The organism is Streptomyces sp. NBC_00090 (assembly GCF_045160815.1).
Lineage (GTDB): Bacteria > Actinomycetota > Actinomycetes > Streptomycetales > Streptomycetaceae > Streptomyces.
Window position 1 is genome coordinate 1 of record NZ_CP108224.1, and the last position, 227469, is coordinate 227469.

At 70.5% G+C, this 227469-nt stretch carries 201 protein-coding genes, 3 tRNA genes and 17 pseudogenes (1 of these 221 only partly in view); 121 read left to right on the forward strand and 100 right to left on the reverse strand.

What is annotated here, in order from left to right; genetic code table 11:
- Nucleotides 1-534: 534 nt before the first annotated feature.
- Together OG361_RS00005 and tpg (OG361_RS00010) are read left to right on the forward strand one after the other, a co-directional pair.
- Nucleotides 535-2919, forward strand: coding sequence for a Helicase associated domain protein (locus tag OG361_RS00005; RefSeq protein ID WP_405851160.1), 2385 nt, complete (start codon nt 535-537; stop codon nt 2917-2919).
- Nucleotides 2920-3072: 153 nt separating this feature from the next.
- Nucleotides 3073-3609 (forward strand): telomere-protecting terminal protein Tpg, encoded by a 537-nt coding sequence (gene tpg / locus OG361_RS00010; RefSeq protein ID WP_405851162.1) that lies wholly within the window; start codon nt 3073-3075, stop codon nt 3607-3609.
- Here the strand turns inward: tpg (OG361_RS00010) and OG361_RS00015 are convergent.
- The 3 genes from OG361_RS00015 to OG361_RS00025 are packed head-to-tail and all read right to left on the reverse strand — an operon-like array spanning nt 3587 to nt 7043.
- Entirely contained in the window at nt 3587-4735 is a 1149-nt protein-coding gene (locus OG361_RS00015) for a hypothetical protein (RefSeq protein WP_405851164.1), read from the reverse strand. The genes tpg (OG361_RS00010) and OG361_RS00015 overlap by 23 nt on opposite strands.
- Nucleotides 4732-5433: an AAA family ATPase gene (locus tag OG361_RS00020; protein ID WP_405851166.1), complete on the reverse strand. Its 702-nt coding sequence runs from the start codon at nt 5431-5433 to the stop codon at nt 4732-4734. The genes OG361_RS00015 and OG361_RS00020 overlap by 4 nt, the downstream gene beginning before the upstream one ends.
- Nucleotides 5434-5477: 44 nt before the next feature.
- Nucleotides 5478-7043, reverse strand: a complete 1566-nt coding sequence (locus tag OG361_RS00025) for a Mu transposase C-terminal domain-containing protein (protein WP_405861971.1) — start codon at nt 7041-7043, stop codon at nt 5478-5480.
- 357 nt (nt 7044-7400) lie between these two features.
- Here OG361_RS00025 and OG361_RS00030 point away from each other — a divergent pair, with 357 nt between their 5' ends.
- Both OG361_RS00030 and OG361_RS00035 read left to right on the forward strand, forming a co-directional pair.
- Nucleotides 7401-7955: a hypothetical protein gene (locus tag OG361_RS00030; protein WP_405851167.1), complete on the forward strand. Its 555-nt coding sequence runs from the start codon at nt 7401-7403 to the stop codon at nt 7953-7955.
- 299 nt (nt 7956-8254) lie between these two features.
- Nucleotides 8255-8518, forward strand: a pseudogene (locus tag OG361_RS00035) (hypothetical protein); the annotation flags it as partial.
- Nucleotides 8519-8524: 6 nt separating this feature from the next.
- Here the strand turns inward: OG361_RS00035 and OG361_RS00040 are convergent.
- The gene (locus tag OG361_RS00040) at nt 8525-9034 is read right to left on the reverse strand and encodes a DUF5954 family protein (RefSeq protein ID WP_405851168.1); all 510 of its coding nucleotides are present in this window, start codon (nt 9032-9034) and stop codon (nt 8525-8527) included.
- 60 nt (nt 9035-9094) lie between these two features.
- Between OG361_RS00040 and OG361_RS00045 the strand changes: the two genes are divergently transcribed.
- On the forward strand, nt 9095-9742 hold the full coding sequence (locus tag OG361_RS00045) for a hypothetical protein (RefSeq protein WP_405851169.1): 648 nt from the start codon (nt 9095-9097) through the stop codon (nt 9740-9742).
- 476 nt (nt 9743-10218) lie between these two features.
- On the opposite strand, the gene OG361_RS00050 is transcribed toward OG361_RS00045, so the two are convergent.
- The gene (locus OG361_RS00050) at nt 10219-10626 is read right to left on the reverse strand and encodes a DUF4158 domain-containing protein (RefSeq protein WP_405851170.1); all 408 of its coding nucleotides are present in this window, start codon (nt 10624-10626) and stop codon (nt 10219-10221) included.
- A 255-nt stretch (nt 10627-10881) separates the two neighbouring features.
- Between OG361_RS00050 and OG361_RS00055 the strand changes: the two are divergent.
- Nucleotides 10882-11700, forward strand: a pseudogene (locus OG361_RS00055) (IS5 family transposase).
- 30 nt (nt 11701-11730) lie between these two features.
- Here OG361_RS00055 and OG361_RS00060 read toward each other — a convergent pair.
- Both OG361_RS00060 and OG361_RS00065 read right to left on the reverse strand, forming a co-directional pair.
- Entirely contained in the window at nt 11731-12852 is a 1122-nt protein-coding gene (locus tag OG361_RS00060) for a PP2C family protein-serine/threonine phosphatase (RefSeq protein WP_405851171.1), read from the reverse strand.
- Between the two features lie 661 nt (nt 12853-13513).
- A complete protein-coding gene (locus OG361_RS00065) occupies nt 13514-14839 on the reverse strand; it encodes a lipase (protein WP_405851172.1) in 1326 nt (441 codons plus the stop codon).
- A 573-nt stretch (nt 14840-15412) separates the two neighbouring features.
- Here OG361_RS00065 and OG361_RS00070 point away from each other — a divergent pair.
- Nucleotides 15413-15486, forward strand: a tRNA-Met gene (locus OG361_RS00070).
- A 319-nt stretch (nt 15487-15805) separates the two neighbouring features.
- Here the strand turns inward: OG361_RS00070 and tpg (OG361_RS00075) are convergent.
- A pseudogene (gene tpg / locus OG361_RS00075) lies at nt 15806-16359 on the reverse strand (telomere-protecting terminal protein Tpg).
- A gap of 111 nt (nt 16360-16470) precedes the next feature.
- Nucleotides 16471-16925, reverse strand: a pseudogene (locus OG361_RS00080) (transposase); the annotation flags it as partial.
- A 395-nt stretch (nt 16926-17320) separates the two neighbouring features.
- Between OG361_RS00080 and OG361_RS00085 the strand changes: the two are divergent.
- Nucleotides 17321-17800: an excalibur calcium-binding protein gene (locus OG361_RS00085; RefSeq protein ID WP_405851173.1), complete on the forward strand. Its 480-nt coding sequence runs from the start codon at nt 17321-17323 to the stop codon at nt 17798-17800.
- A 168-nt stretch (nt 17801-17968) separates the two neighbouring features.
- Here OG361_RS00085 and OG361_RS00090 read toward each other — a convergent pair whose 3' ends face one another.
- Nucleotides 17969-18700 (reverse strand): class I SAM-dependent methyltransferase, encoded by a 732-nt coding sequence (locus OG361_RS00090; protein ID WP_405851174.1) that lies wholly within the window; start codon nt 18698-18700, stop codon nt 17969-17971.
- A gap of 476 nt (nt 18701-19176) precedes the next feature.
- Here OG361_RS00090 and OG361_RS00095 point away from each other — a divergent pair.
- Nucleotides 19177-19347, forward strand: a pseudogene (locus OG361_RS00095) (aldehyde dehydrogenase); the annotation flags it as partial.
- 40 nt (nt 19348-19387) lie between these two features.
- Here the strand turns inward: OG361_RS00095 and OG361_RS00100 are convergent.
- Together OG361_RS00100 and OG361_RS00105 are read right to left on the reverse strand one after the other, a co-directional pair.
- Nucleotides 19388-20032, reverse strand: a complete 645-nt coding sequence (locus OG361_RS00100) for an SDR family NAD(P)-dependent oxidoreductase (protein ID WP_405851175.1) — start codon at nt 20030-20032, stop codon at nt 19388-19390.
- Nucleotides 20033-20607: 575 nt separating this feature from the next.
- A complete protein-coding gene (locus tag OG361_RS00105; protein ID WP_405851176.1) occupies nt 20608-21480 on the reverse strand; it encodes a hypothetical protein in 873 nt (290 codons plus the stop codon).
- A 192-nt stretch (nt 21481-21672) separates the two neighbouring features.
- On the opposite strand from OG361_RS00105, the gene OG361_RS00110 reads away from it, so the two are divergent.
- The 3 genes from OG361_RS00110 to OG361_RS00120 all read left to right on the forward strand — a co-directional run bounded on the left by OG361_RS00110 (nt 21673) and on the right by OG361_RS00120 (nt 24648).
- Entirely contained in the window at nt 21673-22245 is a 573-nt protein-coding gene (locus OG361_RS00110) for a methyltransferase domain-containing protein (protein WP_405851177.1), read from the forward strand.
- A 558-nt stretch (nt 22246-22803) separates the two neighbouring features.
- On the forward strand, nt 22804-24015 hold the full coding sequence (locus OG361_RS00115; protein ID WP_405851179.1) for a protein-L-isoaspartate O-methyltransferase family protein: 1212 nt from the start codon (nt 22804-22806) through the stop codon (nt 24013-24015).
- A 204-nt stretch (nt 24016-24219) separates the two neighbouring features.
- Nucleotides 24220-24648 (forward strand): HIT family protein, encoded by a 429-nt coding sequence (locus tag OG361_RS00120; RefSeq protein ID WP_405851180.1) that lies wholly within the window; start codon nt 24220-24222, stop codon nt 24646-24648.
- A gap of 88 nt (nt 24649-24736) precedes the next feature.
- Here OG361_RS00120 and OG361_RS00125 read toward each other — a convergent pair.
- A pseudogene (locus tag OG361_RS00125) lies at nt 24737-24874 on the reverse strand (MerR family transcriptional regulator); the annotation flags it as partial.
- A gap of 185 nt (nt 24875-25059) precedes the next feature.
- On the reverse strand, nt 25060-27123 hold the full coding sequence (locus tag OG361_RS00130; protein WP_405851181.1) for a family 20 glycosylhydrolase: 2064 nt from the start codon (nt 27121-27123) through the stop codon (nt 25060-25062).
- 682 nt (nt 27124-27805) lie between these two features.
- Between OG361_RS00130 and OG361_RS00135 the strand changes: the two genes are divergently transcribed.
- Nucleotides 27806-28204, forward strand: coding sequence for a DUF5958 family protein (locus OG361_RS00135; RefSeq protein WP_405851182.1), 399 nt, complete (start codon nt 27806-27808; stop codon nt 28202-28204).
- 59 nt (nt 28205-28263) lie between these two features.
- On the opposite strand, the gene OG361_RS00140 is transcribed toward OG361_RS00135, so the two are convergent.
- Nucleotides 28264-29025, reverse strand: coding sequence for a DUF4253 domain-containing protein (locus OG361_RS00140; protein ID WP_405851183.1), 762 nt, complete (start codon nt 29023-29025; stop codon nt 28264-28266).
- Between the two features lie 83 nt (nt 29026-29108).
- Complete coding sequence (locus OG361_RS00145) at nt 29109-29453, reverse strand: hypothetical protein (protein ID WP_405851184.1); 345 nt, start codon at nt 29451-29453, stop codon at nt 29109-29111.
- Between the two features lie 65 nt (nt 29454-29518).
- Between OG361_RS00145 and OG361_RS00150 the strand changes: the two genes are divergently transcribed.
- The 7 genes from OG361_RS00150 to OG361_RS00180 all read left to right on the forward strand — a co-directional run bounded on the left by OG361_RS00150 (nt 29519) and on the right by OG361_RS00180 (nt 41073).
- Entirely contained in the window at nt 29519-30070 is a 552-nt protein-coding gene (locus OG361_RS00150) for a hypothetical protein (protein WP_405851185.1), read from the forward strand.
- Nucleotides 30071-30122: 52 nt separating this feature from the next.
- Nucleotides 30123-30554 carry an SMI1/KNR4 family protein gene (locus OG361_RS00155; RefSeq protein ID WP_405851186.1) on the forward strand — a complete coding sequence of 144 codons (432 nt, stop codon included), beginning with the start codon at nt 30123-30125 and terminating at the stop codon, nt 30552-30554.
- Between the two features lie 565 nt (nt 30555-31119).
- The gene (locus OG361_RS00160; RefSeq protein WP_405851187.1) at nt 31120-33183 is read left to right on the forward strand and encodes a SpoIIE family protein phosphatase; all 2064 of its coding nucleotides are present in this window, start codon (nt 31120-31122) and stop codon (nt 33181-33183) included.
- Between the two features lie 962 nt (nt 33184-34145).
- Complete coding sequence (locus tag OG361_RS00165) at nt 34146-35594, forward strand: RICIN domain-containing protein (RefSeq protein WP_405851188.1); 1449 nt, start codon at nt 34146-34148, stop codon at nt 35592-35594.
- Between the two features lie 212 nt (nt 35595-35806).
- Nucleotides 35807-38266 carry an RICIN domain-containing protein gene (locus tag OG361_RS00170; RefSeq protein ID WP_405851189.1) on the forward strand — a complete coding sequence of 820 codons (2460 nt, stop codon included), beginning with the start codon at nt 35807-35809 and terminating at the stop codon, nt 38264-38266.
- A 255-nt stretch (nt 38267-38521) separates the two neighbouring features.
- The gene (locus OG361_RS00175) at nt 38522-39508 is read left to right on the forward strand and encodes a LacI family DNA-binding transcriptional regulator (RefSeq protein WP_405851190.1); all 987 of its coding nucleotides are present in this window, start codon (nt 38522-38524) and stop codon (nt 39506-39508) included.
- A gap of 1166 nt (nt 39509-40674) precedes the next feature.
- Nucleotides 40675-41073: an NTP pyrophosphohydrolase gene (locus OG361_RS00180; RefSeq protein WP_405851191.1), complete on the forward strand. Its 399-nt coding sequence runs from the start codon at nt 40675-40677 to the stop codon at nt 41071-41073.
- Nucleotides 41074-41358: 285 nt separating this feature from the next.
- Here the strand turns inward: OG361_RS00180 and OG361_RS00185 are convergent, their stop codons facing one another.
- Nucleotides 41359-42003, reverse strand: coding sequence for a DUF4232 domain-containing protein (locus tag OG361_RS00185; RefSeq protein ID WP_405851192.1), 645 nt, complete (start codon nt 42001-42003; stop codon nt 41359-41361).
- Nucleotides 42004-42359: 356 nt separating this feature from the next.
- Here OG361_RS00185 and OG361_RS00190 point away from each other — a divergent pair, with 356 nt between their 5' ends.
- Entirely contained in the window at nt 42360-42980 is a 621-nt protein-coding gene (locus tag OG361_RS00190; protein ID WP_405851193.1) for a phosphoribosylanthranilate isomerase, read from the forward strand.
- A 461-nt stretch (nt 42981-43441) separates the two neighbouring features.
- Here the strand turns inward: OG361_RS00190 and OG361_RS00195 are convergent, their stop codons facing one another.
- The 4 genes from OG361_RS00195 to OG361_RS00210 all read right to left on the reverse strand — a co-directional run bounded on the left by OG361_RS00195 (nt 43442) and on the right by OG361_RS00210 (nt 47871).
- Nucleotides 43442-43891 (reverse strand): hypothetical protein, encoded by a 450-nt coding sequence (locus OG361_RS00195; RefSeq protein ID WP_405851195.1) that lies wholly within the window; start codon nt 43889-43891, stop codon nt 43442-43444.
- A gap of 451 nt (nt 43892-44342) precedes the next feature.
- Nucleotides 44343-45530 carry a serine hydrolase domain-containing protein gene (locus OG361_RS00200; RefSeq protein WP_405851197.1) on the reverse strand — a complete coding sequence of 396 codons (1188 nt, stop codon included), beginning with the start codon at nt 45528-45530 and terminating at the stop codon, nt 44343-44345.
- A 369-nt stretch (nt 45531-45899) separates the two neighbouring features.
- A complete protein-coding gene (locus tag OG361_RS00205) occupies nt 45900-46556 on the reverse strand; it encodes a class E sortase (protein ID WP_405861973.1) in 657 nt (218 codons plus the stop codon).
- Nucleotides 46557-47028: 472 nt separating this feature from the next.
- Complete coding sequence (locus OG361_RS00210) at nt 47029-47871, reverse strand: hypothetical protein (protein ID WP_405851198.1); 843 nt, start codon at nt 47869-47871, stop codon at nt 47029-47031.
- A gap of 98 nt (nt 47872-47969) precedes the next feature.
- Here OG361_RS00210 and OG361_RS00215 point away from each other — a divergent pair, with 98 nt between their 5' ends.
- Both OG361_RS00215 and OG361_RS00220 read left to right on the forward strand, forming a co-directional pair.
- Nucleotides 47970-48155 carry a hypothetical protein gene (locus OG361_RS00215; RefSeq protein ID WP_405851199.1) on the forward strand — a complete coding sequence of 62 codons (186 nt, stop codon included), beginning with the start codon at nt 47970-47972 and terminating at the stop codon, nt 48153-48155.
- Between the two features lie 284 nt (nt 48156-48439).
- The gene (locus OG361_RS00220; protein ID WP_405851200.1) at nt 48440-48871 is read left to right on the forward strand and encodes a hypothetical protein; all 432 of its coding nucleotides are present in this window, start codon (nt 48440-48442) and stop codon (nt 48869-48871) included.
- 474 nt (nt 48872-49345) lie between these two features.
- On the opposite strand, the gene OG361_RS00225 is transcribed toward OG361_RS00220, so the two are convergent.
- The gene (locus OG361_RS00225; RefSeq protein ID WP_405851201.1) at nt 49346-49903 is read right to left on the reverse strand and encodes a YciI family protein; all 558 of its coding nucleotides are present in this window, start codon (nt 49901-49903) and stop codon (nt 49346-49348) included.
- 346 nt (nt 49904-50249) lie between these two features.
- On the opposite strand from OG361_RS00225, the pseudogene OG361_RS00230 reads away from it, so the two are divergent.
- Both OG361_RS00230 and OG361_RS00235 read left to right on the forward strand, forming a co-directional pair.
- Nucleotides 50250-50412 (forward strand): annotated as a pseudogene (locus OG361_RS00230) (TraM recognition domain-containing protein); the annotation flags it as partial.
- Nucleotides 50413-50719: 307 nt separating this feature from the next.
- Nucleotides 50720-53146: a M4 family metallopeptidase gene (locus OG361_RS00235; RefSeq protein ID WP_405851202.1), complete on the forward strand. Its 2427-nt coding sequence runs from the start codon at nt 50720-50722 to the stop codon at nt 53144-53146.
- A gap of 448 nt (nt 53147-53594) precedes the next feature.
- Here OG361_RS00235 and OG361_RS00240 read toward each other — a convergent pair whose 3' ends face one another.
- Together OG361_RS00240 and OG361_RS00245 are read right to left on the reverse strand one after the other, a co-directional pair.
- Entirely contained in the window at nt 53595-55997 is a 2403-nt protein-coding gene (locus OG361_RS00240) for a M4 family metallopeptidase (protein WP_405851203.1), read from the reverse strand.
- Nucleotides 55998-56821: 824 nt separating this feature from the next.
- The gene (locus tag OG361_RS00245) at nt 56822-57802 is read right to left on the reverse strand and encodes a phosphotransferase family protein (protein ID WP_405851204.1); all 981 of its coding nucleotides are present in this window, start codon (nt 57800-57802) and stop codon (nt 56822-56824) included.
- 185 nt (nt 57803-57987) lie between these two features.
- Between OG361_RS00245 and OG361_RS00250 the strand changes: the two genes are divergently transcribed.
- The gene (locus tag OG361_RS00250; protein ID WP_405851205.1) at nt 57988-59076 is read left to right on the forward strand and encodes a MupA/Atu3671 family FMN-dependent luciferase-like monooxygenase; all 1089 of its coding nucleotides are present in this window, start codon (nt 57988-57990) and stop codon (nt 59074-59076) included.
- On the opposite strand, the gene OG361_RS00255 is transcribed toward OG361_RS00250, so the two are convergent.
- The 7 genes from OG361_RS00255 to OG361_RS00285 form a co-directional block, all read right to left on the reverse strand.
- A complete protein-coding gene (locus OG361_RS00255; protein ID WP_384574019.1) occupies nt 59046-59426 on the reverse strand; it encodes a phosphomannose isomerase type II C-terminal cupin domain in 381 nt (126 codons plus the stop codon). The two genes, OG361_RS00250 and OG361_RS00255, sit on opposite strands and share 31 nt — an antisense overlap.
- 45 nt (nt 59427-59471) lie before the next feature.
- Nucleotides 59472-60755 carry a hypothetical protein gene (locus tag OG361_RS00260; RefSeq protein WP_405851207.1) on the reverse strand — a complete coding sequence of 428 codons (1284 nt, stop codon included), beginning with the start codon at nt 60753-60755 and terminating at the stop codon, nt 59472-59474.
- 147 nt (nt 60756-60902) lie between these two features.
- Entirely contained in the window at nt 60903-61970 is a 1068-nt protein-coding gene (locus OG361_RS00265; RefSeq protein WP_405851208.1) for a hypothetical protein, read from the reverse strand.
- Between the two features lie 8 nt (nt 61971-61978).
- Entirely contained in the window at nt 61979-63067 is a 1089-nt protein-coding gene (locus OG361_RS00270; RefSeq protein WP_405851209.1) for a radical SAM protein, read from the reverse strand.
- A gap of 39 nt (nt 63068-63106) precedes the next feature.
- The gene (locus OG361_RS00275; protein ID WP_405851210.1) at nt 63107-64429 is read right to left on the reverse strand and encodes a hypothetical protein; all 1323 of its coding nucleotides are present in this window, start codon (nt 64427-64429) and stop codon (nt 63107-63109) included.
- A 23-nt stretch (nt 64430-64452) separates the two neighbouring features.
- Nucleotides 64453-64689, reverse strand: coding sequence for an acyl carrier protein (locus tag OG361_RS00280; protein ID WP_384574006.1), 237 nt, complete (start codon nt 64687-64689; stop codon nt 64453-64455).
- Nucleotides 64690-64692: 3 nt separating this feature from the next.
- Entirely contained in the window at nt 64693-65892 is a 1200-nt protein-coding gene (locus tag OG361_RS00285; protein ID WP_405851211.1) for a radical SAM protein, read from the reverse strand.
- Between the two features lie 256 nt (nt 65893-66148).
- On the opposite strand from OG361_RS00285, the gene OG361_RS00290 reads away from it, so the two are divergent.
- Nucleotides 66149-67546, forward strand: a complete 1398-nt coding sequence (locus tag OG361_RS00290; RefSeq protein ID WP_405851212.1) for an MATE family efflux transporter — start codon at nt 66149-66151, stop codon at nt 67544-67546.
- Nucleotides 67547-67716: 170 nt separating this feature from the next.
- Here the strand turns inward: OG361_RS00290 and OG361_RS00295 are convergent, their stop codons facing one another.
- Nucleotides 67717-68706 (reverse strand): hypothetical protein, encoded by a 990-nt coding sequence (locus OG361_RS00295; RefSeq protein WP_405851213.1) that lies wholly within the window; start codon nt 68704-68706, stop codon nt 67717-67719.
- 543 nt (nt 68707-69249) lie between these two features.
- On the opposite strand from OG361_RS00295, the gene OG361_RS00300 reads away from it, so the two are divergent.
- Entirely contained in the window at nt 69250-70038 is a 789-nt protein-coding gene (locus OG361_RS00300; protein ID WP_405851214.1) for an SDR family NAD(P)-dependent oxidoreductase, read from the forward strand.
- Nucleotides 70039-70132: 94 nt separating this feature from the next.
- Here the strand turns inward: OG361_RS00300 and tkt are convergent, their stop codons facing one another.
- Together tkt and OG361_RS00310 are read right to left on the reverse strand one after the other, a co-directional pair.
- On the reverse strand, nt 70133-72193 hold the full coding sequence (gene tkt, locus OG361_RS00305; RefSeq protein WP_405851215.1) for a transketolase: 2061 nt from the start codon (nt 72191-72193) through the stop codon (nt 70133-70135).
- A complete protein-coding gene (locus OG361_RS00310; protein ID WP_405851216.1) occupies nt 72190-73188 on the reverse strand; it encodes a glycosyltransferase family 2 protein in 999 nt (332 codons plus the stop codon). The genes tkt and OG361_RS00310 overlap by 4 nt, the downstream gene beginning before the upstream one ends.
- Before the next feature lie 427 nt (nt 73189-73615).
- Here OG361_RS00310 and OG361_RS00315 point away from each other — a divergent pair, with 427 nt between their 5' ends.
- Entirely contained in the window at nt 73616-74884 is a 1269-nt protein-coding gene (locus OG361_RS00315) for an FUSC family protein (RefSeq protein ID WP_405851217.1), read from the forward strand.
- A 207-nt stretch (nt 74885-75091) separates the two neighbouring features.
- Here the strand turns inward: OG361_RS00315 and OG361_RS00320 are convergent, their stop codons facing one another.
- A complete protein-coding gene (locus tag OG361_RS00320; RefSeq protein ID WP_405851218.1) occupies nt 75092-75994 on the reverse strand; it encodes a transposase family protein in 903 nt (300 codons plus the stop codon).
- A gap of 98 nt (nt 75995-76092) precedes the next feature.
- Between OG361_RS00320 and OG361_RS00325 the strand changes: the two genes are divergently transcribed.
- From OG361_RS00325 to OG361_RS00355, 7 genes are all read left to right on the forward strand, one after another.
- Nucleotides 76093-76458: a glyoxalase/bleomycin resistance/dioxygenase family protein gene (locus OG361_RS00325; RefSeq protein ID WP_405851219.1), complete on the forward strand. Its 366-nt coding sequence runs from the start codon at nt 76093-76095 to the stop codon at nt 76456-76458.
- A gap of 169 nt (nt 76459-76627) precedes the next feature.
- Nucleotides 76628-76888 carry a hypothetical protein gene (locus tag OG361_RS00330; protein ID WP_405851220.1) on the forward strand — a complete coding sequence of 87 codons (261 nt, stop codon included), beginning with the start codon at nt 76628-76630 and terminating at the stop codon, nt 76886-76888.
- Between the two features lie 846 nt (nt 76889-77734).
- Nucleotides 77735-80074: a beta-N-acetylglucosaminidase domain-containing protein gene (locus tag OG361_RS00335; protein ID WP_405861974.1), complete on the forward strand. Its 2340-nt coding sequence runs from the start codon at nt 77735-77737 to the stop codon at nt 80072-80074.
- A 436-nt stretch (nt 80075-80510) separates the two neighbouring features.
- The gene (locus OG361_RS00340; protein WP_405851221.1) at nt 80511-80669 is read left to right on the forward strand and encodes a hypothetical protein; all 159 of its coding nucleotides are present in this window, start codon (nt 80511-80513) and stop codon (nt 80667-80669) included.
- A 482-nt stretch (nt 80670-81151) separates the two neighbouring features.
- Nucleotides 81152-81550 (forward strand): DUF2188 domain-containing protein, encoded by a 399-nt coding sequence (locus OG361_RS00345; RefSeq protein ID WP_405851222.1) that lies wholly within the window; start codon nt 81152-81154, stop codon nt 81548-81550.
- Between the two features lie 431 nt (nt 81551-81981).
- Entirely contained in the window at nt 81982-83190 is a 1209-nt protein-coding gene (locus tag OG361_RS00350) for a cytochrome P450 (protein WP_405851223.1), read from the forward strand.
- A 47-nt stretch (nt 83191-83237) separates the two neighbouring features.
- Entirely contained in the window at nt 83238-84029 is a 792-nt protein-coding gene (locus tag OG361_RS00355) for a crotonase/enoyl-CoA hydratase family protein (protein ID WP_405851224.1), read from the forward strand.
- A gap of 162 nt (nt 84030-84191) precedes the next feature.
- Here the strand turns inward: OG361_RS00355 and OG361_RS00360 are convergent, their stop codons facing one another.
- Entirely contained in the window at nt 84192-84707 is a 516-nt protein-coding gene (locus OG361_RS00360; protein WP_405851225.1) for a hypothetical protein, read from the reverse strand.
- 124 nt (nt 84708-84831) lie between these two features.
- On the reverse strand, nt 84832-86592 hold the full coding sequence (locus OG361_RS00365) for a sodium:solute symporter family transporter (RefSeq protein ID WP_405851226.1): 1761 nt from the start codon (nt 86590-86592) through the stop codon (nt 84832-84834).
- 334 nt (nt 86593-86926) lie between these two features.
- On the opposite strand from OG361_RS00365, the gene OG361_RS00370 reads away from it, so the two are divergent.
- Both OG361_RS00370 and OG361_RS00375 read left to right on the forward strand, forming a co-directional pair.
- Complete coding sequence (locus OG361_RS00370; RefSeq protein ID WP_405861976.1) at nt 86927-88621, forward strand: long-chain-fatty-acid--CoA ligase; 1695 nt, start codon at nt 86927-86929, stop codon at nt 88619-88621.
- A 78-nt stretch (nt 88622-88699) separates the two neighbouring features.
- Nucleotides 88700-89119 (forward strand): hypothetical protein, encoded by a 420-nt coding sequence (locus OG361_RS00375; protein ID WP_405851227.1) that lies wholly within the window; start codon nt 88700-88702, stop codon nt 89117-89119.
- 166 nt (nt 89120-89285) lie between these two features.
- Here the strand turns inward: OG361_RS00375 and OG361_RS00380 are convergent, their stop codons facing one another.
- Genes OG361_RS00380 through OG361_RS00390 form a run of 3 tightly spaced genes read right to left on the reverse strand, consistent with a single transcriptional unit; the run spans nt 89286 to nt 92102 of the window.
- The gene (locus OG361_RS00380; protein ID WP_405851228.1) at nt 89286-89510 is read right to left on the reverse strand and encodes a DUF3237 family protein; all 225 of its coding nucleotides are present in this window, start codon (nt 89508-89510) and stop codon (nt 89286-89288) included.
- Between the two features lies 1 nt (nt 89511).
- A complete protein-coding gene (locus OG361_RS00385; RefSeq protein WP_405851229.1) occupies nt 89512-90867 on the reverse strand; it encodes an MFS transporter in 1356 nt (451 codons plus the stop codon).
- A complete protein-coding gene (locus OG361_RS00390) occupies nt 90864-92102 on the reverse strand; it encodes an aminotransferase class V-fold PLP-dependent enzyme (protein ID WP_405851230.1) in 1239 nt (412 codons plus the stop codon). The genes OG361_RS00385 and OG361_RS00390 overlap by 4 nt, the downstream gene beginning before the upstream one ends.
- Here OG361_RS00390 and OG361_RS00395 point away from each other — a divergent pair.
- Nucleotides 92101-93540 (forward strand): PLP-dependent aminotransferase family protein, encoded by a 1440-nt coding sequence (locus tag OG361_RS00395; protein WP_405851231.1) that lies wholly within the window; start codon nt 92101-92103, stop codon nt 93538-93540. The two genes, OG361_RS00390 and OG361_RS00395, sit on opposite strands and share 2 nt — an antisense overlap.
- A gap of 77 nt (nt 93541-93617) precedes the next feature.
- Here OG361_RS00395 and OG361_RS00400 read toward each other — a convergent pair whose 3' ends face one another.
- The gene (locus OG361_RS00400; protein WP_405851232.1) at nt 93618-93749 is read right to left on the reverse strand and encodes a hypothetical protein; all 132 of its coding nucleotides are present in this window, start codon (nt 93747-93749) and stop codon (nt 93618-93620) included.
- A 56-nt stretch (nt 93750-93805) separates the two neighbouring features.
- On the opposite strand from OG361_RS00400, the pseudogene OG361_RS00405 reads away from it, so the two are divergent.
- Nucleotides 93806-94000, forward strand: a pseudogene (locus OG361_RS00405) (IS110 family transposase); the annotation flags it as partial.
- A gap of 208 nt (nt 94001-94208) precedes the next feature.
- On the opposite strand, the gene OG361_RS00410 reads toward OG361_RS00405, so the two are convergent.
- Nucleotides 94209-94517: a hypothetical protein gene (locus OG361_RS00410; protein ID WP_405851233.1), complete on the reverse strand. Its 309-nt coding sequence runs from the start codon at nt 94515-94517 to the stop codon at nt 94209-94211.
- A gap of 50 nt (nt 94518-94567) precedes the next feature.
- Nucleotides 94568-95806: an IS110 family transposase gene (locus OG361_RS00415; protein WP_405851234.1), complete on the reverse strand. Its 1239-nt coding sequence runs from the start codon at nt 95804-95806 to the stop codon at nt 94568-94570.
- Between the two features lie 661 nt (nt 95807-96467).
- Between OG361_RS00415 and OG361_RS00420 the strand changes: the two are divergent.
- Nucleotides 96468-96605, forward strand: a pseudogene (locus OG361_RS00420) (transposase); the annotation flags it as partial.
- Between the two features lie 88 nt (nt 96606-96693).
- On the opposite strand, the gene OG361_RS00425 reads toward OG361_RS00420, so the two are convergent.
- From OG361_RS00425 to OG361_RS00445, 5 genes are all read right to left on the reverse strand, one after another.
- The gene (locus OG361_RS00425) at nt 96694-96933 is read right to left on the reverse strand and encodes a hypothetical protein (protein ID WP_405862708.1); all 240 of its coding nucleotides are present in this window, start codon (nt 96931-96933) and stop codon (nt 96694-96696) included.
- A gap of 308 nt (nt 96934-97241) precedes the next feature.
- The gene (locus OG361_RS00430; RefSeq protein WP_405851235.1) at nt 97242-98078 is read right to left on the reverse strand and encodes a ketose-bisphosphate aldolase; all 837 of its coding nucleotides are present in this window, start codon (nt 98076-98078) and stop codon (nt 97242-97244) included.
- 75 nt (nt 98079-98153) lie between these two features.
- Nucleotides 98154-99083 carry an SIS domain-containing protein gene (locus OG361_RS00435; RefSeq protein WP_405851236.1) on the reverse strand — a complete coding sequence of 310 codons (930 nt, stop codon included), beginning with the start codon at nt 99081-99083 and terminating at the stop codon, nt 98154-98156.
- 162 nt (nt 99084-99245) lie between these two features.
- Complete coding sequence (locus tag OG361_RS00440) at nt 99246-100178, reverse strand: 1-phosphofructokinase family hexose kinase (protein ID WP_405851237.1); 933 nt, start codon at nt 100176-100178, stop codon at nt 99246-99248.
- Nucleotides 100175-101179 (reverse strand): ROK family protein, encoded by a 1005-nt coding sequence (locus tag OG361_RS00445; protein ID WP_405851238.1) that lies wholly within the window; start codon nt 101177-101179, stop codon nt 100175-100177. The genes OG361_RS00440 and OG361_RS00445 overlap by 4 nt, the downstream gene beginning before the upstream one ends.
- Nucleotides 101180-101463: 284 nt before the next feature.
- Between OG361_RS00445 and OG361_RS00450 the strand changes: the two genes are divergently transcribed.
- From OG361_RS00450 to OG361_RS00500, 11 genes are all read left to right on the forward strand, one after another.
- Nucleotides 101464-102261, forward strand: coding sequence for a DeoR/GlpR family DNA-binding transcription regulator (locus tag OG361_RS00450; RefSeq protein WP_405851239.1), 798 nt, complete (start codon nt 101464-101466; stop codon nt 102259-102261).
- A 391-nt stretch (nt 102262-102652) separates the two neighbouring features.
- Nucleotides 102653-103915, forward strand: coding sequence for an extracellular solute-binding protein (locus tag OG361_RS00455; protein WP_405861977.1), 1263 nt, complete (start codon nt 102653-102655; stop codon nt 103913-103915).
- 35 nt (nt 103916-103950) lie between these two features.
- Entirely contained in the window at nt 103951-104865 is a 915-nt protein-coding gene (locus tag OG361_RS00460; RefSeq protein ID WP_405851240.1) for a carbohydrate ABC transporter permease, read from the forward strand.
- Nucleotides 104865-105800, forward strand: coding sequence for a carbohydrate ABC transporter permease (locus OG361_RS00465; RefSeq protein ID WP_405851241.1), 936 nt, complete (start codon nt 104865-104867; stop codon nt 105798-105800). The genes OG361_RS00460 and OG361_RS00465 overlap by 1 nt, the downstream gene beginning before the upstream one ends.
- Nucleotides 105801-105903: 103 nt before the next feature.
- A complete protein-coding gene (locus OG361_RS00470; protein WP_405851242.1) occupies nt 105904-106872 on the forward strand; it encodes an ROK family protein in 969 nt (322 codons plus the stop codon).
- A gap of 320 nt (nt 106873-107192) precedes the next feature.
- Complete coding sequence (locus tag OG361_RS00475) at nt 107193-109334, forward strand: family 20 glycosylhydrolase (RefSeq protein WP_405851243.1); 2142 nt, start codon at nt 107193-107195, stop codon at nt 109332-109334.
- A 312-nt stretch (nt 109335-109646) separates the two neighbouring features.
- Nucleotides 109647-111035, forward strand: a complete 1389-nt coding sequence (locus tag OG361_RS00480; protein WP_405851244.1) for a rhodanese-like domain-containing protein — start codon at nt 109647-109649, stop codon at nt 111033-111035.
- 97 nt (nt 111036-111132) lie between these two features.
- On the forward strand, nt 111133-111717 hold the full coding sequence (locus OG361_RS00485) for a rhodanese-like domain-containing protein (RefSeq protein ID WP_405851245.1): 585 nt from the start codon (nt 111133-111135) through the stop codon (nt 111715-111717).
- Entirely contained in the window at nt 111714-112628 is a 915-nt protein-coding gene (locus OG361_RS00490) for a sulfite exporter TauE/SafE family protein (RefSeq protein ID WP_405851246.1), read from the forward strand. Before OG361_RS00485 ends, OG361_RS00490 begins: the two co-directional genes overlap by 4 nt.
- A 47-nt stretch (nt 112629-112675) precedes the next feature.
- Nucleotides 112676-112939: a metal-sensitive transcriptional regulator gene (locus tag OG361_RS00495; RefSeq protein ID WP_405851247.1), complete on the forward strand. Its 264-nt coding sequence runs from the start codon at nt 112676-112678 to the stop codon at nt 112937-112939.
- A gap of 92 nt (nt 112940-113031) precedes the next feature.
- Nucleotides 113032-113108, forward strand: a tRNA-Trp gene (locus OG361_RS00500).
- A gap of 101 nt (nt 113109-113209) precedes the next feature.
- On the opposite strand, the gene OG361_RS00505 is transcribed toward OG361_RS00500, so the two are convergent.
- Nucleotides 113210-113452 carry a DUF6332 family protein gene (locus OG361_RS00505; RefSeq protein WP_405851248.1) on the reverse strand — a complete coding sequence of 81 codons (243 nt, stop codon included), beginning with the start codon at nt 113450-113452 and terminating at the stop codon, nt 113210-113212.
- A gap of 77 nt (nt 113453-113529) precedes the next feature.
- Nucleotides 113530-113955, reverse strand: a complete 426-nt coding sequence (locus OG361_RS00510; protein WP_405851249.1) for a DUF6223 family protein — start codon at nt 113953-113955, stop codon at nt 113530-113532.
- A gap of 198 nt (nt 113956-114153) precedes the next feature.
- On the opposite strand from OG361_RS00510, the gene OG361_RS00515 reads away from it, so the two are divergent.
- The 4 genes from OG361_RS00515 (at nt 114154) to OG361_RS00530 (ending at nt 117477) form a co-directional block, all read left to right on the forward strand.
- A complete protein-coding gene (locus OG361_RS00515; protein ID WP_405851250.1) occupies nt 114154-115335 on the forward strand; it encodes a sensor histidine kinase in 1182 nt (393 codons plus the stop codon).
- Nucleotides 115332-116000: a response regulator gene (locus OG361_RS00520; RefSeq protein ID WP_405851252.1), complete on the forward strand. Its 669-nt coding sequence runs from the start codon at nt 115332-115334 to the stop codon at nt 115998-116000. Before OG361_RS00515 ends, OG361_RS00520 begins: the two co-directional genes overlap by 4 nt.
- Before the next feature lie 140 nt (nt 116001-116140).
- Nucleotides 116141-116938: a thymidylate synthase gene (locus tag OG361_RS00525; RefSeq protein ID WP_405851253.1), complete on the forward strand. Its 798-nt coding sequence runs from the start codon at nt 116141-116143 to the stop codon at nt 116936-116938.
- A 32-nt stretch (nt 116939-116970) separates the two neighbouring features.
- A complete protein-coding gene (locus OG361_RS00530) occupies nt 116971-117477 on the forward strand; it encodes a dihydrofolate reductase (RefSeq protein WP_405851254.1) in 507 nt (168 codons plus the stop codon).
- A gap of 280 nt (nt 117478-117757) precedes the next feature.
- On the opposite strand, the gene OG361_RS00535 is transcribed toward OG361_RS00530, so the two are convergent.
- The 5 genes from OG361_RS00535 to OG361_RS00555 form a co-directional block, all read right to left on the reverse strand.
- Entirely contained in the window at nt 117758-118411 is a 654-nt protein-coding gene (locus OG361_RS00535; protein ID WP_405851255.1) for a phosphonatase-like hydrolase, read from the reverse strand.
- 22 nt (nt 118412-118433) lie between these two features.
- Nucleotides 118434-119255 carry a phosphonate ABC transporter, permease protein PhnE gene (gene phnE / locus OG361_RS00540; protein WP_405851256.1) on the reverse strand — a complete coding sequence of 274 codons (822 nt, stop codon included), beginning with the start codon at nt 119253-119255 and terminating at the stop codon, nt 118434-118436.
- Nucleotides 119252-119965, reverse strand: a complete 714-nt coding sequence (locus OG361_RS00545) for a phosphonate ABC transporter ATP-binding protein (RefSeq protein ID WP_405851257.1) — start codon at nt 119963-119965, stop codon at nt 119252-119254. The genes phnE and OG361_RS00545 overlap by 4 nt, the downstream gene beginning before the upstream one ends.
- Nucleotides 119965-120870 carry a phosphate/phosphite/phosphonate ABC transporter substrate-binding protein gene (locus OG361_RS00550; protein ID WP_405851258.1) on the reverse strand — a complete coding sequence of 302 codons (906 nt, stop codon included), beginning with the start codon at nt 120868-120870 and terminating at the stop codon, nt 119965-119967. Before OG361_RS00550 ends, OG361_RS00545 begins: the two co-directional genes overlap by 1 nt.
- A 294-nt stretch (nt 120871-121164) precedes the next feature.
- On the reverse strand, nt 121165-123252 hold the full coding sequence (locus tag OG361_RS00555) for an alkaline phosphatase D family protein (protein ID WP_405851259.1): 2088 nt from the start codon (nt 123250-123252) through the stop codon (nt 121165-121167).
- A gap of 168 nt (nt 123253-123420) precedes the next feature.
- Here OG361_RS00555 and OG361_RS00560 point away from each other — a divergent pair, with 168 nt between their 5' ends.
- Nucleotides 123421-124149, forward strand: coding sequence for a GntR family transcriptional regulator (locus OG361_RS00560; protein ID WP_405851260.1), 729 nt, complete (start codon nt 123421-123423; stop codon nt 124147-124149).
- Between the two features lie 14 nt (nt 124150-124163).
- Here the strand turns inward: OG361_RS00560 and OG361_RS00565 are convergent, their stop codons facing one another.
- Complete coding sequence (locus OG361_RS00565; RefSeq protein WP_405851261.1) at nt 124164-125255, reverse strand: zinc-binding dehydrogenase; 1092 nt, start codon at nt 125253-125255, stop codon at nt 124164-124166.
- Between the two features lie 322 nt (nt 125256-125577).
- On the opposite strand from OG361_RS00565, the gene OG361_RS00570 reads away from it, so the two are divergent.
- Nucleotides 125578-126738: a S1 family peptidase gene (locus tag OG361_RS00570; RefSeq protein WP_405851262.1), complete on the forward strand. Its 1161-nt coding sequence runs from the start codon at nt 125578-125580 to the stop codon at nt 126736-126738.
- Nucleotides 126739-126830: 92 nt separating this feature from the next.
- Here OG361_RS00570 and OG361_RS00575 read toward each other — a convergent pair whose 3' ends face one another.
- Nucleotides 126831-127787, reverse strand: coding sequence for an NmrA/HSCARG family protein (locus tag OG361_RS00575; protein WP_405851263.1), 957 nt, complete (start codon nt 127785-127787; stop codon nt 126831-126833).
- A gap of 391 nt (nt 127788-128178) precedes the next feature.
- On the opposite strand from OG361_RS00575, the gene OG361_RS00580 reads away from it, so the two are divergent.
- From OG361_RS00580 to OG361_RS00590, 3 genes are all read left to right on the forward strand, one after another.
- Nucleotides 128179-128502, forward strand: coding sequence for a plasmid stabilization protein (locus OG361_RS00580; RefSeq protein ID WP_405851264.1), 324 nt, complete (start codon nt 128179-128181; stop codon nt 128500-128502).
- A gap of 159 nt (nt 128503-128661) precedes the next feature.
- Nucleotides 128662-129192, forward strand: a complete 531-nt coding sequence (locus OG361_RS00585; RefSeq protein ID WP_405851265.1) for a DUF2231 domain-containing protein — start codon at nt 128662-128664, stop codon at nt 129190-129192.
- Nucleotides 129193-129431: 239 nt separating this feature from the next.
- Complete coding sequence (locus tag OG361_RS00590) at nt 129432-129728, forward strand: hypothetical protein (protein WP_405851267.1); 297 nt, start codon at nt 129432-129434, stop codon at nt 129726-129728.
- 74 nt (nt 129729-129802) lie between these two features.
- On the opposite strand, the gene OG361_RS00595 is transcribed toward OG361_RS00590, so the two are convergent.
- The gene (locus OG361_RS00595; protein WP_405851268.1) at nt 129803-130264 is read right to left on the reverse strand and encodes an STAS domain-containing protein; all 462 of its coding nucleotides are present in this window, start codon (nt 130262-130264) and stop codon (nt 129803-129805) included.
- Between the two features lie 59 nt (nt 130265-130323).
- Between OG361_RS00595 and OG361_RS00600 the strand changes: the two genes are divergently transcribed.
- The 9 genes from OG361_RS00600 (at nt 130324) to OG361_RS00640 (ending at nt 138846) form a co-directional block, all read left to right on the forward strand.
- A complete protein-coding gene (locus OG361_RS00600; RefSeq protein ID WP_405851269.1) occupies nt 130324-130677 on the forward strand; it encodes a helix-turn-helix transcriptional regulator in 354 nt (117 codons plus the stop codon).
- Nucleotides 130678-130750: 73 nt separating this feature from the next.
- Complete coding sequence (locus tag OG361_RS00605; RefSeq protein ID WP_405851270.1) at nt 130751-132634, forward strand: transketolase; 1884 nt, start codon at nt 130751-130753, stop codon at nt 132632-132634.
- Between the two features lie 175 nt (nt 132635-132809).
- Nucleotides 132810-133319: a hemerythrin domain-containing protein gene (locus tag OG361_RS00610; RefSeq protein ID WP_405851271.1), complete on the forward strand. Its 510-nt coding sequence runs from the start codon at nt 132810-132812 to the stop codon at nt 133317-133319.
- 46 nt (nt 133320-133365) lie between these two features.
- Nucleotides 133366-133596, forward strand: a complete 231-nt coding sequence (locus OG361_RS00615; RefSeq protein WP_405851272.1) for a hypothetical protein — start codon at nt 133366-133368, stop codon at nt 133594-133596.
- A gap of 119 nt (nt 133597-133715) precedes the next feature.
- Complete coding sequence (locus OG361_RS00620) at nt 133716-133940, forward strand: hypothetical protein (RefSeq protein ID WP_405851273.1); 225 nt, start codon at nt 133716-133718, stop codon at nt 133938-133940.
- Nucleotides 133941-134016: 76 nt separating this feature from the next.
- Complete coding sequence (locus OG361_RS00625; protein ID WP_405851274.1) at nt 134017-134496, forward strand: CDGSH iron-sulfur domain-containing protein; 480 nt, start codon at nt 134017-134019, stop codon at nt 134494-134496.
- Nucleotides 134493-135539 carry an iron-containing redox enzyme family protein gene (locus tag OG361_RS00630; protein WP_405851275.1) on the forward strand — a complete coding sequence of 349 codons (1047 nt, stop codon included), beginning with the start codon at nt 134493-134495 and terminating at the stop codon, nt 135537-135539. Before OG361_RS00625 ends, OG361_RS00630 begins: the two co-directional genes overlap by 4 nt.
- Nucleotides 135540-135696: 157 nt before the next feature.
- Entirely contained in the window at nt 135697-136335 is a 639-nt protein-coding gene (locus tag OG361_RS00635) for an endonuclease (protein WP_405851276.1), read from the forward strand.
- A 219-nt stretch (nt 136336-136554) separates the two neighbouring features.
- Nucleotides 136555-138846: an ADP-ribosyltransferase domain-containing protein gene (locus OG361_RS00640; RefSeq protein ID WP_405851277.1), complete on the forward strand. Its 2292-nt coding sequence runs from the start codon at nt 136555-136557 to the stop codon at nt 138844-138846.
- Nucleotides 138847-138971: 125 nt separating this feature from the next.
- Here the strand turns inward: OG361_RS00640 and OG361_RS00645 are convergent, their stop codons facing one another.
- Together OG361_RS00645 and OG361_RS00650 are read right to left on the reverse strand one after the other, a co-directional pair.
- Nucleotides 138972-139328, reverse strand: a complete 357-nt coding sequence (locus OG361_RS00645; protein ID WP_405851278.1) for an alpha/beta hydrolase family protein — start codon at nt 139326-139328, stop codon at nt 138972-138974.
- A gap of 100 nt (nt 139329-139428) precedes the next feature.
- Nucleotides 139429-140332: pseudogene (locus OG361_RS00650) on the reverse strand (zinc-binding dehydrogenase).
- On the opposite strand from OG361_RS00650, the gene OG361_RS00655 reads away from it, so the two are divergent.
- Nucleotides 140246-141100: a LysR substrate-binding domain-containing protein gene (locus OG361_RS00655; RefSeq protein ID WP_405861979.1), complete on the forward strand. Its 855-nt coding sequence runs from the start codon at nt 140246-140248 to the stop codon at nt 141098-141100. The pseudogene OG361_RS00650 and the gene OG361_RS00655 sit on opposite strands and share 87 nt — an antisense overlap.
- A 70-nt stretch (nt 141101-141170) precedes the next feature.
- Here OG361_RS00655 and OG361_RS00660 read toward each other — a convergent pair.
- From OG361_RS00660 to OG361_RS00670, 3 genes and pseudogenes are all read right to left on the reverse strand, one after another.
- A pseudogene (locus OG361_RS00660) lies at nt 141171-141340 on the reverse strand (WYL domain-containing protein); the annotation flags it as partial.
- A 302-nt stretch (nt 141341-141642) separates the two neighbouring features.
- Nucleotides 141643-142425, reverse strand: a complete 783-nt coding sequence (locus OG361_RS00665) for a ribonuclease BN (protein ID WP_405861981.1) — start codon at nt 142423-142425, stop codon at nt 141643-141645.
- A 355-nt stretch (nt 142426-142780) separates the two neighbouring features.
- Nucleotides 142781-143257, reverse strand: a pseudogene (locus OG361_RS00670) (SRPBCC family protein); the annotation flags it as partial.
- A gap of 224 nt (nt 143258-143481) precedes the next feature.
- On the opposite strand from OG361_RS00670, the gene OG361_RS00675 reads away from it, so the two are divergent.
- On the forward strand, nt 143482-143655 hold the full coding sequence (locus OG361_RS00675) for a CsbD family protein (protein WP_384574544.1): 174 nt from the start codon (nt 143482-143484) through the stop codon (nt 143653-143655).
- Between the two features lie 81 nt (nt 143656-143736).
- The gene (locus OG361_RS00680; protein ID WP_405851279.1) at nt 143737-144858 is read left to right on the forward strand and encodes a glutamate--cysteine ligase; all 1122 of its coding nucleotides are present in this window, start codon (nt 143737-143739) and stop codon (nt 144856-144858) included.
- A gap of 123 nt (nt 144859-144981) precedes the next feature.
- On the opposite strand, the gene OG361_RS00685 is transcribed toward OG361_RS00680, so the two are convergent.
- Both OG361_RS00685 and OG361_RS00690 read right to left on the reverse strand, forming a co-directional pair.
- Nucleotides 144982-145653 carry an HAD family hydrolase gene (locus tag OG361_RS00685; RefSeq protein ID WP_405851280.1) on the reverse strand — a complete coding sequence of 224 codons (672 nt, stop codon included), beginning with the start codon at nt 145651-145653 and terminating at the stop codon, nt 144982-144984.
- A gap of 12 nt (nt 145654-145665) precedes the next feature.
- Nucleotides 145666-146631, reverse strand: a complete 966-nt coding sequence (locus tag OG361_RS00690) for an LLM class F420-dependent oxidoreductase (protein ID WP_405851281.1) — start codon at nt 146629-146631, stop codon at nt 145666-145668.
- 221 nt (nt 146632-146852) lie between these two features.
- Between OG361_RS00690 and OG361_RS00695 the strand changes: the two genes are divergently transcribed.
- The 5 genes from OG361_RS00695 (at nt 146853) to OG361_RS00715 (ending at nt 149736) form a co-directional block, all read left to right on the forward strand.
- Nucleotides 146853-147008, forward strand: coding sequence for a DUF6131 family protein (locus OG361_RS00695; RefSeq protein WP_405851283.1), 156 nt, complete (start codon nt 146853-146855; stop codon nt 147006-147008).
- Between the two features lie 90 nt (nt 147009-147098).
- A complete protein-coding gene (locus OG361_RS00700) occupies nt 147099-147587 on the forward strand; it encodes a flavin reductase family protein (protein ID WP_384574535.1) in 489 nt (162 codons plus the stop codon).
- 133 nt (nt 147588-147720) lie between these two features.
- A complete protein-coding gene (locus OG361_RS00705; RefSeq protein ID WP_405851285.1) occupies nt 147721-148287 on the forward strand; it encodes a hypothetical protein in 567 nt (188 codons plus the stop codon).
- Between the two features lie 85 nt (nt 148288-148372).
- Nucleotides 148373-149020: a hypothetical protein gene (locus OG361_RS00710; protein WP_405851287.1), complete on the forward strand. Its 648-nt coding sequence runs from the start codon at nt 148373-148375 to the stop codon at nt 149018-149020.
- 62 nt (nt 149021-149082) lie between these two features.
- The gene (locus OG361_RS00715; RefSeq protein WP_405851288.1) at nt 149083-149736 is read left to right on the forward strand and encodes a HemK2/MTQ2 family protein methyltransferase; all 654 of its coding nucleotides are present in this window, start codon (nt 149083-149085) and stop codon (nt 149734-149736) included.
- Between the two features lie 59 nt (nt 149737-149795).
- Here the strand turns inward: OG361_RS00715 and OG361_RS00720 are convergent, their stop codons facing one another.
- The gene (locus OG361_RS00720; RefSeq protein WP_384574526.1) at nt 149796-150248 is read right to left on the reverse strand and encodes an Lrp/AsnC family transcriptional regulator; all 453 of its coding nucleotides are present in this window, start codon (nt 150246-150248) and stop codon (nt 149796-149798) included.
- A 111-nt stretch (nt 150249-150359) separates the two neighbouring features.
- Here OG361_RS00720 and OG361_RS00725 point away from each other — a divergent pair, with 111 nt between their 5' ends.
- Nucleotides 150360-150977 carry a LysE family translocator gene (locus OG361_RS00725; RefSeq protein WP_405851290.1) on the forward strand — a complete coding sequence of 206 codons (618 nt, stop codon included), beginning with the start codon at nt 150360-150362 and terminating at the stop codon, nt 150975-150977.
- Nucleotides 150978-151248: 271 nt separating this feature from the next.
- Here the strand turns inward: OG361_RS00725 and OG361_RS00730 are convergent, their stop codons facing one another.
- Nucleotides 151249-153222, reverse strand: a complete 1974-nt coding sequence (locus OG361_RS00730; protein WP_405851292.1) for a calcium-binding protein — start codon at nt 153220-153222, stop codon at nt 151249-151251.
- Nucleotides 153223-153599: 377 nt separating this feature from the next.
- On the opposite strand from OG361_RS00730, the gene OG361_RS00735 reads away from it, so the two are divergent.
- Nucleotides 153600-153674 (forward strand) — tRNA-Trp (locus tag OG361_RS00735).
- Nucleotides 153675-153854: 180 nt separating this feature from the next.
- Here the strand turns inward: OG361_RS00735 and OG361_RS00740 are convergent.
- Complete coding sequence (locus OG361_RS00740; protein ID WP_405851293.1) at nt 153855-154856, reverse strand: hypothetical protein; 1002 nt, start codon at nt 154854-154856, stop codon at nt 153855-153857.
- A gap of 122 nt (nt 154857-154978) precedes the next feature.
- Here OG361_RS00740 and OG361_RS00745 point away from each other — a divergent pair, with 122 nt between their 5' ends.
- From OG361_RS00745 to OG361_RS00765, 5 genes are all read left to right on the forward strand, one after another.
- Entirely contained in the window at nt 154979-156040 is a 1062-nt protein-coding gene (locus OG361_RS00745; protein WP_405851294.1) for an ArsR/SmtB family transcription factor, read from the forward strand.
- A gap of 139 nt (nt 156041-156179) precedes the next feature.
- On the forward strand, nt 156180-156725 hold the full coding sequence (locus OG361_RS00750; RefSeq protein WP_405851295.1) for an MOSC domain-containing protein: 546 nt from the start codon (nt 156180-156182) through the stop codon (nt 156723-156725).
- Between the two features lie 431 nt (nt 156726-157156).
- The gene (locus OG361_RS00755; RefSeq protein WP_405851296.1) at nt 157157-158260 is read left to right on the forward strand and encodes a mechanosensitive ion channel family protein; all 1104 of its coding nucleotides are present in this window, start codon (nt 157157-157159) and stop codon (nt 158258-158260) included.
- Nucleotides 158261-158291: 31 nt separating this feature from the next.
- On the forward strand, nt 158292-159095 hold the full coding sequence (locus tag OG361_RS00760) for a GNAT family N-acetyltransferase (RefSeq protein ID WP_405851297.1): 804 nt from the start codon (nt 158292-158294) through the stop codon (nt 159093-159095).
- 284 nt (nt 159096-159379) lie between these two features.
- A complete protein-coding gene (locus OG361_RS00765; protein WP_405861983.1) occupies nt 159380-160546 on the forward strand; it encodes a glycoside hydrolase family 64 protein in 1167 nt (388 codons plus the stop codon).
- A gap of 107 nt (nt 160547-160653) precedes the next feature.
- Here the strand turns inward: OG361_RS00765 and OG361_RS00770 are convergent, their stop codons facing one another.
- Nucleotides 160654-161388: an NAD(P)-dependent oxidoreductase gene (locus tag OG361_RS00770; RefSeq protein ID WP_405851299.1), complete on the reverse strand. Its 735-nt coding sequence runs from the start codon at nt 161386-161388 to the stop codon at nt 160654-160656.
- A 144-nt stretch (nt 161389-161532) separates the two neighbouring features.
- On the opposite strand from OG361_RS00770, the gene OG361_RS00775 reads away from it, so the two are divergent.
- The 10 genes from OG361_RS00775 (at nt 161533) to OG361_RS00820 (ending at nt 169197) form a co-directional block, all read left to right on the forward strand.
- A complete protein-coding gene (locus OG361_RS00775; RefSeq protein ID WP_405851301.1) occupies nt 161533-162186 on the forward strand; it encodes a TetR/AcrR family transcriptional regulator in 654 nt (217 codons plus the stop codon).
- 643 nt (nt 162187-162829) lie between these two features.
- Complete coding sequence (locus tag OG361_RS00780; RefSeq protein WP_405851302.1) at nt 162830-163609, forward strand: class I SAM-dependent methyltransferase; 780 nt, start codon at nt 162830-162832, stop codon at nt 163607-163609.
- Complete coding sequence (locus OG361_RS00785) at nt 163606-164832, forward strand: MFS transporter (RefSeq protein ID WP_405851304.1); 1227 nt, start codon at nt 163606-163608, stop codon at nt 164830-164832. Before OG361_RS00780 ends, OG361_RS00785 begins: the two co-directional genes overlap by 4 nt.
- The gene (locus tag OG361_RS00790; RefSeq protein ID WP_405851305.1) at nt 164822-164998 is read left to right on the forward strand and encodes a hypothetical protein; all 177 of its coding nucleotides are present in this window, start codon (nt 164822-164824) and stop codon (nt 164996-164998) included. Before OG361_RS00785 ends, OG361_RS00790 begins: the two co-directional genes overlap by 11 nt.
- Nucleotides 164995-165540 (forward strand): NUDIX domain-containing protein, encoded by a 546-nt coding sequence (locus tag OG361_RS00795; RefSeq protein WP_405851306.1) that lies wholly within the window; start codon nt 164995-164997, stop codon nt 165538-165540. Before OG361_RS00790 ends, OG361_RS00795 begins: the two co-directional genes overlap by 4 nt.
- Nucleotides 165537-166340 carry an NUDIX domain-containing protein gene (locus OG361_RS00800; protein ID WP_405851307.1) on the forward strand — a complete coding sequence of 268 codons (804 nt, stop codon included), beginning with the start codon at nt 165537-165539 and terminating at the stop codon, nt 166338-166340. Before OG361_RS00795 ends, OG361_RS00800 begins: the two co-directional genes overlap by 4 nt.
- Nucleotides 166341-166414: 74 nt before the next feature.
- Entirely contained in the window at nt 166415-166762 is a 348-nt protein-coding gene (locus tag OG361_RS00805) for a MazG-like family protein (RefSeq protein WP_405851308.1), read from the forward strand.
- Nucleotides 166763-166892: 130 nt separating this feature from the next.
- Nucleotides 166893-167987 carry an NUDIX hydrolase gene (locus OG361_RS00810; RefSeq protein ID WP_405851309.1) on the forward strand — a complete coding sequence of 365 codons (1095 nt, stop codon included), beginning with the start codon at nt 166893-166895 and terminating at the stop codon, nt 167985-167987.
- An 82-nt stretch (nt 167988-168069) separates the two neighbouring features.
- Nucleotides 168070-168498, forward strand: coding sequence for a GFA family protein (locus OG361_RS00815; RefSeq protein WP_405851310.1), 429 nt, complete (start codon nt 168070-168072; stop codon nt 168496-168498).
- An 81-nt stretch (nt 168499-168579) separates the two neighbouring features.
- A complete protein-coding gene (locus OG361_RS00820; RefSeq protein WP_405851311.1) occupies nt 168580-169197 on the forward strand; it encodes a hypothetical protein in 618 nt (205 codons plus the stop codon).
- A gap of 55 nt (nt 169198-169252) precedes the next feature.
- On the opposite strand, the pseudogene OG361_RS00825 reads toward OG361_RS00820, so the two are convergent.
- Nucleotides 169253-169458, reverse strand: a pseudogene (locus OG361_RS00825) (integrase core domain-containing protein); the annotation flags it as partial.
- Nucleotides 169459-169487: 29 nt separating this feature from the next.
- Here OG361_RS00825 and OG361_RS00830 point away from each other — a divergent pair.
- A complete protein-coding gene (locus tag OG361_RS00830) occupies nt 169488-169703 on the forward strand; it encodes a hypothetical protein (RefSeq protein ID WP_405862710.1) in 216 nt (71 codons plus the stop codon).
- A 181-nt stretch (nt 169704-169884) separates the two neighbouring features.
- Nucleotides 169885-170490 (forward strand): maleylpyruvate isomerase family mycothiol-dependent enzyme, encoded by a 606-nt coding sequence (locus OG361_RS00835; RefSeq protein WP_405861985.1) that lies wholly within the window; start codon nt 169885-169887, stop codon nt 170488-170490.
- Between the two features lie 136 nt (nt 170491-170626).
- Here OG361_RS00835 and OG361_RS00840 read toward each other — a convergent pair whose 3' ends face one another.
- Complete coding sequence (locus OG361_RS00840; protein ID WP_405851312.1) at nt 170627-171184, reverse strand: hypothetical protein; 558 nt, start codon at nt 171182-171184, stop codon at nt 170627-170629.
- Nucleotides 171185-171512: 328 nt separating this feature from the next.
- Here OG361_RS00840 and thpR point away from each other — a divergent pair, with 328 nt between their 5' ends.
- The gene (thpR, locus tag OG361_RS00845; RefSeq protein ID WP_405851313.1) at nt 171513-172109 is read left to right on the forward strand and encodes an RNA 2',3'-cyclic phosphodiesterase; all 597 of its coding nucleotides are present in this window, start codon (nt 171513-171515) and stop codon (nt 172107-172109) included.
- On the opposite strand, the gene OG361_RS00850 is transcribed toward thpR, so the two are convergent.
- Nucleotides 172058-173749, reverse strand: coding sequence for an FAD-dependent monooxygenase (locus OG361_RS00850; protein WP_405851314.1), 1692 nt, complete (start codon nt 173747-173749; stop codon nt 172058-172060). The genes thpR and OG361_RS00850 overlap by 52 nt on opposite strands.
- Nucleotides 173750-174071: 322 nt before the next feature.
- On the opposite strand from OG361_RS00850, the gene OG361_RS00855 reads away from it, so the two are divergent.
- Nucleotides 174072-174446, forward strand: a complete 375-nt coding sequence (locus OG361_RS00855; protein ID WP_405851315.1) for a hypothetical protein — start codon at nt 174072-174074, stop codon at nt 174444-174446.
- Nucleotides 174447-174648: 202 nt separating this feature from the next.
- Here OG361_RS00855 and OG361_RS00860 read toward each other — a convergent pair whose 3' ends face one another.
- Together OG361_RS00860 and OG361_RS00865 are read right to left on the reverse strand one after the other, a co-directional pair.
- Entirely contained in the window at nt 174649-176322 is a 1674-nt protein-coding gene (locus OG361_RS00860) for a cellulase family glycosylhydrolase (RefSeq protein ID WP_405851316.1), read from the reverse strand.
- A 321-nt stretch (nt 176323-176643) separates the two neighbouring features.
- Nucleotides 176644-177589: pseudogene (locus OG361_RS00865) on the reverse strand (helix-turn-helix transcriptional regulator).
- A 297-nt stretch (nt 177590-177886) separates the two neighbouring features.
- Between OG361_RS00865 and OG361_RS00870 the strand changes: the two are divergent.
- Entirely contained in the window at nt 177887-178738 is an 852-nt protein-coding gene (locus tag OG361_RS00870) for an aldo/keto reductase (protein WP_405851317.1), read from the forward strand.
- 210 nt (nt 178739-178948) lie between these two features.
- On the opposite strand, the gene OG361_RS00875 is transcribed toward OG361_RS00870, so the two are convergent.
- Nucleotides 178949-180142, reverse strand: a complete 1194-nt coding sequence (locus tag OG361_RS00875) for an MFS transporter (protein WP_405851318.1) — start codon at nt 180140-180142, stop codon at nt 178949-178951.
- 349 nt (nt 180143-180491) lie between these two features.
- On the reverse strand, nt 180492-180896 hold the full coding sequence (locus tag OG361_RS00880) for a hypothetical protein (RefSeq protein ID WP_405851319.1): 405 nt from the start codon (nt 180894-180896) through the stop codon (nt 180492-180494).
- A gap of 493 nt (nt 180897-181389) precedes the next feature.
- On the opposite strand from OG361_RS00880, the gene OG361_RS00885 reads away from it, so the two are divergent.
- The gene (locus OG361_RS00885) at nt 181390-182700 is read left to right on the forward strand and encodes a cellulase family glycosylhydrolase (protein WP_405851320.1); all 1311 of its coding nucleotides are present in this window, start codon (nt 181390-181392) and stop codon (nt 182698-182700) included.
- Nucleotides 182701-182927: 227 nt separating this feature from the next.
- Nucleotides 182928-183947: a LacI family DNA-binding transcriptional regulator gene (locus OG361_RS00890; protein WP_405851321.1), complete on the forward strand. Its 1020-nt coding sequence runs from the start codon at nt 182928-182930 to the stop codon at nt 183945-183947.
- 155 nt (nt 183948-184102) lie between these two features.
- Here OG361_RS00890 and OG361_RS00895 read toward each other — a convergent pair whose 3' ends face one another.
- A complete protein-coding gene (locus tag OG361_RS00895) occupies nt 184103-184576 on the reverse strand; it encodes a GNAT family N-acetyltransferase (RefSeq protein WP_405851322.1) in 474 nt (157 codons plus the stop codon).
- A gap of 302 nt (nt 184577-184878) precedes the next feature.
- Between OG361_RS00895 and OG361_RS00900 the strand changes: the two genes are divergently transcribed.
- Nucleotides 184879-185364 carry a DUF1877 family protein gene (locus OG361_RS00900; protein ID WP_405851323.1) on the forward strand — a complete coding sequence of 162 codons (486 nt, stop codon included), beginning with the start codon at nt 184879-184881 and terminating at the stop codon, nt 185362-185364.
- Between the two features lie 18 nt (nt 185365-185382).
- On the opposite strand, the gene OG361_RS00905 is transcribed toward OG361_RS00900, so the two are convergent.
- From OG361_RS00905 to OG361_RS00920, 4 genes are all read right to left on the reverse strand, one after another.
- Complete coding sequence (locus OG361_RS00905; protein WP_405851324.1) at nt 185383-185601, reverse strand: hypothetical protein; 219 nt, start codon at nt 185599-185601, stop codon at nt 185383-185385.
- Nucleotides 185602-185683: 82 nt separating this feature from the next.
- Complete coding sequence (locus tag OG361_RS00910) at nt 185684-186592, reverse strand: carbohydrate ABC transporter permease (RefSeq protein WP_405851325.1); 909 nt, start codon at nt 186590-186592, stop codon at nt 185684-185686.
- Nucleotides 186589-187608: a carbohydrate ABC transporter permease gene (locus OG361_RS00915; protein ID WP_405851326.1), complete on the reverse strand. Its 1020-nt coding sequence runs from the start codon at nt 187606-187608 to the stop codon at nt 186589-186591. The genes OG361_RS00910 and OG361_RS00915 overlap by 4 nt, the downstream gene beginning before the upstream one ends.
- Nucleotides 187609-187689: 81 nt before the next feature.
- Nucleotides 187690-189015 (reverse strand): ABC transporter substrate-binding protein, encoded by a 1326-nt coding sequence (locus OG361_RS00920; RefSeq protein WP_405851327.1) that lies wholly within the window; start codon nt 189013-189015, stop codon nt 187690-187692.
- Nucleotides 189016-189295: 280 nt separating this feature from the next.
- On the opposite strand from OG361_RS00920, the gene OG361_RS00925 reads away from it, so the two are divergent.
- The gene (locus OG361_RS00925) at nt 189296-191818 is read left to right on the forward strand and encodes a glycoside hydrolase family 2 protein (RefSeq protein ID WP_405851328.1); all 2523 of its coding nucleotides are present in this window, start codon (nt 189296-189298) and stop codon (nt 191816-191818) included.
- Entirely contained in the window at nt 191815-192855 is a 1041-nt protein-coding gene (locus tag OG361_RS00930) for a LacI family DNA-binding transcriptional regulator (RefSeq protein ID WP_405851329.1), read from the forward strand. The genes OG361_RS00925 and OG361_RS00930 overlap by 4 nt, the downstream gene beginning before the upstream one ends.
- 94 nt (nt 192856-192949) lie before the next feature.
- Here OG361_RS00930 and manA read toward each other — a convergent pair whose 3' ends face one another.
- The 4 genes from manA to OG361_RS00950 form a co-directional block, all read right to left on the reverse strand.
- The gene (manA, locus tag OG361_RS00935) at nt 192950-194185 is read right to left on the reverse strand and encodes a mannose-6-phosphate isomerase, class I (RefSeq protein WP_405851331.1); all 1236 of its coding nucleotides are present in this window, start codon (nt 194183-194185) and stop codon (nt 192950-192952) included.
- A gap of 50 nt (nt 194186-194235) precedes the next feature.
- Entirely contained in the window at nt 194236-195210 is a 975-nt protein-coding gene (locus OG361_RS00940; protein ID WP_405851332.1) for an ROK family protein, read from the reverse strand.
- Nucleotides 195211-195483: 273 nt separating this feature from the next.
- Nucleotides 195484-196344, reverse strand: coding sequence for a maleylpyruvate isomerase N-terminal domain-containing protein (locus OG361_RS00945; protein ID WP_405851333.1), 861 nt, complete (start codon nt 196342-196344; stop codon nt 195484-195486).
- A gap of 154 nt (nt 196345-196498) precedes the next feature.
- Nucleotides 196499-197215 (reverse strand): M15 family metallopeptidase, encoded by a 717-nt coding sequence (locus OG361_RS00950; RefSeq protein ID WP_405851335.1) that lies wholly within the window; start codon nt 197213-197215, stop codon nt 196499-196501.
- Between the two features lie 534 nt (nt 197216-197749).
- Between OG361_RS00950 and OG361_RS00955 the strand changes: the two genes are divergently transcribed.
- Nucleotides 197750-199015 (forward strand): GNAT family N-acetyltransferase, encoded by a 1266-nt coding sequence (locus OG361_RS00955; RefSeq protein WP_405851336.1) that lies wholly within the window; start codon nt 197750-197752, stop codon nt 199013-199015.
- Nucleotides 199016-199156: 141 nt separating this feature from the next.
- Complete coding sequence (locus OG361_RS00960) at nt 199157-200317, forward strand: glycosyltransferase (RefSeq protein ID WP_405851337.1); 1161 nt, start codon at nt 199157-199159, stop codon at nt 200315-200317.
- Nucleotides 200318-200481: 164 nt separating this feature from the next.
- Here the strand turns inward: OG361_RS00960 and OG361_RS00965 are convergent, their stop codons facing one another.
- The 3 genes from OG361_RS00965 to OG361_RS00975 all read right to left on the reverse strand — a co-directional run bounded on the left by OG361_RS00965 (nt 200482) and on the right by OG361_RS00975 (nt 202103).
- Nucleotides 200482-201048 carry a DUF4291 domain-containing protein gene (locus OG361_RS00965; RefSeq protein ID WP_405851338.1) on the reverse strand — a complete coding sequence of 189 codons (567 nt, stop codon included), beginning with the start codon at nt 201046-201048 and terminating at the stop codon, nt 200482-200484.
- A 79-nt stretch (nt 201049-201127) separates the two neighbouring features.
- Nucleotides 201128-201322 (reverse strand): hypothetical protein, encoded by a 195-nt coding sequence (locus tag OG361_RS00970; protein WP_405851339.1) that lies wholly within the window; start codon nt 201320-201322, stop codon nt 201128-201130.
- Nucleotides 201323-201371: 49 nt separating this feature from the next.
- On the reverse strand, nt 201372-202103 hold the full coding sequence (locus OG361_RS00975) for a GNAT family N-acetyltransferase (protein WP_405851340.1): 732 nt from the start codon (nt 202101-202103) through the stop codon (nt 201372-201374).
- 140 nt (nt 202104-202243) lie between these two features.
- Here OG361_RS00975 and OG361_RS00980 point away from each other — a divergent pair, with 140 nt between their 5' ends.
- Nucleotides 202244-202825 carry an SMI1/KNR4 family protein gene (locus OG361_RS00980; RefSeq protein ID WP_405851341.1) on the forward strand — a complete coding sequence of 194 codons (582 nt, stop codon included), beginning with the start codon at nt 202244-202246 and terminating at the stop codon, nt 202823-202825.
- Nucleotides 202826-202951: 126 nt separating this feature from the next.
- Here the strand turns inward: OG361_RS00980 and OG361_RS00985 are convergent.
- Nucleotides 202952-203422, reverse strand: a pseudogene (locus OG361_RS00985) (ATP-binding cassette domain-containing protein); the annotation flags it as partial.
- Nucleotides 203423-204507: pseudogene (locus OG361_RS00990) on the reverse strand (IS630 family transposase).
- A 105-nt stretch (nt 204508-204612) separates the two neighbouring features.
- Here OG361_RS00990 and OG361_RS00995 point away from each other — a divergent pair.
- Nucleotides 204613-205101 (forward strand): annotated as a pseudogene (locus OG361_RS00995) (glycoside hydrolase family 6 protein); the annotation flags it as partial.
- A 24-nt stretch (nt 205102-205125) separates the two neighbouring features.
- On the opposite strand, the gene OG361_RS01000 reads toward OG361_RS00995, so the two are convergent.
- Nucleotides 205126-206085: an ADP-ribosylglycohydrolase family protein gene (locus OG361_RS01000; RefSeq protein ID WP_405851342.1), complete on the reverse strand. Its 960-nt coding sequence runs from the start codon at nt 206083-206085 to the stop codon at nt 205126-205128.
- A gap of 190 nt (nt 206086-206275) precedes the next feature.
- Nucleotides 206276-206860, reverse strand: a complete 585-nt coding sequence (locus OG361_RS01005) for a helix-turn-helix domain-containing protein (RefSeq protein WP_405851343.1) — start codon at nt 206858-206860, stop codon at nt 206276-206278.
- Between the two features lie 119 nt (nt 206861-206979).
- Here OG361_RS01005 and OG361_RS01010 point away from each other — a divergent pair, with 119 nt between their 5' ends.
- The 3 genes from OG361_RS01010 (at nt 206980) to OG361_RS01020 (ending at nt 209623) form a co-directional block, all read left to right on the forward strand.
- On the forward strand, nt 206980-207816 hold the full coding sequence (locus OG361_RS01010) for an EamA family transporter (protein WP_405851344.1): 837 nt from the start codon (nt 206980-206982) through the stop codon (nt 207814-207816).
- 99 nt (nt 207817-207915) lie between these two features.
- The gene (locus OG361_RS01015; protein ID WP_405851345.1) at nt 207916-208623 is read left to right on the forward strand and encodes a B3/4 domain-containing protein; all 708 of its coding nucleotides are present in this window, start codon (nt 207916-207918) and stop codon (nt 208621-208623) included.
- 247 nt (nt 208624-208870) lie between these two features.
- Nucleotides 208871-209623 (forward strand): hypothetical protein, encoded by a 753-nt coding sequence (locus tag OG361_RS01020; RefSeq protein ID WP_405851346.1) that lies wholly within the window; start codon nt 208871-208873, stop codon nt 209621-209623.
- A gap of 93 nt (nt 209624-209716) precedes the next feature.
- Here OG361_RS01020 and OG361_RS01025 read toward each other — a convergent pair whose 3' ends face one another.
- Genes OG361_RS01025 through OG361_RS01035 form a run of 3 tightly spaced genes read right to left on the reverse strand, consistent with a single transcriptional unit; the run spans nt 209717 to nt 211480 of the window.
- On the reverse strand, nt 209717-209917 hold the full coding sequence (locus OG361_RS01025; protein ID WP_405851347.1) for a hypothetical protein: 201 nt from the start codon (nt 209915-209917) through the stop codon (nt 209717-209719).
- Complete coding sequence (locus OG361_RS01030) at nt 209914-210678, reverse strand: GntR family transcriptional regulator (RefSeq protein ID WP_405851348.1); 765 nt, start codon at nt 210676-210678, stop codon at nt 209914-209916. The genes OG361_RS01025 and OG361_RS01030 overlap by 4 nt, the downstream gene beginning before the upstream one ends.
- Nucleotides 210679-210712: 34 nt before the next feature.
- Nucleotides 210713-211480: a GntR family transcriptional regulator gene (locus OG361_RS01035; protein WP_405851349.1), complete on the reverse strand. Its 768-nt coding sequence runs from the start codon at nt 211478-211480 to the stop codon at nt 210713-210715.
- A 284-nt stretch (nt 211481-211764) separates the two neighbouring features.
- On the opposite strand from OG361_RS01035, the gene OG361_RS01040 reads away from it, so the two are divergent.
- From OG361_RS01040 to OG361_RS01075, 8 genes are all read left to right on the forward strand, one after another.
- Complete coding sequence (locus OG361_RS01040) at nt 211765-212997, forward strand: extracellular solute-binding protein (protein WP_405861987.1); 1233 nt, start codon at nt 211765-211767, stop codon at nt 212995-212997.
- Complete coding sequence (locus OG361_RS01045; RefSeq protein WP_405851351.1) at nt 212994-213947, forward strand: carbohydrate ABC transporter permease; 954 nt, start codon at nt 212994-212996, stop codon at nt 213945-213947. Before OG361_RS01040 ends, OG361_RS01045 begins: the two co-directional genes overlap by 4 nt.
- Nucleotides 213944-214777 carry a carbohydrate ABC transporter permease gene (locus OG361_RS01050; RefSeq protein WP_405851352.1) on the forward strand — a complete coding sequence of 278 codons (834 nt, stop codon included), beginning with the start codon at nt 213944-213946 and terminating at the stop codon, nt 214775-214777. Before OG361_RS01045 ends, OG361_RS01050 begins: the two co-directional genes overlap by 4 nt.
- A gap of 9 nt (nt 214778-214786) precedes the next feature.
- Complete coding sequence (locus OG361_RS01055; RefSeq protein ID WP_405851353.1) at nt 214787-216295, forward strand: beta-N-acetylhexosaminidase; 1509 nt, start codon at nt 214787-214789, stop codon at nt 216293-216295.
- Entirely contained in the window at nt 216292-217743 is a 1452-nt protein-coding gene (locus OG361_RS01060; RefSeq protein ID WP_405851354.1) for a cellulose binding domain-containing protein, read from the forward strand. The genes OG361_RS01055 and OG361_RS01060 overlap by 4 nt, the downstream gene beginning before the upstream one ends.
- A 299-nt stretch (nt 217744-218042) precedes the next feature.
- Nucleotides 218043-218927 (forward strand): alpha/beta hydrolase family protein, encoded by an 885-nt coding sequence (locus tag OG361_RS01065; RefSeq protein WP_405851355.1) that lies wholly within the window; start codon nt 218043-218045, stop codon nt 218925-218927.
- Between the two features lie 99 nt (nt 218928-219026).
- Nucleotides 219027-221744: a LuxR C-terminal-related transcriptional regulator gene (locus OG361_RS01070; protein ID WP_405851356.1), complete on the forward strand. Its 2718-nt coding sequence runs from the start codon at nt 219027-219029 to the stop codon at nt 221742-221744.
- A gap of 64 nt (nt 221745-221808) precedes the next feature.
- A complete protein-coding gene (locus OG361_RS01075) occupies nt 221809-222267 on the forward strand; it encodes a PPOX class F420-dependent oxidoreductase (RefSeq protein WP_405851357.1) in 459 nt (152 codons plus the stop codon).
- 173 nt (nt 222268-222440) lie between these two features.
- On the opposite strand, the gene OG361_RS01080 is transcribed toward OG361_RS01075, so the two are convergent.
- The 5 genes from OG361_RS01080 to OG361_RS01100 form a co-directional block, all read right to left on the reverse strand.
- Nucleotides 222441-223397: an IS481 family transposase gene (locus OG361_RS01080; protein ID WP_405851359.1), complete on the reverse strand. Its 957-nt coding sequence runs from the start codon at nt 223395-223397 to the stop codon at nt 222441-222443.
- Nucleotides 223398-223632: 235 nt separating this feature from the next.
- Complete coding sequence (locus OG361_RS01085) at nt 223633-224295, reverse strand: class I SAM-dependent methyltransferase (protein ID WP_405851360.1); 663 nt, start codon at nt 224293-224295, stop codon at nt 223633-223635.
- 62 nt (nt 224296-224357) lie between these two features.
- Nucleotides 224358-224828: a hypothetical protein gene (locus OG361_RS01090; protein WP_405851361.1), complete on the reverse strand. Its 471-nt coding sequence runs from the start codon at nt 224826-224828 to the stop codon at nt 224358-224360.
- Between the two features lie 119 nt (nt 224829-224947).
- Nucleotides 224948-226285, reverse strand: a complete 1338-nt coding sequence (locus OG361_RS01095; RefSeq protein WP_405851363.1) for a hypothetical protein — start codon at nt 226283-226285, stop codon at nt 224948-224950.
- 109 nt (nt 226286-226394) lie between these two features.
- On the reverse strand, nt 226395-226832 hold the full coding sequence (locus tag OG361_RS01100; RefSeq protein WP_405851364.1) for a DUF6234 family protein: 438 nt from the start codon (nt 226830-226832) through the stop codon (nt 226395-226397).
- Nucleotides 226833-226997: 165 nt separating this feature from the next.
- Here OG361_RS01100 and OG361_RS01105 point away from each other — a divergent pair, with 165 nt between their 5' ends.
- Nucleotides 226998-227469, forward strand: the 5' end (the start) of a protein-coding gene (locus tag OG361_RS01105; RefSeq protein WP_405851365.1) for a hypothetical protein. The gene runs 626 nt beyond the window's last position; the window shows 472 of its 1098 coding nt (coding positions 1-472); it begins with the start codon at nt 226998-227000; the stop codon falls past the right edge of the window.

A 227469-nucleotide genomic window follows, 5' to 3' on the forward strand; every position in this document is an offset into this window, starting at 1 on the left:
TAGAGCGCGAATTGCGCAAGCGCAATTCGAATTCCGGCGCAAGCGCCGGAATAGAATTCCGTAAACGGAATTCAGAAAAGAATGTAATTCGCGCAAGCGCGAATTACAGGCGACCGCGCAAGCGCGATCACCCAGGCTGGCTACAAGGGGTGGTGCATCACGTGCGGGCCTGTGTAGGGTCTGGGAATCCCAGCCACCACCCCCGCAACGAGGATGACGGACCATCGGTCTGACGGGGTGTCGGCCCCACCGCAGGTGACGGGCTCCGCTGCGCTCCACCCGAACCCCTCCCCCACCCTCGAAACCAGCCGCTCACGTTTACCAATGGCCCGTCAGTATGCCGAATGAACCATGAGCGCGGGGGCGAATCAGTCAAGCGTCATCCTCCAGATCAAACCTGTCGAGTGAGTGATGCATCACTGGTCCTAACTGTGTAGAGTCTGGGATCAGGCACCACTACCCCGGCCCACCACTCGCCGCGCCGGACTTTCCTTCTGATTGCACGTCGCATTCCGCGAAAAGGAGAACACGGGAATGGCCGTGAAACTGCGTGACCACCAGATCGAGGCCGTTGCTGCCATTGTGCGCGGTCTCGATGTTCCGCCGGGTGGTATTCCTTGGAACGGCCTGCGTGGGCAGGTGCACGCCGCGTGCGGGACGGGGAAGACCATCATTGCGGCGGCGTCGGCGAGGCGGCTCGTGCCCAAGGGTCGCATTCTCGTCCTGGTGCCGACGCTGGATCTTCTGACCCAGACCGTGCGGGCGTGGCGTGGGGCTGGGCATGCGGGGCCGGCGGTTGCGGTGTGCAGCCTCACCGATGACCCGGAGCTGTGGAGCCTGAAGGTGCGCTCCACGACGAATCCTGTGCGGCTGGCTCTGTGGCATGGCTCCGGGCCTGTGGTCGTCTTCGGGACGTACGCCTCGCTGGGGGTCCTGGCGGAGGCTTTCGAGGGTGTCTACGGGCAGCAGTTGGATCCGATGGACCTGACGGTGGTGGATGAGGCGCACAGAACTTCGGGCTCGATGGGTAAGGCGTGGGCCGATGTCCACGACCAGACCGTGATCCCGTCGCACCGCCGGCTGTACCTGACGGCGACGCCGCGGATTTGGGAGGAGCGGCTGAACCGGGAGGTCGTGGAGGGGGTGCGTGACCCGTTGCCGCGGGAGATGGCGGCCTCTATGGACGATGAGGCGGTCTTCGGGCCGGTTCTCTACAAGCTGTCGCTGGCGTCGGCCGTGTCGCGTGGGCTGCTGGCGCGGTATCAGATCATCGTCCTGGAACTTCAGGACCCGGTCGTCACCCCGGAGCGGCTGATGGGCGAGGACCGGCACAGCGAGAAGGTGCGCGGGGAGCGTCTCGGAGCCCTTCAGGCCGCGTTGCTGCACGCGATGGCGCAGCACGGTCTGTCGACGTGCATCACGTTTCATCATCGGACGATGGAGGCGCAGGCGTACGCGGAGGGTTTGGAGCGCGTGGCGGCGAAGCTGCACGCGGACCAGCCGGAGACGTATCCGAAGCGGGTCTGGGCGGACTGGTTGTGTGGTGAGCATGTCCCGGAGCGTCGGCGGGAGGTGCTGGGCGGGTTCGGGACCACGGCGCGGCGGGCCGTGCTCTCGAACTGTCGTGTCCTGGGTGAGGGCGTCGACATCCGGGTCGTGGACAGCGTGGCCCTGTTGGACCCGAAGGGCGCGCCCCATGACATCGTGCAGGCCATCGGCCGCGCTTTGCGTCAGAAGCCCGGAGAGGGAAAGCTTGCGTCTTTGATCGTGCCTGTATTTCTCCAGCCCGGGGAAAAGCCGGAGGACATGTTCACCTCGGGGTCGTATCGGCCTTTGGTGAAGGTTCTTGAGGGGTTGCGGGCTCACGATGAAGAGGCCGTGGAATTGCTGGCGATTCCGCAGGAGCCGCAGAAGGACGTGGCGCAGCCGTCCGCGTACATCGGCCCGCCGCCCGGGGAAGGCGAGGACGAATCCCGTCTTCTGCTGCGTTTTGCCGCTCCACGTGACCCGGTGATGGTCGCTGACTGGGTGTCCTTCAACGTGATCGACACCGAGCGGCAGGACTGGGCGCGCGGCTGGGCGAAGCTCAAGGCGTACGTCGAGCGGGTCGGGCACGCGAGAGTGCCGTACGGGCATCGGGAGGGTGCGGCACCCCTTGGGCAGTGGGTGGCGGAGCAGCGGCGGGCGTACGTGGCTGGGGAGATGAGCGGGCAGCGTGCCGGGCGGCTGGAGCGGCTCGGGATGGTGTGGTCGGTTGTGGATGAGCGGTTCCAGGAGAACCTTCAGGCGGCGAAGGCGTATTACGAGGAGTACTGGACGCTGTGTGCGCCCCGGACGGCGACGATGCTGGACCGGCCGATCGGGCAGTGGCTCGCGAACCTCCGCCGACCCGGCGCCCTGGACGATCACCCCGAGTGGAAGGCGGCACTGGAGGCCGTGGACGGGGACTGGAACCCGGCGTGGCCGGCCCCATGGCAGCGGCACTACGCCGTGGTCCGGGAGATGCTCGCCGAGGAGACCATCCTCGCGTACGTCGAACCCGGCGTCACCGTCCACGGCATGGACATCGGGAGGTGGCTCGCTCGGCAGCGCCAGCCCGAGGTGTGGGCCGCCCTGACCGACGGACAACGCGGGCGCCTGGAGGCTATCGGCGTCATCCCGCACACCCCGGAGCCGGAAGCACTCGCAGAGGCGTCCACGACGCCCGTGAGCGCCTTCGAGCGGGGTGTTGCGGCCCTGGCGCAGTACAAGGCCCGGACCGGCTCTGTGGTCGTCCCCAGGGCCCACACAGAGCGGCTGGAGGATGGCACGGAGGTCAAGCTTGGGGTGTTTTTGAGTAACAGCAAGAGCCGTCGGGCCAAGCTCACCGCGGACAAGCTCGCCGCGCTCGCCGAACTCGGACTTCAGTGGGCGCGTTGACAGAGTGCCTTCTCGAAGTGATCTCCAGAGCCCTACCGCATCTCAATGCTGCGTGCAGGAAGATCGAGATTCCGGCTGCCCGTCGCCGTCAGACATGGGAGACCCGGTGCATGAGGCGATCGACGGACGGAGGCCACGGTGGTACGGGCGGCGTTGGAACAGTTGCTGTTCACGCAGCCGGTGCCGGGTACCGCTGAGGAGCAGTTGCGTGTGCTGCTCAGGTGGGCGAAGGGGTCGAAGCGGGTGGTGGCGCAGGAGTTGGGGGTGTCGTTGCGGACGGTTCAGCGGTGGACGGCGCGGAGGGGGTCGGGGCGGGGCAGGCCGAGTGGTCGCCACCTGGTGCTGATCGAGGAGCGGGTGCGGGCGCGGTGGCAGCCGCGGGTGCGTGCTCGTCGGCAGGCTGCCGCGGAGGAGCGGGGGCTGGTGGTGCACACGCGGGCGCGGTTCGGGTTCGCGGCCGGTGCCGGTACCTCTGACGATCCCCGGCTCCGGCTGCTGACGGTGGCGGTGCCCGGAGAGGTGGCACGGGAGCTGTTTCGCGCCTGGGAGGCCGGGGCTTCCGACGGACAGCACGAGGTGATCCTGGGCCGGGCGTTGGGGCACGTCTACTTCCGGCAGGCTGGCCGGCGGGCGGACGCGCTGCAGGTGCGGTTCGGGGAAGTCGACTTCATCGACTTCGGGCTCGCGTAGCGGCTGTGGAGTTGCCTCCGGCCGGCGGTGGGGCGGGCTGGCCGGTCTCATGGCTCAGTGCCTCGTGTTTCTCCCGCCAGTCCCAGACCACCGGGCCGCGGTGCGTGCCTGCTCGGCCGGCGGGGGGCTGGGGCGGGCGGAGTCTGATGGTCTCGGCCAGGCGTAGGAGGGCGGGGCGGTCAGTGGGGGCGGCCAGGAGGTGGGGTGTGCTGGTGAGGTGTGCGAAGCGGGTCGCGGCGTGGAGGAAGACGGTGGCCCAGGGCGGGATGGGGTAGATCGCGCAGCCGTCGGTGTACCGGGTGCGGTCGTGCAGGGTGAGGGTGTGGTCGGCGGGGTGGAAGCCGTCCGTGTGGGCGGTGGTGAGTTGTTGGAACGAGGCTCCGGTGGCGATGGCTGCCGCGAGGGCGGCGGCGCGGGCGGGGTGGGCTGTCGCGGTGTGCAGGCGGTCGGTGAGCCGGGCTGTCTGGGCGGGCGTGGGTGGTAGGGGTGCCGGGCGCTGGTGGTAGACGATCGGCTTCGGTGCGCAGGCGGTGGTGCAGGGCTGGGGGCTGTCGTAGGAGACGAGGCGGTCGAGGGCGGCGAGGGTTATCCAGCGCAGGGCAGCGGGCGAAGCGGGCAGGGTGGGAGCTGCTGGCGGCGGGCTGGATGAGGCGGTGTCGCCCAGGTAGAGGGCGCGGGCTTTGGTGAGGGTGTGGACGGTGGTGTGGTGGCCGGCTGCCAGGGCGCGGTGGAGGGCTGCGGTCAGGCGGGGGCGGTGGACGACGAGGGTCAGGTGGATGCCGGTCTGGCACTGCAGGTCGAGGAGGCATTGGAGGCGGCGCTGGTCGAGGAGGTGGGCGCGCAGGACGGTCAGGCGGGTGACTGCCAGGGCGGTCGTCCACGCGGCGGCGGCCTCCCACAGTGGTGGTCGGCCGTGCGGGTACCGGCCCGGGATGTGGGCCGGTTTGCCCAGGGCCTGGAGCAGGTCGGAGGCGAGGGCGGTGTCGCTGGTCGTGCCCGGGCCGGGGTGAAGGGTGATGCGGCTGGCCTGCGGGGCGTGCGCGGCCAGGGCGGTGTGGGTGAAGGCGGCGTCGTCCCCGGGGTCGAAGACGACGGCGAGGCCTGTCCGGGGTGCGGGGAGGGTCATGCGAGGCGGCTGAAGGCCCAGCGCAGCAGGTCGCGGTCCGGGCGGGGGCGGCTGGTGCGTTCCAGGGCGGTGCGCAGGTGGGCGGTGAGCTGGGCCCAGGCTCGGAAGTTTCCGTGGGCGGCCTGCTCGTCGGCGAACGTCACGTCCGCGGGGTCGGCGTCCTCCCAGACAGGGTGGAAGAGCGGGACGACCTCGAGGACCTCAGCCGGGGTGAGACGGGTGAACTGCTGCCAGATGAAGATCCGGGAGGAGAGCATCGGCTCCCGGCGCAGCACGGTATGCGCGCCGGCGCCGCCGACGAAGACGATCGCGAGCCGGGTGGCGGGCTCGTCCCACAGGTAGCGGAAGTACTCGAACGCCTCCCCGTTGAGCCACTGCGCCTCGTCCACCAGGAATGTACGGGGCCGTTCCGCCAGAGCCGTTTTCAGGAGGCGGTCGAACTCGCTGGGGTGACGGGGCGGCTCCCCCGGCAGACGCAGGGTCTCGAAAAGCTCGTAGCGGACTGCGCGGGCGGTGGGGCGGGCGCGGAAGGTGACCCGGCACACCTCCTCGCCCGCCGTCTCCTCCAGCTCGCGCAGGCAGGTGTTGACCGCGAGGGTCTTCCCGAACCCGGCACCGCCGTGGATGCACATCATCGCCCGGGCCGCGACCGTGTCGGCGATGTTCTCCCTGGCGGTCAGCAGAGCTCGGGTCGTCACGATCTGCGCATCGGGCAGATCAACGTACTGATACGTCGGGGCAGTCACCGCGGTTCTCCCCCGCCGGTCACGTCGGCACCGGCACCGGCGGCAGCGCCTGGGCTGTGAGCGCCAGCGGTGCCTGAGCGGGGCTGCTCGTCAGCGGTCGGTGTATCTGCAGGGGCGCGGTGGGTGCGGGCCACAAGGGAAGGCGGCGTGCGCCAGCCGGCCGGAGGCGCAGCAGGCGGGATCAGATCCGGCAACGCCAGCCGCGACAGATCCGACTGCTCGGCCGCTGCCAGCTCCCGGCCGGCCTCCGCCCCGGTCACCGCACCAAGCCGCTCGGGCTTCCCTGGCCGGGTGGCTGCGGCGTAGCGCTCACGCTGCGCTGCGGCAAGGTCCTGCCGCAGCCGGCGGGTGCGGGCGGCCCTCGCTGTACGGACCGCGCTGATCTGCTCTGGTGTGGCGGCGTCCGCCAGTTCGGCGGGGCCCAGGTATCGGCCGGTGGCGGCGTCGAACACCTCGATGCGGCAGTCGTGATGCGGCATGAACCGGACCCGGACCCTCTCACCGGCCAGGCCCGTCATCCACGCCGCCACGTAGTCGCGGTTCCTGAAGCGGACACCCTTGGTGGAGAGCACCCGGAACCGACCGTCGTCCTCCAGGGTGAACGTCCACAATTCGTCCGCGCCGATCTCACGCAGCGGCGTCGGATCCGTCTCCCACACCTGCAGCGGGGAGCGGCCCTTCAAGGGCCCGGGGCGGTGGGAGGTGTTCCACCAGCCCACCCAGTCCAACAGGCGTGTGGTGAAGTCCTCGAAGTGCAGGAGCACCTCGTCCTTCGGCCGCGCCCGGCGTCGGCCCGGGCGCGGCTGGCGGGTGTAGCCGGGCAGCGCGGCAAGGAACATCGACTCCACGGCCCGGTTCAGGCCCTCCACCGTGCCCTTCAGGTGCGGGGTGTAGGCAGGCAGGTCCTCGACGGTGACGTCGAGGGCGTTGAACGCGGCGGCAACGGTCTTCGATAGGAAGTCCTTGCCCCGGTCCACGCGTACCTTTTCCGGCAGGCCGCCCTGTGGCCCGAACGGCTCCTCGCGCACCACCGCGGCGCGCAGCGCGGCCAGGACGGACTCCCGTGAGGGATGCCCCGGTGTGACCGCGACACCCATGATCGTGTTCGAAGCGCAGTCGACGAACCAGGTGATCCACGGCCGGCGGACGGTGCCCTCGACGTCGACCAGGACCGGGGCCTGGACGTGATCGGTCTCCCAGACCTGGTTCCGCCATCCCCGAGGCCGGGACAAGAACACATCGTGCCTGCGAGCCTCGCGCTCACCGCCGGCAAGCCCGGCCCGTTCCCCCGGCGTCAGATCACGCCGGATCGCCCGGTGGAGAGTGGGGATCGAGGGCGGAGGAGGTCCCTGTCCCCTCACAGCGCGGGCAGCAAGCTCGCGGTGAACGGCGGCCACGTTCCCCTTCCACAATGCGAGCAAGGCACGGACCTCCGGAGTGACCGTGAACCGGTCACGGGACTGCGCCCGTTCACCAGGACACTCAGCCGCACACTCGTCGCGCTCGGCAGCGGCCAGCCACCGCCACACCGTCCGCTCCTTCACATGAAGCGCTTCAGCCATCGACCGGACATGCCGGGACGACAGCGCGCCCTCCCGACGCAACGCCAGCAGCCGACGTACTGCCGGCCCGCGAAGAACCCTGGCCGAAGCCTCAGGCAGCCCCGTTGTCTCCCCCGACACCCGATCCCCAGACTCCACCCCTCGATCAGACCAGGCCCATCCGTCTCACTGCATAAGAACTCTCGAACCTGAGACAGCATCACCCACCATGAGATAACGCCTCATGACAGTGAAATCTCTCGCCTCATGACAGCGAGAAACAGCGAGCGACAACTCTCTGACCAGCCACAAAGACCCACTCACACAACCTCCGCCACTGACACACACCACCACTGACACCAACCCGAGAGATCGCACATGAGGATTCTGCAGGCTCTCAAGAAGCAGGGCGCTGACATCGTGGCGGGTGCCAAGCGCAGAGCTCTGGCTGTTCCAACCTCGGCTGAGCGCCTGATCGCCGAACAGCTTGCGCCGTCCCTCGCGAAACTCGATACGGCCACCACCCAGCTCGCTCAGCAGATCGCCGCTCGACAGGCAGCACTGATCAACGGCCCCGCACAGCAACTCGCCAAGCAGATCGCCGCTCGACAGGCAGCACTGATCAACGGCCCCGCACAGCAACTCGCCAAGCAGATCGCCGCTCAACAGGCAGCACTGATCAACGGCCCCGCAGAGCGCCTCGCCCGGCAGATGACTGGACTGCGGCGCATCGACACGCCGGTCCAGCGCCTCGCCCGGAAGATGGCGGACTCCATGCCCAAGTTGGACATCGCCGTCGACCTGCATCAACCGCATGGTCGCGATGAAGCCATTGATGACGAAGCCGAGCAGCCGGACTCTTCCGACACCCAGGAAGCCCGCGCAGTAGAGACAGACGACGCGCCCGCCGACGACGACAACGTAGGCGACTGACCAATCCTGTGGAGGAGCCGCAGCCGGGCGCGTGACGATGAGGGGTCGCGCCATCGTTGACGGTGCGACCCCCGAGCTGGGCATGGCTGATCCCCCAGGCCCGTGGAGTGTCCGGTGCGGGTCAACCGGCTTCGGTCTCTCCGGCCGCCCTCGCGGTAACCCACACGACGGCTTCCTCGTCGGTCATCAGCACTGCCTGGGCCAGGTGGGCGTCGCCGTCCTGGATGACGTGGACGCGGCCTGGGAACGGGCTGCTCGTGGCGGCGGGGTCGACTATCGGGGTGAGCCGCCGCCAGCTTCCGCCCCTCGTAGCGGTCCTCCAAGGCCTGCGCAGTCATGATGAGCGGCTGGTCGAGCAGCTCGCCTCCCGCGCCCTCACTCACGGCCAGCGCAAGGTCCACATCCAGCGCGACGAGGACGGGCGGATCGTCGGGGCCGGTGGCGAGGGCAAGGACCAGGAGGACGGTGCCGACGCCGCCGCCGAGTCGGCCCTGCTCCACTTCTCCTCTCCCCGGGACGCGGCCACGATCGCCGCGTTCCTGCACACCCGCGTCTACTGGCCACCCGAGTCATGACTGAGTGAGGATGCGGGTCCGCAGGAGTTCGAACGAGGCCGGCCATACATCGCCCTCTTCAAGGTCTTGACCCGGTTGACGTGGCCTTCGACGACGCCGGAGCTCCATTTGAGGGTGAGGCCGGCTGTGACGGCGTCGAGGTCCTGGCGGAGGGAGCCCGCGAAGCCGCTCATCGGTTTCGGAGCGTCCTGTTAGCAGGACGTCCGGACGACTCTCCACGGCCCGCGCCGAGTCGGCGAGCATGGGACCGGGGAACCTGGTCCCGCTGTAGGCCAGGGAGCGCAGGGCGACTCGCTCCGCCGCCTGAAGCGGGGCGAGAGGTGCGCCCGGGTCCAGGACGAGGCCGTCGTCGACCCGCGGACTGCGGGCGCCGGCGCCGGCGCCGGGGCTCCAGTCGGGGGTGAGGGGTTCGGGGTCGGTGGGCCGCGGCGTTTCGATGCCGCCGTGCGCGTCGATGGCCACGTACTCCTCGGCCCGCACCACGCGGTAGCGCCTGTCGAGCACGGTGAGCTCGTCGACATACTCCTCCTCCAGCCGGGCGACCGCCGCCAGTAGCCTCTCGTCATGCAGACAGCGCTGATGATCTACGACGGCCCCGCACCGGCCGATTCCGACGTCCCGCGTACCGGGGGCGTGCCGCTGGCTCCGGCCGGATTCGCCTGGCCCGTGTGCGGCTGCGGAGGGCCGCTGCAGTTCTTCGCCCATCTCCCCGTCGAGGGCGCTGTCCTGTCGGTGTTCTTGTGCCAGAACGACCCTGGCGCGTGCGAATTCTGGGAGGCGACCTCCAGCGCGAGCCGGGTCTATCTGTTTCCCCGGGAGGAACTGCTACCAGTGGCCGTGCCCGAGGCGGGTGTGACGCTACTGCCCGCCACCTCGGCCATCCGCACTCATGTCGTGACGATCGACCCCGAGGAGGCCTGCGAGGAGGAAGGGATCGAGCCTGACGCGTACGACCTTGCCCGCTCGGGATGGAAGTGGGAACCCGAAGAACGATTCGGGAAGCAGCGCGAAGTACTCGGGTCGCTCGGAGGCAGCCCTTCCTACCTTGAGGACGACCGACTGCCCGTGTGCCCCTCCTGCACCGGCACGATGGAGTTCGCGGCACACCTGGAGGAGGGGATGAACTGGGAGACCGCGATGAACCTCGGCGGCCAGCTGGGCTACGTCTTCGTCTGCCACGCTTGTCGCGAGGGATCCTTCCTCACGGGCTGAGGGCCACCTGCGAGGGTCACTGACGGCGACACTGTCGCCGGTACGAGACGCCGCAGAGCGCCCCTGGGGCGGAACCGGCGCCGCCCGTTCGCGGCGTCGCGACACAGGGGGGCGAGTGGCCGCCTCCGCTTCGCCCGCGAAGTCCGCGATCTTTCCGGCCGCCAGTCCCTCCAGCCACACCTCGGTGTCGCCCAGGCCGTCCAGCCACCCGCGGTGGTCCGACAGCTTCTTGAGGTGCGACCAAGTCGCACGTTTCGCGGGCTGCTTCAGCTGGTTGAACAGCGTCTTGCGGTCCAGGCCCAGCGTTGTCACCAGCCGCAGCAGGCCGGCCCGCTCCTCCCCGCCGATCCGCCGGTGGACGAAGGCGAAGATGTCGCTGTTCACCTCCGTGCGGATGCTCATCGCCATCCGATCCAGCGTCGAGAAGGCCGGCAGCTCCAGGCCCCGCTGCACGAGCTGTTCCAGTGCCACGTTGATCAGGCCGGCCGGGTTGTTCTTTGACGCGGCCTCCGCCCGGATCGCCTCCTCGGCCACCTTGCGGCCTGCCCCGCGTCGTAGGTCACCCCGACCCGCTGCCGCACCAACGACTGGTGGTGCTTCGCCGTCTTCTCCGCGCCGTAGCCGGCCACCACGCCGTCCGGAAGTTCCACGGCCCGCTGCACGACGTCGACCACCGTCTCCGGGACCTCCTCCCACTGCGGGAAGCACCCCATCCGCTGATAGGACTTCAACAGCACCAGCAGCGCGAGCTGGTGCCCGTCGGAGCCGGTCCGGGCCACCGCCCACTCCACCTCCTCCCGGCTCGGCGAGAAGAACAGGTGCAGCTCACGCGCGGTGATCAGCCGCTTGAACCGCGGATACGCGGTCCGCTCGATCGACGTCATCCCGAAGCCCTACAACCCGAAGCCTGACGCGAGCGACGCCCGCCCGCGTGGGCGTGCTCACACCCCAGACCCCGAGCAAAGATCGAAAGCTCCACACTCGGGACAGGCGACCCCGGGCAGTGGTAGACGCTGCCCAGGACGGCAGCGGGGCCTCAGGACTCCAAGATCACGGTCATGGCCCCTTTTGTACGTACCTTGGCTGGACCCCTAGGCAGTGTCTTCAGATGATCTTTGCTGGTGGATCATGGGGTCGTGATACGTCGTCATGAACTGTCTGATGCCGAGTGGGAGTTCGTCCGGCCGTTGCTGCCCGAGTCGTTGCGGGGGCGGAAGCGGCTGGACGACCGCCGGGTCCTGAACGGGATCGTGTGGAAGTTCCGGACCGGGACGGCCTGGCGGGACGTGCCCGAGCGTTACGGGCCGTGGGCCACGCTCCACACGCGTTTCCGCAGGTGGGCGGCGGACGGGACGTTCGACCGGATGCTGCGGGCCGCGCAGGCGAAGGCGGACGCGGCGGGCGAAATCGAGTGGCTGGTGTCGGTCGACTCCACGATCGTCCGCGCTCACCAGCATGCGGCCGGGGCCCGAAGAAGGGGCTCCGTGACCCGGCCCTCGGCCGGTCCCGCGGCGGCCTGACCAGCAAGATCCACCTGGCCTGCGACGGCCGCTCGCCTTCGTCGTCACGGCTGGCAACACCAACGACTGCACCCGGTTCACTGCCGTGATGGAGGCGATCCGGGTGCCCCGCCTCGGGCCGGGACGACCCCGCACCCGGCCCGATCACGTCCTGGGCGACACGGGCTACAGCTCCAAGGCGATCCGCACCTGGCTCCGCCGCCGAGGCATCCCGCACACGATCCCCGAGCGGGCCGACCAGGCCCGCAACCGGGCCCGACGGGGCAGCCGAGGCGGCCGCCCGCCGGCCTTCGACCGCGAGGCGTACAGGCACCGCAACGTCGGGAACGCTGCTTCAACCGTCTGAAGCAGTGGCGCGGCATCGCCACCCGATACGACAAGACCGCCCAGTCCTACAAAGCCGCCGTCACCCTCGCCTCACTCCTGATGTGGGCGTGACACTTTGACAACAGAACCTAGGCGAGTCGCTCACTGGGACTGGGTGGCTCGATGCCCGCTCAGGTGTACGGCGAGGGCTGCGATGTCATCATCCAGGCGTCCGTTGGTGTAGCGGAGAAGATCGCGGTGAAGCGCCGTGAGAAGCTCGCGGGGTGGCGTCAGGGGCTGTCGACGCATCCAGGCGGCCAGCGGAAAGAACTCGCCGTTACGATCACGAGCCTCGGCGATCCCGTCGGTATAGAGGAGCAGCAGGTCACCGGGGGCGAAGGCGCAGGTGTCGACGTTGTAGTGATCACCCAGCAGCTCGGCAAGGCTGAGCAGTGGCGAGGGGGTTTTCGACTCAAGGACGCGCAGTGTCGTGCGGTTCAGGAGCAGCGGGGGCGGGTGGCCGCAGTTGAGGACGTCGATCCGCCCGCCGTCGTTCGGGATCTCGACGAGAAGCGCGGTGGCGAAGCGCTCCATCGTCCCGTCGGGGGGAAAGGCGCCGTTGTACCGGGTGCAGCTGGCGTCGAGTCTGCGTGCGACGTGGATCATGTCGGTCTCGCTGTAGGCGGCCTCGCGGAAGGCATTGACGATGGCCGCGGCCGCTCCCACTGCCGGTAGGCCCTTGCCCCGTACGTCACCGATGAGCAGCCTGACGCCATACGGCGTGTCGATTGCCTCGTAGAAGTCCCCGCCGATGCGCGCCTCCGCCGCGGCCGCGAGGTACAGAGACTCGATCTCGACGTTTCCGAAGCGGCGTGGCATCGGGCTCAGCACCACCTGCTGCGCCGCGTCGGCGACGAGCCGTACCTGCAGGAGGGTGCGTTCCCGCTGGAGCCGGACATGGCTTCCGTAGGCGGCGGCCACGGTGACCGCGATGATCCCCGCGACCGTCCACCACGTTCCAAGGTCGGGGAAGACGAGGCTGAGGCCGATCATCAGCAGCAGGCAGACCGTGCCGAGCAGAACGGTGGGCAGGACCGGCCACATGGCGGCGGCCAGAGCCGGCGCGGCAGGCAGGAGGCGGCTGAAAGCCAGCTCCGGCGGAGTGGTGTAGGCCAGTGCGGCGATCACGACGGTCAGAATGACCGGCGATAGCCGCACAAGCACCCCTGGGCCATAGCGCCGGCGAAGCCGTGGCCGTGGCCGCGGCCGTCCAGACTCGATCACACCGGACAGAATATCCACATAAGAGGCGCATAGCGCTTCAGGGAACGTTGTTGGGCCACAGATGGAGGCGGAGGTCCAGGGGTCGGCGGCGCTGCTGGACAGAGGGCGCTGGCAGACATCGCCCAGTACAGAGGGACGCTGCCCGGCTGCCCGGCGACGAAACACCACAGGGCGCACCTGGCCCTGCTGTGCCACGGCGCCGCCCAGGGCGCTGGGCAGAACGGTCCCGGTCAGGACCTCGACGGACCGGTCGCTGCTGGCCCGGCGGTTACGCGCGGTGCCGACGAGCAGCTGGACCGTCTCGAAACCAGTCGTCTCCTTGCAGGAGGGCGAGGGAGGCCTTCAAGGGTCTGGACGTTCGCGGTATGCGGGTGCCGTTGGCATCGGTGCCTTCGTCGAGCACGCCTCGCGTGATGATCGCGTTCATCTCGTAGGGGCGGCCGTGGGCGTCGCGGGTGAAGGTGGCGCGGCCTCCCCAGATGGGGTCGGCGTCGCAGCCGGCCCGGCCGAGCGGGTCACTGAGGGTCTGCGGCTCCCTACCTTCCGATCGGACGAGCCGGTCGGAGATCCGCAGCCCGTTTCAGTCGGCCGGGGCCTCCGAGCACTCGGACGCCCCGGCCCTGACCGAAGAAGCAGCGACCGCGGAGCCGGGGCGTTCCCGTCATGGCCGGCGCAGCTCACCGAACCAGCGCACGATCGACGACGTGGCTGCCACATTGGACCCCAGGTGACGGGATCCGTGGTAGTCGACATCGCCCAGATCGACGACCGGGGCGTCCACGCCGTTGCCGAGCAGAGCCGCCTGGCAGTGCTCGGTGTTGTCAGTGACCGCTTGCTCGTCCCCGGTCGCCATGTAGAGCCGCACCGGGACACGCGGTGCCCAGTCGGTGCATACGGCATCGGTCGCGCGCAGCGCCTCCGCCAGCGGCCCCGTCGGGTGCGCGAGCAACTCGCGGCCGTGCCCGGTCAGCAACTCGTCCAGAGCGCCCGGGGTGCCCCGCATCAGCTGCTCCCCTGTGTGGGCACCGTCGAAGAGCGCCTCGACGGTGCTGTCATAAGGGGCCCGGAAGACCTCGTCGGGACGGTCGTAGATGTGGTGAAGCCGGTTGAACGCGACCAGCGTGTACGCCGCGTACAGCACACTGGACTTGGGTTCCAGCCTGCCCTCGAGGAGCGCGGGCAGCTCCGCGCCGCCGAAGTCGTACGCGCCGCTGACCGGTGCCAGCGCGCCCAGCCTGAACCAGCGGTCCTCACCTGCCTCCAGAGCCCGGCCGAGCCCCAGCGCCGCCGAGGCGCCCTGCGAGAAGCCGGTGACCATGACCTCGCGCTCCAGCACATGTCCGGTGCGGGGCGCGAACGCGCGGGCCGCCCTGAGCATGTCCAGGGACGCCGTGGTCTCGGAGTCGATGTCCATCCAGGGGTGCAGACCGGGTCCCTTGCCCATCCCCAGATAGTCGGGCGCGACCCCCGCGGCACCGGCCGCCGCATGCGCGATCACCGGCGCGGACACGAACCTGGCACGCTGCATGGACGGGGAATCGTCCCTGTGACTGCCGGTGCCGTGCGCGAAGGAGACCGCCCGCAGCCGTCCCTCGCTGTTGAGCGGCAGCACGAACAGCCCGCTCGCCGTGATCGGCCGCCCGTACGCGTCAACGGTCCGGTAGACCAGCCGGTACGCGACCACGCCGTGCCGAACAGTGTCGTCTGCGAACCCGGCCGCGCCCAGTTCGAGGGCCACGGCCTGCGGGGTCGCGAGCGTGTACAGCTTCTCGGCGGAGACCAGCGTGCCTCGGCCACGCTCCTCGTACTGCGCCTGGGTATGGGCATGGGCGGCGGGCGGAGTGACGGCGGTGGCGGCTGTGGCGACAGCCTGTGCGCTCAGCAGCAGGCCGCCGCAGACCGCTGCCACCTGCGCCCGGCGGCCACCGCGGTACCGGGTTTTGCTGCGCGACGATGTTGCGGTGGAGATGACCACGAGTTCCCCCAAGTGCGGCTCGATGACGGCCCCTTCAGCCTCACGCGTCGCGACCTTCGGCGCACGGGTGCAGGCCCCCGGGTCCTCCTGGTGCCTGCACCCGATCGCGTTGCCGCCCGAAGGCGGCCACCGCCACGTGGTGTCCCCAGATGCGGCTGGCCCCGCCACCGCGGCCTTCACCAGCCCCGCGCAGCTGGACATGGAGGTGGGGATTCGACACCCCCAGAAGGGCCGGATCGCGGTGGAAGACACTGCCGGCGGGCAGCCACAGCTCGCGCTTCAGATCGAACGGGGACCGCCCCTCGACGCGCTCGCTGCGATCTTGGTGACCACAAGCCCGTCTATAGGACACCTGTCGCGCCTCGGCAAACGGCTTCCTTGTCCGCCGGCTTCGATGATCAGGCCCGCCGCCGGCTCACGCACGCATCCGCCCACTGAAGCGCTGGAGTCACACGTCGGTGGGACTGGGGAGCGCAATTAGCCCGTGGAGTGCCGCGGTCGCCGCACCGTCCGGTCCAGGCGAGTCCTGACGAGAGCGGCCTGGTCTTGGGGATGCCGTGAGTGGCGTAGTGTTGTACCTACCGACGCGGGGTGGAGCAGCTCGGTAGCTCGCTGGGCTCATAACCCAGAGGTCGCAGGTTCAAATCCTGTCCCCGCTACTGAAGTGACATGAGGCCCGGATCCGGTGGATCCGGGCCTCATGTGTGTTGTTACCGGCGAGCGCCTTCGTCCATGGCTGCGGCTGTGGCTGAGGGACGCACTGTGTGGTGTCGGGTCCGCCGAGGGTCACGGGTTGCATGTCGTACGCCGTGATCCGGTCTGCCGGCCCGGTGTCTGTGGCACCGTCGAGGGTTCCGCGACGCCGGCGGGGCTCACTGCTTCCATCCGTTGAGCGCCAGACCGGCCCCTGAACCGCTCAGGCGCCGAAACGCGCGCTCAGCCACACCCGGGAAATACAGCCCCTCCCCACGAGACGGACTAGAGCTCGATGGCGATCCACTCCACGTCGGTGAACTCCGCGCCGAGGCCGGAGGCTCGGGTGTTGCCGGCGCGGAGGTACATCTCCGCGAGGCCCTCGGCGGCGATGCGCTGGAGCTGCTGTTCGGTGGCGCCTTGCTCGCGGGCGGTGTACAGGCGGTCCGCCCACTGGGGCGGCCAGCCTGGGCGATGTTGCGGAGCCGGGCGTCGTCGGTCGTGTCGGCGGCGGCGGTGAACCCGAATCGGGCCCGGGTGGAGACGAGGCCGTCGGTGGCCGCCGCCTTCTTCCGGGCCTTCGCCCGGATCTGCGGCTGCCACCGCTTCTTCACCTCACGCTCCATACGGCCGCGCAGATCCTGGCGGGGCCGCTTCAGCTTGCCCGCCACGTACCGCTCCACCGTGCGATGGGACACCCCGAGCGCCTCGGCCGCGGCCTTGGTGCCCTTGAGCCGCCTGACCAGGTACGTCATCTGTGCCTGGGCGCTCTGCGGGATGCGGCGGGTGAACGCCCCCTCCAGTGCGCGGTCCAGGCTGTCCCCCAGCGAGTCCACCATGGTCGGCTACTCCCCTTCTCCCGCGCTCGGATCGGTCTTGATCAGGTTGGAGATGTTGAGCCCTCTCCAACGCCCTCTGCACTCGATGTTCTTGACGTCGCGCATGTGCAATGACTTCAGACGTCGCCAGCAGATGAGTGCGCATCCGAGGGTGAGGAAGGCTTCGTGGGTGTCGTCGCGGATCTCTCAGCGGGCCCATAGGCGGCGCAGCCAGTGCAGGTGGGCGAATGCGCGTTCCACGAACCAGCGTTGGGTGCCCAGGCCGGAGCCGTGCTCGGTGCCGCGGCGGGCGATCTGCGGTTTCACTCCGAGGTCCCAGACCAGGCGGCGGTACTTGTCGTGGTCGTAGCCACGGTCGGCCGGCACCAGGTCCGGGCGGCGCCGGGGCCGGCCGCGCTTGCCCCTCACCGGCGGCACGGCCTGGAGGAGTGGGATCAGCTGGGTGACGTCGTTGTGGTGCCGCCGGTCGAGGTGGCGGCAAGCGGGATGCCGGTGGCGTCGGTGATCGGATGATGCTTGCTGACCGTCCTGCCCCGATCGACAGGGCTTCGTCCTGTCCTGGAGCCCATCAAGCCGGAGGGGATCATCCTGCCGGAACGGTTGGACTTCGAGCCCTTGATCAGCCTTCTTGAGGTGGGCGCTGGAGGCCGGGCGGTGCCGCACAAGGGCCACGGCATGGGCACAAGACTTAGCTGGATGATGCGCGGAGTGGTGCGTCGCTCTGCACCGGGCTCACGCCCGGCACAGTCTCCGCCTCGGTCTTCTTCTTGGTAGCGATGTTGAGCCCTTCCAGGACGTGGTCTTGATCCCTGGTAAACCCCTCACAACTGCCCTCCCACCAGGGAAAAACACCCTGCGAACCACACAGCGTGGTGCCCGTTCGGCCTAGCGTCACGCGCTTTGGGGGTGGGCCGCTCTTAGCGTTGGGATGACGCTTGCAGGCACTGAGGGAGGTCTTGTGATGAGCAGTCGCAGCGTGGTGGCCGGCATAGCCCTGGCGATCGTCTCAGTCGCGCCGTTGTCCGGCGTCGCTCGTGGTCAGGATCTCAACTGCGGTGACTTCCGTTTCCAGGAAGACGCGCAGTCGGAGTTCGAGCGGAACACGAGCGATCCGAACCGGCTCGACGAAGACCAGGGCCCCGATGACGGCATCGCCTGCGAAGCGCTGCCCAGTCGCGCCACCGCCGGCACGGTGCAGCCGGTGAGTCCGAGCGCTACCGCCGTCCAGCCGGTGAATCCGAGTGCCACCGCCCTTCAGTCGGCGACTCCCGTCGTTCCGGCCCCCGTCATTCCGAGCCGCGGCACCCAGGCCGGAATCGGCGGAGCATCCGGCCCTTCCGGGCTCAGCGTGGGCATAGGCCTCACCCTGGCCGTCGGGGCCACCGTGGCAGGCGGATACCTCACCGCACGCCGCCTGGGCCGCGGATCGAAGCGGCCGTGACCACCCAACGAGCCGGGCGCGCCGAGGACATCCAGGCCCCTGCGGCGATCTGTGGCCGCGCCACGAGACGTCCGGCAACGCCGCAGCGCGGCACGGTGGGAGTCCAGCCAACGTCCCCCGGCCGGACCCCATCCGAGTCGCCCTGCTCCGGCGGTAGGGCGGCGGCGGTCAGCGGGAGTGGACTCGCAGCAGGGTGTGCCCGGCCACATCCTCCATCACGCCCCAGAGAGTGGGGTGGGTGGTCAGGTGGTCGGCGAGGGTGTCGCGCAGGACGTCCGCGGAGCCCCAGGTTCCGTACAGCTTGCTCTCGGTGAGCACCACCGGCTTGAGGCCGGCCATGAGGACCGCCTCCCAGGTGGCCGCCGCGACCCCGGGGGTGTGGGGGCTGCGGAAGTCGTCGAGGCAGACCACCCCGTCCTCGGTCAGCAGCTCGCGGGCAGCGGTGATGTCAGCGCGGACGTGGTGGTACAGGTGCGAGGCGTCGATGTGCACGAAGCGGCAACTGCGGGCGGGCACATGGTCGGTGACCTCGGAGGAAGACCCTTGGATCACGGTGGGCAGTCGGCGGTGGAAGCGCAGATAGTTGGTCTCGAACACCTGGCGGGTCAGGGTCGGGTAGTACACCCGCATCTCGGTGGCCGTGGAGTCGTCCGGGGCCTCGTCGGCGTCGAACAGGTCACAAACGGTGAACCGCTCGCCGTCGGAGGCGTGGTAGCCGATGACGATGGCGCTCTTGCCCTTGTATACGCCGAGTTCCAGCAGGTCGCCGCGGATGCCGTGGTCGCGCTGGTGGGTCAGGAGCCAGTCGAAGAGGAACCGGTCGGCGTCGAAGAACCATCCCTCGACCTCGTCGAGCCGGTCGGGCGTGAGCAGGGGCGGGGCGGTGTCCTGTGTGGTCATCACGGGTCCTCGTGTGCGTGCGTGGGCGGGCCGTCCACTCCTAGGTGGGTGTAGCCCCGTGGCGGGCATGCCCCGGTGCGGGCGCACGCCGTAAAGACGGCCCGACGCTACGGTCTCCACCGGCGTCCGGCTCGTACCGCTCGCCCGCCACGCGTAACGTCCACACGATGGACGCAATCCCGCCACCGGGCCGTGGTCCCGGGCCCCACGGCCAAAGGCGCCGACGGACCTCACGGCGACCTGGCCCGAGGCACGGCCCCGCCGGCCTGCGGGCGGGCGGACCATCACCACGGGCGCGGAAAGCGGGCCAGGTCCCGGCGACGCGGACCGCGGAAGGACCCGGGACCGTCCCCGCACAGGCAGGGCGGCGGGGGCGCATCATCTGCCTCCCCCCGGCCGCGGGTGGGACCACCCCCACACGAGCGGGGAGCCGGCCAGGCCGGCCGCGCAGTCGAGTGCCTGGTGGATGTCCTTCCGCAGCGGCGTCGGCTGTGAGCGGTCGGCTCCGGGGTGCCGGTGTGAACACCGTCGGCCGCAACACGGTGGCGCGATTCGGCGGTTTCAGGAGGAACGGGGTGGGGCTGGGACATCGGCTCGTACACGCGCATGCCTACAGCGAGTTGCAGGCGATCGTGTGGCCGGGGTGAGAGCCGTCGGCCGCACGGCGACCGACGGCCCGAGGCACGCTCAGTGGAGCACTTCGCGCTCCCACTGCCCGCGCGGCTGGGTGTGCAGTCGCCAGTAGTGCTCGGCGATGTCGTCGGGGTCGTACGCCGTCCCAGGCGCGACGACTCCGCCGACGGTGACCGTGGCGACGTGCACACCCGACGGCCCGTACTCCGCGTCAAGCAGTTCGACCAGACCCCGCACCCCGGCCTTGCCCAGCGACAGGCTCACGTACTGCGATTTCATCTCGGGCATCCCGCCGGTGACGACGAAGGTTCCCCGCCCGCGCCGTGCCATCCCGGGCAGGGTGTGTGCGGCAGCTGTGAGGGCGCCGAGGACGTTCACCGCGTAGGCGTTCGAGTGGTCGCGGAGTGTGAGTTCGCCGACGGCGTCGCGCCGGATGACGGCCGCGTTGTAGACCACGACGTCGGGTTCGCCGAGTTCACCGGCGGCGGTGTCGAGGGCGGCGCGCAGGGCGGTCTCGTCGGCGGCGTCGGCGGTGAGGGGCACGGCCCGCACACCCAGGGGGCCGATGAACTCGGCCGCCGCCACCACCGTTTCCTTCGTCCGCGCGATCAGGGCGACCGGCAGCCCCTCCCGGGCGAACCGCCGGGCCACCGCCTGCCCGATCCCCGGCCCTGCCCCAATGACCAACGCTCCCGCCATGACTGCTCCTTCTTCTTGGAGTGCAACGACAGGAAGGTCAACTTCGTTCGGCCGCCGTGTCTTCCCCGGGCGCCCGGCTATCGCCCCGCCGAGGAGATCGGTTTCGGCACGATCGGCACCGGCCCCACAACCGCCTCATACCGCAGCTCCGCCCGTGTGCATGCCGCGTGCGCCCTGGTCCTGTACCGCGCTCAGCAGCTCCCCGCGTCGGACACCGGGAGCGGGGCGCGGGTCATAAACCCGCGCACGGTGCCACAGCCCACGTACACGCGGAGTTTTACCCTTCACGCCGCCTCGGTCTCGGCGGCCTGCGACGCGGTCGCTGCCGATCGCACGGTGCACGAGGAGTCCCCGGGCCCTGGACACCTGAATCGGCGTCGGCGTCGGCGTCGGCGTCGGCGGGTACGGGCGGCCGTCGACGGAGTTGTGGTCGATGGTCCGCAGCGCCTGGGCCATGGGGCGTGAGCAGGGCAGGGACGCAGGTGGTGCGCTCGGTTTCGTGGCAGCGGTGGTCGCTGGGGAGTGGGGCGGGGCTCGGGTGCGTGACCCGCGGTGGCCTGTGCGGCCTGGACGTCTCAGCCCGAGCGGAAGGCGACGCGCACCGCCCCGTCCGCCGGCACGACGAGCACGCCGCCGCCCGAAGTCGCCCAGTCCTCGGGGATGAGGAACATGCGGCCGTTGACCTCCGCGAGGAGCCGCGGACCCTCGTACCGGTACCGGAACCGCTGCGGGGGACCGGTGACCGGCAGGGCCGTCTCGCGTACCTCCCGATGGGAGAAGTACAGGCGCTCCGCCGTGTCGACGGTCACCGCAGGACGCAGCCACAGGTGCCGCGCCAGGTATCGGGCGTCGTCGGCGCCGTGCCTCTTGGCGTACGCGTGCACCACCCAGAAGCAGGACAGGCCGACCAGCGCGGCGACGAGGGCGAGCGCCAGCCGCTCGCGTGCCACCGGGTAGTCGGCGCCGGCGAGCTTGAAGGACAGGGCTCTGCCGAACACGACAAGCACCAGTCCGCCGCCGATCAGCAGCGGGGTGTCCGTCGCTCCGGCGCGCCACACAGCGAAACCGCCGAGCACGCCCAGGACGAACATGACCAGGCCGCAGGCAGAGATGACATACGGCGCCAGCCGGCTCCCCTGGGGCAGGGGCGCGCCCCGGTTTCCCAGCGTGCGCGCCGCGTAGTAGACCAGGACGCCGGCAAGCGCGACGGTGAGCGCCGCGCCCGCGGGGACGTAGAGGGTTCCGGCACTACGCAGCGCGTCCTCCTGGGTGGAGAAGCCGAGGGTCGCGGCGTCGACGCCGAAGTACGCGTAGAGGGTGTCGGTGTAGGCGAAGCCGAAGTAGAGCAGCAGGGCGCCGATGAACGTGGTCGGGGCGGCCAGTGTGGCGAAAGTGACGACCCAGTCGCCCCAGGGGCGCGTTCCGCTGTCGGAGTCCGCTTCGGTCATAGGGCCCCCTTCGCTCGGGCGGGCTCAGCCGTTCCCGTCGGACCTGCCGGTTTCGGACGTGCCCCGCCGGTGGTCTCGCCCGTGGTCTCGCCTGTGGTTTCTCCGGTGGTCTCGCCGGTTGTTTCTCCCCGACCGTCCTGATCACCCACCGGTTCGCCAGCGCGCGCCACGCGGACATCATCTACGTCCTCGATGAAGGCCGCGTCGTCGAGAGCGGCACCTTCGCCCGCAACCGACGCCAGACGAGGTCGGGACGAAGGCAGCCCCGCACACGCTGTGCGAGTGCGCCTCGTACGTGGCGCCGACGGCCGCGAAGTCACTCAACGCAGCCACCCCAACTCCCTGTACGGGCGACCGGCCTGGATACCGGGTCCTGGCCGTCGGCTGCTGGACGGGCGAGATGACGTTCCGGATCGCCGCGGCCGGGTACCTGGTGACCGCGGTGGGCCCGTCTGCCGGCGTGCTCGCCGCCGCAGAGTGCCAAAGGCGTTCCGGCCCGAACTGGCGGAGCGGGTCCGCTTCTTGAAGGCGGGCGTCGAGAACTTGGACGTCGGCGACGAGCGGTTCGGCCTGGTGTGCTGCCACAGGGTGTTGATGTGCCTGGAAGAGCTGGACGGTCCGGTCGCCCGCCTGGCCGGGCTCGTGGCGGCTGGTGGTGTGCTGAGCATCCCGACGAAAGGCCGGCCGCCGGGGTCGGCGCCCGTGAGGCCCTGTGCGGCAAGCGCACAGTGGCACGCGACCTCATCGAGGGAGGCACCGGCGTGAGCCGTCGGCCATCCGGGCGTCCGTACCCGCGGTGACAGCGCCGAGGATCTCTAACGGCTCGCTGTCGAACACGGCCTGCTGCCTCTGCCTTGGCAGGGGGTGCGGATCTTCGACGGCCATCGCGACGACTGGGCATCCGAGCCCAACGAGTACGCCGCGGCGTTGGAGGCGGAGTGGGCCGCTTCGGCGCGCGAGCCGTACCGGCAGCTCGCACGGCTTTTGCACGCTCTCGCCCGCCGCGAACCGGAACGGAGCAGTCGGTGCCAGCCCCCAGCATCGCCTAGTCCGCCGAGGCAGCGCCGGGCGCGTCCCAGCGGTCGATCCGGCAGCTGACGTGCCCGCCCGAGCTGCAGTCCCGCGCGCAGTAGACCTCCGTGTGGCTGGTGGCCGGCGCACGGCCCTTCGGCGCGCTGACCGCCGGCGGTATCGCCGCCGCGCTCGGAGTGCGCGCGGCGCTGTCGGCCGGAACGGTGGCCCATCTCGCCCCGGCCTGGCCGCTGTGGGCCTCGCCCGTCCGCCACCTCACTACGATGCCGACACCGAAGGAAGGAAGCGCCCGTGTCCCTGGATGTTGACGCCACGACGGCCGGTCGACGTGCCGAGCTGGTCGGCCGCCTCGAGTCCGAAGGCACCCTCACCGACCCCCGCCTGCGCGCAGCTCTCCTCTCCGTGCCCCGTGAGGGGCTGCTCCCTCACGCCTATGTCCGCGTCAGTGGCCCGGGCGCCGATCCGATCGACTGGCGTCTCCTCGACGGCTCCCACCCGGACGACCGGGCCGAGTGGCTCGATCTGATCCACAGCGACGAGTCGATCCTCGTGCAGCGCGACGGGGAGCGGCTCGATGCTCTCGTCCGCGGGCCGGTGACCGGCGGGAACATGACCTCCATGGCGACCTACACGCCCGCCACCGTCGAGGCCCTCCAGGCCATGCAACTGGGGCCGGGGCAGCGGTACCTGGAGCTCGGCCCAGGCCCGGGGGTCTCCCTCGCGCTCGCCGCCGCCATCGCCGGTCCCGGGCTGGCCGCCGGCGTGGAGCGGGGCGGGCACATGGCCGCCTTCGCCCAGCAGAACCTCGACCGGCTCGGCCTGGGCGTGACGGTGGTCGAGGGCGACGCCCTCGATGGCCATCCGGCCGGCGGTGAGTTCGACCGGATCCACTCCGGCATTGGCGTCCCCTGCGTCCCGCCGGCATGGGCCGACCAGCTCGCCCCCGGTGGGCGGCTCCTGACGACCCTCGCTACCCGCACACCGAGCTGGCCCGGGCAGCTCCTCGTCACCCGCACCGCCACGGGCCGGATCGAGGCGGTCCTGACGGGCAGGCCGCGCGGATACCGGCCCATGCTCGGCTACCGGTGGCTGAGTGCGGTCGACCACCGCGCCCGCGTCAAGGCTGAGCCCGGCACGCCGCGCCCCACCCGGCTCGCGCCGCCACCGGACGACGCCTACGGCTTCTGGCTGGCCGCGGCGTACCAGGTCCCGCAGGTGGTCCGGGACTTCCAGGCCGAGACGATGACCCTGGTGGCTCCCGAAGACGGCTCCTGGGCCGTCGCAGGTCCCGGCGAGGGCACCGTGCGTGTGCACGGGACCCGGGATGTGTGGGGCGAACTCGAGGACCTCCACCATCAATGGGTACGGGCAGGCCGCCCGAGCACCTACACAGTCGATCTCCCCGCAGACGGAGGACTCCAGAGCGTCACCGCAGGCACCGGCGCCGGGCAGCTCGCCTGGACGCTGCCGCCGCTCGCCGCCGTTCCCCGCCCATCCCCATAACCAACCGGATCCGCGCTCGCGGCCTGTGCCCGCGAGCGCGGATTCCTCCAACGCCCCCTGTCCGCCCGTCCACGACGATCCCCCGAGAGCAGAGTGTTCATGGCCCAGCAGCACACCCCCCTCCCGCAGCACGCCGCCTCTCCCCCGCAAACGGGCGACTGGCCAAAGGACTTCCTCCGCCACCGTTCCGGCGACGGATGCCCGATGTGCGCAAACGACTACACCTCCGACGACATCGGCTGGGGCATCCTGCTCCGCCGCGGCGAGGCGGCCAACGCCTATCTGTGGCGCCAGGGGCAGGTGCGCGGCTACTGCGTACTCATCCATCGCGGTGCCCCGCACGTGGCCGAACCCACCGACCTGCCCGAGGCCGACGCCGCCGCGTACTGGCGCGACACTCTCGCTCTCGGCCGGGCCCTGACGGCCTTCTACGAGCCGGTGAAGATGAACTACTCCACCCTCGGCAACGTCGTCCCTCACCTCCACAGCCACGTCTGCCCCCGGTACGCAGGTGAGTCCGATCCGGCGCCGGGCGGGCCGCTGCCGTGGGAGGTCCTCGGCGGCGGTCGTCAGGACGAGGCGCAGCTGCTGGCTGATGCCTCTGCGCTGCGGGTCCTGCTGGGGGACGCATGACTGCCCACCCGCAGCAGGAGCCCAGGGGCTGTTCACGTCGGTGGCGGCGGGCTATGCCCGCTACCACCCCTCTCCAGGTCGCGGCTATGGTCCATACCGATACCGCGCGGCGCACATGTTCGTCGAGGTACGCCTCGGGCCGGCGCCAGTGGGCCTCGAAGAAGCCGTCAGCGCAGTCCCACTGGATGAGAGCCGGCTTCGCGCCGCCCCCGATCGCGCGGGTCAGGCCGGTCGGCTGTCGGTGGCCCGTGGGCGGAGAGCGAGCTCGCGGCTCCGGCGCGGGTCGTCGCGGTGGCTGTCGCCCGGAAGGCGGCGTCACGCGGCCGCGTCGGTACGCGGAGGCGGCGGTACGGTCACCGGTCGAAGCCGGTGACCGCACCGCCGGGCTTTCAGGCTGTCAGGCCCGGTGTGTTATCCGATGGTCCAGCGCTGCAGCGCCGATCCACTGGCGGGCTGCTGGGTGACGGGGGCGTTGTTGGCCGTCGAGGCGGTGGTGATCACGAGGCCGCTCTTGACCGAGGTCAGGGTGTGGCCGCCGCCGGTGGCCGCCGCGACCGTCCACCGCTGGTTGGTGGTCCCGCTGCACGTCCACTGGATGACGGAGGCGCCGGCGGACATGGACCCGGCGTTGACGTCGACGCAGAGCCCGGAGGCGACGTTGACCAGAGTGTAGGAGCCATCCGGCTGCTCGGTGAAGGTCCACTTCTGGCTGTTGCCGCCGACCAGCGCCGAGGTGGTGAGCTGGGTGCCGTTGGTCCCCTTCTTGGGGACGGTCAGGGCCTGACCGCCGGTGGCGACGGTGTGGACGCCGTTGAAGACGCCGCCGCCGGAGCCGCCACCGCCGGACCAGGGAACGTCCGGGGCCGCGTAGTAGGCGATTCCCGCCGCGGTCCAGCGTGCGCCGTGGGTGGCCAGACGGTTGCTGAAGTCGGTGTAGTTGTGGGTGGACTGCGGCGACCAGCCGATCTCGGCGATGGCGGGCAGGCGCGGGAAGGTCATGTGCTCGGCGTAGACGTACGGCTCGGGGAACTGGCTCGTGGACGTGGGCAGCTGGTTGCTGCCGGCGTACGCGCGGTCGGCCCACAGGGCGGCCTCGACGCCGGCGATCTTGTCGGCCGGGACGAGCGAGCCGGTGCCGTTGAGCTTGGCCGTCGAGGTGGTGGGGTCCCAGTCATACGCCTTGCTCAGCGGGACGTAGCCCTGCCAGGACAGGCCGTACGGCGTCGAGGAGTCGTACTTCATGTCCAGGTACGCGTGGTCCGAGGGGGACATGACGAACTTGGCGTTCTGCTGGACCGCGTTGCGGACGAACTGGATATCCTCGGTCTCGCTGGAGGTACCGATGCTGCCCCGGTCGTCGGCGTCGCCCCACCACTGCATGATGCTGTTCGCGGGGATCGTGGACTGGCCGAGCTGGTGCCAGCCCATCACCGTCTTGCCCCGCGCGGTCGCGGCCGCGGTCGCGGCCGAGACGTAGGAGGCGTACTGGGACGGGGTGGCCGCCGGGGTCTCGTCACCGCCGAGGTGGACGTACGGTCCGGGCGTCATCGCCGCCACGGTGTCGATCACGGTGGTGAGGAAGCCGCTGACGTTGGAGACGTGCTGGGCGTCGCTCAGACAGTAGAGGCTGATGCCCACGTCGAAGCCCGAGTACGGGCTGATCGCGGTGTTGTTGCAGTTGAGGTTGGCGACCGACGCGAGAGCGGCGCTGGTGTGACCCGGACCGTCGATCTCCGGGACGACGGTCATGAAGCGGGACTTGGCGTAGGCGACGATCTCCTGGTACTCCGCCGCGGTGTAGTACCAGTTCGTGCCGCCGGTGAAGCCGCTCTGCGTGCTCGCGCCGACCGTCGTCAGGCTCGGTATCGCGCCGATCGCGATACGCCAGCCCTGGTCGTCCGTCAGGTGCAGGTGCAGGGTGTTGATCTTGTACGTGGCGGCCTGGTCGATGTACCGCTTGAGCTGGGACATCGGGAAGTAACGGCGGGCCACGTCGACCATGACGCCACGGTAGGAGTACCGGGGCGAGTCCGAGATCTGCACGGGGGCCACGGTCCAGGGACCCGGCTTGACCGAAGTGGACTCGATCGCCGCCGGCAGCAGCTGCCGCAGGGTCTGCACCCCGCGGAACAGGCCCTGCGCCCCGTACGCGGTCACCGTCACACCGGTGCTGCTCGAGTCCAGGGTGTAGCCCTCGGCGCCCAGGCTGGACGAACCGTTGGGGTTCAGGACGATGGCCTGGCTCGCGGGCTGGGAGGTGGTGGTGACCGGAAGCGTGTAACCGGTCGCCGGAGCCAGCAGCCCCGCGAGGTACGAGCCCACGCCCGCCGCGTCGGGATCGCCGGAGGAGATGACGTTCACCGGCGTCTGCGCGGTGAGAGTGAAGCCACTGCCGGTCGAGTTCGTCTGGGAGACGGGCTGCGGCACGATGGCCGGGGCGGGCTCGACCGCCGTGGCCGTCGCCGGCAGAGGCACGGCCAGAGCAAGGGTGAGAACGGCGAGAGCGGCGAAGCTTCTGCCCCGAGGGCGCGAAGAGCGCAAGGGGGACTCCTTACGGTGGAGGGGGACGCACGGCAACGGGCGCGGCTGGGCATGCCGCATCCCGTCAGGGGGTGCGGTGACGACATGAGAAATGCAGCCGAGAACACTGAAGGTGCGCGGTTATGCGTAGTTGAGCCCGATGCCGATCGCTTTCGAGCAAACCGTGGCAGTGTCGCGGTCGAAGCGTCAAGGCCTACCGGGACGTAGCTTCGTTGCACGCAAAGCTCGGTGTGAGTTCGATGCACAGCAGTCGGCAGCACCGGCCCGACGAGGGACTCGGACGCTTCCGGGGCGGCGGGCACGGCGAGATACATTTCGTCGGCGAGGGCGAGCGCCACCCACCGGCCCCGCTGGTCGCCCCGGGGCGAGGCCGGCACGCCGAACTCACCGTGAGCACCGCGCGCACCATGCCCGCCGAAGGCCGCCGCGGATGACCGGGCGGCCAGGCAGCGAGCCCCGGACACGGGAATGGCGGGGCCGACGGCGCCTGCGGTGCCGGGGACAGGAAAGGAGAAGGACACCGGGCCCACGACACCGAAGGTGCGGCCGGTCTGGCGGTGCTGCTCGGAATCTTGATCACCGCTGCGGAGCGGCGTCTGTCCCACGGGAGGTAGTCATGAACGAACGCGACATCCTGCTCAACGAGCTCGCGCAGGGGCTGCGCCCGATGTCAGAGGGCGTCGAATGGTTCGATGGCCTCGGCCAGGAGGAGCAGTCCGAGGTGCTGCTGTTCCTGCGCCATCACTGCGTCCAGGCTCGCGCCGTCGCCGAGGACGCGGCGGAGAGCATCCGCCGTGCCGGGCTGCGCCCGACGCATACGCCCGCAGTGTTGATCTCGCGAGGCCGGATCGACGAGCAACTGGGAAAGATCGCCGGTCTCGCGCCTCTCGACGAACGCCGCAAGGCGTTCAGGCTGCTGATCGCGGTGCTCACGATTGCCGACGCGCGGCGCCGCGAGCGCTTCTGCTCTGGTGGCTGCAGTCACTGGTGGCACAGGCTGCCCTCCGTCGCCTGACAACCCAGCACCGCACCGCTGAAGGCCAGTTCCCGGTTGAGCGTTCTCTGCGGACCGGATCAGTCCCACCAGAAGTCCCAGTGGTGGGCGCCGGCGATCCGCTCGGCGTATGCGGCCAGTGTGTACGGACTGCTGCCCTGCCAGATGTTGTCCGGGCAGAAGGCGAAGTGCTCGGCCGCGACCAGGAGAGCCCCGTGCTCGTCCACAGGTGGCGCGGCGACGCTGAGGTGCAGCGTGGAGAACCCGACCGCGACGACACGGGCACCGAAGCGGTGTTCCCAGTCACGGAGGACCGCGGAGAACTTCGCGGTGTCGTTGTCGTAGTTGCAGGGTCCGGCCCAGCCCACAGCTGTCAACGCCTCGGCACCGGACGCTGCGGCGACCAGTCCCAGACGTGTCCGTGGGCGGTCGGCGAGGAACACCTGCGCGAACTCGGCGGCCAGTTCATCGGGGTTCGTTGCCGGCTCCCGGCTGGGCGCGAGACCGGGCCAGGTCTGTCCGAAGGGGGCCGTGACGGCGAGGCGCCGGCCGGTGTCGAGGATGTCGTCATGTTCATCGACGGCCGTGTAGGTCGCCCACCACTGTGCGAGGCGGCCCGCAGAGTCGTGGGTTGCCGGGGAGGACATCTGCTCGGGGAAGACCTCCCCCGATCCCCATGGGCGGAATTCGCCATCGCTCGGATCCAGCAAGTCGAGCAGCAGCGGCCACAGGCCGAAGCGCGCGTGTTCGGCGCGCATCCGCGTCCACAGTTCGGCCGTGGCCGGCCCGTCGCTGAGCCACAGGGGCCGTACGTCTCCGTCGCCTTCATCGGACGTGACCATCCGGCCGGAAGGGAGCAGGCCCTCAAGGCTCGATCGGGCTTCAGGGTGCGTGGGGTGGAAGTCGGTGCCGTAGCCGGGAGGTATCACTGCGAGGCTCCGATCACTCGATCGCGGAACTGCTGGAAAGCGTGCCAGCCCGACGTCTGCCCCGGAGTGATCAGGTCCCCTTCGGTGCAGTCGAGCACCTTGCACCGCAGAGCGTCGGCAAGACGGAGGACGGGCGTCAGCACGTCGTCGCCGGAGCCCCGGATGTGGAGCATGACGGAGTCCACCGGGTCTTCTGAGCCGATGTTGAGTTCGATGGACCACGTGGGGCCGGAAAGTCCACCCCAGGCGGGGTCCGAGAGATCAACTTCGGGAACGGTCTGGGTGAGCCCGCGAGTGGTCACAGCCGAGGTCGACCGCTTCCTGTTCATGGCCGCGAGCATGCCACCACGTACTGACATCGGGCTCCGGGACGGTGACTGTCAGGGGACACAGCTACCGTGCTGACGTGGCGAACTCTTATACGACGTTGTGGACCAACGGCTTGTGCCGAGAGCTTGAACGGTCCGGCCGTACCGGTCAGCGGCTTACGGTGTTGTTCGGCGGGCCGCACCAGTCGCTGCCGAGCTTCCAGCGTGCGGGAGTGCAGCCTGGCGACCGCATCTACCCCGTGCGAGCCCACCGCGCCCGTCTCCATGTACTGGGGGTGCTGGAGGTAGCTCACATCCTCCCCTACGAGAACGTCGGCTCGGCGCTCCCCGATGACGACTACGTGAAGTTGCTGGACTGGCGCCCGCTGAAGACCGGATGTGTCACCGAAGTACTCGTCGGACCGCCAGGTGCCCCGCTCAGGTTCGACACGGTCGTCCCGGGGAGCCTCCTGGAACGGCTGACGTACACATCCCGCCGGGGCGAGCGCCTGCTCAAGCACGTCGAGGACGGGCGCCTGATCCGTTCGACGAGCCTCCAGGGCATCTATCGCCTCGTCGCCGACTCCGCCGAAGAGCTCGACCAGCTGATTCGCCTCGATGGCCCGAGCGGAGGAGCCGGTGAGGTTTGATGAAATCAAGGCGTCCTTCTGGAGCGGACACACGTACGGTGTCCAGCCCGACTTGACGCAGGCGACCGTCGCCGCCGCGGAGCAAGTCCTCGGGCTGCGACTCCCCACATCGCTGATCGACCTTCTGCATGTGCAGAACGGCGGCGGTGTCACGGCCGACCGGGATGCCTTTCCGACCAATCAGCCAACCTCGTGGAGCGAGGACCACATCCCGTTCACCGAGTTGATGGGGATCGGCACCGGCGGGCACGGCTTGTCGCTGTTGGAGACGCCGTACCTCGTGGAGGAGTGGGGACTGCCGTCTCCAGTCGTGCTGCTGTCCGGTGACGGCCACTACTGGATCGGGCTCGACTACCGGGCCTGCGGCGAGTCGGGGGAACCTTCGGTGACCTGGTTCGACACCGACTCCGGCGCAGAACTGCCGCTCGCGGCAGACTTCCGGGCATTCGTGGAGGGCCTTCAGCCCCTCAGCCGGTTCGGGTGAGGGGCCGGCGAGCCGGGCGAACGTCCGGTTGTCGCACTGCGTCGAGAGCTTGTGGGCAGGTGGTCTCCGCAACGGCTCGATGCGGTTGGACAACACGCCCTGGTTCGTACGCGGAGTCGCCAGCGGGGCTCCGAGGACCCTGCTGGTAAACCTCGCCCGACCCGTCCTCGTCCGGCCATGTGAGGGCCGCCCGGGACCGGTCCGTCAGTGAGCACAGCCGCACGGCCGGAGCGCCGTCCTCGTTGGCCGGCCACTCCAGCCGGTGGGCCCGTGCCTTCATGAACTCGACCAGGGCAAGCCCACCCGCCGCCCTGGGGTGACGATCAGGGACGGTGGGCGGCAGCGTCCGTCGGTGCTCAGGTGGAGCTTGCTGGTGAACCCGCCACGCGAGCGGCCCCGGCCCTCACCGCCAGCTCCGCCCGTATCCAGCTCACGCGCGAGTGCACACCCCGCCCGTGCCTCCGTGATGTCCGAACCGCAGACGGCGGGCAGAATTGAGGTGAGGGCCCCGTCCGCCGGCGAGTGGCGCACTCGGCTGTCGCGTGTGCGCGTGAAAGGGCAGCTGGTGTCATCGAATCCACCGGGGGAAGAGCGGGCTCCCGGGCCGCTCTGGTCGGAACCGGGAACCCTGCTGGAGCACGTGGCCGTTGCCGTTCTCGGCATGGATGACGAGGACCGGATCTGCTACTGGGGACCCGGTGCGCAGAGGCTTTTCGGATACGAGGCCGCGGACGTCCTGTCCAAGCCCGCCGCCACCCTCTTTCCTGCTGCGCCCCTCGACGGGACCAGCGCGGCAGAGCGGCTGGCGGAACGTGGTCGCACCCTGGGCTACTGGCGGGTAAGGATGCCTGCCCTGCACCATGACGGCACGGTGTTCGACTGCGGATTCCGGGTCTTCCCGGTGACGGGCGACAACGGCCGCTCCGTCATCGTCGGCCTGGCCAGCAGGGGCGACGAACTCGACCGCGTGAAGACCAACCTCGTCTTCCTCGACGCGCTTTTCGAGACGTGCCCGATCGGCCTCGTCATGCTCGATGAGGACCTGCGCTACGTCCACCTCAACCAGGCCCTTGCCGACATGGACGGGATCCCGATCGAGGACCACATCGGGCGCAGCATGGAAGACTTCATGATCACGTCCGACGGCGGCGAGTATCAGCGCATGTTGCACGCCGTCGCCGACGAGGGGCGGCCCGTCGTGAGCGCGCTGGTCGTACTTCGCACGCCGGGTCGTCCCGACCGGGACCAGGTGCGGTCGGTGAGCTTCTTCCCCTTGAGCCAGGCAGGCGATACGCGGCCGGGATTGGGCGGCCTCCTCGTGGACGTCACCGACCGTGAGCAGGCGATCGTGGAAGCGACGGCCGGGCGGCAGCGGCTGGCTCTGCTGGACCGGGCCGCGGCTCGCATCGGCACCACCCTGGACGTGGATGTCACCGCCCGTGAGCTGGTCGAAGCGGCTGTTCCGGAGTTCGCCGACGCCTCCGTCGTGGAGGTTGTGGAGTGGATGGACGAGTCCGAGGTGTTCGACCCGGGCATGCCCCTGGTCACGCGCCGGATCGCGGCCGGCACCATTCTGCCGCCACCGGCCCCCGAACTCGTCGGTGGACTGGAGCGCGTGACGTACCCGCCGGGCTCCACCATCCACGAGACGCTTCGCACGGGCCGCCCTGTCTGCGTCCCCGTGAACGACGAGTTCATGACACGGACCGTCATCCACCAGGCCCGTGCCCAGCTGCTGATCGACAGCGGCCTGACCTGCCTCCTCATCGCTCCCCTCATCGCCCGGGGAACGGTCCAGGGAATCACCATGTTCGGCCGCTCCGCCGCCCGCCCGGTCTTCACCGAGCAGGACCTCAGCCTGGCCGGGGAACTCGCCTCGCGCGCCGCCCTGTGCCTGGACAACGCACGCCTCTACAACCAGGTCCAGGAGATCGCGCTCACCCTCCAGCGCGCGCTGCTCCCCACCGCCCTGGCGACCAACCCGTCCCTGCGCATCGCCCACCGCTACCTCCCCGGCAGCCACCTCACGGAAGTCGGGGGCGACTGGTACGACGTGATCGACCTGCCCGGCGGCCGGGTGGCCCTCGTGGTCGGCGACGTCATGGGACACGGCGTACCGGCGGCCGCGGCGATGGGCAGGCTGCGGATCACCACCAAGGCTCTGGCCCGTCAGAACCTGGAACCCGACGACCTCCTCACGGAGCTCGACGCCTGCGTCCAGGAGACGGGCATCGAGCTGGCGACCTGCCTCTACATCCACTACGACCCCCGGACGGGCCGAGCCCGCATCGCGAACGCCGGCCATCCCCCACCCCTCGTACGCGAACCGGACGGCACGGTGAGGATCGTCGACGACGTACTGGGCGTTCCCCTCGGTGTCGGCGGCTTCCCCTTCGGCACGCTCGAGATCGAACTCCAGGAGGGCGACACCCTGGCCCTCTACACCGACGGACTCGTCGAGGCACGAGGCAAGGACATCGACGATGGCATCGCGGCACTCCGCGCCCAACTGGCCGGTGTTACCGACACGTTGGAAGAGATGGCAGACGGCGTCCTCGCGCGCCTGCTGCCGGCCGGCCCCACCGACGACACCGTGCTCGTCCTCGCCCAGGTCAGCCGGCCGTCCTGACCCTGCCCTCACCGCGCCATCGCTACAGCTACGCACAGAGGGTCGGCTACGACGGCGAGCCGGTGCACCCACGTGTCGCCGCCACGCTGCAGCTGCCGGCCGAGCGGGGCCGGAGGGCCGGGGTGATCGCGGCGGTCACCCGGCCGTCCTCGGCCGTACCGAGGAGGTCCTGGACCAACTGGCCGGATTCGAGGCGGTCAACGCCGTCAGCTTCGTGCCCAGCCTCGGCGCCTCCGTACAGAAAGCCACTGCCACTTCCGGGCGCCGCCTTCCGGCGAGCCGGCACCTGCAGCAGGCGTTCGTCAGCACCGAGGGCGGTCCCGCGAGGGCGATCCGGCCGGAACCCCGACGGCCTGCTGGGCAGTGTCCGCGCCACCCTCATCCGGAATCGCTGGGCGCCAGAGCAGGCCATCGTCGCCCTCTGCCTGCTGCTGGGGCTGCGGCCGGCCGGCAAGAGCCTGTACAAGCTCACGGGTTGACGCCTCAGTCACAGGTGCGAGAGATCCCATCTACTCCCGCGCCTCGTGCGACCCCGGCAACCTCACCGAGGCCCTCACACTGTTCCGTTCCCGGGCGCAGGACGGCAGCGTCGCCCCGCGGTCAGGCGACGTACCCGGCCTCGTCGAGGGCCGCGGGCAGTCGGTGTGACCCTGAGGCCCGCGACGTCTGACTGCGGGACTGGCGGCATGTGCGGCACGTGCGGCATGGCGAGCATGTTGACGTAAACATCGGCCCGGCTGCAAGAGGGCTGCAAGAGATCGGAAGATCTCGTTCAACTCCTTGACAGCGCACAGGAGTTCTCCGAAGCTTCCGGTTACATCGTGTTTACGCAAACATTACGTGAGCCCGGTGCGACAGGCCTGGATCGGCCCCCCATGCCTTCCCCGGCTTTCTCCCGATCCGGCCGTCTGCCGCGCAGTCCGCGCGGTGCTCAGTCACGACGAACCGCGAGGTAACGCGCCATGAGACTCAAGACCTTCGGGGCGGCGGCATTGTTCTCCGCCCTCGCCGCCCTCCTGCTCTCTCTGCTCACAGCCGTGGGCACCGCTCACGCCGCGCCGGTGTCCATCGCGAACGGGACGCAGTTCACCGACCCGAACGGCAACCCCGTGCACGCGCACGGCGGCGGCGTCGTCAAGGTGGGCTCGTACTACTACTGGTTCGGAGAGAACCGGCACGCCGACAACAGCTTCCGCTACGTCTCGGCGTACCGGTCGACCGACCTGAAGACGTGGGAGTTCCGCAACCACGTGCTGACCGAGGCCAGCGACCCTGAGCTGGCGGGCGCGAACATCGAGCGGCCGAAGGTCATCTACAACGCGGCGACCGGCAAGTTCGTGATGTGGATGCACAAGGAGGGCAGCGCCACCGACTACAGCGAGGCCCGCGCCGCCGTCGCCGTGTCGGACACCGTGGACGGCAACTACGCCTGGAAGGGCAGCTTCCGTCCGCTGGGCCACATGTCGCGTGACATCACGGCCTTCGTCGACACCGACGGCAAGGGCTACATGATCTCCGCCGCCAACGAGAACGCCGACCTGCACGTCTACCGGCTGACCTCCGACTACACCGGCATCGCCGCGCAGATCCAGAAGCTCTGGGCGGGTAAGTCCCGTGAGGCGCCCGCCATGTTCAAGCGCAACGGCGTGTACTTCCTGCTCACCTCCGGCTCCGACGGCTGGTCTCCCAACCAGCAGCAGTACGCCACCGCCACCAGCATCACCGGCACGTGGAGCGGCCTCCAGAACATCGGCGACTCGAAGACGTACCGCAGCCAGACCGCGTACGTCCTGCCCGTCCAGGGCACGCAGGGCACCAGCTACCTGTACATGGGCGACCGCTGGGGCAACTCGATGGGCGGCATGGTCAACGACTCCCAGTACGTCTGGGCGCCGCTGACCTTCCCCACCAGCACCACCATGACCATGGGCTACTCCCCGCAGCTCACGATCGACACCGCCGCGGGCACCGTGACCGGCATGAACGTGACGTGGGAGTCCCTGACCGCCCGCAACAGCGGCAAGTGCGCCGACGTCGCGAACTTCGACACCACGAACGCGGCCGGGCTGATCCAGTGGAACTGCGGCGGCGAGATCAACCAGCACTTCTGGATCAAGGACCTGGGCACCGGCTACCACCAGATCATGGCCCGGCACAGCGGCAAGTGCCTCGACGTGGCCGACGCCTCCACCGCGGACGGCGCCCGCGCCGTGCAGAACACCTGCAACGGCTCGACGTCCCAGCAGTGGAAGCTCCAGACGTCCAGCACCTCCGGCTACGTGCACCTCGTCGCCCGGCACAGCAACAAGTGCCTCGACGTCGCCGAATGGGCCAACTGGAACGGCGCCGCGCTTCACCAGTGGACCTGCAACACCGGCGACAACCAGAAGTGGCAGCGCTGGACGGTCTGACCCCCGGCCTCCGGCAACCTGACCGAACCGATCGCCCGACCGCCTGACCGGCGCGTCCGTCGAGCCGGCACAGGGCCAACCCGACCGGTCCCTGTGCCCCGCGCCTTCTGCCTCCCCGCAGCAGGCGCACCCGTAGGGCCGGCTTCCAGCAACGCCCCGCTCGGAAGCCGGCCCTTCGTCGTGCATTCCCCCCCTCAGTCAAGGAGTAGAACGTGTCACCCCTTCGTAGCAGACCGGCGTCCCAGGCCCGTACGCCAGGACACCGCTCCGGGCCCCGCCGCTCCGCCCTGCGGCTCGTCGCCACCGCCGCGGCGGCCGCCATCGCCGCCACCGGCCTCGCCGTCGGCCCGGCCCCGTCCCCGGCCAGCGCAGTGGAGTCGGGCGCCGCGCTGACCGTGCGTCTCGACCCCAGCTACCAGCACCCCACCTTCCAGGGCTGGGGAACCTCGCTGGCGTGGTTCGCCAACGTCACCGGAGGCTGGCCGGACGCCCAGCGCAACGCCCTCGCGGACGCCCTCTACGGCGCGGACGGCCTCGCCTTCACCATCGCCCGCTACAACATCGGCGGCGGCGACAGCCCGGAGACCACTCCCTACCTGCGCGCCGGCGCGGACGTCCCGGGCTGGTGGAACCGGCCCGGTCCGGAGTCCCCCGACTGGTGGGACCCCGAGAACCCCACGCACTGGAACCCGAACGCCGACGCCAACCAGCGCTGGTGGGTCACGGCCGCCAAGGCACGCGGCGCCAACATCTTCGAGGCGTTCTCCAACTCGGCGCCGTACTTCATGACCAACAGCGGCCTGGTGTCCGGCAACTGGAACGGGTCGTACGACAACCTCCGCTCCGACCAGTACGAGCGGTTCGCCACCTACCTCACCGGGTCGCTCCAGCGGGCGCAGTCCGCGACGGGCGTCACCTTCGACTCCATCTCGCCGGTCAACGAACCGAACACGAATTTCTGGCAGGCCGGCAAACGCCAGGAAGGCTCCCACTGGGACCCGGCCTCCCAGGCCCGCATGATCACCACCCTGCGCGCCGCGCTCGACGCCAAGGGCGTCACCACCCCGATCGCGGGCATGGACGAGCACTACTCGAAGTTGTTCCGGGAGAACTGGGAGATGTACCCCCAGGCCGCCCGCGACGCCGTGGCCCGGCTCAACACGCACACCTACAAGACGGACGGCCGCACCGGCGTCCGTGACATCGCCAAGGGCGAGGCCAAGCCGCTGTGGATGTCGGAGGTCGACGTCGCCAAGGAGTACGGCGGGCAGAGCTTCACCGACATGGTCCCGGCCCTGGACCTCACCGACCGCATCAACGGTGACCTGCGCGAACTCGAGCCGAGCGCCTACGTCCTGTGGCAGGCGATCGAGGACTACGAGAACATGGCCCCGGGGCACGAGGATGCCAACTGGGGCCTGATCCAGACCGACTTCACGCCCGCGGACGCCGCCACCGAGCCGCTGCGCAAGAACAAGAAGTTCTGGGCGATGGGCAACTACAGCCGCTTCATCCGCCCCGGCGCGCGCTTTGTCAACACCGACGACGCGAACACCGTCGCGGCGATCCGTCCCAACGGCGGCGTGGTCGTGGTCCACACCAACCCGACCAGCTCCGACCGCGAGGTCACCCTGAACCTCGACGGGTTCCAGACGGCGGCCAACGGCGCCGTCGAACGGTGGACCACCGACGGCACGAAGAACCTCCAGCAGGACAGCGACGCGGCCGTGGCCGGCGGGACGCTGAAGGCCACCGTGGGCCCCAGCTCCGTCACCACCTTCGTCCTGCCGACGGTCAGCGGCGTGAACACCACCGCGACCACCGCACCGACCGGCGGCCCGCGCCAGCTGGTCAACGACAACAGCGGCAAGGCCCTCGCCGTCGCCACCTCGGGCGGCGTCCACACGCCGGTCCAGCGCACCTCCGCCCCGGCGGACCCGGCCCAGCAGTGGACCTTCACCAAGCTGTCCTCCTCCGACTGGGGCAACACCGCCGCGTACCGCGTCACCAACGTCCAGACCGGCAAGGCGCTCTCCGTCTCGGGCGGCTCCCTGACCCTGGAGACTCCCGGCTCGTCCACCGCCCAGCAGTGGATCCGCTCCACCACGGGTGAAGGACACAACACCCTGATCAACCGGGCCGGCGGCAAACTCCTCGACGTGATGGGAGCCTCGACGGCCGAGGGGGCGCCGGTCGGCGTCTACCAGCCGACGACCGGCAGCAACCAGTCCTGGACCTTCCCGAGCGCGGCGCCCGACGCCTGGAAGACGCTGAGCTTCCGGCACAGCGCCAAGTGCCTCGACGTCAGCGGCGCTTCGTCGAGTGACGGCGCGGCGGTCGTCCAGTACAGCTGCAACACCGGCACCAACCAGCAGTGGTCGCTGCGCCCGGCCGCCGACGGCTACGTCAACGTCGTCGCCCGCCACAGCGGCAAGTGCCTCGACGTCAGTGCCTACTCCACGGCCGACGGCGCGGAGGTCTTCCAGTACTCCTGCAACGGCGGCCGCAACCAGGAATGGGCGGTCCGCAGCACGGGTGACGGGTACCTCACGCTGACGGCCCGGCACAGCGCCAAGTGCCTCCAGCCGAGCGGCGGCTCCACCACGAACGGCGCGGCCGCCGTCCAGCGGAGCTGCGACGGAGCCACGAGCCAGCAGCTCCAGGCAGGCTGACCCGCGAGAAAAAGGCCGGGCCCCGATTCACCGGATCGGGGCCTGGTTCTCGTGTGTTAGACGCCGTCCGAAAGGCCGCGGCCGCGTGGGGATCGAATTCTCACCGCCGACGACGCCGGGGCGTAGAAGTCAAGGGTTGACGAGCCTGAATGTTTACGTAAACATGTCTTTCGTCGGTCGCCCACGAAAGGAACCCCGGTGTCCGGGCATACGGAACAGTCTCTCTTACCTTCCACACGTCCCCGCCCGAAGTCCATGGCGGACGTCGCCGCCCGCGCCAGAGTTTCCACACAGACCGTCTCTCGTGTCGCCAACAATCACCAGAACGTTCACCCGGAAACACGCCGACGGGTCCTGGAGGTGATGCGCGACATCGGCTACCGGCCCAATCTGGCTGCTCGCGCCCTGGTGACCGGGAAATTCGGCGCGATCGGCGTCGTGACGTTCGACGTCGCCGCCCACGGGAACAGCCGGACGCTCGAAGCGATCGTGTCGGCACTGCAGGACACCGACTACCTGGTGAACCTGATCAGCGTCCGCTCGCACACCGGCTCCGCCGTGCTGCGCGCCTTCGAGCGCCTGAAGTCCCAGGCGGTCGACGGGATCATCCTGAACGAGGCCCAGGTCCTCGACACACCGGTGGCACGGTTCCCCCCGGGGATGCCGCTCGTGATCACGGACGGCGACGGCGGCCATCCCCACCCGGTCGTGCAGACCGACCACGCGGAGGGAGTCGACCTGGCGGTCGGCCATCTGCTCGGGCTCGGCCACAGAACCGTCTGGCATCTCGCGGGCCCGCCGGACTCCTATCCGGCCCGGCGGCGGGTGCAGGCGTGGCGTGCGACGCTCCAGGCCGCCGGCGCGCCTTCACCGCCCGTCCTGCACGGCGACTGGAGCGGCGAGAGCGGCTATCACGCCGGGCGCCAGCTCGCGACGGAGCCGAACCTCACCGCGGTGTTCTGCGCCAATGACCAGATGGCGCTCGGCGCCATGAAGGCACTCCACGAAGCCGGCCGTCGCGTTCCCGAGGACGTGAGCGTGGTCGGGTTCGACAACCTCTCCGAAGCCGCCTTCTTCCAGCCCGGCCTGACCACCGTGGACCCGGATTTCGATCGGATCGGCCGGCTGTGCGTAACCCGGCTGCTGGAGCAGATCCAGGAGCGGCCCCCAGCGGTACGACGCGTCCAGTCGGTCCCGCCGCGGCTGATCGTGCGGGACAGCACGGCTCCTCCTCGCCACTGACCCCTGCCACCCTCAACTTCTTTTTGTCTCAGCCACTTTTCCTTCTTTCGCCTCTGTGGCTAACCCATCATTCCCCCCGTACCCTCCACATGTATCCATACGGGGAACACCTTGGCCATCCGGCACGTCAATACAGCGCTCAGGGGCGGCGGAGTCGCGGAGATCCTGGATGCACTCGTTCGGCACAGCAAAAATTCCGAACCCGAGCATCGACGCTTCGTGTCCGATTCCGACACGGTCGTCTTCGAGCCACCAAAATGCTGCATCACCGCATTCACGGTGTGAATGCGGTGGACTTCCCGACCGCGACGAACACGCGGCCTATCTCGCTTTCGCGCAACGCAATGCGGCACGCCTTCTGATCCGCTGAAGGACATGGCGGTCGAACCTGGGGAAGATGCTGCGACAGCGACGGGGCGCCCGGGGTAGGCGGGATGCGATCGGCCGCCCGGGCCGATTCCCCCGCTCTGTCCCTCTCCATGAAGTCAGGCCATGCGATACGAGTCGAACAACCCCGACCCAGACGACCGGGTCGTCTCCTGGGAGGACGGAACAGGTCTGCTCGGCACCGACCAGCCCGAAGACGTCGACGCGGCCTTCGATCGCGGGGAGCCCCATGTCGGCATCGCCGTAATCGGACTCGCGCTGAACCACCCCGACCCCGAAACCATCCTGCCCCGCGTCGCCCGAGCGCTCCGCGCCACCGACCCAGAGCTCCAGAGCTCCAGAGCTCCAGCGCTCCAGCGCTCCAGCGCTCCAGCGACAAGGCACTCTGGCCCTTGCCCACGTCGCGCGGCTACACCGCACGGTCAACCAGGAATGCCTTGCTCTGGTGCGTGCCCAGCCACGCGGCAACGAGGCCGACGACGACCTGTGGACCTTCGTTCCGCGGCGCCGACTGCCCTGGTGGCTCTGGCGGCACCAGGGTCCCGGACACCTCAAGTGGTACCTGTTCGAACGCTGGCGCCTCTGGCTGCCCCCATGCAGGTAGCGGACAGGTGGAAACGATCAACCACGGCGCGGAAATCCCAGCATCGTGGGCCCTGCCCATGTATGTGGGAACGGCCACTCCATCTCTCGGCCGGCGCACGAGCGGCAGCTCCTCATCTACGTGGGAGTAGTCGTTGAGTCGGGGCCCCTGATGGTTGGACTGACATCCTGGGGCTATGAATCCTGAGGATCTGCCCCTTCGTCCTCTGCTGGTGGTGGACGGGGCCAACGTCGTGGGGTCGGTGCCCGACGGCTGGTGGCGCGATCGGCGCGGGGCCGCTGAGCGGTTGCGCGACCGGCTTGCCGTAGCCGGCGGACCGGCCGATGGACCGTACCCAGGTCCGTACGAGATCGTCCTAGTCGTCGAGGGCCATGCTCGGGGTGTTGCCTCTGTACCTGATGTGCGGGTCGAGGAGGCTCCTGGCAGCGGCGACGACCTGATCGTCGAACTGGCCCGGAGCGCGCATGGTCGACCGTGCCTGGTGGTCACGGCCGACCGAGAACTGCGCCTGCGCGTGCAGGAGGAAGGCGCCCGCTGCATGGGCCCCCGCAGTCTCCCCTCGACGCCCGGTTAGGGGATTTCTGACCACCGGATGGCAGCCCTGCGGCTTTGGCGCCGGGCTCCTCCCGCCGTCGGGAGTCGTGTCGGTTACCGGGCACCCCGCGCTCAGGTGCTCGGCTACGGACGTGCGGACGCTGCCCACCCTTACCCACAGCCCAGTCGCTTCAGCCGGCCCACTGCCCCGGCCCGCAGCCGCGGCCCTCCCCGCGGGTGCGAGGCGCAGACGCGGTAGGCCTCGCCGCCTTGGAGCACGCCGGTGCCCGCGACCCGCATGCGGGGATGCTGGAGGAGGACCTGACTACAGGCTCAGCGCGTCCTCGGCGTCGTCCATCCACGCGGTGACGGAGTTGTCGTCGGAGACGTTCAGGCCGGGCGTCGAGGCCTTGAGCGGCACCTGCTTCAGGTCGGACTCCGTGTTCATGGTCATCGCGATCGAGGAGACCGTCTCGCTCCCGGCGTCCTTCGGACCGCCCATGAGCCCCGCGTACGCGGACTGGCCGGGTGCGAGCCGGATGGCCTCCTCGATGCCGGGGGCCGTGCCGCGCTCCGTCGCCTGCCCGTCCAGGTCGCCGAAGGTCACGACCGGGTGGCCGAGCACCCGGCACGGCTTGCCGGACTTGTTGGTGATCTTCAGCAGGTAGCTGCTGGTCGTGGGCTCGGCCAGGCTCGCGGTGAACGTCACGTCATAGGTGCTGCAGGGAAAGACGTCGTAGTCCGGATCGGTCGACGGCGAGACCGGCTTGGCGGGCGTCGCCGGCTTCGACGGCTTGGCAGGCTTCGACGCCTCGACCGGCGCGGACGGCGCGGACGGGGAGGTGGAGGCGGTGGGAGTCGCGGTCGGCACGCCGGTCCCGCCCCCGGCGCCGTCCTCAGAGGGCCCACAGGCGGTCAGGGCCAGTACGGAAACGGCGACGAGGACGACGGCTCTGCGTACGGTACTCATGGTGGTACTCCCCCCGATGACAGCGCACGAACTGCGCTGTGGTGGGTACCAGGTTCGCGCGCGTGCTTCACAGTTCGGTGACGGCGTCTTGCCGAATTCACCACGGTTCACCCCAGGACGCCGCCGCGCTCCAGTGGTGGAGGACTCCTCCTGCTCCGCCGTCATGTGCACAACTGGCAGGACTTCGCCGGCGATCATCGACCCTTCCGCGTAAGGCCGGCGGAGAGCCCCGATCGGCTGCCGCCGACAACACCGAGCATCTGCCTTGCCGCCCCGAAGCAGTCTGCGCCTGCGGGTGGTCAGGGGGTGAGTAGGCTCGAGGTGCCACACCGGGGTCATCAGCAGAGGAGAGACACGTGTTCGTCAAGGTGTGCGGGCTCGGGACGGCCGCCGACATCGATGTGGCGTTCGCGGCAGGCGCGGACGCCGTCGGTCTGGTGATCAGCCGGACCAGTGTGCGCGGGCTCGACCTGGACCGGGCAGCGCGGCTCGCCGCCCACGTGCCGTCGGATGTCCTGTCCGTTCTGGTGGTCAACGACACGCCCGCCGCCGACGCCGCCCGTATGGCCGGTGAACTCGGCGTCAACGCGCTGCAGTTGCACGGTCCGGCGTATCGCGAAGAGGACTTCGCGGCCGCGGCGGGAATCTTTCCGCGGCTGTGGCGGGCCACGTCTTTGAGCGAGCGGCCCGACACGCGCGTCGGCGCCTACGGCGAGGAGGTCCTCCTCCTCGACTCGCCCCGGGCGGGTTCGGGCGAGTCGTGGGATCTGTCGCTGCTCGAGACGGCCCGTCCCGAAGGCGCGTGGCTGCTCGCCGGCGGCCTCACACCCGAGAACGTCGGCGCGGCGATCGACCAAGCCCGCCCCTGGGGAGTCGACGTCTCCAGCGGCGTCGAATCCGCCCCCGGCGTCAAGGACCACCACCGGATTCGTACGTTCCTCGCCACCGCGAAACAGGCCACCTCGCAGAAGGCCTGACCCCAGCCGGGAACGGCCGGTACACGACTACTGCACGTCCAGAAACCCGTCACCCGAAGTCGCCGCCCAGGTCGTCCTGGCCCCGCACCCCCGCCACCCACAACGGCACGAGCCAAGGAACCGCTCCCTCTCCCTTCAGGCCGAGGGAGCGGCTTCGTCGTGTCCGGGGTGGTGAGCTTGTGACCGTTGGCGCCGACTGTCACGAGACGCGCAGCGCAGCCGGCCAAGACACCTGGGCTGAGCGCACTGGTTGGTGAGGCGACGCACCAGCCCCCTCCGAGACGCTCACCCGCCTGTGGCGGGAGGCTCTGCGGCAAGCGCAGACGAGCACAGGCGAGTGCGGGAGGGCTACGGCGGGCCCGGTCGTCGTACTCGGCAAGGGGCTCCCGTATCGGGAAACCAGCCGGCGGCTGGTGACGAGCCAGTACAGCGGTCCGCCGCCGCCCCGCGTGCGACGGGTGTCATCGGGTGGGACGGCGCGCGGAGCCTCGACCGTTACGGGCACGTGGGGGTCGCTGGGTGCGGCGTGCGGCCGATACCTCGTCGGCGTCGGCCGCCTGGGGAGAGGAGAAGAGGGCCTGCACAGGTGCCGGCGGCGCGGGCCTGGCGGGCGCGGGAACAGAGCCGCCGGGCGGTGTGGCGCTGCCGGGAAGGACCGTGGCATTGACGATGTGGGGCGCGCAGGCCTGGCAGATCTCGGACAGGGTCCAGACGTCGCCCACGGCACGGTTGTGGATCAGGATCAGCAGGGTTCGGCCCGTGCACGTGGTCCTGGTGGTGTGATGGCGGCAGTCGGCCGCACCACAGGCGCAGGCGGCGTTGGGCCGCGGGGCGGCGGAGCGCGCGTGGGCGTGGATGTGCTGGTGCGCGAAGCGGCGCAGGGCGTTGATGTCCTTGGAGCGCGGAGGCATCCGGCACGCTGTGGTGCTGCAGGCCACGGTGGCGGAATGGTCGGAGTGTCCGGTGAGGTGGACGGTCCAGGTTCTGCCCGCCAGCCGTGGTCCGGGGAGGGTGCTCACTACGCGAGTCCGATCGATCGAAGGTGTGATGGTCTGGTTCTACCCTCCCGCGCCCTGATGGTCACGCCGGTGCCGATGTCCGGGGCGTGCCGTGGGTGCGCCGCGGCCTGATGCAGACCTCAGGCGAAACCGCATCTCACTTCAGTGAACAGGGGGAACAGGGGGTTCTCAGCAGAGCCCGCACCCCATTCTCATGTCGTGTCGCATCACTACCCTCCCTCCTCCCTCCTCCCTCTGCGCATTCGGCTGAACACCGTCTGGATCGGCTCTCATCTGGGCATTGGCAGCCGCCCCATGGCGTACCGGCTCCCTTCCTCGGTCCGGCCGGGGGCGGGGCGGGGGGTCAGTGCCGCAGCAGGGCGCAGACGAAGTTCTCCTGCACGGCGCGGACCTTGGCCAGCAACTCCGGCTTGACGCTCTTGCTGGTCTGGGTGTTGATCGAGAACGTGAGGGACCGCTTGCCGTCCGCCGTGCCGACCGCGAGCTGGGTGTAGCCCGGGAAGTTGCCGGTGTGGCCGTAGACCGTGCCGCACCGCGTCGTATAGCGGAAGATCGCCAGTCCGCCCGCGTTGACGCCGGGACCGGCGGGCTCCGAGGCGGCGCCGGGGATGAAGGTCCGCTGCTGACGGCGGGTCTCCTGCGACAGGAAGCCGCGTCCGCCGGCCCAGACACGGGCGAAGGCGTTGAGGTCCTTCGGGGTCGAGACGATACCGCCGGAGGCCCAGACACCCGACGCGCTGAGGACCTCGCTGATGTCCTCCGGCGGGGCGGGCGGCGTCACGTCGTAACCGTGCAGGAACGGCCTCGGCAGCCGGTAGCCCTGGGGAAGGCTGGTCTGCCGCAGGCCCACCGGCCGGTACACGAGCTGCTCGAGCAGCCGCTCGTAGCGCTGTCCCGTGACCGCCTCGGCCATCAGCGCGACGGCGATGTTGTCGGAGTTCGAGTACTCGTACCGCGATCCCGGCGGGAACAGCAGGTTCTCTTCGGCGACGAAGTCGAGCAGTCGGCGGGAGTCGAAGTGATGCCTGGGGTCCTCCTGCAGGATCTCGAGGAACGCCGGCGCCCTCGAGAAGTCGGGCAGCCCACTGGTGTGGCTGAGCAGCTGGCGGAGCGTCACCTGATGCCACGCGGCGGGCAGTGACGGCAGGCGCTCGCCGATCGTGTCGTCGAGATCCAGCTTGTGCCGGTCCACCAGGCGCAGGGCGACCGCCCCACTGAAGGCCTTGGCGACGCTCGCGATCCGCATGTGGTCACTCGTACGGGGCGGGCGGCCGGTCCTGGTGTCGGCAACGCCTGCCCGGTAGACAGCCGTCCGATCGTCCCGCCGCATCAGCGCGATCACTCCGGGTGGCCCTCCGGCCGTACGGACGAGGTCGTTCAGCTGCTGGTGCAGGGCCCTGTCCGCCGGCGGTGTGCCCGTGGCCTGTACGGGCTGGACCAGCACGGCGAGCGCCGCGGACGCGGCGAGGGAGGCGACGGGCAGACGCAGACGTACGCGCAAACGGGAACGGACTCCAGAACGTACAGGCACGAGGGCTCCTTCACAGTGCTACCGGGCGGACGGACACCCGGTTCAGGGGTCCGACCCAGCATCAGACGCACCGCAGGAACGTGCCTGCCCGATGCTCCAACCGGCCCAGACACCTCGTGACCCGGCACGAGACGGACTGGCCGCACAGCGCCAGGCCAGCATCAGGACGGCTCTCCCCCACCCGCCACGTCCCCACCACCCAGGAAAGCGGTCAGGGCACGGCCCCACCGTCCCCGCACCACGACCTGCAGAGCAAGAACCCGCGCGGCCGACATACCGGTCCACGACGCCGATGTCCGCGCCCCGTGCCACACGCGCACGGCCCTGACCCGCGAACCCGCTGGGCATGAACCTCTGGGGGGGGAACCCCTACGCCGACCGCGTCGAGACCAGGACACCGATCTTGTCGATGCGGTGCTCCGGATTGTTCTCGGCGTCCCGCCAGAAGTTGCCCGCCGCGTTGTCCTCCGGCGTCGCACAGGTCGAGAGCGTGATCATGGCCCGGGTCGGCTTCTCACCCGGCTCACCCGGCACCGCGGCCCGCTGCTCCGCGAGTGAGCGAGCCGAACGGAAGGACGTGCTCCGGGTCTCGACGACCTCATAGGTGTAAACAGTGCCCGCGGCGGTGACATGCACCTGATCCCCCACCTCGACGGAGGGCAGCTGCCGCAGGGGCCCGCCGGCTGACAGCCGGTGGGCGGTCACCAGATAGTTGCCGATCTCACCCGGCCCCACGCCACCACGCTCACCGTAAGGGCTCGCCGCCACGCCACGATCCTGGATACGAGTACCCGCGCGGTCATCAGTCGTCCCCTCATACGGCACGACGTCCAGGCCCTCGACACCGATCGACGGTATGGACACCTCGGCGGCGACAGGCCCCCGCGGCGCCGACGACGACGTGACCGAGGGCGTGGCCGGAAGGGCCCTCGCCGAGGCCGCCGACGACGCGTCCGAAGGGACCTCCGACGCGACCGAGGCGGTCGACGACGTGACCGAGGGGACCTGCGACGCCGGACCGTGCACCCCCGCGGACGTACCGCTACCACCCGCGCAGCCGGCCAGCGCGGCAACGACCCCGACCACTGCGGCAACGACAACGGCCAGGACCCAGCCGGAGCATGGACCACGGCCTCCGGCCAGACCCTTGAAGAGGGACCCACCACGCTTGTCGCCCATACCCCAAGGATGACTCACCCCCCACACCCCCGGCACCCCGGCGGGCACCCCCGCGCCGCCAACCGCGACAGGGCCACGGGCCGCTCACGCGATGCAGGCAAGCAGCCACCGCGACAAACACCACCACACGCGCGGCCGGGTCGGCTTCCGCCACCTCCAGAAACGAGCCCCGAAGCCATCACGGACAGTGACGACGTCGGGCCCCGGCGAACTCGCCCGAGCAGCACCAACGACGCCGACTCGTCGCACGGAACACACCCCTGAACAGTGTGCTCGACCCTCAACATCCGCTGCCGTCACGATGTCGGCACGACAAGCCCTAGGGTCGTTCGAGGGCCTGGAGTACCCCTCCGAGGGAGAAGCACAGCGCACCGCCCAGCGTCCCCCAGTTGGCGATGTCGGTGTTCACCAGGCTTTGGGTGGTGGGCCGGGTGAAGGCGGCCAACGCAGCGACCATGAAGAGGACCGACCCGAACTGATTCACCGCGACGACCCACCAGCCGAGGCTGCGCGAGCGGACGCAGGGCCGGGACCGATGACAGATCTCGACGAACGCGAGATGACCCGAAACCAGGAACAGCACACACCCGACCACGTCGGGAGTCCAGATCAGCCGGTTGGTCTGCTGGACTGTGAGCCCCTGCAGGAAGGAATCCAGCAGGTTGATGCCAAAAACAAGCGTCCCGGCAAACAGCACAAACGTGCTGAGCCAGTCCAATCGCATCGGCTCGTACCCCCACCACCTCGAGTCGGCCGTGACCAGTGAGCCGCCCCCCGGGGAATGGCGAGGCGCGTTCAGCACCTGCACGAGCGAGGTGTAACCCCCGATGCTGAAGAACACGCCGCCCGCGAAGTAGATCGAGGCACTCTCGACCGCATCGCCCGAGCCGAACTGGGCAATACAGGCTCCAAGAGCGAAGAGCGCTCCGCCGAGAAAGAACGCACCCGAGGCGACGACGTTCAGCCTCCGGAGACGGTCGAGTGCCCCGGCATCGGCAATCGGGAACATGGTGACCGAATCTCCGGGACCCCGGACCGACAGCGCCCCACGCCTGCGCGCGACCCGCGACTCCCACACCACCGCTTCCCCTCCGGCGCGGTGCCACGTGAGCCGGGTGGTGAACGGTCCTGCGCCTTCGGCGCGATGCTCGGGCTGCTCCACGGCACGAGCCTAGTACCGGGTGCGCTGCCCGGCAGGGAGCGAAACGGAGACGAGACCGGCCGCGAGAACCAGGGCTGTTTCAAAGTCCCGGTGAGCATGTGAGTCCCTTCGACGAGGACGCCTCGAAGATCCGCACCGGCCACGGCCCCGACAACATGGCAACCCTCCGCATCCTGGCGATCAACACTCTCCGCGCTGCCGGGCACCGCAACATCGCTGCCGGCATACGGCACGCCTCCTACGAGCCCTTCACCTGCCCGGTCGACCTCCTGGGCATCATTTGACCAGCACGATCACGAGTTCATCAGGCTTTGCGACGTCCCTGGTTCTGCCCACTCCTGGGCGAGCGATTTAGACAGCGCACCCACCCGCTCCACCGTCGTCGGCATGGCATAGGCGGCGATGTCTGAGCCGAATGTCTCCCGCCCATCCCAGGTCCACGTCACCCGATCGAACGACCGCCGGGCGAGTCCATCGCGCTTAGCGCGGTCTCACGGCAAGGATCGTGTGTGTGCGCTCCGGTCGGAGCACCGCACCGACGACTTCCCCTCCCCAGGAGACAACCACCATGGCACCGATCCCCACCGGCCCCTACGGAATCGCCAAGCACGGCGAGCAGTACCTGACGCTCCAGGACGAGAAGGCCCCTGCAGTCGTCCTGCCGCCGACCGGTGAGCCCGGTGAGCAGGAGTGGCACGTCGAGAGCCTCTCCAACGGCAACGTCACCATCAAGAACCTGCGGCACGAAACGTACCTCAGCTTCGACGGCGTTCCCGAGATCAACAAGATGCTCCGCGGCTCCTCACAGGCCACCGAGTGGCAGCTCCGGCAGTCCGCCGAGCCGCACACGTTCCACGTCGTCGTCCCCGGCGGCCCCGTCGACGGCGTCGAACTGGCGGCGGACCTCAGCCTGCTCCGGATCTTCCCCCCGATGACGGCGCTGCGTCCGCTGGATCCGAACAACCTCGGCCAGACCTGGCGCTTCGAGTTCCACGAGTAGGCCTCACCCCCCGGCCGCCGCTGCCCCGCCTCGCTTGTGGAAGGGGTGACGGCGGCCTTCTCCTCAGCCAGGAAGCGCGCGTGGGTGCGCTCCATGTGCAGAGCGTCGCCCGTGACAGTGAACCCCGCCAGGTCGAAGGGTGCCGGTAGCGAGGCGAGGCAATCGAAGATCCGGTCGTTCGAGGCGACTTGGGGAGGCTGCCCCGTTCAACCGGAGCTTCGATGCGTGCGTGACGTCCGGCCTGGACTCGTCACACCGCCGCCACCTGCGGACTCACATGATCACCGGGACTTTGAAACGCCCCTGCCGCGAGAACCCACGGGAGAAGGCTCCTGACGTTCTCACGCATCTTCATCCCTCGGTCGCGTCACCCACGTTCCCGCCGGTGCGGGAGTCGCGAGAGTCACGAGAACAAGTCAGGACGCCGAGCCATTCGAAGGGCTTCGGCAGTCACGTCGGTCGGACGTCCTCGGGTCATGACGGCCGCCCGCCGAACTGCCAGTTGTGCACCTCGATGTCGGCGTACCGGTCCGGGGTCAGGATGGCGCGTGCCGTGTCCGGGTCCGGCGCCCGGACCAGCGCCGCCGTGCCCAGCCAGGTGGAGCCGTTGTCTGACAGCAGCGGCCCGTAGCCGATCAGCTGGTCACGGTCGGGCGGCACCGCGAGGTCGGCGTCGGCTGCCTGCCCCGCGCCGAGACCGAGCACCAGGTAGCGGTTGCCGCCGGTCCGGCCGCCGGGGAAGTCCCACATGGTGCGCCCGAGCAGGTTGCGCCACCGCCGCAGCAGCACGTCCCGGTAGACGCCGGCCTGGTAGCCGGGCTCGTCGAAGGCGAACGCGCGGGCGACGGCGGGATCGGGCAGGTCGAGGATGTGCACGCTGCCGGTGGGCGTGTCGCCGTCGTCGGCGAAGGTCGGGCCCCGGGCGATCATCTCCTTCGCGTACCGGTCCATGTAGGACCAATGCTCCTCCAGTAGCTCGTAGCGCAGCGGCAGGGATCCGGGCCGGTCTCGGTGGTAGCAGAAGAACTCCATGCCCATAGGGTCTCTTCAAGGAGGTGACCTGGGCGAGCGGGTTTCACTGCGCCGGCTGATCGGCGGCCTCCCCACAAGCACGCGTGCCGACTCCGCGTAGCGGATGGCCGTCTTCTCGTCGATGACGAAGACGAGCGCGAGGTGGAGCGGGTCAGCGCCGTGGGTGAGGGCCTCCTCTTCGAGCTGCCGGTCGATGCAAGAAGGTCGACAGCGCCCGCGGGTCGTGGGCGTCGAACGTGACGTGGAAATGGTGGCTCATGGTGCTTCGTTCAGAGCAGGTCGCGTACACGGACAGAGACTGACACCGGTTTCGGACAGATCCGGTTCGCTGGAACGGCGCGGCACCGTCCGGGGTGACGTGGGCATGGACGTCATGTGGTCCGTGATCACCGTGAAGGTCATCGGGTCCGGTATCGACGATCCCGATTTCGCTGACGAGCTCGCGGATGACCGGCGACCACGATGCGGAAACGACCTGGACGTCCATCTCCGAGTCCGGCAAGTCGACCTGGCGGCTGATGTGTCGCCGCCGCGCAGGCCGCCCCGAGCGAACCGCAAGCCTGGCCTGAAATGCGTCCGACTATCGGACCGGGAGACTCGCGGGCGTCTACTTTCAGCCATTCCGCGCAGACGGAATGACATGTTCACGCAAACAGGGCAGCCTTACGCGCAACTCGGTGCAGCCAACGAATCATCAATGCGCATGCAGCGCACGGTGGTTCGTTGTGGACCTCCTTGATTCGGTCCTGCCCGGGTGGCTCCACCGTCCGTCCGGTATCCGGCCGAGCCCCTCGGCCGCCCCCCTAGGAGTTCTCTGTGAGACGTTCCCCCCGCAAGGCTGTCGCCGCGGGTGCCCTGATAGCCAGTGCCGCAATGGTCGCCGTCACGCTTCCCGCTACCACCGCCACCGCCACGGGCACCGCCGGCACCCAGGCGCCGGCCCAGGCCGCCTCCGCCTCTACCAGCGCCACCCCCCGGGCCGGCGCCCTGGCGGTCAAGCTCACCCCGGCCCAGCACGCGGCGCTGGTGGCCGACGCACAGGCGCACCGCGCCACCACCGCAAAGGCCCTGGGCCTGGGCGCGCGGGAGGAGCTGCGGCCGAAGTCGGTCCTGAAGGACGCCGACGGCACGCTGCACACCCGCTACGAGCGGACCTTCGCCGGCCTGCCCGTCCTCGGCGGTGACCTGGTCGTGCACGCGGCCGCCAACGGTGCCGCCAAGGGCGTCACCAGGGCCACCAAGGCCACCATCACCGTCGCCTCCACCACCGCGGTGAAGTCCGCCGACTCGGCGAAGTCCTTCGCGCTGGGCCGTGCCAACGCCGAGGGCGCCACGTCCCCGAAGGCCAACTCGGTCCGCAAGGTCGTCTGGGCCGCCGCCGACAAGCCGGTGCTGGCCTGGGAGACCGTCGTAGGCGGCATCCAGCACGACAAGACCCCCTCCGAGCTGCACGTCATCACCGACGCGACCACCGGCGCCAAGCTGTACGAGTACCAGGCCGTCAAGAACGGCACCGGCAACAGCCAGTACGCCGGCCAGGTCACCCTCGGCACCACGGGGTCCGCCGGCAACTACAGCATGGTCGACAACACCCGCGGCGGCCACAAGACCACCGACCTCAACCACGCCGTGGACGACCCCTTCGGCGGCAACATCCCCGTCGGCACGACGTTCACCGACTCCGACGACACATGGGGCACCGGCGCGCCCAGCAGCGTGCAGACCGCCGGTGTGGACGCCGCCTACGGTGCGCAGCTGACCTGGGACTACTACAAGAACGTCCACGGCCGAAACGGCGTCAGGAACGACGGCGTGTCCCCCTACTCCCGCGTGCACTACGACAGCATCTACCGCAACGCGTTCTGGTGGGAAGCCTGCTTCTGCATGACGTACGGCGACGGCTACTACAACGCCAACCCGCTCACCTCGATCGACGTCGCGGCGCACGAGATGACGCACGCCGTCACCGGCTACACCGCCGGCCTGATCTACAGCAACGAGTCCGGCGGCCTGAACGAGGCCACCTCGGACATCATGGGCACCACCGTGGAGTTCTGGGCGAACAACGCCAACGACGCCGGTGACTACCTGATCGGCGAGAAGATCAACTTCGACGGCGACGGCAAGCCGCTTCGCTACATGGACAAGCCGTCCAAGGACGGCTACGGCAAGGACTACTGGTACTCCGGCCTCGGCAGCGTCGACGTCCACTACTCCTCCGGTCCGGCCAACCACTGGTTCTACCTGGCCTCCGAGGGCAACGGCGCCAAGACGGTCAACGGCGTCAACTACAACAGCCCCACCTACGACGGCCTGCCGGTCAACCCGATCGGCCGCGACGCCGCCGCGAAGATCTGGTACCGGGCACTGAGCACGTACATGACCAGCAACACCAACTACGCCGGTGCCCGCACCGCCACCCTCCAGGCCGCCGCCGACCTGTACGGGGCGAGCAGCCCCACCTACAAGAACGTCGGCAACGCCTGGGCCGCGGTCAACGTCGGCCCCCGCATCACCCAGGGCGTGACGCTGACCAACCCCGGCGACCAGGTCTCCCAGACCGGCACGGCGGTGAGCCTGCAGATCCAGGCCGTCACCAGCAACGCCGGGGCGATGACCTACACGGCCACCGGCCTGCCCGCCGGCCTGAGCCTCAACGCCTCCACCGGCCAGATCACCGGCTCGCCCAGCACGGCCGGCAACCACAACGTCACGCTCACCGTCACGGACTCCACCGGCGCCCTCGACATCGTGTCGTTCTCCTGGCTCACCTACGGCGCCTGCACCACAACGCAGCTGCTCGGCAACGCGGGCTTCGAGTCCGGCAACACCGTGTGGACCACGACCGGCAGCAACGTCATCAGCAACGACAGCTCCTGGCTGCCGACGCGCACCGGCACCTGGAAGGCGGTGGTGGGCGGTAACGGTTCCACGTCCACTGACACGCTGACGCAGACCGTGTTCGTCCCCTACGGCTGCAAGGCCACCGTCAGCTTCTGGCTGCGCGTCGTCACCAATGAGGGCACCACGACCACCCAGTACGACAAGATGACCGTCACGGCCAACGGCACCACCCTGGCCACGTACTCCAACCTGGACAAGAGCACCGGTTACCTCCAGAAGACGATCGACCTCGCCCCGGTCGCCGGACAGAACGTCACCCTGAAGTTCACGAGCACGGAGGACACGTCCGCCCCGACCTACTTCCTGCTCGACGACACCGCGATCACCGCCCACAACTGAACCACCCACTGAAACGACGCTGACGCCCTGACGAGCAGAGGCACCTGTACGAAGGCGAGGCCCGCACCCCCGAAGGGTGCGGGCCTCGCCGCCGTTCGCGGGAATCCCGGGATGCGGGATGCGGGATGCGGGATGCGGATGCGGGATGCCGCACGGTGGCGGCCCCCGAGCGCCCTCGACACCGGCCAGGTGGCACGTTCCTGCGCTTGTTCACCCACGGGAACAACCCGCGGCAGCCCGGATTGCCGTGACCGGGTCCGGGTCCGGGTCCGGGTCCGGGTCCGGGTCCGGGTCCGGGTCCGGGTCCGGGTCCGGGTCCGGGAAGATCAAACGCCTCTGAGGCGGCCCGGCGACGGCGACGAGGCCCGCCCCCTTCAGGGGAGCGGGCCTCGTCCTTCACCTCTGTGCCGTGCCGCGGCCCGTCAGGGCCTCAGCCGTGGGCAGGGGTTCAGGGGGTGACGTTGAGCGTGACGTCGTCGAGCAGGAAGGACGTCTGGAAGCCGTAGTCCTCCGCGGCCGTGAACTTGAGGGTGACGCTCTGCCCGGCGTAGGCAGAGAGGTTGAGGGTCTTCTTCACGTAGTCCGTGTTCTTGTCCAGGTTGGAGTACGTGGTCAGAGTGGACCCGTTCACCTGGACCTTCAGCGTGTCGTACACGGTGTTCATGATCTCGTCGGTGTTGATGTGCAGCCAGTACGTCAGCGTGGCGGGGCAGCCGGCCGGGATGGTCACCGTCTGCGACAGGGTGTCGGTCTGCGTATGGCCGTAGCCGGCCATCCACGCCTTCCACGTACCCGTGCGCGGCTGCGTCTTGATGCCGTTGTCGATGACGCCGGCGGTGGCGGTCCACGCGGTGTTACCGGACTCGAAGCCGGGGTTGCCGAGCAGCTGCACCGGGTTGCAGGGGCCGGGCGTGTAGATCTTCCAGGTGAACGTGACGGTGGAGGAGGCGTTGGTGGAGTCCTTCACCGTGACCGTGACGTTGCTGGTGCCCAGCGTGGTCGCGGTGCCGGAGATCAGGCCGGTGGAGGCGTTGATCGACAGGCCCGCGGGCAGGCCGGTGGCCGAGTAGGTCAGCGGCCCGGAGTTGGTGCTGATGGCCTGGACCTGGAGGCTCCCGGCGGCGTTGACCGCCGTGTACTGGTTGCCCGGGTCGGTGATCCTCACGCCCAGGGGAAGGCGGGCGCCGACGTTGACGGCGGCCCAGGCGTTGGCGGCGTGGACGTACGTGGCGCTGCCGTCGCCGTACAGGTCGGCGGCGGCCCGGAGGGTGGCAAGGCGGGCACCGGCATAGTTGGTGGAGCCGGTCATGTACGTGGTCAGCGCGCGGTACCAGATCTTCATCGCGGCGTCCCGGCCGATCCCGGTGACCGGCAGCCCGTCGTAGGTGGGGCTGTTGTAGTTGACGCCGTTGACCGTCTTGGCGCCGCTGCCCTCGGAGGCCAGGTAGAACCAGTGGTTCGCCGGTCCGGAGGAGTAGTGGACGTCCACCTCGCTGAGGGTGGAGTACCAGTAGTCCTTGGACTTGCCGTCCTTGGAGGGCTGGTCCATGTAGCGCAGCGGGGTGCCGTTCCCGCGGATGTCGATCTTCTCGCCGACCAGGTAGTCGCCGACGTCGTTGGCGTTGTTCGCGGAGAACTCCACCGCGGCGGCGAAGATGTCGGAGGTGGCCTCGTTCAGGCCGCCGGACTCGCCGCTGTAGATCAGGCGGGCGGTGTTGCCGGTGACACCGTGCGTCATCTCGTGCGCGGCCACGTCGATCGAGGTGAGCGGCTTGGCGTTGGCGTCACCGTCGCCGTAGGTCATGCAGAAGCAGGACGGGTCCCAGAAGGCGTTGACGTAGGCGTCGCCGTAGTGGACCCGGGAGTAGGCGGCCACGCCGTCGTTCTTGATGCCGTTGCGGGCGTGGACGTTCTTGTAGTAGTCCCAGGTCAGCTGGGCGCCGTACTGCGCGTCCACGCCGGCGGTCTGCGTGTTGGCCGGCTGACCGTTGCCCCAGACGTCGTCGGCGTCGGTGAACAGCGTGCCCTGCTGGCCGTCGCTAGACGAGTGGCCCATGTCGTAGGTCTTGTGACCACCACGGGCGGCGTCGTTCATGGTGTAGCTGCCGGCGGACCCCGAGGTCCCGATGGTGACCTGCCCGCTGTACTGGCTGTTGCCGACGCCGGTGTTGATCTCCTCGTACTCGAAGATCTCGGCGCCGGTGGTCGCGTCGGTGATCACGTGCATCTGGCTGGGGGTGCCGTCGTGCTGCAGCCCGCCGACCACGGTCTCCCAGGCCAGGACCGGCTTGCCTGAGGCGGCCCAGACCACCTTGCGGACCAGGTCGGCCTTCGGGGCCTTGGAGCCCTCGGCCTTGGCCTTGCCCAGCGCGACGGACTTCGCCGACTCGGCGCTCTTGGCGGCCGTGGTGGAGGCGACGGTGACGGTGGCCTTGGTGTTCTTGGTGACGTCCTTGACGGCGCCGTTCGCGGCCGCGTGCACGACCAGTTCACCGCCGAGGACCGGCAGGCCGGCAAACGTGCGGTCGTAACGGGTGTGCACCGTGCCGTCGGCGTCCTTGAGCACGGACTGGACCACCAGCGCCTCCTGCGTGCCCAGGCCCAGGGCCTTGGCCGTGGCAGCACGGGTGGCGGTGGCGTCGGCGATCAGAGCGGCCCGCTCGGCCGGGCTGAGCTTGACCTGAAGTGCGCCGGCCCGGGGGGTGGCGCTGGCGGAAGCGCCCTTCTCCGGCGCAGGGGCGGGAGAGCCGGTGCCGGCGGCGGCAGCGCCGGTGGGAAGTGCCGCGGCAATCATCGCGGCACTGGCTATCAGCACTCCCGCGGTGACGGCCTTGCGGGGGGAACGTCTCACTCTGAGCTCCTTGATTGACGGCCGATGGTCTCGGCCGATTGACGAACCGGGCGGATGGGGATCGAGCCGCCCGGGCGGAACCGACGAAGTGGTGCGCGATCAACTGCCGCAGAGAACATGCGTGTTATGCGCATGCTCCCTGCAACAGAATGCTCGGAAGACTGTCATGATTACGTGAACATGTCATTCCACTCGCACGGGTTGGCTGAAATCCATACGGTTGCGGACTTGTGCGTCCGATAGTCGGACCCGTGAGGGAGGTCGCCGACGTGCGTGGTGGCGGTGGTGGCGGCGCCGGCGGGAAGCGCGACGGCGACCATCGCGGCACCGACCGTCAGGGCAGCAGCAGCAACCGCCCCGGGAGGAACGCCTCACCATGAGTTCCTTGGTCTGCGGCCGAGGTCTCGGCCGCAGACCGGACGGACGGGGATCCGCCCGGGCAGAACTGATCAAGGAGGCGTAGAACGAACATCTGTGCAGAGCATGCAGATTGATGGTGCGTTCGCTGCACCACACTGCGCGTAAGCCTGTCTTGTACGCGTGAACATGCCATTCCGCCGGAGCTGGAATGGCTGAAAGTGCACACTGAACGAACCACGCGTCCGACCGTCGGCCGTGCGCGTACCGGGCAACGCTTCTCCCGCGAGCACGCCAACGCTCGGGGCAACGCCTCCCCCACGCAGTCCAAGCCGTCGCTCACATGCACAGCCTCGCACTCGCCCCACGACCCCTCGTCGGGCGAAGGCGGGCAGTCCGCGGGAGGGGCGACTCCGAGCGGTCCTCGACGCCGCGGCCGCGCGGCGTCGAGGAGACTGTCAGTGTGCTTACTCGCCGAGCAGGGCCACGGTCTCGCTCAGTCGCTCGCACGCCCAGTCGTACTGTTCGGTGTCGGTGTGCGCCCGAAAGGCCGTCTCGATGATCTGGATCAGAGCGAGGTGAAGGTTGTACAGCCGTCGGCGGGTCCGTTCGGCGGTGGTGAACGGCCGGTGGCCGTAGCCGCTGATGAAGGCCGTGGAGTCTCCGTAAGCGCCCGACTCGCTCCCGGCGAAGCCGAACTCCATCAGCGGATCGCCGTAGAACGCCCGCTCGTGGTCGATGATCGCCATGATCCGGCCGTCGCGCACCAGGCAGTTGCCGGGCCACAGGTCCCACTCGACGAACCGGGGCTCGGTCACCTCGTCCAGCGAATCGGCGTGGGCGGCCACGACTTCGCGGATCGCGTCGTAGCCGTGGCGCAGGTCGACGCCGCGTCGCTCGCCGTCGCCCAGCAGCTCCTCGACCATGCGCAGAAAGGCCGCGCGCCATGTGCTCTCACCCGGCCCGACCAGCGGGCCGAAGGTGGCTCCCGGGATGCTGTTCAGCTCGTGGGTGACCGTGCCGAGCGCCTCGTCGTACGCGCTGATCTCCGTCCCGGTCAGGGTGTCCCTGATGGCGTTGAGGTTGTCCGCGTCGACGTACGTCATGAAGAAGTAGTCGGCGTTGCACAGCTCATGGCTCTGATCGGCGAAGTCGACCGTCGGCACCGGAACCTTCGTGTGCTCCCGGATCAGCCGCAGCGCCGCCAGTTCGGTGGCCATGGCGCCGCGCTCGTAGGTCATGACCTCGACGTCCGGAGGCGGCGCGATCTTGAGGACGACCTGCGCGCCGGATCGCAGCCGGATCCGATAGGTCACGTTGAACCAGCCGTAGCTCAGTTCGCTGACCCAGTCCTCGCCCGCGTCGCACACTTCCTGCGGGCCGTAGGCGCGGGCAACCATCGCGCGAAGCGCCTCGACGGGCTGCCGGTTCTTGGTGATGCTCTCCATCAATCCTCCGCCCGAAGCATGATCGGACGGTAGCACCGAGACGGCGTTGTGCACTCAAGTGTCCGGCGAGGCCTTGCTGTTGCTGGCCTCTCGGCTTCGTCGATTGCTAACGTGGGCGATCATCCGGACGCACGTTATGCGTGATTTGCCCAAGCCTTGGAGCCCGAGCGTTGACGGGGGAAACCGTGGATTTCAGCCTGTTCTACTTCGCCGACGACGGGGAAGCCGAGGGCGATCGCTACCGTCTGCTGATGGAGGGAGCCCGCTTCGCGGACGAACACGGGCTCGCCGCCGTCTGGACGCCCGAGCGGCACTTCCACCGCTTCGGCGGTCTGTTCCCCAACCCGGCGGTGACGGCCGCGGCGGTGGCGGCCGTGACCTCACGGGTGCAGGTGCGGGCGGGCAGCGTGGTGCTGCCGCTGCACCATCCGGTGCGGGTGGCCGAGGAGTGGGCCATGGTGGACAACCTCTCGCACGGCCGGGCCGGCGTCGCGCTCGCCTCCGGCTGGAACCCGCGGGACTTCCTCTTCAATCCGGAGGCGTACGCCGATCGGCGGCAGCGCACCGTGGCCGCCGTCGAGACCCTTCGTCGCCTCTGGCGGGGTGAGGCCTTCGACGCCGAACCCGAGTACCGGGTCTACCCGCGGCCGGTGCAGGCGGAGATTCCGCTGTGGCTCACCAGCAGCGGCACCCCGGGCACGTTCGAGACCGCCGGGCACGTCGGTGCCGGTGTGCTGACGAACCTGCTCACCCAGGGCATGGAGTCGTTGGCGGCAAACGTCGCGGCGTATCGGCGCGCCTACGCGGGCTCGGGGCGCGACGGTCGCGGACACGTCGTCCTGATGCTGCACACCTGCCTCGGCGAGGAGCTCGAGTCGGTGGAGCGCCTCGTGCGGCAGCCGCTGCGGCGCTATCTGATGTCCGCAGTGGATCTGAACCTGCGCTCGACCGGGGCGTCCGCGGGCAACGGGACCGCCACGCGGCGGCCGTCCGAGGAGCGTGCCTGGGCCTGGGCCAGATCCACGTACGCGCCGGCGGCCGTGGACGATGCCTACCAGCGCTACCTCACCTCGGACGGCCTGTTCGGCGCGGTTTCGGACGCGCTTCCCGTCGTGGAGCGCGCTCGGGAGGCGGGCGTCGACGAGATCGCGTGCCTCATCGATTTCGGCGTGCCGATCGACGCGGCGCTGAGTGGGTTGGCGCGTCTCGACGAGTTGCGTACCGCGGTGGATCGCGGGGAGGCTCAGCGGTCCGTGGAGGCGAGCAGGCGGTAGCTGTCGTCGAGGCGTTCGATGTCCTCTTCGTCGAAGAAGCCGAGGGACAGTTCGAGGAACCTGCGCGGCACATCGCCCGGGTTGTGGATGCGGTGGGCGAGGCCGCGCGGAATCCAGATGCGCTCGCCGACGGCGGCCGTCCACGCGCGATCGTCGATCTGCACGTCGAGCGGGCCGTCCAGGACGGTCCACCACTCGTCGCGTTTCGCGTGCCGGTGCAGATTCACCTGCCGCCCCGGATCGATGGTGATGAACTTGACGGTCGATTCGGTGTTCAGTGTCAGCCGCTCCTGAACGCCGTAGGGCCGCGGATAGTAGTGAATCTCCGGCTCGATGGTTTCGTTGCGCATGCTCTCAGCTCCCAGCTCGTGCTCAACCGGTCGGTCGCACTCGGTTCAGACTTCCAAGGCCTCGGCGACGAGGAGGCTCTCCAGCGCGGCGAGCGCCGAGGCGGCCTGTGCCGGTGGAATCTGCGTGTCGTCGCAGACCCATTGCAGAATCAGCTCGTGGCCGTCGCTGCCGAGATCGGCGAAGAGAGTGGCGTCGCCCATGTCGCGCCGGCCGACGGTGGTGATGGACGACTCTTCGAGCAGGGTCTTGAGATCCGGCAACCCGCTCTCCAACCCCGCCCATATTCCGCGATCGCTCCGCACGTCGTTGAAATAGTACGAGAAATCGGTCGCGAGCCCCTTCGCGGTGAGCTCGGCGAGCGCGTCACGCCATTTGATGCAGTCGTATCGTGCGCGGCTGTACGTGGTGATCGTGCGGGCGTAGGTGCTCTTCGTGTATTCGGCGAACCGGTCGCCGGGATTCTCGTTCGGCAGGACGAGCAGCCCATTCCCGATCGTCTGGCCCACGAAGTCCGTGAGTTTTGGATGCGACCGGTTGTTGCAGACGAGCAGGAGCGCGGAAAGCTCGCTGTTGACGTGTCGGCGGATGGTTCTCGTCAGCGCGGAGACGACGACGCCGCTCGTGCTCACCCCGTAACGCAGGGCGAGCGCCTCGACGGCGACCGCGGCTGCCCGCGACCGGAGAATCGTCACCGAGAACGCGCCCGGCGTCATCGACATCAGGCCGCGGCCGGGCGTCAGCCTCTTGGACGAGGCCACCCAGCCGTTGATCACGGCGTCGCTTCTGCGGACCTGGTCGGCCGACTGCTCGTATCCGACCAACTCCGCGGTCTGCATGCCGAGCGTGGAGGTTTCGCGCCCCTCCACCGCGGCGCGGATCAGGCGGTCCAGCGGACGGTAGGCGCTGCCGTCGAACGCGAGATGCGACAGCGCGACGTTGATCTGCGTGACGATCCCGCCGGCATGATGCAGTCCCAGACGGATCTGGGGTTCGTCCATACCGAACGCCCTGCTCGCCAACTCCGCGCAGGCCGGATCCTTCCGCGTGTTGTATCCGTGGCGCACGGGAACCACGTCGGCCGGAGCCTCGGTCACGCGAACCTCGATGCCGGCCTCGCCGCGGAATGTCTGCCGCACACTCTCCGTATCGAACGACGCGCGAAAGATATCGAGGGAAGACAGCAGTCCCTGGAGGCGGTCGAGCGCCTCGGATACGCTGATTCCGTCCTTCAATGAGGAAATGGGCCAGGATATGTTGAGACGGTCCGACAACGAACCCAGTGCGGCCATGCTGTCCCACATGTTCCCCTGTCCCCAGGTGAGGGACATCGGGCCACTCTCTGCCCCCCGGATGGAGAGGCTGTGCGATTCACTGTCGCCGACGGCCATTGATTCCCCTCGTTAAATGATCAATACCTTGATCCGTGTGGATACGGTGAGGTCTCAGCGCGCGACCGCCCCCGCGCCCTCGGACCGTCAACGGCTTCGCCGCCCGAATCCCTGGGCGACGATGCGGTCCGGATAGGGCGCGGCTCCGTCGGCGGCCGCGCGAAGGCGTTCGTGCATGGCCTGGAGCATCGCCGGATCGCGCTTGTCCAGCCACTCCGACAGGCGCATTCCGAACCCGAGGGCGCACCAGACCCTTTCGTTGGCGAGCTCCCAGTCGCCCAGCGGCTCGGTGAACAGAACGGGCGTCGCGGCGTTGAGGGAGTCGATGAGCGTGCCCGCGCCCGGCTTGCTGACCACCGCGCGGCTGCGCCGGGTCAGTTCGAACGCGTCGGACCAGTGCTCCCGGGAGTCGAACGAGGGAGCGCCGGTGCCCTGACCCGGGACCAGGCGCGGAAAGTCCGTTCCCAGGCCGGGCTCCCACCCGGGGTCCTGGTGGTACGCGCTCAGCCCGGCCGGCGGATCGCTCCAGGGTTCCGGCAGGATCAGGCTCACCGACTCTCCCGCCTCGACGAGCTGCGCGGCGGCGGCCGCATGGGTCCCCATGCCCCAGCCGCCGCCGTGGGCGAGAAAGCTGATCGACCGCGCTTCCCAGGGGAGCCGCGCCCCGGCCTGCGTCACCGGGATCGCCTCGTTCAACGTGTTCGTCCGGGCGTCGAGCAGCCACGTGTGCGTGCTACCGGTGATCTCTTCCGCGTGGCGGTGGGACGGGGAGGGCACCGCGTCGACGTGGCACACGTCGACGCGGACGCCCGGACGCCGGTCGACGTAGGCGGCGACGATCCCCGTCCAGAATCCGGAGAGGACGGTGATCGAGCCCGCTCCGGCCGCGTCCCACTCGTCGAAGAGCGCGGCGAGCGTCTCCGGCGGGATCAGCTCCGCGTGGTCGGTGGCCAGCGCGTGGGCGGCCTTCGCCAGCCGGTAGTCGCGGCTGTACCGGCCCTTCGCGGCCTGAATGCGCTGTCTGATCTCCTCGGGGAAGTACTTCTCCAGCACGTACACCCTGCTCGGCAGCCCGCGGGCCGACAGGGCCCGGTCGAGCAGCAGCCCGGGTATGTGCGTCCCCAGTGCGACTCCGGACGTCAGTGCGATATTCATTGCCCTCGTTAAATCGGGTGGGTTTCCAGCGAGTAGTACCGCGTGCAGGTGGGGCAGATGGGCCACAACGAGGACCGCAGATGCTGCCGGATCTTCGTGGCCTGCTCTCCCTGCCAGATGTCCAGCAGCGAGGCTTCGTGAATGTTCCCGAGCGGGATGTCGTAGAACGTGTGACAGGTCGTGACGTCGCCGCGCGCCGAGATCTCGGCGTAGCGCCACGGGACGGCGCAGCGCTCGTGGAAGTCCTTCATCGCGGTCCAGTCGGCGCGCAGGTAGGCCCCGACGGTCTCGACCTCGAGCGCCGCCGGACGGGAGAAGAACTTCACCCCTGCCCGCTCGCACGCCTCCCGCGCCTCGATCATCTGCCGGACGAGATCCTCGACGTCGATCGACTCGAAGAACTGGGGGCTGCGGATATAGGGAGCCGAGTGCCGGACCGCCGGAATGCCGAAGTTGTCGCGGGCCACACGGCTGTAGTGCCGGTGCATCTCGGCCGTCGCGAAGCTCTGCAACTCGAGGCTCACGGCGCCGAGTTTGCTCAGGTCGATCTCCTTGAAGAACTCCGAGATGTGTGCGGCGTTGTCCGGCGTGACCAGGTAGGTGACACCTATCTCGGGGAACCTCACGCCGCGGCGGCGCTTGAGGCTGTCCAGCGCGTCGATCCCCGCCATGGCCTTGTCGAAGACCCCGGCGCCGCGCTGCACGTCGTTGACCTCGCGCGGCCCGTCCACGGACACCCACACCCTGATGTGCCGGTCGCCCACCAGCCGGTCCGCGTGGCTGCGCAGCGTCGTCCCGTTGGTGGGGAAGACGAGCTGGCTCCCGCCGGCGTGGATGGCGTCGATGACCCGCCAGACCTCCTTGTAGAGCAGCGGCTCCCCACCGAACAGCTCGACGTACGGCTGGACCGGCCGGACCTCCTCGAGGATGCGCAGGACCAGGTCGACGTCGAGTTCGGCGAGATCCGGCAGGATGTGGAAGGACCCTCCGTCACCCCACTCGTAGCACATGTGGCAGCGCAGGTTGCATCGCTCGAGCAGCTGCAGCACCAGCCAGGACGGGCCGTCTTTGGGGGATCGGATGAGCGTGTTGGACATAGGGTTTTCTCTCCATGGGGGTCGGACGGCCGAGGGCCGTCATCGCTCCGGATCGTCGGCGGGCCGTGCGTGGCAGGGGTGGCGCTGATCTTCCGGATGGATTCCGCACGCGCACGCGATCCCGATGGCCTCACGCAGCACGTGCGCCGCGTCGCCGGGCGGATGGAACACGCCGAGGACGAGGCGGCCGCGCTCTCCCCGGGTGAGTGTGTTGGCCGCGACGGGCACGAGACCCGGCCGCTGCCGCCGGTACAGCAGGCCCGCGTCGTCCAGCCTGTTCACGAACGACGGGAAGGGGCGAGCCCCGGCGTCCAGCCGCACGTTGATGAACTCGAGCGTCGCGTGGAGGCCCAGCCGCGCGGCGTGGCGCATCAATGCCAGCGCGACGGTGCCCATGGATACGCGGGCGTTCACCTCCAGGCACGGTACGACCGTCCCGTCCGTCGCGATGAGCCCGTCGATGTCCACCGGGCCGAAATATCCGGCCGCGTAGAGTTCCTTGCACAGGGTCCTGCCCGCCGCGTCGAGGTGCTCGAACTCCTCCTGGCGGAAGGATTCCGGGGCCGCCGGGGACGAGCCCCGGTAGCGGAAGCCTTCGACGTCGTTCTCCAGGAGCCCGGTACTCCGTACGGAGCCGTCCGGGGAGATGTGCCAGTGCGACGAGATGTCCCTGTGCTTCTCGAACAGGGGCTGGACGAGCAGCTCGAGCCGCTTGCCCCGGTCGACCTGCCGGGCGAGGTGCCGGGCAACGGAGCGGTACGCGGTCTCCGAGCGGATCGCCACCGTTCCCTGGCCGGACACGCCGTAAGGGTCCTTCAGCAGCGCGACGGAGCTGGCCTGTGCGACCCGGCGCTCCAGCTCGGCGAGCGAGGTGACGGGCCACGCGGATCCGTTCCATCCGTGCGCCAGGACGACCTCGTTGGACCACGTCTTGGAGTTGACCCGCATCGCGCACTCGGCGGTGGGCGATGTGTAGGCCAGATCCAGCGCGGAAGCGAGGTCCTCGTACTCCGGGCGCGCGGCGTACGGCCGCAGGGTCAGGCCGGCGACTTGGGGGCGGATCGCGTCCGCCTGGGCCAGCGTCCGCGCGACGACGTCGTCGCCGGCGCCTTGGGTGTGGGGCACGGGGTCCACCGGGAAGCCCGCGGCCCGCATCGCCTCGACGAAGCCGGGTGGCAGTTCGAAGGCCGTGATCAGCCGGTCCCCTTCCTCGCTCAGCGCGGAGAGAACCTCGTCCAGGGCCTGCGCGATGGCGGAGCCGTGGGCGGACCCGATGCGGGGTAACGCGGCGAGGTCGGCGGGCCGCCAGGAATCCTCCACGCCCACCGGGCCGATGTGCAGGGCGCCCTTCCGGGGTTGCACGGCTCGCATCCGTCCCTGCCCCCTCAGCCCTTCGTGGACACGAAGCGGCAGAACGCGTCCACGGACCGGAGGCAGTCCATGTCCATGGTCTCGAAGTCCAGCTCGACCTGGAGCGCGTCCTCGATCGTGAGCAGGAACTCGATCATCTGCAGGGAGTCGAGTCCGAGATCGTAGACGATGCTCGTCTCCGGCTCGATGGAGACCTCGCGCGCCAGAACCTTGCGCAGGCACGTCGATACGGTGCTGAAGATCGGGTCCACGCCCTAAACTCCGTTCAGATACAGAAGTACGCACTTTGAACACACGGGCATAAGGCCCCTGTTCCGCAGGATTTCCCGTACGCGCCGGAAACGCTCGCTGTGCCAGAGATCGAGGACGTCCGTCTCGTGCAGGTTTCCCACCACGAACTCGGGAAAGAACTTGCAGGAGCTGACGTTCCCATCGGCGTGGACCTCCATGCGGTTCGACACCGCGAGGCAGCGCCGCCGGCCCTGCGCCGGCCTCGAGGTGCCCCGGATGAAGTCGTCCACTTCGTCCAGCCCGACCTGCGGCTGATATCGGATCCGCGACTTCCAGCGCCGTCCGGCCAGCTTGGCCATCGATTCCCGAAGCGTCGGAATGGCCTCCGGCTTGAGACGGTAGGTGTACGAGTGCCACGTCGCGGGCTTTCCCGGCTCAAGGGGATTGAGCCAGGAGAACTCCTCGCGATAGAGGTCGTCCATCTCGGTGGCGACGTCCTCGTTGATGTACCAGGGGAACTGGAAATAGACGCTGTCGACGCCCAGTTCCTCGGCCCATTCCATGAACTCATACATCTGCCCGACGGTCTCATTGCTGACCATACATGACAGCGAAATGGTGCCGCCGAAGTGACCGGAGCGCTGAAGGTCGATCATGTACTGGATGTTGCGCATCGTCCGGTCGAAGCTGCGCGGCCCGCGCAGCGCCTCGTGGTGCTCCTTGAGCCCGTCGAGGCTGACCAGGAGGCTGAGGTTCTCCCCGATCCGCAGCAGGTCCTCCGCGTGACGCTGCATGAGCAGGCCGTTCGTGCACATGGTCACGGGGCGCGGGTCGGCGGCCAGCATGGCGGCGAACTCACCGAACTTCGAGTACATGAGCGGCTCGCCGCCCCAGACGAACAGCTTCGACTTCCGCGCGAAGGTCGCCGCGAGCACCCGCCGCACGATGTCGACATCGAGTTCGGTCTGCTGCTCGGCGACGCTGAATCCCTGGAAGAATCCCTGATCGCTCCACTGATAGCAGTGCAGGCAGCGGAGATTGCACTTGTAGGTGAGCTGAAGGCTTACCTCGTCTGGCACTTCCGACGCGTACTGCGGGTCTTCCTCGAGCGCATGAATGGTCTTCGACCGAACCGCGACCGTTCTGCGTAGATCGAGGAACTCTCGGTTGTCGAGGTTACGTGAAGTCTGGGGGCCGGATTTCACCTTGTCGAGCTCTGCCATGCTGCGACCTACTCTTCCCTACGCTTTTGACCGCCGCCGCGCGCATTCCCCAGTGGGCGACATTGATGAAGTGGGATGTGCTCCGCCTGGATTGAGCCTTGGCCGAGGAGTACGAGATCTGCAGTCTGGCCGACGCCTTGTCAGGCGTCAATGAACAGCCGATTCGCTCTTGTGTCAGCCCCCTTGTCCGGCAGGGAAGATGCGCGGTGAACCGCACGGTGGCCGAACCGATCAGACGCGTGCTTTCCTGCTGGACGTGAAGAGCATCAAGAAGAAATGGAAAACGCCGGAGGCCGCGCCGGCCGAGGCCGAGGACGCCGTGGGCCGAATGGCGACCCGCCCGGTGGGCAGGCTGCTGTGGGAGAACTGCGTGCAGACCATCGCCTCCGTCGGGATGTTCGGCCTCTACGCCCTGACGAACGCCTGGTTCGTCGGCCACGGGGTCGGCGATCAGGCGATGGCCGCGGTCAACCTCGTCGCCCCGCTGCTGCTCCTGCTCGGAGCCGTGGCCACCACCGTGGGCGCGGGCGGCGCGACGCTGGTCTCCCGCGCGCTGGGAGCCGGCGACGAGCCCGCGGCCGCCCGCGCGGCGGGCAACGCCTTCACGCTGTTCTGGGTCACCGCCGCCGTCACCACCGTGGCCGGGCTGGTCTTCATCGATCCGTTCCTCGACATGCTGGGCGCGCGCGGCCCGCTGCACGAGTACGCCCGGCAGTACGCGGTGATCCTGCTGTGCGGGTCACTGGCCTACACCGGGTTCTCCAGCCTGGTGCGCGCCGAGGGCCGGGTCGGGTTCTCCACCCGGATGTGGATCGGCGCCATCGTGGTGCAGATCATCCTCGACCCGCTGCTGATCTTCGGCCTCGACCTCGGGGTGAGCGGAGCCGCCCTGGGCACCGTCGGCGGGCAGACCGTATCCGCCGTGATGAGCTGGTGGTTCTTCTTCCTGCAGCGCGAGCGGCCGTACCGCGTCCGCCTCGCCGACCTGCGTCCACACGCCGTGACCCTGCGCACGCTGGTGGGCATCGGGCTGCCGTCCTTCCTGGCCAATATCGGCCTCACCGTGCTCGCCGTACTGGTCAACGACACCCTCGCGGTGACCGGCGGAGCGATTGCACTGATCGCGTACGCCGTCTGCTCCCGCCTGCAGACCTTCGCCGTGATGCCGCACACGGGCATAAGCCAGGGGCTGCAGCCCATCGTCGGCTACAACGCAGGGCGCGGCCTGACCGCCAGAGTGGCGCGAACCCGGACGCTCGCGCTGTGGGCCTCGCTCGTCTACGGCGCGGCCACCGCGATCCTGCTGGCGGTCCTCGCCAAACCGCTCGTCGGCATCTTCGTCAGCGGCGGCGAAGCAGCCGATGAGGCCAGGTTCGCGCTGTACGTCATCGCGCTCGGCGGGATCGTCACCGGTATCGCGCCGCTGACCGCGGCCTATTTCCAGGCCCTGGGACGCCCGCTGCCCGCGTACATCCTGACCATCGGCACCCTGCTCGTACTGAAGGCGCCGCTCGTCGTGGCGTTCGGCCATGTCTGGGGCGCGCACGGCGTATGGTTCGGCCTCGCCGCCGGCGAGTTCGCCACCGCGGCGGCCGCGCTGCTGCTGTTGCACCGCGCCGACCGGCGCACGCCGCCCGTGGCCGGGACGCCATGATCAAGACCCGGCTCTGTCAGCAACGGTCGTGATCCATACGCCTGGAGCGCCGTGCTCGAAGCGGCGCGCCCCGACCCAGGGCCCCGGATTCCCTCCTCCGCTGCGTCCTGAGAGGTCCGATGACGCGGCGGGCGAAGGGATTCCCGGCGCGAGGTGCCGAGCACTGCGGCTCAGCCGAGGCTGTCGACGGGGCTCCGCTCCAGCTTTTCGAGCCGCTGCGCGAGCTGCCCCCACGCCTGGGCGCACTCCCGCGCCAGCGTCGCGACGTTCTGCGAGCAGTGGCTCGGCACCGCGTCGACGATCTCGGCGACGGAGGAGTGCACGCTGAGCAAACGCAGTAACTGTCGGCCGTTCTTGGTGTACCGCAGCGAGGGATCGCGGGTGAGCTGCCGCCAGGAGGAGGTCACATCGACGCCCGAGGCGGCACCGTCCGCGGCGGTCGCTTCGGGCCCGGCGGGCGTGTTCGCCGCGGTCGCTCTTCCCGCCTGGCCGGCCGGGACCGGGGGGTCGCCGCGCAGCACGCGGCGTCGCACGTCGGCGACCGTGCCGAGGGAGAGCCCCGTCTCCTTGGCGATCTCGCGAATGGTGGCGTCCGGCCGCGCCGCCATGAGTTCCGCGGCCTTCCTGCGCCCGTCCGCGGTGCTGGTCGGCCGCACCCGGCCGTCCCTGCCCACGCGGCTGTTCGACTGTGCGCTTTGCTCAGTCGAACGGCGCACGGCGGCGACGGTGTGCGCCGAAACGCCCACGATTGCGGCGATCGCCCGGTCTGATAAGTCCGGGCACAGGCCGAGCAGCCGACCCGCCGCCGCGCGCCGGTCCGCAGCGGTCAGAGGCAGCCCGTGCGCGTTGTTGGCCTTCACCGAGAGGATGAACGCCGCTTCCGGGCTGCCGTCGAATAACTTGACCTGGATGGTCTCGTCCCCCCGGAGGCTCGCCGCCTTCAGCCGGTGCATGCCGTCGATCACGCGCATCGTGTCCGTGTGCACGACGATGGGGGGCATGCTCAGTTCGGAATCGGCGATCAGGCGGACGTGCTCCTCGCTGATGCCGTCGAGCCGGATCAGGTCGGCGGGAAGAAGCTGATCGATCTCCACTCTGGTGACCTGACCGATGAAGTCGTCCCCAGGGACCAGGCCGTTCTCGCTGGAAACGGAAAGCACTGACACCATCGCACCTCTCGACTCCGTGATGGCACGCGATCTGATGTTTTGCGCGGCCGACCCGCATGGGTAGGCACCGCCACCAGGGCAGCATCGGTGGTGCCCCGATGGCGTGGCTTCGGTCGCGGTCGCCGCCGGCGACTGAAGTCACCCCGTGTTCCGGCAGGCGGGATGAGCGTAGGGTGATCAGGTCGTGTTTACGCTAACACGGGTGCGACGGTGGGTGGTTGTGTTCCGTGAGGTGAGTGAGTCCTGAGTCGGCTGGATCGCGCACGGCGGCCAAGTGCCCACGGCGATCAGGGCCTTGCGACTCGGTTGAGGCACGCGGTCGCACGGCGCGGATGAACAAGCAGCCAGGTTAGCCCCCGTGCACCGCGCGGATACGATGACAGTATTGGCCGGGCGATGTTCTCCCGCCTCAGATGCCTTCGCTGAATCTGATAGACGGCAGGGTGGGTTGTACGCGAGAGAACGATAAATCGCCGATTGCGGCCGCGTATTCGGAATGTATGTCGAGGCAAGTCATCACGATGGGTTGGTGTCATGTCACTTCCACCACCGTCTCCGTGGGGGACCGCGCTGATCACTGGAGCGTCTTCGGGCATCGGCGCGGCCATGGCGCGCGCGCTCGCGTCGCGCGGTTACGGCAGCACCTTGGTGGCGCGCGACGGGGGCAGGCTGCGGCGCATCGCGGATGAGCTGCGAGAGCATGGTGCCCGTGTCGAGACCATCGAAGCCGATCTCACCAGTCGGGCGGACCGCGCGGAGCTTGAGGCGCGCGTCAAGCGGACCGGGCTGTCCGTCGACATACTGATCAACGGCGCCGGTGCGGCCACCCGCGGCAGCATCGCGGAGTGCGACCTCGACACAGAGCTCGGACACATGGAGCTCAACGTGGTCAGTGTCGTGGCTCTGTGCCGCACGTTCGTCGACGGCATGATCGACCGGAATTCCGGCGCGATTCTCAACATAGCCTCGACGGCGGCATTCAAGCCGATGGGCGGACAGGGCACTTACGCGGCATCGAAGGCGTTCGTGCTGTCCTTCACCCGCACGCTCAGGCTCGAACTCCAGGAAACGCCGGTGACCGTGACCGCGCTGTGCCCCGGTCCGGTTCCCACCGATTTCGACCGGCGCGCGGGATTCACCGCCGAGGAGATAGCGGCGATCCCGGCAATCATGTGGAAATCTGCTGATGATGTCGCGGCCGTAGCGGTAGACGCGCTGGAGCGCGGAGCGGAACTGTGCATACCGGGCCGGGCGAACGTGGCAGACGCAACGATGTCGCTGCTGAAGGCGAAACAGCAGGCATCGCAGGCGGTATGTCGGTGATCCGACCCGACGGAAAACCTCCCCTCCCGGGTTTTCCGTCGGGCGCCAGGAGTGCACCGGCCGGCCTCGGAAGGCTGCGCCGGGCCGGGCCCGGTCAGGGGCCGGTGTACGCCTCCGCTTTCGCGAGGCTGGCTCGGGCGGCGGCCACGACCCGGTCCACGGTGAGGCCGAACCTTTCGTAGAGGACTTCGTAGGGCGCGCTGGCACCGTAATGCGACAGGGCGACTATTTCCCCGTACTCGCCGACGAATTCACGCCAGCCGAGGGCGATCCCGGCCTCCACCGACACGCGTGCCCCGACCTCCGGCGGCAGGACGCGGCGGCGGTAGGTCGGGTCCTGCTCGGCGAACCACTCCACGCAGGGCATCGACACCACCCGGGTCGCGATCGCCTCCGCTTCGAGCAGTTCGGCCGCCCGCACCGCGAGCTGCACCTCGGATCCGGTGCCGATCAGAATGACCCGGGGCGTCGGAGCCGAGGATTCGACGAGCACGTAGCCGCCCCTGGCGGCGTCGGCGGCGGCGTCGGTCGGCCGGTCGAGCACCGGCAGATCCTGCCGCGACAGGAGCAGGCCGGCGGGACGGTCGCCGCGTTCGAGGATGGTGCGCCACGCGGCCACGGTCTCGTTCGCGTCCGCCGGGCGCACCACGTCGAGCCCGGGGATCGCGCGCAACGCGGCGAGGTGCTCGACGGGTTGATGCGTCGGGCCGTCCTCGCCGAGGCCGATCGAATCGTGCGACCAGACGTACGTCACCGGCAGCCCCATCAGGGCCGCGAGACGCACCGCCGGGCGCATGTAGTCGGAGAAGACGAGGAACGTGCCCCCGTAGGGCCGAAACCCGTAGAGCGCGAAGCCGTTGAGGATCGCGCCCATGGCGTGCTCGCGGACGCCGAAGTGCAGGTTACGGCCGTAGGGCGAGCCGCCCTTGGGCTCGGGCAGGAAGCTGTCGGCGCCGTGGATCACGGTGCAGTTGTTCCCGCCGAGGTCTGCGGAGCCGCCCCACAGCTCGGGCAGCGTTCCGGCGACCGCGTTCAGCACCGCGCCGGACGCCGCGCGGGTCGCCGTCCACGTACCGGCCGGGAAGGCAGGGAGCTTGGACGTCCACCCGTCCGGCAGGCCCCCGCTCATCATCCGGTCGAGGAGTTCCGCGGCCCGCGGATTGCCGGCGCGCCACTTGTCGAACCGCACGTTCCAATCCCCGCGCTCCTCACGGCGCCGCTCAGCGCCCTGACGCGTGTGGCGGAGCACGTCGTCGGGGATGTGGAGGGTCCGGTCCTCGGGGAGTCCCAGCAGGCGCTTGGTCGCCGCCACCTCGTCGGCGCCCAGCGGCCCACCGTGCGATTTCGCGGTGCCCCGGGCGTTCGGCGCCGGCCAGGCGATGACGGATTCGACCGCGATGATCGACGGACGGTCGGCCTCGTCGCGCGCCGCGCTCAGCGCGCCGTGCAGCGCCGAGAGGTCATTGATGTCCCGGACACGCTGCGTGTGCCAGCCGTAGGCGTCGTAGCGTGCGAGCACGTCCTCGCTGAACGCCAGATCGGTGTCGCCCTCGGTGGAGATGTGGTTGTCGTCGTAGAGGAGGACGAGGTTGCCGAGCCCCTGATGGCCGGCGAGGGAGGACGCCTCGCTGGTCAGCCCCTCCTGGAGATCGCCGTCTGACGCGATCACCCAGACGGTGTGGTCGAACACGGACCGGCCGGGCGGGGTGTCCGGATCGAACAGACCGCGCTGCTTCCGCGCCGCCATCGCCATGCCGACCGCCGTCGCGAGGCCCTGGCCGAGAGGCCCGGTCGTCATCTCGACGCCGGGTGTGCGGCCGTACTCCGGGTGCGAGGGGGTCGGTGATCCCCACTGCCGCAGGCGCGCGAGATCCTCGACGGACAGCTCGTAGCCCGAGAGGATCAGCTGAACGTAGAGCGCCAGGCTCGTGTGCCCGCACGAGAGGACGAACCGGTCGCGGCCGATCCACGCCGGGTCCGCCGGGTCGTGCCGCATCAGGTGTTGAAAGAGCAGGTAGGTCGCCGGGGCGAGCGCCATCGCCGCGCCGGAGTGGCCGCCGCCCGCCTGCTGGACGGCGTCGGCTGCGAGGGCACGACTGACCGCGATCGCCTTGTCATCGAGATCTGACCATTCGAGGGCGGTCTCGGCGCTCACTGTGCTGGTTCCCTTTCGTTCGCGGTGGTGTGTGGGGCCTCGTTCACGAGCTGCCGGATCTCGGCCAGCTCGCCGCGGACCAGATGGTTCATCAGACGTCGGTCCGCTGCGGGCAGGGCCCCGATGAGCTCGGCGGGTACCCGCTCGACAAACGAGCGCGCCAGCGACAGCGCCTCGGCCAGGGATCGCTCGTCATGCAGCTTCAGGCCGTCGAGCGCGTCCCGGATATCGCCGCGGCACATGTCGTCCGCGTACGGGAGGATGAGGTCTTCGGCCAGCCCCGTGATGACGTCGAAGGTGTCGACCACCATGCGCATGCAGGCGGCGAGGTTCGCGGGCTCGTCGCGCCGCTGGGTGATCGAGGGCGCGCCGGCCTCGCGGATCCGCCAGTAGTAGACGACCTCCGAGAGGACGTCGACCGCCGAGGCCTCGATGTGCGCGCGCATCATGACCGGCGCGTCCTCGTACGCCGGCAGCACGAAGGCCAGCTCCCGCGAGGTCCAGAAGGAGCGGCGGAACACCTTGTTCCACACCATGCGGTCGCGTACCAGTGCGGTGTGGCGGCGGATGTGGGTGCGGTGCCGGTTTCCCGCGAACACGTCCCGGTATCCGGGGTGGGGCCGCACGCCGGTGCTGTCGATCCGCCGCACGTCGCCGGTCGAGAAGTCGGATCCGGAGGCTTCGAGCGAGGCGATGTGGGCGGCGTACGCGCCGGACGGCACGATGTCGTCGCCGTCGCAGAAGGCGAGATACGTCCCGCGCGCCGCCCGCGCGCCGGTGTTGCGGGCGGCGCTCAAGCCGGAGTTGCGTTGCTCGAGGACCCGTACCCGGGAGTCCTTGCGCGCCCACGCGTCGGCGATCCGGCGGCTGCCGTCCGCCGAGCCGTCGTCGACGACGATGATCTCCGTGTCGTCGATTCGCTGGCCGACCAGCGAATCGAGACAGGCGGAGAGGTAGAGCTCGACATCGAATACGGGTACGACGATGCTCAGCATCGGTGGCATGGTGCTTCCGGTCCTTCCTCAGCGGTGCTGCGGCGGCGGCAGAGCGCTTCGGAAGAGTACGAAGCTTCCGGCGTGTTCAACACCGGTGATCGTTCAGGCAGCGGAGACGAGGCCGTGGACGGCGTGGGGCGTGTCCGGACGTTCGTCGACCGGCCGGGGCGCACCCGGCCCGCGGTGTCCCGGAGCATGGCACTCGCACCGGTGACCACAGGCCGGCGGGCGCCCTCCCGGCACCTTCTCGGCACGCCGGGCTTCACGAGTCTCCGGTCGTTCCGGGGAGGATCCGGACAAATTCGTCGGGTGGTCATCGGCGCGTCGACGCGCGCTCGCGGTCGACACCGCGAACGATCGCGATTCGACGGCACGGGGGCGGGAAGGCGCCTCCAGCACGCCGCCACCGACCGGAGAAGGAGTACGCATGCCGCGCCCCTCCGACTGGTTCGTCCACCCACGCCGATGGCCATGGTGGCAGCGCTGGCGGCGGGACCCCTTCGTGGTCCAGACCGTGCGTTCCACGGCCGCGGCAACGCTGTCGTACGTGGTCGCCCTCCAGCTCAGTGCCGAACCCGCGCCTCTGACGGCCCCTCTGACCGCCCTGCTCGTCGTTCAGGTGACGCTGTACTCGACGCTCAAGACGAGCCTGCGGCGGGTGAACTCCGTCGTCGTCGGCGTCCTCATCGCCATCGCGTTCAGCGCGCTCGTCGGGCTGACCTGGTGGAGCCTCGCCCTGGTCATCCTGGCGTCGCTGGTCGTGGGGCGGTTCGTCCGGGTCGAGGAGTTCATCCCCGAGGTGGCCATCAGCGCGATGCTCGTGCTCGGTGTCACCCAGGTCGCCAACACCGCGTGGGACCGGGTCCTGGAGACACTGATCGGCGCGGTCGTCGGTCTGCTGTTCAACGTCTTGCTCGTGCCGCCGGTCTGGGTGGACACCGCAGGGGACTCGATCGTGGACCTGGCCCGGCGGATGCGCCAGCTGCTCCTCGACATCGGTGAGGAGCTCACCGACCCCTACCGCCGTCCCGATCCCGAGCGCGGTCCCGAATCCGCCGCCTCGCCCGCGCCTGCGGAGCGGGCCGTCGCGCGTCTCCACGAAGCGCGGCTCCTCGACAACGACGTCGCCGACGTCGACGCCGCCCTGCGGCAGGCGGAGGACAGCCTCCGGATGAACCCGCGCGTCAAGGAGGGGCTGCTGCACCGCATCGTGCTGCGCACCGGGCTCGACACCCTGGAGATCTGCGCGGTCGTGCTGCGCGTCCTCACCCGTACCCTGACGGACCTCGCCAAGGACCGGCACGGCGCGGCACTCTTCCGCGAGGAGACGGCCGAAGCCCTCCAGGAGACCGTACGGCACCTCGCTGACGTGCTCGTGACCTTCGCCGTCCTCGTCACCTCCCACTCGAGCGCCGGCTCGGAGCGGGCGGAGGGCCACCTCGGCGAGGAGCTCCGAGCGGCCCGTGCCGCCCGTGACCGCGCCGCCGGGATGCTGCGGAGCGAGGCGGAGGACGATCCCGGCCACTGGCAGCTGTACGGGGCCCTGCTGGCCGAGATCGACCGCGTCCTCGACGAACTCGACCCGGACCACCGGGGGCGCCGCCTCATGGAGGAACTGGACCGCCACACCCGGGCCCGCGAGGAACGCCGCCGCCGGGTCACCTCCCTCGCGACGCGGGCGCGGCGCGTGTCGTGAGGGAGGGCGGTGCCGGCCCTCCCCCTCCCTCTTCCCCCTCCCACACCTGCTGAGAGGGCGCGGGGGCCTCGGACCAAGCTCCGTCAGGTCATGTTCCATCTGGCCGGAGCCAAGAACGGTTCCGGGCGGCCGGGCGTCACAGCGCTAACGACCTTGGGAGCGATTGACGTGCGGGCATGCTCGCCTGGCGGTTCGGCTGGTGGGTGATCAGCAGGCGGTCGGGCGGGCGAGCACGAGCTCGGTGCTCGGCTTTCGACAGGTGGTCCGTCGTGCGGAGCGGTCGGAGACCAGGCCGGCGATGGCTAGGTGGGTCTCGGCGTAGATCTCCCGGCGCCCGGTGAACCGCTGCAGCGGTCGCCACTGCTTGAACTCGGCGTTCGTGTGTTCCACACAGATCCGCCTGGAGGACTGGCGGCGCCGCTGCTCGCGCCAGGCGTGGTGTTCGCTCAGCGGCGCGTCGTCCTTGGGCTTCTTCGGAGGGGCGCTGACCTGGGCAGGGAACTCGTTGACAAGGCCCCGGTAGCCCTCGTCGACCTCGGCCCGGACCCTCGGGTGTCGGTGGAACTGTTCGGCGATGCCTTCGGTGCGGACGGCCGTCTGGTCGTGCATGCGTCCGGGGCGGATCACACCGCTGAACAGGGTGCGGCCCTGGGCGTCGCTGAAGGTGGTGGTCTTGATGGTGTTCTGCCGCTTCTTGCCCGACACGAACGCTTTGCGGCCGGGGCGGCCCGAGCGTGGACGGCGGACCTGGACTTCGGTGCCGTCGATCCGCAGCCGGACACCCTCGGCGTCGGCGTAGGCGAACAGGTCCTCCAGGGTGCGCAGTCGCAGGCCGGGGCGGTCGGGTACGGCGAAGCCGCGGGCGGCCAAGAGCGTGCGGACCTCGCGGATCGCCCCGGACACCGTCGAGCGGTCCACGCTGTAGAGCTCGGCCAGGGCGACATGCGGCAGTCCCAGTCGAAGGTGGACGAGTGTGACCAGCAGCCGGTCAGTGAACGCGAGCCGCTGCTTGGGGCCGGCTCCGGGTGCCCTCCTGCGGTCCCCGCCGCGCCGCTCGCGCAGGGACGACTCCCGGGCGGCTTGCCACTTGGGTGCGAGTTCTTCGAGCAACTCGCCGAAGTGTGCACGAGAGACCCCGGACAGGGCAGGATGGGAACAGGCCGCACGGGCCCAGGCAAGCCTCACAACTCGCCCAACCCGTGCGGCCCTTGCTGCGTTACGGTTCAATCCCCGTCAACGTCAGCAAAGGCCAGGAACCGATGAGTGACCCGAAGCCAGTCGGCGTGACCTTGCTGGTGCTGTACTCGCCGCAGCTTGAGGAATGCTGGCGCTTCTACCAGGGCCTTGGCCTGGACTTCGCCGCGGAGCGGCACGGCCAGGGCCCCGAGCACTACGCCGCGGTCCTTCCAAACGGCATGGTGTTCGAGCTCTACCCAGCCCGCCCTGGACGTCAGACGGACGCACTGCGCCTCGGCCTGGCCGTCGACGGCAGCACGGCTACTCCGCCACTCACGCCAGGACGCCACATCCTCACCGACCCCGACGGCCGCACGGTCGAAGTCCACTCAACCTGAGCACCGTCAATCGCTCCCCAGGTCGTAAGACAGCCCAGCAGGGCGTCAGTCAGTGGCAGAGCCACGACCGCCGGAACCCGCGTTCGAGTATGAATGTCAGTGGTGGCTCGTAGCGTCGTCAGTGCGAGGGCCGGAACAGCCCGGCCCGCCGAATGCACGGGAGCAGACCATGGGAGAGATCTTCGTCAACGCACGGCACATCGACCATCTCCTCCACGACCCCAGCAGCGCGTACGGCGCCCCGTACCAGCGGGCCTACGTCGAGCTCGCCGTGTCGCACCGCGGCCGGCCGGTCGACGAGATCGTGCCGCTGCTCCGCGCGGCCGCCGACCGTGCCCTCCTCGGCTTCACCGGCGCCGACCTCATCGAACAGGCCGGGGCGATCAGCAGTGGCGCTCCGTACGAGCTCCGAGTCCACATCACTGGGTAGCCGCGGGGGGGGGGATGCGCCTGGAGCGACGTCACTCAGGAGTTCGCGCGGCCTTGGTGACATCGTCCCGGACATGACACTGCGGTCGGCGGTGGCTGGACAGTACCTCCCCTCCCGTCTGGTCCCGAGACCTCCCGGCCGGGCAAAGCAGCGAGCCCGCGCTCGAATCCGCGTCCGTGGCCCGTCCCGCCCGTGCCTCGCGGCCCACTTGCCGTAGACGTCGCGCCACTGGCCGGTGACCCTGTTGGCGTCCCGCCACTCCAGATCGGCGTAGGACGTCGCCCCGTCGGGCTTGATCTTCACCTGCTTGAGCGTGCCCGCCGTCCAGACCTTGGCCGCATGCTTGCGCGCGTCGTCGAAATTCGACTCGTCGTCCCACGCGATCTCGCTGCCGTCCACGGAGGAGCGGCCAGCAGCCGGGGCGGCCGCCCGCCGGCCTTCGACCGCGACGTCCACAAGCGGCGCAACGTCGCGGAACGGTGCTTCAACCGCTTGAAGCAATGGCTCGGAATCGCCCCCGCCACGACAAGACCGCCGAGTCCTGTCAAGCAGCCGTCACCCTCGCCCCACTCCTCATGCGGGCGTGACTGTTTGACGACAACTCCTGGGGCCGGAGCGCCGGCTGCCCCAGCCGGACGACAGACACGGTAAGTGGTCTAGACAATGCGTGAGGCATCGTGCGAGCGTGTACCGCTCACACTTTCGCAACATCCTTGTCAAATACCGCAGTTGTGCAGGGCTGCCACTTCGGCAGCACTGCCTCTCCCCCCGTCGGAGGCAGCCGTGAAAAGACCCCGCTCTCTCCTCAGTACCTCGCTCCTCGTCGTCGGGCTCGCCGCCGGACAGATGAGCCTGGGACAACCGGCCCACACCGCGCCGGTACGCACCGCACCCGCCGTCGCCGCCCCCCTTCCCCCTGTCTCCCCCACACCCCAGTCGATCGGCAGGTCGGGGACGGACGCCGTGGTCACCGGGCGGGTCCTCGTCGCCGCCGACGACCGCACCGACCCGGCCGCCCTCGACCGCCTCGTACGCGAGCTGCGGGCCCACGGCGCCGACCGGGTGGACGTCGTGGCGCCCGGTCACACCGGTCCGCGCGGCCTGCTCACCGTACGGCTGGGGCCCGCGTCGCGGCCCGACATCGCCGCGGCTCTCGACGGCACGAACGTCCCCGGTCACGCCGAGGGCTACGCGCTGCGGGTGACCGCGGACGCCCCGGAGCGGCAGGTCGCGCTGGGCGGCACGGACGCCTCCGGCCAGTACTACGCCGTCCAGACGCTGCGACAGCTCTTCGTCCGCACCGCCGATGACGGCTGGAGCATTGCGGGAGCCCGCGTCAGCGACCACCCCTCCATGCCTCTGCGCGGCACCATCGAGGGCTTCTACGGCGCACCGTGGACCCCGGCCGAGCGCCTGGACCAGATGGACTTCTACGGCGACGTCAAGGCCAACACCTACGTGTACGCCCCGAAGGACGACCCGTACCACCGCGACAAGTGGCGTCAGCCGTACCCGTCGGACAAGCTCGCCGAGCTGGGCGGGCTGATCGAGCGGGCGAACGCCAACCACGTGCGGTTCACCTTCGCCGTGTCGCCGGGCGCGTCCATCTGTTACTCCGACCCCGCGGACCGCGCCGCGCTGAAGGCGAAGCTGCAGGCCGTCCACGACCTGGGCGCCCGGGCGTTCTCCATCCCATTGGACGACATCAACTACACGTCGTGGAACTGCGACGGGGACCGGAGGACCTACGGGTCTCCAGGGCGCGCCGCCGCCGCACAGGCGCAGGTGGACCTGCTCAACGACGTCCAGCGCACCTTCGTCGCCTCCCACCCGGGGACGCTGCCCCTGCAGATGGTGCCCACGGAGTACGGGGACCTCGACGACTCGGCGTACAAGCGGACCCTGCGGGCCGCCCTCGACCCCGCGGTCGTCGTCATGTGGACCGGCACCGACGTCGTCCCGCCGTCGATTACCAACGCGCAGGCGGACGCGGCCTCGAAGCTGTTCGGCCGCAACGTCTTCGTCTGGGACAACTACCCGGTCAACGACTTCGGCGCCACCAGCGGCCGACTGCTGCTCGCCCCGTACGACAAGCGCGAGGCCGGGCTGTCCGCGCATCTGAACGGCATCGTCGCCAACCCCATGAACCAGCCCTACGCCAGCAAGATCGCGGTGTTCGGCGCGGCCGACTTCACGTGGAACGACCGCGGCTACGACGCCGGCGCGAGCTGGACGCGGGCCACGAGCTATCTCGCGGGCGGCGACGACGCGGCGGCCGCGGCGCTCCGCGTCTTCGCGGACCTGGAGCACCTCGCGCCCACCTTCGGGGCGACGCCGTGGCAGGAGCAGGCACCCGAACTCAAGCGCCGGATCGAGCGCTTCTGGGCGGAGTGGAGCGCCGGCCGGCGTACCGAGGCCCTGGCCGAACTGCGGACCTACGCCGTCTCCGTCGCAGAGGCCCCGGCGCTGATCCGCGGCGGCGCCGTGCAGGCGGGCTTCGTGGCCGACGCAGACGCGTGGCTCGACGCCACGGAGCTGTGGGGCCGGGCGACGGTCGCCATGGTGGACGCCGTCGCCGCACGTCAGGCGGGCGACCAGGACCGTTCGCAGACGCTGCTCGCCCACTCCCGTGACCTCCAGGAACAGGCCGGGGCGGTACGGGTCGACCCGGCACGCAACACCTGGGGGAAGGCCCGGGTGAAGGTCGGCGACGGCGTCCTCGACGCCTTCCTCGTACGATCCGACGTCATGCTGGAGCTGTGGGACGTGGCCGGCGGCGGCGAGAACCTCGCGCTGAAGGGCACGGCGCGGGCGTCCAGCGTCGAGGGCAACCTCGACCGGCTGGCGGCCCGCCACGTCAACGACGGTTCCACCGGCACCCGCTGGGCATCCGGGTACGGCGACGGCGAGTGGGTGGAGGTCAAGCTCGCGACGCCGGCCAGGATCGCCGCGGTGACCCTCGCCTGGGAGGCGGCGTGCGCGGCCGAGTACCGCATCGAGACCTCCGACGACGGCGTGAACTGGACTCCCGCGGCCACCCGTCGGCCGCCCTCCTGCGGTAACGACGTCATCCGGCTCACATCCGACAGCCCCGTCACCCACGTCCGCATGCAGGGCGTCGCCCGCGCCACCTCCTGGGGCTACTCCGTCTACGAGATGGCCGTCTACGGCGCTCCCGTGACGTGACGTCCTCGCCCCGCAGCCACTCGCTCGGATCACGGTGACACCCCCCGGTGTCCGTCGGCTTCGCCGCCGGGCACCGGGCGATGTGATCCGCGAAGGGGCAGCGGCTCCCCGTGGCATGCCACCCGCCTCGCGCCGGCTCACCGCTGCGGCCCCATTTCCGGGCCGGGCCGGAGTTCCCCCTCACGGAGCCGATCGGCGTGCTGCACCACGCGGACGAGCTGCGGCTTCACGCCCACGGTGACGGGCTTGCTGACGGCCCCGGGAGTGGCCGGTTCGGGCGTCACCCACACGTGAGCTCCGCCGCCGGTGTCTCCACCAACCCACCACAGTCACTTACTGTGATGGGTGCGTACCGAACGTTACCCGCCCCGGCAGTCGACAGCGGGGAGATCCGCTGGACCGAGAAGGGCCATGTACGACCAGGCACGCGAGTGACGTGACCCAGCGCACCTGGATCACGGCCGGCACCGCAGCCATCGCCCTCGGCCTCTCCGGCACGGCGTACTACGTCCTGGCCGCCGACGCCACCGTGACGACCTCCGCCGTGTTGTGCGTGCCGCCGACGCCCTCAAGGACACCGCCTCCGGCACCCTGACCGTCGCCCAGTCCGTCACCCGCAGCGGCACAGGCACGTACACGACCCGACCCGAACGTTTGGCGTCGCCGTCAGCCCTCGACGGCCGCCCCGGGCACGGAGCCGACGGATCTTGGATGAGATCTCCGTCAGCGCGCGGCACATCGATCACCTCCTTCAGGACCACGCACGCTCGTACGGCGCCCTTTCCCGCAGTGCGCGCCGTACGGGCTCCGGGTCCGCGGCACCAGGCACCAGGCACCAGGCACCAGGCACCAGGCACCAGGCACGCAGGAGGGTGCGATCACGGGCCGGGTCCGCATAGCCTGGGAGCACGTCCAGGGGGACTGGAGGAGCGTGGATGCCTCGTCCGTTTTGGTCCGGAGCCGTCTTGTTTGGCCTGGTCACGGTACCTGTCAAGCTTGGAGCCGCGACCGGGAAGCAGGACGTGCCCCCGTGGCAGGCGCATATGGAGGACGGGCGCGTTCGCCCTGGTGGAGACGGTGTCCGTCGACTCGGTCGACGAGCCGAAGACGACCGACCACTACACCGGAGCGCTGCAGGAGTCCGGCAACGGAAGTCCACCTGGAGGCAAGGAGAAGATCATGGCAGCGAAGCGGACCGTGTACCACGTCGCACCGTCCAGCGAGCGGGCGGCGGCCGCGGGCGTGAAATGGCAGGTCGCGGGCAGGGAAGGCCGCCGACTGCTGCACGAGCCGCACCGAACACAGAAGGACGCGATCGCCTCCGCACGCGAGCATGCCAAGGAGCACACCCCCGCGCAGGTCGTCGTCCATGCCCGCGACGGACACATCCGCACCGCGTACACCTACGGCGACGCTCCCGCGGCATCCCCCGATGAGCGTGGCCGCAAGGCAGAGGAACGCGGGGGCCTCTTCTAGGACATCCCCACCCGCTTCGCGCCGCAGCCGCCGGCGGCTATTCTCGCGTCCCAGTCGGAAAGCGGGCCGTCGGCGACGCACGTCCGCGCTTCGGGTCTCATGGGCGAATGATCGGCTGCGTCCGTCACCGCGGGCAAGGCGTCTTCGCTGGTCAGGCTGCCCGCTGCCGCGGAGACGACGCCTTGTTCGCGTCGACGTCGGTTGTGGGTGTCGGTTCCGTCCAGCGGGACGACTTCGAAACCACAGCCGGGCCGGACGCTGCCACCAGTGAGGGGCTTTGCCTCAGTCAACTTCCTCGAGCTCGGCTAAGGACCCATAGCGAACGTCCCCCGCGGAACGGGTTGCGCCAGGAGGGACCGTTTCTGCCGCATCTCATCATGTGTGCCTTCGTTGGTGTGGTGTCTGTCGAGAAACGCCGAACCGGAGATGCCGTGCCTGCTGAAGCCTTCGCCCGACCGCCTGCCGACCTGCTGGCGGCGCGGGTGCGGGATCCCTACCCGTACTTCGCCTGGCAGCGCCGCCACGCACCCGCCCACGTGGAACGCAGGCCCGGCCGGCCCGCGGTGTGGCAGATCTCCCGGTACGAGGACGTGCGCGCCCTGCTCACCGACCCCCGTCTGAGCAAGGACCCGGGCCGAGCTCCCGGTTACGTGCCGGGGCCGGCCGGTCTCAACCGGCATCTGGTCCACGCCGATCCCCCGGACCACACGCGGCTGCGGACCCTGGTGAACACCGCGTTCGTGCCGCGTCGCATCGCTCTGCTGGAACCTTTCATCACCGAAGTCGCGCACCGGCTGCTGGACCGGGTCGAGAACAGCGTGCACGTCGACGTCATCGCGGACTTCGCGGCCCCGCTGACGTTCCGGATGATCTGCGCGATCCTCGGCGTTCCCGAGCACCTGGACAACGCCGCGACCAGGGACACCCTCATGGCCACCATCGCCCCCGACACGTCCGCGGACCCGGGCCGCGCCGAGCGGGACCTGCACGACCTGCTGGACGCCCTGATCGCCGGGAAGCGGTCCGGGCAGGAGAGCGGCGGCGTGGACCTGCTGGGCGCCCTGGTCCGGGCCGGCGACGAGAGCGGTGCGATGAGCGAGGAGGAGCTGCGCTCCACCGCCTACCTGCTGCTGCTGGTCGGCCATGACACCACCATGAACCTGATCGGCAACGGGATGCTCGCCCTGCTGCACCATCCGGCCGAGGCCGCGCGCCTGACCGGGCCTCAGACAGGGCCAGTGCTCCTGGCGAGCGCGGTCGAGGAGCTCCTGCGCTACGACTCCCCCGTGCGGGACGCGACCTTCCGGTGCGCGGGCGAATCGATCCGCCTGCACGGGCGGACCATCCGTGAGGGGGAGATCGTCAGCCTTCTGATCGGGTCGGCCAACCGGGACGGGCGGCGGTTCGCCGATCCGGACCGGCTCGACCTCGGCCGGACGCCGGGCGATCACCTCGCCTTCGGGTACGGGCCGCACTTCTGCATCGGTGCGGCCCTCGCCCGCCTCGAAGGCGCGGTGGCCTTCCCCCTGCTGCTCGAACGCCTGGGCACGGTGCAGTTGGCCAAGCCCGCCGACGAGCTGCCCTGGCGCCCGGCCCGCGTCATGCGCGGACTCGCCGCGCTGCCCCTCGTCCGGCAATGACCCCTCCCGCCGACACCGCCCTCTCCCCCGAGCTGGAAGGACACACGATGAACACGGAAACCATGGAAGAGGTGGTGCTGACCGCGCGGCGCGGAGGCGTCCTGGTCATCACCCTCAACCGGCCCCACGTCCGCAATGCCGTCGACCAGGCCCTGGCCGAGGCCGTCGATACCGCACTCACCCTCCTGGAGACCGATCCGGAACTGGAGGTCGGCGTCCTGACCGGCGCGGGCGGCCACTTCTGCTCCGGTATGGACCTCAAAGCCTTCCCCGACGAGGGAGTACCGCGGATCGCGGACCGGGGGCTGGCCGGACTGACCCGCGCCCGCCGGTCGAAGCCGCTCATCGCCGCCGTCGAAGGGGCGGCGGTGGCGGGCGGCTTCGAACTCGTCCTCGCCTGCGACCTGATCACCGCCGCCGACACCGCGTTCTTCGCCCTGCCCGAAGTCGCCCGCGGCCTCGTCGCCTCGGAAGGCGGAGCCATCCGCCTGCCCGCGCGCCTCCCGCATCACCTGGCCATGGAGATGCTCCTGACCGCATCGGCGCTCCCGGCCGCGGACGCCGCCCGTCACGGACTGGTCAACCAGCTCACCGGCGAGGGCGAAGCCCTCGACGCCGCGATCGCTCTCGCCGACCGCATCCGCGTCAACTCCCCGCATGCGGTTCGGATCACCCGGCAGGTCGTCGACACCACTCGCGGCCTCGACGACCATGAGGCCTTCACCGTCCAGGACCCGCTCACCGGCCCCGTCTTCGCCACGGCCTCGGCAGCCGAAGGCACCCGCGCGTTCCGCGACAAGAGGCCCCCAGCCTGGACCACTGCGCCGCTGCCCCGCTGACCCCTGCGCCACTGCCCCACTGACCCGCTGACCCCTGCGCCGCCGACCCGCTGACCCGCTGAGCCGGGTCGCCAGGGAAGGGTCCACACTCTGGCGCGGCACACTGCCGAGCAGTCACCGCGCAAGGCTGAGGAGCTGAGCTTCTTCCTCTGGGCCAACGTGTCATCGAGTCCGAGCACTCCCGTACGGGCGTACGGGAGTGCTCAAGCCCGGCGCCTGCATGCGCTCCTCCGCCCTGCGCGGCGCGTTCAAGGAGGAGTACGCCCCCCGGGGCGAGTCCATGACGATGCTCCCGCCCCATCGGCTGACCTCGCCCGTGGAAGGTGAAGGGGAGTACGGCCGCCGGCCAGGTACTCCCCCGCCACCTCGCCTCCCGGCTACTCGGGCGCCAGCGGCAGCGCCACGGTTCTTCCACGCGGCCAGCTGCGTGTCGTCCACGGGCTGCATCTTGCCCTGGAACATCAGCACCTGGCCGTCCTTCACCACCTCGCCGTCCTCCCAAGCCTGGGTCGCGAACACATACGTCTCGCCGTCCACCAGCCGCTGAGCAGGCTCCTCGTCCGGCGCGAACGTGACACGCACCGTGCCCCGCACGTCCCCGCGCAGTACCGAGACCACGTCGACCCGGTAGATGTCCGTCGTCCAGTGCTCAATCTCCCGCCGCTCCTCGAACGCCACCACGCGCCCCGTGAAGACGTCCTCGGAGTGCGGCGCCGTGCCCGCCGGTTCACGCCCCCACGGCCGAGGCCACGCCGCCAGGGCCGGGTACCGCGCTCGGCACCCGGCCCGGACACCAGCGCCGTCATGGTCGGCTCCTGCCCGGTCTCGATGGGCGGGCCGAGGCCGGGGCTGTCGATGCCGCGACGGGCACCTCGGCGAGTTCCGGGCCGTGATCGTCCCGGGCCGTACCCGCCGTCTCGGGCGTGGCCCGTCGGCGACGCGGGAACAGTCCCGTGCCGCGGAGCACGACGGTGTCACCGCCGGGGTGGGAAGGCCTGCCCGTGACGCTGCCCAGCCAGCCGAGGGCGAAGCCGACCGGGATGGAGACCGGGGCGACGGACTGGAGGGGGAGCCAGGCGAAGTCGTGGTGAGGGAGGAGCGACGAGGGGAGGCCCGAGACCACGGGAGTGAAGGCCTGGAGGACGAGGACGCAGGCGGCGCCGCCCGCGAGCGTCCACAGCAGGCCCCGTTCGGTGAAGCGGCCCCAGAAGAGGGAGTAGACGAGGGCGGGCAGGAGGCTGGAGGCCGCGAGGGCGAGGGCCACCCAGCTGAACATCTGCATGTTCCATGCGAGGGCCGCGTACGTGAGCGCGATGCCCGCCGCGCTCACGGCGACCGCGCCCCAGCGGGCGGTGCTGATCTCGACTCCCTTGTCCTGTCCGTCCGTGCGACGCAGTGCGTGCCGGTAGAGGTCGTGGCCGATCGCGGCCGAGGCCGTCAGGGTGATGCCCGCGATGACGGCGAGGGAGGTCGCGAAGACGGCGGTGGCGACGAGGACGAAGAGCACCGCTCCCGGCGCGGAGCCGGGGCCCCCGGCGAGGGTGCCGGTGGTGAGCATCAGCGCGCCGGTGCCTCCGGGGCTCACCGCGGCCAGCTTCGCGCCCCCGACGGTCGCCGCGGCGCCCAGACCGATCAGTACGGTGAACACGATGACGGTCCCGACCACGAGCAGCGCGCCGCGGACGGACCGGCGCGCCGCCTCGGGGCCGGGCGTGGCGTGCAGGCGCATCAGGACGTGCGGCATCACGGCCGCTCCGAGCACGATGCTGAGCTGCAGCCCGACGAAGTCGAAGGTCCAGCTGGCGCTCGGGTTGGAACGCTGGAGGAGCCCCGGCCGGAAGTACGCCGGACCGGCGCCGTTGGTGGTCTCGGCGGCGTCCAGCAGGGCGGCCGGATTCCAGCCGAAGCGGGAGAGGATCGCGCCGACGAGAAGGGTCAGCGCCACCAGGACGACGACCGACTTCGCCGTCTGGAGGGCGGTGGCGCCGCGCATCCCCCCGACGGCCGTGGCGCAGGTGATGAGTACACCGGTCATCACGGCGATCGCTCGCTGGGCGCCCACCGTCTCCAGGCCCAGGAGCTGCGCGGTCACCAGCGCCACCGCGGAGAGCTGCACGACGAGGTAGAGCAGACATACGAGCAGGGTGACGACGGCCGCCGTGACCCGCACCGCCGTCCCCGGCGCCCGGTCCGCGAAGACGTCGGCGAGGGTGAAACGTCCGCGCGCCCGCAGGGGTCCGGCGAGGAAGTACAGGACGCCCAGGGCGGCCAGAGTGCTGCCCGCGACGAACAGGCCGTCGAACCCCATGAGGGCGACGGTCCCCGCCGTGCCGACCACGGTCGCCGAGGAGACGTAGTCACCCGCCAGCGCGAGGCCGTTGCGCAGGGGTTTGTTCCGGCGTCGGCCGACGTAGAAGCTCTCCGCCTCCTCGCGCTGCGGCCCCAGGAGCAGACAGGCGAAGAGCGCGGCGACGACGACGAGAAGGAAGCCGATCAGGACCGCGCTCCGCGTGTCACCGGCGGACACGGACGGCTCGGCGGCGAGGAAGACGTAGGCGGTCATGGTTCTCCGGGGCACGGGGGGGGAGGCGGAAGGGCCCCACGAGAACACGGTCCGGGCCGTCGGGGCAGGGGCACGCCCGCAGACGGGTCACCGGCACACCGGAACGGCCCTGGGATCTGTGCGCGCGACCAGTCCCGTGCCGCGCCGAGGTCCCGCCGCGCGAGGGGGAGTTGTGCGCCGGTACAGCCCGCGCGCGGACTCCTGTGCGCGGATCCCGCCTCTTCGGGGAACCCTTGTCCGTCGCCGGGTGATCACGGTGAGGTGAGCCGTGCGCGTCGTCCCGGGCATCGGGCGCGACGGGCCGACCACAGCCTCACCGCCCCTGGAGACCTCGATGACCCTGTCGCTCGCCGCCGTCCTGGCCGAGTCCGCCCACCGCCACGCCGACCGCGTCGCCGTCGTGGACGGCGGTACCCGGATCACCTACGAGCGACTCTGGGCCGAAGCCCTGGCACAGGCCGGCGCCCTGCGCGGCCTCGGCATCGGCCCGGGGGACCGCGTGGCGCTCATGATGCCCAACTGTGCGGGATTCCCGCGGAGTTACTACGCCATCCTGGCCGCGGGCGCGGTCGTCGTGCCCGTCCATCTCCTCCTCACCGCCGATGAGATCGCGTACGTCCTCCGCGACGCCGACGTGCGCCTCCTCGTCTGCGCCGAGGGGCTCATGGAGACCGGCGCCGCCGCCGCGGCCACCGCCGGTGTTCCCGTGATCGGCGCGCGGGCGGTCGAAGGGACGCCGGACGCGTGGGTGGACACGCTGGAGGCGGCGGCGGGGGCGGTCGGGCCCCTCGCCTCGTACGAGAGCACCGACCCCGGCGACCCGGCGGTGATCTTCTACACGAGCGGGACCACGGGACGGCCCAAGGGCGCGATCCTGACGCATCCGAACCTCGTCATGAACGCGACGGTCAACGCCTTCGACGTCATCGACCTGAGCCGCGAGGACGTCGCCCTCGGCTGTCTCCCGCTCTTCCACACCTTCGGCCAGTCCGTGTCGATGAACGCCCTCTTCCGTATCGGCGGGACGCTGGTGATGCAGACCCGCTTCGATCCCCACCGGGCACTCGACCTGATGGTCGAGGAGGGCGTCACGGTGTTCCACGGCGTCCCCACGATGTACGTGGCGCTGCTCGCGGCGGCCCGCGCCCGGCCGTCCACGATCCTGCCGAAGCCCCGGTACTGCGTGTCGGGCGGCGCGCCGCTGCCCGTCTCGGTCCACCGGGAGGCCGCCGAGGTGTTCGGCGCCCGGATCCTGGAGGGTTACGGGCTCTCGGAGACCTCGCCCAGCGCCACCGTGCACCACCCCGGGTTCGGGGTGCGGCCCGGCACCGTCGGTCACGCCGTGTGGGGGGTGGACGTCGGCATCGCGCTCGCGGACGTCGAGGACTCGGTCGAGCTGCTGCCCGCCGGCGCGCTCGGGGAGATCGTCGTCCGGGGCCACAACGTCTTCGCGGGCTACTTCGGTCGCCCGGAGGAGACGGCGAAGGCCCTGGTGGACGGCTGGTTCAGGACCGGGGACCTCGGCACCAAGGACTCCGACGGCTTCGTCACCGTCGTCGACCGGAAGAAGGACCTCGTGATCCGGGGCGGCTTCAACATCTACCCGAGGGAGGTGGAGGAGATCCTCCTCGATCACCCGTCGGTGGCCGAGGTGGCGGTGATCGGTCTGCCGCACCCGGTGCACGGCGAGGAGGTGTGCGCCGTCGTGGTCCCGAGGACGGATGCGGCCGGCGGCTCGGACGGCGCTGTCGACTTCTCGGAGGACGAGCTCCGGGAGTGGTCGCGTACGAGGCTCGGCCGGCACAAGTACCCCCGGATCGTGGTGCGGACGGACGCGATGCCGCTCGGCCCGAGCCACAAGGTCCTGAAGAGGGAACTGCGGCAGAGGTACGGCCACCTCGTGGCCACGGACCCCGCCGGGGCCGACGGCAGCTCCGGGGCCGGCATCACCACCGGGGCGAAGGGGATCGCTGGGGCGAAGGACACCGCAGGGGTCGAGGAAACCGCCGGGGTCCAGGGCACGGCGTGAAGCGGGATCAGGTCTCTCGGCCGGCTTGAGTGTTGGATACCGACAGTGGGTGCGGTTCGAACTGGAGGAGTGTCGAGGGTGCTGATCGTTTTCAGATGTCGGTCGTGCTCTGCTCCCTTGTCGAATCCGCTCGAGCCATGCGAGTGGAAGCCGCTGCCGTCAGTGAAGGGCAGGGAGCACTACACGTACGGCCCGTCGACGGTGCGGGTGGGCTTCTTCTCCGGTGACCCGGATTCGTTCGGTCCCGCCGGCTCGATCGCCACCTGGGTGATCAACCCGCTGGACGGTGTCCTGCTGCGGCCCCATGTGGACTCGTCGCGGCGTTACGGGTGTTGCAGACCGGACGGGCTCAACGGACCGAACCTGCTGTGCGGCCGCTGCAACAGCGAGGTCGGCATCGAGATCTCCGATTGCTGGACCGAGTACGACGTCCGGCTGTTGAGCACAGCGGTGTCAGAGAGCCCCACCGTCGACCGCGGGAGCCCCAGGGCGCGGTGAGGTCGGCGCTCACGGCGGCCTTGCCCTGAAGACTATGGGAGGTGCCTCTCGTCAGTACGGGAAGAGGACACGCCGAAAGCACCGACGCAAGCCGAGACCAACAGGAATCCTGATGAATTCCAGTCTGGGCAATCAACAGGATTCCTGTCAATGATCCAGCGCGAGGCTACTTGAGCGCGTACATCCGGATGATGACGGCACCTTCGCCGCCCGGGCGGGCGAGCCCGACGAAGACCGTCTCCGCGAGCCAGTGGTGGGCGGGGTCATCCGTACGGAAGACCGGCGACGTGCGGTAGTAATGCCCGGCCTCGGTGGAAGCGCCCTGAGGCGGCGTCGGTCCGCCGCAGCCGGTCGGGCGGCGGGCCGTCGAAGGCCCTTCGACGTGCTCCATGTCAGCCGGCGGCCTGTCCGTCCGTTGCCGCCGTGACGGGTTCTTCCGGTGCCGACGGCAGGCCACGCAGTCGGCTCACCGGGGACAGGACAAGCGCGATCAGTACGGAGGCGGAGCCGATCGCCGCGACCGTCAACGCCTCCCGGGCGCCGATCCGGCCGGACAGCAGTCCCGCGAACAGGCCGCCGAGTGCGCCGCCGCCGAACAGCAGGGTACGGAAGACCGCCGTCATCCGGCCCATCATCGACTGCGGGGTACTGGCCTGGCGCAGGCTGACGATGACGACGCCCGCGACGCCGAGTCCGAGGTAGGTGGTGAAGAAGGAGAGGACGAACGTCCCCACCATCACCGGCCGGGGGCCGGTGGCCAGGGCGATCAGCGTCGGGCCGACAAGGAGGGCCGACTGGGCGACGAGGTAGACCAGCCCGAGCCGGAAGCGCCGGATGACCTTCCGGGAGATCGCCGCGCCGATCAGACCGCCCACGGAGGCAGTGGCGAAGATGCCGCCGAGGGTCGTCGAGTCCAGGTGCAGGTCGCGTGCCCCGTACAGCAGGAACATCGTCCACACGGTGACCATGGAGAAGTTGCAGCAGAACCCGATCAGGGCCAGCGACCGCAGCACCGGGTTCTTCAGCACCCAGCGCAAGCCGTCCCGGAGTTCGGTCGGCAGGTGCCGGCGTGCGGCCGGCGGTTCGGGACGGGGCTCGGGCGTGCGAATGAGCAGGAGCGAGATCAGGGACACCAGATAGGAGAACGCGTCGACGATCAGCGCCACGGGCGCGGTCAGGGCGCCGACCAGGACACCCGCGAGTCCGGGCCCTGCCACATCGGCCGCCGATGAGCTCATCCCCATCTTGGCGCCGGCTTCCACATAGCGCTCGGGGTCGCGTACGAGGGTGGGTACGTACGACATCCAGCTCACGTCGAACAGCACCGAGGCGACGCCGACGGCGCAGGCGATCACCAGCAGCGAGCCCATGCTGAGCACGTCCGTCCAGTACAGGACGGGGACGAGAGCCAGCAGGATCATCCGAACGAGGTTGGCGCCGAGCATGATCCGCCGCCGTCGGGCCCGGTCCACCCACACCCCGAAGACCAGGGCGAGTCCGAGATACGGGACGAGCTGCAGGAACCGCAGGACACCGACCTGCTCGTCGGTGGCGTCGAAGGCGACGATGGCGGTCAGCGGCAGGGCGAGGTTCGTGACCTGGGTGCCGAGGAGCGAGAGGGTCTCGCCGAGCCAGAACCTGAGGAAGTCGCCATGGCGCCAGAGGCTCTTTGTGGACGGCTCCTCGGTGCGTGTCTGCGGATGGGGTCTCCCCCGCTCGAACGGAGTTGAGAGCTTGGGGAAGGTCATCGCCGTCCCCGGCCGGTGAGGTCCGCGACCGCGTCCGCCACGTGGTCCACTTCTTCCTCGGTGTTGTAGTAGTGCGGCGACAGGCGCAGGCACCAGTCGACGTCCTTGTCCCCGAAGTCGAACTGTGCGAACTCGCGGAAGCTGAGAGCCGAGTTGATGCCGCGGGCGTCCATGGCCGCCTTGAACGGCTGCGGCTGCCAGCCCGCCGTCCCGAAGGTGACGAGCGCGGCAAGACGCGGGCCACGGTCGAGCACGCGCACCCCCGGGATCGGTGCGAGCCGCTCGCGGAGCCGGGCCGCGAGCGCCGGGGTGCGCTGCTCGATGGCCTCGATGCCGACCTCGCGGGCATAGCGCGCCGCGGCGGCGCTGCCGAGCACCGTGGCGTACGGGAACTCCCACTCCTCGAACCTGGCCGCCGTCGCCACGGGCTCGTAGCCGCCCGGCTCGGTCCAGCGGGCCCCGTGCATGTCGATGAACAGCGGTTCGTAGCCCGCGCGCAGGACGCGATCGGATACGTACAGGAATCCGGAGCCGCGCGGACCGCGGAGGAACTTGCGGCAGGTGGCGGTGAGGAGGTCGCAGCCGATCTCCTCCACGTCGATGACGAACTGGCCCACCGACTGGCAGGCGTCCACGAGGTAGAGCAGGTCCAGCTCACGGCAGTGGCGGCCGATTTCCGCGACGGGCGAGACGAGGCCCGAGTTGGTGGGGACATGGGTGGCGGACACCAGGCGGGGGCGGTGGGTCCGCATCAGGGCGGCCATCGCCTCCACGTCGACCCCGCCCTCCGGGGTGTTGGGCGCGTGGACGATGCGCACGCCGAATCGCTTGCGCAGGGACAGGAAGGCGATCTGGTTGGAGATGAAGTCGTCACGGGTGGTGAGGATGACGTCGTCGGCCTCGAACGGTATCGACGACAGGGCGTTGGCGTAGGCGTGGGTGGCGCTGCCCGCAAAGGCGATGTTGTCGGGTGTGGTGTTGATGAGGGCGGCGATCTCCGTGTAGAACTCGCGGACTTCGGTGGCCCGTGCGGCCGCGGCCTCGTAACCGCCCAGCCGGGCTTCCAGGTTCAGATGGCCGACCATCGCGTCCGTCACGGGCGTCGGCAGCAGTCCGCAGCCCGCGTTGTTGAAGTGGATGACCTGGCGGCACCCCGGGGTGTCGGCCCGCAGGGCGGCGACGTCCAGCCGAAGTGCTTCCTGACCAGGACCGGAAGCGCTACTGTTGTCTCTCATGAATGACGGTAGCACTTCTGGGGAGTTGGCCGACAGCCTCCGTACGCTGGTCTCCCGGCTGGCGCCCGGCGACCGGCTGCCGAGCAGCCGGGAGCTGATCAAGGAGTACCGGGTCGGCCCGGCGACGGTGGCGCGGGCCATCGCCGCACTGGCCGCCGAGGGCGCGGTGGTGACCCGTCCGGGCAGCGGGACGTTCGCGGCGCAGCTGGGCCGGCTCCGCGACGCGGCCGACGACAGCGGCGCGGATACCGACTGGCAGACGGTCGCCCTCACCGACCGCGCCGTCGACACGCATCTGATCGCCGACCCGCTCGGCCCGCCGCCGGCCGGGACGATCACGCTGGACGGCGGTTACGTGCACCGCTCGCTCCAGCCCACCCGGGCCCTGAGCGCGGCGCTGGCGCGGGCGGCACGCCGTCCGGACGCCTGGGACCGCGCTCCGGCCGGCGGCCTGATGGCGCTGCGCACCGTGTTCGCCCGGAGCGTCGGCGGCAGCGTGGCGCCGGAGGACGTGCTGGTCACCGCCGGCGGGCAGAGCGCCCTGTCGATCGCGTTCCGGGCCATCGCCGGGCCCGGCAGCCCGGTCCTGGTCGAGTCCCCCACCTATCCCCGGGCCCTGGCCGCCGCCCGCGCCGCGGGGCTGCGGCCCGTTCCGGTACCGCTCGACGCCGACGGCCTGCGGCCCGACATGCTGGCCGACGCGTTCGCGATGACCGGCGCACGGCTGCTGTACTGCCAGCCGACCTTCCAGAACCCGACCGGCACCGTGCTCACGCCCGAAAGGCGCCGCCAGATCCTCGACGTGGCGCGCGCCTCGGGCGCTTTCGTACTCGAGGACGACTTCGCACGGCACCTGGGACACGGCGGCGCCGTGCCGCGACCGCTGGTCTCCGACGACCGCGACGGCACGGTCGTCCACGTCACCTCACTCACCAAGCCCGCCGCGCCGAGCCTGCGGATCGGGGCGCTGGTGGCCCGCGGACCGGTCATGGAGCGTATGCGGGCGGTGCGCCTGGTCGACGACTTCTTCGTCACGCGCCCGCTACAGGAAGCCGCGCTGGAAGTGCTCAGTTCCCCCTCCTGGGACCGGCACGTCCGCTCTCTCGGTACGGCGCTGCGGGAGCGGTGCGCCGTGCTGGCCGCCGCGGTCACGCGGGAGATCCCCGGCGCGACCGTGGCCGGGGTGCCTACGGGCGGACTGCACCTGTGGGTTCGCCTGCCGTCGGGGGTGGAGGACACGGTCCTCACCGGCGCCGCCCGGCAACGTGGCGTCGCCGTGAGCGCCGGCAGTCGCTACTTCGCCACCGAGTCCCCGGCGGCTCACCTGCGTATCGGGTTCGCCGCGACGGCCGATCACGCCGAGCTGACCGAGGGTGCACGTCGGCTGGGAGCCGCGCTTGCGGACATCGGCCCTGGGCAGCAGGGGTGCGGCGCATGACAGGCTGATGGGGCCGGGTCGTCGGGATCCGGCGGGCGTCGGCTGGCCGGCCCCCATGCTTGGGGGCCGCCCACGGGTCAGCGGGCGAACACCTCGACTTCGGCCAGCGACAGCGGCCGATTGCTCGCCTCCAACTGGACACGCACGTAGCGGCCGCGGCTGTTGAGGTTCACGATGCGCATGTCCCCGGCGGGGCCGTCGATCCGCACCGCCGTCACCCCGGCGGCGGTGCGGGAGGCGGTCAGGTCCCCGGAGGTGAACTCGCAAGAGGGCCTTCTTCCTCTCCGCGTTCGCCGCCTTGGGTGACCCTGCCTCCCGGGCCTACTACGACAAGAAGATCGCCCAAGGGAAGCACCACACTCAGGCCATGCTCTGCCTCGCCCGGCGCCGCGCGGACGTCCTCTTCGCCATGCTCCGCGACGGAACCTTCTACGAACCCCAGCTGGCCGCCTCGGGCTGAACCTCACCGCCCTCGCCACACACAGGGCAGTCACGCTCGTCGATCGAGTCGATCACGACCGGGTGACCCCAGAAGTCGCACGGGCGGATGGCCTCACCGGCCGCCCCACGAACAGACACGTCCTCACTCACGACAGCCACACTGCCAGACCCACCCGACAACCCCACCGCCTTGACGAAGGGCATAGACACCTCACGTGTCTAACGCGTCAAGTCGTCGGGTTGGGCTCTTCGAACACGGCGCGGTCGTAGAGCCGGTGGTGCCACTCGTTGGTGTCCGGGGCCGGCTTGGTGTTGATGACCGGGTTGGGGCCGGTCTCGATGAGGTGGAGGAGTGTCCAGGCGACCCCGTAGCAGTCGTCGGGGCCGAAGCAGCTGACGAGGGCAGCGGCTTCCTCTCCCGTCACTGGCTTGCTGATCGCTTCGAGCTGGGTGACGCGCCGTTCGATCTCTTTCTCCTCCGCGTCCCAGTCGGGCAGCGGGCCGTCGGCGACGAAGGTCTGCACTTCAGGTCTCATGCCCGAATCATCGACGCTCTCTCGTGGCCCGGACAAGCCTTCCTAGCAGGTCAGGCCGCGTTCTCGGTGAGGACCAGCCCGGTGGCGAAGGCCTCTCGCTCGTCGAACAACTTGTGGTGCTGGAGGCAGTGGTGGAGCTGGCCGATCATGCGGTTGAAGAGGTTGCGCAGGGCGGAGGCATGCCAGTCCGCGTGGTCGTCGCGGCGCTTTCGGTAGTGCGCTTTGGCACCCGGCGAAGAGGTCAGGGCGGCGAACGCCCAGAGGTATCCGGCGTGGTTGAGCCGGTCATTCTTGACCCATCGGCGGGTGACGGCTGACTTCTTCCCCGACGCCCTGGTGATGGGTGACGAGCCCGCGTAGGCCTTCAGCCCGCGGGCGTCGGCGAACCGTTGCCGGTCGTCGCCGATCTCTGCCAGGACCCGGGCGCCGAGCTGAATGCCGAGCCCGGGGAAGCTGAGAATGACCTCGGCGTCCTCGTGCTGGGCGAAGGACTCCTCGACGGCCTGTGCGAGGTTGTCGGCGGCGGTGCAGGCGGCTTCCAGCTGGAGGAGCAGGGCGAGCATCTGCTTGCCGAGGGCGTCCTCGACCAGTGGCAGCTGGCGCGGCCAGTCCGAGCGGAGAGCCTCGCGGAGCCGTTCGGTGTCCGCCTCGATGCCGCGCTTGCGGCCGGCCCGCTTGAGGGCGGCCATGATCTGGGTCCTGGTCAGCCGGCTGGCGATGGCCGGGGTCGAGGCGGCCTTGAGGAGTTCGCGGATCTCGGGCCGGCACAGACCGTTCTGCCAGGTCGCGGCGGCCGCCAGAGCAGCCGGGAAGTACTCGCGAAGCAGGGATCGGAGCTGGTTGGACATCTGCTGCCGGTTCCAAGTGGCATCCTGCTGGGCGCGGGCCAGGACGGCAACGGCGCGGGCCAACTCCGAGTCAGCCGGCAGGGGCCGGTGGGCATGCATGTCGGTGCGGAGGATGTTAGCCAGGACGAGGGCGTCGCCGGGATCGGACTTCTTGCGGGAGACGGCGTGCCGGTCTCGGTAGCGGGCCGCGGCCATCGGGTTGATGGCGAACACCGGCCGCTTCCCGGTCCGGAGGACGGCGACGAGCAGGCCGCGGCTGGTCTCGATCGCGACGGGGATCGGGGTCTCTTCGGTGTCGCCGTACTCGGCGAGCAGGTCCAGCAGGATCTTGTAGCCGGCCGTGTCGTCGGTGATGTGCCGTTTGGCCAGGAGCTGGCCGCTGTCGTCGACGAGGGCGACGTCGTGGGTCTTCTCCGCCCAGTCGATTCCGCAGTAGATCAAGATGTTCCCTCCCCAAGGGTGCAGACGTTTGCGCTGGTCACGAGCGCATGCGGGCCACGCAGCTACCTAATTCCAGGCCTCGGCCGCCAGGGCCGGGCCGCCACCTCACTAGCCGTTCGTGACACCAGCGCACCCCACGGGCCTCGGTCTATGCGGGAGCTCGGACGGCTCGGGCGTATCAAGAGGTCACCGCGGGGCGGGCTCGCACCACCAACACCAACGAGTGATCAAGGCACAGGGTGGTGACGGCCACGAGGACGCCGGACGCCGCCGCTCTATGTGTAGGCATCCGCTGCCCGGGGCACCCAAGGCATCCGCCCGACGCCCACGAGGCCGCCACCACCCAGCGGCCAGGCCGTCCGCACGATCTACCCAGAGGCCTCACGGACCACGGTTGCGACAGGCGTAACGGACCTCACCACTCGAACACCGCCGTGAAGCCACTCAGCACCACCGCGGTCCCTACGAAGGAATTAGGGGCACCCCCCGATACACCGCCTCGGAATCCCGACGAGTAGTCGCACCCGCGTGGACGCCGCCGGAGCACCGCCGGTAGACGGGTGCTCGTCCAGGGGGTGTCTTCCCGATCGGCCCGGGCACCGATTTGGGAGTGTCCGCCTTGGGGTGGTGGGTCCAGGGCTGGCGGGCACCCCGCTGCCAGCCGTCGGCCGCCGTGATCGATGCCCAGTCGATCAAGACCAACGAGGGCGGCGAGGCGCGCGGGTTCGATGCGGGCAAGTGGACGACCGGGCGGAAAAGTCACGTGGTCGTCGACACGTTGGGCCTGCTGCTGGTCGTCGGGCCGTCCAGCGGGCGCCGCCGCCTACGACGTCCACCCGCTCGCACTCAGCCTCGGCTACCGGCCCGCGTGCCTGATCGACACGGGTTCAGTTTCGGCCACTGGACCGGGCCAGCCGTACCACCGCGGCGATGGCAGCGGGGGCCACTATCAAGCCGACCCCGAACATGGCCAGCACCGCGGGTGAGGTCCCGGTGTAGCTCGAGCTCTTCTCGGCCTGGCTTGCCAAGACCCCGGCACCGATGACCGCCAAGGCCGACACGCTCAGGACGAACGCCCCCAGCCCTTTACGCGCGGCCGGCGAGCGCAGAGGAATCAGCGCGATCACCAGCCACACCGCCGCCAGAACGAAAACAACCGGTCCAGCCCCCACAACGCCCCCCAAACCCCAGAAATCACCCTGGAGTTGACACTGTCACGGCTCCCACCCGATGTCACCCCCACCCACCAGCCAGTACCGGCCAATCCTCTGGGCCGTGTCGCCGGCAGGGCACCCGTTTACGACGGGATGCGTGCGTACCACTGGGCGAGCATCCCCCGCCGACCGCGGACCGCGGACCGCCGCCCGCCGGCGAGCCGACCGCGGGGGCAGTGCGATGCGGGGGCGGCCACCGTCGCCGCGCCGGTGGTGCACGGTCAGGGGCCCGCGAGGATGGTCAGCAGACGGGCCACTTCGCCTGCCACCGCGTCCCGGGCCGGGCCGAGGTACTTGCGCGGGTCGGCGATCTCCGGGGACGCCTGCAGGCGTTCGCGCACGGTGCGGGTGAAGATCTTGTTGAGGTGGGTGGAGATGTTGACCTTCGTCATTCCCGCCGCGACGGCCTTGGCGAGGTCGGCGTCGTCGACACCCGAGGAACCGTGCAGCACGAGGGGCACGTCGAGCGATCCCCTCAGCCTGGCGATGAGGTCGAAGTCGAGGACGGCGTCCCGGCTGAGCATGGCGTGCGAGCTGCCGACGGCGACGGCAAGTGCATCGACGGCCGTCGCCGCGGCGAACGCGCGGGCCTCGTCGGGGTCGGTGCGGACGCCGGGGGCGTGCGCCCCGTCCTTGCCGCCGACCTCGCCCAGTTCGGCCTCGACCCAGACGTCGGCACGGTGGCACCGCTCGGTGACGAGCCGTGTCGCGGCGACGTTGTCGTCGTAGGGAAGCTTGGACGCGTCGAACATGACGGAGGTGAAGCCGAGTTCGACGGCTTCCTGGACGAGGTCCGCGGACTCGGCGTGGTCGAGGTGGACCGCCACCGGCACGGAGGCCGCCCGGGCGAGGGCGAGGGTGGCGAGCCCGATGGGGGTGAGCGAGCCGTGGTAGCGGGCGGTGTTCTCGCTGATCTGGAGGATGACGGGCAGCGCCGCCTGCTCGGCTCCGGCGACGATGGCCTCGGCGTGTTCGATCTGTACGACGTTGAACGCGCCGACCCCGCGACGGGTGCTGTGTGCGGGGCCGACGATGTCGTCGGTGGAGGTCAAGGGCATGAAGGTCTTCCCCAATGCGATGGTGGTGCACCGGCTTTGGCCGCCGGTGTCGGCCTCGTGCGCCGAGGGCGCGGCTTACACGGATTCGGTGGCGAGGATCACGGAGCGGCTGAGGTTGCGGGGCCGGTCGGGGTTGTAGCCGCGCGCTTCGGCGAGGATCACGGCGAGGCGCTGGGCGACGATCAGGTCGGCGAGCGGGTCGAGGGCGTCCGCCCCATCCGCGGAGAGGGAGACGAAGAGCCCGCCGACCCGCGCGATGTCGTCGGCGAGACCGTCCGGTTCGGGGCCGAACAGCCAGGTGACGCGGCCGGGGCCGGTGATGCTGATCGGGCCGTGACGGTATTCCATGGCGGGGTACGCCTCGGTCCACGCTCCGGCGGCCTCGCGCATCTTCAGGCCGGCCTCAAGGGCGAGGCCGTAGCTCCAGCCCGTTCCGAGGAACGTGAACTGTTCGGCGCCGGTCACCTCGCCGCTCAACGGAAGGTCGAGGGCGCGCTGAGCGTCCTCGACGGCCTGCGCGAGCGGCCGCACTCCGGCGGGCAGCGCATTCTCGGCCTCCAGGTGCGCGCGCAGCAGGGCCAGCACCGTGGTCGCGAACCGGGTCTGCACGACCGACTCCTCGTCGGCGAAGTCGAGTACGGCGACGGCGTCGGCGGCGGTCATGACAGGCGTCGCCGGGTCCGCGGTGAGGGCGGAGGTCGCGACGGTTCCCTTGACCTTCGCGAGCAGGTCCAGGACCTCGGTGGTGGTGCCGGAGCGGGTGATGGCCAGGATCCGGTCGTAGTGGCGGTCGGCCGGGAACTCGGAGGCGGCGAACGCATCGGTCTCCCCGTGGCCGCCGCGCTCGCGCAGCTGCGCGTAGGCGAGGGCCATGAACCACGAGGTGCCGCAGCCGACCACGGCGACCCGCTCGCCGCGCCGGGGCAGGACATCGGCGAACGAGGCGACGGACTGGGCGGCTCGCCTCCAGGTGTCCGGCTGGGAGGCGATCTCGACAGATGTCATGGAGGTTTCGTGAGTGGTCACGCGAAGTCCTTGCGCTCGAAGGGGCGATGAGGAGGCAATGCAGATGCGGATCCCTCAACATGCTGCGTCACACTCATCAATAATGTCAATTGTTGCGCGATAGTCGCTAGTAATAAGCATCTACGAGCAGTGATGTGGGGCTCACGCGGGGTCGGCCGCGCGCTCCTCCACCACGGAGACATGGCGGAGAAGCCGTTCGTGGACGGCGGCGTCGATGTCACCGGCGACCGGGCAGGGAACCGCGGCGGCGGACAGGGCGACCGCCTGGCGCAGGATGTCCGGCCATGCGGATCCCGCCGCGAGGCCGGCCGCGATCGCGGCCACGCAGGCGTCGCCGGCACCTGTCGGATTACCGGAGAGCCGCTCCGGAGGCGCTGCCCGCCAGGTGCCCTCGGGTGTGATCGCGTGCAGGCCGTCGGCGCCGGCCGACGCGACGACCGCCCGGGCGCCCAGGACCCGCAGCGCCGCGGCGGCTGTGGGGAGGTCGTCGCATCCGGTCGCCGCCGCGATCTCGTCGAGGTTGGGCTTGACCACGTCGGGGCAGGCCTCCAGGGCCTCGATGAGGGCGAGGCCGCTGGCGTCGAGCACCGTGACCACTCCGGCCGCCGCGGCCGTGCGGATCAACCGTGCGTACGCGTCCGTCGGCACCCCCGGGGGGAGGCTGCCGCTCAGGACGGCCACGCGCACGTCCGCGAGCAGCGAGGCGTAGTGCCGAGAGAAGAGCTCCCATTCGGCGGGGTCCACGTGCGGGCCCCGCCCGTTGAAGACGGTCGCGTCGCCGTCGTCGCGTGAGACGACGGCGAGGGTGCGCCGGGAGTCGCCGGCCACGTCGAGGAACGCCTCCCGGACGCGAGCGGCGCGCAGCTCCTCGCGGATCAGGCGGCCGGTGGGTCCGCCGGCGAGGCCCGTCGCAAGGGGGTTGTGCCCGAGAGAGGTGAGGACGCGGGCGACGTTCACTCCCTTGCCGCCCGCTCGTTCGTACGCGGTGTCGACCCGGTGGGAGGCGCGGGGCCGCAGGCTGTCGACGCCCCAGGTGACATCGAGGGCGGCGTTGAGGGTGACGGTGAGGATCATGGCGCGGGTACTCCTGTCAGCTGACTGGTGGGGTTGTGCCCTGCCGCCCGCCAGCCGACGAGACCCGCGCCGAGGCACCCGGCCCAGTCCCCCAGCTCGGCCCGGACGAGTGAGGGTCGCCGCTGGAAGGTGAGCCGTTCCTCGAGCCCGGCCCTCAGGGGGGCGAGGAGGAGTTCGCCGGCCTCGGCGAGGCCGCCCCCGAGCACGATCGTCTCCGGCGCCAGCAGGGTGGCGGCGGTCGCCAGCGCGTCCGCCAGCCCGTCGGCCGCCTGCTGCCATACGGCTCGCGCCACGGGGTCGCCTTGTACGGCCAGGGCCGCGACGTCCGCGGCGCCGGTCACCGTCCGGCCGGCGCGCGCGGTGTACGCGGCGGCGACGGCGGTGGCGGAGGCCACGGTCTCCAGGCAGCCCGCGCTGCCGCAGGCGCACGGGCGCCCCCCGGACTCGACGACGACATGGCCGAGTTCGCCGGCGTAGCCGCCGGAGCTGATCGGTTTCCCGTCGCAGACGAGGGCGGCCGCGATACCGGTGCCGATGGCCACGAAGAGCACGTTCCGCGCTCCGCGCGCGGCCCCGAGGGCGTGCTCGGCCAGGCCGCCCGCGCGCACGTCGTGGCCCAACGCGACGCGCAGTCCGGTGCGTTTCTCCAGGAGCGTGGCGAGCGGGAGGTCGCGCCATCCGATGTTCGCCGACCACACCGCCTGCCGCAGGTCGTCGTCGACGATGCCCGGCACCACCACGCCCGCGTGGTGCACCGGCAGTGCTCTCTCGGAGGCCATCGCGTTCAGGGTGAGCAGAGTGTCGGCGATGGCATCGACGACGGCGAGCGGTCCATCGGCGCGCGGTGTGGGCCGGCGAAGCGTTTCCAGCGGCCGCATGCCGTGGTCGAGGACAGCCCCCTTCATTCCGGTACCGCCGACGTCGAGGCCGAGCACACACCCCTGCGCGTGGGCAGGTGGCGAGATGCCTCCGGCCAGGGTCGAGGAGCTGTCGCCGTCCATGAGTATCACGCCTCCATTTGATTGAATCTGCATATTAGACATGACTAATGAACAACTTCCAGCAGCTCACGTGAGTGGAGTATCACGCGCAGATGCCCCTTCCGTCCAGGACTCCGAGGCCCGAGTTCCGCGCCGTGCGCGTATCGCCCCCAGGTGCGCGGTGCGCGATCCGCGGCGTTACGATCAGCCCCGCGCATGTCTCTCGAGGGGACCGGTCGACCGGTCGCGCAGGCAGTCCTCGCCCCTCGGCATCGGAGTTCCAGGGCACGGAGGGGAAGCGGCGCATGTCCAAGCAGGAGCGATGGAGCAAGCTGCTGGAGTTGCTCGCGGTCGACGGCAGGCTGGAGGTCGAGGGGGCGGCGGCCACGATGGCCGTGTCACCGGCGACCATCCGGCGCGACCTCGACGAACTGGCTGATCAGCAGCTGCTCGTCCGTACGCGTGGCGGGGCCATCGCGCACGGCGTCTCGTACGAACTTCCACTGCGGTACAAGTCCTCACGACAGGTCTCGGAGAAGCAGCGCATCGCGAGCGCCGTGGCGGATCTGCTGACCCCGGGGGACGTCGTGGGGCTCAACGGCGGCACCACCACCACGGAGGTGGCGCGGGCCCTGACCCTCCGGTCAGGCGGTCTGGCGGAGCGCGGGGAAAACTCCGCCGGGCCGATGTTCACCGTCGTCACGAACGCCCTGAACATCGCGAGCGAACTGGCGGTCCGTCCGCAGTTCAAGATCGTGGTGACCGGTGGCGTGGCACGGCCCCAGACGTACGAGCTGGTGGGCCCGCTGACCCAGGGAGTCCTGAACCAGGTGGTGCTCGACGTCGCCGTACTCGGCGTCGACGGCGTGGACCCGCGGCTCGGCGTGATGACACACCACGAGGACGAGGCCGGCATCAGCAGACTCCTGACGGAGCGCGCCCGCCAGGTGATCATCGCGACGGACTCGTCCAAGATGGGCAAGCGCGCCTTCGCCAGGATCTGCGGCCTCGACCGCATCGACGTGCTCGTCACCGACTCCGGTCTCGCCCCCGACATGGCGGCGCGGCTCACCGAGGCGGGCATCGAGGTCATCAGCGTCTAGGAGCGTCCGGCGGATCAGGGTCGGGGTCGCTATACGACCCTGATCCGCCGGACACCCCCTGGAGCCGTACCCGCTCGCCTCGCTCGACACCGTGAAAGGGCGCCCCCGCCCGGGGGCGCCCTTTCACGCATGCCCTCGCACGGCTTCACGCATGCCCTCGCACGGCCGAACCCGCCCGTAAACCCCCTGCCGCCGACCCATAGGCATCTTTTACGTAACGGACCTAGTCCCGCACCACCTTCGTCATGTTTACTCTGACCACAGCAGATGCTCGTTAATGAGCGAAACCTGACCGAACAACCCATATTTGAGCACGCTCCGGATCTGCTGCAGTTCCCAGCCACACGGCCGTGTCGCCTCCGACCGGTCAGGAGACAAGGCGGTACCGATGATGAACAAGCGGATGATCACGGCGGCCTGTACGGGCGCTCTCGGCGCCCTCGCCCTCACGGCCTGCGGCAGCGGAGGGGGCGCGTCGGACAACGGGGACGTGACGCTGAAGCTGGTGGCGGCCGACTACGGCGACAAGGCGTCGAACAGTTCGACGGCGTACTGGAAGGACGTCGCGCAGCGCTTCACCGCCGCCAACCCGAAGATCAAGGTCGATGTCCAGGTGATCAACTGGAATGACATCGATTCTCAGGTCAAGACGATGATCCAGAGCGGTAACGTGCCGGACGTCCTGCAGACGGGTGGGTACGCGGACAAGGTCGCGGACGATCTGCTGTACAAGGCGGACGAGGTGCTGTCGGAGAAGACGCGTGCCAATCTGATCGGCAGCTTCGCCAAGGCCGGTGAGGTCGAGGGCACGCAGTACGGCATCCCGTTCGTGTCCTCGGCGCGGGCGTTCTTCTACAACAAGGCGATCTTCGCCAAGGCGGGTGTCACCGAGGCGCCGAAGAGCTGGGACGAGCTGAAGGCGGCGGCGGAGAAGGTCAAGGCGAAGGTGCCGGGCGTGACCCCGTACGCGCTGCCGCTGGGTCCGGAGGAGGCCCAGGGCGAGTCGCTGATCTGGGAGCTGGGCAACGGTGGTGGTTTCACGGATGCCAAGGGCGCGTACACGCTGAACAGCAAGGCCAACGTCGAGTCGTTCGCGTGGCTGAAGGCGAACCTCGTCGGTCCGAAGCTGACCTATGCCAACCCGGCGACGACGGACCGCAAGACCGCGTTCGCGGACTTCGCGGCCGGCAAGACCGCGATGCTCAACGGTCACCCGTCGCTGATCCAGATGTCCAAGGACGGCAAGGTCGACTACGGGGTCGCGCCGATCCCCGGCAAGAGCGGGGCGCTGACCTCGACGCTGGGTGTGGCCGACTGGATGATGGCGTTCAAGGACAACGGGCACAAGGAAGAGGTCCGGGCGTTCCTCGACTTCGCGTACTCCAAGGAGAACACGCTGAAGTTCGACGAGATGTACAACCTGATGCCGGTCACCAAGGACACGCTGAAGGAGATGACCACCAACGGCAAGCACAAGGACCTCGAGCCCTTCTTCTCTCTGCTGCCGAACGCGGTCTTCTACCCGCTGGGTGACACCACCTGGGACGCCGTCTCCGCCGAGATCAAGAAGAGCGGCGGCACGGCCGTGAACGACCCCGCGAAGGTGCTGGGCGAGCTGCAGAAGAAGGCGGAGGCAGCGGCCGCCGACCAGTAGGCCCCGCGCACCGCACCGTCACGGAAGGCACCCTCGTGTCCACCACCTCTTCCGCCACCCGTCCCGGCCGCAAGGGCCGGGGCGGCCTGGCCCGCCTGGGTCCGCTGCCCTGGATCGGACCCGCGGTCCTGCTCATCGTCCTGGTCGTCCTGTGGCCCGTCTACGAGATGGTCCGCACCTCGTTTCTGAAGATCAGCAGCAGCGGTTTCGTCCGCGGCTCGGCCGGCTTCGACAAGTACACGCAGCTGTTCGAGGAACCCTCGCTGCCCTCGGTCATCGTCTCCACCGTGGTGTGGACGGTGGTCGTGGTCACCGCCACCATGGTGATCTCCCTGGCCCTGGCCCAGCTGTTCAACCAGAAGTTCCCCGGCCGCCGGCTCACCCGCTGGGCACTCATCGCACCCTGGGCCGCGTCGGTCGTGATGACCGCCATCGGCTTCAAGTGGATGCTCAACCAGACCGCCGGCGTCCTCAACACCCTGATGACCGACCTCGGCCTCATCGACGGCCCCCAGGACTGGCTCGGCGACCCGTCCACCGCCTGGCCGTGGATGATGTTCGTCGCGGTCTTCGTCTCCCTGCCGTTCACCACGTACACCCTGCTCGCCGGACTGCAGACCGTCCCCGAGGAGATCTACGAGGCGGCCAAGGTCGACGGAACCACCACCTGGCAGACGTATCTGAAGATCACCCTCCCGCTGCTGCGGCCGGCGCTGCTCGTCGGCATGGTGATCAACCTGATCAACGTCTTCAACTCGTTCCCCATCATCTGGAGCATGACCCACGGCGGCCCGGACAGCGACACGGCCACCACCACCGTGTTCATGTACCAGCTCAAGAACTCCGACATCGGCCAGTCCGCGGCGATGTCCGTCGTCAACTTCGCCCTCGTCGTGGTCATGGTCGTCGTCTTCCTCAAGGCCAGCCGCTGGAACCAGGAGGAGAACTGATGACTCAGCGCACCCACAACCCCGCAGGGACCACAGGGACCACAGGGACCACCCGGAAGGTCCCGGCCCCCCGCTCCGGTGCGGGGGGCCCACGGCCCGGCGCGCCCCGGGCCCCCCGCGCCCTGAGCCCGCGGACCCTTCTGATCACCGCCGTCGCCTGGCTGCTCGCGGCCCTGTTCCTGATGCCCTACGCGGAGATGATCGTCACCGCTCTGCGGCCGGCGCACGAGCTGCGTGACGCGACCTACCTGCCGAGCGCGTTCGAGTGGGCGAACTTCGTCGACGTCTGGCGCGAGTCCCACCTCGCCGACAACCTCCGCGTCACCCTGCTCGTCTCCGCCGGATCCACCCTGCTCGTCCTGGTGGTGGCCATCCCCGCCGCGTACTACACCGCGCGCATGAAGTTCCGCGGCCGCAAGCTGTTCCTGCTGCTGGTGCTCATCACCCAGATGTTCCAGCCGACCTCGCTGCTCGTCGGTCTCTACCGCGAGTTCTACCAGCTGGACATGCTCAACTCGGTCTGGACCCTGATCCTCTGCAACGCGGCCTTCAACCTGGCCTTCGCGATCTGGATCCTCACCGCGTACTTCTCCTCGATCCCCGAGGCACTCGAGGAAGCCGCCATGATCGACGGCCTCGGCCGGGGAGGCGCGCTCCTGCGGATCACCCTGCCACTCGCGATGCCCGGCGTCGTCACCGCGATGATCTTCACCTTCATCGCCGCCTGGAACGAGTTCGTCATGGGCCTGACCCTCTCCACCATTCCGGAGAGCCAGCCGCTGACGGTCGGCATCAACAGCTTCATCGGCAACTACACCGTCCAGTGGAACTACCTGTTCGCCGGCTCGGTCATCGCCATCGTGCCCGTCGTCATCCTCTTCGCACTCATCGAGCGCAAGGTCGTCTCCGGCCTCACCGCCGGCTCCGTCAAGTAGCAGCTCTGTGAACACTGCAGTAGGAGGGGAGCGGGTGCCGCCGACGGCGGCACCCCTCCCGAGGCCGCCGGCCGTACGACGCCGACGCGCGGATCACGGCACCGTGATCGCCCTACAGGTGGGAGCCGCCTTCATCCAGGGGTGCGTGGTGGGCCCCGACGGGTCCCCACACAGCAGGGAGCGCTGGTTCACCCGGCCCGAACGGGGGCCGGACGCCGTCCTTGAGAGCGTCCTCGCCTGTGCCGCCTCGCTCGCCGAACGCTGTCGTCCCACGGCAGCGGGCGTGGCCCTTCCCGGCGTCGTCGACGACGCGTCGGGGCGGGCCGTCCACGCCACCGCCCTGGGATGGCACGGCATCCCGGTCCAGGACTGGGTGGCCGAGCACCTGGACCTGCCCGTCGCCGTCGGCCACGACGGACGTACGGGGGGACTCGCCGAGGCGCGCGCGGGGGCCGGCAGCGACTGCCGGAACTTCCTCTACATCTCGGTGGGCGACGGCATCACGGCCGCGGCGATCGTCGACGGCAGGGCCGTCCAAGGCGACCACGACGGGATGGGAGGGCTCGGCGGGACTGGCGATCGCGGCGGGACAGGAGAGCACAGCGGGACAGGAGAGCTCGGCCACATCGTGGTCCGGCCGGAGGACGGCGAACCCTGCCACTGCGGCCGTCACGGGTGCTTGGAGACCGTCGCCTCCACCACCGCCGTCACACGGCGGTACGCCCGGATGACCGGCTGGCGGGGGATCACCGCCCGCGAGGTGTACCACCGTGCCGATGCTGGGGATCCGCACGCCCGCGTCGTCTGTTTGGACGCCGCGGACGCGCTGATCGGCGTCCTGGCGACGGCGGTCCGCCGCCACTCCCCGGAACGGGTGGTCATCGCCGGTGAGCCGGCCGCCGCAGGGGCGTCGCGCCTCACAGCGCTCGGGGCGACTCTCGCGGGTCGTCTCGCCTCCCCCGCCGTACCGGAGTTCCGGCCGGCACACTTCGGTGACATGGCGGGCTGCGTGGGGGCGGCCTTCCTGGCCCGGGACAGGGCGCTGGAAAACAGCAAAGCTACGGCCGGGTAGGCCTTGACGCTCCCCCTACCCCCTGACACCTTTTGACTGGAGTTGCACACAACAAGCGATAGTGCAGCAACTTCAAGCATGAATCGTGCTCCCCCCGCTGCACGCCTCGCATGTGCCTCGCACATAGCCAACGGCTCGCAGCGCGGCGGGACTTCGACGGCCGGTACGCGCCCCCAGTGCGCCGGGCGGACCGAGAACGGTCCGAGGACCCGGCGTCCGATACCACGCCTCACCGTCGCCGTCACCGGCGCGCATCGCGCCCTCCAGGCCGCCCCTCCCCAAGGTAAGGCCCCGTGCCCTTCCGTCCGAAGGAGTCAACCATGCACTGGTTGAACCGACGAGGCAGATGCCTCGCCGCACTCGCCACCGTCGCCCTCTCGCTTCCCCTGCTGCCGGCGACGGTCTCCCAGGCGGCGATCGCTGCTCCCGAGCCCACCACCTCCGCCCCGTACGCCCTCGTGCCGCAGCCGGTCTCCCAGGAGGCGGTGAAGGGCAAGGGATTCACACTCACCGCCCAGACTCGTATCACCGTCCTGTCGAAGGACGCGGCGGCGATGGGCGTGGGCACCTACCTCGCCCGGCAGCTCGCCCCGGCCACCGGCTACTCCTACCGCGTCGCCACTGCGCCCCGGGCGATAACTCGGACCGTCGTCCTGGACCCGAACGGCCCCGAAGGACTGGGGGCCGAGGGATACACCCTGGTGTCCGGCGAGGAAGGGGTCGTCGTGCGGGCCCACGGTGCCGAGGGCCTGTTCCGCGGCGTGCAGACGCTGCGGCAGCTCCTCCCGGCCGCGGTGGAGTCGCCCACCCGACAGGCCGGCCCCTGGACCGTCGCCCCTGTACGGATCTCCGACTCGCCCCGCTACCCGTACCGCGGCGCGATGCTGGACGTCGCCCGCCGCTTCTACCCCGTCGAGCAGGTCAAGCGCTTCATCGACCAGGCAGCCACGTACAAGATCAACACGCTGCATCTGCACCTGACGGACGACCAGGGCTGGCGCATCGCCATCGACGAGATCCCGAGTCTGACCCAGGTGGGCGCCAGTACGCAGAGCGGCTTCACCGGCGGGCAGGGCTGGTACTACTCGGCGGCCGACTACAAGGAGATCATCGCCCACGCGAAGTCCCGGTTCATCACGGTCGTGCCGGAGATCGACGGTCCCGGCCACACCATGGCGGCACTGGCCTCCGTGCCGGAGCTGAACTGCGATGACAAGGCGAAGCCGCCCTACTCCGGCTTCGAAGTCGGCATCAGTCTCTACTGTCTGGAGGACGAACGGCACACGGCCAACATGAGCCGCTTCCTGAGCACCGTCATCAAGGCGGTGGCCGAGCTCACCCCCGGCCCGTACATCCACCTCGGCGGCGACGAGACTCCGCAGGCCACCTCCGACCAGTACGCGGCCTACGTCAAGGCGGCCACCTCGGAGACCACCGCGCGGGAGAAGACCGTGATGGGCTGGCACCAGCTCGGCCAGGCCTCGATCCCGTCCGGCAGCATCATGCAGTTCTGGGGCGAGGAGGACGACCGGGAGAGCATCGGGACGGCGGAGGAGACCGAGTCCATCCGCTTCGTCCGCAACGGAGTCGCCCAGGGCGCCAGGTTCGTCATGTCGCCGTCCGACCACGCCTACCTGGACATGAAGTACGACGTGTCCACCCCTTACGGGCTGAGCTGGTCCGGCTACGTGCCGGTGCGGAGGTCCTACGAGTGGGACCCGGAGACCAGCACCGCCAAGCCGGACGGCACCGGCTCGATCGTCCCGGCGCAGCAGATCGCCGGCGTCGAGGCCGCACTGTGGGCCGACCGCGCCTACGAGGGCAGCAACGCGCTGCCGACCCCGGCCACCCGCTGGCCCGAGCCTTCCGCCTACACGGACTACATGAGCTTCCCCCGCCTCCCCGCCCTCGCCGAGGTCGGATGGACACCCCGGTCCGCTCGCGACTGGAAGAGCTTCCGCCAGCGCCTGGCCCAGCACGGACCGCGCTGGACGGCTGCCGGAATCGACTACCACCCCGCCCCGGGCGTTCCCTGGCCCGGCACCGTCACCGTCGTGGAGGGCCCGCACAGCGTCGAGACCGAAGGAAAGGCTCTGGACAACCCGGGCGGCTCCACCAGGGCCGGCACCGCGCTGGTGATGTGGGCGCCGAACCGCGGCAGCAACCAGACGTGGACGTTCACCCGCCAGTCCGACGGCCTCCACACCATGACCAACAAGACATCCGGGATGTGTGCGGACGCCGGCGACGGTTCCGGGCCGGTCGGTACCGCCGTCGTCCAACGGCCGTGCACGGGCGAGATCGGTCAGCGCTGGAAGGTCACTCCGCTCGACGACGGCGAGTACACCATCGCCTCGGCAGCGAGCGGATTCGTACTCACCGCCGCCTCCGCCACGGACGGAGCCAAGGTGACCCAGCAGGTGGACACCGGCGCGGCGCTCCAGCGCTGGTCGCTCGAATAACCGTCCTCGTAACCGCCCTCACCTGGGACTGAAACGCCCCGCTCCGGACAGGCCTCGCGCCTGTCCGGAGCGGGGCTGTTGGCTTTACGGCCGCGTCCGGCGGGCGTCGTGTGAACGGATACCCCTCGAGGTATGGAGGTCGGGCTCCGAGGGTGCGCCGCGAGCGCGATCCCAGGATACCCAGGGGGGTATTTGACTTTCCCTTCGGCGTCGACTTACGGTCGAGTACGTAAATACCCAGGGGGGTATCAGAGGCAAGGGATAAGCGCTCTCGCCCCGACCCGGGTGCGCGTTCCTCATGAAGGGATTGCCGTGTTCTTCACCCAGTACTACCTCGACTGCCTCTCCCAGGCGTCGTACATGATCGCCGACGAGGAGAGCGGCCGCGCCGTGGTCGTCGACCCGCGACGGGACGTCTCCGAGTACCTGGCCGATGCCTCCGCGCACGGGTTCACGGTGGTCGGCGTGATCAACACGCACTTCCACGCGGACTTCGTCGCCGGCCACCTGGAGATGGCGGACGAGACCGGTGCCTGGATCGGCTACGGCCGCCGGGCCGAGACCGAGTACCCGATCCGCAAGCTCGGCGGGGGAGAGCGGATCCCGCTCGGCGACGTCACCCTGCAGGTCATGGAGACGCCCGGGCACACCCCGGAGTCGATCAGCGTCCTCGTGTACGAACACGCCGACGACCCCGTCCCGTACGGCGTCCTCACCGGCGACGCGCTGTTCATCGGCGATGTCGGCCGGCCCGACCTGCTCGCCTCCGTCGGCGTCACCGCCGAGGAGCTCGGCGCGATGCTCCACGACAGCGTGCAGAACAAGCTGATGGGCCTTGCCGACGAGGTGCGGGTCTTCCCCGCGCACGGCTCCGGGTCGGCCTGCGGCAAGAACCTGTCCACCGAGAAGCAGTCCACCATCGGTGAGCAGCGCACCACCAACTACGCGTGTGCCCCCATGAGCCGTGAGGAGTTCGTCGCGCTCGTCACCGCCGGACAGCCGGCCGCACCTGGCTACTTCGCCTACGACGCCGAGCTCAACCGCAAGGACCGGGTCCGCTACGACTCCTCGGCGGCCCCACGGCCACTGTCGCTCGCCGAGTTCACCGAGCTGCGGGCCGCCGGCGCGGTCGTGGTGGACACACGCGCCCCGCAGGAGTTCGCGGGCGGGCACCTGAGTGGTGCGGTGAACGTGCCCGCGGACGGGCGGTTCGCCGAGCAGGCGGGCACCGTCCTCGATCCGGCCGACGAGCTGGTCGTCATGGCACCGCAGAACCGGGAGGAGGAAGTCGTCACGCGGCTCGCCCGCATCGGCTTCGACCGGGCCGTGGGTTACCTGCGCAATCCCGAGGACGCCCTGGAGGAACTCGCCGACGAGGTCGCTCCCGCGAGCCGCGTGACCGCCGCGCATCTGCGTGCCGCCCTCGCCGGCGACAACCCGCCCGTCGTGGTGGACGTCCGCACCTGCGGCGAACGCGAGGCGAACGGCTTCATCGACTCCGCCCTGCACATCCCGTTGAGTGAACTGCCCGCGCGCAGCGGCGAACTGCCCGCCGACCAGCCCCTCGTCCTGCACTGCGCCGGCGGCCACCGTTCCTCCATCGCGGCGAGCCTGCTGCGCCACCGCGGCTTCCGGGACGTCTCCGACATCCTCGGCGGATACACCGCCTGGGCCCTGTCGGCCCAGGACGTCAGCGCCTGACCGGTCCCCCACTCCCCCGGGCCCGCGCCTCGCCCGGGCCCCCCACACTCCCGCACATACCCCCCTAGGTATATTCGGGCAACCCGAACGGAACCCCATGAGCACCACCCCCGCGCCCAATCCCTCCCTCACCCACGCCAGTTTGCATCGACTCGTCCAGGAGGGGCGGGCACCGCGCCTGCTCGACGTGCGCACGCCCGGTGAGTTCCGTACGGCACACATTCCGGGCTCGTACAACGTGCCCCTGGACACCCTCCGTGAGCACCGGGCCGAGCTCCTGGCCCACCTCGACGAGGACGTCGTTCTCGTCTGCCGTTCCGGGGCCCGCGCCGCCCAGGCCGAGAAGGCACTCTCCGAGGCCGGACTGCCGAACCTCCGCGTCCTGGAGGGCGGCATCGTCGCCTGGGAGACGGCCGGCGCGCCGGTCAACCGGGGTCCCGAGCGGTGGGACATGGAGCGTCAGGTCCGGCTCGTGGCCGGCTCGATCGTGCTGGCCACCGGCCTGGTCGGGGTGTTCGTGCCGGGCGCGCACCTGATCGGCACCGCGATCGGTGCCGGCCTGACGTACGCGGCCGTCAGCAACTCGTGCGCGATGGGTGTCCTGCTGTCCAAGTTGCCGTACAACCGCGGGCCGCGCCCCGACATCCGCACGGTGATCGCGGAGCTGCGGAGCACGCCGTGACCGCCCTGGTCGTCGCGGCATCCCTGGTCGTCGGCGTCAGTCTCGGCATCCTCGGTGGCGGCGGCTCGATCCTGACCGTGCCGATCCTGGTCTATCTCGCCGGGCAGGACACCAAGGAGGCGATCGCCACCTCGCTCTTCGTGGTCGGCGTGACCAGCCTGGCCGCGCTGGTCCCCCACGCTCGGGCCCGGCGGGTCCGCTGGCGGACCGGGCTGCTCTTCGGCGCGTTCAGCATGGCCGGCGCGTACGGGGGCGGACGGCTCGCCGAGTACGTCCCGGGTACGGTCCTGCTCGTCGCCTTCGCCCTGATGATGCTGGCCACCGCTGTCGCGATGCTCCGCAGGCCCCGGCGCGGCCGGGAGAGGACGCGGCCCGCGCACGGCGAACTGCCCCTGAAGCACATCGCGGTGGAGGGTCTCGTCGTCGGCGCGGTGACGGGGCTGGTCGGCTCCGGTGGCGGCTTCCTCGTCGTTCCGGCCCTCGCCATACTCGGCGGACTGCCGATGGGCATCGCGGTCGGCACCTCGCTGCTCGTCATCGCCATGAAGTCCTTCGCCGGACTCGCCGGGCACCTTTCGGGCGTCGGGATCGACTGGCGCCTCGCGCTGACCGTGACGGCCGTCGCGGTGGTCGGCAGCCTGGCCGGCGGCCGGCTCGCGGGCCGCATCCCCCAGGACGCGCTGCGCAAGACGTTCGGCTGGTTCGTGGTCGTCATGGGCGTCTTCGTGCTCGCGCAGCAGCTCGACACCGCCGTCTGGACCCACCCGGCCACGTGGGCGGGGCTCGGAGCCGTGGTGACCAGCGCGGTCGCCGCCCGGCTGTGGCGGGCCGCGCGGCCACGCTCCGCGCTGCCGCCACGGAGGCCTTCCACGCCCGTGGAGGGACGCGAGGAGAGCAGAGTAAAGTCCTGACTTATACCCCTTGGGGTATTCTTGCCAGGGGGTGAAGGAGGATCTCCGTGCAGGTGGACGAAGAATCGGTACGCCCTGTCCTGAACCGTCTGCGGCGCGCCCAGGGACAGCTGGCCGCGGTGATCGCGATGGTGGAGTCGGGCCGCGACTGCAAGGACGTCGTCACCCAACTGGCCGCCGTCTCCCGGGCCCTGGACCGGGCCGGCTTCAAGATCGTGGCGAGCGGAATGCGGCAGTGCCTCGCCGACGACTCCGACTCCCCGCCCATGACGCAGGAGGAACTGGAGAAACTCTTCCTCACCCTCGCCTGACCGATGGCGCCGACAAGCTTTCACCCCACCAGAGCCACTCGAAATCGGGTGGCGCCGAGATCCACCAGAGTGCAAAGCTGACTGCACACCGAAGGGGTGTAGCTCAGATGGCCAGAGCGCCGGTCTCCAAAACCGGATGTCGCAGGTTCGACTCCTGTCACCCCTGCCAACCGTGTCCATCGACCTCTGGGTCGACGACCAAATACTCCCGGTCAAGGGTGTGCTGGTACGAGCGGCCGTCAGCCGGCCGACCCATACGACGGGGGCGTGTCAGCGGTCCTGTCCGTGTCGCCGGAGGACATGAATGACACGGATCACCGCCAGAACCCCGGCAACCGAAGCCCCCGCGACCAGGAGGAACTTCTCCACCGCAGGAGGAAGGTTCCAGACAGCGGCAGGCCCGGCGATCGCCGCGAACACGAGAGCGCCGAGGAAGCACGCGCTCAACAACGCGTAGCCGATCTCTACCGTGATCTCGTCCCGTTCGGCCTGGCTCCGTCGTCTCGCTGTCATAGCCGAAGCATTGCACTGGGGCGGCTCGTGATCCAAGAGAACAGCCGACCAGGCCGGGGACGTTCGGTGCCTGTCGGTCAACGGGTGTGGCGGGAGTGGGCCAGGGCCCGCCCGCCGAGGGACGTGGCGATCAGTCCGAGCAAGAGGGCCACGTAGGCTCCGCCCAGTCCGTTGCCGGTGCCGAGACCGCCGTCCGCGGTGGCCGCCACCAGCCCGCCGAGGGTCGCGCCGATCAGACCCGCGGCAATGGCCACCGCTCCCCCGAGTGATCCGTTGGCAGTGCCGAGACGACCGGTGGGGCGGGCCGACGCCAGTACGGCGATGACCACGCCGGCCAGTGCCACCAGCCCGCCCGCGGCGGCCCCGAGTCGCCCGAGGCCGAAGTCGTAGACACTGGCCGCGACCGGCTGAGCCGAGGCGTGTGCCGCTGCCGGTGCGGCGACACCGAGAGCTGCGAACAGGGCGGTTGCCGCGGCGGCGGTGAACAGGCGACGAGCGGACATCGAGGTGCTCCTTGTCTTCCCATGACTGGATGTCGTCCGAGCATGTCGGCCCGGCCCACGCCAGGTCGTCCCACAGGCGCAGGCACTTCGCGCTACCGCGAACGCGGCAGGCGCCGTGAAAGTACTGCGTGCGCGGTAGTCGGCCGCTCGTCCGTGAGCGGGATCCGACCCGTCCGGGCGTCCGGCTAGGGTGCGTTCATGAGCAAGGGGCACTTCGTTGTTCGGGCCGAGGTCAGAGACTGGCTGGTGGCGGCAGGTGTGGCGGCGGCGCTGCTGGCCACCGGGGTGTCCGGACAGCACTCCGCCACGGGACTCGACCTGCTCGGCTACGCACTGCTGGTGGCCGGCGGTCTGGCGCTGGGCTTCGGTCGCAGGGCTCCGGTTCCCGTCCTGGCTGTCACCGGGGTGTGCGCGGTGGCCTACCAGGCGGCCGGTCTCGACGTGCCCGCCGTCGCGTTCCTCTTCGCGGTGTACGCGGCCATGCGGGCGGGACACCGGACGATCACGACGGTGGCGAGCGTGGCCGTGCTGGCCGCACTCCCCCTCGCGGCTCTGGTCTCCGGCACGCACACCACGGGCGAGGCGTTCGCGCAGGCCCGCGGCGCCCTGGAGATCGCCTGGCTGATCGCCGCCGGCGCCGCCGGCGAAGCGCTGCGGCAGGCCGAGCGGCGGGCGGACGAGGCCGAGCGCACCCGGGAGGAGACCGCGCGGCGCCGCGCCGACGAGGAACGGCTGCACATCGCGCGGGAGCTGCACGATTCGCTCACCCACCAGATCTCGGTGATCAAGGTGCAGTCGGAGGTCGCCGTCCACGTGGCCCGCAAGCGGGGCGAGCAGGTGCCGGAGGCGCTGCTCGCGATCCGGGAGGCCGGCCGTGAGGCAGCCCGGGAGCTCCGGGCGACGCTGGAGGCCCTGCGCGACGACGACACGAGCCCGCCGCACGGGCTCGATCACCTACCCGACCTCGTGGAGCGGGCCGCGAGGACCGCAGTGGAGACGACGCTGACGATCGAGGGACAGCGGCGCGAGGTGCCGGCAGCGGTGGGCCGAACCGTCTACCGGATCGTCCAGGAGTCGCTCACCAACATCGCCCGTCACGCCGAGGCCACCACGGCCTCGGTCCGTATCGACTACCGGCCGGACGCTGTCGCCGTCCAGGTCGACGACGACGGCAAGGCCAGGCCGGACACCACCCCGGTACCGGGCATCGGACTGCTCGGGATGCGCGAACGCGTCACCGCCCTGGGAGGCCACCTCCGGGCCGCACCGCGCGACGAGGGTGGCTTCACCGTCAGGGCCGTACTCCCCGTGCTCCCCGAGTTCCAGGAATTCCCAGGAATCCAGGAATTCCCCTCAACCCCCTTGGGACGAGTCTCGTGATCCGTGTCCTGCTGGTCGACGACCAGCCCCTCATCCGCAGCGGATTCCGCGCGTTCCTCGACCTCGAAGACGACATCGAGGTGGTGGCCGAGGCTGCCAACGGCATCGAAGCTCTGGCGCTCGTCGCAGAACACCTGCCCGACATCGTTCTCGTCGACATCCAGATGCCGGTCCTCGACGGCATCGAGACGACCCGGCGCATCGCCGCCGACCCGACCCTGGCCGGAGTGCACGTCGTCATCCTGACCAACTACGGGCTGGACGAATACGTGTTCCACGCCCTGCGGGCCGGCGCCGCCGGATTCCTCGTCAAGGACATCGTGCCGGAGGACTTCCTGCACGCTGTCCGCGTGGCCGCGCGCGGTGACGCCCTGCTCGCCCCGTCGATCACCCGCAAGCTGATCAACCGGTACGTCACCCAGCCACTGCCCGGCACCACCGGCCCGGGACTGGAAGAGCTCACCGGTCGCGAACGCGAGGCCATCGTTCTGGTTGCGCACGGACTGTCGAACGACGAGATCGCGGACCGTATGGTGATCAGCCCGCTGACCGCGAAGACCCATGTCAACCGGGCCATGACCAAGCTCCACGCCCGCGACCGCGCCCAGCTCGTGGTTCTCGCCTACGAATCCGGCCTGGTCACCCCGCGGCAGAACCGCGTCTGAACCACGCCCCCTGTCGGCGCTCGACCCGCAGGAAGGTGCGCCCGGTCCTTCCCCTCACGGAGCGTCACCGGCCGCTTCCCTCTCCGCAGGAGTCGGGGCCCGTCGAATGCGCCCCGCGTCCGGCAGTAGACTCGACGGTCGTGGCGGACACCCAGTACGAAGACCTGTTGAAGCTCACGCTCGCGTCGGGGACGGCCAAGGCCGACCGGACGGGCACCGGCACCCGGAGTGTCTTCGGGCACCAACTCCGTTATGACCTTTCGGAGGGGTTTCCGCTGGTCACGACCAAGAAAGTGCACCTCAAGTCCATCGTGTACGAGCTGCTGTGGTTCCTGCGCGGCGACTCGAACGTCGGTTGGCTGCGGGAGAACGGCGTGACCATCTGGGACGAGTGGGCGGACGAGAAGGGCGAGCTGGGCCCCGTCTACGGCGTCCAGTGGCGCTCCTGGCCCGCGCCCGACGGCAGGCACATCGACCAGATCAGCCAGGTGCTCGACACCCTGCGCCACGACCCGGACTCCCGCCGGATCATCGTCTCCGCCTGGAACGTCGCCGATCTGGACCGGATGGCACTCGCCCCGTGCCACGCCTTCTTCCAGTTCTACGTCGCCGACGGCAGACTCTCCTGCCATCTCTACCAGCGCAGCGCGGACCTGTTCCTCGGCGTTCCGTTCAACATCGCCAGCTACGCCCTGCTCACCCACATGGTGGCGCAGCAGACGGGTCTCCAGCCGGGCGACTTCGTCTGGACGGGCGGCGACTGCCACATCTACGACAACCACGTCGAGCAGGTCACCGAACAGCTCTCGCGCACCCCGTACGCGTTCCCCGAGCTGCGTCTGCGCAAGGCCGACTCGCTCTTCGACTACGCCTACTCCGACGTGGAGGTGCTGGGCTACCGGCACCACCCCGCCATCAAGGCGCCGGTGGCGGTGTGAACAGCGGCATGAACAGCGGTATGAACGATGGTGTGAGCATCGGGCTGATCTGGGCGCAGACCCCCGAGGGCGTGATCGGCTCGGGCAACGCGATTCCGTGGCGCCTTCCCGAGGACATGGCGCACTTCAAGGCGACCACCCTCGGCCGGCCCGTGATCATGGGGCGCAAGACCTGGGACTCGCTGCCCGCGCGTTTCCGTCCGCTGCCCGGGCGACGCAACATCGTGGTGACCCGCGATCCGCACTGGGCGTCCGAGGGCGCGGAGCGCGCCGGGTCCATCGACACGGCGCTGGAACTGGCGGCCGAGTCGCCGGGGCCGACCGGCGCGGCCACTGCCTGGGTGATCGGCGGTGGTGAGATCTACCGTGCCGCCCTGCCGTACGCCAGGACACTCTCGGTGACGGAGGTCGACACGTCGGTGACCGGCGACACCTACGCCCCCGCACTCGATCCGACGTGGCAGACCGTCGAGGACACCGGCTGGCAGCGCTCCACGACGGAACTGCGCTACCGCATCCGCCGATACATCCGGCCCTGACCGGCGGTCCGGCCCTCCACGACCCTCTACGGCTCCGACGACGTTTTCAGCCGCGGCGCCCCGGTCGTGCGTCGTACGGGGCGGACCGGGTGCCGTCGACGCCGACCTCGATGGTCAACCGCCTCCACGAGAAGGTCCTGTGGAGCATGCGCGGCAACGTCGTCGACGTTCCTCGCCGTCTGCGTCACCGACGGCGGCAGCCGCCGGGGCGGGAAGGCGTCCAGGTCTACGCCACCCTCCCCGGCGCCGCGGCCGCGGAACCGCGCCGGCCCGGTCGGCGTCACCCCCGCAGGAGGGCCGGGATGTCGGCGACTCCGTCGAGGACGTGCGTGGGCCGCTCGGCGGTGAGTTCCTCGCACGACTGGGCGCCGGTGAGGACTCCCGCGACCACTCCGGCCCGGGCCGCCCGGCCCGCGCGGATGTCCAGCGCGGTGTCGCCCGCGACCAGCACCTCAGCGGGGTCGGTGACCCCCACGATCTCCATGGCGCGGTGGATCATGTGCGGATGAGGCCGCCCGGCGGCGACCTCGGAGGCGCAGACGACTGCGTCGAGTTGGTCGCCGACGTGCCAGTCGAGGGCGGCGAGCAGAGGGTCGGTGACCTGACGGTCGAAGCCGGTGGTGAGGGCGACGCGGACGCCCGCGGCGCGGAGCGCGGCGAGTGCCTCGGGGACGCCGGGCAGCGGCGCGGGGCGGATCATGGCGTACGCGTCGTGCAGGCGGCTGACGAAAGCGGTGTGCAGGTCCTCCACGGCGTCCGGGTCACCGGTGAGAGCCGCGAGCGCCTCGCGCTTGTCGGCGCCCATCCAGCGGCGCAGGGCCGCGTCGTCCACGGGAGTGCCGTGATCCTCGACCACGGCGGCGAGCACGTCGTAGACGGCGTTCTTCTCGTCCACCGTGGTTCCGGCGATGTCGAGTACGGCCAGGGTGATCATGGGTGTTCCTTCGGAGACGGGGTCAGGAGAGACGCTTGCGGACGGTCGCGGACAGGCGATCGACGGCCACGATCAGGACGACGACCACGAGGATGTGGGTGAGCATCTCGTCGAACTTGAAGAGCCGGATCGACTGGTTGATGAGGAATCCGATACCGCCGGCGCCGACCAGGCCGAGCACGAGCGATGAGCGGACGTTGACGTCGAACCGGTACAACAGCAGGCCGGCGAGCTGAGGCGTCACCGTCGGCAGCAGGGCGTGCGCGGCGATCTGGATCCGGCCCGCGCCGGCCGAGCGCAGCACCTGCGAAGGCCCGGGGTCGGCGTCCTCCAGGGCCTCGGCCCAGAGCTTGCCCATCACCCCTACGTTGTGGCAGACGAGCGCCAGCACGCCGGGGAACGGCCCGAGACCGACGGCCGTGACGAAGATCAGCGCGAACACCACGTCGGGTACGGCCCGCAGGAACGAGAGCACGGACCGCGCCCCCTGGTAGGCCGAGCCGGAGGGCGAGGTGCCGCGCGCCGCGAGCAGGGCGAGCACCAGCGAGAACGGGATGGACAGCGTCGTGCCGAGCAGGCCGATCCACAGGGTGACGAGCGCGCCGGACAGGCTGGGTTCGAGAACCTCCCACGACAGGTCGGGAGGGAATGCCTCGGCGAGGAAGTCGGCCATGCCGCGCCATCCTTCGACGAGCGCGCCGAACGACACTTCGGTGGTGTTCCAGGCGATCACGTGCGCGATCACCACCACGGCGGTGACGGCCGTGACGATCGCGTCCCTGCGGGGGCGGCGCGGCTTCGGGGGGACGGGGAGGCGGCGTACGCCGTCGTGGACGAGGGTCATGACACGGCCTCCGCGACCATCGGCTGGTACAGGACGTCGACGTTCTGCTGAGGGTGCCCGTCGAGGACGACCCGTCCCTCGCGCAGGCCCACGACCCGGTCGGCGTGGCGGGCAGCGAGCGAGGGCTGGTGCAGTACCGCGAGGACGGCGAGCTGCTCGACGTGCGCGAGCTCGGCGAGCAGGGCGAGGACCTGCTCGGACGCCGCGGGGTCGAGCGCGGACACCGGCTCGTCGGCGAGCAGGACACGGGGCCGCTGGCACATGGCCCGGGCGACGGCCACGCGCTGCTGCTGGCCTCCGGAGAGGCTGCCCGCCCGGTCGTGGGCGCGGTCGGCCAGGCCGACGCGGTCGAGGCACGCCATGGCCTCCTCTCGCAGCTCACGGGGGAACAGGGCGGGAAGGAGCGACTGCCGGAGCGAGAGGCGGCCGAGGCCGCCGGCGCACACGTTGTCCAGGACGGTGCGACGGCGGACGAGATGGACGTGCTGGAAGATCATGGCGATGTCGAGGGGGCCCGCGGGCTTGCCGTCCACGGTGACGTGGCCGGATTCCATCGGTTCCAGACGGGCGGCGGCGCGGAGCAGGGTGGACTTGCCGCAGCCGTTGGCGCCGAGAACGGTGAGGAGTTCGCCGCGGGCGACGGCGAGGTCCACACCGTGCAGGACGCGTCGCTCGCCGTACTGCACGGTGATACCGGACAGGGCGAGCATCAGACGTCCTTCTCGGAGAGCTTCAGCGTCTCGGCGAGATCGAAGAGGGGCTGGTACGTGGACTTGTCGACGGGCACCAGGGGTCCGGGCGGGCTGACGTCGAGCAGCGCGCCGATCTCCGCGATCTTGGCCGGCGGGAGCTCCAGCAGCGCGTCGCGTACGGCCTTCTTGAACTCCGGGGAGTGATCGCCCCGGACGGTGATCGGATCGTTGGGGATCGGGTCCGAGCTCCACACTCTCCGGAACTTGTCCGGGTCGAACGTGCCCGCATCGGTGGCGCTCCCCAGCTGCTGGGAGTTGATCTCGGCGGCGTCGACCGCGCCGTTCTTCAGGGCGAGCAGGGCCTCGGGGTGGCCGCCGGCGTAGTTGATCTTGATGTCGTCCTTCGCCAGGCCGGCGTCCATGAGGGCCTTGCGCGGCAGGGCGTCGCCGGAGGTGGAACCGGGAGAACCGAGGGCAAGCGTGCGACCCTTGAGCTGTTCTATGGAGGTGACGGGAGAGTCCTTGGCCACCCAGATGCCGGCCGTGTAGCTGGACAGCTTTCCGTTCGCGTCGCCGAACGAGGCCACCGCCTCGGCGCCGGCGCGCTTCTCCGCGAAGACGTAGCCGAGAGGGCCGAAGATGCCTATGTCGAGCTTGCGGTTCTGCATGGCGAGGACTTCGGCGGAGTAGTCCTCGGTGACGGTCAGCTCGACAGGACAGTTCAGCTTCTCGCCGAGGGAGTCGGCGAGGACCTTCGCGGCGGGAGTGAGGCGCGCGGGGTCTTCGAAGGGCTCGACCCCGAACCGGATCTTGCCGTTGGGGCAGGTCGCGGACTCCACCTCGGAGGAGCCGCCACCTCCGCAGGCGGTCAGGGCAAGGGCCGCGACGAGTGAGCCGGCGAGGGCGAGACGACGGACGGACACGATGAACTCCGAATGGGGGTAAGCGGTACAGGGGAGGGGCGGTGATGCGGCGGAGATCTCGCCGGGCCGGCCACGAGAAAGGTGACACTGCTGGCCGACCCGGGTCAAGATCATGTATCTACAAGTCATCGGCTGTTCACTTTGGACCCGCCCATGGCGGACGGAGTCCCATACAGCCCACTGCGGAGTCCCACAGGTCATGGCGAGGTTCCGCAGGTCATGGCGGGGTTCCGCACGCCGTGGCGGGGGTTCCACAGGTCATGGCGGGGTTCCGCCCGCCATGACGGGGTGGGGTCAGGCCGGCGGGTGGCCGAGCTCGGCGGCCGTGCGGCGCACCTCGAAGAGGCGTCGTCCGTCACGGTTGATCCAGGTCGCGGTGAGCGTCGGTATCGCGACGGTGGTGTCGGCCACCAGCTTCAGGAACACATGGGGCTCCACCGCGCTGTGCACGAGGTGCGGGCTCGGCACGTTCAGGCTGGGGATCGTGCTGTCGTGCAAGGGGCTGACGATGAACTGCCACAGGTCGTAACCGACGCGCGGCCCGTAGTTGAGGGCCCGGGAGACGTGGATGTCGCCGCCGATGAGGAAGCAACCGGGAATGCGCTCCTCGGCGATGAAGTCGAGCAGGGCCTCCTTCTCGTGGGCGTACGTGGCCCAGTCGTCCGACTCCCCGTTCTGCTTGTCGTCCCAGATCATGCCGCTGGCCAGGGCCTTGAAGGGCGCCGAGCTCCGCAGCAGCCGCTCTCGCAGCCAGTCCCACTGCACCCGCCCCAGACAGCCGGCCCGGGTGGGGTCGGCCCAGCTGGACTCCGTACGGCTGAACCAGCGCGGATCGAGGAGGAAGATCTCGATCGGGCCGCGACGGAACGACGTGTAGACACCGAGGCCGTCCTCTCGAGTGGTGAGGCTCCTGCCGGCGGCGTCGTGCCCGAAGGTGGCGTTGGCCCGGTAGTCCACGAACGCGGTGCGGTTGTTTCGCTTGCCCGGGTAGTCCCCGTGCTTGTCATTACCGCCGAAGTCGTGGTCGTCCCAGGTGGCCCACACCGGGCGCGACGAGATCAGCCGCGCCAGCTCGGGCTGCTGCAGGAACGTCCGGTGCTTGCGGCGGGCCACCACCAGGTCGGAGGTGTCGAGGTAGGGGGTGTCGCCGAGCATCACGAAGCTGTCGCAGCCCTCGTCCATGATCCGCGTCCACACGTGGCTCGGCGTCGACGGGGCACAGGAGCCGAGCCCCATCGTGACGACCGCGGGCTTGCCCGGGGCGGGCGCCGTGGTGAAGGAACCGGTCAGCGGGGTGAAGCCGGTGGCGGGATCCCGGGGCGCGATGGAGAGCTCGTACAGGGTGTCCGGGCGCAGGCCGCGCAGGTCGAAGAGGAGCGTGTTGTCGTTCGCCGTGGAGAGCGAGGTCTCGACGGAGCGCGCCGCGCCCCGCTCCCTCCGGAACGTGCACACCCAGCGGGTGTGCAGCGTGGGGTCGAGGCCGGGCCGGGCCCAGACACGGGCGGTGCTGAAGTCGACGTGACCGACGAGCGGGCCGGTCGCCGGATCGGGCGGCATGGGCGTCGGCGTCACGGGAGGCGCGGTCCCCTCCCGCACGAGGGCCACATAGTGGGCGAGCGCCTCGAAGAAGGCGACGCTGTCCGCCACCGCGGCCTCCGGCTGGATCGGTGCGCCGGTGGCGTCGAAGCACTTGTCGACGGTCAGGCTGCCGACCAGGAACCTGCCGCGCCCGTGCGCGCCCTCCAGCAGCGCGGGCGGGTAGCCGTGGGCCGCGCAGGCCATCAGGACGCGCATGGAGCGCCACTCCCCCAGGGTCTCCCAGCTGACCCGGATCGCGGAACCGCGACCGGTGAACAGCCGGCCGTCGCTGGTGCGCAGTCCCGCGACGAGAGGGTGGCCGACGGCGACGGGGTGGATCGTGTCGTAGTCGGCGTCGGTGCGCACAGCGCCCAGGGAATCGGGCAGATACGTCACCGCCGCCCCGAGCTGGTCGGACTGCGCCAGATCCAGGACGACGCCGCCGCCCTCGGCGAAGACGCGCAGCGACTCGGCCTGGGCGGACACGTAAGTGGTGTAGCGGGAGTCGTTGTTCGTGAAGCTGCCGAAGGCGATCAGGTCGACCGCCTCGGGCTGGTCCGTGGCCGGCCTGGTGAGATCCAGGGGAACGACGGTGAAGCCGGCCCGTCGCAGGAGCTCGGCCAGGCCCGTGGCCCTGGTCCACTGATCGGCGTACTCCAGCACGGCGGCACGGGGCGGGCCGTCCTCGCCGGGTGCGCTTGCCGTCGCCGTCGCCGCCGTCGCGGTGGCGGGGGCGGCCACGGCCAGGGCGGAGGCGACGCCACCTGCCAGCAGCAGCCTTCTCTCGAAGCCCTTCGCGGTCATCTTCAGTCCTCTCGGAGGGGCGCACCGTGATGCGCCGGGACGGGTCCGGGAGGAACGCTGGCAGAGGAGGTCCACCGAATACAACAACTTGTATTTACAAGCCATCTGATGTTCACCTCGGAGCGAGTGCCGCTGAGCTCAAGACGCCGACCTAGTAAGGTCAAGTTCATGGCGACACCGCTGCACACAACCATCGCGAGCGCACTGCGACAGCGCATCCGACGCGGAGAGCTCCGTGTCGGTGAGCCGCTTCCCTCCGAGTCGCAGCTGTGCGAGGAGTTCTCCGCGTCGCGCGGCCCCGTACGACAGGCCCTGGCCGCCCTGCGGGAGGAGGGGCTGATCGGCGGTGGTCAGGGCAAGCGCGCGGTCGTGCTCGACGCCGTACCGGCCCAGCCCTTCGAGTCGTTCCTCTCCTTCACCCGACGCGCCGAACTGACCGGGTACGCCCCGGGGCAGCGCCTCCAGGAGATCGCGCTCCGCCGGCCCGAGTCGGAGGTCGCCGCCGCCCTCCAGGTCGACCAGGACGACCTCGCCGTCCAACTGCTGCGCCTGCGGCTCCTCGACGGCCGCCCCGCCATGCTGGAGCGCATGACCTACACGGCGTCCGTCGGCCGCCTCCTCTTCGACGCCGACCTCGACGCGGGTTCGATCTACGCGGTGCTCACGGAGCAGGGCGTGGATCTCCACTCCGCCCGCCACACCTTCGACGCGGTCGCGGCCGACGCCACCGACGCGCGCCTCCTGGAGGTGCCCGAGGGCTCCCCGCTCCTGCGGGAACGGCGCCTCACCACCGACTCCGCCGGGGTTCCGATCGAATGGTCGGACGACCGCTACCGCCCCGACGTCGCCACCGTGACGGTGACCAACACGCGGAGTTCACGCACCGTCATGCTGTGACGGGCCAAGGCGCGTCACAGCGACGGGACGATCGCCTGCCGCGGCTCGACGGCAAGCCGGGCGGCGGCCACGGCCTCGTCCAGAGCGTCCAGGGAGTAGGACCCGCCGACGAGTTCGGCGAACGGGTAGTCGCGGTGGTGGGCGGAGAGGAAGTCCACCGCCTTCCGGAGGTCCTCCGCGCGGTAGTTGTGGACACCGACGACCGTGTGGAGACCGCGGACCACCCGCTCGGCGTCGAGCGGGACCGGGTCCCCCGGTGACACCGAGCCCGCGAGCACCGCGGTGCCGCCCACCGCGAGCGAGTCCAGGCAGGCCCCGACCCCCTCGGGCCGACCCGACAACTCCAGCGCCACATCGATGTCCCGGGGCTCCGCCCCGGTGTCCCTCACCTCCGACGCGCCGAACCGCAGGGCCTGTTCCCGCCTGGCCGGCTCGGGGTCCACGGCGATGACGTGAGCGCCGGCCTCCCGGGCCATCGCCACGGCGGTCACGCCCAGCATGCCCGCGCCGGCGACCAGGACCTGACGTCCTGCGAGCGGTCCCGCCGCCCTCAGCGCGGCGGCGACTGTCGCGGTGGCGCACGAGGCCGGGCTTGCCACGACGTCGGGGACGTCGTCGGGAACGGCGACGACGTCCGTACCGGGCAACAGCACGCAGTGCGTCGCGAAGCCCCCGGTCAGCGGCGCCCGCTCGTCCCACGGCTCGTGCCCGTACTTCCGCAGCCCCCGGCACTTCTGGGGCATGCCGTCCCGGCACCGGTCGCACGAGCGGCAGGAGGCGGTGACCGACCACACGACCCGCATGCCGGTCACCACGGGCGCCCCGTCCACGCAGCGCGGACCCCCGTCCCCGACGCCGACCACGGTTCCCACCTGTTCGTGGCCGAGCAGGGCGGGCACCGGGGAGGGCCGTCGGCCGCCGACGGTGTGCAGGTCGCTGCCGCACACCGTCGCGAGATCGACGCGCACCAGGACCTCTCCGGGGCCGGGTGTACGGGGTGTGCGGACGGCTACGACAGAGAAGGGCCGCCCCACCCCCTCCCACCGCGCGCAACGGCTGAGGACAGGGTCTTGAGGAAGTGTCAGAGGTGTCACGCCTGCCAACATGCCACGCGGTCGACCGCCGAGCAAGCAAATGTATTGACAAGTTTTCCCACCCATTCCCGCACAAAGCGGCACTTACCCCACGATGATCGAGTTCTCGTAGTGACATGTTTCCCTACTGTTCGGCTCGGCGACGTTCGCGGCGGAGCTGATCTCCGCACAGGCACTTGACGGCGTCGGAGGCGGGCGGTGGCCGCGGGCCGCCGCTGGAGCCGCGTGACCAGCGGTCAGATTTTGGTATGGACCTGCCAAGTTCGAATCGCTAGCATGACGTCGCTCATTGAGAGCGCTCTCAAGCGTTCGACTCCCCCCACCAGGAGGTCTCGTGAAACGCACCACCCCCCTGCGCGCCGCCGTCGCCGCCCTGCTCCTGACGGTCGGTCTGGGTGCCGCCCACGCAGGCGCGGCGAACGCCGCCCCTCTCCCGGACCCGGCCGCCACCGCCCCGCCCGCGTCGGCCGGACTCCTCGACGCCATGCGGCGCGACCTCGGGCTCACCGCCTCTCAGGCCGAGGAACGGCTGCGCGCCGAGAAGGCCGCGTCGGCCGCGGACAAGGCCGCCCGGCAGGCTGTGGGCGGCGCCTACGGCGGGTCGTGGTTCGAGCCGGGCACCGGCCGGCTCGTCGTCGCCGTGACCGACCGTGCCGAGGAGGCCGCGGTACGGGCGCTGGGCGCCGACAGCCGGCTGGTCCGGCACAGCGCCGCCACGCTGGACCGGGCCAAGGCCCGCCTGGACACGCTCCGCGCGCCCGCCGGTGTGGCGAGCTGGCACGTCGACCCGCGGGCCAACAGTCTCGTCGTCACTGTCGTACGAGCCGAGCGGAACGCTCCCGCCGTACGGGAGTTCGTCGAGAAGGCCCGCTCCAACGGCCCCGTCGCCGTCACCGTCGCGGAGACGGCCGAGGCACCCCGCACGTACGCCGCGGGCACCGTCGGCGGCGACCCGTACTACACCGGCAACGTCCGCTGTTCGATCGGCTTCTCCGTGCACGGCGGCTTCGTGACGGCAGGTCACTGCGGACGGGCGGGGGCCGCGGTGCGCGGCTGGGACGGGTCCGCGATGGGCACCTTCCAGGGCTCCTCGTTCCCCGGCGACGACTACGCGTACGTCGGCATCCACAGCGGCTGGTGGACCGTGCCGGTGGTGCTCGGCTGGGGAACCATCCCGGACCAGCTGGTACGCGGCTCCGGCGAAGCGCCCGTGGGCGCGTCGATCTGCCGGTCGGGTTCCACGACCCACTGGCACTGCGGCACGGTCCTCGCCAAGAACGAGACCGTCAACTACAGCCAGGGCGCCGTTCACCAGATGACGAAGACCAGCGTCTGCGCCGAGGGCGGAGACTCCGGCGGATCGTTCCTCAGCGGTGACCAGGCGCAGGGCGTCACCTCGGGCGGCTGGGGCAACTGCTCCTCCGGCGGCCAGACGTGGTTCCAGCCCATCAACGAGATCCTCGGCCGCTACGGCCTGACACTGCACACCGCCTGACACTGCAACCGCCTGCCCTCGCAGGCCACGACGAGCGGGTCCTTCCGGGCACGGCCGCACGGGCCGCCCGGAGGGACCCGCTTCCGACCAGGTCAGGGACAAGCGGTGCGCAGCCGGTCGCGGTGCGCGGCGAGCCAGGCGGCGAAGGACTGCAAGTCCGGATCGAGGTCGCGTACGGCGGCGAGGTCGCGGGCCGCGACGAAGCGCTCCTCGCAGTCGGCGTAGTACTGGAACATGTTCCCCGCCTCGTCGGCGCCGGGAAATCCCTGGGCGCGGAACTCGTCCGGTGTCAGCGGCCTGTACCGGACCGGCTCGCCGAGCGCTTCCCCTACCGCGGTGGCCATGTCGGCGACCTTGAGGTGTTCGCCGGCGATGCTGACCGTGGCGGCGATGAAGTCGGTGCCACGGCGGAAGACGGCCAGCGCGGTCCTGCCGATGTCCGCGACGGCGATGCCGGAGAGCTTGTGGTCACCCATCGGGAAGACGAGCTGGAGGGCGCCGTCCTCGCCACGCTGCGGGGCGAAGTCGCTGAACAGGTTCTCCCAGTAGAAGGTGGTGCGCAGGTAGGTCGTCGGTACGCCTTCATCGATGAAGTACCGGTCGGCCTCCGCCTTGCCGTCGAAGTGCGGCACCTTGTAGCGCTCCTGGAGCGTCGGCATCCGGTCGTCGTCCAGCGGGATGCACGCGCGCGTGTCCTCCAGCGTGGACCAGATCGCGTGCTGGACCCCGGCATGGGAACAGGCCCGGGCGAGGGCCAGGGCCTGTTTCTTCTCCCGCTCGGCGGACATGTGCTCCCAGAAGGGAGTGACCAGATAGGCCCCGTACGCGTGCTCGAAGGCCGGGCCGAGACTGGGCGGATCGTCCATGTCCGCCGCGACGATGTCCGTGATGCCGAGGCGCTTCAGTTCCTGAGCGGGGTCCCCGTCGGGGTGGCGGGTGACGGCACGTACCGCGAATTCTTCCTCCTGATCGGCCAGGACGGCTCGGACCAGGCTGCCGCCCTGCCGGCCGGTCGCCCCGATCACCGTGATGATCTTCTTCTCGACCATGACTCGATTCGCCTCGCAGCCGCCCGCCGATCCGGCTTCCGTAGTTCGACCAGCGAACGTTCCTGATTCTCGCGGTCCGGAATCGTTCGTCCGGATCACGATCGCGTAGAGGCCTCCTTCCCGCATCCCGTCCCCTCATGCCCCTGCCCTCGGCGCCGGTCGATATGCGCCGTATCGTCGCCGTCCCCACGTGCGGTACCGACCGTTGCTCGACAGGTCCCGCCGCTCCGGAGCGAGTACCCCGAGCCGGGACCGCATCGGCGCGATCGGTCGGGGCGATCGGTCGGGGCGATCCGCTCCGCATAAGCCGCTCCCGGCCGGGCAGGCGCAGTACGGATCCGACGGATTCGTCCTCACACCTTCAGCACCGCACACGAGTCGAGGAGTCACCATGCCTCGTGGTTCCAGCCCGAAACGTGAACGGCAGTACGAGCACATCAAGGAGAGCGCGAAGCAGCGCGGCGAGAGCACGAAACGCGCCGAGGAGATCGCCGCGCGCACCGTCAACAAGGAACGCGCCCGCGCCGGGGAGTCGAAGACCGCGAGCCGTTCCTCCATCCAGGACATCTCGTCCTCCCGACGCGGTGGGCAGCGTTCCCACAGCGGTTCGCAGGGCCCCACGAAGGAGCAGCTGTACAACGAGGCGAAGCAGCGGAACATCGAGGGCCGCTCCAAGATGGACAAGTCCGAACTCAAGCGCGCCCTCGGACACTGATCCGTGAACGCCGACAGGCGTCGACATCCTGGGTAGGCGACCGTTATGAGCACCGCCGGAAGCACCGCCGGCCACACCGCCACGACCGCAGGAACCAGGTCCGCGCGAGCGGGCCCGGCTGCGGTCCTCGACACGGCGTCCGCGGGGTGGCTGAAAGCCGTGGGACGCATCGAACAGGCCACGCTCGCGGATCCCGCGGTCCGAGTGCTCCAGCGTGCCGTCGGGGCCCTTCCGCTGGGCGGAGCGCGCGACCTCCTGCGGGGTAAGCCCTTGGGGCACCCTCTGCATCCCGTACTGGTGCAGGTCCCGGTCGGCTGCTTCCTCTCGGCCGGCGTGCTCGACGTCGTTCCCGGGGGACAGCCGGCCGCCACGACGCTCACGGCCGTGGGTCTGGCCGGCGCGGCCCCCGCGGCCCTTGCCGGCTGGGTCGACTGGGCGGACCTGCCCCCGGAACAGGCCCGGGTCGGGCTGGCGCACGCGGTGTCGAACATCGCCGTGATCGCCTGCTACGTGACGTCCCTGGGCGCGAGGATGGGGGGCGAGGCGGCCAAGGGCCGCAGATGGTCCTTCGCCGGCCTGACGGCGGTTGCCGTGAGCGGCGCGCTGGGCGGGCACGTGGCCTACTCGCGAGCGCTCGCCGACGTCTCACCGCAGGCCGAGCCGCAGGCCGAGCCTCCCGCCCCGCAGTAGGCCCCTTGGCCGCCACGCAGTACGCCGGGGCAGGCCCCGATCCGCCCGCCCCGAGCCCGTACGCCGCCGCCCACCTCGCCCGTCTCCCCCGGCCGTCCACCTACCGCATCACTTCCTCGCGTATTTCCTGAACTAGTCGATTCCTCCCATTCAGGAGATGATTCTCTTCCCGCCCTCCGCAGCGCTCCCGACGGAGCCCTTCTCCGGCCGGGGGGCGGCCTGCGAGTACGGGAGGCGTCATGCTGATCGGGCACAACGTCGAGGACGGCGTCCTCCACCTGGAGATCCGTCGCGACCTCGACATATCCAGCCGCGCCGCGGCCACGCTGGAGATCGAGATGCTCCTGTTCACCCACCGGCCGTACGGCCGCGTACGGGTCCAGCTGCCCACCATGGACCCGTCACCGGCCTCCCTCAGTGTCCTCGCCCGCGCCCGCCGCCTCTGCGGCCTCCGGGGAGTCCCGCTGGCCGTCGTCGGCCCGCCCGTGCGGGACGACCGCCTCGCGAACCACCCCTCAGTCGTGCGGGAGGCGTAGGCGGGGTCACGCGGCGACCCGAAGGGAAGGCGCGAGGAACAGGCGGTGACAGGAGACAGCACACGACCGCGGTGTCAGGCTCCCGGCTCCTCGATCAGAAGGGCGTCCGCTCCCGTCATCGCCAGGAGGCGCCGGACCTGGCGGCTGGTGCCGACGACAGCCAGTCTCCGGCCCCTGGCCCGTGCATGGCGCCGAGCCCGCAGAAGGGCGTTCAGCCCCGAGCAGTCGCAGAAGACGACTCGGGAGAGGTCCACGGCGACGGTGCCGTCGGTCGCGTCCACAGCCTCGACAAGCACCTGACCGAGATCCGTCGCGGTGTCGAGATCGATCTCCCCCTCGACTTGGACACGCGTCCCCGACCGGACGGATGTCACGTGCACGCTCAGGGCCGCCCCATGGTGCCGTGTGCGGACAGGCGCCACAGCCGCTGCTACGGAAGTCACGACCTCGCCTCCCTCGGACGAACCGATCGGACGAATCGAATCGAACAGACCCAACGGCTTGATTTTCCGCCGATAAGACTTACACGTCAACATTTACCTGAAATTCGCATCCTATGATCGCTTCCGCTGCCCGAAATGGGCATAGTGACCTTATGGGAGAAGCATCCAACCGGGCATCGGACTGGACGTTCCTGACGAACCACGCCCGCGTCCTTCTCGCCATCGCCCGCGATCCAGGCGTACGCCTCCGGGACATGGCGACCATCTGCGGGGTGACCGAGCGAACCGTCCAGGCCATCGTCACGGACCTCGAAGAAGCCGGGTACCTGACGCGCAGCCGTGCGGCGGACGGACGCCGCAACCGCTACTCCATCGCCCCCAGTGCCCAGTTCCGCCACCCCGCGGAGGCCGACCACGAGATCGCCGGCCTTCTCGACCTCTTCACCGAACCCGCGGACGACGGCGCCGCGGCGTCGGCCGGCGGCGGCCGCCACGGTCGAGGCTGACGCAGGGCCCGGGCATACGCGCGGCGCCGAGGGTACAAGTCGTCTCACGGCCCCAGGAGAAGGGAATTCGCTCATGACAGCGCGGACCATCACCGACGTCGGCCCCGCCAGCGATCTGCAGGAGGTCTTCGGGCTCGCCCAGCAGTTGCGGGCCGACTCCATACGTGCCAGCACCGCGGCGGGGTCCGGGCATCCCACTTCCAGTCTGTCGGCGGCCGACCTCATGGCCGTCCTCATGGCCCGTCACCTGCGCTACGAGTGGGACGCCCCCGACAACCCCGCCGCCGACCACCTGATCTTCTCCAAGGGGCACGCGTCGCCCCTCCTGTACGCGATGTTCAAGGCCGCGGGCGCGATCGGTGACGACGAGCTGATGACGACGTACCGCCGCTTCGGCCACCGCCTGCAGGGTCACCCCACCCCCGTGCTCCCCTGGGTGGACGTGGCGACCGGCTCCCTCGGGCAGGGCGTCGGCTACGGCGTCGGCATCGCGCTGGCCGGCCGGGATCTGGAGAAGCTGCCCTATCGGGTGTGGGTGCTGTGCGGCGACAGCGAGACCGCCGAGGGGTCCGTGTGGGAAGCCCTCGACAAGGCGGGCCACCGCCGCCTGGCGAACTTCACGGCCCTGATCGATGTGAACCGTCTCGGACAGAGCGGGCCGACAGAGCTGGGGTGGGACACCGACGCCTACGCCCGCCGTGTCGAGGCCTTCGGATGCCGGGCGATCGTGATCGACGGCCACGACCTCGAAGCGATCGATCAGGCCATGACCACGGCCGCCGACGGAGAGGCACCCACCGTCATCGTCGCCAGGACCGTCAAGGGCCGCGGTGTGGCGGAGGTGGCCGACCAGGAAGGCTGGCACGGCAAACCGCTGCCGAAGGACATCGCCGAGCGCGCGGTCGCCGAACTCTCCGGCGACCACGACCTCAGAGCGCGCGGCCCGAAGCCGCCCACCGTCCCGTCCGTCCGCACACCGCTGCCGCCCGGGACCGTGGAACTGCCCCGCTTCGACGTGGGGGAAGACGTGGCCACCCGGGTCGCCTTCGGCCGAGCGCTGGCAGTCCTCGGCGCCCGCCCCGACGTCGTCGCCCTGGACGCCGAGGTCGGCAACTCGACCCACGCCGAGGAGTTCGGCAAGGCCCACCCCGAGCGGTACTTCCAGACGTACATCGCCGAGCAGCAGATGGTCGCGGACGCGGTCGGCATGGCGGTACGCGGGTTCCGCCCCTACGCCACCACCTTCGCCGCCTTCCTCACCCGTGCCCACGACTTCATCCGCATGGCCGCCGTCTCGCAGGTCACCATCGCCCTGTGCGGTACCCACTGCGGTGTCGAGATCGGCGCTGACGGCCCCTCCCAGATGGGCGTCGAGGACCTCGCCATGATGCGTGCCGTTCTCGGCTCCACGGTCCTCTACCCCAGCGACGCCACGTCGGCGGCCGCGCTGACGGCGGCGATGGCCGACGTACCGGGCATCTCGTACCTGCGCGCCACCCGCGGGGCCTACCCGGTGCTCTACGCCGACGGCGAGACCTTCCCCGTGGGAGGGTCCAAGACCCTCCGCCACGGGGAGAACGACCACGTCACCCTGATCGGAGCCGGAGTCACCCTCCACGAGTGCCTCGCCGCCGCCGACCAGCTGGCCGACCAGGGCGTGCGGGCCCGCGTCATCGACCTGTACTCCGTCAAACCGATCGACGCCGACACCCTCGCTCGCGCCGGCCGGGAGACCGGTGCCCTCGTCGTCGTCGAGGACCACCACCCCGAAGGCGGCATCGGCGAAGCCGTCCTCGCCGCACTCGCCGAGGGCGAGGAGCACCCCTCCTTCGCCCACCTCGCCGTCACCGGGCTGCCAGGATCCGGCACGACCGACGAACTCCTCGACGCGGCCGGCATCTCCCGCACGCACATCGCCCGGGCCGCCCGCGCGCTCGTCGCCGCGGCGGCCCGTTAGACCGCCACGTTCCACCGGACCGGACCGCGACCGAAAACGGGTGATTGCCCGATATGCGTGCGGGTACTCGACACCTCGTGACGTTCCACCCGGCTCTCGACGAGAAGGACGATGATGCGAGCGTCCGGCGTCCGGACCGCTGACCCTGTGCTGACGAACGAGGAGGACGGCTGTGATGTCCGGTAACAAGGAAGATCGGGACGTCGTCGCGGTGATTCTCAGGGACCACCGCAGCATGGAGGACCTGTTCCGCCGGCTGCGGAGCGTAGAGGACGACCGCGCCGCCGCGTTGCGGGAATTCTCGGCGCTGCTCATCGCACACGGCGAGGCCGAGGAGGCCGAGGTCTACGGAGCACTCAAACGCTTCAGAGGCGTCGACGACGAGGAAGTGGAGCACGGCGCCGAGGAACACGCCGAGGGAAACAAGGCACTGCTGGCACTGCTCGAAGTGGGCGACGTCGGTTCCGAGAAGTGGGACGAACGGCTGGAGAAACTCGTCGAAGCGGTCTCCCACCACGTGGACGAGGAGGAGCGGACGATCCTCAACGGTGCCAGGGAGAACGTTCCCGACGAGCGAAGGGCGGAGCTGGGCGTGGCGTTCCTGGAGGAGCGCGCCAAGCAACTCGCCTCGGACTGCGGCAGCTTGGAGCACGTGCGCGGGATGGTGCACGGGTCGGGCGGGTGAAGCCCTCGCCGGGGGCTGTCCGAGGCCGGAGTGGATGGAGATCGCCATGGGAGAACGTGAGCGACGGCGTCGTGGCCAGGAGGACCGTACCGCTCCGTCACACGCCGCGGGCGGCGGAGGCGACCAGGAAGCGGAGGAGCCCGTGCCGGTCCGCCCGGGCGACGCGGACCCGGAGAGCGCCCACGGTCACTCCGCCAAGCGTCAGCGCCCGGGCATCGGCCGGGAGGAGCAGACACGTACGTACCGCGGGCAGGAGAGCCCGCCTGTCGAGACGTGACGGTCGTTGACGTGCTCGGGTCCCTCAGCGGTCGAGACGTGACGGTCGACGTGCCCGGGTCCCGCAGCGCATGGAAGGGCCCGCACCGGGTACTCGCCTGCCGAAGCGAGGAGCCTGCGATGACGATCCTGACGATGGGTGCCGAGGAAGAGTTCGTACTCGTCGACCGCGTGACTCGGGCCCCGGCCAACGGAGCGCCGGAGGTCATCCGGCGCGCCACCCGTGAGCTCGGCGCCCAGGTACAGGCCGAGTTCTTCAACGCGCAGATCGAGATCTACACCTGCCCACCGCCCTTTGTACGGGACTCCTCGCCCCGGGAGGGCGCACGGAGGAGTTCGTCGTGATCCGCGTGTGGGGACCGCGAAGGGAGCCCGGTGGTCACGTGAACCCGGGCCGCCCCGAGCCGATCGGTGGTGTGTGATGCCCGCCCGCCCGGACGGGCACGCCCCGGAGGTGAGGGCGGAGGACACGGCCTCCGCGGGGATCCGGCGACCGGACGGAGAGGGTGGTGACCTGGGTGGATCGGCGCTCGCCCGTTCCCGAGCGGCACCGCTCCGGATCCGGCCCCTGCCCGGAGGCCCGCTCCTCGTCGAGGGGCCCGCGGAGATCGTCATGCCCGACGGGTCGGTGATCCTCTGCGAGCGCCCCCTGATGGCCCTCTGCACGTGCCGGAGGACCCTCCGCGCGCCGTTCTGCGACACGAGCCACCGCCCGCGCCTGCGCCGCGGCCTCCGTGCCGCGGCACCCGCGGGCGCGTCGCGCGCGCCGGAACCCGGACCGGAGCCGGATCCCGGACCGGAGGATGACCTCGGACGGGAGGATGGCCTCGGACCTGAGGAGGAACCCGGACCTGAGGGGGAACCCGCGGCCGGCACCACCGAGGAGGTCGATCCGTCATGACCGTGCTCCACCCGGCCGTCACGGCGTCGCCCGTCGTCCCGGAGGCCCGCGGCGACGTGTCCCATGCCGTCAGGACCCGGCTGCTCGGTGGTGGCCCGCGGCAACTGCCCGGGGAATCCGCGATCGCGCGCTGTGCCCCGTACGGAGACGATCTGCAGCTGGCCCTGCACCTCTGCTACGAGCTGCACTACCAGGGCTTCGCGCAGGTCCCCGACACCCTCGAATGGGACCCCGACCTGCTCAGGGTCCGGGCGCTTCTGGAGCACCGTTTCGAGAGCGCGCTGCGGCACGACTGCCGACACTGCCCGGACGTGGAGGAGGGGCTCGCGGCCCTGCTCGTGGAGCCGGTCGACGGAACCGGCGCCTCCCACTTCCTCATGTCGAAGGGAGAGCTGTGGCACCTGCGGGAGTACGCGGCGCTGCGCTCCGTGACCCAGCTCCACGAGGCGGATCCGCACCTGTGGGTGGTCCCCCGGCTGCGGGGCCGCGCCAAGGCGGCCATGGTGGCGATCGAGTACGACGAGTACGGCTGCGGGCGGGCGGAGCGGATGCACGCGCGGCTCTACGCGGACCTCATGGCCGATCTGGGGCTCGATCCGTCGTACGGGCGGTACGTGGACGCGGCCGGGGCCGAGACGCTGGCGGCCTCGAACCTCATGTCCCTGTTCGCCCTGCACCGGAGGTCGCGCGGGGCGCTCGTGGGGCACTTCGCCGTCCTGGAGACGACGTCGCCGCCCGCCGCCTCCCGCCTCGCCGCGGCCATGCGCAGGGTCGGGGCCGGACCGGCCGCGGAGCGGTACTACGACGAACACGTCGAGGCCGACGCGGTACACGAGCAGGTGGTGCGCCGGGAGGTCGTGGGCGGCCTCCTCGACGACGAGCCTGCCCTCGCGCCCGACGTCGCCTTCGGCATCGCCGCGACCTGTCTCCTGGAGGACCGGATGGGCGGCGGAGTGGTGGACGCCTGGTCACGGGGCGGGAGCGCACTGCGCACGCCCTCGCACGGCGAGGTGCCCTTGCCGGTGGCCGGTGTCGACCGCTGACGAACCTCGCCATCTCGTCCTCCCCGGCCAGGGCCTCGCGCAGGCAGGAACCGCCACGTCGACGTCGAACCCCCGGGGGCCCGGCGTCCGCGTACTCGACCGTGACGAGAGCTCGCACGACGCGGCGAACGGGACGGTAGCCGAAAGGAGCGCTCCGATGGATACGGCCGAGACGGTGACCAGGCTGCTGCGAGAGCACGGCCGGACCTATGCCGACGAAGCCGGCATCACCCTCCGCGACAAACCCGCCCCCCTGTACCAACTGCTGGTCCTCACGGTCCTGTGCTCGATCCGGATCAGGTCCGCGACGGCAACCGCTGCCGCCCGCGAGCTGTTCGCGTCGGGACTGCGGACGCCCCGGGCCATGGCGGACTCCACCTGGCAGCAGCGTGTGGACGCCCTCGGGCGGGCCCACTACGTCCGGTACGACGAGAGCACCGCGACCGCACTCGGTGACGGCGCCGAGCTGCTCCTCGACCGCTTCCACGGCGACCTGCGGAAACTCCGCGAACAGGCCGGGGGCGACACGGGAAAGCTGCACGAGCTGCTGCGGGAGGTACCCCGGATCGGGCCGGTGGGCGCGGACATCTTCTGCCGTGAAGCCCAGGCCGTGTGGCCGGAGTTGCGCCCGTACTTCGACGAGCGCTCCCGCACCGCCGCGGCCGGGCTCGGACTCCCCCGCACACCGGCCGGGCTCGCCCGGCACGTCCCCGCGAAGGACCTGGCCCGGCTGGCGGCCGCCCTCGTACGCGTCAGCCTGTCCGGGAACGCGGCGGAGGGGCTGCGAGCCGCCTGAGGCGGCGTCAGGCGTCCGGAGGGCCGGGGGGCTTGTCGTGGCCGGGGGGGGGTCCTTTCGTGACCGGGGGCCTGCGCGGCCACGGCCACGGCCGCGGGGACGGGGACGGGGACGGGGCCGAACGACCCGCAGTTGGCCGTCGGGTTGGGACGGCGGCGTTGTCAGTGGGGCGCTGTAGCTTCGGGAACGTTCGAGAGCTTGTACGAGAGGGGTGGGTTCGTGGGTGTCGAGCGTGCGTTGAAGGTTGTTCTGGTCGATGTCAACGACGAGGTGGTGGCGGCCTGGCGTTCCGCCTTCGCGGACACGCCCGCGGTCGAGATCCGGCAAGGCTCTCTTCTCGATGTGGACGTCGATGCCTGGGTGTCCCCGACCAATGCGCGGGGCCGGATGGACGGCGGCGTCGACGCCGTCGTCAAGCGGCACCTGGGTGCGGGTATCCAGGCGCGGGTGCGGCGGGCGATCCGTGACCGGTTCGCCGGGAGTCTGCCCGTGGGCAGCGCGGTGTGTGTGCCGTCCGGGGCGGCCGTGCCGCGGTATCTGATCTCGACGCCGACCATGCGGCAGTCCTCGCAGAACATCAGCGAGACCATGAACGTGGCGCTGGCGTGCGCGGCCGCGTTCCAGGCGGTGCATCTGCAGAACCGGGCGAAGCCCGGCAGCATCCGGTCGGTGGCGCTCGTCGGGATGGGCGCGCGGACGGGGCGGGTGCCCGCGGAGGTGTGCGCCAATCTGATGTGGACGGGTTACACCCTGTTCCACGATCACGGGTTCGCGGACTACGACGAGTTGCGGGCCGCGGTGTTGGGGCAGCTCGACGACATCGAGGGCGCGGGGTCGGCGCACCGGGTGCGGATCAACGTGCCGGTGCAGGCTCCCCTCGTCGCCGAGGCGAGCGTTCCGCAGGCCGGGGACGGGTTGGGGCTGGCCGAGCTGTTCGCCGGTGGCGGTGAGCCGTGGCTGCCGTTGTTGGGTCCGGTGATCGAGGCGCAGCCCGGCGCCGCGGACTTCATCGGTCCGAAGCGGAGTCCGGAGGTCGTTCCTGTACGTGAGTTGACGTTCCAGGCTTTGAAGCCGCACCCGCCGCACAAGTGGAAGGTGGTCGCCTTCGGACAGAACCCGTATCCGCGGGCGGAGAGCGCGACCGGCATCGCGATGTTCGACAACACCTTCCACGACTGGGAGGACAGCCAGTTCGGTCGGGTGGTCAGCATTCGCTGCCTCATCAAGGCGGCCGCGATGTGGAAGTACGGCATCGCCAAGAAGACGCCGATCGCGGACGTCCGGGCCTTGTTGAAGAAGGAGGACACGGTTCAGCCGCCGGAGTGGTTCCAGGCGATGCTCACGCAGGGTGTGCTCCTGCTGAACGCGTCCCTCACGGCGAGTGCGGACGGGGCGATGCCCACCGATCGGCACACGTCGTTCTGGCGGCCCGTGGCCGAGCAGATCGTCGAGGAGATCCTCCGGGCGAAGCAGCACGCCGACGAGGAGGACCGGGGTGTGGTGTTCGCCTGGTGGGGCGCGCACGCCCGGAGCCTGAAGCGGGTCGTCCAGCGGCTTGAGAAGAAGTACCCGGGGGTCGAGGTCCGGCACCTGGATCACGCGAATCCGGCGGCGCAGGGGGACATCTTCTGCGAGGGGGACCACTTCGCCCAGGTGAACGACGCACTGGCGGCGGTGGGGACCGAGCCGATCGACTGGTTGCCCCGGAAGGGCTGGGACCGGAGCACGGCCGGGGCCGGCGGGGCGGACGGTGGCGGTGTCGCGGAGCGCATGGGGGCGTTCATCGCGTCGACGATGGAGCTGCACCAGCTGTATCTGGAGCGGCTCACGAGCGTCAAGGACGAGGGACTCGTCCTGCCGCCGATCACCGGGGTGTTCGACACGCCGGTGATGGACTTCCGGAAGGCGGTCGAGCCGGTGTCGCGGGTGCTCGCGAACCTGGATCGGTTCATCGAGCGGTCGAGTCGGTTCGCGGAGACCAAGGTCGCGGAGGCGGAGGCCGGGGGCGGTCCGTACGGGGACGGGCTGTCCGCCGACGCGATCTCGGCGCTGTACCTGTACACGTGCGAGTCGGCGTTCTACCGCGAGATCAACGCCGTGCTGCGCTCCCCCGACCGGGAGCGGCTGGTGCCGTACCTGCCGTACCTGCGGCTGCTGTTCTCCGCGGTGGCGGGGTTGCCGGCGCAGACGCGGCCGTTGTGGCGTGGTGTGGGGCTGGACCTGCGGTCCCAGTATCCGCTGGGGCGGACGGTGACGTGGTGGGGTGTGTCGTCGTGCACGTCCGAGCTGAGCGTGGCTCGGGCGTTCCTCGGGAGCCGAGGCAAGCGGACCCTGTTCGAGGTGACGCCGGCGCGCGCGGTGGGTATCCGGCGGTTCTCCGCCTTCACGGGCGAGGAGGAGTACCTCCTCGCGCCGGGCACGCAGTTGAAGGTGACGGAGGTGACGGCAGAGCGTGGGGGGCTGTGCACGGTGCGGCTGACCGAGCTGGAGGGGCAGGGGATGGTGTCCTAGGCTCCGGCCACGTTGTGCGCGGAGGCCTTGACGTGGGCGCCTTCGTCGATGAGTCGGTGTGCGGTGGCCGGGCCCGTTCCGTTGGTGTCACCCGGTGATGAGGACGGTCTTCCCGGTGAAGCGGTTCATGCCCGTGCTCCGATCAAGGCGTGCGTGAGGTGGTCGGCGAGGTGGGGCAGCCAGTCGGGGCGCGCGTTGCCGAGGAGGTGGTCACCGTGCGGGACGGACAGGTAGGTGCCGTGCGGTGCCGCCCCGGCCAGGGCCTCGCCGTTCGTCACGCCGGGGATGACGTCCTGGCCGCCGTCCACGACCAGCAACGGGGCCGCGATGCGGGGCGCGAGGGCGGCGAGGTCCACGTGGCGGGCGAACTCGCGGGCCGCGGCGTCCCCTCCGGTACGTCGGGCCATGATGTCCCGTACCGGCGGGGGCAGTTGCTCCCAGTCGAGGCGGAAGGGCCCACTGACGGTGGCCACCGCCGCCACGCGCGGCTCCGGTGCAGCGGCGCGGGCCGCGAAATAGCCGCCCAGGCTGAGGCCGACGAGCCCGCCCGGGTCCACTGGGCGGCCGCGAACTCGGCGGCGCTCATCGGGCTCCTCCCGTCAGCAGGACGGCCTTGCCGCGTATCCGACGCTCTCGCAGGTCGACCAGGGTGTCGGCCGTCCGGTCCCAGCCGGTGGTCCGGCCGATCTCTCTCCGGGTGCAGACGCCCCTGTTCCACGAGGCGTACCAGGGCCGTGAGTTCGGGAGCGTAGGGGGCTCCGGCGTAGTGGAAGTGCTGGATCGTGACGCGCTCAGGTCCGCCGAGGAGCTGGAAGAAGTCGAGGGTCACCGGGGTGCGGCCGGCCTGCCCGAACCAGACCAGGGTGCCGCCCGGGCGCACCTTCGAGAGGGCGAGGGGCAGGTCCGGCCCGCCCGTGGACTCCAGCGCGACGTCGAACGGCCCCTGGGCCGCCGCGACCTCGTGCACCACCTGCGCGCCGAGCTCCGCGAGCCGCTCACCGCGCTCCGGCGTGGCCGTCACCGCGGTCACGTCGGCCCCGGCCCCGACGGCCAGCTCGGTGACGTAGTGGCCGACGCCGCCCGAGGCACCGGTCAGCAGCACCCGTCGGCCGGCGAGCGAACCGGTTGTGCGCAGCAGGCGCAGGGCGGTGATACCGGCCAGGGGCAGGGCCGCCGCCCGTACGCTGTCGATACCGTCCGGCAGCGCCACGAGAGAGTGCGTGGGCACGGCGGCGTATTCGGCCCAGCCGCCCTGAGCCGGGTGGCCGACCACGCGGGTGCCGATGCCGGGGCCGGAGCCGTCCGTGGCCGCCTGTACGGCGAGCCCCGCGACGTCCTTGCCGGGCAGCAGCCCCGGCCGGGGGAGGCGCTGTCCAAGCGGATCGCGCGGCTGGAGTCCCTGCTCGGCACCGCGTTGTTCCAGCGCGGCGGCCACGGTGTGCACCTCACCGAGGCCGGGCAGCGGTTTCTTGCGCCGGCGAGGCACTCGGTGGCCGCCGCCGATGCCGCAGTCGCGTCGGTGACCGGCGAGGAGCGTCCGCTGCACGTGGACGTGTGGGGTCATCTCTACGCGCCGACGCGGACACTGGTTCAGGTCGCCGGGGAGGCCGGGGAACTGGTTCTGGGGCACGGCCGCGATCTGCCGTCGGTGGCGGGTGCCCTGCTGGAGGGTGACATCGACGCGGCCTTCGGCCGGGTCCACCCCCCGCTGCGCGCGGGGCTGACCCACCGCCTCGTCCGTCTCGAACCGGTGGACGTCGTGCTGAGCGCGGACCACCCGCTCGCGGCCGAACCGGTGTTGCGACCGGACCGACTGCGCGGCAGCGTGCTGTGGGCACCCGGCGCGCTGGACCGGCTCGACTTCCTCCACCAGTTCGCCGACCGGTTCGACATCCGCGACAGGGCGGCGAGCGTCAACCTGGGGCTGGCCCACTTCCTCACCGAGGTGGCGGAAGACCCGCGCCGCTTCTCGCTGGTGCCCGCCGACGTACCCCTGCCGGAGACCCCCGGGCTGCGCTCCGTCCCGCTGGTCGATCCCACACCGCTGTACGCCTGGTCCCTGCTGTGGCGAACCGGCAACGGGCACCCTGGGCTGGACAGGCTCACCGCAGCCTGCGTCGCGGAAGCGCGCCGAAGCCGATGGCTGGAGTACGACCCGGCGCGCGACTGGCTGCCCGAACCACCCGCGGAGCCCTCGGCTTCACGCCCGCCGGCGACTTCGAGGACGAGCACGAGGAGTTCGTGGTCGCTCTGAGCGCCGAGGCCAGCATCGTCCGACCCTGAGGATTGGCCATGGCATCGCCTGGGGGCATGCTTCCTGTGGGTCAGACGCTTCCGTAGGCCCTGGCGAGTACGCCCACCGTGTCGGCCATGGTTCGACGCAGCTCCGCCGGGCGACGACCTCGACGTCGGCACCGAGCCGCAGCAGCTCCCCGCACGCGTGGTCGGTGCTTTCGGTCGGGATGACCGCCTCTACCCATCCGTCGTCGCCGACTTCGGGCTCCCGGTACCAGGCGGGAGCGTCCAGGCCCTGACGGCCTTCTACGGCGGCCCCGTCTGGGCCGAGCACGGCCCCAGGCCGCACCGGGGAGAACATCGCCGCTGTCGTCACCGCCTACCCCGACGAGAACGCGTACCGACAGCACCTCGCCGATGTTCAGGCCCATCCCGTGGCGCGGGACGAGATCCTTCCGGGCATCGGGCTCGAGCAGGCGGCAGCGCCCCGGGCGCTACGGCTGGCACCCGCGGGCCGCTCGCTCATCCGATGAAGCCACACTGATGAGCCCGCGCCGAGGGTCATTTCCGCCGTTTCAGTGCGTGCGTCGCGCGGGGCAGTTCGTCGGCGACCAGGCGGCCGGTCAACGCGCCGCCGAACACGACCACACCCACGGCGACGAGCCAGGTCTGGATGACGAGGAACGCTCCGAAGGGGCCGTAGGTGACGGCGCTCGACGCGATCAGCGGGGAGAAGACGAACCGGGAGAAGATCCTCAGCCCGAACAGGCCGAGCACCGTGGAGATCGCTCCGGGCAGCAGGGCGCTCCACGCGACGCGGCCGCCGAGCAGCAGCCACTGCGACCACCAGAAGAACAGGGTGCCGCTGAGCAGGCCGAGAACGCCCCGGAACGGGGTCTCACGCCAGAACGAGGAGGCCGCGAACAGGTAGAGGGCCCCGATGAGGACGGCGAGCCACAGGACGTGCCGCCACCGCGCCCGCCACCGGGCCGGGGGAAGGCCCCAGACCTTCTCGTAGCCGCTCTGCACCACGGTACCGAACGAGAGGCCGAACACGGCGAGCAGAACGAGGCCGAAGGCCGTCGTGGTCCGCCGCACCTGGCCCGGCAGCGCGAACAGCCGCTCGATCTCCACCCTGGCGGCCTCCGACACTCCGAGGCCGTCACCGAGCCACTGCCCGAAACCCTTCCCGCTGCCGGCCGCCGCCGCGGACACGACGATCAAGAGCGGGACGAGCGTGAGGAACCCGAGGGCCGCGAATCCCAGCGAACGCTGCCACAGATCGAGACCGCTGACCGGTCCCCACCGGTGCCCGGCTCGGAACCGGCGGATCACACTGCGTATCCGTGCGAGTGGGGACGGTCGCCGTGCGGGAGGGGTGGCCATCAGCTTGCCGGCGCTCGGGCCGCTGACGCTCGGGCCACCGGCGCCGGTGCACCGGTGGCGCTCCGGGTGACGGGCACTACGGGCACGACGGGCATGGCGGGCACGACGGGCTTGGCGGGCATGACGGGCTCCAGGGAGCTACGGGTGCCTCCCCGTACGACGGTGACGGCTTTGGAACTGGCGGTCAGCGCAGGCCGGGGTCGCCGGGGCCACCGGGCGGCAGCGGCCAGGACTCCTGCCCTCGCGAGGGCGTTCCCTCAGTGCCGGGTGCACGCATCGGTCCGGGACCTTCCCGTACGGGCGCGTCCGTCGGCGTCGGCGCGGCGGCGCCGTCCGAGGGCCGGATGCGGCCGCGCCAGGCACCGGTCTCGTGTTCGTGCTCCTCCATGAAGCCCTTGAACCGCTTCAGGTCGCCCTTGACCCGCCGGTCCAGGACTCCGAGCGCGTCGGCGGCCTTCTCCGCCATACCGCTGGGCTCCATGTCCATCGCCAGGCTCACCCTGGTATGGCTCGCGTCGAGGCGCTGGAAAGTGACGACGCCCTTCTGCTGGACGTCACCCCCGACCGTGCGCCACGAGATGCGCTCGTCGGGCAGCTGGTCGATGATCTCGGTGTCGAACTCGCGGCGGACGCCGGCGACCTTGGTCTGCCAGTGACAGTGCCGGTCGTCGACCTGCGTGACGTCCTCGACGCCCTCCATGAAGTTCGGGAACTCCTCGAACTGCGTCCACTGGTTGTAGGCGTTCCGCAGCGGAACGTCGACGTCGATGGTCTGCTTCACCATGCTCATGGCGCTGCCTCCTGTGTGTCGTCGCTGGACAATTCGGGGTCGCCCGGCGCGTACCCAGTGACACACGCGTCAATCGCTGCTGCCCGGCGCCACACCGCCACCGGGGCCCCGGTCGATGCACCGGCCACCACGTCCGTCCCCTGTGGACGCCAGGTTTGGCAGCTGGAATCCTGGTCAGAAGCAATATGTTCAGTTCATCCCCATTATTCAGGGAGTGACGAGTCGTGTCGGACAAGGAGAAGGCCCGCGCCAAGGCCGAGCAGGCCAAGGGCAAGCTCAAGGAAACCGCCGGCCGCACGGTGGGTAACGAACGCCTGATCGCCGAGGGCCGCGCCGAGAAGGCGAAAGGCCACGCCCGCCAGGCCAAGGAGAAGGGCAAGGACGTCTTCAAGAGCTGATGCGCCGATGGTGTCCGCCGTGGCGCCGGGAGCCATGGCGGACACGGCCAGGACACGGGAGGGACGAGGGGCGGCGCCGGAATGCGAAGCGTGGGTGTGGAAGAAGAGCTCTTGCTCGTGGATGCTCACAGCGGTGAGCCCCTCGCCCTGGCCGGTGCCGTACTGGCGGCCGCGGACCGCTCCCTCGGGCACCGGCCACCCGGCGACGAACAGCGAAGGCACGCCTTCGAGAAGGAACTCCAGAAGGAACAGGTGGAGTTCGCCACCAAACCGGTGACGGAGATGGGTGAGCTCCAGGAGGAGATCACCCGGTATCGCACCGAAGCCCGTCGGCACGCGGCGTCGGCCGGCGCGCTCGTGGTGGCCCTGGGCACGTCACCTCTGCCCGCCCGGCCCTCGTTGAACGCGGGGAAGCGATACGCCTGGTTGGCCGAACAGTTCGGTCTGACCGCGCAGGAGCAGCTCACCTGCGGCTGCCACGTCCACGTCTCGGTCGAGTCGGACGAGGAAGGTGTCGCCGTACTGGACAGGATCCGGCCCTGGCTTCCCGTTCTGACCGCGATGAGTGCGAACTCGCCCTACTGGCAGGGGACGGACAGCAAGTACGCGAGTTACCGCAGTCGTGTGTGGAACCGACTGCCCTCTGCCGGCCCCATGGACGTCTTCGGGTCCGCCGACCGCTACCACGAGCAGGTCGACGCCATGCTCGGCACCGGCGTCCTGCACGACAGGGCGATGATCTATTTCGATGCTCGACTGTCGGCCACCTACCCCACCGTGGAGGTCAGAGTGGCGGACGTGTGCCTCGAATCGTCGACACCCGTACTCCTCGCCGCCCTGGTGCGCGCCCTGGCCGAGACCGCCTCCCGGGCCTGGCACAACGGGGAACCGCCCTCCCGCGTCGACACGAACCTGCTTCGGCTGGCGGCATGGCGGGCCGGCCGGTCAGGCCTGGACGGCCCCCTCCTCCACCCCAAGACCATGCGCGAAACGTCGCCTGCGGAAGCCGTCCAGGCGCTGTACGCCCACGCCCGGCAGGCCCTGGTCGAGAGTGGCGACGACGGACGGGTCCGCCGAGGCATCGCCGGTCTGCTGGAACGGGGCAACGGCGCCCGCATCCAGCGCGAGCTCCTGCGCGAGCACGGCAGTCTCGCCGCCGTGGTCACCCACTGCGAACGCATCACAGGCGGCTCTCTTGCTTGAACCTGGCCTTGTGCTTGACACCCTGGCCTTGTGCTTGACCCGGGCCTTGACCCGCCGTGATTCCGACCTTCGGCGGGCGGCGGGTTCCGGCAGTGGGCCGGCGGCTTCAGGCAGTGGGCGGGTTCAGGCAGTGGGTAGCCGAGAGAGCGGGCTGTCGCCGAGGCGGGCCAGGAGCTCGGCCGGGTCGCGGTAGACGGCGGCCGCCCCCGCCTCCTCCAGGTCCCCGCGGGGGATGCCACCGCAGAGCAGCCCGACGCCGGTCACACCGGCCCGGGCTGCCGCCTTCATGTCCCAGACGGAGTCGCCGACGAACACGGCGGACTCGGGCCGCACCCGCACCAGTTCGAGGGCGTGCCGTACGGGATCAGGCGCGGGTTTGCCCTGCTCCACGTCCTCCGAGGTCGCGGTGTCGGTGATGGCGTCATCGGCGTCGACGGCCCTGCGCAGCGCCTTGAGCTCGCGGTCCTTCGCGGAGGTGACGAGGACGACCTTCCATCCGTCCCCCGACAGGGCGCGCAGGAGTTCCGCGGCCGAGTCCAGCGCGGACAGCCGGTCGAAGTACGTGGCGTAGAGGGCGTCGTGGGCGGCGCTCAGCCGGTCATCGCCGTCGTGGTCCCGGTCCTGGCCCAGGAGGTGGTCGAGGAGGTCGTCTCCGGGCAGGCCGATGGCCCGGTGGATGGCGTGCATCGGAATGCGGTGCCCGGACTGGCGCAGCGCTTCCCACCAGGAGGTGACGTGGAGGTGATTGGTGTCGGTGAGGGTGCCGTCGACGTCGAAGAGCGCAGCTCGGTTCATGATCGCGGCCTCCTAGAGGTTCCGGAGCGCGGGCAGCAGTCCGGCCTCGGCCCATTCCAGGAAGGGTGCCTGCCGGTCACCACCGATCTGGACGAGGGCGACCTCGGTGAATCCCGCCTCCACGTATGGGCGCACCGCCTCCACGAAGGTCTCCACGTCGTCGCCGCACGGGATGGCCGCGGCGACGTCCTCCGGCCGGGTGTGCGTCGCGGCCTGGTCGAAGCTCGCCGGGCCGGGTAGCTCCGCGTTGACTCTCCAGCCGCCGAGCGCCCAGCGGAACTGCTCGTGCGCCCGTGCCACCGCCGCCTCGCGGTCGGTGTCGTAGCAGACGGGGAGCTGACCGACGCGCGGCTTGCCGGCTCCGCCGTGGTCGTCGAAGGTGTTCAGGAGCTCCGGCGTCGGTTCCGTGGCGATCACGAGATCCGCGTACCGGCCGGCGAGTTCGCAGGAACGGTCCCCGGAGACGGCGATCCCGATCGGGGGTGGCTCGTCGGGGAGGTCCCAGAGTCTGGCGTTCGCGACGTCGAAGTGGGCGCCGTGGTGGTTGACGTCCTCGCCGGTGAACATCCGGCGGATGATCTCGACGGCTTCCGCCAGCATCTCCAGGCGCACATGAGCGGCGGGCCAGCCGGCTCCGACGACGTGCTCGTTCAGATTCTCGCCCGATCCCAGCCCCAGCCGGAATCTGCCCTCGGACAGGATCTGCATCGTGGCCGCCTTCTGCGCGACGACCACCGGGTGGTAGCGGAAGGTCGGACAGGTCACGTACGTCATGAGCGGGATCTCGCGGGTGGCCTGGGCGGCCGCTCCCAGGACGCTCCATGCGTACGGGGCGTGTCCTTGGGCCTCCAGCCACGGGAACGAGTGGTCGGAGATGACGGAGAAGTCGAAACCGGCCCTCTCCGCCCCCACGACGTGGGACACCAGCTCACGCGGACCAGCCTGCTCCGTCATCATCGTGTATCCGATTCGCACCATATCGGGCGACTAGCCACGATCGCGTCCCTCGAAACCCGGTACGGGGAGGGTCGCCACCGCGCCGGCTCGACCTCCAGCCGAGAACGTACCGCTGGAGACCCATACAACTGCGGGATCGCGGGCAGACGCGGTTCATGGGTGACGCCACACACCGACGCCGCCCGCCGTGGGCCCGTGGCCCCGCCACGAGCCCGGCCCACTACGAGAGACCGGAACACGCCATGATCCTCGTCGGACTCATTCTGCTCATCATCGGATTCCTCGCCGGGATATCCATCCTCTGGACCATCGGGATCATCCTGCTCGTCATCGGTGCCGTCCTCTGGATCCTCGGAGCCGTCGGCCACTCGGTGGGAGGCCGACGCCACTACTACTAGGCCGACGTACTAGGCCGACGCCACTACTGGTAGTCCGGGGTGCGACGCCTCGCACCCCGCGCGTCCTTCACCCCAGCCCGAGGAGGCGCGATGCCGGACCTCGACGACTTCGCCACCGCACTGGACGACACGGTGTACGTGGTCACCGCCGCCTCGGGCGGGCGGCGGGCCGGCTGCCTCGTCGGCTTCGCCTCCCACTGCTCCATCCATCCACCACGGTTCGTGGTGTGGTTGTCCACGGCGAACCACACGCACGGCCTCGCACGCGAGGCCCGGCACCTCACGGTTCACGTGCTCGGCCGCGAGCAACGAGCTCTCGCCGAGCTCTTCGGCGGTGAGACCGGAGACCGTGTCGACAAGTTCGCGCGGACCGTATGGCGGCCCGGGTACGACGACAGCCCCGTGCTGTCGGACGTACGGGTCTGGTTCACCGGCCGGATCGAAGCGGTCCTCCCGGGCGGCGATCACGAGGGGTTCGTCCTGTCCCCCGTCGAGCAGGCCGAACCCCTCAGCGGATCACCGCCCCCACCACTGCGGTACGGCGGCGTCCGCGATCTGGACCCCGGCCACCCCGCATGACCCACGCCTGCCTCACGCGCAGCATCGGTCCCGCCGCAGGGCCTCGGGCCCCCGGTCACCGTTTCGGCTGAACGTCGGTGGGCAGCAGCGCCGTACACAAGGCGGCACGGACACAGGAGAGGAGGTCGGCCCCATGTCCACAGGAGCACTTCTGGCCATCATCATTCCCATTGTGGTGCTGGTTGTTCTGGTCACGGTGGCCATCACCCTGGACATGCGCCGGCGGCGGCGCCTGCGTGACCGTTTCGGACCCGAGTACGACCGGACGGTGGAAGACGTCGGCAGTACGCGAGCCGCGGAGCACGACCTCAACGCGCGCGAGGAGCGCCACGAGTCGCTCGACATCCAGCCCCTGCCGAGCGGAACGAGGAACCGGTACGAGCAGAAGTGGAGCGACGTCCAGGGGGAGTTCGTCGACCGCCCCGAGGACGCCGTCCACGACGCGGACCAACTGGTGACCGCCCTCATGCACGAGCGCGGCTATCCCACCGAGGGGTACGAGCAGCAGATGCGGGATCTGTCCGTGGAACACGGACGCACGTTGGAGCACTACCGGGCGGCGCACGAGATCAACACGCTCAGCACCTCCCAGCGGGTCACTACCGAGCAGTTGCGCGGGGCAATGGTGCAATACCGGGCTCTGTTCGACGAACTGCTCTCCAACGGAAGCGGGCGGCAGGGCGGCCCCGCCCGGGCCTGACCGGCACACCGACCGCGTACCCGGCACGTGTACTCGTCCACCGCGTGTCCGGTACGCGCCCCGAAGCAGTTGCGGAGGGCATGACATGCGTGACCACGACACATCAGGGTCGGCCGAGAAGGCACCCCTGTCGACCGAGGACATCGCCCGGTCGCCGCGCGACGCGGGCCAGGCCAGAGACGGGGGCGGGGGCAGGGACGGGCAGGGCAGCGCAGCACCGCCCGTCTACCCCGGCGAGAGCACCGAGATCCCGACGAACACGAGCAGCCCGGACGACCGGGAGAGAGGCGGGGACGCGGACACGGAGCGAGAAGAGGGGTACAGGGACGAGACGCCGCCCGCCGACACGCAGGCCGATGAGAGCAGGGCGCCGACGGAAGGCGCTCCCCGGGCGGCCGCTCCGCCGGCCGACGCCGCGAGAGCGGAAGGCGCCACTGCTGCGGACGGCGATGGGACGGAGGACGCCCCCGAGCTGCTGAGCTCCGAGGACGAGAAGAGCTTCCGCACACGCTGGCACGAGGTCCAGAACCTCTTCGTCGACGATCCGCGGGAGGCGGTGCACGCGGCGGACGCCCTGGTGGCCGACGTCATGCAGACGCTCGCCGCCACGTTCGCCGAGCACAAGGAGAACCTGGAAGGACAGTGGAACAGGGGCGAGTCCGTCGACACGGAGAGCCTGCGCATCGCGTTGCGCCAGTACCGGTCGTTCTTCAACCGCCTGCTCACCACCTGAGGACCACCGAGAACACCCTCTGACGCACACGGTCGTCGTGAGGAACACAGGAACCAAGGAAGATGCGGCTCATCGCTTTCCCGGGTGTGTACTCCCCGCAGGACGACACGGCCCTCCTGACGGGCGCGCTCCTGCGCGAGGCGCTCCCGCCGGCGGCCCGGGTGCTGGATGTCGGCACGGGCTCCGGAGCACTCGCCGTCGCCGCCGCTCTGCGCGGAGCCAGGGTCACCGCCGTCGACATCTCGTGGACGGCCGTCTGGACGGCCCGGCTCAACGCCCGCCTCGCCCGCAGACGGATCCGGGTGCTGCGCGGTGACCTGACGGCACCGGTCGCGGAACGCACCTTCGACCTCATCGTCAGCAACCCTCCTTACGTCCCCAGCCCACTCGACACGCTGCCCCGCAGGGGCCGGGCACGGGCGTGGGACGCCGGTCGTGACGGCCGGCTCGTCCTCGACCGCATCTGCCGGGAAGTACCTCGGCTCCTGGCGCCGGGCGGAGTCCTCCTCGTGGTGCACTCCGCGCTGAGCGGTGAGGCACCCACGCTCGCGAACCTGCGTCAGGCGGGACTGCGGGTACAGACGCTGGAGCGCGCGGTGGTGCGGTTCGGCCCGGTGCTGAGGTCGAGAAAGTCCTGGCTGCGCAGTCGGGGACTCCTGCGGCCCGGCGACGACGCCGAGGAATTGGTGGTCATCCGCGCCGAACGAACCCGGTGACGCGATGCGCCGCCCCGCGGGCGGAGCGGATGCGCGCACGGAGCTGCGCGGCCCGGCGACTACTCGGGCAGCGGGCGGTCGTCGATGACGTTCTTCATGACGAGCGTGGAGGCCACGCGCTGGATCCCTGGCAGCCGGGCGAGCTGCTGGTCGAAGAGCTGCTGGTAGGCGGCCAGGTCGGTGGTGGCGACGCGCAGGAGGTAGTCGGGTTCGCCGAAGAGTCGCTGGGCCTGGATGACCTGGGGGATGGCGGTGACGGCCGCTTCGAAGGTGGTGACGGTGTCGGGGTTCTCCCAGCGAAGGGTCGCGAAGACGAGGGCTTCGAAGTTCAGGCCGACGGCGGCCGGGTCGACGACGGCGCGGTAGCCGCGGATGGCGCCCTCGCGTTCGAGATCGCGCAGGCGCCGGTGGCACGGCGAGACGCTCAACTGCACGCGGGCGGCCAGTTCGGTGATCGTCAGGCGGCCGTCCACCTGCAGCTCGGTAAGAATCTTCCGGTCCAGGGCATCCATGGAGAAGATTCTCCCTCAGAATGCGCGATCCTGGGGTAAGGACGCAAACACTTTCGGGCATATCCGACCTAGCCTTCCCTCTCAGGAGAAGCACGTGAGAGGGAACGATCGATGGACACGACGACGCTGGCGGCCTTCCTGGCAGTGGATCTGCTGCTGGTGTTCACCCCGGGCGCGGACTGGGCCTACGCCATATCCGCCGGCCTGCGCGACCGGTCGGTCGTACCGGCGGTCGCCGGGCTCGTCGCCGGGTACGCCGGGTACACGCTGCTCGCCGTCGCCGGCCTGGTGGTGATCGTGGCGAGCTCGCCCACCGTGCTCACCGCGCTGACCGTCGCCGGGGCCGGCTACCTGGTGTGGCTGGGCTGGGGCGTGCTGCGCGGGCCGGCCGTCCTGGCGGCCTCCGATGAGGCCATGGGCTCCTCCCGTGTGCAGGTCATGCTCAAGGGCGTGGGGATCAGCGGCCTCAACCCCAAGGCACTGCTCCTCTACTTCTCGCTGTTCCCGCAGTTCATCGACACCGCGGACGGCTGGCCCGTCGCCGCGCAGACCGGCTTGCTCGGCACGCTCCACATGACGGCCTGCGCCCTGGTCTACCTCGCGGTCGGCGTGCTGGCCCGTACCGTCCTGAAGACCAGGCCCTCGGCCGCCCGGGCCGTCACCCGGGCCTCCGGCGCGATGATGATCGTCATCGGCGGGTTCCTGCTGGTGGAACGCCTGGCTGTCTGACGCCCCCGCTCGGCCTCACCGGCCGGGAGCGCGTCACCCGCCCCACGAACGTCCGGGTTCGTTCGCGGCTGCGCTGTTCAGCTGCACTGCCAGGTGAACATCGCCGCGCGCCTCCGCCGACTTCGCGCACAGGGCCGAGGCCGCCTCGCGTCTCGCCGGCGACCCCGACCCCGACCCCCACCCCCTCGTACCGCGATCGCCCGTCAGACGACCCAGCCCCAGGAGATCCCGGTCGAGGAGGAGCTTCCACGCCGTGGGTAACGGAAGTGGGTCAGGGGCAGCTGATGCGGGTGTCGCCCGGGTCGGTGGTGCAGGTGTCGGTGCCGGAGCCGCCGTTGGCGGTGTCGTTGCCGCTGACGGCGTCCGTGGTCGTCAGGCGGTCGTTGCCGTAGTAGCCGGTCAGGATGTCGTTGCCCGGGCCGCCGTTCATCGTGTCGTCGCCGAAGCCTCCGTCGAGGTTGTCGTTGCCGTAGCCGCCGTGAACGGTGTCGTTCCCGTAGCTCGCCCTGATGATGTCGTTGCCGCCCAGACCGCAGATCACGTCGTGCGCGAAGCCGGCGTTCAGGGTGTCAGCGCCGCTGGTGCCGATGATCGTGCAGCCTCGGGCGTTGTTCACCGAGGTGGTCGCGGTGACCGTGTTGTCGGTGGTGACGGGGTCCGGCTGGGTGGCGCCGGCGGTCGCCGTGCTCGTGAGCGTCCCGGTGGACCTGGGCTCGGCGGTGACGGTGAGCGTCGCGCTTGCGCCCGGAGCGAGGGAGCCGAGGGCGCAGGTGGCCCGCGTCGCCGTGGTCGTACAGGTGCCCTGTGAGGGGGCGGCGGAGACGAGGGTGACGCCGGCGCCGGATAGCGTGTCGGTCAGGGTGGCGCCGGTCGCGGTGGAGGTGGAGGTCGACCGGTTGGTGACGGTCACCGTGTACGAGACACGGTCACCGATGCTCACGGTGGCCGTACCGGTCGTCGCCACCGTCAGGTCCGCGCTCGGCGGCGGGGGCGTCGTGGCGTCGCCGCCCTGGTAGCGGGCGAGGGCGAACGCGAAGCCCGCCCCGTAGCCGGCCGCGACGATCTTGCCGTCCGGCTGGACGAGTACCCCGCGCGCCTCCTCGAAGTCCCCGAAGCCGGTGACCACGAAGCCGTCGCCGCCGAAACCGGTGTCCACTGCGCCGTTGGAGTGGAAGCGGGCCAGACCGAAGTCGTTGGCCTCGGCGCTGTTCGGGTCGTCGGCCCGGCCGGCGAGGACGATCTTGCCGCCCTGCTGCAGCGCCATCGCGTACGGGACCCCGCCGCCTCCCGGGAAGCCGACCGACGTACGGCCGACCGTGCCGAAGCCGGAGTCGGGGCTGCCGTCGGCGTTGTAGCGCAGCAGAGCGAAGCCGGCGCCGCCGGAACCCGCGGCGACGATCTTCCCGTCGGGCTGGACCGCGACCGCGTTGCCGAACTCGGTCCCGCCGAAGTCCGCGCTCACCATGCCGTCGCCGCTGAAGGTGGGGTCGAGGCTGCCGTCGGGCAGGTAGCGGGCCACGCCGATGTCGAAGGCCGTGTTGCCCACGTAGCCGACCGACACGATCCTTCCGTCCGGCTGGAGCGCCATGCTCCGGGCGATGCCGCCGGCGTCCTGGGGCGAGCCCGGCGTGAAGCCGGCGACGACCGCGCCGTCACCGCCCAGACTCGTGTCCAGGTTCCCGTCCGTGTCGAGGCGGACCAGCGCGAAGCCGCCACCGCCGCCCTTGCCCGCGGCGATGATCCGGCCGTCGCTCTGCACGGCGACGTCCGCGCCGTCCGCGGATGCGCCGAACTCCTCGATCCGTACGAGGCCGCCTTCGCCGAAGCTCGCGTCCAGTGTGCCGTTGGGCAGGTAGCGGGCCACGGAGAAGAAGCAGCAACCACCGCCCTCCTCCGCGACCACCTCCGTGGTTCCGGCCACGACGATCTTCCCGTCGGCGGGCTGAACCGCCACCGCGTTCGCCACGTGAGCGCCGCCGCCGAAATCGCTGGTCACCATGCCACCGGTTCCGAAGGCGGGGTCCAGGCCGCCGCCGGGCAGGTAGCGGGCCAGCGCGAATCCACCCTCGCTGAGGCCCGCCACCACCAGCTTGCCGTCCGGCTGCCGCGCGATGTCACGGCCTTCCGCGTACCCAGGGAAGTACGTGGTCACCCGGCCTCCCGCCCCGAACGTCGGGTCCAGGTCGCCGGGCGCCGCCAGCGCGGTACCGGGCAGCGCCAGAACGAGCGCCGCGGCGAACACCACCGGCGCCCCGGCCTTCCCCCTCAGCCCGCGACGCCGCCGTACCGGTCGCGGTGGTCATACGGGTTGTCCCGATACGGCCGGCTGAGGGGGGCCGGGGGGCTGAAACGGTCTCAGGTGCGCATGTGTCATGGACGTACGGCCTCCGTCTACGTGGGGTGTGCGAGCAGCCGCGCACAGCTTCGTGACCGGAACCCGCCACCCGAGCGCGGGCCGTGCCGCACTGCGCCCACCGGCCCACCGGAACCACCCCCGCGAGGGAGCGCACACAGACCAGCCACCTGCCCCGACCACTCCAACGGCTCAGCCGACCGGCAGGCCGGCCGTCCCGTGCCACCTCCGGGCCCCGCTCCCGCGACGCGTACCATCTCCCTCAGGGCGGAGCCGTAGCGCAGAGGTCGACGCGCGCGGTCTCCAAAATCGCGAGGACGCCGGTTCGAATCCGGCCGGGTCCGCCCGTCCGCCCGCCTGTTGGCGAGCGGGGAACGGGGATCGGGGACGGCGTCGGTGACCGGCGTGGCGATGAGTTCGGGGCCCGGCGGCGGTCTGCGAAAAGGAAGCGCCGGGATCGACAGCACCATGACCTTCACCACCGGCGCCCTCGACCTCACCTACCGCAAGCGCTGACGATCAGGTCAGGGAGTCCCGCACGTCGGGTCGGCGATCGCGCTCACCGTGTACGGGGGCCGGCCCGGCGGTTCGTCCAGCTGGCTGTTGACCACATAGAGGCGACAGCCGTGCCGTGCGAGCGTGGTCGGCAGATCGAAGGGCCCGTCCGTCAGGCGATGGGTCACCGCCCCGGTCCGCAGTTCCTCGTCGAGCCGGGCGATGTAGACGCCGTGCGGGGCACCGTAGTTCAGCACGGCGTACAGCGTCCGGCCGCGCAGCACCATGCCGTCGGGACCGAAGGACTCCTCGCCGAGGTCGAGCCGGGCGACGTCCTTGGCTGCCGTGCCGATCCGCCAGACGGCTTCGGTGCCGTTGGACGCCACCAGCAACGTGCTGCCCGACTCGTTCGCCACGATGCCGTTCAACAGCCAGTACTGCGCCGGGAACTGCGGGAACGCGCCACGGATGTCGAGCCAGGGCTCCAGTGGGCCGAGGACACCGTTCCGGATCTCCGCCCGATGGATGACGGGGTTGGCCCAGTCGGTGACGTACACCGCGTCCTTCGTCACCGCCAGATCGTTGAGATCGGGCGCGCCGAGCGGTCCGCCGAGGGCCGTACGGGTGGCCAGCAGCCGCCCCTGACGGTCGTGGACGCTCAGCGTGGCGCCGCCGACCGACAGGACACGGCCGCGTCGGTCGGTGTGGACGCCCAACGTGCTCGTACGGTCCTCGACACCACGCGCCGCGAAGGGCTTCAGGTCCGGGTCTCCGACGCGCCCGCGGTACAGGGCGCCGGTGCCGTCGGAGGACACGTACATGGTGCCGTCCCGGCCGATCGCGATCCCCTCGGGGAGGACTCCGGGTGCCGTGGAGACGACGTACGTGTCGGGCAGGTCTCGGGCGGCGGCGGGGCCGGGCGCACCGGCGAGGGCCGTGAGCAGGGCCACTGCGACGGTGAGGCAGGCCGTACGGGCGGGCGAGTGGACGAGCGCGTGGGCGCGTGGGCGGGCAGAGTTGCCGGGCGGCATGGGCACTACCTCCGAGTGAGGAGTCGGTGAGGCGGACAACGGGAGCCTGCAATGCCACAGTTGGCGACGCACCGCCTTTCAGCCCTGGGTAAAAGGCTCTTCCGCACCAATAATCGGCAGGCATGATCCGTCTTCACTTCACGGCCGCCGATCTGCGTCAGATCACGCTCGCGCAGTCCGCCAACGCCCTCTCGGAGACCGTCCTGAGCCTGCGCCTCAGCCTGCGCCTGGACCGTGCGCGTGAGGGCCACCGCCACGGTTACGGCTTCGAACGGCCGAGGCCGGCCGCACGGCAGTGGCACCGGTCCCTGAGCGGAGGCGCGAGCGCCGGTGCCGGGGTCCTGACCCAACTGGTCGCCGAGGACGGGTTCCTCCCGGATTTCCTCCTGCAGCCGGCGATACCCGACTTCGCCCAGGCGTTGGACGCGGTCGCCTCGACACCGGTGGACCGGCTGGCCCTCGACCTCGGCATCCCGGAGGCCACCGGCTGGAACAGCGGGCTGCCCCGGCCCGGTCGCTGGGCCCGTGAACTCGCCGAGGGGTCTGCCACCGCACCGCACACCCTGCTGACCGACGCACGCCGCTACTACCACGCCTCCGTCGAACCCCTCTGGCCACAGATCCGCAGCGACACCCTCACGGACCGCGCGCTCCGCGCCGAGATGCTGCTCCGCGGGGGCGTGGACGCCCTGCTGACCACGCTGGGGACGACCTGGAGGTGGCAGCCGCCGACCCTCCACCTGCCCTCCCCCTCCACACACGACATCCCCCTGTGCGGACGGGGACTCCACCTCATCCCTTCGTGGTTCGCCACCGGCCCCATGGTGATGTATCGCCCCGGGGCGGCGACCGTGCTCGTCTACCCAGTCCACGACAGCAGTACGAGCACGGGAGCGGGAGCGGGTACCGGCAGGGGTGCGGGTAGGGATACGGGCGGCCGGACCGACGACCGGCCGGAAGCGCTCGCGGCACTCCTCGGGCGCACGCGCGCACAGGTCCTCACTCTGCTCCGGACGCCCGCCACCACCACCGCTCTCGCCGAACGCGCCGCCATCTCCCTCCCGGCGGCCAGCCAGCACACGTACGTCCTACGGAACACCGGCCTCATCAGCACCACACGCACCGGCGTATCCGTCCTCCACGCCCTCACTCCACTCGGCCACTCCCTCCTCGACGGAACCTGAGCCGGGTCCCGGCCCGGACCGCGTGGACCGTCGTCCGGCTCAGGGTCGCCTCCTGCGCGGCCCCGGGCACGGTCGCGGTGGTCCGGGTGGTGCATGCTGTCCGCCAAGGACAGAGAAACCGGCGAAATACGGGTGAGCGATGGACGGCAGGGTCACGGCGGTGAGTCGTAACGGAACGTACTCGTTCAGCAAACCGAACCGCGAGACGGTGACGCTCCTGGCCGGCCTCGGCGTCGAGGGGGACGTCCACGCCGGAGAGACGATCCGCCACCAGTTCCGCATGACCTACGAGCCGGGCCTGCCCAACCTCCGCCAGGTCCACCTCATGCACGAGGAGCTCTTCGACGAGCTGGCGCTCAAGGGCTTCACGGTCTCCGCCGGCCAGCTCGGCGAGAACATCACCACCCGTGGCGTGGACCTGCTCGGTCTGCCCACGGGTACGTTGCTGCACCTCGGAGCGCAGGCCGTGGTCGAGGTGACGGGGCTTCGGAACCCGTGCGCGAAGATCAACGACTTCCGCCAGGGCCTGCTCGGCGAGGTCTTCGGTCTCGACCCCGTCTCGGGGAACTTCACCTTCAAGTCGGGCATCATGGCCGTCGTTCGCCACAGCGGCCCCGTCCGCCCCTTCGATGCCATCGGTGTCGAGCTGCCGCCCTTGCCTCATCGCCCCTTGGAGCGCGTGTAGGCCGACCGGGGAATCGCAGGTTCCGGGGCCGGGGCAACGGATCCGCCGACCGAACCACCCGGCCACGCCGTCTCCGTACGTTCACTGCCATGCGCAACAACGACGACAGCAACAGGCTGTGCTGAGTTCGACAACACACGGCTCGACGACGGGGACCGGATCGTCGAGCAGGGGCCCTCCGCGACCGGCGCCGACGATCACCGCCAGCGGCCGTCGATCTTCCGCTGGAACAGGCCGTCGGAGGAGCAGGCGGGCTACGTACCGTCGGACGAGGAGGCGGGCTTGGCGGCCTCCTCGTCCGTGAACGCCGCCACACGCCCACACACCCACACGCACACCCACTCCTGCTCGCACTCCCTGGCATGTTTGGCACCGTGTGCGGCGGTGAGGCGTAGTGGACACACCTGTTCGACTCATCGCCTGGGGAGCACATGGAGAGCGTTCTACGACTGGCAGTCTGCGTCGGCGGCTCGGCACTGGTGGCCCTCGCCGTCGTCCGCACGGCGGACCTGCTGGCACGGTACGCGGACGCGCGCCACCCGGAGACTCCGCTGTGGGGGCTGCTGCGCCGCTGCCGTACGCCGCTGTACGTCGTCCTGCTGGCCGCCCTGCTGAGATGGACCTACCCCGCGTCGAACTGGGCACCGCTGGAAGACCATGACCGCACCGTGGGCCACGTCCTGCTGCTCTGCCTGATCGGCGGTGGCGGCTGGCTGACGGTACGGGCCGCCTCGGCCGGCGCGGAGACCCTGTACGCGCGTTACGCCGGGCGCTCGCGAGACGCCGCCCGACTGCGCCGTGTCCGTACACAAGTCACGCTGATCATGCGGGTGGTGTCGGTCGCCGTCGGGGTGCTCGCCACCGCCGCGGCCCTCGTCACCCTCCCCTCCATGCGCACTGTCGGCACCTCGCTGCTCGCCTCGGCCGGGATCATCGGCATCGTGGCGGGCGTGGCGGCGCAGTCGACGCTGAGCAACCTCTTCGCCGGCTTCCAGATCGCCTTCGGCGACATGGTCCGCATCGGTGACACGGTCGTCGTCAACGGCGAATGGGGGCTCGTGGAGGAGGTGACGCTCACCTTCCTCACGGTCCGGACCTGGGACGAACGACGCGTCACCCTGCCCGTCTCGTACTTCACCTCCCGGCCGTTCGAGAACTGGTCACGGGGCGGCGCCGAGATGACGGGGTCCGTCTTCGTCCACTGCGACCATTCCACACCGGTCGCGCTCATGCGGTCGCACGTCGAGAAGTTCCTCACCACCTGCCCCACCTGGGACGGGCGGGGCTGGGACCTGGCCGTCACCGACACCTCGCCGACCGGCATCACGATCAGGGCGATCGTGACCGCCAAGGACGCCGACGACCTGTGGACGACGCGTTGCGCGGTACGGGAGGAGCTCGTCGGCTGGCTCGTGCGGGAGCATCCCGGCGCCCTGCCCCGCGTCGTCACCGCTCCCGCGGCCGACCCGCCCGACGATCGGGCCGAGGAACACGCCCGCACCCCTTCCATGACTCGGGAACCACATGCGCGTTAGCCGCGCGCGGGTGCCGCCGTAGGCTGAACGGATGACCTTGAGCAGCCTTCACGACCGATCCGCCCTGGCCGAACGCTTCGGGCGGGATCCTGCGATGCACCTGATGGAACTCGGCGACCTGGACGACCTGTTGTGGCCGCACACCAGCTGGTACACGATGTCGCACGACGGCCCCGTCGCACTGCTGTACACGGTGGGCGACCAGCCCACCCTGCTGGCCTTCTCCCGCCCCGGACAGGCCGCGGAGCTGGAGGAGTTGGCCCGCGCGCTGTCGCCCGTCCTCCCCCGGCGCTTCTTCGGGCATCTGACCGGATCGGCCGGCAAGGTGCTGGAGTCGGCGTACGCGGTACGGCCTCACGGCACCATGGTCCGGATGGCGCTCACCGACCCGGACCGGCCCGCCCGGCACCCGGACGGCCCGTGGCGGCCGGCGCCGCTCGGCCGGGCCGACCTGGCGGAGTTGCTGGAGCTGTTCGCGGAGGCGTACCCGGGCAACTGGTTCGACCACCGGATGCTCGACACCGGCCAGTACATGGGCGCCCGGCTGGACGGGCGCCTCGTGGCCGTCGCGGGCGTGCACGTCTATTCGGCCGCCACCCGGGTCGCCGCGATCGGAAACGTCACGACCCTCCCCGAGGTGCGCGGGCAGGGCGCGGCCGGATCCTGTGTGGCCGCGCTGTGCAGGCAGCTCGGGAGGACCGTCGACCACATCGGGCTGAACGTCCGGGCGGACAACACGACGGCCGTGGGGCTGTACCGCGGGCTCGGCTTCAGCGAGGTGGCGGAGTTCACCGAAGCCACGTTCACGGCACTTCCGCAGCCGACAGCCGACTGACCGGGCCACGGCCCACGGCCCACCGCACCCCGTACTCACACCCGCACTCGTACTCGAACCCGTACCCGTACTCGAACCCGTACTCGTTCTCACCACCGCAACCATTGACAGGTCCATCTCACCTTCACCATTCTTGAGAGCGCTCTCAAGACGACGCTTCCCCGCAGACTCCCCCTCCCCCCACGGATTCCAGGCGGCTCCCTCCGCACGGAGTCCCACCTCCGAGGAGCCCCCACGTGTCCGCATCCGCACGCCACAGGCGCACTCGCGCCGGACTCGTTCCCCTGGCCGCCGCCGCGTTGATCAGTACCGCGGTCGCCGTCGCCGGCCCCTCCGACTCCGTCCAGGCCGCCGTTCCCGCGACCATTCCGCTCACTTTCACGAACAACTCCGGTCGCGGCGACCAGGTCTACGTCTACAACCTCGGCACCGAGCTCTCGACGGGCCGGCAGGGCTGGGCGGACGCGAACGGCACGTTCCATCCCTGGCCGGCCGGAGGCTCCACCCCGGTTCCGGCGCCCGACGCCGCGATCACCGGCCCCGCCAACGGACGGTCGACGACGATCCGGCTGCCTAAGTTCTCGGGACGGATCTACTTCAGCTACGGACAGAAGCTGGTCTTCAAACTGGCGACCGGCGGCCTCGTACAGCCCGCGGTCCAGAACCCGAGCGACCCGAACAGGAACATCCTCTTCAACTGGTCCGAGTACACCCTCAACGACTCGGGCCTCTGGATCAACAGCACCCAGGTCGACATGGTCTCGGTCCCGTACGCGGTAGGCGTGAAGCGCCCCGACGGCACCGTCGCGAACACCGGACGCCTCAAGCCCGGTGGCTACCGGGGCTTCTACGACGCGCTGCGCGGCCAGCCGGGCGGCTGGGCCAACCTCATCCAGACCCGCGCCGACGGCACGGTGCTGCGCGCCCTGGCGCCCGGTCACGGCATCGAGGCCGGCGCGCTGCCGTCGACGGTGATGAACGACTACATCAACCGCGTCTGGAGCAAGTACGCCACGTCGACCCTGACCGTGACGCCGTTCGCGAACCAGCCCGCCGTGAAGTACTTCGGCCGGGTCTCCGGCAACGTCATGAACTTCACCAACGGGTCCGGCACCGTCGTCACCTCCTTCCAGAAACCCGACTCCGACAGCGTCTTCGGCTGCTACAAGCTCCTCGACGCCCCGAACGACCAGGTGCGCGGCCCCATCTCCCGTACGCTCTGCGCGGGTTACAACCGCTCCACGCTGCTCACCAACCCGAACCAGCCGGACACCTCGTCGGCCGGGTTCTACAAGGACGCGGTCACCAACCACTACTCCCGCAAGATCCACGCCCAGATGATCGACGGCAAGGCCTACGGCTTCGCCTTCGACGACGTCGGCGCACACGAATCGCTGGTGCACGACGGCAACCCGCAGCAGGCGTACGTCACGCTCGACCCGCTCGACTAGGACGTGTCCGGCCTGGAGGGTGTTGCCCGCTCCTGCGCGGTCACCATCGGCGATCGCCGTGGTGCCCGCCGTCGGCGCGGGCAGGTCGAATCAGCCCGCAACGCCCTTCAGGACTCGATACCGTTCTCAGCGCGGTCGCGGGGACCATCGCCGTGCGCGAGGGCACTGGGGGTCCGGCAGCCGACGATCGCCGGGGCCTCCTGGACGAGCGTGTCGTCGGTGAGCGCTTCCACCATGAACAGCGCGAAGTCCACCCGGCGCGTCAGGTCGCTGGCCAGCACGGGGTCGCCCACGTGCCGGCTCCACACGGGCAGACCCTGGCTCTCGCCCTCCTCCAGGGTGCTGCCGCGCACCACGGTCCACCGGGTGTCGCTGGCGAACACCCGCCGGCACGCCTCCACTTGGTCGTCGAGTTCGACGGCACGGACGAGCTTGCCCAGCACGGCGGCGATCCGGACCCCCGTGGTGAACATCCGCGAGTACGTGTCCCTGCCGTCGCGGGTGATGTGCCAGCCGCAGGAGAAGACCAGCCGCGCACCCGGCCGCGCGTGGTCGAGCACAGCCTGCGCCGTTCCCGACGCGTACTGCTGCACGCCCCACGGCACGAGCACCGTCAGCACCCCGTCGCACCCGGCGACCGCCCGACGGATCACCTCGGGGTCGTTGGTGGGGCCGGGGACGACGGTCATCCGGCCTTCGAACGCGGCGAGCTTCGGCACGCTGCGCTCCCGGCACACACCGACCACTTCGTAGCCGCGTTCCAGCGCGTGCCTGACCATGTACTGCCCGAGCTTCCCCGAAGCTCCGATGATGCAGACCTTCTTCACGCGATCCGTGCCCATGGCGCAGCCCCTCTCACCGGAATCACCGGAATGCTGACCTTATGCTGTAAGGGACGCTAGCCTTATGCCGTAAGGTGGTCAAGAGGGAGCGAAAGGGACAGGCGAATGCCCGAGGGAGGCAGGGGAAGCAGAGGTCGGGGCAGGATGTCTGCGCGTACCCCGCTCAGCCGTGAGCGGGTGATCCGGACGGCGGTGGCGGTGGCCGACGAGAAGGGGTCCGCGGCGCTGACCATGCGGGCCATCGCCGAACCGCTGAGGGTCGAGGCGATGTCGCTCTACCATCACGTGGCGGGCAGGGAGGACATCCTCGACGGCATGGTGGACGCGGTGTTCGGCGAGATCGACCTACCGCCGCGCGACACGGACTGGAAGAGCGCCACACGACACCGCGCGGTCTCCGCCCGCGACGCCCTGCGGCGCCACCCCTGGGCCATCGGCCTGATGGACTCCCGCTCCCAGCCCGGCCCCGCGACCCTGCGCCATCACGACGCCGTCATCGGAGCACTGCGAGCCGGCGGATTCTCCGTCCCGATGGCCGCGCACGCCGTGTCGCTGATCGACAGCTACCTGTACGGCTTCGTACTCCAGGAACTGAGCCTGCCGTTCAAGGGCGCGGCGGAGTTGGACGAGGTCGCGGGCGCCATCCTGCGCGACATGCCCGCCGACGCGTACCCCCACCTCACCGAACTGGCCACCGAACTCGTCCTCAGGCCCGGCTACGACTACGCCGACGAGTTCACCTTCGGCCTCACCCTCATCCTCGACGCCCTCCACCCGGACGAGACCGCCGACGCCTAGGCCGAGGCTTTTCGAAACGCGTCGCCGGGTCCGGCACAGACGGTGCAGGACCCGCCCGGCGCGGCGTAAGGCCTTCGTGCTCTGCCCACTCGGCGAGCGCGCCCCCACCCACCGGCGTGAGCCCGGAGTCCAGCATGAGGGTAGGCGGCGGCGCCGTCGGGGGGCAGAGGTCAGGGGTCAGGGGGCAGAGGTCCAGTGTCGGCGTTTCGGCCATCGCCGCTTCCGAGGGCGATCCCGTTCCGGCAAGGGTCGGTGTACTCGACATCGAGGCCGTTTCGCTCTACCGCACGATCTGCGGCGCGTCTGAAACACGTGTGTTCGAACCGGTCGGCACTGTCGTTGAGCCCCGTGAACCCCCGAACCCGCGAACCCGCGAACCCGCGAACCCGCGAACCCGCGAACCCGCGAACCCGCGAACTCCCGCTCCTGGAGAACCTCATGCACGCCCTTCCCATCGGCCCTACCCCTCCCCTCCCTCCCCTCCCTTCCCGCCCGCCTCTCCAGCCCTCCGGGGCCCGGGCGGAAGCCCCGAGCCCTCGCCGCCGCGCCCACGCGTTCCGTTCGGCACGTCCGGATACGAGGTGGGAGGCATGACAACCACCTTCGTCGCCATCCGCTTCCGCACAGGGACGGGGTGGGCGCGTTGACCGACTTCGCGACCGTCGGCGCGGCGTACGCCGCTCACTCCCGCAGCGCCCGGGGACGGCTGCGCCATGACCTCGTAGCCCGCCGCGTCCTCACCGAACTCCCGGACCGGCCCGTCCGGGTCCTGGACGCCGGCTGCGGAGACGGCGAGATGCTGATCCGCCTCGCGGCGGCCGGGCATCGGGTGACCGGCTTCGACCCGCCGGCCGAGATGCTCGACACCGCGGCCCGCCGCATCGCCTCCCGCCCCGGGTTCGCCGGGCGAGTGCGACTCGTCAACGCCGACATCGGATCCTTCTCCTGCGACGGGGAGCGATTCGACGCCGTGTGCTGCCACGGCGTCCTCATGTACCTGGAGGATCCTGCGGAGGCCGTGGGCCGCCTGGCCGGGATGGTCGGGCCGGGCGGGCTGCTGAGCCTCCTGACGAAGAACGGCGCGGCCGTCGGCGTACGCGAGGCGTTCCGCGGCGAGTACGAGACGGCACGCGAGCTCATCGAAAGCGGCACCGCCACCAGCATCGGCAACCTCGGCCTCCCCACTCGAGGGGACGACGTCGCGGCCCTCGACGAGCTGGCGTCCAGCCACGGCCTTACCCCGCTGGCGTGGCAGGGCGTACGGATCTTCCACGACCACCCCGAGGACTGGGGCCCGACCCCGGCCGAGTACGCCGCCGCGTTGGAGACGGAATGGGCCGCCTCGTCCCGCGACCCGTACCGGCAGTTGGGGCGCATGGTGCACACTCTGGCGCGCCGCGAAGTGGCGGGGAGCCCGACGTGACGGCGCCGCCGGCCGCCGACACGGCCCCGCCCCCGGTGTCACTCCGCGGCAACCGTTCCCTCCGGGCCGTCCGGGCCTTCCGGGTGCGCGAGGGCGCAGCGCCGGCCGGCTTCTCGGTGCATGCCGTCGCGCTGCCGGTGATCGCCGTGCTGGAGCTGGATGCCGCGCCGGGCCAGGAGTCCTTGCCGGCCGCCGGGGCGACGGCCCCGGCGTTCGTCCTCGCGCTGCCCGCAGGCGCGGCGGGCGACCGGTACGCGAAGACGAAACTGATGGTGGGAACCGATCTCGCGGCGGCCGGGGTGGTCGCGGCGGTGCCGGTCTGCTGGGCCGCCGGGGCCATGACCATGCCGGTCATGTACTCCGTGGCGCTACTGCTGGACGCGCTGACGGTGCTCCACCAGGCCGCCTCCGTCGCCATCGTGCCCGAACTCGTCCCGCTCGGGCAGTCGCACGAGGTGAACACCAGGATCGCGGCGGCGTACTCCGTGGCCGACACGGCGGGCACGTACGGCGGCGCTCTCGTCGTCGGCGTGGCGGGGGCCGTCCGCGCCCTGTCGCTGGACTCGCTCTCCTACGTGGTGAGCGCGCGGTGCGCCTCACGCATCCGCTCGACCACCGCCTCACACCGGCCGGCCGGCGATCGCTCCCACCGGGTGTTCGCCGCGATCCGTGAGGGTGTCGGCCATGTGATGTGGGGCCCGACGCAGCGGACGCTTGTCCTGGCGCTCGCGGGCTGCGCGTACGCCGACGCCGTCGTCACCACCTCCTTCGCCTACACCCTGCTGACGGAACTCCACTCGGGCAGCACCAGGCTCGGGCTGGTGATGGGGGCGACCGGCGCGGGCGGCCTGGTGGGAACACTCGCTGCGACCCGTGTTGTCCGACGGTACGGCCCTGGCCGCGTACTGCTGACATCCGTCTGGCTCGTCTCCGGCGCGCGGCCGTTCGTCGCGCTGACGGCCGGCGGGATCGCCGCCGCCTCCGGTGTACGTGCGGCGCTGGTGGTCGGCACCGTGCTCCACCTCGCCCCGGCCGTGCTGCTGTGGACATCCCCGATCCGCCGTCTGACCGCAATACCCGCGCCTCAGGAGCCAACGCCGCCGACGCCCGCGGCGACACCGTCCGTCTGTCGTGAACCCGCAGCGGCACAGTCCGTCTCCTGTCACCCCTCACCTCTCAGCCCTCACCCCTCACCCAAGGAGGACGAGCGTCGTGACCACTGAACTGTCCGCCCTCTCGGCGGCCACAAGCGGCGGACGAGCCGCCCTGGCAGACCGTCTCGAAGCCGACGGCCCGCTCGCCCGCCCAGGGCTGCGCGCCGCCCTCCTCCACGTCCGGAACGAGGTACTCCTCCCCCGCGCCTACACCTGGGAAGGGGCCGCGGCATGACCGGCACGTGGCTGTCGCCCGAGGATTACGCGGCGACGCTGCCGAAGGCGACCGTGTTCGGGGCCGTGTTCTTCACCGACGAGCGCGACCGTCCCGTACACCTCCATGCCGTCTACAGCCCCGAGCACCCCTGGCAGTGGCCGGGCGGTACGGCGGAGGCGGGTGAGCGGCCGTGGGAGACGGCCGTCCGCGAGACCGAGGAGGAGACGGGTCTGGTCGTGCCCGGGCCTCCGCGGCTGCTGGCGGCAGTATTCGGTCTTCCCGGCGCGGCATGGCCCCTGGCGACCGCGGGGTACGTCTTCGACGGCGGGAGGCTCAGCGAGCAGCAGATCGAGAGCATCACGCTCTCCCCCGAGGAGCACGACGAGGTCCGTGTGCTGCCGTTCGAGGAATGGCGGGCGCTGATGCCGGAGCGGGATCACGCCCGCCTCGCGGCAGTGCTGGAAGCCCGCCGGACCGGTGTGGCGGCCTACGTCGGCGCCTGGGACTGGGACGTCGAGTCGGGCGCACCGAGCACGAGCAACGAGGAGACGACAGGGTGAGTACGACGTCATCCGCACACACCTGGAACGAGTACTGCGCTTCGGGCCGCGGCATCAAGCCCCTGTCCGACACCGAGATCCACGTCGTCCGCGAGCGGCTCCCGGACGACCTGCGCCACATCTGCCTCGACGACTGCGAGATCGATCTGCTCATGAACGGCTGGGGGTGGGAGCCGCCGGCCGGGAGGGTGGAGCCCGGGGAGGCCTTCGAGGACGCCGCCGTACGGGAGTTGGAGGAGGAGACCGGACTGCTCGCCGTCCCGGGGAGCGTGGTGCTGCTGGGCACGCTGTGCGACGACTCCCACGGCATGACCCGGGTCACGGAGGTCGCCAGGCTCACCGACGACGACGGTGAAACCCGGCCCGCGGAACCCGACTTGATCAGCCGTTGGGAGTGGCACACCCCAGCCGATCTCCGCACTCTGCCGCAATCGCTGTTCACCGCGTCCGCACAGGCCCTGAACACCGTGTGGCCCGGACTGCTTCGCCATGTCTTCTCCGCACACCTCACGCCGCGGACCGCTCCCGCCGGGAGTGGTCGACTGCGCTTCGGGGAACCGCCGACGGCGGTGCGGCTGCGTGAGCGGCTCGCCGAGGACCTGACCGAGGCCGGCTTTACCGGCGCCCCGCGCCTCCAGGCCGCGTTCGAGGTCGTGCCATGTCAGGCGTTCCTGACGGAGCAGCCCCTCCGTCGCGCCTACGTCAACGAAGCCATCGCGACCGTGACGGCCGAGGACGGCGGTTCGCTGAGTTCCCCGCGGGTGCGGCACCCCACGCACCGCCACATTCTGGGCGGCTGACCCCCGCCGGGCACCCGCGCCCGCCCACCCGCTCGCTCGCCAACCCACACCCACACCCCGGAGGAACTCCCCTGATGAGCAACGATCCGTGGGCGACGATCAGCGTCCTCGCCCGCCTCTTCGCCGAGTTCGACACCGACCGCGGTATTCATGAGGAGGAGCAGTGGACCCTGCAGGTCCTCAAGATGTCCGAGGAGGTCGGAGAGGCCGCGCAGGCCGTGATCGGCGCCCGCGGGACCAACCCCAGGAAGGGGCACAGCCACACCTGGCAGGACGTGCACGAGGAAGTCGCCGACGCGGCGATCACCAGCCTGGTGGCACTGGCCCGTATGCGGCCCGATGCCGAGGCCTTCTTCGCCGGGTTCCTGGAGCGGAAGGCGGCGAAGTTCCTGCCCGCCAAGGCCGTCGTCGACCAGTCCTAGACACCCCGCCGGAAACCCGGCGACACGCTCGCCTCCCTTCCTCCACGCCCCCTCCCCCGCCTCACCGTCCCCCGCCACTCACGCTCCTACCTCGCGTGACCGGCCAGAACCTCTGACCCATCGGAGACCCATGACAACGCCCCCTGTCCCCGACGAACCTCCCAGCACGTCCCTGACCGACGAGGAGTACGGCATCCTGCGCGCCTCCGCAGCCTTGTGGGCCGGCACCTCCGTGTTGATCACCAACCGGCGCGGTCAGGTCCTGATCCAACACGTCGACTACCGCGACGTCTGCCTCCTGCCGGGCGGCGCCGTGGACAAGGGCGAGTCGCCCGCCCACGCGGCCGCCCGGGAACTGTGGGAGGAGCTCGGCGTCACCTCGACCGTCGACCGCGGCCTCGCCGTCGACTGGGTCGCTGCAGAAGGCTCCACCGCGCCGGCTGCCCTGCGGTTCCCCGGCGAGACCCTGTTCGTCTTCGACGGTGGCACCTGGGACGAAGATCAGATCGCGGCCGTCCGGCTGCCTGAGCACGAGATCAAGGGAATCGAGTTCGTCGAGCCCGCGCGTCTGCCGGACCTCATGTCGCCGGGCGACGCCCGCCGTGCGCTGTCCGCGCTACGCGCCCGCGTCAACAGCGCGGGCACCGTGCTCTTGGAGAACGGCCTCCCCATCGCGCCCACCGTCCTCGACCGGATCGGCGTCCTGCGTACCGGCCGGGCGGAACACCACTTCCCGTTCCACCACGGCCCCGTCCCTGACGGTCTGGTGGTGCGTCAGTCCTGGGGATGGCTGTTCGCGCCGGACGGTCGCGTCCTCCTCCTGCTCGAACCCGGCACGGGCGCCGCCTGCCTGCCCGGTGGCACGCCCGAACCCCACGACCGCGATGACGCCCTGGCGACGCTGCGCCGCGAGGCCCGTGAGGAGGCCGATGCCGGTTTCGGCGAGCCGGTGTTCCTCGGGTACCTCTCCGAGCCCGGCGAGGCGTGTGCCCGCGTCCGGTACGCCGCCGTGCTGACGGGTGTCGGCCCCGTACGGGCAGATCCGGCGACCGGCCGGACGTACACCCGCGTCCTTGCCACCCCGGAACAGGCCCTGGAGTTCTTCGACTGGGGTCCGTCGGCTGCCGACCAGCTCGCCGCCGTCCACCGGGCCCGCACCCTCCTGGGCATTCCCGAAGCCCCACGCCAACCCGTCACCGAACTCACCGCCCCCACCACGTGGTAGCTCCCAGTCCTTGCCCCTGTCCCGTCCCCGGCACGCCGCACGCGGCGCTGGGCGCGGGGCAGGCGTCGAATCGAGGAACCGCATGACCCGTTCACCCTCCACCCCTGGCCATCCCGTAGCAAGGGTCCGGGCGGGGCACTGCCAGTGCGGCGACATCGCCTACCAGGTGACAGGTGACCCGGACGACCCCCATCTGTGTTCGTGCCCGCACGAAACACGGATCTCGGGCGGGCCCGCCGTGCTGTGGGTGGGCTTCCGCAAGGACGCACTGTCCTGGACCGGCCCCGGGGGCGAGCCGACCTGGTACTCGACCTACCCGACCCTCCATCGGGGCTTCTGCGGCCGGTGCGGAACGCACCTCGTCTCCGTCGCTGATGGTTCGGACAAGGTCATGGTGACCGGGTTCAGCCTCACCGACCAGAGCGGAATCGAACCCGTCGGCCACTCCTACCGTGGAGACGCCGTGCCATGGATGAGCATCAACCTGGCACCGGACCCGGCTCGCGACTAGGCAGTGTCTTCAAATGATCTTGCCTGGTGGATCATTTGAAGACACCGCCTAGTCTCTGCCCCGCCCTCCCCCGTAGGCTGCGTGATCCACATCGTTCGGGGGATCATGAACTTCACGCGATATCGCAGACCATCGGCCTTCCTGCTGCTGACGGTGGCAGTCGTCCTCGGCGTTGCGGCCGTAGCCGGACTCGAGTCGGGAGACGAGGGCGCGCTGATCCTGCTTCTCCGGCTCCGCGAGCACGTCCTTTTGCTCGGATGGCTCGCCCTGGCCACACTGACCGGGGCGGTCCTCTTGGGGCTGGCGAAGTCCTCGCTGCGCTTGCCCCTGGTCACCATGCTGCTCGTCATCGGCGTTCCGACACTGCTCATCAGTGGCTGGGCCTCGGCGGTGTTCGGTGGATCGGATGAGGCGGTGAAGACCGAGTCGGCCCCCGGCCGCGGCGACCGCAAACTGGTCGTGATGGCACGCAGCGGCTCCCTTGACCCGGTTTGGTGCATCTACGTCCACCAGGGAAACCCACCACTGGAACGCCGTTGGAGCGTCGGCTGCTTCAACGGCGACTCCGAAGACAATGCACTCAGCGAGACCGTGTGGACGGCTTCCGACCGGATTCGTATGACCACCGAGGGAGGCGTGGGCCACTTCGTGACCATCGCCCCAGATGGACGGCCCGATCGGATTGTTTCCGTCGGCTAGTGGCCTGCGTCGGGCAGCTCTCCGACCTGATCGATTGGAGGTTGGCCCCGTTCCTGTCTGCCAAGGCTTCGGTCCGCTCGTCGTTTGAGGTGCAGGGCCGCTGGTAGGGCCATTCGTCGAGCAGGGTGCGGTTGAGCGTTCGACCTTGCCGTTGGTCGGGGGCCGGTAGTCGCGGGTGGGTTTCCCGGCCGCGCCGAGGTCGGCCAGGACGGCTTTCCAGGCGAGGCCCTTGCGGTAGGCCCACGCGTTGTCCGTGAACAGGCACCTGGGCGTTCCGCAGAAACTGCGGAATGGGAGAGCGGCGGGCCGATCTGCCTGCCGCACACTTCGGGCTCGGCATCGTCATCGTGGCGAGCGTGGCTGTTGGCCTGTTCGCGGGACCCGCCACTGGGGCCCTCGTCGCCGGAGCCTTCGCCGCTCTCTTCCTGGTCTCCCTCTGCGCGCGGGCCGCCCGGGGTGCGCCGGTCGACGTGCCGGTGCCCGCGCGTCGGGCACTGCGGATGTAGCTTGCGAATGCAGCCGAGTGGGCTGAGTGGACTCCCGCGTCTCTCGTTCGGATGCGGGATCCAGGGCTCTCGTCGCGGTGACGCCACGCACTCTGACGATGAGTTTCCGTCGTTCCCGGAGTCCCAGCGGATGTACATGGTGGTCTACGAAGGAGAAGCCGTGACGGATGACGTCTGGTCGATGGTGCACGCGGAGCGTGCGGCGCTGATCGAGGATCTCGCGCGCCTCGATGACGAGCAGTGGGAGAAGCCGTCGCTGTGTGAGGGGTGGACCGTGCACGACGTGGTCGCCCACCTGGTCGACACGGCCAGGACGACTCGCCTCGGCTTCGTGGTCGGCCTCGCCCGTGCGCGTTTCGACTTCGACCGTCAGAACGCCGTGGGGGTGACGCGGGAACGCGGCGCCACACCGCAGGCGACCCTGGAGCGGTTGCGCCGGGTGGCGCCGCGGAGGACGACCCCTCCGGCACCTCTCGACAGCCGACTCGTCGAGGAGGTGGTCCATGGTGAGGACATCCGTCGGCCCTTGGGGCTCACCCGCTCCTACCCGCCGGAGGCCGTCGTCAGATCGCTGCGCCTGCAGACGCGCACCCCGGCTTCCTTCGGCGGAGCCAAAGAGCTGCTGACCCGTGTCCAGCTCAAGGCGACGGACGCTGACCTGACGCTCGGTACGGGACCGGAGGCAAGGGGATCCACGCTCTCCCTGCTCCTTGCCGTCTCGGGGCGGCGGGTGGCGCTGGGCGACCTCGTGGGGCCGGGCGTCGCCATGCTGACGACGGGTGGGTGACACCGCGCCGGCGATCGTCGGACGACCGTGGGCCGGGAGGCGCACTGCTCCGGACCGGATCGAGCCCCTTCCTTCCGACAACTGCTGCGGGCGAGACAGCCGCGGCATCCATGTGCTCTCGGACATCGCCGCCGACTTACCAGGGATTCCACCCCGAACTGGCGCGATACCTGAGCTCCGAGTGCGTCAATGGAACGGGTGGGACCGTTTGGCTCGGACCGGGAGGGTCGAAGCTCACCCCGTTCTCGTCGAGTGCGTTGAAGACGGTCACGCGACCCGTCTCGAAGGCGAAGCTGATGTCGACGTTTCCCTGAGCGACATCCCCGCCTGTCCATTCGAGCAGTTCGGCGCCCTTGAGCGGCAGCCCCCGCAGAGCCTGCAGCCCGGGAAGCGGTTCGGGGCGCCACTGCAGGTCGAAGCCGGGCCACCGGACTGGACGGGTCGGGTCGATCATGTTCCACGTCAGGGAGACGTCGCCCAGCTTTTGATGGTTGATCTCGACCTGCTCGCCATCGAAGTCGAACAGCACCGGGCAGTCGCAGAACCACTCGTCATCCCTGAGGTCCCAGACCATCCAGACGCTCGTGAGCGTCCGGCCGGCAAGACCACGCAGACGATGTCCATGCTCCTGTGCGACGTCACTACGGCCGTCCAACCATGCCGGCTGGTAGCCCACGATGCCGAAATCGAACATGACGTCATCTTGCCAGAGGCGCCCTTCCTCGGATCAGAACAGTCCCGAGCGGCGACCAACCGTCCCTGCGTTGTCCGGTGGATCCAGCAGCAGCCCCGCCGGCGCCTCCGCGGCCACGGGAACGTCGGCGCGGCGGGCACGCTGCTGCCCGGCCCGGCCACGTTCCGACCGCAGGGCCCCTGCTCGGACAGCCCCGGCGCCGCCCGTCTCCGCGGCACCGCATAGCCTCACCTCACGACGCCGCACCCCACAGACCACGCCCATGCCCCATGCCCATCCCCGCCTCCCCCGGACGACCGAGCCCCCGAGACACGGAACGACATCCCGCGTGAACGCAGCACAGACCCAGGCCTCGACCGTCCGCGTCTTCATCGCCCTCGCCCCGCCCGACGAAGCGAAGGGCGAACTCGAGGACGCGCTGCGTCCGGCCTACGACGCGCACCCCCGGATGCGGTGGAACCGCATAGAGGACTGGCACATCACCCTGGCGTTCCTCGGTGAGCTCCCCGTCACCACCGTTCCCCTGCTCCAGCCGCCCCTCGCCCGCCTCGCGGCGAGCCGCCCGCCCCTCGAACTGGCGCTGCACGGCGGCGGGCACTTCGACCAGCGGGTCCTGTGGAGCGGGATCTCGGGCGACCTCGAAGGACTCCACGAGCTGGCCACCGACGTACGTGCCCTGGTCAGGGAGTGCGGAATCGCCTTCGAGGGCCGGCCGCTGCGCCCTCACCTGACGCTGGCCCGCGCCCGTCGCGACGACCCCACCGGCGCCGCCGAAGTCGCCGACCGGCTCACGGGATTCACCGGCCGCCCGTGGCACGCCGAGCGTCTCCATCTCGTCGGCAGCAACTTCGGCCGCGGTCCGGGACCCATCCGTTACCGCGACATCGCGGCCTGGCCCTTCACCGCCGACAGGGACGCGAAGTAGGCGGACAGGGCAGCCCCCGTGTCGGAGAGCGGGAAGCGGGCGCCGAGTTGCCCGTCCGGGCGGACGACGAAGCCCGTCGGGCCTTCGGGCCGGTAGAGCCGGGCGAAATCGCCTGCGGCGTCACGGTATCCCGGTACGGCCAGGGTCTCGGGTGCGGTCGGCTCGGCATCGCGCGCGAGGACCGCGAGGACGGCGCCGAGGAGGGCCGCCCCCTCGGTGGGCGCGGGCGCGGCAGCCGTGGTCGCGGCGATCGCCTCGGCGAGATCGGCCGGCCCGGCCCCGTACAGGAGCGCCACATGTCCCGCTCGGCCCCGCAGGATGTCGAGCAGCCGCAACGGGTACGCGGCGACGGTGCTGGTCAGGCCGGCGCAGTCCGGGGCCCGGTCGCCGGGCTGGGGCGCGTCGTCCGGCCCGTGCGGGCTGCCGGCGAGCGGGCCGCCCCGGTAGCCGACGAGCAGCTGGGCCTCGCGGAGCATCAGGGTTCGCGGGTCGGCGGGGTCGGCGTCGATACCGTGGGTGGCATGGCGCACGGTCCGCCCGACCACCTCCTCGCCGACCGGGCGACGTTCCGCGTCGTAGGTGGTGAGAAGCGCCGGGCCCGCCGCCCCGTGGACGACGAGGGCGAGCTTCCACGCGAGATTGCAGGCGTCCTGGATGCCGGTGTTCATGCCCTGGGCGCCGGTGGGCGGGTGGATGTGGGCGGCGTCGCCCGCGACGAACACCCGGCCCTCGCCGTAGCGGTCGACGATCCGATGGCTGATGCGGAAGACGGAGGACCAGCGCATGCGGGACAGGACGGCCGGCTCGGGCGCGAGGCGGTCCACGACGGCCTGGATGTGCGACAGCTCCGGAGCACGGCCGCCCTCCAGGCCGTGTGCCACGCCGTCACCCCCAGCGTGCCCCTGGCCCGTGGCCTGTGCGGAGAGTTCGGGCGGGACCCGCATCGACATGCGGTAGCGGCCGGGCCCCGGCAGCGGGATGCAGACCAGCGCGTCGTCGGTGGATCCGTCGTCGGCCAGATGGCTGGACCGTACGCCGTACCCGCGGGGCAGGTCCCAGTCGGCCTCGACGTCGGCCAGCATGTACTCCTCGGGGAAGGCCCCGCCCTCGAAGCTGCGGCCCAGCGTCTTGCGGACGATGCTGTGGGCTCCGTCGCAGCCGATCAGATAGCGCACGCGAGTCTCCTCGTCGGCGCCGGAGGCCGTGCGCAGTCGGGCCGTGACCCCGTCCTGGTCCTGGGTGAACGACAGCAGTTCGGTGCCGCGTTCGATGGGCGTGCCCAGGCCCGCGACGTACTCCTCGAGCAGGCGCTCGGTCTCGTACTGCGGCAGCGCGGCGAATCCGTACGGCACCTCGGGCGGCAGGAACAGTTCGATCCGCGTCTTCTCGCGGCCGTTGACGTACGTCAGCTGGCCGCGCAGCGGAACAGCGGCCTCCAGGACGGCGCGTGCCATACCCATCCGGTCCCAGATCTCCAGGGTGCGCGGCTGGATCCCGACCGCCTTGGCGTACGGGAGACGAGCCGGGAGTCGGTCGACGAGACGGCAGCGCACGTCGTGGCGGCGCAGCTCGGCGGCCGCGCTCAGGCCGACCGGACCGGCGCCCACGATCAGTACGTCGGCCGTACGGTTGCGTGCCACGGGTGCCTCCCAGTGCCAGCCCCCCGGACCGGTCCCGTACTCCATCGTCACCCGTCTGTACGCGAGCGGCGAGCGGGGGCCCCGGGTCCCACGGCGCGATCACGCAACGGCTTCGAGGGGGAGGAGCAGGAGGGCGGAGTCGTCGTGCTGCTCCTACGGTGTGGTCCTCGTGGCGAACAGGGACTCATGTGCGCAGCGGGTCATGGGGACCGTACGGCGATCCACGGGATTCCGCTCGTCCCCCGCGGGGGACTTCGCACGGGGCCCGCGGGCACTCCGAAAATCAGATGCCCGTGCCGAACCCGGCCCGCAGACTGCGCGCATGAGCAGAAACGCAGAAGTCGTCGTCATCGCCGCGGAGGCCGCGGCCGTCATGGAGCCGCTCACCCGGCCCGACGACTCACGAGAGTGGCACCAGTGCTTCCAGCGCATCGGCGAGGGGATCCTCGATGCCTGGGCCGTGGAGTTCTGGCGCCACAACTGGCACGGTCTCCTCGCGCACCTGGAGTCCCTGCCCTGGCCGAATCCGCACTCCGTGCAGGTCCTCATCCACGACGAGGAGGACCACTGCTTCGGCCTGTGGATGCTGTACGACGGAAAGCTCGTCGAGGTGCCCCTGCCCCGGACGCGCCGCGAGGCCTTCGCCTCCAGTGTCACCGGTGTCCTCTCCCGCACCGACCTCCTGGACGAGGGCTGAGAGGCGACCGACCGCCGGCCGGGAACGCCTCCTCGACGACGAAGCGGGCCGGAGCCTCCGTGACGCGGGTGCGCGCGGGAGGCCCCGGCCGTGCCGGAGCGGCTACGTGCTCGTGGTACGTGACGGCAGCAGGCAGGCCGTGGCCCGTCAGGCTGCGGGCGGTCGGGCCGTGGTGCAGGCCGCAGGCGGTCGGGCCGGTCGGTCAGCCCGTGGTGCAGGCCGTGCCGTCGACGGTGAATGACGTCGGGGGCGGGTTCGTCGTGTCCTTGGTGCCGATGAAGCCGAGCGTGACGGAGCCGGACGGGGCGATGGTGGCGGTGTAGGACGCGGGGGTAACGCTCACCACAGCGCCGGTCTGGGTGGCGGTGCCGCCCCACATGTTGCCGACGGTCTGGCCGCCGCTGAAGGAGAAGCCCAGGGTCCAGCCGTTGACGGGGGCGGTGCCGGTGTTGCGGAGGACGATCTCGCCCTGGAAGCCGCCCGGCCATTCGCCGACGACGCGGTAGCCGACGGCGCAGCTCGCGCCCGGGGTACCGCCGTCCTCGCCGGTGGTGACGCTCACCGAGGCCGAACGGGCCGAGCGGTTGCCCGCCGCGTCACGGGCGTAGACCGCGAAGACGTACGTGGTGTCGGCGGCAAGCCCCACCACCGTGACCTGGGTACTCGTGGAGGAGGCGACCGTGGTCTCGGTGCCGCCGGTGCCACCGGTGACGGAGACGATGTCGTACCCCGCGACGCCGACGTCGTCGGTGGCCGCCGCCCATGTGAGGGCGAGGGAGTCGGCGGTCACGGTCGAGGCCACCGGAGTGCCGGGGGTGGTCGGCGGCTCGGTGTCGTCCGTAGCACCGCCGAAGACCGTGGCCTCCTCCGATGTCTGGGCGATTCCGTTCACACCGTGGAAGATGCGCTCGCCCCAGGAGCTGAGACGGCTCGGGTCGAAGTCGACGGCCAGGTCGAGGATCGGGTCGGTGTTGCCGCTCCAGGACCAGGCGAGGTAGCCGAGGTCGAGCTGCTCGGCCGCGGCCATCATGGTGTCCTCGTCCGGGTCGCCCCACTGGTCGGCCGGGCCGCCGAACTCACCGATGAGTATCGGAAGGCGGGCGGCGACGAAGGCGTTCAGGTAGTCGGTGATCTCCTGGGCGGTGTCGAAGACGCTGTACATGTGGATGGAGAAGATCAGGTTGCCGGTGGGGTCGGCGTCGTAGACGGACCGGGCGTTGGCCTTCATGACGCCCTGCCAGTCCTGGCCCCAGTTGGGCGCGTCCACCATGATCGTGTGCTGGAGCCCGGCGGCCCGCAGCTTCTTCACGGCGGCGGTCGTGGGGGCGGTCCAGCCGGCCGGGTCGGTGTTGCCCCAGGGCTCGTTGCCGATGTTGACGATGACGTAGTCCTCCTGCCCGGCGAGGACGGGCTTGAGGTCGATCCAGTAGTCGGCGGCCTGGTCCAGCGTGCCGGCGGCGGTGTCCTCGCCGTAGCCGGTGGTGTCGTGGACCTCCAGGACGCAGATCAGTCGGTTGGTCTTGCAGTCGGCGACGACGGCGGCCACGTCGGCGGCGCTGTTCTCGGACCAGCGATGACCGTTGGAGAGCACGACCCGGACGCTGTTGGCGCCCAGTGCCTTGATGTCGGCCAGCGACCGTGTCTCGCCCGGGTACCAGGTGTGGGCGTGATTGACCCCGCGCATCACGAAGTCGTTGCCGTTCGCTTCGAGCAGGCGCCCGTCGCTGACGTGGAGCCCTGCGGCCGGGTCCGCGGCGGACCGCGCCTGCGCGGCGGTCGCGCCGAGGGTGCCGATCAGGACGGACCCGAGGACGGTCGCCAGCCCTGTCAGCAGAGCGACGGCGGCGCGGGGTCGAGTGGTGGTTCTCGTTCTCACTGCAACTCCAGAGGTGGGCGCGTGGTCGAGCATCGGGAATCGTTCGCGAAAGCGCTCCCCGCGGTGGATCCGATGCGTGGGAGCGCTCCCATGAAGTCATTCGTGCCCGGAGCACGTCAAGACCTTGGACATGCCGGGATGCTCCACGCGGCTCCTGACGCACGCGATCGGGGGCGCCCGGACCACTGGGGGGGTCGAGCGCCGAGCCCGTATCGAGCGCCCAGCCCGTGTCACGCGCCGAGCCCGTATCGAGCGCCGAGCTCGTATCGCCTTCCTAGCTCGTGTCGCGTGCCGATGCTGCCGGTACGGAGCGTCAGCTGGTCAGGGTCGCCCGTGCGACTGCTGCGGTTGCTCGTCCACCGTGCCCCGGGACTTGGGTGCGGCCATGTCGAGGAGGACCATGGCGTCGTGGTCGGGGGTGTCGGGCTCGGCGGTGTAGACACCGAGGCGCTGCCCGGGGGTGCCGTCCAGCATCATCGACTGCCCCGTGAGCGTCAGGGTCCCGACCTGGGGGTGGTGGAAGGTCTTGCGGGCGGGTTTGCTGCCGGTCACCTCGTAGCGTTCCCAGAGCTTCGCGAAGTCCGGGCTCTTCAGGAGGAGCTCCCCGACGAGGTGGGTCAGGTCCGGCGCGTCCGGGGCCGTGCCGGCAGTGGCCCGCAGGCGGACGACGCAGGCGCGGACCTGGCGGTCCCAGTCGGGGAACAGCTCGCGCGAGGCGGGGTGGAGGAAGAGATAGCGGGCGAGGTTGCGTTGTGTGACGGGCCAGTCGGCCAGGCCCGCGTACAGCGGGCCAGTCGGCCAGGCCCGCGTACAGGGCGAGGCCGCCCGGATTGGAGGCGAGGAAGTCCATGCTGCGGCTCACGATGTACGCGGGGTTCGGACGCATCGTCTCCAGGAGCAGCTTGAGGTGGGGGTGTACGGTGCGGCCCGGCGGCGGAGGAGGTTCGGGGGCGTAGCGGGCGGCGTGGACCGCGAGGTCGCGCAGGTGCTGGTGTTCCTGGTCGTCGAGGTGGAGCGCCCGGGCGAGGGCGTCGAGGACGGCGGGGCTGGGGCGGGTCTCCTTGCCGCGCTCCAGGCGGACGTAGTACTCGATGCTGATCCCGGCCAGGGTGGCGAGCTCCTCGCGGCGCAGTCCGGGGGTGCGGCGCAGGCCGGGGCCGACGGTGAGGCCGACCTGCTCGGGCCGCGTCTGCGTACGGCGGGCTCTCAGGAAGCGGCCCAGCTCCATGCCTCCGCCGTCACCGGTGGAGCGCTGCTCGTATCCCATGGCCCCAGTGTCACACCGCTGTGACCTGCACGGCAGCGCGGTGGGGGGCCCTGTCATTACCCCCGAACGGCCCGGCCTGTCACCGCTGCGGATACGGCGCGAAGGTGGAAGAAGTCAGCACTCCGCTCCCGGCCGGCAGGAGTCGTTCCGTGTCAGCCTGCGGCGCGCCGGGCGCGCGGGAGCGGCCCCGGTCGGCGAGCGTGATGGGGGCGCCAGTCACCGGGACCACACACCACCCGCTCTCCATCCGAATCCTCGCCCCCTCCGCCGGCTCCCTCTCGATCGAACGGAAGTCCCATGCAGCACGTCACCCTCAGCAACGGAGTCCAGATGCCGATCCTGGGCTTCGGCGTCTACCAGATCCCGCCGGAGGACACCGAGCGGGCCGTCACCGAGGCTCTCGCCGCCGGGTACCGCCTGCTCGACACCGCGGCCGCCTACGGCAACGAGAAAGCCGTCGGCCGCGCCGTCAAGAACAGCGGCATCCCGCGCGAGGAGCTCTTCCTCACCACCAAGCTCTGGGTCCAGGACGCCCCCGCTCAGCACAACACCCTGCGCGCGTTCGAGGTCTCGCTGGGCAACCTCGGCGTGGACTACCTCGACCTGTACCTGATGCACCAGCCGTACGGTGACGTGTACGGCCAGTGGCGCGCCATGGAGGGCCTCAACCGCGAGGGCCGCGTCAAGGCGATCGGCGTCGCCAACTTCTCCACCGATCGGCTCGTCGACCTCATCGTCAACAACGAGATCGCCCCCGCGGTGAACCAGATCGAGACCCACCCGTTCTTCCAGCGCACCGCCGACCAGGAACTCATGCGCGAGCGCGGGGTCCAGATCCAGTCCTGGGGCGGGTTCGCCGAGGGCAAGAACGACCTGTTCACCAACCACCTGCTGGCCGAGATCGGCGCCGAGTACGGCAAGTCCGTGGCCCAGGTCGTGCTGCGTTGGCTGACACAGCGGGGCGTCGTCGCCATCCCGAAGTCCGTCCGCGCCGAGCGCATGGCGGAGAACATCGACATCTTCGACTTCGAGCTCACCGACGACCAGATGGCGGCCATCGCCACGCTGGACACCGGAAGCACGCTGTTCTTCGACCACCGCGACCCCGCCATGGTCGACTGGCTCGCCGGGCGCCGCGTCGACGGCTGATCGCAGAGCAGAGCAACGCGTGGACATCTGGGCTCCGACCGACGCGTAGGCTCCTGGGCTCCGACCAGAACGTGGACTCCTGGGCTCCGCGCCACGCGTGGACGCCTCGGCTCCGCGCCACGCGTGGACGCCTCGGCTCCGCGCCACGCGTGGACGCCGGCTGGGCAGGAACTCCGAGGCGGCGGACGTCCTGCCGCCGGGCGATATCGGTCACGGGCTGTTCACGCGCACCGGTCGGCGGATCAGGTATACGGCGGCGGAGGCGACCAGCACCAGCATGCAGGCGATGAACACCTGGCCCGCTCCCTCGAGGCCCAGCGGATCGGCCAGCAGCCCCACGCCGATCACCGGGATCGAGATTCCCATGTACGCGACCACGAACAGCGTCGAGATCACCGCCGCGCGCTGCCCCTCCGGCGCCGCCCCGGCCACGGAGGAGAGCGCCGCACGGAAGGCGAGGCCCTGACCGACACCGCCGACCACGGCGGACAGGACGACGAGCGCCAGGAGGTCCGTGTACAGCGCTGCCGCGAGGAGGACCAGGCCGGCGAAGAGCACGGCGCAGCCCAGGGGCAGGGAGCGCGCCACCCCGACGCGGTCGACGGCCAGTTGTCCGGCGGTGGAGGCGAAGAAGGCCAGTGCCACGACCAGGCCGCTCACGGCGTGGTTGTCCACGTGCAGGAAGCGGGCGAGGAACGCGGGGCTGACCGAGGTGAACACCCCGAACAGGGCGAACCCCACGAAGGAGGCGATCGCCGCCGGCACGAACACCGCTCTCACCTGTGCCGGCAGGGCCGGTCGCTGCGGCCGTACGGCGGTCAGTCCCCGTCGCTCCCGTACGGTCTCGGGGAGCCACAGCAGGACACCGGCGCTGAGGACGACCAGCGTGAGGTGGACCGCGAACGGCAGCAGCAGCGGCTCGGGGGCGTACTCCGCGAGCAGGCCGGCGAGCAGCGGTCCGCAGCCCAGCCCTCCCATGTTGGCGGCCGTCGCCACGAACGTCGCCCGCGCCGCGCCGCCGGGCGGGGCCAGCTCCATGACGTACGCGGTGGCGGCGCCGGTGAACAGGCCGGCCGACAGGCCCGACAGCAGCCGGCCCGCGTACAGCCAGCCCACGCTGTCGGCGCACAGGAAGGCGACGGCGCTCGCCGCCGAGAACCCCAGGCCCCAGAGCAACGTCGGCCGTCTGCCGATCGTGTCCGAGGCGTTGCCCGCCAGCAGCAGCACTCCGATGACCCCGAAGGCGTACACGGCGTACACGACGGTCACCGTCAACTCGGAGAAACCGAACTTCTCCTGGTAGAGCGGGTAGAGCGGCGTCGGCAGCGTGGTGCCGGCCATGCACACGACGAACACGGCGCCGGCGAGCAGACACCGGAGCCAACCCTGACGGTCACCTTGCATGCCGCCGACCGTATCCCCGCCGACGGTCGCGCCAACGGCACGAACTGCGGCAACCCGGAAAACGTCACCCGCCTCGTCCCGGCGCTCGACGTCGTTCCGTCGGGACGTCGGGACGAGGCACCCGCCGTCTCGACGAGGCCCCCCACGACCGCCGTCGCCGGTGGTAACCGGCCAGAGCGTGTAGCGGATCTCGGCCGGGGCCACCCCGTCGCGCCACGCCTGCGCGGCTCTGGCGGTCTGCGCCAGATCGTCGGTGTCGCCTTCGACGTGGCCACGACTCCTGATGGTGCCGTGGCCGGCCGTGCGGGTGACGGACTGCCTCGTCCGAGTGCTCACCCTCTTCCCAGGGCTACTTCCACTCGTAGAGCTTGGCGGTGGCCTTGCCGTTCTCCTCCACGCGGAACTCGAACAGGCCTGCGATGCCGGTGAGTCGGGCGAACGTCGGGGCGACTGTTTCGAAGAACAGGGCTCCGCGCCACTCGATCGCGCCGGTTTCGTCGAAGCGGCCCACACCGGAGCCGTGCCAGGTGACGGTCTCGCCGTCCTTCGCCATGGAGACGCCCTGACCTTCCCCGAAGAGCGTGCCGTCGGCGCGTACGACCGACTCGTACGTGCCCATGTCCTTGACCTCGACGCCCAGCAGGGTGCCGGCCGCCTGGAAGGACGCCTCCATCACAGGATGGCCGCCATCGGTGGACAGCACCCTGATTCCCGTGGTCTCTCCCTGCTCCTGGCCGATCTGCTCGCCGAGCATGATGGGACTCCTCTCCGATTCCTTCCGGATTTCCCGGAGAAACGACGGCTGGATCCCCTCTTCCGGACTACGCCGGGCGGCGGGAGCTGTCAAACGGAGTGGATCCGCCTCCACAACTCCGGAATGTGTACGCCTCAAACGCTTTTGAATTCTGCTTCAGTCTCCCGTTTTCGGGTCGGTCGAGCAGTCGAGCAATCGAGCAATGACGGTAAGGGGAAACAAGACGCGCAGCAAGCGTCCGGGGCGAACTCGCCGAGTTTAGTAGGGGTTTACTTCACTGAACTCACTGAAATACCGTCAGGACGAAACATCGTCGCCACTTCTCTTGACACGGAAGGAACGCGAAGTGCCTCATGGTGAGGGCTTCCGGCCTGATGACCGAAACGCATTGGGTTCCTCGCCGCACAGCGGCAGGACCTTCGATGCGCACCGTCCGGAATCACGCAATCTGACAACGTTGTCACACACTGCAGATCCCCCCTTGAGGAGAGGTATGAACAAGCCGCGCAAGACATGGCTGACGGCCTTCGGAACCGCAGCCGCCGGCATAGCCGGTCTGCTGCTGCCCGTCTTCGGCCCCGCCGGTGGGGCCGAGGCGGCCCAGGCGGCCGTCACCGGCATTCACGTCGCCAACGGCCGTGTGTACGAGGCCAACGGGAACGAGTTCGTGATGCGTGGCGTCAACCACGCGCACGCCTGGTACCCGGAGCGGACCGGCTCCATCGCCGACATCGCCGCCAAGGGTGCCAACACCGTCCGCGTCGTCCTCGCCAGTGGCGACCGCTGGGCCCCGACGAGCCAGGCCGACGTCTCGTCCCTGATCGGCCAGTGCAAGGCGAACAAGGTCATCTGCGTCCTCGAGGTGCACGACACCACCGGTTACGGCGAGGACGGCGCCGCGACCTCCCTGGACAGGGCCGCGGACTACTGGATCAGCATCAAGGGCGCCCTGGCGGGTCAGGAGGACTACGTCGTCGTCAACATCGGCAACGAGCCCTTCGGCAACAACGGTTACAGCGCCTGGACGAACGCCACGAAGAGCGCGATCGGGAAGCTCCGCGGCGCCGGAATCGACCACGCCCTGATGGTGGACGCGCCGAACTGGGGCCAGGACTGGTCCCAGACCATGCGGAGCAACGCCGCCTCCGTCTTCGCGTCCGACCCCGACCGGAACACCATCTTCTCGATCCACATGTACGGGGTCTACGACACCGCTGCCGAGGTGCAGGACTACCTGAACCACTTCGTCGGCAACGGCCTCCCCATCGTCGTCGGGGAGTTCGGCGACGCCCACAGCGACGGCAATCCCGACGAGAACGCGATCATGGCGACGGCCCAGTCCCTGCGCGTGGGGTACATCGGCTGGTCGTGGAGCGGCAACGGAAGCGGTGTCGAATACCTCGACCTGGTCAACGGGTTCGACGCCAACTCCCTGACCAGCTGGGGCAACCGCTTCTTCAACGGCGCCAACGGCATCTCCTCCACGTCGAGGACCGCCACCGTCTACGGCGACGGAGGCGACGGCGAGACGGGCGGCGGCACCGCGCCGAACGGGTACCCGTACTGCGTCAACGGCGGCGCCACCGACCCTGACGGTGACGGCTGGGGCTGGGAGAGCAGCCGCTCCTGCGTCGTCCGCGGCAGCTCGGCGGACACCGGCTCGGGCGGAGGCGGCACAGGGGGTACCGCGCCGAACGGGTACCCGTACTGCGTCAACGGCAGCGCCACCGACCCTGACGGCGACGGCTGGGGCTGGGAGAGCAGCCGCTCCTGCGTCGTCCGCGGCAGCTCGGCCGACCGCTGATCCCAGACCGACCCGCGCCTGCGGGATGACGGTCAGCCCTTCCGCCCACAACGGGCGGAAGGGCTGATCGCTGTCCCCCGACGTCCGGCCCCGACTACGGGCGGCCGTCCTCCTCCCCCCTCCCGCTCCGACGGGCGGCCCTCCAGGTGCGGTGTGCTTGAACGGTAAAGTCGGGGTTCCGGTAGCAGACCCCGAGCGAACAGAGGTGGCGCGTGAAGAGGCCGACCATGGCGGACATCGCACGACGCGCGGGCGTGTCCAAGGTGGCGGTCTCGTACGCGCTCAACGGTCAGCCGGGGGTCTCCGAGACCACCCGCGCGTCGATCAAGAGCATCGCCGAGGAGCTGGGCTGGCGCCCCAACAGCGCCGCGAGGGCTCTCAGCGGCGGTCGGGCGCAGGCAGTGGGGCTCACCGTGCGCCGACCCGCTCGGACGCTCGGCGTCGAGCCGTTCTTCATGGAGTTCATCAGCGGAGTGGAGAGCGTCCTCTCCGAGCAGTCGTACGCGCTGATGCTGCAGATGGTCGCCACGCAGGACAGCGAGATCGAGGTGTGCCGGCGCTGGTGGGGCGAGCGGCGGGTCGACGGGATCTTCCTCATCGACCTCCAGGCCGACGACGCCCGCCCGCCCGCGGTCGAGGCCCTCGGTATGCCCGCCGTGGCCATTGGACCGCCGGACGTCTCCGGCACGGTCCCCGCGATCTGGTCCGACGACGGCGAGAGCGTCCACGAGATCGTGCGCTACCTCGCGATGCTCGGTCATCGGCGTATCGCGCGAGTGGCGGGCCCCGCGGGACTGGCGCACACGGCGATCCGCGACGCCGCGCTGCGCGCGGCCTGCGAGGAGGCCGGCATTCCCGCGGCCGCTGTCGTCCACACCGACTACACCGGTGAGGAGGGTGCGCACGCGGCCCGCGCCCTGCTGATCGCGCCGAACCGGCCGACGGCCATCGTCTTCGACAACGACATCATGGCCGTGGCGGCACTCTCCGTGGCTCAGGAGCTGAACCTCTCCGTCCCCGCCGATCTGTCGATCGTCGCCTGGGACGAGTCCCCGCTGACGCAGGTGGTCCGCCCCATGTTGTCGGCCGTCACACGCGACATCGCGGCGTACGGCGCGCGGGCCGCCCGGGCACTGCTCTCGCTCATCGACGGCGAAGAGGTCTCCGACATTCGCGATGGCTACGCGCACTTCGTTCCCCGCGGGAGCACCTGCCCGCCGCCGGGCGCCAAGCCGGCCTCGCCCTGACGGCATATCTCCTGCCGGCACGGCCGTGACGGCCTGGCCTCTCACGGCCTGCCCCCCTGAAGGCATGCCCCCGTGACGCGTGGCCGAGGTCCGGTCACCGGCCGCGACCTCGCGGGGTGTCCGGACCTCAGGCCGTGCATCGGAAGTGGATCTCATCAGGTGTCGAGCGGAAGTTCCAGCAGTTCCTCTGGAGGCTGGAAACCGGAGCGCTGATAGAGCGGGGTGCTGCGCTCTGATGGCCAGACGATCAAGCCCTCGAGGCCAGCGCTGCGTGAATGCTGCTTCAGCGCCTCAAGGAGCGCCGAGCCGGCTCCTTTGTTTCGTTGTAACGGCAGGACGAAGAAGTTCGTGACATAGCCGACCGGATTGTTGTCCTCGTAGGGCTCGGGCATCCGCTCCACGAGACAGAGGAAGACGTGACCACAGATCTCGCCGTCGGTCTCCGCGACCCAGGCCAACCAACGGCCATCGCCGAGACGGTCGCGGATCCAGTGCTCGGCATCTTCCAGGTGTCGAGCAGGAGCCGGCGGTTGCCCTTCGTAGTCCTCTTGCTTGAACGTCCAACGCAGTTCGGCCAAGGCCCGGGCGTCGGAGGGGCGGGCCGGACGCACGATGAAATCTGTGGTCATGGGGGCGAGCCTCGCTCCTGCAGCACGGCGAGGCAAACTGATTTCCGTACTGGTCACAGCCATTCGGCGATGGCCGCGACGAGGACGGTCGCCGCGTAACGGACCGCGAGTTAGTCGTACCTCGTGACCACCGCCCGGTTTCTCTTGCGGCGGTTGATGCCACACTCCACCGCGCGGCGCGGCGCGGTAGTCGGTCTTGTCGCACGGCCTAGATCGACGACACACACGGCTGTCAGTGCCCTCAAGTAGGTTCTGCCTGTTCGGTCCGACAGGTGGGCCGCCGAGCTGAGGGACTCGTCGTAGTGAGCATCTACCTGCACTTTCGCGCCGTGGCCGAGTCCGAGATCCGGGACGATCACACCTGGCTCTCTGCGTTCATGTCTGATGCTTGGGAAGACCACATCGACGAGTACGCAGCGGGTATCACCTGCTCGATCAACAAGGGCTGGGACTCTGTCAACGACCTCTACGCCGCAGCCGATGCCCTCGATACAGACGCCGACGAGCCCTGGATACTGCCGATCTACGGCGGCCGCCCCGTGCCACACAGCGCTGACGCCGACCCCTCCGATCCCCCGCTGATGCTTCTGGAGCCGCCTGGGGTGTCACAGGCCGCGCATTTCCTTGCGGCTGTCTCTTTCGACGCGCTGTGGAACGTTGCCGGCGCCAGGTTCAGTGCCCTCGGCTGGACCAGGCAGGAACTCCTCGACCATCACAGGCACCTCCAAGGGTTCTACGGGCGGGCGGCTTCGGCAGGCCACGCCGTGGTCAAAGCGGTGTGGGCTTGAGACGTGGCCACGTGCTGGTCACAGCCATTCGTTGATGGCTGCGACCAGCACGGTCGCTTCGTAGCGAACGGCGAGTTCGTCGTACCGGGTGCCGACGGCGCGGCGTCTCTTGAGGCGGTTGATCCCGCACTCGACCGCATGACGCTCGCGGTAGTCGACCGGGTCGAAGTGCGGCGGTCGGCCGCCTCGGGAGCCGAGCTTCTGGCGGCTCCAGCGCCGACCCCTGTTCCTCGGCAAGATCTCCCCGCCCCATGACCGTGATCATTCACTGCTCAAGATCCACTTCCGCAACACCCCCTGGGAAGCCTGGGCCGCCGCCCTACTTGGTGGCTCCCTGGGAGAAGCCGTTGTAGATCCAGCGCTGGAGCAGGAGGAAGATGATCAGTGTCGGCAGGATGACGAGGATCGCTCCGGCCGAGATCGCCTCCCAGTGCGCTCCGAAGGGCCCCTTGAAGCGGAACAGCGCGGTGGAGATCGTGCCGAGGTCCTCGGAGTGCATGTAGAGGAAGGGAATGTAGAAGTCGTTGTACGTGGTGATTCCCTTGATGATGACGACGGTGGCGATCGCCGGCTTGAGCAGCGGGAAGATGATCTTCCGGTAGATCGTGAAGGCGTTGGCGCCGTCGAGTCGCGCCGCTTCGTCCAGGGACACCGGAATGCCCCGGATGAACTGCAGGAAGATGTATACGGAGACGATGTCCGTGCCCATGTAGAGCAGGATCGGGGCCCATCGGGTGTCCACCAGGCCGAAGCCGCTGATGACCTGGAAGGTGGCGACCTGCGTGGTGACGGCGGGGACCAGGGTGGCGATGAGGAAGAGCGCCATGACGAGCTTCTTGGCCCGGAAGTCGAAGCGGTCGACCGCGTAGGCCGTCATCGAGCCGATGATCACGGTGCCGCCGATGGAGAAGAACAGGATGAAGGCGGTGTTCCCGAAGGCCATGAGCATGTGGCCGTCGGTGAACGCCGTGACGTAGTTGTCGAAGTTCAGCCAGTTCCCCGGCAGCGAGAGCGCACCGCCGTCACCGACCTCCGCGGATGTCTTGAGGGAGGTGAGGAAGACGACTGCCAGGGGGAGCAGGACGACAACCGCGGCGGCGATCAGCGACAGGTACGTCATCGCGGTCCCGACGGGGAGGCGACGCCGGCGCCGAGTGACGGTGGCAGGGGCGGGGGCCGGGGCGCGGGTGGGGGCGGGGGCCGGGGCTGCCGTGAGGTCGGGGGTCATACGAGGTCCACCTTGTCGTCGGGCACGAGGCGGCGCTGGATCCAGGTGATCAGCAGGATGATCGCGAGCAGCACCACGGCCGCGGCCGAGGCCAGGCCGGTCTTGTTGAACTGGAAGGCGAGCTTGACCGTCTGGATGACGAAGGTCTGGGTGCCGGTCGCGCCGCCGGTCATGATGTAGGGGATCTCGAACACCGAGAGGGAGCCGGAGATCGCCAGGATGACGCTGAGGCTGATGACGGGCTTGATGCTCGGGGCGATGATGTGGCGGAACTGCTTCCACCGGCCGGCGCCGTCCAGCTGTGCCGCCTCGTAGAGCTCGCCGGGGATGGACTGGATGGCGCCGAGGAAGAGGACGAAGTTCAGTCCGGTGAAGCGCCAGACCGAGACTCCGGCGAGGGAGACGTTGGCCGAGGTCGGGTCGCCGAGCCACGGATGGTCGGTGCTCACTCCGAACCAGGCAAGCACCGAGTCGAGGGTGCCGCCGTCCTGGAAGAAGTAGAGGAAGACGAAGCCGATCGCGACGCCGTTGATGAGGTAGGGGAAGAAGAGGATCCCCTTGAAGAAGTTCCTGAACCTCAGGTTGAAGCTGAGGATCACGGCGAAGTAGAGGGCGACGGCGATCTGGACCACGGAGGCGGCCAGGTAGTAGCCGCTGACGAAGAAGACCCGGAAGAGTTCGGGGCGGGTGAAGATCTGTACGTAGTTGTCGAAACCGACGTTCTCCCGGTCCGGGCTCACCCCGTCCCAGTCGGTGAAGCTGTAGGAGATCATGCTCGCCACGGGGACGTAGGTGAACGTGATCAACAGCGTGAGTGGGCCCGCCAGGAAGAGCCAGGGTGTGATCCGGCGGAGCGGGGAGTGTCGCCAGGACCGGGGAGGGCCGGCCGCCGGGGCGCGGCGGCGGCCCGCGGGTCCGCCTGTTCCGCGCCTCCGGCTTCCCGTGCCTGTCGTGTCCGTGGTGGTCCGCCCTGTCATGGCGGCACCTCCGGGAGCGGTGTCGATGGTCTCGGTCATGTCGGCCTTTCGTGTCCGCGGCTGCGGGAGGTCAGGGGCCCCGGCCGGTGTCGTCCGGCCGGGGCCCGATCCGCCGGTCGGTCAGGAACCGGCGCTCTTCGCCGCCTCGTCCCACCTCTTGTTCAGGTCGGCGAAGAAGTCCTCGCTGCTGCCCTTCTGGGCACCCCGCGCGGTGTCGATCAGCTTCTGCCGGTAGTCGGGCTTGTTGAGCCCGATCTCGGCCGCGTCGTCGATGTCGTTGACCGCGGCCGTCTTGGCCTCGGAGCGGTCGAAGAAGATGACATCGTTGTCAACGTAATCCTTGAGCGTGGCCGGCATGGGGGCGGACTTGACCGCGGACACCACGCCCTCCTTCTCCGAGTAGCCGGACTTCTCGGTGAACCAGTCGATCCAGGCGCGCGCGGCGGGCTTGTTCTCGGAGTAGATGCTGACGGCCTGCTGATAGTCGGAGACCACTGCCGAGCAGAACGTGCCGTTCTTCTGGACCGGGAAGGGCATGAAGCCGATGTCGTCCGCCTTGAGGCCCGCGTCGACCGCCGCTCCCTGCATCTGTGTGATCGCCCAGGAGCCCAGCATCATCGTGCCGATCCTGCCCTCGGCGAGCAGGGCCTTGGAGGTCTCCCAGTTCGTGGTGGTGGGGTCCTTCTCCGAGAGTCCCTGCGCGGCGATGTCATGGAGCAGGGTGTCGATGATGCGGAGCTCGCCGCCCTCCTTCCAGGGGGAGACCGGGCCGGCCAGCTTGTTGCTCGCGTCCGCGTCACAGCCGACCGAGCCGTTGTTGGCGGTCCACTGGACCAGCGGCCAGCCGTCCTTGAAGTTCGTGTAGTACGGGGTGGCGCCCGTCTTGTCCTTGATCGCCTTCAGGTCGGCGAGGAACTCCTGCGGCGCCTTCGGCCAGGCCGTGATGCCGGCCTTCTTCCACAGGGCCTTGTTGTAGACGAAGCCGTTGGCGGTGCCGAACTGGGCGATGCCGTAGACCTTGCCGTCCACCTCGGCCTTGTCGCTGAAGCGGTACTTCGACGACAGGTCGGCGGTCGCGCCCAGGGGCGCGAAGAACTTGGGGTAGTCGTTCTTGGCCACCGCGCCGGGGATGAGGAGCACGTCGCCGTAGGACTTGGCGTTCATGCGGATCTTCACCTCCCCCTCGTAATCGGTGATGCCGTCGAAGGACACCTTGACCTTGGGGTAGACCTTGTTGAACTCGGCGGCGTACGCCTTCATGACCCCCTTCTGCACGAGGTCGGTGCGCTGCGTCAGGACCTTGATCTCGCCCGTGACCTCCTTCGGGTCGGACGGGGCGGCCGCGGTCTCGCCCGTGACCGCGGCCCCTCCCCCGCTACATCCGGCCACGGTCAGCATCGTGACTGTCAGCAGCGCGCCCGTGAACGCCATCGACTTCTTCCCCATTGCCCAACTCCTTCAGAGATACGGCTCAGGTCTTCTGGTGGGATGTCGGCACTATGTCAGCCAGATGTGAACCGGTAAAGTGCTGATTTCCCGCGCGATGCCCAATCGTTACCGTGACCCTGCCAAAGTTACGGAACGCCGCGCATGGCGGGGATAGTCCAACAACTGTCCGTAAGTGAACAACAGCTTGACCGGTTCATGGACAGTCGCGTTGCGGTGCGGCTAGTTTGGCGCCTCGTACACGTACCCGCCCCCTGCCAGGCGATTGGAGCCGCACACCATGAAGGACGTCACCCAGCTGACCGAGGGTTGGAGACTGCGCCACAAGGACGGGCTGCTTCCGGCCAGCGTCCCCGGCTGCGTCCACTCCGACCTGCTCACCGCGCAGGTCATACCCGACCCCTTCACCGGCCGGAACGAGACCGAGATCGCGTGGGTGGGCCGTCAGGCGTGGTCGTACGTGACCGAGCTGCGTCACGAGAGCCGCCACGAGCGCACCGACCTGGTCTTCGAGGGCCTGGACACCGCCGCCGAGATCGTGCTGGCCGGCGAGACCCTGGGCTCGACGCGCAACATGCACCGCGAGTACCGCTTCGACGTCACGGGCCGCACGGGTCCCCTCGAAGTCCGCTTCGCCTCCGCGTACGAGGAGGCCGACCGCGTCCGCGCCCTCGTCGGCGACCGCCCGAACGTCTATCCCGAGCCCTTCCAGTACATCCGGAAGATGGCGTGCAGCTTCGGCTGGGACTGGGGCCCCACCGTCGTGACGGCGGGCATCTGGCGCCCCGTGCGGCTCGAGCACTGGTCGACCGCCCGGCTCACCGACGTCCGTCCGCTGGTCACACGGGAAGGGGAGACCGGCCGGGTCGAGCTCCGGTTCCGCGTCGAGCGCACGGAGAGCGGCGCGGGTCGGCCGCTGACCGCTCGGGCTCTCGTCCGGGAGAGCGGCGGTACCGAGGCCGTCGCGGACGCCGAGATCTCGTTCGAGGACGACGACGCCGTGCTGCGTCTCGAGGTGTCCGAGCCGCGGCTGTGGTGGCCGCGCGGGTACGGGGAGCAGCCCCTGTACGAGCTCGACCTCGCCCTGCTGGACGAGGACGGCCGCGCCATCGACACCTGGGAGCGCCGGATCGGTTTCCGTACCGTCGAGATCGACCGGTCGGCCGACGAGCACGGCACCGGCTTCACCTTCGTCGTCAACGGCGTACGGATCTTCGCCCGTGGCGTCAACTGGATCCCCGACGACGTGCTGCCCTCCCGCGTCACGCCCGAGCGGTACCGGACCCGGCTCACCCAGGCCGCCGAGGCCAACATCGACCTGGTCCGCATCTGGGGCGGCGGGATCTACGAGGACGACGCCTTCTACGACGTCTGCGACGAACTCGGTCTCATGGTGTGGCAGGACTTCCTCTTCGCCTGCGCCGCCTACCCGGAGGAGCAGCCGCTGCGCGGCGAGGTCGAGGCAGAGGCACGTGACAACGTTGTCCGTCTCATGCCGCACCCCAGCCTGGTCCTGTGGAACGGAAACAACGAGAACCTCTGGGGCTTCCGCGACTGGGAGTGGGAGGAGCCGCTCGCCGGCGACTCCTGGGGCGAGGGGTACTACCTCGGGATCCTTCCCCGGATCGTCGCCGAACTGGACCCGACCCGCCCGTACACGGCGGGCAGCCCCTGGTCGGGCTCCTGGGACCACCACCCCAACGACCCCGCGCACGGCACCCACCACTCGTGGGAGGTGTGGAACCGCCAGGACTACGCCGAGTACCGGGCCGATGTCCCCCGCTTCTGCGCGGAGTTCGGCTGGCAGGCCCCGCCCGCCCTCGCGACGCTGCGGCGCGCGCTACCCGGTGAGGAACTCGCCCCGGACTCCCCGGGCATGCTGCACCACCAGAAGGCCGAGGACGGCAACGGCAAGCTGAACCGCGGCATCGAGCGTCATTTCGCCCTGTCGGAGAAGGACTTCGACCGCTGGCACTACCTCGCCCAGGTCGTCCAGGCCCGGGCCGTCGCGGCGGGCATCGAGCACTGGCGGGCCAACTGGCCGGTGTGCGCGGGCACGGTGGTGTGGCAGCTCAACGACTGCTGGCCGGTGAGCAGTTGGGCGGCCATCGACGGCGACGGCCGTCTCAAGCCGCTCTACCACGAGCTGCGCCGGGTGTACGCGGACCGGCTCCTCACCCTCGTCCCCGGGGAGGACGGTCCCGTACTCGCTCTCGACAACCAGTCCGGCCGCGCCTGGCGCACGACCGTCACCCTGCGGCGGTTCACCGCTGACGGCACCGTCCTGCGGGAGTCCGCGTTCGAGCTGGAGGCCGACGCGCGCACCGTGGTCAAGCTGGTACTTCCGACGGCGCTCCTGCCCGCTCCGGGTTCGACCGAGGAGTTCCTCGTCGCCGATGCCGACGGGCTGCGCGCCGTCCACTTCCCCGTGACCGACAAGGAGTTCGCCTACCCGGTGGCCGAGTACGACGTCCGGGTCGAGGTTTCCGCGGAGGCCGATGCCGGGGCTCGGGCTGGCGCCGGGGCTGGGGCTGGGGCTGGGGCCGACGCTGGAGCTGAGGCCGGTGCCGGAGCTCGGGCTGGGGCTGAGACCAGGGCCGCCGTCGTGGACGTGGTGGTCACGGCCCGTACCCTCGTGCGCGACCTGCTCCTCCAGCCGGACCGGCTCGGGGCGGAGGTGACCGCGGACCGGGGTCTGGTCACGCTGCTCCCCGGCGAGGGGGTCCGGATCACGGTCACCGGCTGGACCGACGTGGACCCGACCGCCGTACGCGACGCGCTGTTCAGCGTGGGACCCGCGTGAACGTCCCCGCCCCCCGCGTCACCATCAACGACGTCGCCGCACGGGCCGGGGTGTCCAAGGGCGCCGTCTCGATGGCGTTCAACAACCGTCCCGGAGTCTCCCAGGCAACCAGGGAACGGATCTTCGGGATCGCGCGTGAACTGGGCTGGGCCCCGCACCAGACCGCACGGAGCCTGTCCGGCCGGCGGGCGGGCATCGTGGGCCTGGCGATCTGCCGGCCGGCCCGGCTGCTCGGTCTGGAGCCCTTCTACATGGAGTTCATCTCCGGCATCGAGGACGTCCTGGCGGAGCGCTCGTGCTCGCTGCTCCTGCGGCTGGTGCGGGACCTCGACGAGGAGATCGCCGTCTACGAGGAGTGGTGGCGGGGCAGGACGATCGGCGGGGCCATCCTGGTCGACTTCCACCAGGACGACCCGCGGATCCCGCCGCTGCGTGCCTCGGGGATGCCGGCGGTCGCGGTGGGGCACCCGTCGCTGACGGGCGGGTTCCCCTCGGTGTGGACGGACGACGCCTCGGCGGTGGCGGAGGCCGTGCGCTACCTGTCGGCACTCGGCCACCGTCGTATCGCGCGCGTCGGCGGCCCCGCCGGGCTCGGGCACAGCGGCATCCGCGCGGCCGCGTTCGAGGCGATCACAGCCGAACTCGGGCTCGACGCCTGCCACCAGGTGTCGACCGGCTTCGTCGGCGAGGAGGGGGCCAGGGCGACGCGGAGTCTGCTCCTCGGCCCGGACCGTCCGACGGCCATCGTGTACGACAACGACATCATGGCCGTCGCGGGGGCCGCCGTGGCCTCGGAGATGGGGCTCGCGGTGCCGGACGACGTGTCGCTGCTGGCCTGGGACGACTCGCAGCTGTGCAGGCTCACCCACCCGCCCCTGTCGGCCATGAGTCACGACGTGCACCAGTTCGGCGCGGAAGTCGCGCGGGCGCTCTTCGGGGTCATCGAGGGCACGCACCAGGAGGCCCTCCAGGTCGCGACGCCCGCGTTGACTCCCCGGGGCTCAACGGGGCCACCCCGGCGGGCCTCGCACTCCTGAGGCACGACGAGCGGCTGTACCTCCAGGGGTACAGCCGCTCGTCCATGTGCATGCGTATGTGCATGTGTATATGTGCATGTCGGATCAGGACCGGTCAGGTCCAGTCGTCGGTTCGGCTCTCGGGGAAGGCTCGCGGGTGTGCCGAGGCCACGGTGGCGCGGAAAGCTGTTCCTGCTCCCGTCATCGCGACGTACTCCGCGTCCACGGCCGAGGGTACGTAGACGGACTGCCCGGCCCCGATGCGCAGGACGTGCTCCCGTACGCCCAAGCGGACCTCGCCCTCGGTGCACAGGATGATCTGCGGTGCGCCGGGGGCCAGTTGCCGCGCCGGCTCACCCGCGTCCAGCCGGAAGCGTGACAGCCGGAAGTCGTCGACGGGCGTCGGGTAGACGTCCTCTCCCGCCTCGGTGCGGGGAGTGAGCACGCGGGTCGGCATGGCCGTGAAGCGGACCACCTTCACCAGCTCGGCGGTGTCGACGTGCTTGGACGTCAGCCCGCACCGCAGGACGTTGTCGGAGCTCGCCATGATCTCCACCCCGAGACCGGAGAGGTACGCGTGCGGGATCCCGGCTCCCAGGAAGAGCGCTTCTCCCGGTTCGAGCCGGATGTGGCGCAGCATCAGGGCGGCCAGCAGCCCCGGGTCGCCGGGGTACGCGCGCGCCACCCCCGCGTAGGCGGCGAAGTCCTCCTGCCACGGGCCCGGCCGGTCGGCCGCCGCGACGACGGCTTCTGCCACAGCCGCCATTAGGCCTTCGGGAGGCCGGAGGAAGGCGGTGAAGACCTCCGCGAGCGCCGTCGCCTCGGTGAGGGTGCGAAGGGTTTCGGCGTAGGGGCTCGACGCGGGTACGTGCAGGGCGTCGAGCAGGTCGGCGCACTGCTGGGGCGTCCGGAATCCGCACAGCCCGCGGAACGGGGTGAGGGCGACGATCATCTCGGGTTTGTGGTGGGCGTCCCGGTAGTTGCGGTGCGGTGCGTCCAGGGGGACACCGAGGGCGTCCTCGAGCGCGTAGCCCGCCTGGGCCTGGGCACGGTCGGGGTGGACCTGGACGGAGAGCGGAGCGTCGGCGGCGAGCAGCTTGAGGAGGAACGGCAGCCGGGGTCCGAAGCGGCGCAGGGTCACGGCTCCGAGTTCTGCCTCGGGATCCGCGGCGATGACCCGGTCCAGCGGCAGCAAGCCCTGGGCGCGGCGGACCCGGGAGGGTGCGGCCGGGTGGGCCCCCATCCACAGCTCGGCCTGGGGTTCGCCGGTCGGCGGTACGCCCATCAGGTGCGGCAGGGCGGTGGTGGAGCCCCAGTCGTACGGCTGGACGGTGTTGAGGAGAAGGTCCACGAACTCTTCCTGATCGGGGAGGGAGACAGCGGGTCGGCCGGCGGCCGGGGTCAGCTCACGGGCTGTCCCGCGGCGCCGGTGCCCGCCCTTGACAGCCCGGCCGCCGCAGCGCCCGCGGCGGCCGCACCGATCAGCCCCGCGTCAAGCGCGAGTCCCGCCGGCACGACCGGTACGTCGCGGGTGAAGTCCAGTACCGCGTACGAGGTGAGGTGGTGCCGGAGAGGGCCGAAGAGCATCTCCCCGGACTGGGCCACACCACCACCGATGACAACGATGTCGAGCTCTACGAGGGCCGTCGTCGCCGCGATGGCCGCCGCCAGGGCCCGCCCGGCGCGGTCGAACGCGGCGAGCGCGCGCGGATCGCCCGCACGGGCGGACGCCTCGACCTCCTTGGCCGTCGCGGGAGCCCCCGAGGGCGGCGTCCAGCCTGATTCCAGGGCGTGGGCGGCGATCGCCGTGCCACTGGCGAAGCGCTCCACGCAGCCCCGCGCCCCACAGGGACAGACGGGACCGTTCTGGTCCACGGTGATGTGACCGATGTGGCCGGCGTTCCCGGAGGTGCCCGCGTGGAGCGCCCCACCCAGGATCAGGCCGCCGCCCACACCCGTGGAGACCACCATGCACAGCGCGTTGTCCACGCCCCTGGCCGCGCCCAGCCAGTGCTCGGCCGCGGTCATCGCCACCGCGTCACCGACGAGGACCGGCCGCAGCCCGGCCGGCACCGCCGGGTGTGCCCGCACGCGGGCGACGAGGGGGAAGGCCCGCCAGGCCGGGATGTTGACCGGACCGACCGTGCCCGCGACCGTGTCGACGGGCCCCGCGCTGCCGATGCCGAGGCAGGAAAGCGACGCCCACTCGGGATGTGTCGCCAGATCGTCCAGGACCGCGGCGACTGCGGCCATGAGCTCCTCCGCGGAACCCCGAGCCGGAGTGGCCCGCTGGGACCGGACGAGCAGGTGCCCGTCGGCGTCGACGAGAGCCCCGGCGATCTTCGTGCCCCCGATGTCGAGCGCTCCGTACACCATCACGTTCAGCCTTTCCGTTACACCGCTTCACCACTGCGCCAGTGCGCTTCCGCACCACTGCACTTCCGCACCAATGCGCCTCCGCGCTTCTGCGCTTCTGCGCTTCTGCACTGCCGAGCTACCGCACCGCAGAATCTCCGGCTTACTCTGCACTCCGTTGACAACGTTGTCTAGTAAACTGGTTCAGCTGGGCGCCCGTGCGGAAAGTACTGCCGGCCCGCCCCTGTCGGGACGGGCCGGCGGCGGGTCGGATCGCGGCACGGCGGCCGTCGGTCACGGAGTGGCGATGAGTTCGCCGAGCCTCGTGGCGAGCCACGGCCTGCGGCCGCCGGCCCGCATCCGGCCGCGCGCCATCGCCTTCCACACCGGGGTACGCCGGAAGGAGACCAGCAGGAACGCCGTCGGCGCCGCCGTGATCCTGCAGTCGTAGGCGCGCGGCGCGGCGTCGCGGGTCACCGTCATCGTGCCGTCGTCGACGACGACGGCCAGCCGCGGACCTCCCTTGATCACGAGGTCGAACGCGATGCTGACGCCCCGGGCCCTCGCCGTGTCCAGGGCCAGCGTCATCATCGTCGGCATCGACTGTCCGAGCACCAGGCTCGCCTCGTCCGGACCGATCGTCCACGGAAGCCCGGCGCCACGCGCGATGTCCAGACCGTGGACGAGGCTCTCGCTGAGCATCAGACCGGTCACCACCGCCAGGGTGAGCGTCGTCTCCTGCCCGTACCAGGGCACGGCGACGGGCGTGTCCGGGGCGAGGCCCTCGGTGGCCCGCAGGAACGCCTCGCCCCGTTCGGCGACGACGTCGCCCGGCCGGGCACGGTCGTCGCCGCCGAAGAGGCCGATGGACGTGGCGTTCATGGCCGTGATCCGCTCGACGAACGGCAGGTCGCCCGGCGGCAGGACGCTGTCCCACTCCACGGCCTCGTCGCCGGAGACCAGGGAGCAGTACGCGAGATACACGGCCGCGAGGTGCGCGCCCACGTCGCCCACCGTCCACACCGGGACACCGGAGGCCGCGTCCGGGTCGGGGACGTCGCGCAGCAGTCCCACAAGCCGTGGGATCACCGCGGCCAGCGCTCCGCGGGTCTTCTCGTGTTCGGCGACGGCATCGAATCTCGTGACGGTGCCCATACCACTCCCCCATGCTGCGGACGGGCCCGCAGATTACCGTCGAGTAGCCAAGGGCGGTAGAGCTCCTCACGCCTCCGCGTACCTCCGTGCACCCCCATTGGGCCGACCAGGGGGCCGACCCCTCACCCGACCCCCGGGCCGGGTGGGGGGTCGGTTACGTCGCCCTTCGGCCCGGCTGTACCGCGGAGGGGCCGTCGGCGGCATGCGGGCCGCCGCGCGGGGCCAGCTCCTTCGGGCCGTAGCGGGCCGCGGCCTGCTCGGTGGCCAGGGCCCAGTAGCGGTCCCCGAAGGACCAGTGCCACCACTCGGTCGGATAGTTCACCAGACCCGCCGCGGTGAGCACGGCGCCGAGCACCTCCCGGTTGGCGCGCGCCTCCACGCTGATGTTGGCGGCGTGCGTGTAGCAGGCGCCGTCGCTCTCCTCCGGGTCCGCGTTCATCCGCGTTCCGAGGTCCAGCTCATGGCCATCGGCATCCGCCAGGGTGAGGTCCACGGCCGCTCCCGCGCTGTGGGGAGCGATGGCGGGCGGTGAAACGTACCGGCTCGCCGCGGAGAGGACCTCCTCCTCGGACCACTCGGGGTGAAGGACACGCAACTGACCGGCGTACTCGTCGAAGTACTCCCGCTGGAGCGACGGGGGCCTGTACCCCTCGACGAAGAGCAGCCGCAGACCCCGCGGAAGCGTCGACTGGGCGTGGAGCAGGCGTTCCAGTACGCCCGACCGCAGGTGGGCGAAGGCGTCGGCGGGGTCCTGCTTCCGCGTGTCGACGAGCAACAGGCCACTGCCGCGGACATCGACGAGCTCTTCGTCGCACTCCGCGACAGGGATGGCACCGACCTTTGGATCGGACATCAAGACAATCTCACTCATCGCTTGATCATCTCGCGGCGCGCAGGTCGAGGGTCCAGTTCCGGCCGACGAGGTCGTGGCCGAAGCTGTGGTGCGGCTCCTCGTCGGCGACCGCTGCTCCGGCTCTGGGCCGAGGCGTACACGCGGTCGCTCGTCGAGCCCGACGGCGCCTGGGCCGGTTTCGCCGCCGCCACCGTGCGCGACTGGCTCCAGGTCCTTGCCGACTGCCGGCCGCGGCCCGAGGGCGACAGCGAGGACGGCACGATCCGCCGCCCCCTTGCCCTGGCCGTACTCCGCGGTGCCCTGCTCGACCTTCTCGCCACCGACGACGCGCGCCACACCACCGCCCGCTGTACACCACCAACTCGCCCTGCTCCGGGGCTGAAAAGTCGCTTCTTACGGCGTGATCGTTCGCCAGTCACGCATGAAGGTCCGAGCCGGTTCTGCTGCTCAGGCGTACGCGGTGGACCTCCCGGCGTCGATTCCCTTTGCCGGTCCCGTCCATGACGGTCTATCGTCGATCGGTCCGATTCGCATTCGGCCCGAAGGCATCCCATGCCCGTCCGCCCCGCCATCGCCCGCGACACCAGCCTCCTCTGGAGCATCCTGCTGGAGGCGTACAACTGGAACGGTGAGCAGCGGTTCACCGCCGAGCAGCTCGTCGCCGACCCGTATGCCGCGCGCTACCTCGCCGACTGGCCCCGCGAGGGTGACTTCGGGGTCGTCGCCGAGACCGATACGGGCGAACCGATCGGCGCGGCCTGGGCGCGCTACCTGCCCGAGGACAGGCCCGGGTACGGCTTCGTCGCACCGGACGTCCCCGAGCTGACCCTCGGTGTGCTGCCCGGCCATCGTGGTCGCGGGCATGGTCGAGCGCTCATGGAGGCGCTGATCCGGACTGCCGCCGAGCGACCGACTCCGGTCGCTCGGCTCAGCCTCAGCGTCGAGGACGGAAACCCCGCCGTAGGCCTTTACACCTCCCTCGGCTTCACCCGGGTCGGGCGCAACGGCGACTCGGACACGATGGTCCTGAACACCGAACCCCACCCGCGGGTCTTCGACGCCCACCTGCACATCGTCGACCCGCGCTTCCCCCTCGTCGAGAACGACGGCTACCTGCCGCCCGCCTTCACCGTCGAGCAGTACCGCGCGCGCGTCGCCGGTCTCCCGGTCCGCGGCGGCGCGGTCGTGTCGGGTTCCTTCCAGGGCTTCGACCAGGGCTATCTGCGCGAGGCCCTGGCCGCGCTCGGACCCGCCTACGTCGGTGTCACGCAGGTACCGGCCACCGTGACGGACGAGGAGATCCTCGCCCTCGACACCGCGGGGGTACGCGCCGTCCGCTTCAACGTCCGCCGCGGCGGATCGGCCACCCTCGGCCAACTGGACCGCCTCGCCCGGCGCGTCCACGACATCGCCGGCTGGCACACCGAGCTCTACATCGACGCACGCGACCTGCCGGACCTGTCCGCGACCCTGACGGCACTGCCCGCCGTCAGCATCGACCACCTCGGCCTGCACCGCGACGGACTCCCCCATCTCCTGAGGCTGGTGGAACGGGGCGCCAAGGTGAAGGCCACCGGGTTCGGGCGCGTCGACCTCGACCCCGCCGAGACCATGACCGCCGTCGTACGGACCGACCCCACCGCACTGATGGTCGGCACCGACCTCCCGTCCACCCGGGCGCGCCGCCCGTTCGCGGACGAGGACTTCGCCCTCATCGCCCGGACCGTCGGCGAGGAACACCTCGATGCCGTGCTGTGGGGAAACGCCGCTGCGTTCTACCGGATCGGAAAGGGGAGGACTCACGCCTTTCCACTCTGAACATACCGCGCACCCGGGGGCTTGCGGCAAGACCCCGATCATGGCGCAGAATCGCCGACCTGGGCCACCACCTGCGGGAACGGGATTCACGACATGCGTGTGTTGTTTTCGACGTACGGACCGCGCGGAAGCGTCGAACCGATGGCGGCACTCGCCGTGCGGTTGCGGGAGCTCGGCGCGGAGGTACGGGTGTGCGCCCCGCCCGACGAGGAGTTCGCGCGGCGGCTGGCCGAGGTCGAGGTGCCGCACATTCCGGCGGGCCGTCCCGTACGCCCACTGGTGACCTCCGTGCAGCCGGGTTCGGCGGTCGGGCTGGCGCAGCGCGCCGCCGAGTTGATGACCGCTCAGTTCGAGACGGTCGCGGCGGCGGCCGAGGGATGCGACGTGCTGGTGGCGACCGGTCCGCTGCCGGTCACGGCCGGCGCCCGGTCGGTGGCCGAGCGGCTGGGCATCCGCTACGTGCACGTGAGCCACCAACCGGTCAGTCTCCCCTCACCGAACCGCCGACCGCCCGCACGCCGGGGCCGGCCCCTGCCGCCCGAGGTGACCGACAGCCGCGAGCTGTGGGACCGGGACGCCCGGATCGCCGACGCGATGTTCGGCGAGCCGCTCAACACGCACCGGGCATCGGTCGGGCTGCCACCGGTGGAGAACGTCCGCGACTACGCCTTCACCGAACAGCCGTGGCTGGCCACGGACCCGGTCCTGGCCCCGTGGCAGCCGACGGACCACCTCGACGTGGTGCAGACCGGCGCGTGGATCCCGGCCGACGAACGCCCGCTCCCCGCCGAGCTGCTGGCGTTCCTGGACGCCGGCACACCACCGGTGTACGTGGGCTTCGGCAGCACGCCCCTGAGCGCCCCGAAGGACTTCGCCAGGGCGGCCGTCGAGGCGATCCGCGCACAGGGCCGCCGCGCGGTCGTCTCCAGCGGGTGGGCGGAGCTGCCCCTCGTCGACGACCGGGGCGACTGCTTCCTCGTCGGCGAGCTCAACCATCAGGCACTGTTCCGCCGCGTGGCCGCTGTCGTGCACCACGGCAGCGGGGGCACGACGACGACCGCCACCCGGGCGGGCGCGCCGCAGGTGGTCGTTCCCCAGGGGGCTGACCACCCGTACTGGGCCGGCCGGGTCGCGGAGCTGGGCATCGGCGCGGCACACGAGGGCCCGACCCCGACCACCGACTCCCTGTCGGCAGCGCTCAGGACCGCCCTGGCCCCCGAGACCCGCGCCCGGGCGGCCGCGGTGGCCGGAACGGTCCGCACGGACGGTACGACGGTGGCCGCGAAGCTGCTGCTCGACTAGGGCGTGTGTCGAAAGTAGCGCCGTCTACCCGAAGGGCAGGCGGGACTTTCGACACACGCCCACGCTCGACGACCCGGACTCGGCCCTGCACGCCTCATGCCTGGCCATGCGCGAGGCCGGCGGCCGACTGCTGCGGGCGAGCCAGGAAGCCCCACGCCCGGTGATCACCCGCCTGTGGCAAGGCGGTTCTCCAGCTCCCGGGGCAGTGGGTAGGCGCGCTCCGCCGGCAGCAGCCCCTGGGATCGCGCGGCATGTCCGGTCCGTATCAGGGACGCGGCCTTGCGGACCTGTGGTGTGAGGTCCGTGAGACCGACGATCCAGTCGTCGTTGAACGTACGAACGAGGTGGCGGCCGATGCCGACCTGAATGCTGTAGTGATTGAGCGCGGCCCCGCGCGGCGACCGCTCCGGGTCCCATTGGACGTGGACGGCCGCCTGGGCCACGGCCGCCGGGTCCGCGGTCGTGAGCACGGCCTGCGACAGGGCGTCCTCCCAGCCCTCCCGGGTCATCCGCACCGCGAGTACGCGCTCCTGACCGGGTTTGCGCGCCCAGTTGCTGCGGTGCATCAGCCACATCAACGACGGTTTGATCCACGTCATCCGCCGGAAGGAGAACGGCGCGACGAAGCGGCCCGCCCGCAGGGCCGCGTCGGCGATGGCGGGCGCGTACGCCTGGTAGACGACGATCGTGTGCGCGTCGTAATCCGCACGAATCTGGTACTGGGGCGCCATGCACCGCACCCTGCCATCCGCCCCCGCCGCCTCGCGAGCCGATTTCGCGGAAACCCCGGCTGTCGCACGCGGCTTCCGTTCAGGCCGTCGGCTCCGTCCGGAGGTGTCGCACGTCCCGCACGAGGGTGTACGTCGCGACGAGGACGAGCGCCGCTCCTGCCACGATCCAGAGGGGCGACGCCCCGGAGCGGTATTCGCGGACACCGCCGACGAGCAGAAGCACGCCGGGAAGGATGCCGAGGGCTGAGATCAGAGTGTTGATGCGGTGAGCCACACGGACATCATCAACGATGTCCCCGGCCTGCGGGAGTGATCACGGCGAATCAGCGGGACAGTGAGGCGATCCTGATCGAGAGTTGGGCGCCCAACTCCTCGAAGCCCATTGCGGCAGCGACCCGTCGGGAGGCCGGAGGCCGCGCGCGCCACTGGGGCAGCAGCCCTGCGGCGAGTGCGTGCGCGACCGCCGCCGAACCCGTCGCCCGTGCGAGCCCGCGTCCCCGTACGTCCGGTGCGGTCAGCACGCTGATGTGAGCGGTCCGGTGGGGCCACAACGCGTATCCGGCCGCGGCCACCACCTCGCCGCCCTCACGGACCACGAACGCGGGCGACGTCATCTCGTCCAGAGAGGCCTCCGCGGTGTCCTCACGGCCCGCCGCCCTCTCCAGGCCGCGCAGCGCCGGGTGCCGGCCGGGAAGTCGTTCCACCGCCGCCGGACCGGCTGTCGGCCGGAAGCCTTCCTCCGACACGTACGACAGCGCCGCTGGCCCGAGCACCTCGGCCACGGGCAGCACCCCGCCGACGGAGGCCGCGTCCACCACGGCCTCCACCGTCAACCCCTTCAGCGCGTCGCGCACCGTCGCGGCGTCCCTCTCGCTCGGCGCGGTCACGATCGCGGACCCGCCGAGAGCCACCACCCCGACCCAGCCGACCGGGCAGAGGCCGGATCGCGGGGACACGCCCACCCGCACACCACCGGTCGGCGGGAACGGCACGGGCACTCCGGCCAGGTCCTCCCACAGCCCGCGGGCCCTGGCGAGCAGCAGATCCTTCGACATGGCGCCGATCATGCCAGTCCACGGTCGCCGCGGGTCCCCCGCGTCCCCACGGCCGAGTCCGGACCTTGATCCTTCGAGGCTCCTGCCCGTACGTTTGCGTCGTGGTCGGCGACAGGCGAGCGAACGGGTGGGTGGGGTGGATGGACGCATCGGATGAACTCGTGCGGCTCATCGGCCCGCCCGCGGCGCGCAACGCCTCCCCGGACGACTGGACCGACGTCGAGGACTACCTCGGTACGGCACTCCCCGGCGACTTCAAGGCCTTCCTCGACTCCTACGGAGCCGGTGTGATCAGCGGCGAGCTGGTCCTCTTCCACCCTCGGGGAACCAGCCCGCTCCTCGCCCGGATGCACCGGATCCACGAGGCCTTCGGCAGGTCTCGGCAGAACTATCCGGCGGAGTACTCCTTTCCGTTCCACCCCGCCCCGGGAGGGCTCATCTCCTGGGGCTACGACTACAGCGGGGACGAGCACTTCTTCCAGCCGTGCGGACCGGACCCGGACCGATGGAAGGTCGTCACCGAGGCCCACGGCTCGGGGTCGGTGGTCTTCGACGGCTCGTTCACCGAGTTCGTGCTCTCGTTCGTACGGCGCCTGTACGAGGTCGACCAGTATCACGGCCTCGACCCGGACGACTTGGAGTTCCTGGAGCCGGGGGACCTGGAGGAACTCGTGGAAAGCGGCGAGATCGGCCCGATCAAACCGAGCTTCACCTCCTACTGACCCGGACTACTGACCCGGACTACTGACTCGGACTTCTGACCCGGCTACCGACTCGCGCTACCGACTCGGACTCTCCCGGCCCGTGCTTGATGGGCCGGTGGGCCCTCCGCATCGCGGCCGACGGGGTCAGCACCTCCGCCCGGCGCGCAGCTCCAGCCGCTCCCCCGGGAACCGCTCGCGGAAGTCGCGGTCGTGCGAGACCACCACCACCGCTCCCGGGTACGCCGCGAGCGCCGCCTCCAGGTCCTCGACCAGGTCGAGCGCGATGTGGTTCGTCGGCTCGTCGAGTACGAGAAGATCCGCTGCTCCCGTCACGAGGAGCGCGATCTGCAGCCGCCGCTGCTGCCCAGCGGACAGCGCCGCGACCGGGACGTGCAGGTCCTCCTCGCGGAACAGGCCCAGCGCCAGCAGCTGTTCGGCGTACTCCTCCGGAGGCCCTGGCAGGACGGGCAGCCCCCGCGACCCCTGCGCACCCTGTGACCCTGGCAGCCCCGGCCGCCCCTGCGGCCCCGCCGCGAAGGCGGCGAGGAGCGGGAGCCGAGCGGAGCGTGCGGGCAGCTCCTGCGCCAGGTAGCCGATCCGGGCGGGGCGGCGGACCTAGTGATCTGGTTCGGAGATCCTGTCGCAGTAGCGGCAGATCCGGTCGAGGATCTGGTCGGCGGTCTTGGTCCACTTGAAGGGCCGGGCTTCGTCGTTCCAGACCTTGATCCAGTTTTCGAGTGCGGCCTTGAGGTCGTCGAGGGAACAGAACACGCCGCGTTCAAGGCAGCGCCGTTCCAACTCGGCGAACCACCGCTCGACCTGGTTGATCCACGACGAGTAGGTCGGGGTGAAGTGGAGCTGGAAGCGGGGATGCGCCAGGAGCCACTTGTGCACCACCGGCGCCTTGTGGGCGGAGAGGTTGTCGCAGATCACGTGGACCGCCAGGTGCTTGTCGGTCTGGCGGTCGATCTCGTCGAGGAAGTCACGGAAGTCCACCGCCCGGTGCTGCGCGGACAGTTTCGTGATCACCTTGCCCGTCGCCGTGTTCAGGGCGGCGAACAGGTCGACGGTGCCGTGCCGGACGTAGTCGAAACTCCGCCGCTCGGGCACTCCCGGGACCATCGGCAGGACCGGCGCGGTCCGCTGAAGGGCCTGGATCTGCGGCTTCTCGTCCACCGCGAAGACCACCGCGTTGGCCGGCGGAGCGAGGTAGAGGCCGACGACGTCACGGACCTTGTCGATCAGGAACGGGTCCGGGGAGATCTTGAAGGTCTCCGTGCGCCAGGGCTGGAGGCCGAAAGCGTGCCAGATCCTCAGCACGCTCGCCGGGGAGATTCCCACGACCTTGGCCAGCTCCCGCTTCGACCAGTGCGTCCCGCCCGGGGAGTCTGCTCCAGGGTGCGGACCACGACCTCTTCCACCTGGGCGTCGGTAATGGTCCGCGGCACCCCGGGCCGCGGCTCGTCCGCGAGTCCGTCCAGGCGCTGGGCCACGAACCGTGTGCGCCAGCGGCGCACGGTGCCTCTGCCGACATCGAGTCGCGCGGCGACCACGGTGTTGTTCCAGCCGTTCGCGCACGCCAGCACGATCCGTGCGCGAACGGCCAGCCCCTGCGCGGTCGAGCGGCGCTTGGCCCAGTTCTCCAGCGTCAGCCGCTCGGCCTCCGACAGCACGACAGGTTCCAGCCGGGTATCACCCATGCCCACAGGACAGCGCGAACGCGCGACCTGCCGCAGGCGAACACCGCAATCTGAAACAGGGGACGCCTCACGTGGCGACCCACGACCTCAAAACCAGATCACTAGGCCGAGATCGCCGAGCGCCAGGGCATGCTCACCGGAGCACTCACCCAGTTCCGGAACCAGGCCCCGAACACCTGGGTCTACCTCGACGCGGGGAACCCCGGCTGGGCCGACGCGGCGACCATGGCCCAGCGCCTGCACAACGCCGGCCTCAGCCAGGCCCACGGCTTCTCGCTCAACATCTCCAACTACTTCACCACCGCGGAGAACACCGCCTACGCCGGGGCCGTGAACAGCGAACTCAGCGCCCGCTACGGCTACACCAAGCCGTTCGTCGTGGACACCAGCCGCAACGGCAACGGGTCCAACGGCGCGTGGTGCAACCCCGGGGGCCGCAGGATCGGCACGCCCACCCGGACCGGTGGCGGCGCCGAGATGCTCCTCTGGATCAAGGCACCCGGCGAGTCCGACGGTGACTGCGGGGTCGGCGCGGGCTCCTCGGCCGGCCAGTTCCTTCCTGAGGTCGCGTACAAGATGATCTACGGCTACTGACCTTCCCGCGGGCCGCTGTCGGTGTCAGCGGGCCCCGAGGCGCTGCGCGAGATCGATGAGCTCGGCCCGCCGCAGTACGCGTCCGTCGAACCCCGGGAGGGGGACGTGCAAGGTCTCGGTCCACCGGGCGGGAATCGCGTCCACTCCGTAGCGGGCGCCCGCGAGGCCCCCGGTGACGGCGGCGACGGTGTCCGTGTCGCCGCCGAGGTCGATCGCCGCGCGGATCGCCTCCTCGAAACCGTCGGTGCTGCGCAGGGCCCAGACGGCCGATCCGAGGCACGGCCAGACGGCGCCGTTGAACTCGGTCGCCAGGTCGGGATGCCAGTCGGCGGCGAGCACCGTGGCGTAGCGCGGCCGGTGGTCGGGATGGACGAGGTCCAGGACGTCGGGGAGGGCACGGAGCGGGTCGGCGCCGTCCAGGGCGACACGGACCAGTTCGTGGAACACGGCGGTGCCTTCCCAAGCGGCGCGGTCGCCATGGGTGAGCGCGGCGATGCGACGGGCCGCGTCCATGGTGGCCGACTGCCCGTCGGGGGCGAAGTGGACCGCGGATGTCGAGGCCCTCATCAAGGAGCCGTTGCCGGCTGCGTAGAGGTTGACCTGGAAATGCACCGCGGCGGCCAGGTCCCACGGCATCCCGTTGGTCAGGACGTCTTCCGTCTGAAGGCCGATGTCCTTGGGGTCGGCCGCCGCCCACCGCTGGAAGCGGCCGAAGATGTCCGGCAGATCGAGCCCGCCGCACCACAGCAGCGAATCGGCGACCAGGACGGCCATCTGCGTGTCGTCCGTGGCCTCGCCCGGGTCCCAGCCACCGCCGCCGCACATCTCGCCACCGGCGCCCGGACGCGGGAACCGTGCGGAGAAGGCGCCCGGGGGACCGAACTCGAAGGGCGCGCCCAGCGCATCGCCCACGGCCGAACCGACGACAGCGCCGACGATCCGCTCCATGCGGTCCGTACGCGCCATGCGCTCCATAGGATTCATCGGGGCAGAGTATCGGCGCGCCTCAGGCCGGAGTTCGGGCCCGGCGTGTCCATCTCGTCCGTCTCACGCAGGACTGCCTCGGCCGTGGTCGTCACAAGTCCCCGGCGGGACGCTCTTGCCCCTGTACGGATCTGTTGAACGACGCGCCGGCCCAAACAATGTATCCGCGGAGAACGGGCGAGGTACCGGATCAGGCCGTGGAGGCGGGGCCGGGCGGGAGGTGGACGGTCATGATCAGGTGGCAGGTGCCGGTGCCCGCGCCGCGGTAGGTGTGGGAGGCGTCGCCGTCGAAGGTGGCGGTCTGTCCGGCCTCGACGACGTGCTCGGTGCCGTCGACGACCAGGACCATCCGGCCGACCGTGACGCTGACGGTTTCGACGACCCCGGCCTGGTGGGGGTGGCTGGGGTACTCCTCCCCCGGCTCCAGTCGCCAGCGCCAGACCTCGACCGGGGCCGGCCCCGAGGTCGTCAGCATGAGCCGGGCCTCGCTCCCCTGCTCCCCGGTCCACAGGGGGGCCACGGCGTCGCCGCTCACGACGCGGACGCGGGCTTCGGCCGGCCCCTCCATCAATGCGGAGACCGAGATGCCGAGCGTGTCGGCCAGCCTGACCAGAGTGGCGAAGTTGGGATTGCCCTGAGCCTTCTCCAGGCCTACCAGCGCACCCTTGCTGACCTGGGCACGCCGACCGAGTTCGTCCAGGGAGAGACCGGCGCGGGTGCGAGCCGCCCTGACGTTGTGCGCGAGCGTCCGCAGGGCTGCGGCCGTCTCGGACATCCGATCACCATCCTCACACGTTGACCACTCGAATGCACCGCTCGGTCGTTCTGTTGACAAAGTGCGGTCGATCCGTTGTACGGTTCAGTCGTTCCATTAACCATAGTAGGGGATCTACCGTGCTCGCTCTGCTGCTGGCCCTGGGCAGCTCACTCGCCTACGGCTGCGCCGACTTCCTCGGCGGCCTCGGCGCCCGTAAGGCCCATGTGCTGCGTACCGTGATGATCGCTGCCCCGGCCTCCCTCGCGGTCGAACTGCTGCTGTGGCCCTTGCTCGGCGCCTCGTTCAGCGCCGCGACGCTCGGCTGGGGCGCCGCGTCCGGGGTCGCCTCGGCCATCGCGTTCGCCCTGCTCTACCGCACGCTGGCGATCGGCCCGATGAACGTCCTGTCACCCGTGACCGCCCTGGTCTCCGCCGTGCTGCCCGTCGGCGTGGGACTGCTCCAGGGCGAGCACCTGGGTACCGCCGGACTGGTGGGCCTGCCGCTCGCGATGGCCGCGGTGGTGCTGGTCAGCGCCGGACACGGCTCCGGTTCGGCGCGCCCTTCGCGTACGGCGCTGCTGCTGGCGTTCGGTGCCGGCGCCGCCATCGCCCTGCAACTGGTCTTCCTGCACCAGGCGCCGTCCGACAGCGGGGTGGGCCCGCTGATCGTGGGACGGGCGGTCTCCTCGGCCGTCACCCTCCTCGCGGCGGGCGTGATGTACCGCAGACTGGGATCCGAGCGGCCCGCGTACGCGATGTCGGCGGCGGCCGGCGTGCTGGACTCCGTGGCGAACCTGCTGTTCCTCCTCGCCGCGCGCAGCGGGGACCTGGCGGTGGTCGCGGTGATCACGGCCCTCTACCCGGCCGGAACCGTCCTGCTCGCCCGCAGCGTGCTGGCCGAGCGCATCCACCGCGGCCAGCTGGTCGGGCTCGGCACGGCGGCCGTCGCGGTCAGCCTCCTGGCCCTGACCTGACGCCCTGCCACCTGCCACCTGCCACCTGCCACCTGCCACCCGATCTCACCGAACGCCGAGCCCCCACGCACCCCACCCCCAGGAACGGAAACCCCGACGATGACCGTCTTCCGCCTCACCCCCGCCGTCGCGGCCGACTTCCCCGACACCCGCGTCGCTCTGGTCACCGCCACCGGCCTGCGCGGCCGCGAACCCTGGCCCGCCGCGGCCGCCGCGCTGGAAGAGCTGGAACAGGAACTCGCCGACGGCACCTGGAGCCCCGCCGACGAGACCGACCCCCGGATCGAGGCCTGGCACACCGCCTACCGCTCCTTCGGAACGAATCCGCGCCGCATCCGCCCGAGCGTCGACGCGCTCGGCCGCCGTGTCGCGAAGCGGGGAACCCTCCCCCGCATCAATCCGGCCGTCGACGCCTACAACGCCGTCTCCGTCCGCCACGGCCTGCCCGCCGGCGCCTTCGACCTGGACCATGTCACCGGCCAGGTCGACATCCGGTACGCGGACGGTTCCGAGTCCTTCACGCCGCTCGGCGAACCCGACACGATCGAGAACCCCAAGCCCGGCGAGGTCGTCTACGCGGACACCACGGGCGTCCTGACCCGGCACTGGAACCACCGCGACGCCCACCGCACCCGCGTCACCGAGGACTCCGCGCATGTGGTCTTCATCCTGGAGACCCTCCACGCCACCCGCGACGGTCATCTCCTCAGCACCGCCGCGGACGAACTCCGGGACCTCCTCGCCCCGCACGCCGAACTGACCGCCGTACACCACCTCAGTCCGGCAGACCCCGAGACGGCGGTCTGAGACACCGCCGCCCGCGGGCCCTCCCTCCGGCAGCCGTGCGTATCTTCGGGATCATCTGAATCAGGGACCTGGGCACCGCCGAGAAGAGCGTCTTCCCGGGCCTCGGAGACGTCGCGGCCGCATTCCGACAAGGCGGGCGGCCCATGGGGGCGACACACACCGGACAGCTGCTCACCCGCCCGCCCAGACCTCCGCCGAACCTGCTCTGACCTGGTGTTTTCCAGAGGCCGAGGTCCGGCGCGGAGGCGTGCGCTGGGTCCAGGAGTACGCGCGCGGCGTCGCGGTCGCGCCGCCCGCCGCCGCGGGAGCGGCGACGGGAAGCGGGACCACCTTCGAGTTCCGGCCCGACGCCGACATCTTCGAAACGGTGGAGTGCTCGTTCGCCGTACTGGAGGAACACTTCAGGGAACTCGCCTTCCTCAACCGGGGTCTGGACATCTCGCTGACCGACGAACGCCCCCACCACGAGGCCCGGTCTGCGCGGTTCCGGTTCCCGGGCGGGACGCGGGACTTCGTCGGCTTCCTCGAAGCGGGGGCCGGGACGCCCGTTCACCCGGACGTCATCGGCTTCGAGCGGGAGGACCCGCGGATGCCGGGGGCGATGGAGGTGGCCCTTCGGTGGGGCGACTCCCGCGAGGAGAGGGTACGGAGCTTCGCCAACAGCCGCGCCACCCGGGAGGGCGGCACGCACGAGGTGGGTTTCCGAGACGGGGTGACGGCGGCGGTCAACGCGTACGCACGCGGGCGGCGGCTGCTGACGGCGACGGACCCCGACATCAGCGCCGACCGGATCAGCGAGGGTCTGACGGCGGTCGTGTCGGTGAAGCTCGACCGTCCCGAGTACGCCGGCTCGACGAGGGGGCGCCTGGACAACACCGCGGTGCGAGCCTGCGTCGAGGAGGCCGTACGGGAACACCTCGGCACGTGGCTGGAAGAACACCCTGAGCATGCCGCGGCCGTCGTCGGCCGGATCGTACGGGGCACGACCGGGACGGATTGAGGTCCCGGCCGAAGTCGTCCCCGCTCCTGGCTCCTGATGCCTGGCTTCTGGACGCGCCGCCGCCTCTCCCGGATGACTGCGGCGGTGCGTCGGTCAGAGGAGTCGGCTCGGCGCTTTCGTGGGCCGTGGCCGGTCCTCGATCACCATGAACATGTCGTCGCCATGGCGGTCCAGGTCCTCGTGGTGCCACTGCTCGCCAGGCCGCAGCTGATGGAACCGGAAGGTTCCGTTCGTGTCCGGCGTCTTCCCCGCGGTGGGTTCGCCGAGTCGGGCGGCGGCGCCGTGCCGCGTCACTCCACCGTCCCCCACCAGGCTCCCGCCCGTGCGGCATCGGCCGCCGGGTGGTCCGCCGCGCCCTCGCTCAGGGCGAGCCGCGAGACGATGCGGTAGCGGTCGCCCCGGTAGAGCGAGCGGACGTACTCGACCGGTCTGCCCGTCGCGTCGGAGGTGATCCGGTCGAAGAGCAGCGCGGGAGAGAGCACCGGTACGTCCAGGAGGGCCGCCTCCTCCTCGCTCAGCACGGTCGGTTCGATGGACTGCACCGCGTGGGCCGCCCGGATGCCGCGCTTCTCCCGCAGGTGGGCGTAGAAGCCGCCCTCCATGTCCGCGACGGTGAGTCCGGGGACCAGCTCGGCCGGGACGTGCAGGTGCTCCAGGGCGATCGGGGCGCCGTTGACGTGCCGGATGCGGGTCACGTGCACCAGTTCCGCCGCCGGGGAGATCGTGAGCTTGCGGCCGATCCGCGCGCCCGCCCGTACGGTGCGGAGTTCGAGCACCGTACTCGTCCAGGTGCCGTGGCTTCGAGGTGCGCCGGCCGCGTGGTTCTCGGCGACCAGTTCCTGGGTGATCTTGGCGGGTGCGACGAACATGCCCCGGCCGTGTTCCCGTACCAGTACGCCCGTGGCGACGAGTTCGTCGACCGCGGCGCGCAGGGTGGGCCGGGAGACGCCGAGGGTGGCGCACAGGGTGCGCTCGGAGGGGATGGCGTCGCCGGGGCGACGGCCGTCGATCACGGTCAGCAGATGTTCCCGTACCCGCTCCCGCTTGAGCTCCATCCTGTCCCCTCCCCTGTACGCCGTCGGCTGCGGGTCAGTATGCATCTCCCTCGGTCGAGGAGGTCACGAGGCCGTCGCGGGTGAAGTCGAGACGGGAGACGATGCGGTAGCGGTCGCCGCGGTAGACGGAGTGGACGTACTCGACGGGGCGGCCGGCGGTGTCGAGGGTGAGGCGTTCGATCAGCAGGGCGGGCGAGAGGACTGGGACGTCCAGGAGCGCGGCCTCGTCCTCGCTGACGACCGTGGGTTCGATCGACTGCGTGGCCTCCTGGACGTGGACCTGGTGGTGCTCCCGCAGGTGGTCGTAGAGGTCGCCGGCTTCCAGCTCCTCCGGGGTGAGCGCGGCGCCCACCAGGTCCGCCGGGATGTGCAGGTGCTCGATGGCCATGGGCGCGCCGTCGACCAGGCGGAGGCGGGCGATGTAGAGCAGTTCGGCGGCGGGTGAGAGCCGGAGTCTGCGGCCGATGCGGGCGCCGGCCCGGACCGTGGCGGACTCCAGGACGGTGCTGGACCAGGTGCCCGAGGCCCGGGGGACGGCGAAGGCCGCGTTGTCCGGGGCGAGTTGCTGAGTGATCTTGGCGGGTGCGACGAACATGCCGCGGCCGTGTTCCCGTACGAGCGCGCCCGTGGCGACGAGTTCGTCGACGGCGGCGCGCAGGGTGGGGCGGGAGACGCCGAGGGTGGCGCAGAGCGTGCGCTCGGAGGGGATCGGGTCGCCCGGGCCGCCGCCTTCGATCAGGCCGAGCAGGTGTTCCCGTACCCGCTCTCTCTTCAGCACCCCGCTGGAGGAGCCGTCCTTCATGCCACTCTCCCTGACTGGTCAACTGGTAAGTCCGATACTAGCCGGATCCGTTGACCTGCCACTGGGTGAACAACTCATGTTTTTCAGGGGATTGACGGCTCCAGCGGTCCGTGCCACCTTCTGGTCACACACCCGACCACCTAACCACTTGACCAATTGGTCAACTACATTTCGAGGTGCCCGTGAAGACTCGTCCCCTCGGCAGACCCGCCACCCGTGCCCGGTCGACCGCCCTCGCCGGCCCTCTCACCGGCCCCCTCGCCAGGCCCGTCACCCTCGCCGCCCTGGCGGTGGCCGTCGCCCTCGCCGCCACGGCGTGCAGCGGACCGGCGGACCCGGCGGCCTCCGGCGAGCCGGAGAAGGTCACCGTATGGATCATGAAGGACAGCGTCACCGATGCCTTCCTCGACCGCTTCCGCACCGGCTTCGAGGCGGAGCACGAGGCCATCGACCTCGACATCCAGATCCAGGAGTGGGACGGCATCGGCGAGAAGGTCACGGCGGCTCTCGCCAGCAAGGACGCCCCGGACGTCATCGAGGTCGGCAACACGCAGGTCGCGCAGTACGCGGCGAGCGGCGGCGTACGCGATCTCAGCGACAGGACCGCCGAGCTCGGCGGCGGCGACTGGCTGCCGGGGCTCGCCGAGCCGGGAAAGGTCGACGGCAAGCAGTACGGCGTCCCCTGGTACGGGGCCAGCCGCGTCGTGATCTACCACAAGGACCTCTTCGCCCGGGCGGGCGTGACCGCGCCGCCGAAGACGCAGGCCGAATGGCTCGCCGTGACCGCGAAGCTCAACCGGGGCAGAACCCAGGGCATCTACCTCCCCGGCCAGAACTGGTACACCCTGTCCGGCTTCATCTGGGAGGAGGGCGGCGACCTCGCCGTCCAGGACGGCGGCGGCACGGCATGGAAGGGGGCCCTCGACACCCCGCAGGCCCTCGCCGGCATGAACTTCTACCGACAGCTCCAGGCCCTCGGCAAGGGGCCCAAGGACGCCGACGAGGCCAAGCCCCCGCAGGCGGAGGTCTTCGCCAAGGGTGACATCGCCCAGATCATCGCCGTACCCGGCGGCGCGAAGATCGTCGAGGAGATCAACCCCGCGCTCAAGGGCAAACTCGGCTTCTTCCCCATCCCCGGCAAGACGGCGGCCGAGCCCGGCGCGGTCTTCACCGGCGGCTCCGACTTCATCGTGCCCGAGGCCTCGCACCACCCCGACGCCGCCTACGAGGTGGTGAAGGCGCTGGCGGGCGAGAAGTGGCAGACGGACATGGCCCGAACGATGAGCTACGTCCCCAACCGCACGTCCCTCGCGCGCGTCATCCAGGACGACGAGGGCACGGCGGCGATGGCCGCCGGCGCGGCGCAGGGCCGCGCGACGCCCAACTCCCCGCAGTGGGCGGCCGTCGAGGCCACCAACCCGATCAAGCAGTACATGACGGCCGTGCTCACCGGCACCGATCCCGCACGGGCGGCCGCAGCCGCGTCACAGAGCATCACCAAGACCCTCGGCTCGTGAGACGGCCGAACGGGCCGAACGGGCCGAACAAGCCGAACAGGCCGAACAGGCCGAACAGGCCGAACAGGCCGGCCCTCTGGCCCTACCTCCTGGTCGCCCCCACCGTCCTCGGCGGAGCGCTCCTCCTCGGATACCCCCTCCTCCGCAATCTGCTGATCTCCTTCCAGCAGTACGGCATGGGCGAACTCATCCGCGGGGGCGCCGACTTCGTGGGATTCCGCAACTACCGGACCGTCCTGGCCGACCCAGAGTTCTGGGAGGTCGTGCGGCGCACCTTCTGGTGGACCCTGGTCAACGTCGCCCTCATCATGGTGATCGGCACCCTGGTCGCCCTGATGATGCGGCGGCTCGGCCGACGGATGCGGATCCTGGTCACCAGCGGTCTCGTCCTCGCGTGGGCCAGCCCGGTGATCGCCACCACGACCGTCTTCCAGTGGCTGTTCGCCTCCCGTCTGGGAGTGGTCAACTGGGTCCTGGTGCGGCTCGGGTTCGAGTCCTTCGAGGGCTACTCCTGGCTGGCGGACGGTCCCGCAGCGTTCACCGTCCTGGTCCTGCTCGTGGTCTGGCAGTCGGTCCCCTTCGCCGCCATCACCCTGCACTCCGCGCTGCTGACCGTACCCACGGAGCTCTACGAGTCGGCCCGGCTGGACGGGGCCGGCGGCTGGCGGATCTTCCGCTCGGTCACGCTGCCGCTCCTGCGGCCGCTCTTCGCCCTGGTCCTCTGCCTCGAAGTCATCTGGGTCTTCCGCTGCTTCGCCCAGATCTGGGCGGTCACCAAGGGCGGGCCCGGCGGCGCGACGACCACCCTGCCCGTCTACGCCTACCGGGTGGCCCAGTCCCTGCACCGGTACGACCTCGGCGCGGCCGTCTCCACCCTCACCGTCCTCATCCTCATGGCCGCGCTGATCGCCTACTTCCGCCAGATGCTCCGACAGGAGGCCGACCGGTGACACCGCGCGCCCTGCGCCGACTCCCCCTGAACACCGCGGCGGCGCTCGTCTTCGTCCTGGCCGTCTTTCCGGTGTACTGGATGGTCCTCACCGCCTTCCGTCCGACCCGCGACATCCAGTCCGAGACCCCGCAGTTCCTTCCCGTGTCCGTCACCCTGGAGCACTTCGAGAACGCCGTCGCGGCGGACGGCTTCTGGATCTTCTGGCGCAACAGCCTGCTCGTGACCGCCGGGTGCGTCCTGCTCGCCCTCGTGGTGGCGCTCGCCGCAGCCTTCGCCGTCGCCCGGCTGCGCTGGCGGGGCAGGCGCGGCTTCATCCTCATGGTCTTCATCGCCCAAGTGGCCCCCTGGGAAGCGCTGTTGATCCCGATGTACGTCATCGCCCGGGACGCCGACCTGCTCGACCGGCTGGCGACGCTCAGCCTCGTCTACTTCATGATCACCCTGCCCTTCACCATCGTCACCCTCCGCTCGTTCCTGGCCGCCGTCCCGGCCGAGCTCGAAGAGGCGGCACAGGTCGACGGCTGCACCCGCACCGTCGCCTTCCGCCGGGTGACCCTCCCCCTGCTCGCCCCCGGGCTCCTCGCGACCTCGCTCTTCGGATTCATCACCGCCTGGAACGAGTTCGCCTTCGCCAACATGCTCATCATCAAGAACCAGGACGACCGCACCCTGCCCGTCTGGCTCTCGTCCTTCTCCAACGTCTTCGGCACCGACTGGGGCGCCACCATGGCCGCCTCCACCCTCTTCGCCCTGCCCGTCCTCGTCCTCTTCCTGGTCCTGCAGGGCCGGGTCTCCGCCGGAATGACCGGCGGAGCCGTGAAGGGATAACGCACCGCGATGCCCCTGCCCCGACTCGTCCCCGAACCCACCCAACTCTCGCCACTGCCCGGCACGTTCACCTTCGACACGACGACGGCGCTCAAGGTCTCACCCGGCGCCGAGGGCGCGGCCGCACTGCTGCGCACCCTGCTCGGACCGGCCACCGGACTGCCCCTGCCCGCGCGCCCGGACGGCTCCGTCGTCCTGGCCCTCGACCGCGCCCTCACCGGGCTCGGCGAGGAGGGGTACGGCCTCACCGTCGGCAGCGAAGGGGTGCTGCTGCGGGCCGCCCGCCCCGAGGGTCTCCTCGCCGGAGTCCAGACGCTCCGTCAGCTCCTGCCCGTCGAGGCCCTGCACGGCGAACCCGTGACCGGCATCGCCTGGTCCGTGCCCTGCGTACAGATCACCGACACGCCCCGCTTCCCCTGGCGCGGCTCCATGCTCGACGTCGCCCGGCGGTTCCGTCCCGTCTCCTACCTCCGTCGGTACGTCGACCTCCTCGCCCTCCACAAGCTCAACGTCCTCCATCTCCACCTCACCGACGACCAGGGCTGGCGCATGCCGGTCGCGGCCCTCCCCCGGCTCACCGAGGTCGGCGGAGTGCCGCACGGCGGTGCGTACACCCGGGCCGAACTCACGGGCCTGGTCACGTACGCGGCGGAGCGCGGCATCACCGTCGTGCCGGAGATCGAGATGCCCGGCCATGTCCGCGCCGCCCTCGCCGCCTACCCCGAACTCGGCAACCACCCGGGCCGCACCTATGACGTCTGGGACCGCTGGGGCGTGTGCGACACCATCCTCGGCGTCCACGACCAGGCCCTCGACTTCTGCCGGACCGTCCTGGACGAGGTGATGGACGTCTTCCCCTCCCCGTACGTCCACATCGGCGGCGAGGAGTGCCCCACCACCGAGTGGCACACCTCCCCCGCCGCACTCCGACGGGCCGCGGAGGAAGGGCTGCCGGGGCCGGACGCCCTGCACGGCTGGTTCATGGAGCGGATCGGACGCCACCTGCTCGACGCCGGCCGCCGGCCGCTCAGCTGGACCGAGAACGGCGCCGACCTCCCCCCCTACTTCACCGTCATGCCCTGGCGCGACTCCGATCACGGCCGCACCGCCGTCCGTCGCGGACACCGCGTCATCATGGCGCCCCACCGCACCACCTACCTCGACTACCCCCAGTCCACGAGCCCCGAGGAGCCGCCCGGCCAGGCCGGAGAGGTCGTCGACCTGCGCACGGTCCACGGCAACGACCCGGCGCCCGCCGACTGGAGCCCCGAGGAGTCCGCCCGGGTCCTCGGCTCCCAGGCCCAGCTGTGGACCGAGTACGTACCCACCGCGGCGCACGCCGAGTACCTCACGTTCCCGCGGCTCTGCGCCCTGGCCGAGGTCGTCTGGACCGGACGCCACGACTGGCCCGGCTTCAGGGAACGGCTCCACCACCACAGGACCCGGCTCGACACCCTCGGGGTGCCGCGCCGCCTCGCTCCCCCGCCCCACCCCACCCGAGGAGAGGAATCCCGATGAGCAACCCGACGAGCAACCGGACGAGGACCACGAACCCGCGGATGCGCGCCGCGCTCGCCGTCGCCGCGGTCACCGGACTCGGCGCCACCGCCCTCACCGCGCTTCCGGCGGCCGCCGCAGGTGAGGCCGTCACCGTCCAGTACCGGCAGAGCGCCACCGGAAGCGACCAGGTCGAGCCCTGGTTCAAGGTGGTCAACACCGGTACGTCGAGCGTCCCCTTGAGCCAGGTCAAGGTGCGCTACTACTTCAAGGCCGACGCGGGAGCGTCGTACACCTACGCGTGCTCCTGGGCCGTGAAGGGCTGCGCCAACCTCACCGGCACCTTCGGCACCCTGGCCAACCCCACCGCGACCGCCGACCGCTACCTGGAGGTCGGCTTCACCGCAGGCGCCGGCTCGCTCGCCCCCGGCGCGGACACCGGTGACATGCAGCTGCGCTTCCACCGTTCCAACTGGCAGCCGCTGAACCAGAACGACGACTACTCCTTCGGACCGGGCCAGACCACGTACGCCAACTGGTCCAAGGTCACCGCGACCGTCGGCGGCGTCCCCGTCTGGGGCACGGCGCCCGCGGGCAACGAACCCACCCCGACACCGACCGGCCCGAGCCCGACCGGCCCGACCACACCGCCGCCCACGGGTGCCGCGCTCTTCGACGACTTCGACTACACCGGCCACACGGACCCGGCGATCAACGCCCACGGCTGGAGCGTGCGCTCCAACTCCGGCGGCCCCGGCGTTCCCGGCGCCACCTGGGCCCCCGAGAACGTCACCTTCGCCAAGGAGGGCACGAACTCGATCATGAACCTGCGGAGCTCGACCGCCGGCACCGGCGAGTCGACCAAGCACACCGAAATCCTCACCCGCGCGTCGAAGTTCAAGAACGGCACGTACGCGGCGCGCGTCCGCTTCTCCGACGCCCCGCTGTCCGGCCCGGACGGCGACCGCGTCGTCCAGACCTTCTTCACCATCAACGACCTCAAGGCGCCGATGGCCGACGACTACGCCGAGTACGACTTCGAGTACCTGCCCAACGGCGGCTGGGGCGAGCCCGCCAACATCCTCTACACCACGTCCTGGGAGACCTACCGGCCCGACCCCTGGGAGGCCGTCAACCAGCACTCCGAGGTCCGGGCGAGCTACGCCGGCTGGCACGACCTCGTGCTGACCGTCGACGACCACGCGATCGTCTACTACGTCGACGGCCAGGAGTTCGGCCGTCACGACGCCCGGTACCTGCCCGAGCGCCCGATGTCGATCAACTTCAACCAGTGGCTGATCGACCTGGCGGGCCAGACCTCGACGACGCCGCGCGCCTACGACCAGAAGGTCGACTACGTCCTGCACGTGAAGGACCAGGTCCTGACGCCGGCCCAGGTGGCCGCGAAGGTGGGCGCGTACCGATCGGCGGGCACGGCCTTCGAGGACTCGGTACCGGCCGCGTCGTAGTTGCGGTCGTAGTCGTAGTCGTAGTCGTAGTCGTAGTCGTAGTCGCTCCAGCGGTCGCGGGTCGCGGGTCGCGGGAGTCTGGATGGTCCGGTCAGGTCCGGTCCGGTTCGGTGCGTGACCGGACCGGACCGGACCGTCCCACCACGAGCCCCGTCGCGGGGCCGATCGCCGAGGCCGGTGATTCTGCCGATGCCTGCGCGGCGTGCTGCGCAGACAGTGGCCGGGCCAGTTCACGGCGCGTCCGCCGACCGGTTCCCCCGGTGGGCGGCCGCCCCACGACACGAGAGGACGACTCCGTCGTGACACGACACTTCGCCGCGGCCCTGGCCGCGACCTGCCTCACCCTGCTCCTCGCCCCCGGCGTACAGGCCGCCGACACCGCCGCGGGCACCGCGGCCGCCAACCCGTACGAGCGCGGTCCCGCGCCGACCAACTCGAGCATCGAGGCGCTGCGCGGCTCGTACTCCGTCGCCGAGACCGGCGTCTCCTCCCTCGCCGTCACCGGTTTCGGCGGCGGCACGATCTACTACCCGACGTCCACGAGCGACGGCACGTTCGGTGCGATCGCGATATCCCCGGGGTTCACCGCGACCCAGTCCTCCATCGCCTGGCTCGGGCCGCGTCTGGCGTCGCAGGGCTTCGTCGTGTTCACCATCGACACCCTCACCACGCTCGACCAGCCCGACAGCCGTGGACGGCAGCTCCTGGCCGCGCTCGACTACCTGACCCAGCGCAGTGCCGTACGCGGCCGTATCGACGTGACGCGCCTCGGTGTGATGGGTCACTCCATGGGCGGCGGCGGAACCCTCGAAGCCGCCAAGAGCCGGCCGTCCCTCAAGGCCGCTGTTCCGCTCACCGGCTGGAACACGGACAAGAGCTGGCCGGAGATCACCACTCCGACCCTCGTCATCGGCGCGGACGGCGACACCATCGCCCCCGTCGCCACCCACTCCGAGCCCTTCTACGAGAGCCTGCCCGGTTCGCTCGACAAGGCGTACCTGGAGCTCAACGGCGCCACGCACTTCACCCCGAACACCTCGAACACGACGATCGCGAAGTACAGCCTGTCGTGGCTCAAGCGGTTCATCGACGACGACACCCGCTACGACCAGTTCCTCTGCCCGCTGCCGCGGCCCAGCCTGACGATCGACGAATACCGGGGCACCTGCCCCCTCGGTTCCTGACGCTCTGTGCGCCATCACAGAACGGGGCTCCCGGGTCTGGGCCCTCGCCCAGACCCGGGAGCCTTCCCCCGTCACGTACGGGTCGGTAACGTGACCGCCGTGAGCGGAGCAAGGCAAGCCGCCGCCCCCGGCCCGCGGCTGTACGACCGCACGACCGAACTCGCCGCGGTGGCCCGTCTGTCGGCCCGTGCCGATGCCGGGGCCGGAGGCGTTCTGTTCGTCACCGCGGATCCCGGCGAGGGGCGCACCGCGCTGCTCGCCCGGGCAGCCGCCGACTTCCCCGGCACGGCGTACCGGATCGCCGCGCCCGGGCATCGCGCGCCGTGGAGCGGGGCGCGTGCCCTGATCGCCGCCCTCGCCGCCACCCCGTCGGCGGCGCGCAGGGCGCTGCGGCGCGCGCGGGGCGGGGACGGGCTCGGCGCTGCCGTGGCCGACCTCGTAGCCACCTCCGGCTCCGGCTCCGAATCCGGCTCTGACACGGCTCCTGGCTCCGGGTCGCGACGCTCGGTGCTGATCTGTCTGGACGACCTGCATCTCTGGGACGCCCATTCGCGGGCCGCCCTCACCGCGTCCTGGCAGGAACCCGGCCGTCACGTCCCCGACCGTCACACACCCGGCCGTCATGCACCCGGCGGCCGCCGCGATCTCGGCGGGCACGCGCACGCCGGTCGGGTACGGGTGGCCTGGCTCGTGTCGGCCGCCAGGCACCATCGGTTCCCCGACGTGCCGGGGGCGGAGACCGTCCGCCTCGGCCGGCTGACCCCGGCCGGTGGACGGGCCCTCCTGAGCGACGTGTGCCCGGTGCCCCCTGCCCCGTGGGTCGAGGGGCAGTTGCTCGACGAGGCGGCGGGGCACCCGGGTGTCCTGACCGCGACGGTACGGCGCCTCGCCCCCGCCCACCTCGCGGGGACCGCGCCCCTGCCGCGACCGGCGGCCGACGGCGCCGTGCTCGCCGAGGTGTACGGGGGCCTCATGGACCGTCTCCCGGCGGACTCCCGGCGCCTCCTCGCCGTGGTCGCCCTGGCGGCCCGGACGGGATCCGGAGGACCGGACGCACCGACGAACGAGGTCGGCATCGACGCCGTCCTCGCCGGGGCGCGGGCCGCACGCACCTCGGTCGAGCCGCTCGACGGCCTGATCGCGGACGGGCTGCTGCACAGGAGCGGCGCCACGCTCCGATTCGAGGACTCGTTCCTCGGTCGGGCCCTGCTCGCCTCGGCGACGGGATCCGATGCCGGCCCGACACCGGGTCGGGCACCGGACACGGTTCTCGCCCGGAGCGAGGGCCACCGCGCCGACCGGTTGGGGCCGCCCGCCGCCGTACGTGCCCTCACGCCGCTGGTCCGCGGCCGCAACCAACTGGTACGCGGCCTGGCGGCCCTCGCGGGCGGTCCGGTCATGGACGCGCACGAGGCGTTCCTGGAGGCGGCGGAGCTCCTGCGGGAGCGGGCGCCGACGGAGGCCTCCGACGCCCGGTTCCTCGCGATGGAGGCGGCCTGGGCCGGGGGCGACGTCGCCGGCTGCCTGGCCGCCCTGCACGGCGGAAGGGGAGCCCGGGGTACGGAGCGCGACTTCGCCGACGGGTTGAGCGCGGCCCTCGCCGTACGGCTGGACGAGGCACGTGCCGCGCTGACGCGGGTGGTGGCGCGGGACGGCGCCGCGGACGATCCCCGGCTCCTGCTGCGAGCGGGTTCGGCCGCGCTGGTGCTCGGCGACACCACCGCTGCCGCCCGGGTCCACGCCCGGGCGCTCGCCCGCGCCCGGGCCGAGGACCGTACCGCCCTCCTGCCCCGGGCTCTGGAGCACCTCGCCTACGCCGAACTCCGGGCCGGGCGGTACAGCCGGGCCGCGCGCACCGCCCGGGAGGGGCTGCGAGCGGCGGAGCTGACGGGCCAGGACAACGTGGCCGCGCACCAGCACGCCGTCCTGGCGCTGGTGGCCTCGGTGGCGGGCGACGGGCAGGCGGTGAGGGAGCACGCCGGGCGCGCCCTGTCGACGGCGCGCCCCCACGGTCTCGTCCAGGCCGCCACCCTCGCCGAGTGGGCGCTGGCCCGGGACGAACTGGGCAGAGGGCTGGCCGCTCAGGCCACCGCGCGGCTCGTGCCACTCGTCCGGCCCGGCCCCCGGGGCGGCCACTTCGCGCTGCGGATGCTGGCCGTCCCCTGTTTCGTGGAGGCGGCCGTCGCGTCGGGCCGGAGCGCGGAGGCCCGTGCGGCGGCGGAGGAGTACGCGGTCTGGGCCGCCCAGGGCATCGACCGCCCGGCACCGGCTCAGCTGGCCCGCTGCCGGGCGCTGCTCGCGAAGGGCGAGGAATCGGCGTACTGGTTCGGTGAGGCCGTCCGCCGCCACGACAGTTGCGGCAACGACTTCGAACGCGCCCGCACCCTCCTCGCCTACGGCACGTGGCTCCGGCGCCGCCGACGCCCGGGCGACGCGCGCGGCCCGCTGCGCGACGCCCTCGTCACCTTCGAGCGGGCGGCGGCGGAGGGCTGGGCCGAGCACGCCCGGTCCGAGCTGCGCGCGACCGGTGGCGCCACCGGTGGGGCATCGGATCCGTCGGTGGCGCGGGAGCTGACCCCCCAGCAGCAGCGCATCGCGCGCCTCGTCGCGCAGGGCGCCACCAACCGCGAGGTCGCCGACCGCCTCGCTCTGAGCCCCCGCACCGTCGACCACCACCTCCGGAGCGTCTTCGCCCGGCTGGGCATCCGCTCCCGTGTCGAGCTCCCGGGTGTGGTGGGCCAGTGGGGTGCCACACCCGGGAGCCCCCCACGGGAGCCGGTCGTGCCACGGACCTGGCCGCACGAGGGTTTGGCCTGAACTGTTGGCCGAAAATCCCAGACGTCCTCGGAATGCCTTGTCGCACAGGGATGTTGATCACGTCATGACTCAAGGCCCAGCACCCCGTGCCCTGTCCGACGACGCCCTCTCCGAACTGCTGAGCACGCAGCAGTTCGGCACCCTGGCGACGATCAAGCGCAGTGGGCACCCGCACCTCACGACCATGCTCTACAGCTGGGACGCCGAAGAGCGCATCGTGCGGTTCTCCACCACCGCCGACCGCGTCAAGGTCGCACAGCTCCGGCGCGACCCGCGCGCGTCCGTGCACGTTCCGGGCGGCGACGTGTGGTCGTTCGCCGTGGCCGAGGGCGATGCCGAGGTCTCCGAGGTCACGACCTCGGCGGGTGACGCGGTCGGGCGCGAGCTGCTGGCGATGATCCCGGAGGCCGCGAAGCCCGAGGACGAGGACGCGTTCCTGGAGCAGCTGGTCGCCGAGCGCCGGGTCGTCATCCGCCTGAAGGTGTCCCGCCTGTACGGGACGGCACTCGACGTCAACGGCTAGGGCGTGTGTCGAAAGTAGCGCCGTCTGCCCGAAGGGCAGGCCCGGCGGTGTCCGGTGCGTGCGATCGCAAGGCGGAGGGTCGCCCCGATACTGGATGTATCGGGGTGATCCCGACAACGCGGCGAGCGTGCGTGCCGGGCGCCGCCGGGCAGGCGGGACTTTCGACACACGCCCTAGGTGTATTGACCCGCAGGGTTGTTGACGCGGCTGATTGGCGGGTGTCCGTCGAGTGTGGTGTGGCAGCGGTGGTGGTTGTAGGTGTGGAGGAAGTCTGCCAGGGCCTCGGTCCGTTCGGTGTTGCTGGTGTAGGGCCGCAGGTAGGCCCATTCGTCGAGCAGGGTGCGGTTGAAGCGTTCGACCTTGCCGTTGGTCTGGGGCCGGTAGGCGCGGGTGAGTTTCCCGGCCGCGCCGAGGTCGGCCAGGACAGCCTTCCAGGCCAGGCCCTTGCGGTAGGACCACGCGTTGTCCGTCAGGACCCGCTCGATGCGGGGAATGCCGTGGGAGTGGAAGAACGCGGCGGCGCGGGTGAGGAAGCCCGCGCAGGTCGCGGCCTTCTCGTCCGGGTGGATCTCGCTGTAGGCCAGGCGGGAGTGGTCGTCGACGGCGGAGTGGACGTAGTCGAAACCCATGGCGGAGCGGGTGGCCCGGCCGGCCTGGCGGCCCAGGACCTTGTGGCCGCCGCCGTCGGGAATCCGGCCGAGTTTCTTCACATCGACGTGGATGAGCTCGCCGGGCCGTTCGCGTTCGTAGCGGCGGATGACCTGACCTGTCGGGCGGTCGATCCAGGCGAGGCGGTTCAGCCCGTGGCGGGTCAGGATCCGGTGGGCGGTGGATGCGGGCAGTCCCAGGACCGGGCCGATTCGGGCGGGCCCGAGCTTGCGGGTCCGTCGCAGGTCGCAGACGCGTTCTTCGATGTCGGCCGGGGTCCGGTGCGGGGTCGTGTGCGGCCGGCTGGAGCGGTCGGCCAGACCCGCATCGCCTTCGGTCTTCCAGCGGCGGACCCATTTGTGGGCCGTGGGCCGGGAGATGCCCATCTCGGCCGCGACATGCGCGACCGGACGGCCCGAACGGACACGTTCGACCAGCAGCCGCCTGCCATGGATGGTCAGGCGGGCATTACGGTGGGACACGAAGACCTCCGTGCGGTGTAGTCCTAGACACCTCCACCACACCGGAGGTCTTCGCCATGAGCAAGACCCAACCCTGTTAACAACGCTCGTGATCAATACACCTAGGACCTGTCCCGCCCGGAATTCGGCGCCGCCCGTGGCGAACGGGCGGTGGTCGCACTGCCGACGACCGCGCCCGGCCCGCGCGTGCCCTCGGACGGTGAGGGCACGCGTGGACCGGGGTCCTGGTCGCCGGTCAGGCCGACGCGCCGTCCGGGCGGCGGGCGTAGGAGAAGAGGTGCTCCTCCGGGGCCGCCCGTTCGTCGTCCGGCTGGAAGACCGAGACCTCGTGGTGCAGGACGTCGAGACCGCACTCCTCCCGCTGCTTCCTCAGGTACTCCTCGACGGAGAAGCTGGAGACCTCGACCCGTCGGCCCATCCACTCGATCTCCACGCCGTCCACGTCGGCCGGCACGGTGGCCGTCACGAGGTAGCCGCCGGGCGCCAGCCAGCCCGCCATGCGATCCAGGGCCGCTGAGGCCTCCGCCCTGCTCATCATCAGCAGCGGGAAGAAGGCGCACACGGCGTCGAAGCTCCCCGGCGGAGCGTCGAAGTCACGGACGTCGTGCTGCTCGAACCGGGCCTCGGGCACCTGCGCCCGGGCCAGTTCGACCATCGCGCCGGAGACGTCGATACCCGTCACCTCGCACCCGGACCGGACCAGGCGGTCGGCGACCGGCCGCCCGGTGCCGCTGCCGACGTCGAGCACCCGGGCTCCCGGGCCCAGGCGGGCCGTGAGCCAGTCGACCGCCGCCAACTGCGCCGGCAGGTGCCCGAAGGCGTGTTCGTACGCGATGCCCAGACCGTCGAACAGTTCCGCCGCCGACAGCGGTCTCCGTTCGGAACCCTCTTCCCGCATGCTGCTCCCCTTTCCCGGGTGTCACGGGCCGACTACCCGCACCGGGGGGTTCCGTACCGGTCTCAGCGCAGAACGGAGGAGAAGTTGTCCAGCTGGATCCAGGTCACCTTGTTCGTGGCCTGGGGGCCGAAGACGTTGAGGGCGCCTGCCGTGTTCGCCTCGATGCGGATCGCGTTGATGCCCTGGCTGTTGTTGCGGGGGCAGACGCCGCGGGTCAGCTTGGGCGGGCGGATGGTGGCCGGGAGCGTGCCGAGACGGCCGTCGGCGGTGAACCCGCAGATGACGGTGCCGCGCAGCTGGAGGTACTCCGTACCCGCGAGGCGGATGACGCGGGCCTGGGCCGGTGCGCCGGCCTCGTTCTCCACGGTCGCCTCCAGGACGATCGCCGTCCAGTCGACGACGACCTGGCAGCCGTCCACGGGGTCCGCGGCGGCGGCCGGGGTGGCCGAGAGGAGCGGGGCGCCGACGGCGACGGCGGGGGCGGCCAGCGCCGCGGCGAGCAGGGAGCGGCGGCTGGTCGTGTGCTGGGTCATGCTCGATCCTCCGGATCGGGTGGGGCGGGCGGGCGCCTGAACGAGTGTGGTGGGTGCCGTGGGTGCGGCAGGTGCTCCGGGTACGGCGCGGGTGACGGGTGGGGCTGGGCGGCGGGCGTTCATCGCCAGGCGACCGAGACGCCGTCGAGGTCGATCCAGGTGATGGCGTTGTCAGTGGTGGCGCCGTACGCCCAGAGCGCGCCGTGCACGTCCGCCTCGATCCGGCACACACAGCGTCCGGTGTTGTTGTTGCGGGGCACGTTCTGGCGGGTCAGGTGGGTGGGGCGGAGTCGGTGCGGCAGGGTCGCGACCCTGCTGTCCTCGGTGAGGCCGGGGGTGCAGGTGAAGGTGCCGCGCAGCTGGAGGTAGGTGGTGCCGGCGAGGGCGATCAGCCGCCCGCGCGGGGGCTGGGCGCCGGGGGTGACACCGGGCTCCAGGGCCAGGTCCTCCCAGTCCGCCAGCACCTTGACCCCGTCGACCGCGGGCTTCGTCGGGTACCAGCCGATGGTGACGTCGCGCGAGCCCGTGGTGCCGGGGACGGTGTTGCTGAAGCCGAAGAGCAGCCGGGTCTCCGCGGTCGCGGGGTCGACCTCCACGGCGACGCCCTCGGGCTCCCGCCAGGTGAGACCGTCGGCGTTGGTGACGACCTGCCGGTCGAGGCGCGCGCCGGTCGTCCAGGAGTACGAGGTGAGGAAGGCGATCCCCGGGTAGGCGCTGGGGACCGTCGTCGGGTTGTTGACCTTGTCGTACGGGGCCCACTGGTACGCGTAGAGGACGTCCCCCAGCACGGCGAAGCCCTGGGACACGAGCGTCGTCTCCAGCGGGTAGGGCGACGACGGCACGTCGGGAGTGACGTCCTCACCGGCCGGCATGACGAAGGTGGTGCCCACCGGGACCCAGGAGCCGGCGGCGGCCGCGGCCGGGTCGTACCGGGTGAAGTGGCGCTTGCCGCTCTTGTGGTACATGACGCAGAGCTGGTTGTTCACCGGGTCGAGGAAAGGTCCGGTGCCCGATGTGCTGCCGGGCGGCGTGAACTTCCGCTCCTGCGGTATGAGGTTCCCGTCGAGGACCGTGCCGGGCTCGAACAGGAACCGGGTGACGGCCTTGCCGAAGGTGGCCTTGACCTCGCCGTCCTCCATGGTGACGTGCAGCGGGCCGACCTCGGTCCAGAGGTACGTGTCGGTGCCCACGGGCTCCGCGCCCATCGAGAGGCCGTGGCCGAAGCCCTTCAGCTGCATCGAGCCGGTGACCTTGCCGGTCAGGCGGTCGATGCGGTTGAGGTACATGTTGCCCTGCGGAATCGTCGCCGCGCTCTCCACCTGGAGGACGAAGACGTGTCCGTTGACCGTGTCCGTGGCGATGGCCTGCGGTGCCGGGTTCTTCACCAGGTCGACCGTCTGGATGAGCCTGCCGGTGACGCCGGACAGATCGACGCCGTTGGCGTCCGTGTATGCCATGTTCTCTCCCCCGTGGATCCCGACGGATCTGAATACGAAGAAAAGATCATCACATGAAGTGTCGACTTCCGCTCGGGGAGGTCGAGCCGGTCGACATCGGCGTCCGGTGTCAGCCCCCGAGTCGGGCGCACTCGCTGCTGTCGCCGCCGCTGCGGCATCCCACCAGCGTGTCGGGACGCTCGGGGACGGGACGCCGCCGTTCGTCCTCCTGTCTCTGGGCCGTGACCCCGCCGATCACGATGACGGCGACGAGCGCGGCCGTCATGCCCTGGCTGATCGCGGTCATCGTGGCCTTCGCCCGCGCGGCGATCACCGTCGCCACGAGGGCGAACGCGCCGACCCCGCCGACCCAGGGCAGGTAGCCCCACAGCGAGTCGGTCCTGCCCGGGTCGGCGGCGTCGAAGGACACCCCCGTGAGGAGCCATACCCCGAAGATCACTGCGAGCAGGACCAGTTCGAGGAGCACCAGACCGCACCCCGCTCCGATGTCGGCGCCCGTGTCCGCGCGGTCGTCGTCGCGGCCTGAGCCCGGGGAGAGTCGGTTCATGTCCACCACCATGCCCAAGTCGGTTGCGGAGCACATGAGTACACGTACTCAGACGAACGGGGCGGGCCCTTGAGCTGGGGAATCGGCTCGGGATCCGTTGTGCCATGATCCGGATGAACGGTCCTGGGGAGGGGTCGCGGTGGTACGCGAGACGAGGAGTCCGGTGTGAGTACGGGTGGGGAGCGGGGCGGTTCGTCCGTACCCGACGAGGTGTGGGAACAGTTCCTGCGGGACTCGGTCGACGGGGTGGCGGACGCGCCCAAGGAGCCGTCGGCGCGGGCCCGTGTCGTGACCGGGCGGCTGCGCGCGGAGCCGGCGGCGCCGGAGGGGTGGCGCACGTACCAGGTGGCCCGGCCCCGGCGGAGGAAGGGCTGGTACGTGGTCGGATTCCTGGCCTCGCTGGCTCTGCTGCTGGTGGCGCTGGATCCGTGGCGGATGATCGGCTCGTCGGCCGGTGGTGAGGGCCGGGACGGGAAGCCGCTCGCGCAGGAGTCGGAGCGCCCGAGCGAGGCGCCTGCCGTCGAGCCGGCCCGGCGGCCCACGCTCGACGAGCCGTTCAAGGGCTCGCCCGCGGCGCACTGGGCGAGCGGCGCCGCCGGGATCACGGTCCCCGCGGCGAAGGCGACCGGCTGGATGA

What these genes read in the sequence shown, in the direction of transcription:
- OG361_RS00005 (WP_405851160.1), top strand. Translation starts at nt 535, where the DNA reads ATGGCCGTGAAACTGCGTGACCACCAGATCGAGGCCGTTGCTGCCATT.
- OG361_RS00015 (WP_405851164.1), bottom strand. Translation starts at nt 4,735, where the DNA reads ATGACCCTCCCCGCACCCCGGACAGGCCTCGCCGTCGTCTTCGACCCC.
- OG361_RS00025 (WP_405861971.1), bottom strand. Translation starts at nt 7,043, where the DNA reads ATGGCTGAAGCGCTTCATGTGAAGGAGCGGACGGTGTGGCGGTGGCTG.
- OG361_RS00030 (WP_405851167.1), top strand. Translation starts at nt 7,401, where the DNA reads ATGAGGATTCTGCAGGCTCTCAAGAAGCAGGGCGCTGACATCGTGGCG.
- OG361_RS00045 (WP_405851169.1), top strand. Translation starts at nt 9,095, where the DNA reads ATGCAGACAGCGCTGATGATCTACGACGGCCCCGCACCGGCCGATTCC.
- OG361_RS00050 (WP_405851170.1), bottom strand. Translation starts at nt 10,626, where the DNA reads ATGACGTCGATCGAGCGGACCGCGTATCCGCGGTTCAAGCGGCTGATC.
- OG361_RS00085 (WP_405851173.1), top strand. Translation starts at nt 17,321, where the DNA reads ATGAGCAGTCGCAGCGTGGTGGCCGGCATAGCCCTGGCGATCGTCTCA.
- OG361_RS00090 (WP_405851174.1), bottom strand. Translation starts at nt 18,700, where the DNA reads ATGACCACACAGGACACCGCCCCGCCCCTGCTCACGCCCGACCGGCTC.
- OG361_RS00100 (WP_405851175.1), bottom strand. Translation starts at nt 20,032, where the DNA reads ATGGCGGGAGCGTTGGTCATTGGGGCAGGGCCGGGGATCGGGCAGGCG.
- OG361_RS00105 (WP_405851176.1), bottom strand. Translation starts at nt 21,480, where the DNA reads ATGACCGAAGCGGACTCCGACAGCGGAACGCGCCCCTGGGGCGACTGG.
- OG361_RS00110 (WP_405851177.1), top strand. Translation starts at nt 21,673, where the DNA reads ATGAAGGCCGCGTCGTCGAGAGCGGCACCTTCGCCCGCAACCGACGCC.
- OG361_RS00120 (WP_405851180.1), top strand. Translation starts at nt 24,220, where the DNA reads ATGTGCGCAAACGACTACACCTCCGACGACATCGGCTGGGGCATCCTG.
- OG361_RS00135 (WP_405851182.1), top strand. Translation starts at nt 27,806, where the DNA reads ATGAACGAACGCGACATCCTGCTCAACGAGCTCGCGCAGGGGCTGCGC.
- OG361_RS00140 (WP_405851183.1), bottom strand. Translation starts at nt 29,025, where the DNA reads ATGGTCACGTCCGATGAAGGCGACGGAGACGTACGGCCCCTGTGGCTC.
- OG361_RS00145 (WP_405851184.1), bottom strand. Translation starts at nt 29,453, where the DNA reads ATGCTCGCGGCCATGAACAGGAAGCGGTCGACCTCGGCTGTGACCACT.
- OG361_RS00165 (WP_405851188.1), top strand. Translation starts at nt 34,146, where the DNA reads ATGAGACTCAAGACCTTCGGGGCGGCGGCATTGTTCTCCGCCCTCGCC.
- OG361_RS00175 (WP_405851190.1), top strand. Translation starts at nt 38,522, where the DNA reads ATGGCGGACGTCGCCGCCCGCGCCAGAGTTTCCACACAGACCGTCTCT.
- OG361_RS00180 (WP_405851191.1), top strand. Translation starts at nt 40,675, where the DNA reads ATGAATCCTGAGGATCTGCCCCTTCGTCCTCTGCTGGTGGTGGACGGG.
- OG361_RS00185 (WP_405851192.1), bottom strand. Translation starts at nt 42,003, where the DNA reads ATGAGTACCGTACGCAGAGCCGTCGTCCTCGTCGCCGTTTCCGTACTG.
- OG361_RS00195 (WP_405851195.1), bottom strand. Translation starts at nt 43,891, where the DNA reads ATGCCTCCGCGCTCCAAGGACATCAACGCCCTGCGCCGCTTCGCGCAC.
- OG361_RS00220 (WP_405851200.1), top strand. Translation starts at nt 48,440, where the DNA reads ATGGCACCGATCCCCACCGGCCCCTACGGAATCGCCAAGCACGGCGAG.
- OG361_RS00225 (WP_405851201.1), bottom strand. Translation starts at nt 49,903, where the DNA reads ATGGAGTTCTTCTGCTACCACCGAGACCGGCCCGGATCCCTGCCGCTG.
- OG361_RS00245 (WP_405851204.1), bottom strand. Translation starts at nt 57,802, where the DNA reads ATGGAGAGCATCACCAAGAACCGGCAGCCCGTCGAGGCGCTTCGCGCG.
- OG361_RS00255 (WP_384574019.1), bottom strand. Translation starts at nt 59,426, where the DNA reads ATGCGCAACGAAACCATCGAGCCGGAGATTCACTACTATCCGCGGCCC.
- OG361_RS00260 (WP_405851207.1), bottom strand. Translation starts at nt 60,755, where the DNA reads ATGTCCCTCACCTGGGGACAGGGGAACATGTGGGACAGCATGGCCGCA.
- OG361_RS00265 (WP_405851208.1), bottom strand. Translation starts at nt 61,970, where the DNA reads ATGAATATCGCACTGACGTCCGGAGTCGCACTGGGGACGCACATACCC.
- OG361_RS00270 (WP_405851209.1), bottom strand. Translation starts at nt 63,067, where the DNA reads ATGTCCAACACGCTCATCCGATCCCCCAAAGACGGCCCGTCCTGGCTG.
- OG361_RS00285 (WP_405851211.1), bottom strand. Translation starts at nt 65,892, where the DNA reads ATGGCAGAGCTCGACAAGGTGAAATCCGGCCCCCAGACTTCACGTAAC.
- OG361_RS00300 (WP_405851214.1), top strand. Translation starts at nt 69,250, where the DNA reads ATGTCACTTCCACCACCGTCTCCGTGGGGGACCGCGCTGATCACTGGA.
- OG361_RS00310 (WP_405851216.1), bottom strand. Translation starts at nt 73,188, where the DNA reads ATGCTGAGCATCGTCGTACCCGTATTCGATGTCGAGCTCTACCTCTCC.
- OG361_RS00315 (WP_405851217.1), top strand. Translation starts at nt 73,616, where the DNA reads ATGCCGCGCCCCTCCGACTGGTTCGTCCACCCACGCCGATGGCCATGG.
- OG361_RS00330 (WP_405851220.1), top strand. Translation starts at nt 76,628, where the DNA reads ATGGGAGAGATCTTCGTCAACGCACGGCACATCGACCATCTCCTCCAC.
- OG361_RS00335 (WP_405861974.1), top strand. Translation starts at nt 77,735, where the DNA reads ATGAGCCTGGGACAACCGGCCCACACCGCGCCGGTACGCACCGCACCC.
- OG361_RS00355 (WP_405851224.1), top strand. Translation starts at nt 83,238, where the DNA reads ATGAACACGGAAACCATGGAAGAGGTGGTGCTGACCGCGCGGCGCGGA.
- OG361_RS00365 (WP_405851226.1), bottom strand. Translation starts at nt 86,592, where the DNA reads ATGACCGCCTACGTCTTCCTCGCCGCCGAGCCGTCCGTGTCCGCCGGT.
- OG361_RS00370 (WP_405861976.1), top strand. Translation starts at nt 86,927, where the DNA reads ATGACCCTGTCGCTCGCCGCCGTCCTGGCCGAGTCCGCCCACCGCCAC.
- OG361_RS00380 (WP_405851228.1), bottom strand. Translation starts at nt 89,510, where the DNA reads ATGGAGCACGTCGAAGGGCCTTCGACGGCCCGCCGCCCGACCGGCTGC.
- OG361_RS00385 (WP_405851229.1), bottom strand. Translation starts at nt 90,867, where the DNA reads ATGACCTTCCCCAAGCTCTCAACTCCGTTCGAGCGGGGGAGACCCCAT.
- OG361_RS00395 (WP_405851231.1), top strand. Translation starts at nt 92,101, where the DNA reads ATGAATGACGGTAGCACTTCTGGGGAGTTGGCCGACAGCCTCCGTACG.
- OG361_RS00390 (WP_405851230.1), bottom strand. Translation starts at nt 92,102, where the DNA reads ATGAGAGACAACAGTAGCGCTTCCGGTCCTGGTCAGGAAGCACTTCGG.
- OG361_RS00410 (WP_405851233.1), bottom strand. Translation starts at nt 94,517, where the DNA reads ATGAGACCTGAAGTGCAGACCTTCGTCGCCGACGGCCCGCTGCCCGAC.
- OG361_RS00430 (WP_405851235.1), bottom strand. Translation starts at nt 98,078, where the DNA reads ATGCCCTTGACCTCCACCGACGACATCGTCGGCCCCGCACACAGCACC.
- OG361_RS00435 (WP_405851236.1), bottom strand. Translation starts at nt 99,083, where the DNA reads ATGACATCTGTCGAGATCGCCTCCCAGCCGGACACCTGGAGGCGAGCC.
- OG361_RS00440 (WP_405851237.1), bottom strand. Translation starts at nt 100,178, where the DNA reads ATGATCCTCACCGTCACCCTCAACGCCGCCCTCGATGTCACCTGGGGC.
- OG361_RS00445 (WP_405851238.1), bottom strand. Translation starts at nt 101,179, where the DNA reads ATGGACGGCGACAGCTCCTCGACCCTGGCCGGAGGCATCTCGCCACCT.
- OG361_RS00450 (WP_405851239.1), top strand. Translation starts at nt 101,464, where the DNA reads ATGTCCAAGCAGGAGCGATGGAGCAAGCTGCTGGAGTTGCTCGCGGTC.
- OG361_RS00455 (WP_405861977.1), top strand. Translation starts at nt 102,653, where the DNA reads ATGAACAAGCGGATGATCACGGCGGCCTGTACGGGCGCTCTCGGCGCC.
- OG361_RS00465 (WP_405851241.1), top strand. Translation starts at nt 104,865, where the DNA reads ATGACTCAGCGCACCCACAACCCCGCAGGGACCACAGGGACCACAGGG.
- OG361_RS00475 (WP_405851243.1), top strand. Translation starts at nt 107,193, where the DNA reads ATGCACTGGTTGAACCGACGAGGCAGATGCCTCGCCGCACTCGCCACC.
- OG361_RS00485 (WP_405851245.1), top strand. Translation starts at nt 111,133, where the DNA reads ATGAGCACCACCCCCGCGCCCAATCCCTCCCTCACCCACGCCAGTTTG.
- OG361_RS00505 (WP_405851248.1), bottom strand. Translation starts at nt 113,452, where the DNA reads ATGACAGCGAGACGACGGAGCCAGGCCGAACGGGACGAGATCACGGTA.
- OG361_RS00510 (WP_405851249.1), bottom strand. Translation starts at nt 113,955, where the DNA reads ATGTCCGCTCGTCGCCTGTTCACCGCCGCCGCGGCAACCGCCCTGTTC.
- OG361_RS00515 (WP_405851250.1), top strand. Translation starts at nt 114,154, where the DNA reads ATGAGCAAGGGGCACTTCGTTGTTCGGGCCGAGGTCAGAGACTGGCTG.
- OG361_RS00535 (WP_405851255.1), bottom strand. Translation starts at nt 118,411, where the DNA reads ATGATCACCCTGGCCGTACTCGACATCGCCGGAACCACGGTGGACGAG.
- phnE (WP_405851256.1), bottom strand. Translation starts at nt 119,255, where the DNA reads ATGACCCTCGTCCACGACGGCGTACGCCGCCTCCCCGTCCCCCCGAAG.
- OG361_RS00545 (WP_405851257.1), bottom strand. Translation starts at nt 119,965, where the DNA reads ATGCTCGCCCTGTCCGGTATCACCGTGCAGTACGGCGAGCGACGCGTC.
- OG361_RS00555 (WP_405851259.1), bottom strand. Translation starts at nt 123,252, where the DNA reads ATGACCGCGAAGGGCTTCGAGAGAAGGCTGCTGCTGGCAGGTGGCGTC.
- OG361_RS00560 (WP_405851260.1), top strand. Translation starts at nt 123,421, where the DNA reads ATGGCGACACCGCTGCACACAACCATCGCGAGCGCACTGCGACAGCGC.
- OG361_RS00565 (WP_405851261.1), bottom strand. Translation starts at nt 125,255, where the DNA reads ATGTTGGCAGGCGTGACACCTCTGACACTTCCTCAAGACCCTGTCCTC.
- OG361_RS00575 (WP_405851263.1), bottom strand. Translation starts at nt 127,787, where the DNA reads ATGGTCGAGAAGAAGATCATCACGGTGATCGGGGCGACCGGCCGGCAG.
- OG361_RS00580 (WP_405851264.1), top strand. Translation starts at nt 128,179, where the DNA reads ATGCCTCGTGGTTCCAGCCCGAAACGTGAACGGCAGTACGAGCACATC.
- OG361_RS00590 (WP_405851267.1), top strand. Translation starts at nt 129,432, where the DNA reads ATGCTGATCGGGCACAACGTCGAGGACGGCGTCCTCCACCTGGAGATC.
- OG361_RS00595 (WP_405851268.1), bottom strand. Translation starts at nt 130,264, where the DNA reads ATGTTGACGTGTAAGTCTTATCGGCGGAAAATCAAGCCGTTGGGTCTG.
- OG361_RS00600 (WP_405851269.1), top strand. Translation starts at nt 130,324, where the DNA reads ATGGGAGAAGCATCCAACCGGGCATCGGACTGGACGTTCCTGACGAAC.
- OG361_RS00605 (WP_405851270.1), top strand. Translation starts at nt 130,751, where the DNA reads ATGACAGCGCGGACCATCACCGACGTCGGCCCCGCCAGCGATCTGCAG.
- OG361_RS00610 (WP_405851271.1), top strand. Translation starts at nt 132,810, where the DNA reads ATGTCCGGTAACAAGGAAGATCGGGACGTCGTCGCGGTGATTCTCAGG.
- OG361_RS00615 (WP_405851272.1), top strand. Translation starts at nt 133,366, where the DNA reads ATGGGAGAACGTGAGCGACGGCGTCGTGGCCAGGAGGACCGTACCGCT.
- OG361_RS00620 (WP_405851273.1), top strand. Translation starts at nt 133,716, where the DNA reads ATGACGATCCTGACGATGGGTGCCGAGGAAGAGTTCGTACTCGTCGAC.
- OG361_RS00625 (WP_405851274.1), top strand. Translation starts at nt 134,017, where the DNA reads ATGCCCGCCCGCCCGGACGGGCACGCCCCGGAGGTGAGGGCGGAGGAC.
- OG361_RS00630 (WP_405851275.1), top strand. Translation starts at nt 134,493, where the DNA reads ATGACCGTGCTCCACCCGGCCGTCACGGCGTCGCCCGTCGTCCCGGAG.
- OG361_RS00635 (WP_405851276.1), top strand. Translation starts at nt 135,697, where the DNA reads ATGGATACGGCCGAGACGGTGACCAGGCTGCTGCGAGAGCACGGCCGG.
- OG361_RS00680 (WP_405851279.1), top strand. Translation starts at nt 143,737, where the DNA reads ATGCGAAGCGTGGGTGTGGAAGAAGAGCTCTTGCTCGTGGATGCTCAC.
- OG361_RS00685 (WP_405851280.1), bottom strand. Translation starts at nt 145,653, where the DNA reads ATGAACCGAGCTGCGCTCTTCGACGTCGACGGCACCCTCACCGACACC.
- OG361_RS00690 (WP_405851281.1), bottom strand. Translation starts at nt 146,631, where the DNA reads ATGGTGCGAATCGGATACACGATGATGACGGAGCAGGCTGGTCCGCGT.
- OG361_RS00695 (WP_405851283.1), top strand. Translation starts at nt 146,853, where the DNA reads ATGATCCTCGTCGGACTCATTCTGCTCATCATCGGATTCCTCGCCGGG.
- OG361_RS00700 (WP_384574535.1), top strand. Translation starts at nt 147,099, where the DNA reads ATGCCGGACCTCGACGACTTCGCCACCGCACTGGACGACACGGTGTAC.
- OG361_RS00705 (WP_405851285.1), top strand. Translation starts at nt 147,721, where the DNA reads ATGTCCACAGGAGCACTTCTGGCCATCATCATTCCCATTGTGGTGCTG.
- OG361_RS00710 (WP_405851287.1), top strand. Translation starts at nt 148,373, where the DNA reads ATGCGTGACCACGACACATCAGGGTCGGCCGAGAAGGCACCCCTGTCG.
- OG361_RS00715 (WP_405851288.1), top strand. Translation starts at nt 149,083, where the DNA reads ATGCGGCTCATCGCTTTCCCGGGTGTGTACTCCCCGCAGGACGACACG.
- OG361_RS00720 (WP_384574526.1), bottom strand. Translation starts at nt 150,248, where the DNA reads ATGGATGCCCTGGACCGGAAGATTCTTACCGAGCTGCAGGTGGACGGC.
- OG361_RS00725 (WP_405851290.1), top strand. Translation starts at nt 150,360, where the DNA reads ATGGACACGACGACGCTGGCGGCCTTCCTGGCAGTGGATCTGCTGCTG.
- OG361_RS00740 (WP_405851293.1), bottom strand. Translation starts at nt 154,856, where the DNA reads ATGCCGCCCGGCAACTCTGCCCGCCCACGCGCCCACGCGCTCGTCCAC.
- OG361_RS00745 (WP_405851294.1), top strand. Translation starts at nt 154,979, where the DNA reads ATGATCCGTCTTCACTTCACGGCCGCCGATCTGCGTCAGATCACGCTC.
- OG361_RS00750 (WP_405851295.1), top strand. Translation starts at nt 156,180, where the DNA reads ATGGACGGCAGGGTCACGGCGGTGAGTCGTAACGGAACGTACTCGTTC.
- OG361_RS00755 (WP_405851296.1), top strand. Translation starts at nt 157,157, where the DNA reads ATGGAGAGCGTTCTACGACTGGCAGTCTGCGTCGGCGGCTCGGCACTG.
- OG361_RS00760 (WP_405851297.1), top strand. Translation starts at nt 158,292, where the DNA reads ATGACCTTGAGCAGCCTTCACGACCGATCCGCCCTGGCCGAACGCTTC.
- OG361_RS00770 (WP_405851299.1), bottom strand. Translation starts at nt 161,388, where the DNA reads ATGGGCACGGATCGCGTGAAGAAGGTCTGCATCATCGGAGCTTCGGGG.
- OG361_RS00775 (WP_405851301.1), top strand. Translation starts at nt 161,533, where the DNA reads ATGTCTGCGCGTACCCCGCTCAGCCGTGAGCGGGTGATCCGGACGGCG.
- OG361_RS00795 (WP_405851306.1), top strand. Translation starts at nt 164,995, where the DNA reads ATGACCGGCACGTGGCTGTCGCCCGAGGATTACGCGGCGACGCTGCCG.
- OG361_RS00805 (WP_405851308.1), top strand. Translation starts at nt 166,415, where the DNA reads ATGAGCAACGATCCGTGGGCGACGATCAGCGTCCTCGCCCGCCTCTTC.
- OG361_RS00810 (WP_405851309.1), top strand. Translation starts at nt 166,893, where the DNA reads ATGACAACGCCCCCTGTCCCCGACGAACCTCCCAGCACGTCCCTGACC.
- OG361_RS00815 (WP_405851310.1), top strand. Translation starts at nt 168,070, where the DNA reads ATGACCCGTTCACCCTCCACCCCTGGCCATCCCGTAGCAAGGGTCCGG.
- OG361_RS00830 (WP_405862710.1), top strand. Translation starts at nt 169,488, where the DNA reads ATGGGAGAGCGGCGGGCCGATCTGCCTGCCGCACACTTCGGGCTCGGC.
- OG361_RS00835 (WP_405861985.1), top strand. Translation starts at nt 169,885, where the DNA reads ATGGTGCACGCGGAGCGTGCGGCGCTGATCGAGGATCTCGCGCGCCTC.
- OG361_RS00840 (WP_405851312.1), bottom strand. Translation starts at nt 171,184, where the DNA reads ATGTTCGATTTCGGCATCGTGGGCTACCAGCCGGCATGGTTGGACGGC.
- OG361_RS00855 (WP_405851315.1), top strand. Translation starts at nt 174,072, where the DNA reads ATGAGCAGAAACGCAGAAGTCGTCGTCATCGCCGCGGAGGCCGCGGCC.
- OG361_RS00870 (WP_405851317.1), top strand. Translation starts at nt 177,887, where the DNA reads ATGCAGCACGTCACCCTCAGCAACGGAGTCCAGATGCCGATCCTGGGC.
- OG361_RS00875 (WP_405851318.1), bottom strand. Translation starts at nt 180,142, where the DNA reads ATGCAAGGTGACCGTCAGGGTTGGCTCCGGTGTCTGCTCGCCGGCGCC.
- OG361_RS00880 (WP_405851319.1), bottom strand. Translation starts at nt 180,896, where the DNA reads ATGCTCGGCGAGCAGATCGGCCAGGAGCAGGGAGAGACCACGGGAATC.
- OG361_RS00885 (WP_405851320.1), top strand. Translation starts at nt 181,390, where the DNA reads ATGAACAAGCCGCGCAAGACATGGCTGACGGCCTTCGGAACCGCAGCC.
- OG361_RS00890 (WP_405851321.1), top strand. Translation starts at nt 182,928, where the DNA reads ATGGCGGACATCGCACGACGCGCGGGCGTGTCCAAGGTGGCGGTCTCG.
- OG361_RS00895 (WP_405851322.1), bottom strand. Translation starts at nt 184,576, where the DNA reads ATGACCACAGATTTCATCGTGCGTCCGGCCCGCCCCTCCGACGCCCGG.
- OG361_RS00910 (WP_405851325.1), bottom strand. Translation starts at nt 186,592, where the DNA reads ATGACCCCCGACCTCACGGCAGCCCCGGCCCCCGCCCCCACCCGCGCC.
- OG361_RS00915 (WP_405851326.1), bottom strand. Translation starts at nt 187,608, where the DNA reads ATGACCGAGACCATCGACACCGCTCCCGGAGGTGCCGCCATGACAGGG.
- OG361_RS00920 (WP_405851327.1), bottom strand. Translation starts at nt 189,015, where the DNA reads ATGGGGAAGAAGTCGATGGCGTTCACGGGCGCGCTGCTGACAGTCACG.
- OG361_RS00925 (WP_405851328.1), top strand. Translation starts at nt 189,296, where the DNA reads ATGAAGGACGTCACCCAGCTGACCGAGGGTTGGAGACTGCGCCACAAG.
- OG361_RS00940 (WP_405851332.1), bottom strand. Translation starts at nt 195,210, where the DNA reads ATGGTGTACGGAGCGCTCGACATCGGGGGCACGAAGATCGCCGGGGCT.
- OG361_RS00945 (WP_405851333.1), bottom strand. Translation starts at nt 196,344, where the DNA reads ATGGGCACCGTCACGAGATTCGATGCCGTCGCCGAACACGAGAAGACC.
- OG361_RS00950 (WP_405851335.1), bottom strand. Translation starts at nt 197,215, where the DNA reads ATGAGTGAGATTGTCTTGATGTCCGATCCAAAGGTCGGTGCCATCCCT.
- OG361_RS00955 (WP_405851336.1), top strand. Translation starts at nt 197,750, where the DNA reads ATGCCCGTCCGCCCCGCCATCGCCCGCGACACCAGCCTCCTCTGGAGC.
- OG361_RS00960 (WP_405851337.1), top strand. Translation starts at nt 199,157, where the DNA reads ATGGCGGCACTCGCCGTGCGGTTGCGGGAGCTCGGCGCGGAGGTACGG.
- OG361_RS00965 (WP_405851338.1), bottom strand. Translation starts at nt 201,048, where the DNA reads ATGGCGCCCCAGTACCAGATTCGTGCGGATTACGACGCGCACACGATC.
- OG361_RS00975 (WP_405851340.1), bottom strand. Translation starts at nt 202,103, where the DNA reads ATGTCGAAGGATCTGCTGCTCGCCAGGGCCCGCGGGCTGTGGGAGGAC.
- OG361_RS00980 (WP_405851341.1), top strand. Translation starts at nt 202,244, where the DNA reads ATGGACGCATCGGATGAACTCGTGCGGCTCATCGGCCCGCCCGCGGCG.
- OG361_RS01000 (WP_405851342.1), bottom strand. Translation starts at nt 206,085, where the DNA reads ATGAATCCTATGGAGCGCATGGCGCGTACGGACCGCATGGAGCGGATC.
- OG361_RS01005 (WP_405851343.1), bottom strand. Translation starts at nt 206,860, where the DNA reads ATGTCCGAGACGGCCGCAGCCCTGCGGACGCTCGCGCACAACGTCAGG.
- OG361_RS01015 (WP_405851345.1), top strand. Translation starts at nt 207,916, where the DNA reads ATGACCGTCTTCCGCCTCACCCCCGCCGTCGCGGCCGACTTCCCCGAC.
- OG361_RS01030 (WP_405851348.1), bottom strand. Translation starts at nt 210,678, where the DNA reads ATGGAGCTCAAGCGGGAGCGGGTACGGGAACATCTGCTGACCGTGATC.
- OG361_RS01035 (WP_405851349.1), bottom strand. Translation starts at nt 211,480, where the DNA reads ATGAAGGACGGCTCCTCCAGCGGGGTGCTGAAGAGAGAGCGGGTACGG.
- OG361_RS01055 (WP_405851353.1), top strand. Translation starts at nt 214,787, where the DNA reads ATGCCCCTGCCCCGACTCGTCCCCGAACCCACCCAACTCTCGCCACTG.
- OG361_RS01060 (WP_405851354.1), top strand. Translation starts at nt 216,292, where the DNA reads ATGAGCAACCCGACGAGCAACCGGACGAGGACCACGAACCCGCGGATG.
- OG361_RS01075 (WP_405851357.1), top strand. Translation starts at nt 221,809, where the DNA reads ATGACTCAAGGCCCAGCACCCCGTGCCCTGTCCGACGACGCCCTCTCC.
- OG361_RS01085 (WP_405851360.1), bottom strand. Translation starts at nt 224,295, where the DNA reads ATGCGGGAAGAGGGTTCCGAACGGAGACCGCTGTCGGCGGCGGAACTG.
- OG361_RS01090 (WP_405851361.1), bottom strand. Translation starts at nt 224,828, where the DNA reads ATGACCCAGCACACGACCAGCCGCCGCTCCCTGCTCGCCGCGGCGCTG.
- OG361_RS01095 (WP_405851363.1), bottom strand. Translation starts at nt 226,285, where the DNA reads ATGGCATACACGGACGCCAACGGCGTCGATCTGTCCGGCGTCACCGGC.
- OG361_RS01100 (WP_405851364.1), bottom strand. Translation starts at nt 226,832, where the DNA reads ATGAACCGACTCTCCCCGGGCTCAGGCCGCGACGACGACCGCGCGGAC.